200 protein-coding genes, 6 tRNA genes, 4 pseudogenes and 1 riboswitch (1 of these 211 cut by a window edge) are annotated in these 230,686 nt (G+C 52.3%); of the genes and pseudogenes, 87 read left to right on the forward strand and 123 right to left on the reverse strand.

The features are described from left to right. From OGY18_RS14990 to aspC, 3 genes and pseudogenes are all read left to right on the forward strand, one after another. Positions 1-363 (forward strand): annotated as a pseudogene (locus OGY18_RS14990) (IS1-like element IS1X2 family transposase); the annotation flags it as partial. A 16-nt stretch (positions 364-379) separates the two neighbouring features. Further along, positions 380-844: pseudogene (locus tag OGY18_RS14995) on the forward strand (porin); the annotation flags it as partial. Between the two features lie 183 nt (positions 845-1,027). Further along, positions 1,028-2,218 carry an aspartate transaminase gene (gene aspC / locus OGY18_RS15000; protein ID WP_003831950.1) on the forward strand — a complete coding sequence of 397 codons (1,191 nt, stop codon included), beginning with the start codon at positions 1,028-1,030 and terminating at the stop codon, positions 2,216-2,218. A gap of 54 nt (positions 2,219-2,272) precedes the next feature. Here aspC and OGY18_RS15005 read toward each other — a convergent pair whose 3' ends face one another. From OGY18_RS15005 to cmoM, 7 genes are all read right to left on the reverse strand, one after another. After that, positions 2,273-2,920: an MBL fold metallo-hydrolase gene (locus OGY18_RS15005; RefSeq protein WP_063940614.1), complete on the reverse strand. Its 648-nt coding sequence runs from the start codon at positions 2,918-2,920 to the stop codon at positions 2,273-2,275. Between the two features lie 28 nt (positions 2,921-2,948). Then, positions 2,949-3,497 (reverse strand): peptidoglycan L,D-endopeptidase MepK, encoded by a 549-nt coding sequence (gene mepK / locus OGY18_RS15010; RefSeq protein WP_003831948.1) that lies wholly within the window; start codon positions 3,495-3,497, stop codon positions 2,949-2,951. Positions 3,498-3,674: 177 nt separating this feature from the next. Beyond that, positions 3,675-5,426, reverse strand: a complete 1,752-nt coding sequence (ldtD, locus tag OGY18_RS15015) for a L,D-transpeptidase (RefSeq protein WP_063940615.1) — start codon at positions 5,424-5,426, stop codon at positions 3,675-3,677. 267 nt (positions 5,427-5,693) lie between these two features. After that, positions 5,694-10,154 carry a chromosome partition protein MukB gene (gene mukB, locus OGY18_RS15020; RefSeq protein ID WP_149384728.1) on the reverse strand — a complete coding sequence of 1,487 codons (4,461 nt, stop codon included), beginning with the start codon at positions 10,152-10,154 and terminating at the stop codon, positions 5,694-5,696. Beyond that, positions 10,154-10,858 (reverse strand): chromosome partition protein MukE, encoded by a 705-nt coding sequence (gene mukE, locus OGY18_RS15025; RefSeq protein WP_003035809.1) that lies wholly within the window; start codon positions 10,856-10,858, stop codon positions 10,154-10,156. The genes mukB and mukE overlap by 1 nt, the downstream gene beginning before the upstream one ends. Next, positions 10,839-12,161 (reverse strand): chromosome partition protein MukF, encoded by a 1,323-nt coding sequence (gene mukF, locus OGY18_RS15030; protein WP_003831939.1) that lies wholly within the window; start codon positions 12,159-12,161, stop codon positions 10,839-10,841. The genes mukE and mukF overlap by 20 nt, the downstream gene beginning before the upstream one ends. Further along, entirely contained in the window at positions 12,154-12,957 is an 804-nt protein-coding gene (cmoM, locus tag OGY18_RS15035; RefSeq protein WP_003035803.1) for a tRNA uridine 5-oxyacetic acid(34) methyltransferase CmoM, read from the reverse strand. Before cmoM ends, mukF begins: the two co-directional genes overlap by 8 nt. Before the next feature lie 135 nt (positions 12,958-13,092). Here cmoM and elyC point away from each other — a divergent pair, with 135 nt between their 5' ends. After that, on the forward strand, positions 13,093-13,857 hold the full coding sequence (gene elyC / locus OGY18_RS15040; protein ID WP_126318667.1) for an envelope biogenesis factor ElyC: 765 nt from the start codon (positions 13,093-13,095) through the stop codon (positions 13,855-13,857). Positions 13,858-13,950: 93 nt separating this feature from the next. Here the strand turns inward: elyC and OGY18_RS15045 are convergent, their stop codons facing one another. The 13 genes from OGY18_RS15045 to OGY18_RS15105 all read right to left on the reverse strand — a co-directional run bounded on the left by OGY18_RS15045 (position 13,951) and on the right by OGY18_RS15105 (position 28,923). After that, positions 13,951-14,844 (reverse strand): YcbJ family phosphotransferase, encoded by an 894-nt coding sequence (locus tag OGY18_RS15045; RefSeq protein WP_003831934.1) that lies wholly within the window; start codon positions 14,842-14,844, stop codon positions 13,951-13,953. A 165-nt stretch (positions 14,845-15,009) separates the two neighbouring features. Then, the gene (gene kdsB / locus OGY18_RS15050) at positions 15,010-15,756 is read right to left on the reverse strand and encodes a 3-deoxy-manno-octulosonate cytidylyltransferase (RefSeq protein WP_003831932.1); all 747 of its coding nucleotides are present in this window, start codon (positions 15,754-15,756) and stop codon (positions 15,010-15,012) included. After that, positions 15,753-15,935 carry a protein YcaR gene (gene ycaR, locus OGY18_RS15055; RefSeq protein ID WP_003035793.1) on the reverse strand — a complete coding sequence of 61 codons (183 nt, stop codon included), beginning with the start codon at positions 15,933-15,935 and terminating at the stop codon, positions 15,753-15,755. The genes kdsB and ycaR overlap by 4 nt, the downstream gene beginning before the upstream one ends. 51 nt (positions 15,936-15,986) lie before the next feature. After that, positions 15,987-17,219, reverse strand: a complete 1,233-nt coding sequence (locus OGY18_RS15060) for a winged helix-turn-helix domain-containing protein (protein WP_286553498.1) — start codon at positions 17,217-17,219, stop codon at positions 15,987-15,989. Positions 17,220-17,260: 41 nt separating this feature from the next. Next, positions 17,261-18,238, reverse strand: a complete 978-nt coding sequence (gene lpxK, locus OGY18_RS15065) for a tetraacyldisaccharide 4'-kinase (RefSeq protein WP_286553502.1) — start codon at positions 18,236-18,238, stop codon at positions 17,261-17,263. Next, positions 18,235-19,983 carry a lipid A ABC transporter ATP-binding protein/permease MsbA gene (gene msbA / locus OGY18_RS15070; protein ID WP_286553504.1) on the reverse strand — a complete coding sequence of 583 codons (1,749 nt, stop codon included), beginning with the start codon at positions 19,981-19,983 and terminating at the stop codon, positions 18,235-18,237. Before msbA ends, lpxK begins: the two co-directional genes overlap by 4 nt. Positions 19,984-20,019: 36 nt before the next feature. After that, entirely contained in the window at positions 20,020-22,284 is a 2,265-nt protein-coding gene (locus tag OGY18_RS15075) for a ComEC family protein (protein ID WP_286553506.1), read from the reverse strand. Positions 22,285-22,490: 206 nt separating this feature from the next. Then, positions 22,491-22,775, reverse strand: coding sequence for an integration host factor subunit beta (gene ihfB, locus OGY18_RS15080; protein ID WP_003035780.1), 285 nt, complete (start codon positions 22,773-22,775; stop codon positions 22,491-22,493). 159 nt (positions 22,776-22,934) lie between these two features. Then, on the reverse strand, positions 22,935-24,608 hold the full coding sequence (rpsA, locus tag OGY18_RS15085; protein ID WP_003035776.1) for a 30S ribosomal protein S1: 1,674 nt from the start codon (positions 24,606-24,608) through the stop codon (positions 22,935-22,937). 113 nt (positions 24,609-24,721) lie between these two features. Then, positions 24,722-25,405, reverse strand: coding sequence for a (d)CMP kinase (gene cmk, locus OGY18_RS15090; protein ID WP_003831921.1), 684 nt, complete (start codon positions 25,403-25,405; stop codon positions 24,722-24,724). A gap of 171 nt (positions 25,406-25,576) precedes the next feature. Beyond that, positions 25,577-26,860: a 3-phosphoshikimate 1-carboxyvinyltransferase gene (aroA, locus tag OGY18_RS15095; RefSeq protein WP_003831919.1), complete on the reverse strand. Its 1,284-nt coding sequence runs from the start codon at positions 26,858-26,860 to the stop codon at positions 25,577-25,579. A 69-nt stretch (positions 26,861-26,929) separates the two neighbouring features. Further along, entirely contained in the window at positions 26,930-28,018 is a 1,089-nt protein-coding gene (serC, locus tag OGY18_RS15100) for a 3-phosphoserine/phosphohydroxythreonine transaminase (protein WP_063940621.1), read from the reverse strand. Between the two features lie 212 nt (positions 28,019-28,230). Next, positions 28,231-28,923: a DUF421 domain-containing protein gene (locus tag OGY18_RS15105; protein ID WP_003831913.1), complete on the reverse strand. Its 693-nt coding sequence runs from the start codon at positions 28,921-28,923 to the stop codon at positions 28,231-28,233. A 136-nt stretch (positions 28,924-29,059) separates the two neighbouring features. Between OGY18_RS15105 and ycaO the strand changes: the two genes are divergently transcribed. From ycaO to pflA, 4 genes are all read left to right on the forward strand, one after another. Further along, positions 29,060-30,820, forward strand: coding sequence for a 30S ribosomal protein S12 methylthiotransferase accessory factor YcaO (gene ycaO, locus OGY18_RS15110; RefSeq protein ID WP_286553509.1), 1,761 nt, complete (start codon positions 29,060-29,062; stop codon positions 30,818-30,820). Positions 30,821-31,224: 404 nt separating this feature from the next. Continuing rightward, complete coding sequence (gene focA / locus OGY18_RS15115) at positions 31,225-32,082, forward strand: formate transporter FocA (RefSeq protein WP_003831909.1); 858 nt, start codon at positions 31,225-31,227, stop codon at positions 32,080-32,082. Positions 32,083-32,141: 59 nt separating this feature from the next. Beyond that, positions 32,142-34,424 (forward strand): formate C-acetyltransferase, encoded by a 2,283-nt coding sequence (pflB, locus tag OGY18_RS15120; RefSeq protein ID WP_003035753.1) that lies wholly within the window; start codon positions 32,142-32,144, stop codon positions 34,422-34,424. A gap of 310 nt (positions 34,425-34,734) precedes the next feature. After that, complete coding sequence (gene pflA, locus OGY18_RS15125; protein WP_003035751.1) at positions 34,735-35,475, forward strand: pyruvate formate lyase 1-activating protein; 741 nt, start codon at positions 34,735-34,737, stop codon at positions 35,473-35,475. Positions 35,476-35,593: 118 nt separating this feature from the next. Here pflA and OGY18_RS15130 read toward each other — a convergent pair whose 3' ends face one another. Together OGY18_RS15130 and OGY18_RS15135 are read right to left on the reverse strand one after the other, a co-directional pair. Next, the gene (locus OGY18_RS15130) at positions 35,594-37,015 is read right to left on the reverse strand and encodes an amino acid permease (RefSeq protein WP_003035749.1); all 1,422 of its coding nucleotides are present in this window, start codon (positions 37,013-37,015) and stop codon (positions 35,594-35,596) included. Positions 37,016-37,228: 213 nt separating this feature from the next. After that, entirely contained in the window at positions 37,229-38,377 is a 1,149-nt protein-coding gene (locus tag OGY18_RS15135; RefSeq protein WP_149384733.1) for an MFS transporter, read from the reverse strand. A gap of 385 nt (positions 38,378-38,762) precedes the next feature. Between OGY18_RS15135 and ycaC the strand changes: the two genes are divergently transcribed. Next, positions 38,763-39,389: an isochorismate family cysteine hydrolase YcaC gene (gene ycaC, locus OGY18_RS15140; protein WP_003035746.1), complete on the forward strand. Its 627-nt coding sequence runs from the start codon at positions 38,763-38,765 to the stop codon at positions 39,387-39,389. A gap of 110 nt (positions 39,390-39,499) precedes the next feature. On the opposite strand, the gene OGY18_RS15145 is transcribed toward ycaC, so the two are convergent. The 8 genes from OGY18_RS15145 to lrp all read right to left on the reverse strand — a co-directional run bounded on the left by OGY18_RS15145 (position 39,500) and on the right by lrp (position 51,787). Further along, positions 39,500-40,363, reverse strand: coding sequence for a dimethyl sulfoxide reductase anchor subunit family protein (locus OGY18_RS15145; protein WP_003831906.1), 864 nt, complete (start codon positions 40,361-40,363; stop codon positions 39,500-39,502). 1 nt (position 40,364) lies between these two features. After that, on the reverse strand, positions 40,365-40,982 hold the full coding sequence (gene dmsB / locus OGY18_RS15150) for a dimethylsulfoxide reductase iron-sulfur subunit DmsB (protein ID WP_003831905.1): 618 nt from the start codon (positions 40,980-40,982) through the stop codon (positions 40,365-40,367). A gap of 10 nt (positions 40,983-40,992) precedes the next feature. Then, positions 40,993-43,437 (reverse strand): dimethylsulfoxide reductase subunit A, encoded by a 2,445-nt coding sequence (dmsA, locus tag OGY18_RS15155; RefSeq protein ID WP_286553512.1) that lies wholly within the window; start codon positions 43,435-43,437, stop codon positions 40,993-40,995. Positions 43,438-43,673: 236 nt separating this feature from the next. Next, positions 43,674-44,966, reverse strand: coding sequence for a serine--tRNA ligase (serS, locus tag OGY18_RS15160; RefSeq protein ID WP_003831902.1), 1,293 nt, complete (start codon positions 44,964-44,966; stop codon positions 43,674-43,676). 92 nt (positions 44,967-45,058) lie between these two features. Continuing rightward, on the reverse strand, positions 45,059-46,402 hold the full coding sequence (rarA, locus tag OGY18_RS15165; RefSeq protein ID WP_148362177.1) for a replication-associated recombination protein RarA: 1,344 nt from the start codon (positions 46,400-46,402) through the stop codon (positions 45,059-45,061). A 10-nt stretch (positions 46,403-46,412) separates the two neighbouring features. After that, the gene (gene lolA, locus OGY18_RS15170; RefSeq protein WP_003831898.1) at positions 46,413-47,024 is read right to left on the reverse strand and encodes an outer membrane lipoprotein periplasmic chaperone LolA; all 612 of its coding nucleotides are present in this window, start codon (positions 47,022-47,024) and stop codon (positions 46,413-46,415) included. A 111-nt stretch (positions 47,025-47,135) separates the two neighbouring features. Further along, positions 47,136-51,158: a DNA translocase FtsK gene (gene ftsK / locus OGY18_RS15175; protein ID WP_286553515.1), complete on the reverse strand. Its 4,023-nt coding sequence runs from the start codon at positions 51,156-51,158 to the stop codon at positions 47,136-47,138. Between the two features lie 134 nt (positions 51,159-51,292). Next, positions 51,293-51,787, reverse strand: coding sequence for a leucine-responsive transcriptional regulator Lrp (gene lrp, locus OGY18_RS15180; protein ID WP_002439523.1), 495 nt, complete (start codon positions 51,785-51,787; stop codon positions 51,293-51,295). Between the two features lie 547 nt (positions 51,788-52,334). On the opposite strand from lrp, the gene trxB reads away from it, so the two are divergent. From trxB to infA, 5 genes are all read left to right on the forward strand, one after another. Continuing rightward, positions 52,335-53,303 (forward strand): thioredoxin-disulfide reductase, encoded by a 969-nt coding sequence (trxB, locus tag OGY18_RS15185; protein ID WP_003831889.1) that lies wholly within the window; start codon positions 52,335-52,337, stop codon positions 53,301-53,303. Positions 53,304-53,417: 114 nt separating this feature from the next. Then, positions 53,418-55,184: a heme ABC transporter permease/ATP-binding protein CydD gene (gene cydD / locus OGY18_RS15190; RefSeq protein WP_286553518.1), complete on the forward strand. Its 1,767-nt coding sequence runs from the start codon at positions 53,418-53,420 to the stop codon at positions 55,182-55,184. Next, positions 55,185-56,906 carry a heme ABC transporter ATP-binding protein/permease CydC gene (gene cydC / locus OGY18_RS15195; protein WP_126318686.1) on the forward strand — a complete coding sequence of 574 codons (1,722 nt, stop codon included), beginning with the start codon at positions 55,185-55,187 and terminating at the stop codon, positions 56,904-56,906. Positions 56,907-56,950: 44 nt separating this feature from the next. Continuing rightward, entirely contained in the window at positions 56,951-57,655 is a 705-nt protein-coding gene (aat, locus tag OGY18_RS15200) for a leucyl/phenylalanyl-tRNA--protein transferase (RefSeq protein ID WP_126318688.1), read from the forward strand. Between the two features lie 285 nt (positions 57,656-57,940). Continuing rightward, complete coding sequence (gene infA / locus OGY18_RS15210; RefSeq protein WP_002211347.1) at positions 57,941-58,159, forward strand: translation initiation factor IF-1; 219 nt, start codon at positions 57,941-57,943, stop codon at positions 58,157-58,159. 79 nt (positions 58,160-58,238) lie between these two features. On the opposite strand, the gene OGY18_RS15215 is transcribed toward infA, so the two are convergent. Beyond that, on the reverse strand, positions 58,239-59,150 hold the full coding sequence (locus OGY18_RS15215; protein ID WP_003831675.1) for a LysR family transcriptional regulator: 912 nt from the start codon (positions 59,148-59,150) through the stop codon (positions 58,239-58,241). A gap of 108 nt (positions 59,151-59,258) precedes the next feature. Between OGY18_RS15215 and OGY18_RS15220 the strand changes: the two genes are divergently transcribed. From OGY18_RS15220 to OGY18_RS15230, 3 genes are all read left to right on the forward strand, one after another. After that, positions 59,259-60,119: a pirin family protein gene (locus OGY18_RS15220; RefSeq protein WP_003831674.1), complete on the forward strand. Its 861-nt coding sequence runs from the start codon at positions 59,259-59,261 to the stop codon at positions 60,117-60,119. A gap of 16 nt (positions 60,120-60,135) precedes the next feature. Continuing rightward, positions 60,136-60,813, forward strand: coding sequence for an isochorismatase family protein (locus OGY18_RS15225; protein WP_032939929.1), 678 nt, complete (start codon positions 60,136-60,138; stop codon positions 60,811-60,813). Between the two features lie 149 nt (positions 60,814-60,962). Continuing rightward, a tRNA-Ser gene (locus tag OGY18_RS15230) sits at positions 60,963-61,050 on the forward strand. A gap of 150 nt (positions 61,051-61,200) precedes the next feature. Here OGY18_RS15230 and rlmC read toward each other — a convergent pair. The 10 genes from rlmC to OGY18_RS15280 form a co-directional block, all read right to left on the reverse strand. Then, positions 61,201-62,328: a 23S rRNA (uracil(747)-C(5))-methyltransferase RlmC gene (gene rlmC / locus OGY18_RS15235; protein WP_286553522.1), complete on the reverse strand. Its 1,128-nt coding sequence runs from the start codon at positions 62,326-62,328 to the stop codon at positions 61,201-61,203. 41 nt (positions 62,329-62,369) lie between these two features. Further along, positions 62,370-62,858, reverse strand: a complete 489-nt coding sequence (locus tag OGY18_RS15240; RefSeq protein WP_286553524.1) for a YbjO family protein — start codon at positions 62,856-62,858, stop codon at positions 62,370-62,372. A gap of 59 nt (positions 62,859-62,917) precedes the next feature. Continuing rightward, positions 62,918-63,763, reverse strand: coding sequence for a putrescine ABC transporter permease PotI (gene potI, locus OGY18_RS15245; protein WP_008784246.1), 846 nt, complete (start codon positions 63,761-63,763; stop codon positions 62,918-62,920). After that, complete coding sequence (gene potH, locus OGY18_RS15250; RefSeq protein WP_103848614.1) at positions 63,760-64,713, reverse strand: putrescine ABC transporter permease PotH; 954 nt, start codon at positions 64,711-64,713, stop codon at positions 63,760-63,762. The genes potI and potH overlap by 4 nt, the downstream gene beginning before the upstream one ends. A gap of 9 nt (positions 64,714-64,722) precedes the next feature. Next, positions 64,723-65,856, reverse strand: coding sequence for a putrescine ABC transporter ATP-binding subunit PotG (gene potG / locus OGY18_RS15255; protein WP_003831665.1), 1,134 nt, complete (start codon positions 65,854-65,856; stop codon positions 64,723-64,725). Between the two features lie 138 nt (positions 65,857-65,994). Then, positions 65,995-67,107, reverse strand: coding sequence for a spermidine/putrescine ABC transporter substrate-binding protein PotF (potF, locus tag OGY18_RS15260; protein WP_153686989.1), 1,113 nt, complete (start codon positions 67,105-67,107; stop codon positions 65,995-65,997). 433 nt (positions 67,108-67,540) lie between these two features. Next, complete coding sequence (locus OGY18_RS15265) at positions 67,541-68,017, reverse strand: type III secretion system chaperone family protein (RefSeq protein ID WP_003831662.1); 477 nt, start codon at positions 68,015-68,017, stop codon at positions 67,541-67,543. 90 nt (positions 68,018-68,107) lie between these two features. Further along, a complete protein-coding gene (gene rimK / locus OGY18_RS15270; protein WP_003831660.1) occupies positions 68,108-69,010 on the reverse strand; it encodes a 30S ribosomal protein S6--L-glutamate ligase in 903 nt (300 codons plus the stop codon). 59 nt (positions 69,011-69,069) lie between these two features. Next, positions 69,070-69,792: a nitroreductase NfsA gene (nfsA, locus tag OGY18_RS15275; RefSeq protein WP_048235739.1), complete on the reverse strand. Its 723-nt coding sequence runs from the start codon at positions 69,790-69,792 to the stop codon at positions 69,070-69,072. Beyond that, entirely contained in the window at positions 69,776-70,066 is a 291-nt protein-coding gene (locus OGY18_RS15280) for a DUF1418 family protein (protein WP_003831656.1), read from the reverse strand. The genes nfsA and OGY18_RS15280 overlap by 17 nt, the downstream gene beginning before the upstream one ends. 172 nt (positions 70,067-70,238) lie before the next feature. On the opposite strand from OGY18_RS15280, the gene OGY18_RS15285 reads away from it, so the two are divergent. After that, positions 70,239-70,502, forward strand: a complete 264-nt coding sequence (locus tag OGY18_RS15285) for a GrxA family glutaredoxin (RefSeq protein ID WP_003035358.1) — start codon at positions 70,239-70,241, stop codon at positions 70,500-70,502. Positions 70,503-70,536: 34 nt separating this feature from the next. Here OGY18_RS15285 and OGY18_RS15290 read toward each other — a convergent pair whose 3' ends face one another. Continuing rightward, positions 70,537-70,917 carry an inner membrane protein YbjM gene (locus OGY18_RS15290; RefSeq protein WP_003035356.1) on the reverse strand — a complete coding sequence of 127 codons (381 nt, stop codon included), beginning with the start codon at positions 70,915-70,917 and terminating at the stop codon, positions 70,537-70,539. 269 nt (positions 70,918-71,186) lie between these two features. Between OGY18_RS15290 and OGY18_RS15295 the strand changes: the two genes are divergently transcribed. Continuing rightward, complete coding sequence (locus OGY18_RS15295) at positions 71,187-72,872, forward strand: aspartate:alanine antiporter (RefSeq protein ID WP_003831652.1); 1,686 nt, start codon at positions 71,187-71,189, stop codon at positions 72,870-72,872. A gap of 271 nt (positions 72,873-73,143) precedes the next feature. Beyond that, positions 73,144-73,941, forward strand: a complete 798-nt coding sequence (locus OGY18_RS15300) for an SDR family NAD(P)-dependent oxidoreductase (RefSeq protein ID WP_286553530.1) — start codon at positions 73,144-73,146, stop codon at positions 73,939-73,941. Here OGY18_RS15300 and OGY18_RS15305 read toward each other — a convergent pair. After that, positions 73,928-74,488 (reverse strand): TetR/AcrR family transcriptional regulator, encoded by a 561-nt coding sequence (locus tag OGY18_RS15305; protein ID WP_126318696.1) that lies wholly within the window; start codon positions 74,486-74,488, stop codon positions 73,928-73,930. The two genes, OGY18_RS15300 and OGY18_RS15305, sit on opposite strands and share 14 nt — an antisense overlap. 85 nt (positions 74,489-74,573) lie before the next feature. Between OGY18_RS15305 and OGY18_RS15310 the strand changes: the two genes are divergently transcribed. The 3 genes from OGY18_RS15310 (at position 74,574) to OGY18_RS15320 (ending at position 76,986) form a co-directional block, all read left to right on the forward strand. Continuing rightward, complete coding sequence (locus tag OGY18_RS15310) at positions 74,574-75,782, forward strand: MFS transporter (protein WP_032934393.1); 1,209 nt, start codon at positions 74,574-74,576, stop codon at positions 75,780-75,782. After that, positions 75,782-76,597, forward strand: coding sequence for a Cof-type HAD-IIB family hydrolase (locus tag OGY18_RS15315; RefSeq protein ID WP_003831644.1), 816 nt, complete (start codon positions 75,782-75,784; stop codon positions 76,595-76,597). The genes OGY18_RS15310 and OGY18_RS15315 overlap by 1 nt, the downstream gene beginning before the upstream one ends. A gap of 107 nt (positions 76,598-76,704) precedes the next feature. Beyond that, on the forward strand, positions 76,705-76,986 hold the full coding sequence (locus tag OGY18_RS15320) for a hypothetical protein (RefSeq protein WP_003831642.1): 282 nt from the start codon (positions 76,705-76,707) through the stop codon (positions 76,984-76,986). A 217-nt stretch (positions 76,987-77,203) separates the two neighbouring features. Here the strand turns inward: OGY18_RS15320 and OGY18_RS15325 are convergent, their stop codons facing one another. Further along, positions 77,204-78,436, reverse strand: a complete 1,233-nt coding sequence (locus OGY18_RS15325; protein ID WP_008784235.1) for an MFS transporter — start codon at positions 78,434-78,436, stop codon at positions 77,204-77,206. Positions 78,437-78,733: 297 nt separating this feature from the next. Here OGY18_RS15325 and ybjG point away from each other — a divergent pair, with 297 nt between their 5' ends. Both ybjG and deoR read left to right on the forward strand, forming a co-directional pair. Beyond that, positions 78,734-79,342: an undecaprenyl-diphosphate phosphatase gene (gene ybjG / locus OGY18_RS15330; protein ID WP_149281397.1), complete on the forward strand. Its 609-nt coding sequence runs from the start codon at positions 78,734-78,736 to the stop codon at positions 79,340-79,342. 64 nt (positions 79,343-79,406) lie between these two features. Further along, the gene (gene deoR, locus OGY18_RS15335; protein WP_003831632.1) at positions 79,407-80,165 is read left to right on the forward strand and encodes a DNA-binding transcriptional repressor DeoR; all 759 of its coding nucleotides are present in this window, start codon (positions 79,407-79,409) and stop codon (positions 80,163-80,165) included. A gap of 45 nt (positions 80,166-80,210) precedes the next feature. Here deoR and dacC read toward each other — a convergent pair whose 3' ends face one another. Then, the gene (gene dacC / locus OGY18_RS15340) at positions 80,211-81,413 is read right to left on the reverse strand and encodes a serine-type D-Ala-D-Ala carboxypeptidase (RefSeq protein ID WP_286553738.1); all 1,203 of its coding nucleotides are present in this window, start codon (positions 81,411-81,413) and stop codon (positions 80,211-80,213) included. 328 nt (positions 81,414-81,741) lie between these two features. Here dacC and OGY18_RS15345 point away from each other — a divergent pair, with 328 nt between their 5' ends. Continuing rightward, on the forward strand, positions 81,742-82,368 hold the full coding sequence (locus OGY18_RS15345; protein WP_149281396.1) for a glutathione S-transferase family protein: 627 nt from the start codon (positions 81,742-81,744) through the stop codon (positions 82,366-82,368). A gap of 5 nt (positions 82,369-82,373) precedes the next feature. Here OGY18_RS15345 and OGY18_RS15350 read toward each other — a convergent pair whose 3' ends face one another. Both OGY18_RS15350 and bssR read right to left on the reverse strand, forming a co-directional pair. Then, positions 82,374-83,471 (reverse strand): PQQ-dependent sugar dehydrogenase, encoded by a 1,098-nt coding sequence (locus OGY18_RS15350; RefSeq protein WP_286546911.1) that lies wholly within the window; start codon positions 83,469-83,471, stop codon positions 82,374-82,376. 102 nt (positions 83,472-83,573) lie between these two features. Next, positions 83,574-83,957, reverse strand: coding sequence for a biofilm formation regulator BssR (bssR, locus tag OGY18_RS15355; RefSeq protein ID WP_008784229.1), 384 nt, complete (start codon positions 83,955-83,957; stop codon positions 83,574-83,576). A gap of 219 nt (positions 83,958-84,176) precedes the next feature. Here bssR and OGY18_RS15360 point away from each other — a divergent pair, with 219 nt between their 5' ends. Next, complete coding sequence (locus OGY18_RS15360) at positions 84,177-85,103, forward strand: LysR family transcriptional regulator (RefSeq protein WP_275398796.1); 927 nt, start codon at positions 84,177-84,179, stop codon at positions 85,101-85,103. Positions 85,104-85,135: 32 nt separating this feature from the next. Here the strand turns inward: OGY18_RS15360 and glgP are convergent, their stop codons facing one another. Beyond that, a complete protein-coding gene (glgP, locus tag OGY18_RS15365) occupies positions 85,136-87,586 on the reverse strand; it encodes a glycogen phosphorylase (RefSeq protein WP_286553534.1) in 2,451 nt (816 codons plus the stop codon). Positions 87,587-88,054: 468 nt separating this feature from the next. On the opposite strand from glgP, the gene rimO reads away from it, so the two are divergent. After that, positions 88,055-89,362: a 30S ribosomal protein S12 methylthiotransferase RimO gene (gene rimO / locus OGY18_RS15370; RefSeq protein ID WP_003831616.1), complete on the forward strand. Its 1,308-nt coding sequence runs from the start codon at positions 88,055-88,057 to the stop codon at positions 89,360-89,362. Between the two features lie 93 nt (positions 89,363-89,455). Here rimO and gsiD read toward each other — a convergent pair whose 3' ends face one another. From gsiD to OGY18_RS15400, 6 genes are all read right to left on the reverse strand, one after another. Further along, positions 89,456-90,367, reverse strand: coding sequence for a glutathione ABC transporter permease GsiD (gsiD, locus tag OGY18_RS15375; protein WP_003831612.1), 912 nt, complete (start codon positions 90,365-90,367; stop codon positions 89,456-89,458). Between the two features lie 2 nt (positions 90,368-90,369). After that, complete coding sequence (gsiC, locus tag OGY18_RS15380; protein WP_048235754.1) at positions 90,370-91,290, reverse strand: glutathione ABC transporter permease GsiC; 921 nt, start codon at positions 91,288-91,290, stop codon at positions 90,370-90,372. Between the two features lie 46 nt (positions 91,291-91,336). Continuing rightward, positions 91,337-92,875 carry a glutathione ABC transporter substrate-binding protein GsiB gene (gsiB, locus tag OGY18_RS15385; protein ID WP_286553536.1) on the reverse strand — a complete coding sequence of 513 codons (1,539 nt, stop codon included), beginning with the start codon at positions 92,873-92,875 and terminating at the stop codon, positions 91,337-91,339. Between the two features lie 28 nt (positions 92,876-92,903). Further along, a complete protein-coding gene (gene gsiA / locus OGY18_RS15390; protein ID WP_123268273.1) occupies positions 92,904-94,775 on the reverse strand; it encodes a glutathione ABC transporter ATP-binding protein GsiA in 1,872 nt (623 codons plus the stop codon). Further along, positions 94,762-95,727 carry a beta-aspartyl-peptidase gene (gene iaaA, locus OGY18_RS15395; protein ID WP_286553541.1) on the reverse strand — a complete coding sequence of 322 codons (966 nt, stop codon included), beginning with the start codon at positions 95,725-95,727 and terminating at the stop codon, positions 94,762-94,764. The genes gsiA and iaaA overlap by 14 nt, the downstream gene beginning before the upstream one ends. A 191-nt stretch (positions 95,728-95,918) precedes the next feature. Next, positions 95,919-96,707: an aminoglycoside nucleotidyltransferase ANT9 gene (locus OGY18_RS15400; RefSeq protein WP_003831605.1), complete on the reverse strand. Its 789-nt coding sequence runs from the start codon at positions 96,705-96,707 to the stop codon at positions 95,919-95,921. 174 nt (positions 96,708-96,881) lie between these two features. Between OGY18_RS15400 and moeA the strand changes: the two genes are divergently transcribed. Together moeA and moeB are read left to right on the forward strand one after the other, a co-directional pair. Next, positions 96,882-98,117, forward strand: coding sequence for a molybdopterin molybdotransferase MoeA (gene moeA, locus OGY18_RS15405; RefSeq protein WP_008784221.1), 1,236 nt, complete (start codon positions 96,882-96,884; stop codon positions 98,115-98,117). After that, a complete protein-coding gene (gene moeB / locus OGY18_RS15410) occupies positions 98,117-98,866 on the forward strand; it encodes a molybdopterin-synthase adenylyltransferase MoeB (RefSeq protein ID WP_126318713.1) in 750 nt (249 codons plus the stop codon). The genes moeA and moeB overlap by 1 nt, the downstream gene beginning before the upstream one ends. An 86-nt stretch (positions 98,867-98,952) precedes the next feature. Here the strand turns inward: moeB and fsa are convergent, their stop codons facing one another. Then, entirely contained in the window at positions 98,953-99,615 is a 663-nt protein-coding gene (fsa, locus tag OGY18_RS15415; RefSeq protein WP_063940650.1) for a fructose-6-phosphate aldolase, read from the reverse strand. A 132-nt stretch (positions 99,616-99,747) separates the two neighbouring features. On the opposite strand from fsa, the gene OGY18_RS15420 reads away from it, so the two are divergent. From OGY18_RS15420 to OGY18_RS15435, 4 genes are all read left to right on the forward strand, one after another. Beyond that, entirely contained in the window at positions 99,748-100,647 is a 900-nt protein-coding gene (locus OGY18_RS15420) for a glycyl-radical enzyme activating protein (RefSeq protein ID WP_200920626.1), read from the forward strand. Positions 100,648-100,652: 5 nt separating this feature from the next. Continuing rightward, positions 100,653-103,085 (forward strand): glycyl radical protein, encoded by a 2,433-nt coding sequence (locus OGY18_RS15425; RefSeq protein WP_003831600.1) that lies wholly within the window; start codon positions 100,653-100,655, stop codon positions 103,083-103,085. A gap of 224 nt (positions 103,086-103,309) precedes the next feature. Then, entirely contained in the window at positions 103,310-104,125 is an 816-nt protein-coding gene (locus tag OGY18_RS15430; protein WP_126318719.1) for a Cof-type HAD-IIB family hydrolase, read from the forward strand. 152 nt (positions 104,126-104,277) lie between these two features. Beyond that, on the forward strand, positions 104,278-105,540 hold the full coding sequence (locus tag OGY18_RS15435; protein WP_286553543.1) for a DUF1479 domain-containing protein: 1,263 nt from the start codon (positions 104,278-104,280) through the stop codon (positions 105,538-105,540). 78 nt (positions 105,541-105,618) lie between these two features. Here OGY18_RS15435 and OGY18_RS15440 read toward each other — a convergent pair whose 3' ends face one another. Continuing rightward, positions 105,619-107,211, reverse strand: coding sequence for an ABC-F family ATPase (locus OGY18_RS15440; RefSeq protein ID WP_032934551.1), 1,593 nt, complete (start codon positions 107,209-107,211; stop codon positions 105,619-105,621). A gap of 228 nt (positions 107,212-107,439) precedes the next feature. On the opposite strand from OGY18_RS15440, the gene ldtB reads away from it, so the two are divergent. Further along, a complete protein-coding gene (gene ldtB / locus OGY18_RS15445; RefSeq protein WP_063940654.1) occupies positions 107,440-108,360 on the forward strand; it encodes a L,D-transpeptidase in 921 nt (306 codons plus the stop codon). A gap of 94 nt (positions 108,361-108,454) precedes the next feature. On the opposite strand, the gene OGY18_RS15450 is transcribed toward ldtB, so the two are convergent. Further along, positions 108,455-109,564 (reverse strand): anion transporter, encoded by a 1,110-nt coding sequence (locus tag OGY18_RS15450; RefSeq protein ID WP_003831588.1) that lies wholly within the window; start codon positions 109,562-109,564, stop codon positions 108,455-108,457. Next, a complete protein-coding gene (mntR, locus tag OGY18_RS15455) occupies positions 109,561-110,034 on the reverse strand; it encodes a manganese-binding transcriptional regulator MntR (protein ID WP_286553546.1) in 474 nt (157 codons plus the stop codon). The genes OGY18_RS15450 and mntR overlap by 4 nt, the downstream gene beginning before the upstream one ends. A gap of 186 nt (positions 110,035-110,220) precedes the next feature. Between mntR and mntS the strand changes: the two genes are divergently transcribed. Then, positions 110,221-110,349: a manganase accumulation protein MntS gene (gene mntS, locus OGY18_RS15460; protein ID WP_003831584.1), complete on the forward strand. Its 129-nt coding sequence runs from the start codon at positions 110,221-110,223 to the stop codon at positions 110,347-110,349. Positions 110,350-110,625: 276 nt separating this feature from the next. Then, positions 110,626-112,206 carry a phosphoethanolamine transferase gene (locus tag OGY18_RS15465; protein WP_126318725.1) on the forward strand — a complete coding sequence of 527 codons (1,581 nt, stop codon included), beginning with the start codon at positions 110,626-110,628 and terminating at the stop codon, positions 112,204-112,206. 120 nt (positions 112,207-112,326) lie between these two features. Here the strand turns inward: OGY18_RS15465 and ompX are convergent, their stop codons facing one another. Then, positions 112,327-112,842, reverse strand: a complete 516-nt coding sequence (gene ompX, locus OGY18_RS15470; RefSeq protein ID WP_003831579.1) for an outer membrane protein OmpX — start codon at positions 112,840-112,842, stop codon at positions 112,327-112,329. A gap of 411 nt (positions 112,843-113,253) precedes the next feature. Between ompX and rhtA the strand changes: the two genes are divergently transcribed. The 6 genes from rhtA to ybiO all read left to right on the forward strand — a co-directional run bounded on the left by rhtA (position 113,254) and on the right by ybiO (position 119,932). Further along, complete coding sequence (gene rhtA / locus OGY18_RS15475; protein ID WP_126318727.1) at positions 113,254-114,141, forward strand: threonine/homoserine exporter RhtA; 888 nt, start codon at positions 113,254-113,256, stop codon at positions 114,139-114,141. 303 nt (positions 114,142-114,444) lie between these two features. Beyond that, entirely contained in the window at positions 114,445-114,948 is a 504-nt protein-coding gene (dps, locus tag OGY18_RS15480; RefSeq protein WP_003035253.1) for a DNA starvation/stationary phase protection protein Dps, read from the forward strand. Positions 114,949-115,313: 365 nt separating this feature from the next. Next, a complete protein-coding gene (gene glnH, locus OGY18_RS15485) occupies positions 115,314-116,060 on the forward strand; it encodes a glutamine ABC transporter substrate-binding protein GlnH (RefSeq protein WP_003035251.1) in 747 nt (248 codons plus the stop codon). 137 nt (positions 116,061-116,197) lie between these two features. Then, positions 116,198-116,857: a glutamine ABC transporter permease GlnP gene (glnP, locus tag OGY18_RS15490; RefSeq protein ID WP_003035248.1), complete on the forward strand. Its 660-nt coding sequence runs from the start codon at positions 116,198-116,200 to the stop codon at positions 116,855-116,857. Beyond that, positions 116,854-117,576 (forward strand): glutamine ABC transporter ATP-binding protein GlnQ, encoded by a 723-nt coding sequence (glnQ, locus tag OGY18_RS15495; protein ID WP_003035246.1) that lies wholly within the window; start codon positions 116,854-116,856, stop codon positions 117,574-117,576. The genes glnP and glnQ overlap by 4 nt, the downstream gene beginning before the upstream one ends. Before the next feature lie 118 nt (positions 117,577-117,694). Further along, positions 117,695-119,932, forward strand: coding sequence for a mechanosensitive channel protein (gene ybiO, locus OGY18_RS15500; RefSeq protein WP_149384170.1), 2,238 nt, complete (start codon positions 117,695-117,697; stop codon positions 119,930-119,932). Here ybiO and rlmF read toward each other — a convergent pair. After that, the gene (rlmF, locus tag OGY18_RS15505) at positions 119,929-120,855 is read right to left on the reverse strand and encodes a 23S rRNA (adenine(1618)-N(6))-methyltransferase RlmF (RefSeq protein WP_063940657.1); all 927 of its coding nucleotides are present in this window, start codon (positions 120,853-120,855) and stop codon (positions 119,929-119,931) included. The two genes, ybiO and rlmF, sit on opposite strands and share 4 nt — an antisense overlap. 210 nt (positions 120,856-121,065) lie before the next feature. Here rlmF and mcbA point away from each other — a divergent pair, with 210 nt between their 5' ends. From mcbA to ybiJ, 5 genes are all read left to right on the forward strand, one after another. Further along, entirely contained in the window at positions 121,066-121,326 is a 261-nt protein-coding gene (mcbA, locus tag OGY18_RS15510; RefSeq protein WP_003831565.1) for a DUF1471 family periplasmic protein McbA, read from the forward strand. Between the two features lie 292 nt (positions 121,327-121,618). Continuing rightward, positions 121,619-123,904 carry a catecholate siderophore receptor Fiu gene (locus tag OGY18_RS15515; protein ID WP_286553552.1) on the forward strand — a complete coding sequence of 762 codons (2,286 nt, stop codon included), beginning with the start codon at positions 121,619-121,621 and terminating at the stop codon, positions 123,902-123,904. Between the two features lie 43 nt (positions 123,905-123,947). Next, entirely contained in the window at positions 123,948-124,625 is a 678-nt protein-coding gene (ybiX, locus tag OGY18_RS15520; protein WP_164562979.1) for a PKHD-type hydroxylase YbiX, read from the forward strand. 75 nt (positions 124,626-124,700) lie between these two features. Then, a complete protein-coding gene (locus OGY18_RS15525) occupies positions 124,701-124,967 on the forward strand; it encodes a DksA/TraR family C4-type zinc finger protein (protein ID WP_150344823.1) in 267 nt (88 codons plus the stop codon). A gap of 300 nt (positions 124,968-125,267) precedes the next feature. After that, positions 125,268-125,528: a DUF1471 family protein YbiJ gene (ybiJ, locus tag OGY18_RS15530; RefSeq protein WP_003831561.1), complete on the forward strand. Its 261-nt coding sequence runs from the start codon at positions 125,268-125,270 to the stop codon at positions 125,526-125,528. 97 nt (positions 125,529-125,625) lie between these two features. Here the strand turns inward: ybiJ and OGY18_RS15535 are convergent, their stop codons facing one another. The 5 genes from OGY18_RS15535 to OGY18_RS15555 form a co-directional block, all read right to left on the reverse strand. Then, complete coding sequence (locus OGY18_RS15535; RefSeq protein ID WP_126318735.1) at positions 125,626-126,711, reverse strand: malate/lactate/ureidoglycolate dehydrogenase; 1,086 nt, start codon at positions 126,709-126,711, stop codon at positions 125,626-125,628. A gap of 161 nt (positions 126,712-126,872) precedes the next feature. Continuing rightward, on the reverse strand, positions 126,873-127,841 hold the full coding sequence (gene ybiB, locus OGY18_RS15540; RefSeq protein WP_198578990.1) for a DNA-binding protein YbiB: 969 nt from the start codon (positions 127,839-127,841) through the stop codon (positions 126,873-126,875). A gap of 29 nt (positions 127,842-127,870) precedes the next feature. Further along, complete coding sequence (gene dinG / locus OGY18_RS15545; protein WP_286553555.1) at positions 127,871-130,021, reverse strand: ATP-dependent DNA helicase DinG; 2,151 nt, start codon at positions 130,019-130,021, stop codon at positions 127,871-127,873. A gap of 177 nt (positions 130,022-130,198) precedes the next feature. Continuing rightward, positions 130,199-131,620 carry a DASS family sodium-coupled anion symporter gene (locus tag OGY18_RS15550; protein WP_003831557.1) on the reverse strand — a complete coding sequence of 474 codons (1,422 nt, stop codon included), beginning with the start codon at positions 131,618-131,620 and terminating at the stop codon, positions 130,199-130,201. 33 nt (positions 131,621-131,653) lie between these two features. Beyond that, a complete protein-coding gene (locus OGY18_RS15555) occupies positions 131,654-133,006 on the reverse strand; it encodes a class-II fumarase/aspartase family protein (protein WP_003831555.1) in 1,353 nt (450 codons plus the stop codon). A gap of 202 nt (positions 133,007-133,208) precedes the next feature. Between OGY18_RS15555 and OGY18_RS15560 the strand changes: the two genes are divergently transcribed. Beyond that, on the forward strand, positions 133,209-133,943 hold the full coding sequence (locus OGY18_RS15560; RefSeq protein WP_148362229.1) for a GntR family transcriptional regulator: 735 nt from the start codon (positions 133,209-133,211) through the stop codon (positions 133,941-133,943). A gap of 68 nt (positions 133,944-134,011) precedes the next feature. Here OGY18_RS15560 and rhlE read toward each other — a convergent pair whose 3' ends face one another. Next, positions 134,012-135,358: an ATP-dependent RNA helicase RhlE gene (gene rhlE, locus OGY18_RS15565; protein ID WP_003831551.1), complete on the reverse strand. Its 1,347-nt coding sequence runs from the start codon at positions 135,356-135,358 to the stop codon at positions 134,012-134,014. Between the two features lie 221 nt (positions 135,359-135,579). On the opposite strand from rhlE, the gene cecR reads away from it, so the two are divergent. The 5 genes from cecR (at position 135,580) to OGY18_RS15590 (ending at position 141,326) form a co-directional block, all read left to right on the forward strand. Beyond that, the gene (cecR, locus tag OGY18_RS15570; RefSeq protein ID WP_003831550.1) at positions 135,580-136,257 is read left to right on the forward strand and encodes a transcriptional regulator CecR; all 678 of its coding nucleotides are present in this window, start codon (positions 135,580-135,582) and stop codon (positions 136,255-136,257) included. Further along, complete coding sequence (hlyD, locus tag OGY18_RS15575; RefSeq protein ID WP_003831548.1) at positions 136,254-137,249, forward strand: secretion protein HlyD; 996 nt, start codon at positions 136,254-136,256, stop codon at positions 137,247-137,249. The genes cecR and hlyD overlap by 4 nt, the downstream gene beginning before the upstream one ends. Continuing rightward, complete coding sequence (locus tag OGY18_RS15580) at positions 137,242-138,978, forward strand: ATP-binding cassette domain-containing protein (RefSeq protein ID WP_003831546.1); 1,737 nt, start codon at positions 137,242-137,244, stop codon at positions 138,976-138,978. The genes hlyD and OGY18_RS15580 overlap by 8 nt, the downstream gene beginning before the upstream one ends. After that, positions 138,971-140,104: an ABC transporter permease gene (locus OGY18_RS15585; RefSeq protein WP_003831545.1), complete on the forward strand. Its 1,134-nt coding sequence runs from the start codon at positions 138,971-138,973 to the stop codon at positions 140,102-140,104. Before OGY18_RS15580 ends, OGY18_RS15585 begins: the two co-directional genes overlap by 8 nt. A 115-nt stretch (positions 140,105-140,219) precedes the next feature. Beyond that, entirely contained in the window at positions 140,220-141,326 is a 1,107-nt protein-coding gene (locus tag OGY18_RS15590) for an ABC transporter permease (protein ID WP_003831543.1), read from the forward strand. Here the strand turns inward: OGY18_RS15590 and OGY18_RS15595 are convergent. Continuing rightward, positions 141,288-141,698, reverse strand: a complete 411-nt coding sequence (locus OGY18_RS15595; RefSeq protein ID WP_003831542.1) for a YbhQ family protein — start codon at positions 141,696-141,698, stop codon at positions 141,288-141,290. The two genes, OGY18_RS15590 and OGY18_RS15595, sit on opposite strands and share 39 nt — an antisense overlap. A 131-nt stretch (positions 141,699-141,829) precedes the next feature. Between OGY18_RS15595 and OGY18_RS15600 the strand changes: the two genes are divergently transcribed. From OGY18_RS15600 to OGY18_RS15610, 3 genes are read left to right on the forward strand one after another with little or no spacing between them, the layout of a single operon-like run. After that, positions 141,830-142,591 (forward strand): endonuclease/exonuclease/phosphatase family protein, encoded by a 762-nt coding sequence (locus OGY18_RS15600; protein ID WP_126318751.1) that lies wholly within the window; start codon positions 141,830-141,832, stop codon positions 142,589-142,591. Continuing rightward, positions 142,588-143,829, forward strand: coding sequence for a cardiolipin synthase ClsB (gene clsB, locus OGY18_RS15605; protein WP_003831540.1), 1,242 nt, complete (start codon positions 142,588-142,590; stop codon positions 143,827-143,829). The genes OGY18_RS15600 and clsB overlap by 4 nt, the downstream gene beginning before the upstream one ends. After that, a complete protein-coding gene (locus OGY18_RS15610) occupies positions 143,829-144,791 on the forward strand; it encodes a lysylphosphatidylglycerol synthase domain-containing protein (RefSeq protein WP_126318755.1) in 963 nt (320 codons plus the stop codon). The genes clsB and OGY18_RS15610 overlap by 1 nt, the downstream gene beginning before the upstream one ends. A gap of 86 nt (positions 144,792-144,877) precedes the next feature. Here the strand turns inward: OGY18_RS15610 and OGY18_RS15615 are convergent, their stop codons facing one another. From OGY18_RS15615 to moaA, 6 genes are all read right to left on the reverse strand, one after another. Next, complete coding sequence (locus OGY18_RS15615; RefSeq protein WP_286553559.1) at positions 144,878-145,582, reverse strand: Bax inhibitor-1/YccA family protein; 705 nt, start codon at positions 145,580-145,582, stop codon at positions 144,878-144,880. A 41-nt stretch (positions 145,583-145,623) separates the two neighbouring features. Continuing rightward, a complete protein-coding gene (gene moaE / locus OGY18_RS15620) occupies positions 145,624-146,076 on the reverse strand; it encodes a molybdopterin synthase catalytic subunit MoaE (protein ID WP_126318757.1) in 453 nt (150 codons plus the stop codon). A 1-nt stretch (position 146,077) separates the two neighbouring features. Next, a complete protein-coding gene (moaD, locus tag OGY18_RS15625; RefSeq protein ID WP_003831530.1) occupies positions 146,078-146,323 on the reverse strand; it encodes a molybdopterin synthase sulfur carrier subunit in 246 nt (81 codons plus the stop codon). Beyond that, a complete protein-coding gene (gene moaC / locus OGY18_RS15630) occupies positions 146,316-146,801 on the reverse strand; it encodes a cyclic pyranopterin monophosphate synthase MoaC (RefSeq protein ID WP_003831529.1) in 486 nt (161 codons plus the stop codon). Before moaC ends, moaD begins: the two co-directional genes overlap by 8 nt. Before the next feature lie 2 nt (positions 146,802-146,803). After that, entirely contained in the window at positions 146,804-147,316 is a 513-nt protein-coding gene (moaB, locus tag OGY18_RS15635; RefSeq protein WP_286553563.1) for a molybdenum cofactor biosynthesis protein B, read from the reverse strand. 19 nt (positions 147,317-147,335) lie between these two features. Continuing rightward, a complete protein-coding gene (gene moaA, locus OGY18_RS15640) occupies positions 147,336-148,325 on the reverse strand; it encodes a GTP 3',8-cyclase MoaA (RefSeq protein WP_032934386.1) in 990 nt (329 codons plus the stop codon). Continuing rightward, a riboswitch (molybdenum cofactor riboswitch) is annotated at positions 148,313-148,458 on the reverse strand. It overlaps the preceding gene by 13 nt. 329 nt (positions 148,459-148,787) lie before the next feature. On the opposite strand from moaA, the gene yvcK reads away from it, so the two are divergent. After that, the gene (yvcK, locus tag OGY18_RS15645) at positions 148,788-149,696 is read left to right on the forward strand and encodes a uridine diphosphate-N-acetylglucosamine-binding protein YvcK (RefSeq protein ID WP_003831525.1); all 909 of its coding nucleotides are present in this window, start codon (positions 148,788-148,790) and stop codon (positions 149,694-149,696) included. 157 nt (positions 149,697-149,853) lie between these two features. Here the strand turns inward: yvcK and uvrB are convergent, their stop codons facing one another. After that, on the reverse strand, positions 149,854-151,875 hold the full coding sequence (gene uvrB, locus OGY18_RS15650) for an excinuclease ABC subunit UvrB (protein WP_008784186.1): 2,022 nt from the start codon (positions 151,873-151,875) through the stop codon (positions 149,854-149,856). Positions 151,876-152,643: 768 nt separating this feature from the next. Here uvrB and OGY18_RS15655 point away from each other — a divergent pair. Beyond that, positions 152,644-153,366, forward strand: a complete 723-nt coding sequence (locus OGY18_RS15655; RefSeq protein WP_003831522.1) for an ABC transporter ATP-binding protein — start codon at positions 152,644-152,646, stop codon at positions 153,364-153,366. On the opposite strand, the gene bioD is transcribed toward OGY18_RS15655, so the two are convergent. The 4 genes from bioD to bioB are packed head-to-tail and all read right to left on the reverse strand — an operon-like array spanning position 153,332 to position 156,956. Beyond that, a complete protein-coding gene (gene bioD, locus OGY18_RS15660) occupies positions 153,332-154,030 on the reverse strand; it encodes a dethiobiotin synthase (RefSeq protein WP_149281379.1) in 699 nt (232 codons plus the stop codon). The genes OGY18_RS15655 and bioD overlap by 35 nt on opposite strands. Further along, complete coding sequence (bioC, locus tag OGY18_RS15665; RefSeq protein ID WP_149384160.1) at positions 154,023-154,778, reverse strand: malonyl-ACP O-methyltransferase BioC; 756 nt, start codon at positions 154,776-154,778, stop codon at positions 154,023-154,025. The genes bioD and bioC overlap by 8 nt, the downstream gene beginning before the upstream one ends. Further along, on the reverse strand, positions 154,762-155,919 hold the full coding sequence (gene bioF, locus OGY18_RS15670) for an 8-amino-7-oxononanoate synthase (RefSeq protein WP_286553568.1): 1,158 nt from the start codon (positions 155,917-155,919) through the stop codon (positions 154,762-154,764). Before bioF ends, bioC begins: the two co-directional genes overlap by 17 nt. Further along, the gene (bioB, locus tag OGY18_RS15675; RefSeq protein ID WP_123268302.1) at positions 155,916-156,956 is read right to left on the reverse strand and encodes a biotin synthase BioB; all 1,041 of its coding nucleotides are present in this window, start codon (positions 156,954-156,956) and stop codon (positions 155,916-155,918) included. The genes bioF and bioB overlap by 4 nt, the downstream gene beginning before the upstream one ends. Positions 156,957-157,032: 76 nt before the next feature. On the opposite strand from bioB, the gene bioA reads away from it, so the two are divergent. Next, positions 157,033-158,322 (forward strand): adenosylmethionine--8-amino-7-oxononanoate transaminase, encoded by a 1,290-nt coding sequence (gene bioA / locus OGY18_RS15680; RefSeq protein ID WP_286553572.1) that lies wholly within the window; start codon positions 157,033-157,035, stop codon positions 158,320-158,322. 57 nt (positions 158,323-158,379) lie between these two features. Then, positions 158,380-158,856 (forward strand): kinase inhibitor, encoded by a 477-nt coding sequence (locus OGY18_RS15685; RefSeq protein ID WP_149281377.1) that lies wholly within the window; start codon positions 158,380-158,382, stop codon positions 158,854-158,856. 95 nt (positions 158,857-158,951) lie between these two features. On the opposite strand, the gene hutH is transcribed toward OGY18_RS15685, so the two are convergent. The 5 genes from hutH to hutI form a co-directional block, all read right to left on the reverse strand. Then, the gene (hutH, locus tag OGY18_RS15690; protein ID WP_003831508.1) at positions 158,952-160,472 is read right to left on the reverse strand and encodes a histidine ammonia-lyase; all 1,521 of its coding nucleotides are present in this window, start codon (positions 160,470-160,472) and stop codon (positions 158,952-158,954) included. 1 nt (position 160,473) lies between these two features. Then, positions 160,474-162,159, reverse strand: a complete 1,686-nt coding sequence (gene hutU / locus OGY18_RS15695; protein WP_286553574.1) for a urocanate hydratase — start codon at positions 162,157-162,159, stop codon at positions 160,474-160,476. Positions 162,160-162,295: 136 nt separating this feature from the next. Then, the gene (locus tag OGY18_RS15700) at positions 162,296-163,015 is read right to left on the reverse strand and encodes a histidine utilization repressor (protein WP_003831502.1); all 720 of its coding nucleotides are present in this window, start codon (positions 163,013-163,015) and stop codon (positions 162,296-162,298) included. Between the two features lie 87 nt (positions 163,016-163,102). Beyond that, positions 163,103-164,044, reverse strand: coding sequence for a formimidoylglutamase (hutG, locus tag OGY18_RS15705; RefSeq protein ID WP_003831501.1), 942 nt, complete (start codon positions 164,042-164,044; stop codon positions 163,103-163,105). Then, complete coding sequence (hutI, locus tag OGY18_RS15710) at positions 164,041-165,264, reverse strand: imidazolonepropionase (protein WP_286553575.1); 1,224 nt, start codon at positions 165,262-165,264, stop codon at positions 164,041-164,043. Before hutI ends, hutG begins: the two co-directional genes overlap by 4 nt. Positions 165,265-165,488: 224 nt before the next feature. Here hutI and OGY18_RS15715 point away from each other — a divergent pair, with 224 nt between their 5' ends. Further along, the gene (locus tag OGY18_RS15715; RefSeq protein ID WP_048216339.1) at positions 165,489-166,772 is read left to right on the forward strand and encodes a putative acyl-CoA thioester hydrolase; all 1,284 of its coding nucleotides are present in this window, start codon (positions 165,489-165,491) and stop codon (positions 166,770-166,772) included. A gap of 95 nt (positions 166,773-166,867) precedes the next feature. On the opposite strand, the gene OGY18_RS15720 is transcribed toward OGY18_RS15715, so the two are convergent. The 3 genes from OGY18_RS15720 to OGY18_RS15730 all read right to left on the reverse strand — a co-directional run bounded on the left by OGY18_RS15720 (position 166,868) and on the right by OGY18_RS15730 (position 171,768). Continuing rightward, entirely contained in the window at positions 166,868-169,132 is a 2,265-nt protein-coding gene (locus OGY18_RS15720; RefSeq protein ID WP_148362241.1) for a hydratase, read from the reverse strand. A gap of 69 nt (positions 169,133-169,201) precedes the next feature. Beyond that, positions 169,202-170,635 carry an anion permease gene (locus tag OGY18_RS15725; RefSeq protein ID WP_286553578.1) on the reverse strand — a complete coding sequence of 478 codons (1,434 nt, stop codon included), beginning with the start codon at positions 170,633-170,635 and terminating at the stop codon, positions 169,202-169,204. Positions 170,636-170,715: 80 nt separating this feature from the next. Then, positions 170,716-171,768: a 4-oxalomesaconate tautomerase gene (locus OGY18_RS15730; protein ID WP_063940674.1), complete on the reverse strand. Its 1,053-nt coding sequence runs from the start codon at positions 171,766-171,768 to the stop codon at positions 170,716-170,718. A gap of 181 nt (positions 171,769-171,949) precedes the next feature. Here OGY18_RS15730 and OGY18_RS15735 point away from each other — a divergent pair, with 181 nt between their 5' ends. Further along, complete coding sequence (locus OGY18_RS15735) at positions 171,950-172,900, forward strand: LysR family transcriptional regulator (RefSeq protein WP_149335605.1); 951 nt, start codon at positions 171,950-171,952, stop codon at positions 172,898-172,900. A gap of 56 nt (positions 172,901-172,956) precedes the next feature. Here the strand turns inward: OGY18_RS15735 and pgl are convergent, their stop codons facing one another. Beyond that, a complete protein-coding gene (gene pgl / locus OGY18_RS15740; RefSeq protein ID WP_149281370.1) occupies positions 172,957-173,952 on the reverse strand; it encodes a 6-phosphogluconolactonase in 996 nt (331 codons plus the stop codon). 165 nt (positions 173,953-174,117) lie between these two features. On the opposite strand from pgl, the gene OGY18_RS15745 reads away from it, so the two are divergent. After that, complete coding sequence (locus OGY18_RS15745) at positions 174,118-174,936, forward strand: pyridoxal phosphatase (RefSeq protein ID WP_286553582.1); 819 nt, start codon at positions 174,118-174,120, stop codon at positions 174,934-174,936. Here the strand turns inward: OGY18_RS15745 and modC are convergent, their stop codons facing one another. From modC to OGY18_RS15765, 4 genes are all read right to left on the reverse strand, one after another. Next, complete coding sequence (gene modC / locus OGY18_RS15750) at positions 174,937-175,995, reverse strand: molybdenum ABC transporter ATP-binding protein ModC (RefSeq protein WP_003831474.1); 1,059 nt, start codon at positions 175,993-175,995, stop codon at positions 174,937-174,939. Between the two features lie 2 nt (positions 175,996-175,997). After that, on the reverse strand, positions 175,998-176,687 hold the full coding sequence (gene modB, locus OGY18_RS15755; protein ID WP_286553586.1) for a molybdate ABC transporter permease subunit: 690 nt from the start codon (positions 176,685-176,687) through the stop codon (positions 175,998-176,000). Further along, positions 176,687-177,460: a molybdate ABC transporter substrate-binding protein gene (modA, locus tag OGY18_RS15760; RefSeq protein ID WP_003023029.1), complete on the reverse strand. Its 774-nt coding sequence runs from the start codon at positions 177,458-177,460 to the stop codon at positions 176,687-176,689. Before modA ends, modB begins: the two co-directional genes overlap by 1 nt. 184 nt (positions 177,461-177,644) lie before the next feature. Next, positions 177,645-177,794 carry an AcrZ family multidrug efflux pump-associated protein gene (locus tag OGY18_RS15765; protein ID WP_003023026.1) on the reverse strand — a complete coding sequence of 50 codons (150 nt, stop codon included), beginning with the start codon at positions 177,792-177,794 and terminating at the stop codon, positions 177,645-177,647. Positions 177,795-177,923: 129 nt separating this feature from the next. Between OGY18_RS15765 and modE the strand changes: the two genes are divergently transcribed. From modE to gpmA, 7 genes are all read left to right on the forward strand, one after another. Beyond that, positions 177,924-178,712 (forward strand): molybdenum-dependent transcriptional regulator, encoded by a 789-nt coding sequence (gene modE / locus OGY18_RS15770; protein WP_003831465.1) that lies wholly within the window; start codon positions 177,924-177,926, stop codon positions 178,710-178,712. A 67-nt stretch (positions 178,713-178,779) separates the two neighbouring features. Further along, complete coding sequence (modF, locus tag OGY18_RS15775) at positions 178,780-180,252, forward strand: molybdate ABC transporter ATP-binding protein ModF (protein WP_286553588.1); 1,473 nt, start codon at positions 178,780-178,782, stop codon at positions 180,250-180,252. A gap of 217 nt (positions 180,253-180,469) precedes the next feature. Further along, a complete protein-coding gene (gene galE / locus OGY18_RS15780) occupies positions 180,470-181,486 on the forward strand; it encodes a UDP-glucose 4-epimerase GalE (RefSeq protein ID WP_003831462.1) in 1,017 nt (338 codons plus the stop codon). Between the two features lie 9 nt (positions 181,487-181,495). Further along, complete coding sequence (gene galT, locus OGY18_RS15785; protein WP_126956687.1) at positions 181,496-182,542, forward strand: galactose-1-phosphate uridylyltransferase; 1,047 nt, start codon at positions 181,496-181,498, stop codon at positions 182,540-182,542. A gap of 3 nt (positions 182,543-182,545) precedes the next feature. Beyond that, entirely contained in the window at positions 182,546-183,694 is a 1,149-nt protein-coding gene (gene galK / locus OGY18_RS15790) for a galactokinase (protein WP_126318789.1), read from the forward strand. Beyond that, positions 183,688-184,728: a galactose-1-epimerase gene (gene galM / locus OGY18_RS15795; protein ID WP_126318791.1), complete on the forward strand. Its 1,041-nt coding sequence runs from the start codon at positions 183,688-183,690 to the stop codon at positions 184,726-184,728. The genes galK and galM overlap by 7 nt, the downstream gene beginning before the upstream one ends. Before the next feature lie 232 nt (positions 184,729-184,960). Beyond that, complete coding sequence (gene gpmA, locus OGY18_RS15800; protein ID WP_003022999.1) at positions 184,961-185,713, forward strand: 2,3-diphosphoglycerate-dependent phosphoglycerate mutase; 753 nt, start codon at positions 184,961-184,963, stop codon at positions 185,711-185,713. A gap of 108 nt (positions 185,714-185,821) precedes the next feature. Here the strand turns inward: gpmA and aroG are convergent, their stop codons facing one another. After that, positions 185,822-186,874: a 3-deoxy-7-phosphoheptulonate synthase AroG gene (gene aroG / locus OGY18_RS15805; protein ID WP_003831449.1), complete on the reverse strand. Its 1,053-nt coding sequence runs from the start codon at positions 186,872-186,874 to the stop codon at positions 185,822-185,824. Positions 186,875-187,191: 317 nt separating this feature from the next. Here aroG and OGY18_RS15810 point away from each other — a divergent pair, with 317 nt between their 5' ends. After that, positions 187,192-187,566, forward strand: a complete 375-nt coding sequence (locus OGY18_RS15810) for a YbgS-like family protein (protein ID WP_003022994.1) — start codon at positions 187,192-187,194, stop codon at positions 187,564-187,566. Between the two features lie 113 nt (positions 187,567-187,679). Next, on the forward strand, positions 187,680-188,621 hold the full coding sequence (zitB, locus tag OGY18_RS15815) for a CDF family zinc transporter ZitB (protein ID WP_198578979.1): 942 nt from the start codon (positions 187,680-187,682) through the stop codon (positions 188,619-188,621). On the opposite strand, the gene pnuC is transcribed toward zitB, so the two are convergent. The 18 genes from pnuC to cydA all read right to left on the reverse strand — a co-directional run bounded on the left by pnuC (position 188,618) and on the right by cydA (position 200,493). Beyond that, positions 188,618-189,337: a nicotinamide riboside transporter PnuC gene (gene pnuC, locus OGY18_RS15820; RefSeq protein WP_191233155.1), complete on the reverse strand. Its 720-nt coding sequence runs from the start codon at positions 189,335-189,337 to the stop codon at positions 188,618-188,620. The two genes, zitB and pnuC, sit on opposite strands and share 4 nt — an antisense overlap. Before the next feature lie 26 nt (positions 189,338-189,363). Next, positions 189,364-190,407 carry a quinolinate synthase NadA gene (nadA, locus tag OGY18_RS15825; RefSeq protein ID WP_149281364.1) on the reverse strand — a complete coding sequence of 348 codons (1,044 nt, stop codon included), beginning with the start codon at positions 190,405-190,407 and terminating at the stop codon, positions 189,364-189,366. Between the two features lie 282 nt (positions 190,408-190,689). Continuing rightward, positions 190,690-190,765, reverse strand: a tRNA-Lys gene (locus tag OGY18_RS15830). 32 nt (positions 190,766-190,797) lie between these two features. Then, a tRNA-Lys gene (locus OGY18_RS15835) sits at positions 190,798-190,873 on the reverse strand. Between the two features lie 146 nt (positions 190,874-191,019). Then, positions 191,020-191,095: transfer RNA gene (locus OGY18_RS15840), tRNA-Lys, on the reverse strand. 3 nt (positions 191,096-191,098) lie between these two features. Then, positions 191,099-191,174, reverse strand: a tRNA-Val gene (locus OGY18_RS15845). 36 nt (positions 191,175-191,210) lie between these two features. Next, positions 191,211-191,286, reverse strand: a tRNA-Lys gene (locus tag OGY18_RS15850). A 165-nt stretch (positions 191,287-191,451) separates the two neighbouring features. Then, a complete protein-coding gene (gene cpoB, locus OGY18_RS15855; protein WP_003831441.1) occupies positions 191,452-192,243 on the reverse strand; it encodes a cell division protein CpoB in 792 nt (263 codons plus the stop codon). Positions 192,244-192,252: 9 nt separating this feature from the next. Continuing rightward, a complete protein-coding gene (gene pal, locus OGY18_RS15860; RefSeq protein WP_003022983.1) occupies positions 192,253-192,771 on the reverse strand; it encodes a peptidoglycan-associated lipoprotein Pal in 519 nt (172 codons plus the stop codon). Positions 192,772-192,805: 34 nt separating this feature from the next. Continuing rightward, positions 192,806-194,098 carry a Tol-Pal system beta propeller repeat protein TolB gene (tolB, locus tag OGY18_RS15865; protein ID WP_003022981.1) on the reverse strand — a complete coding sequence of 431 codons (1,293 nt, stop codon included), beginning with the start codon at positions 194,096-194,098 and terminating at the stop codon, positions 192,806-192,808. 128 nt (positions 194,099-194,226) lie between these two features. Further along, positions 194,227-195,483 (reverse strand): cell envelope integrity protein TolA, encoded by a 1,257-nt coding sequence (gene tolA, locus OGY18_RS15870; protein WP_008784157.1) that lies wholly within the window; start codon positions 195,481-195,483, stop codon positions 194,227-194,229. A gap of 64 nt (positions 195,484-195,547) precedes the next feature. Beyond that, positions 195,548-195,976, reverse strand: a complete 429-nt coding sequence (gene tolR / locus OGY18_RS15875; RefSeq protein ID WP_003022978.1) for a colicin uptake protein TolR — start codon at positions 195,974-195,976, stop codon at positions 195,548-195,550. A gap of 3 nt (positions 195,977-195,979) precedes the next feature. Continuing rightward, positions 195,980-196,672 carry a Tol-Pal system protein TolQ gene (gene tolQ / locus OGY18_RS15880; RefSeq protein WP_003022976.1) on the reverse strand — a complete coding sequence of 231 codons (693 nt, stop codon included), beginning with the start codon at positions 196,670-196,672 and terminating at the stop codon, positions 195,980-195,982. Then, positions 196,669-197,073: a tol-pal system-associated acyl-CoA thioesterase gene (gene ybgC / locus OGY18_RS15885; protein WP_003831439.1), complete on the reverse strand. Its 405-nt coding sequence runs from the start codon at positions 197,071-197,073 to the stop codon at positions 196,669-196,671. Before ybgC ends, tolQ begins: the two co-directional genes overlap by 4 nt. Positions 197,074-197,348: 275 nt before the next feature. Continuing rightward, on the reverse strand, positions 197,349-197,642 hold the full coding sequence (gene ybgE, locus OGY18_RS15890; RefSeq protein WP_286553593.1) for a cyd operon protein YbgE: 294 nt from the start codon (positions 197,640-197,642) through the stop codon (positions 197,349-197,351). Continuing rightward, positions 197,642-197,755, reverse strand: a complete 114-nt coding sequence (gene cydX, locus OGY18_RS15895; RefSeq protein ID WP_003022970.1) for a cytochrome bd-I oxidase subunit CydX — start codon at positions 197,753-197,755, stop codon at positions 197,642-197,644. The genes ybgE and cydX overlap by 1 nt, the downstream gene beginning before the upstream one ends. 14 nt (positions 197,756-197,769) lie before the next feature. Next, positions 197,770-198,909 (reverse strand): cytochrome d ubiquinol oxidase subunit II, encoded by a 1,140-nt coding sequence (cydB, locus tag OGY18_RS15900; RefSeq protein WP_003831431.1) that lies wholly within the window; start codon positions 198,907-198,909, stop codon positions 197,770-197,772. 15 nt (positions 198,910-198,924) lie between these two features. Continuing rightward, positions 198,925-200,493: a cytochrome ubiquinol oxidase subunit I gene (cydA, locus tag OGY18_RS15905; RefSeq protein WP_003022965.1), complete on the reverse strand. Its 1,569-nt coding sequence runs from the start codon at positions 200,491-200,493 to the stop codon at positions 198,925-198,927. A gap of 1,217 nt (positions 200,494-201,710) precedes the next feature. On the opposite strand from cydA, the gene glmS reads away from it, so the two are divergent. The 10 genes and pseudogenes from glmS (at position 201,711) to cobO (ending at position 212,918) form a co-directional block, all read left to right on the forward strand. Continuing rightward, positions 201,711-202,160 (forward strand): methylaspartate mutase subunit S, encoded by a 450-nt coding sequence (glmS, locus tag OGY18_RS15910; RefSeq protein ID WP_003022963.1) that lies wholly within the window; start codon positions 201,711-201,713, stop codon positions 202,158-202,160. Continuing rightward, positions 202,160-203,548: a methylaspartate mutase accessory protein GlmL gene (gene glmL / locus OGY18_RS15915; RefSeq protein WP_003831429.1), complete on the forward strand. Its 1,389-nt coding sequence runs from the start codon at positions 202,160-202,162 to the stop codon at positions 203,546-203,548. Before glmS ends, glmL begins: the two co-directional genes overlap by 1 nt. An 18-nt stretch (positions 203,549-203,566) precedes the next feature. After that, positions 203,567-205,012 (forward strand): methylaspartate mutase subunit E, encoded by a 1,446-nt coding sequence (locus OGY18_RS15920; protein ID WP_003831428.1) that lies wholly within the window; start codon positions 203,567-203,569, stop codon positions 205,010-205,012. After that, on the forward strand, positions 205,012-206,253 hold the full coding sequence (locus OGY18_RS15925; RefSeq protein ID WP_003831427.1) for a methylaspartate ammonia-lyase: 1,242 nt from the start codon (positions 205,012-205,014) through the stop codon (positions 206,251-206,253). The genes OGY18_RS15920 and OGY18_RS15925 overlap by 1 nt, the downstream gene beginning before the upstream one ends. A gap of 3 nt (positions 206,254-206,256) precedes the next feature. Next, positions 206,257-207,627, forward strand: a complete 1,371-nt coding sequence (locus OGY18_RS15930) for an acyclic terpene utilization AtuA family protein (RefSeq protein ID WP_003831426.1) — start codon at positions 206,257-206,259, stop codon at positions 207,625-207,627. After that, a complete protein-coding gene (locus OGY18_RS15935) occupies positions 207,624-207,941 on the forward strand; it encodes a DUF4387 domain-containing protein (RefSeq protein ID WP_003831425.1) in 318 nt (105 codons plus the stop codon). The genes OGY18_RS15930 and OGY18_RS15935 overlap by 4 nt, the downstream gene beginning before the upstream one ends. Positions 207,942-208,109: 168 nt before the next feature. Beyond that, a pseudogene (locus tag OGY18_RS15940) lies at positions 208,110-209,391 on the forward strand (dicarboxylate/amino acid:cation symporter); the annotation flags it as partial. Positions 209,392-209,560: 169 nt separating this feature from the next. Continuing rightward, complete coding sequence (gene glsA, locus OGY18_RS15945) at positions 209,561-210,562, forward strand: glutaminase A (RefSeq protein WP_063940684.1); 1,002 nt, start codon at positions 209,561-209,563, stop codon at positions 210,560-210,562. 91 nt (positions 210,563-210,653) lie between these two features. Further along, complete coding sequence (locus OGY18_RS15950; RefSeq protein WP_003831421.1) at positions 210,654-212,306, forward strand: class I fumarate hydratase; 1,653 nt, start codon at positions 210,654-210,656, stop codon at positions 212,304-212,306. Positions 212,307-212,315: 9 nt separating this feature from the next. After that, positions 212,316-212,918, forward strand: a complete 603-nt coding sequence (gene cobO / locus OGY18_RS15955) for a cob(I)yrinic acid a,c-diamide adenosyltransferase (RefSeq protein WP_063940686.1) — start codon at positions 212,316-212,318, stop codon at positions 212,916-212,918. Between the two features lie 82 nt (positions 212,919-213,000). Here the strand turns inward: cobO and OGY18_RS15960 are convergent, their stop codons facing one another. After that, positions 213,001-213,903 (reverse strand): LysR substrate-binding domain-containing protein, encoded by a 903-nt coding sequence (locus tag OGY18_RS15960; RefSeq protein ID WP_003022936.1) that lies wholly within the window; start codon positions 213,901-213,903, stop codon positions 213,001-213,003. Between the two features lie 405 nt (positions 213,904-214,308). On the opposite strand from OGY18_RS15960, the gene cobA reads away from it, so the two are divergent. Next, positions 214,309-215,097 carry a uroporphyrinogen-III C-methyltransferase gene (gene cobA / locus OGY18_RS15965; protein WP_003831416.1) on the forward strand — a complete coding sequence of 263 codons (789 nt, stop codon included), beginning with the start codon at positions 214,309-214,311 and terminating at the stop codon, positions 215,095-215,097. Here cobA and OGY18_RS15970 read toward each other — a convergent pair. The 9 genes from OGY18_RS15970 to sdhC all read right to left on the reverse strand — a co-directional run bounded on the left by OGY18_RS15970 (position 215,076) and on the right by sdhC (position 225,955). Next, complete coding sequence (locus tag OGY18_RS15970) at positions 215,076-215,969, reverse strand: PocR ligand-binding domain-containing protein (RefSeq protein WP_126955836.1); 894 nt, start codon at positions 215,967-215,969, stop codon at positions 215,076-215,078. The two genes, cobA and OGY18_RS15970, sit on opposite strands and share 22 nt — an antisense overlap. Positions 215,970-216,280: 311 nt before the next feature. Next, entirely contained in the window at positions 216,281-217,150 is an 870-nt protein-coding gene (sucD, locus tag OGY18_RS15975) for a succinate--CoA ligase subunit alpha (RefSeq protein WP_003022929.1), read from the reverse strand. After that, positions 217,150-218,316, reverse strand: a complete 1,167-nt coding sequence (sucC, locus tag OGY18_RS15980; RefSeq protein ID WP_003022927.1) for an ADP-forming succinate--CoA ligase subunit beta — start codon at positions 218,314-218,316, stop codon at positions 217,150-217,152. Before sucC ends, sucD begins: the two co-directional genes overlap by 1 nt. Before the next feature lie 90 nt (positions 218,317-218,406). Beyond that, the gene (odhB, locus tag OGY18_RS15985; RefSeq protein ID WP_003022925.1) at positions 218,407-219,630 is read right to left on the reverse strand and encodes a 2-oxoglutarate dehydrogenase complex dihydrolipoyllysine-residue succinyltransferase; all 1,224 of its coding nucleotides are present in this window, start codon (positions 219,628-219,630) and stop codon (positions 218,407-218,409) included. 14 nt (positions 219,631-219,644) lie between these two features. Further along, complete coding sequence (gene sucA, locus OGY18_RS15990; RefSeq protein ID WP_003831411.1) at positions 219,645-222,446, reverse strand: 2-oxoglutarate dehydrogenase E1 component; 2,802 nt, start codon at positions 222,444-222,446, stop codon at positions 219,645-219,647. Between the two features lie 265 nt (positions 222,447-222,711). Next, the gene (gene sdhB, locus OGY18_RS15995) at positions 222,712-223,428 is read right to left on the reverse strand and encodes a succinate dehydrogenase iron-sulfur subunit SdhB (RefSeq protein ID WP_003022921.1); all 717 of its coding nucleotides are present in this window, start codon (positions 223,426-223,428) and stop codon (positions 222,712-222,714) included. 15 nt (positions 223,429-223,443) lie between these two features. Continuing rightward, positions 223,444-225,210, reverse strand: coding sequence for a succinate dehydrogenase flavoprotein subunit (sdhA, locus tag OGY18_RS16000; protein WP_003831409.1), 1,767 nt, complete (start codon positions 225,208-225,210; stop codon positions 223,444-223,446). After that, the gene (sdhD, locus tag OGY18_RS16005; protein ID WP_003831408.1) at positions 225,210-225,557 is read right to left on the reverse strand and encodes a succinate dehydrogenase membrane anchor subunit; all 348 of its coding nucleotides are present in this window, start codon (positions 225,555-225,557) and stop codon (positions 225,210-225,212) included. The genes sdhA and sdhD overlap by 1 nt, the downstream gene beginning before the upstream one ends. Beyond that, the gene (gene sdhC / locus OGY18_RS16010) at positions 225,551-225,955 is read right to left on the reverse strand and encodes a succinate dehydrogenase cytochrome b556 subunit (RefSeq protein ID WP_003831406.1); all 405 of its coding nucleotides are present in this window, start codon (positions 225,953-225,955) and stop codon (positions 225,551-225,553) included. The genes sdhD and sdhC overlap by 7 nt, the downstream gene beginning before the upstream one ends. Positions 225,956-226,338: 383 nt before the next feature. Here sdhC and OGY18_RS16015 point away from each other — a divergent pair. The 3 genes and pseudogenes from OGY18_RS16015 (at position 226,339) to OGY18_RS16025 (ending at position 229,158) form a co-directional block, all read left to right on the forward strand. Then, positions 226,339-226,449, forward strand: a pseudogene (locus OGY18_RS16015) (hypothetical protein). Positions 226,450-226,652: 203 nt separating this feature from the next. Further along, on the forward strand, positions 226,653-227,936 hold the full coding sequence (locus tag OGY18_RS16020) for a citrate synthase (protein WP_003022909.1): 1,284 nt from the start codon (positions 226,653-226,655) through the stop codon (positions 227,934-227,936). 175 nt (positions 227,937-228,111) lie between these two features. Further along, positions 228,112-229,158, forward strand: coding sequence for an AbrB family transcriptional regulator (locus OGY18_RS16025; RefSeq protein WP_149281361.1), 1,047 nt, complete (start codon positions 228,112-228,114; stop codon positions 229,156-229,158). Here the strand turns inward: OGY18_RS16025 and nei are convergent. The 3 genes in view from nei to OGY18_RS16040 are tightly spaced (at most 14 nt apart) and all read right to left on the reverse strand, a layout consistent with a single transcriptional unit that may run on beyond the window. Beyond that, complete coding sequence (gene nei, locus OGY18_RS16030; protein WP_148362252.1) at positions 229,155-229,946, reverse strand: endonuclease VIII; 792 nt, start codon at positions 229,944-229,946, stop codon at positions 229,155-229,157. The genes OGY18_RS16025 and nei overlap by 4 nt on opposite strands. Before the next feature lie 14 nt (positions 229,947-229,960). Continuing rightward, positions 229,961-230,605: a pyroglutamyl-peptidase I gene (gene pcp, locus OGY18_RS16035; RefSeq protein ID WP_003831398.1), complete on the reverse strand. Its 645-nt coding sequence runs from the start codon at positions 230,603-230,605 to the stop codon at positions 229,961-229,963. Positions 230,606-230,614: 9 nt separating this feature from the next. Further along, positions 230,615-230,686: the final stretch of a DUF979 domain-containing protein gene (locus tag OGY18_RS16040; RefSeq protein ID WP_286553597.1), read on the reverse strand. Its footprint extends 924 nt past the window's final position; the window shows 72 of its 996 coding nt (coding positions 925-996); its start codon lies beyond the right edge, outside the window; it ends in the stop codon at positions 230,615-230,617.

A 230,686-nucleotide genomic window follows, 5' to 3' on the forward strand; every position in this document is an offset into this window, starting at 1 on the left:
GGCTACGTCGGTGCTAAATCACGTCAGCGCTGGCTGTTTTACGCGTATGACAGGATACGGAGGACGGTTGTGGCGCACGTCTTCGGTGAACGCACTCTGGCCACACTGGAGCGTCTTCTGAGCCTGCTGTCGGCCTTTGAGGTCGTGGTATGGATGACGGATGGCTGGCCGCTGTATGAATCCCGCCTGAAGGGAAAGCTGCACGTAATCAGCAAGCGTTACACTCAGCGAATTGAGCGGCATAACCTGAATCTGAGACAACATCTGGCAAGGCTGGGACGGAAGTCACTGTCGTTCTCAAAATCGGTGGAGCTGCATGACAAGGTCATCGGGCATTATCTGAACATAAAACACTATCAGTAAGTTGGAGTCATTACCCGAAATGGATGGCTTCGGTATCGTGGGTGCTTACGGCGCAGCTGACCGTACCAACGCGCAAGAAACGCTGACCTACGGTCGCGGTGCAAAAGCTGAGCAGTGGGCTGCTGGTGTGAAATACGATGCGAACAACATCTACCTGGCGGCGAACTACAGCGAAACCCGTAACGCAACCCGTATCTCTAACGGTTACGCTAACAAAACTGAAGACGTACTGTTGGTTGCTCAGTACCAGTTCGACTTCGGCCTGCGTCCGTCCCTCGCCTATACCAAATCTAAAGGTAAGGACATCGAAGGAATCGGCGACGTAGATCTGGTGAACTACTTCGAAGTAGGTGCGACTTACTACTTCAACAAAAACATGTCCACCTATGTTGATTACATCATCAACCAGATCGATTCTGACAACAAACTGGGCGTAGGCTCTGACGACACCGTTGCAGTGGGTATCGTTTACCAGTTCTAATAGCAGACCTCTTTGTTAAATGCCTAAAAAACAGGACTTCGGTCCTGTTTTTTTATATCTGCTAGCGGATTCTTGCGTCTTAAAAAAACACCTCAGCTTTTCGTCAGTAACGGTTGGCATTTTGTAAATCTACCGTTAACCTGATAGCGGACTTCCCTTCTGTAATCACTATGGAACCTCGTCATGTTTGAGAACATTACTGCCGCTCCTGCCGACCCCATTTTGGGTCTGGCTGATTTGTTTCGTGCCGATGACCGCCCTGGAAAAATAAACCTGGGGATCGGTGTATATAAAGATGAGACAGGCAAAACGCCGGTACTGACCAGCGTTAAAAAAGCCGAGCAATATATACTGGAAAATGAAACCACCAAAAATTACCTTGGCATTGACGGTATTCCAGAGTTTGGTCGCTGCACTCAGGAATTACTGTTTGGTAAAGAAAGTTCGCTGATCAACGATAAGCGTGCACGTACCGCACAAACCCCTGGCGGCACTGGTGCACTGCGTGTGGCAGCTGATTTCCTGGCAAAAAATACGTCGGCTAAACGCGTATGGGTGAGCAATCCAAGCTGGCCGAACCATAAGAGCGTCTTTAACTCTGCAGGCCTGGAAGTTTGTGAATACAACTATTACGATGCAGCAAACCACTCGTTAGATTTTGATGCGCTGCTGGCAAGCCTCAGCGAAGCGCAGGCTGGCGACGTGGTGCTATTCCACGGCTGCTGCCATAACCCTACCGGTATCGATCCTACGCTGGAACAGTGGCAAACGCTGGCTCAGATGTCTGTCGAAAAAGGTTGGTTACCGCTGTTTGACTTCGCATACCAGGGCTTTGCCCGTGGCCTGGAAGAAGATGCAGAAGGTCTGCGCGCATTTGCGGCTCTGCACAAAGAGCTGATCGTTGCCAGCTCCTACTCCAAGAACTTTGGACTGTACAATGAGCGTGTAGGCGCCTGTACGCTGGTTGCTGCGGATGCTGAAACCGTTGACCGTGCGTTCAGCCAGATGAAATCAGCCATTCGCGCTAACTATTCCAACCCACCAGCACACGGTGCATCCGTAGTGGCCACGATTCTGAGCAACGACGCGCTGCGTGCCATCTGGGAACAGGAACTGACTGATATGCGCCAGCGCATTCAGCGCATGCGTTTACTGTTTGTGAATACGTTGCAAGAGAAAGGTGCAAACCGCGATTTCAGCTTTATCATCAAACAGAACGGCATGTTCTCGTTTAGCGGCCTGACCAAAGAGCAGGTTCTGCGTCTGCGTGAAGAGTTTGGTGTCTACGCTGTCGCTTCCGGACGCGTAAACGTGGCAGGAATGACGCCAGACAACATGGCGCCACTGTGCGAAGCGATTGTCGCAGTACTGTAATCTATCGCGCACAAAAAAAGGCCGCAATAGCGGCCTTTTTATTTATTAAACGAATTACCAGACAGGCATTTCATCTTGCAGGAACGGGTTATGTAAGCGTTCATTACCCAGCGTAGAGAGTGGGCCGTGACCCGGAATAAACGTTACGTCATCGCCTAACGGCAATAGTTTACGTTTAATCGAATCGATTAGTTGGCTGTGATCACCGCGCGGGAAATCGCTGCGCCCTACGCCACCTTTGAAAATCACGTCACCAGAAATCAGTAACTTTGATTGCTCATCAAAGAAGACCACATGTCCCGGTGTATGACCCGGACAATGCAGAACCTGTAACGTCACGTTGCCAACGCTTATCCGGTCACCTTCATTCAACCAGCGATCGGGCGTCAGCGGCTCACAATCTCCCAGGCCAAACATGCGGCTCTGAGCAGGGAGTCCCTGTAACCAGAACTCATCTTCTTTATCCGGACCAATAACCGGTACACCATAATGTTGTGCCAGTTCAGCCGCCGCTCCAACATGGTCAAGATGACCGTGAGTAAGCAGGATCTGCATTAGCGTCAGACCGCTGGCATCCACTTCCTGTTTGATTTTCTCGGCATCGCCGCCGGGATCGACCAGCGCGGCCAGACGAGTCTGCTCACACCAGATTAGCGAGCAGTTCTGGGCGAATGCAGTGACCGGAATAATACGATAGTTCATACAGCTCCTGTTTCATTAAGCTTATGGATCACCAGTGCCGTGCAGGGCCGGTGTCAATATGCACAAAGTTACTGCTGGGGTAGTATCCTACACCACCTGCGCGCATAGATAACGCAGCTTTGCGAATATTACTTAATGCGATGCCTTCAATATGGAAATCCATGGCCTGACCTTTAGTGTGGTAGCTTTTCTTGGCCACACCGCGGCTACGTGCACGGAGTTCATTATTGGTATCGATAGAGCGATAGCCTGAAATCAGCTGTACGGGTTTACGCGTGCCCAGCAGGCCCTGCAGACGGAAGAGTTGATCAAACAGTCCCGGGTCAATGGATTTCACTTTATTGGCCCGAAAATCACGGAAAAAGTGGTTAAGTTTTGCTAATTCGTCCTGAATATAGCCCCTGCCATCAAAAAACTCTGCTTTTATTGACTCACCGGTATGCAGGTTATTCAGAGTCAATATACGCGGACGTGGGGTAGAGAGTGTTGCAAACGCAGGCGTAGGCAAGATGGCAGCGCCGAGGGCAATACCACCAAGCGCCAGCAGTTTGCGGCGATTAGCGTCAAATTTGTCCATGGTATTAAGGTCTACAAGGTCAATGTTATCGTATGTATGCTCTAGCGCACGCGGGAAACCTTATCTGGCTAAGTAGTCCACGTCAAGGCTCCCAACCCCAGGAAATACGGGGCTCACAGCCATTTTGCCCCGTTTCCAGCATAACTTACGACAATCATTTTCCTCGAACTGCTTCATTTATCTGATTAATTGCTCGGCTTTTGACACAATTTGTGCGCTGGATCGCGCTGTCAGATCGTAATTGTAAATATCTGTACGATACTGCGTGCGCCCATCAGGGCCGACAAATGCGGTCAGATAGTAGAGGTTGACCGGAATATTCTGGCGAATATTCACATACCGCGTATCTCCTTGCTTCAGGGCATCCGAGATACGTGAATCATTCCAACCCGCATCCTGTAGCAGCATATTCGCCAGCTCAGATGCCTTGTTCACACGCACGCATCCGGAGCTTAACGCCCGCGTATCTTTCTGGAACAGATTGTGGTTCGGCGTATCGTGCAGATAAATAGCGTCCGAACTCGGCATATTGAATTTATAGCGTCCTAGCGAGTTACGTGCGCCCGGAGCCTGCTGAAAGCGGAACGGCAGATTGGACGCAGTGATGGTCGCCCAGTCAACCTGCCACGGATCTATCGTCTCTTTACTGTTCCAGCCGCGCATTACGGTATAGCCGTGACGTTCAAGATATCCCGGATCATTCCATAACTTAGGCAGAATATCTTTACGTGCCAGCGTCGGCGGAACGTTCCACGGTGGGTTAACGACCACGTTATTCAGCGCACTGCTCATCATCGGCGTTTTACGATCGGGACGCCCGACAATAACTCGCGAGGCCAGCACCTGATTGCCATTCTGATAATAAACCAGCGAATAGGCAGGAATGTTCACCATGATACCGGTAGACAGCTCACTCGGCAGCAGGCGCAAGCGCTGAATATTTAACGCTAGCACGCCCGCACGCTGAGCAGGCGTCACGTTCAGCCAGTCACGTGTGGCTGGGCCAATCGCGCCATCTGCGCCAAGTCCCTGCCACGTCTGAAAACGCTTTACCGCATCAACCAATTCACGATCGTAGGTACCACGCCCTTCTTTGCCAGACGTACTGACGGCAGGCTCCAGCATCCCGGTTCGACGCAAAATTTCACGCAGCGCGGGGATGTCATTACTCCACTCCCCCGGACGCAGCGTTGCTGTACTGGTGAGTTGCGGCCAGGGACGTGAATCGCCCACCAGCTTGAGCAGTGATTCATGCATGGCTGCATACTGCGGATGTTGAGGCGAAAGGCTGGCCACAAATGAAGTCAGTTGACCGTTATCCAGTGCGACCTGCCACTGGTTGATGACGGAAATCGGCGGCGTCGTTAGCGCATAGGGCTTATCGCTGTAAAGCCAGCGATTACCTTTGACAGGGATGTTAGCGATAAAGTGCAGATACCCCATCATCGCATCAGAGAGCACGATGTCTCTCGCCTGACCGGTTACTGCCGGGTCAGTCAGAAGTGCAACCCAGGTAGTGAACTGCGGCTGAAAGCCGGCAATTGCGATCTCGGCTAACTGTTGCTGAAATGCCTTTACCGCATCACGATTTTCCCACATCGGCTTCATTTCGCGTGCGGCATACAGCAGTTCCAACTGGCTCATGTAAACCGGCGTATAACCTGCTGGCAGTTGAGAGTGTATTTCGGCGCGGGCTTTATCGACAGACACGCCTTCTGGCAGCGGTTGAATACCCGCCATGATAGCCGTCGCAGAAGATTGAACCTGCGGCTGCGATAACGCTGTTGGCTGTTCACTGACGGTCGCAGAGCTATCGCCAGGGATCATTTCAGGCTCATCGGCCTGCGCATTGAACAGTGGAGCGAATGTTACGGCCAGGCACAAACTGATTGCCGACAGCCGACGACCACACATTTTATTAAGCAACATCCCTTGCCCCCTGTTTTCTTTATCATACTCTGAATAGCCAGGCCGTCTGTATTCCCCTTTATTTTGACGAGGGTCGGACCTGTATAACGCCAATACAAACTGAAGTATGACGAGCAAGCCTGTGACGCGTTAGGCTCACCTTTAGTATATAAACATCAAAAACTTTTTGCCTAACCTAATGTAAAGAAGTCTAAAGAAATTACACCAGGCATGAAGTCTTTTCGGAAAAAGATAAGGCGGCCATGTAGCCGCCTTTTTACTTATTACTTAGCTTGCCTGCGAGGAGGCATCTTCAGTCCCCGGCAGCGGTTCCGGTAACTGAGGCGCAAATCCGCGCAGCCCCACCACGTGAACGTGTTCAGTGTTCTGGAAGACTTTACGCACCAGTTTGTAGGTGGTGCCTTTCTCTGGGCTGATGTTTTCCGGCGCAGCGATAATCAGCTGCATCTGCAAACGCTCACACAGCTCAAACAAGGTTGCAATAGAACGCGCATCGAGTCGTGCAGCTTCATCAAGGAACAGCAGGCGGCACGGAGAGATATCTTTCCCGCGTAATCTGCGGCCTTCATCTTCCCAGCTTTGCACCACCATCACCAGAATAGACATCCCGGTCCCGATCGCTTCCCCCGTTGACAACGCACCAGACTCAGCACGCAGCCAGCCGTCAGAGCCACGGTTAACCTCAACTTCCATTTCCAGATAGTTACGATAATCCAGCAGCTCTTCACCAATGGTTTGCGGCGTGCGTTGCCCCATGTCTATCTGCGGATTCAGACGCTGATACAGCTTCGCCAGCGCTTCTGAGAAGGTCAGGCGATTGCTGTTAAACAGATCCTGATGCTGTTCATGCTGCTCTGAAAGTACGTCCAGCAAGGTAGCATGTGTTTCACGCACATTGACGTTCAGGCGAACGCTGTTGACCTGGCCAAACGACACGCTTTGCAGCCCCTGGTTCAGCATGCGAATACGGTTCTGTTCACGCTGAATAGTCTTACGAATAATGTTCGCCACGCTGCGTGAGCTGATCGCCAGCTTCTGTTCGCGTGAGGTTAACTCTTCCGTCAGACGGCTCAGCTCGATCTCCATCTGTTCAATGGCTTCAACCGGATCGTCGGTACGAATAATATCCTGGCGAATACGTTCGCGCAGATGCTGGTAAACCGCGACGAAGAACTGAATTTTACGCTCTGGACGTTTTGGATCTTCAGACAGACGCAACACATCGCGCAGGTGCTCGTTATCTGCAACCGCCAGACGTAGCGCACCGAGCGCCTTATCCGACATCGAACGCAGTTCGTCACCGGAAAGATAGGCCAACTCGCGACGGTGCAGACGACGTTCTACACCGTTATCTTTCACCATCCGCATGACTGCACACCAGCCGGCTTTGGCGGTGACTACTTGCTCGCGCATTTCATGATAATCACGTTCCAGCTTGCGCAGTCTGCGGGTCAGGTTTTCCATCTCCGCTTCGCAGAAGGTCAGCGCTTTCTCAAGTTGGTTGCGGCGTGCACGGTTGTTGCTGAGCTGCGCATGCAGTTCGTCACGGCGGATACGCGCGCGCTCTTCGGCACCGCTGTCCGCACGAACGCCGATATCCTGCAGTTCACGTTGTAAATCGTTAAGCAGCTCTTTTTTGGTGTCATAAGAGCTTTTTAGCGATGCCATCACCTGGTTGTACTGGCTTAACTGTGCTGCGTGGCTGCGCAGCGCTTCACGAGCGCGGGTACGTTCGGCTTCCGCCTGTTCCAGGCGTTCACGCAATTTTTCGTTCAGATCGCTATTGCCGCTCAGCATTTCGGCTGAGTCGGAATAACTAAAGTGCGCCCGACGCTGTACGACTTCGGTCAGCGCAAAAGCCTGCTGACGCGCATCGCGCTGCATCTGCTGGGAATACGCATAGTCTTCCTTCAGCTGTTCAAACTGCTCAGGGTCATTTTGCAGAACCGAAACGATAGGTTCCAGTTTCGCCAACTGATTACCATGTTGCTGTACAAAACGCGCGGCTTCCTGAGCTTCATCCAGACGCTCACGAATTTCGTCAACGCGATCGGCCAGCGTGTCATCTGCCAGCAGATTCAAGCGCGGCAGCAGGCGGTTCAGCGCGGAGACGCCCTCTTTCGCCTGTTCAAACTGCATACGGCTTTGCTGGTTATCATTTTCATGATTGGTCAGCGCACGTTCCAGTTCAACTCGACGGCCATTCAGTTGGCGAATTTCCGCTTCTGGATCGGCTTCAAACGCCACCGACAGATGGCTGCCGATAAAGCGGCTGAACGCCTGATGCAGGCGCTGGGTTTTCTGAACGTCAAAGGAGAGCGTGGCGAAACGTTCAGACAGCCCTTCACGCTCGGCATGCAGGGTTTCGATACGGCTTTCGCGCGCAGCACGACCAAAAATCGGCACCTTCGGGAAGCGGGAATAACGCCACTGACGCTCGGCAGTTTTCACCACCACCGCATTTTCCAGTTCATCAACGCTGAAGACGCTGTCATCAAACGACTGCGGATCCCCTTCGATGAAATAGAGATCTTCCGGGCAATCCGTCAGCCCTTCAAGCTGTTCGGTAATCAGCGACAGATCCGGTACCACGATGGCATGGCGCGAAGGACCGTACAACGCAGAGAAGTACGGTGCATCTTCAAGGCTAACGTCATCATAAATTTCTGACAGCAGCACGCCGCCAAAGCGTTCCGCTAGCGCGTTCAGACGCTGATCTTCCGCCCCGCCCGGCTGACTTAAACGTTCAATCTCTTCATCAACCGCATTTTTACGTGCACCGACTTCATCACGCTCAACAATGGCCTCACGCTCGCGCTCCAGCAATTGTTGCAGATACTCGGTCACATCCTGGCTGGAGGTAAACTCTTCCCCACACTGCTCGCTAAGCTGGTTCAGGCTATTTTGCGCAGCCAGCCAGACGGGTGCCCGTTTCATCAAATGCTGAATACGGGATTGTAGCTGTTCCTGCTCCTGACGCAGCGTCATACGCTGTTCGCTGGCAGACGAGACGCTGTCCGACAAGGCGGCGATGCGCGCTTCCAGCTCCTGGTGCAGTGCTTCCAGCTCCTCGATATCGAACTGTTTACCCTGTCGCTTGCAGAATTCGGCCAGCAGACGCTCGGCGTCCTGCTGTTCGCGCAGACGCTGCTCCAGTTCGCTCAGTCGCATACGCAACGGCTGAACCTGTTCTGCCAGGTGGCGCTGTTCCACGCCTTCGCGCAGCAGTTCACGCGCCACGCTCCAGGCTTCACCGCGCGCCAGCGGGCCGTTGATAGCCGCCACCAGCTGATAAGCCTGTTCGAACTGGCTATGCGCGGTTTGCGCCACGCTCATTTTTTGTTCTAGCGTCAGCAGCTTTTCAGTGGCTTCCTGCTCTTTGGCCTGGAAAGTCTCCAGCCATTCGGCGGCGCTGTCGGCTGTCAGATCCGGTAGGTGGCAGAGCTCTTTCGCCCGATTTAGGGCCTGGATCGCCTGAGTATACTGGATGGCTCGCGTTTGCTGGACGTCCAGCGCTTGCTGGTAATCGGCAAGCTGGCTTTTCAGCTCATCCACTTCCAGCTCAGCGGCTTCCGCACGGGCTTCGTTTTCATCCTGGCGGTCAACGGCTTCCGCGACCACCTCGTTTTGTTCTTCCAGACGGACCTGCAGTTCTTCGAGATCCGCCTCATAGCGTTCAATTTTTTCCTGTTGACGCAGCGCGGTTTGCACCAGATTCAGGTGATCGCTCGCGGCCTGGTAATCAGCTTCCAGATCGCCTTCCGCACCGTTGTGCTCACCCAGTTCACGTGCCATATCCACGTGTTTGTACTGCTCTGCCGCCAGCTGCTTGCGCGAGGTATACAGTTCACGACGATATTCCAGTGCTTTATCCAGATGGATACGGCGTTCGTTGGCGTGGCGCATATAATCCGCGGCCACATAGTTGGTCGCTTCGCTGATTAAATGCTTAAAGAGGTCGCGGTCAGACTGGGTTACGCGAATCGCTTCCAGCGTCATACGGTTTTCACGCAGCGCGGCTTCCATATCCTGGAACGCTTTACGTACGCCGCTGTTTTCCGGCAACAGGTAGTCACGAAGTGAACGGGTAATGGCGCTGGAGATCCCGCCGTACAGCGAGGCTTCAATCAGACGGTAGAATTTACTACGATCGGACGCGGAGCGCAGACGACGGGCAATGATGCCCAGATCGAACATCAACGAGTGATAATCGGTTATTGAGTTGAACTGCTTAAACTGCACGCCTTCCATCTCATCAAGCTTCTCTTTCAGCTCAGGTAGAGACAGTACGCGCGCCTGGCGTTCGTTCAGCGTTTCCGTCACCAGTTGGGTTGGCTGTACCGACATCGGCAGCCCCTGAATGGCAAACGGTTTGATATCCACTTTGCGATCGCGACCAGCAACCTGTTGCAGACGCACACCCACGACCACGCGCTGATGACGCGAGTTGAGGACGTCGAGCATTGAATAACAAACACCTGCTTTCAGCTTACCGTGCAGGCCTTTATCACGTGAACCGCTGGTTGCACCGGCTTCGGTGGTGTTACGGAAATGCAGCAGGGTTAAGTCCGGAATGAGCGCCGTAACAAATGCCGCCATGGTGGTGGATTTACCCGCACCGTTACCACCGGACAGCGTGGTGACCAGCTCATCGAGATCAAACGTACGGGCAAAAAAACCATTCCAGTTAATCAGCGTAAGTGAGCGAAATTTACCGCGTTCAATCATTATTCTTCTTCTCCACTGTCCGGCTGATTCTCTTCGGGCTCATCGTTAAGCTGCAGACGGTTCTCGACCGCCATCGCTTCACCATCACGAATTAAGCGACGCTGTGCTTCACGCGGATCGTCGCCGCTACGCACATCCGCGCCAAAGCGGAAGACAGATTCCGTAATACGGAATTTGCTGCTGTCGTGGCCCAGAAACCACACCATGCCTAAGCGGCGCAAGCGGTTGAGCGAAGAACGCACTTTTTCCTGTAGCTTCTGGCGGTCAACGTCAGAACCGGTTGAACGGTTGTTCACCAGCTTCAGGAGTTTCGCTTCATCAGCCAGCGTTAGCAGCTCGTCGTACAGCTCTTGCTGGGTAAAAATCCCTTCGTTCGCCAGGCGTTCCGGGCTGAGATAGAGATAGCAAAGAATTTTACCCACCATCATGTCCAGTTCAGACAGGACCGAACGCGGAATGAGCGTCGTTGAACGCGGACGAAGGTAGAAGAACCCTTCCGGCGCACGGATCAATTCCACGTTATAGCGGCTGTAAAACTCTTCAAAATATTCCTGAAAATCCATCAGGAAGGCATGATTATCCAGTTCATCCAGACCGATATGGCGGCCCGAACGTAAGGCGCTATCCAGCGCCGGAAATAACGGATTCGCCAGCGCCTGCGCCAGCTTTACCGGCATCACTTGTTCAATATTTGTCAATGACATGCGCCTGTACCTTGGCTCCGTAATCATTAATCGGCTGCCATTTGGCTGGCAGTCCGGTGAAGTCTGCTTGCGCTACGCCAAGGCGTACCGCCTGATCGATAACAATACGCGCGACGTCGAAATGACGCGCACGTGGGTATTGCGCCAGATACTCGCGCACTACCAAACCGAGATCCAGTGGTGTTTGTCTGGATTTGTAGATAGCCAGCTGTTCTTCGATGATCGCCGCCAGCTGTTCACGGATCTCGTTAAATTCTTCATATTCCAGATCTTCCGGAAGTTCACCGGTGACCTCTTCGTCACGCAGCACCATCTCCTCGTCACGCATATCCAGCAGACGATCGGCGTTGGCATAGGTCAGCGCCCATGGGTCGTCAAAGTAGGTCTGCACGGACTGACGCAGACGCTGGGCGAAGACGCGGTTTTTATCCATATCGATCGCGGTACGGATAAATTTATGAACGTGACGATCGTAGCCGATCCACAAGTCAATGGACTGCTGACCCCAGCTAATAATGCGGTCGAGCTTGCTTTGTAAATCAAACACCAGCCGATCGACAAAATGCAAATCGTCATGCGTCATCGTGGCGTCCTGGATGCGTAACAGGTTAGCCTGCAGCTTATCCCCTGCCGCTTCCAGCGTATCTTGCAGCTCACGCAGCGTACCAGATGTTTCTGACAGCAGCATTTCACAGCTGGAAATCGCCGCCCGCCAGTCTTTGTTTAGCAACTGTGCGATGTCGTCTTTTACCTGCTGCTGCTGTTCATCCATTATGCGCTGGGTCAGATCGATACTGTCGAAAATCTCCGCCACCGAGTATTTCAATGGCGCATAGACGTTGCGATGCCAGTGGAACTCATCACCACCTTCCGCTGCCGCATCCGCCGCGCGCTTCAGTTCGCCTGCCACAATTGACAGCTGCATAGAAAGACGCAGCGTAGAGAATTCGCGCTGACGAATATAGTAATCTGTGATGCCAATCCCGAGCGGCGTTAAACGGTAAATGGCGTTGCCTTCAGCCTGCTCGCTGGTAAAGCGGTTCAGCAGACGTTGACGCACCATATCGTTGATCGCGTTGTTGGCGCGGACGCCGATGGTTTCGCTGGTTTGCTCAAACGCATCACTAACATGGCGGAACGCATCCACCAGTTCACCTTCACTCATCTCACCGTCAAGTCGCTCACCGTTCAATGTGGCGACCGCCAGCAGGAACGAAAGTCTGTCTACCGGCAGAGAGATGGAGAAGTCATTTTTTCTGGCCCAGGCAACCAGTTCGGGGACTGTCTGGGAAAATTCACTCATAGGTTATCCTTGCATCTGCGGCTCGGGCCGGACGTTTAATCGCGGTGACATGAATATAGCGCCCAAGGCTGATATACGGTTCCTGGCGGCAATAACGTGTTTCTATTTCTGTTAAAGCATCAAAACAGTCATGCTGTTTTTGTTTATCACGCAGATAATCATGAAACACCCTCACGCCCGTTTTTCCGGTTATCTCCCAGCCAATCTCCTCCAGCCAGCCATAGACCTGCTGAGGGTCGCGCGGAAAATCGGGAGACAACGTGCGCCGTTTCTTTTTATACATTCCCTGCTGTACATAGCCGAAATTACCGACCAACACATTACGCATCAACAGACCGTTTGCATTGTAGAACATCAGCGATAAAGCACCGCCCGGGCGTAACATCGACCACAATGTTTTTAAGACGGCTTGCGGATCGGCCACCCATTCCAGCACAGCATGAAACAATATCAGATCAACCTGAGAATCCAAATGCTGTGGGATGTCCTGAGCGGCACAATGTATAAAATGCATGTTGTCGCTCACACCTTGCTCTTCTGCCGCCCGTTGCGCTCGCGCCACCATCTCAGCAGAAAGATCGCACAAGGTGACGTGATGGCCCCGCTGCGCCATCAGAATGGCTGTCTGCCCTTCTCCGCCACCCGCATCAAGCACACGCAAAGTTTGGCCCGCATAGTCGGCAAGAAGTTTGTCCAGATCCTGCCAGAGGATCGTCTGACGAAGCTGACCTTTGGTGGTGCCGTAAATGTTACGGGAAAACTTCTCTGCAATGTCATCAAAATTGCGATCCCGCATCGGGCTCTCCACATGCTGGCTTTAGGGTGACTAAGTAAAACCGCTATTTTGTCACACCCACGCCGAGAATGAACCTTCCTGGTGTAATATCCCTGCTGATCCCCTGCTGTATGGTTAAAAAAGGAACCAAAAAGGATGCTTTTTACGCTGAAGAAAGTGATTGGCGGTATGATGCTGCCACTTCCGCTAATGCTCATTATCATGGGTATAGGCCTGGCGCTGCTCTGGTTTAGCCGCTTTCAAAAAACAGGGAAAATGTGCATTAGCCTGAGTTGGCTGGCACTGTTACTTCTAAGCTTGCAGCCCGTCGCCGACAGTCTGCTGAAACCGATTGAGGATAGCTATCCAACCTGGCAGGATACACAAAAAGTGGAATACATTGTGGTGCTGGGCGGAGGGTATACCTGGAATCCTAAGTGGGCGCCAAGTTCAAACCTGATCAGCAACAGTCTTCCGCGTCTGAATGAAGGTATTCGCCTTTGGCGTGCTAACCCGGGATCGAAGCTTATCTTTACCGGCGCTGCGGCAAAGAGCAATAACGTCAGTACTGCAGAAGCGGGCGCCCGCGTAGCGCAGTCACTGGGTGTGCCGCCCGGTGATATCATCACGCTGGATAAACCCAAAGACACCGAAGAAGAAGCCGCAGCGGTGAAGCAGGCCATCGGCAGCGCGCCGTTCCTGCTGGTGACCTCCGCATCGCACTTACCACGAGCAATGATTTTCTTCCAACAGGCCGGACTACATCCGTTGCCCGCACCAGCCAACCAGTTAGCGATTGACTCACCGCTTAATCCGTGGGAGCGCGCGATCCCCTCTCCCGTCTGGTTGATGCATAGCGATCGTGTTGGTTACGAAACGTTGGGGCGAATCTGGCAGTGGCTAAAGGGATCGGAACATTGACAGTAATGTTGCCTGATGGCGACACTAACGCGTCTTATCAGGCCTACGTGTTCAGCGCAGAATTGTAGGCCGGATAAGGCGTTCACATGTTCATCAGGCGAGCCACGGCAGCAGTGATTTCGTGGCCAGGTCAAAGTTAGATCGATTAAAACGTCCGGTGTTGACCAGTTGCGCCACCTCATCCCATAACACATACAGCCAGCGCCGCCAGATGAAGGACTCAGCCACTGGCGCGCGTTGCAGGTATTGCCAAAGCAGGCTTTCCGCCAGCGCGTTATCCATTAAACGGAACAATTCATACTCTCTGGGTGCCCACAGCATCAAACCCGGTCCGACCATCGCCAGAAGCTGATCGCTACGGGCGTCTTTGAGCATGCTACGTAAACTAAAATTACCGTGGATTAGCACGCAGTTATCATTGAATCCTTCAAATAAAGCGGGCAAACACTCACGGGTGCGAAACAGGATCCGCTTATCCTGCATCGTCAGCCCGGTATTGTTGAACTGATTTAACGTGGTCCACAACACTTCAACACGTTGGCGATACCAGGATGGCCAGATATTCTCTTGCGTGTTATCCACCATTCCCACACAGCCACGGCTATCCTGTCGATGCCATGACAGCAGACCTTCTACGATCTGATCTTTTAAATGTTCCCAGCGTTCGGGCGTTCGGGCTGGCGCTTCCACCGGCACGCCACGTAAACGCTCAAGCAGTAACACATCAGGACCGGGATGCTCTTCGTGGGTTAAGACCCCGTAAATGACGGGCATACGCACCGTACCGCTGCGCGCCAACATGGAGGTTTTCCAAGCCAGCTGCTGCGCCATACCTGGCGTGGTGAAACTTCTCGCCATCAGCGGCATCGGATTTCCCTGGCTGTCGTACAGTGACCACAGGGCCGTATCCACTTTTTCATTCACGCATTCTATGCGACTGAGTTTTTCGCCCAGCAGGTGGCTGAGTTCGGCACGCAACTGTTCCATTTCAGATTGCCCTCATAAATGCTACTGCTTTCATAATGAGCGTCGTGCAGACAGATGTCACCCGGATGAGATCAATTGATGAAAAGAAAAGTGGAGGGAAAGCGCAACGATACGACACTCCTCCCAAAAATACGCCTCAATATGGGGGGAGTGCCGTGAGAAAAACTAATGCATTTCGGCGCGAACGCGCTCAAGATCTTCGGCAGTGTCTACGCCGGTACCCGGGACTTCTTTTGCGACGGCAACGTGAATTTTTTCGCCGTACCACAGCACTCGCAGCTGCTCCAGCATTTCGATATGCTCAAGCGGGCTTGGCTGCCAGTTAACATAGCGGCGAATAAAACCAGCGCGATAGCCGTAAATGCCCAGATGGCGCAGGAAGGTGTCCCCCACCGTTTCCAGACTTTTGGCGAAACGATCGCGATCCCATGGGATGGTCGCGCGTGAAAAATAGAGAGCATATCCTTCAGCGTCCAACACGACTTTTACCGCATTCGGATTAAATGCCTCTTCGGCACTGTGAATCGGAGCCGCAAGAGTCGCCATACCGACCTGACGTTGCGCCAGATTCTCAGCCACCTGGCGAATAATGACCGCCGGAATCATCGGCTCATCACCCTGTACGTTCACAATAACGGTATCATCGCTAAAACCACATTTCTCGACGACTTCCGCCAGGCGCTCCGTACCAGACTGGTGATCGGCGCGAGTCATGCACACTTCGCCACCCACCGCTTCTACCGCGCGAGCGACATCCTCGTGATCGGTGGCAACGATGATACGTTCAGCGCCAGATTCACGCGCACGCTCCAGTACATGCACGATCATCGGCTTGCCGTTGATATCCAACAGCGGCTTACCCGGCAGACGTGTGGACGCATAACGCGCAGGAATAATGACCACAAAACTCATGATTTACTCTCATCAGCAGTCAGAACGCGGGCTTCGGTTTCCAGTAACACGGGAATGCCATCACGCAGTGGGAAAGCAAGGTTATCCAGTTTACAAATCAGTTCCTGTTTTTCCTGGTTAAACCAGAGTTTGCCATTGCATACCGGGCAGGCAATGATTTCAAGCAGACGATGATCCATAGTTCCTCCAGATGGACCGGATTGTGAATCCGTAAATATTAACATAATCGCTTAAAGGGCTGGGTCTATTTCCCAACCATGGCGTGCATCAGCAAATAAACCTTCAGGATAACGTCCCAGCGTCACGCGTGTTGCCTGTTGCCAGCGGGCAAAATCGTCAATCGCCTGAAACAATCCTTTTTGCAACGTTACTCCAGGCTTAACCCCATCCTGTAACCACAGCGAAATAACGTCCAGCACACCCGTTTTACGGTGCATTTTGGCATCCATCCTCCCAACCAACTGTCCACGATGCAGCAACGGCAAGACAAAATAACCATACTGACGTTTCGGTGCTGGCGTATAACACTCCAGCCGGTAGCTAAAATCGAATAGCTGCTCTGCCCGTTTACGATCCCAGACCACCGGATCAAAAGGTGATAATACTGCACTGTGGGTCGCCGTTAATTTGCCTGCCAGCGCCTGTTCAAGCAGCGGCTGAAGGTGGCTATGCAGCCACAAGGCTCCTAGCCCCTCAACGTCGACAGGAATAATCTGCCGCTGTTCCGCCCGTTCGTTGCACCAGTTTTTTAGCGCTGGGCGCTTCAGGCGGTAGTAGTCTGCCAGCCATTGTTCGCGGAAAATCCCCAGACTGCGGGCACTGTTATCCAGCATGACACTTTCAGCATCTTCCTGCGAAAGTGGGTCGCGTTCATCGTCCCAGTGCGGCATGACGCGATGGGTTAGATCATACACTCGCTGGAAATTACGCCGTTCCACCACCATGACTTTCCCGGCAGTGAACAGCCCTTCAAGATGACGCTTCTGCGGCTTCCATTCCCACCAGCCGCTGACCCCCTTGCGCGGATGCTCAAAATCGGCAGAGCGTACTGGTCCGTTATGTTGGATGTGCTGGAGCAGTTGCTCAATTTCATGCGCATGTTCTTTCATCCATGCCGCTTTATATTTCCAGCCCATTTTCTCCGGGGCCAGCATGCGGTGGCGTATCAGCATAAAGTCGCTGCGCGGCAAAAAACAGGCCTCGTGCGCCCAGTATTCCATCAATTCGCCCTGCTGCAATGCGTCATCCAGCCACTGGGGGGAATAATCGCCCAAACGACTAAACAGCACCAGGTAAGGGCTGCGCGCCACAATATTGATGGTGTCGATTTGCAGTAACGACATGCGAGAAATGGTGGTAAGAATATCTGCTGGGGTTGCCCGACGGCGTGTTTTTTTCAGCAGCCCTTGAGCGGAAAGGTGAAGATGACGGGCATCCGTCAGAGAAAGGCGCGGCAACGACATTTATGGCCTCATAAATGATTCGCTGCCGCAGCGTGAATCAGTTAGCGAGTCAGCGAGATTAAGTTATCCAACAACACATCAGGCCGATCGCCTGACAAATGAGCGTCAACAGGTAAATACCACCAGTTTTCATCGGCAAATGCCCGGCACTTAACCGCATCTTTTTCCGTCATTACCAGCGTTTGTCCGGCGTCTACAAACGCACTGACGTCACTGTAGGTCAGAGACTGATGGTCTGCCAGCGCAATGCTTTTTTGTACGCTGGCACCACACGCTTGCAGCGTGGCAAAAAAACGCGGTGGATGACCAATGCCCGCCATGGCGACAATATTGGACAATTGCGCCACATCACGGCGTTCACCGGTACGTAAATTAACGGCCAGCCCCGGTTCAAGTCGCATAGGGATTTCCCCTGGCTGCACAACGCCACCGTTAACAATAGTCGCATCCACCGATTTAAGGCGACCTGCACGTTCCCGCATTGGACCAGCGGGAAGCCACCAACCGTTGCCAAACCGACGTTCGCCGTCAATGACCACGATTTCAACATCTCGCGCCAGACGATAGTGCTGTAGTCCATCGTCCGTCACAATAATCTGCACATCGTGTTGGGCCAAAATGGCTTTTACCGCATCCGATCTTACCGGGGATACCGCTACCGGCACGCCGGTACGTTGGGCGATCAGCACAGGTTCATCGCCCGCTTCTGCGGTAGTAGTATCAGCGGTTAGCAACAGCGGGTAAGCAGTCGCTTTCCCACCATAACCACGCGACACCACACCCACGCGGATCCCGCGTTGTCGCAGTTGTTCAACCAACCAAATCACCACCGGCGTTTTACCGTTTCCGCCCGCGGTAAGGTTTCCGACCACCACAACCGGGACTGGCGCGCGCCATGCGCGTTTAAGCCCCAACTTGTAGCATAAGCGGATCGCGCCACTCACCAGGCCATACAGCCAGGAGAGTGGAAGTAACAATCGCCACAGCGGCGATTCACCAGACCAGATACGTGCGATCATTGACCAAATTGCATTTTGTGTAATTGCGCATACACCCCGCGCTGCTCAATCAGCTCGCTATGGGTCCCGCGTTCGACAATCAGACCATCCTCCACCACGATGATTTCGTCGGCTTGTTCAATGGTTGAAAGACGGTGAGCAATGACCAGAGAAGTACGGTTTTTCTGTAGCTCATCCAGCGCAGACTGAATCGCGCGTTCAGATTCAGTATCAAGAGCCGATGTTGCTTCATCAAGGATCAGTATTGGGCTGTCACGCAACAAGGCACGGGCAATAGCGATACGCTGACGTTGTCCGCCGGAAAGCAGGACGCCGTTTTCACCAATCACCGTATCCAGGCCATTGTCCATCTTGCTGATGAAATCCATAGCGTAGGCCATCTGTGCCGCTTTTTCGATCTGCTCACGGCTGTACATATCGGTACGCGCGTAGGCGATATTGTTGGCAACCGTATCGTTAAACAAGTGCACATTCTGCGAAACCAACGCAACCTGATCGCGCAGTGATGCCAGGGTATATTCGCGCAGATCGTGTCCGTCCATCAGAATCTGCCCTTCATCAACATCGTAGAAGCGCGTAATCAGGCTGGCGAGAGTGGATTTCCCTGAGCCCGAACGGCCAACCAGAGCAACGGTTTTACCCGCTGGAATATTCAGGTTGATGTTACGCAGAGCCGGTACTTCACGTCCCGGATAAGTGAAAGTCACGTTGCGGAACTCGAGATCGCCGGTAGCACGATCGATCACACGTTTACCTTCATCTTTCTCCTGTTCGCTATCCAGAATCGTAAATAAGGTCTGGCATGCCGCCATACCGCGCTGGAACTGCGCGTTGACGTTGGTCAGAGATTTCAACGGACGCATTAATGCGATCATTGAGGAGAAGACAACCGTAATTGTACCTGCTGTCAGGTTTTCCATTACGCTTGGGAAGCTGGCCGCATACAACACGAAGGCCAGTGCCAAAGACGCAATCAGCTGGATGATAGGGTCGGAGATAGAAGAAGCAGAAACCATCTTCATGCCCTGCAAACGCATCTTGTTGCTGACATTATCAAAGCGCTTGGTTTCAACTTCCTGACCACCAAAAATCAGAACTTCTTTATGGCCTTTCAGCATCTGCTCCGCACTGGTCGTAACCTGCCCCATAGTGTTTTGCATGTTTTTACTGATGCTACGAAAGCGCTTGGAAACCACACGGATTGCCACTGACACAATTGGCGCCAGTACAATCAGGATCAGCGACAGCTGCCAGCTGTAATAGAACATCATGATAAACAGGCCAATGATTGAGGCCCCTTCACGTACCACGGTGATCAGCGCGCCGGAAGACGATGACGCAACCTGTTCTGAATCATAGGTAATACGTGATAACAATGTCCCTGTAGACTGTTTATCAAAAAAGGAGACGGGCATGCCCATCATATGACCAAACAGGCGGCGGCGCATGGTCATGACCACTTTGCCTGACACCCATGAGATACAGTAGCTGGAGACATAGCTGGTTAAGCCACGAACTATCATCAGCCCAATGACCACCAGCGGCATCCACAGCAGCACCGAGCGATCCGTTTTACCAAAACCATCATCCAGTAATGGTTTAAGGAGCGATAACATGAAGGTATCGCTGGCCGCGTTAAGGACTAACGCTATACCCGCCACGATCAGACCCGATTTAAAAGGCGCTATGGTTGGCCATAGTCGGCGAAACGTCTGCCACGTAGAGAGATCTTTATCGTTATGCATTCAAAAAACCAGCATTTGTTAGAATAGCCGCATATTCTACCCGTTATCCTCCGACACGCCAAACCACTGATGATACCAACGAGGTAAAATCTGATCCCGCATGCTGCGTATGCGCCAGTTTTTTTGATAAAAATCCAGCGTAATCTGTCCCTGATGGGGGGTATCCAGCCATTGATAATTTTGTTGCCGATAACGTTGCTTCACTTTCCAGGACGGCAGACGCCAGGCGTTGTAACGGGATGCAGAGGCGAGTGCGACCTGCCCGTCAACCCGCTGAATGAGTGCCAGTGATGATGAAGTATTGCTGCCATGATGTGGAACCTGCATCACCGTCGACTGAAGGTGCTGCCAATAGTGACTTAGCATTTTTTGTTCAGCAGGAGATTCGATATCGCCGGTCAGCAGAATACTCTGATATCCGTCATCGACCTTAACCACACAGGAGTGGTTATTCCCCTGGTCTGTATTTCCACGCACAGGCCAGTGCGCACTGAAGGTTAACCCTTGCCATTGCCAATGCTCTCCGCGAAAACACGGGAGATGACCTTTCCAGCTCAGCGGACTTCTTACCCATAGCGACGGCCAGGCTTGTTGTAAGGAGTGCAACCCGCCGCGGTGATCCATGTGCTCATGGCTTAAAATAATTCCTTCTGGCTCCAGATTATGCCAACGCAACCAGGGAATAATCAGATGTTGTGCGCTATCGCCTTCAGGCCATGCCAGACCGGTATCGTAAAGCAGCGCTTTCCCATTTCGCGCAATCACCATCGCCAGCCCCTGCCCGACATCCAGCATATGCACTTGCCACACATCAGTATGCGGTGCACGCCAAAGCGGCCCACTCAGCAAAAGGAGCACAGAGAAACAGACCACCGGTAGCGTACGCAAGATATTTAGTCGCCATGCGATAATCATCATTCCGGGTAAAAATGCGAGCCATTGCCAGCGTGCATCAATATTGATCCACCCTTCAGGCAGACTTCTGAGCCCCCAAAATAGCAGCGCCAGAGAACGATCCGCCAGATACCACAGGCTTGATTCAACCATCACCGTCCCGGCTAAATGCATGATCATGCCTGCTAATATCAAGGGTACGGAAACAAACGTGACCAAAGGGACGGCAAACAAATTAGCCAGAAACGAGGTCAGACTAAAACCGTGAAACATTGCGATTTGCACGGGAAGAAGCAGAAGCGTAATACCCAATTGCAGATGAGTCAGCGCCAGAAATTGACGTCCAGCACGCGACAGCGGCCAGTCCGGGAGCGGTACCCATTGGTACCAGAACAGCAGTGCCGCAACGGCGGATGCAGACAACCATAGGCTTTGCGAAAGAACGGCAACCGGATCCACCACCAGAATGGCTGCCAGACAGCAGATCCAGACCGACCATCCACTCCACTGCCTGCCGCTAAGTCTTAGCGCCCCCCAGACTAGCAGCGCAACAACCGTTCGTAATGCAGGGGGTTGCAGCCCCGTCAGCCAGGCATAAAATGTGGCGCAGACAATCCCACCCACTAATGGAACCTGCCAGTAAATCCATCTGGCAGGCATAAAAAATTGTCCCGCACGAATTATTCCGGCAGCCAGAAGTGCAGCAAACGCAATATGCAGCCCGGAGATAGCCATCAAATGAGCCGTGCCGGTATCACGCATAATCGTTTTCACCTCTTGTGACACGGACAAGCGCTCCCCCATTCCCAGACCCAGTATGACCTGCTGCCAGGGATAGTCACCGAGTGCCGTTTTAAGCGAGGCGAGATACCGCGAACGCAAACTGCATTGTGGTGTGATAACCGAAGCCTGCAAGAATCGTCCCGTCAGCGGTTGATGCTGCGCCAATGCGTAACGCTGGCTATCAAATCCGCCTTCGTTTAATTGACCGTGTACAGCGCGGACTTTCAACGTCATCGCCCATGTCTGACCCGCACAAACATCACCGGATAAATACTGCCCGTACAAGACGATTCCTTGCGCAGGAAAGATTCGTTTCCCCTGAAGGTGAGTGATCTGGCCGTAGTGCGTTGTCATATTGTCAGTTCCGGTTATCCGCACAATGGCTTGCTGGGTTTTCGCAGGCAGCGTATTACCTGCCCACATAGCCTCTTCCGCGGCCAGGATTCCCCAAAGAAAAAACAGCAGGGTTAGTCCGGCGGAACGCATATATTTGTAGGGGAGAAAACAGAGCAGACATGCCAGACAAAATACAATGCCGATACACAACATGCCTGGCAGCATGGGTAATAGCATGAGTGGGAGGATACCGAGTAATGCGCAGGTACTCACCGTTGTTATTTTCATCAATCACCTCCCTGTTACAGGGAGTGTGCAGTACTCTTCGACGGTTGTCTGGCATCAATTTATCGTTATACGGCCTGAGTTCCGCAGACATTTAGTGATGGTTGTAACGTACAAATTAACTGGGATGAGGATTCCAGGATAGGTGGACAGAAATGAAAAAAGCACCCATTTGGGTGCTTTTCTCGGCGTTAAGTCTCGCTAAAAACTTAACCGTAAATATTGGCGCGATCGCGCAATTCTTTACCTGGTTTAAAGTGCGGAACGTATTTCCCTTCCAGATCCACTTTATCGCCGGTCTTCGGATTACGTCCGGTACGTGGTGCGCGGTAATGCAAAGAGAAGCTGCCGAAACCGCGGATTTCAATACGCTCGCCCTGCGCAAGAGTCGAGGCCATATGTTCCAGCATCTCTTTAACTGCATCTTCAACCGCTTTCGCGGGAATATGAGGTTGCTGGGTTGCAAGTCTTTCAATCAATTCTGACTTGGTCATGATTCCTCCGGTTCCTTAAAGGCATAATTAGCTGCTGCATTGATTAAGGGCGGCCGTAGCCGCCCTTTGTCATTGATTACAGGACGAATCCTGTAATCTGTCAAGCTACTCGTCACCCTTTGTGCCGTTAACAGCACAAAGGATTTAGAGCACTCGATATTACTCGCCTTTAGCTGCTTTGAAAGCTTCAGCCATTGCGTTGTTAGAGAAGTTAGCATCTTCCTGTTTGTTAACAGTTGCGATTGCATCTTTCTCATCAGCTTCGTCTTTAGCACGAACAGACAGGCTGATTGCACGGTTCTTACGATCAACGCCGGTGAATTTAGCTTCAACGTCGTCGCCTACGCTCAGAACCAGAGTTGCATCTTCAACGCGGTCACGTGAAGCTTCAGAAGCGCGCAGGTAACCTTCAACGCCGTCAGCCAGTTCTACGGTTGCGCCTTTAGCGTCAACTGCAGTGACTTTACCGTTTACGATTGCGCCTTTCTTGTTCAGTGCAACCCAGTTGTTGAACGGATCTTCTGCGAGCTGTTTAACGCCCAGAGAGATACGCTCACGCTCTGCGTCAACCTGCAGAACAACTGCTGCGATTTCGTCGCCTTTTTTGTATTCACGAACTGCTTCTTCGCCTGCAACGTTCCAGGAGATGTCAGACAGGTGAACCAGGCCGTCGATGCCGCCGTCCAGGCCGATGAAGATACCGAAGTCAGTGATAGACTTGATTTTACCTTCAACACGGTCACCCTTGTTGTGGGTTTCCGCGAACTGCTGCCATGGGTTGTTTTTGCACTGCTTCAGACCCAGGGAGATACGACGACGTTCTTCGTCGATATCCAGAACCATAACTTCCACTACATCGCCAACGTTAACAACTTTGGACGGGTGGATGTTTTTGTTGGTCCAATCCATTTCGGAAACGTGAACCAGGCCTTCAACGCCTTCTTCGATTTCAACGAAGCAGCCGTAGTCGGTCAGGTTGGTCACGCGACCAGTCAGTTTGGTACCTTCCGGATAACGCTTAGCGATAGCTACCCATGGATCTTCGCCCAGCTGTTTCAGGCCCAGAGATACACGAGTACGCTCGCGGTCGAACTTCAGCACTTTAACAGTGATTTCGTCGCCAACGTTTACGATTTCGCTCGGATGCTTAACGCGTTTCCATGCCATGTCGGTGATGTGCAGCAGGCCGTCAACGCCACCCAGATCAACGAATGCACCGTAGTCAGTGAGGTTCTTAACGATACCTTTAACTTCCATGCCTTCCTGCAGGTTTTCCAGCAGCTGATCGCGTTCTGCGCTGTTTTCGGATTCGATAACGGCACGACGGGAAACAACAACGTTGTTACGCTTCTGATCCAGCTTGATTACTTTGAATTCAAGCTCTTTGCCTTCCAGGTGCAGCGTGTCGCGGACCGGACGAACGTCTACCAGGGAACCCGGCAGGAACGCGCGAATACCATTCAGCTCAACAGTGAAGCCACCCTTGACTTTGCCATTGATAACACCAGTAACGGTTGCAGCTTCTTCGTAAGCTTTTTCCAGCGTGATCCAAGCTTCGTGACGTTTAGCTTTTTCACGGGACAGCAGGGTTTCACCGAAGCCGTCTTCTACTGCATCCAGAGCAACGTCAACTTCGTCACCAACCTGGATTTCCAGCTCGCCCTGGGCGTTTTTGAACTGCTCTGCCGGAATGGCGGACTCAGATTTCAGACCAGCGTCAACCAGTACTACGTCTTTGTCGATAGCAACAACAACACCACGAACGATGGAACCCGGACGGGTTTCGATTTCTTTTAAGGATTCTTCAAACAGTTGAGCAAAAGATTCAGTCATGTTTAATCTTCAGGTTTCATATTTAACGTCCACCTGGCTCCATGCCGGATGGGGTTGTTTAACATACCCGCTGTCAATCCATTGCAACGGGGGTACTGCAAATTCGGTCGCACTTAAGCGAGAGCCAGTTTTTGGCGCGCGTATTGTAACGCTTTTTCAATCACTTGCTCAATGCTTAATCGGGTTGAATCCAAAACTAAAGCATCAGCAGCGGGAACCAGCGGCGCTACAGCACGATTACGATCGCGATAATCGCGTTCTTCGATCTCGGCCAAAAGGCGTTCAAAGTTAACACTAAAGCCCTTCTCCTGCAACTGTAGCATACGTCTATGCGCACGTTCTTGCGAGGAGGCGTCCAGAAAAATTTTCACCGGCGCATCCGGGAACACCACGGTGCCCATATCACGTCCATCAGCAATCAGACCAGGGGATTCGCGAAATGCGCGTTGACGACGTAATAACGCTTCACGCACGCGGGGAAACGCCGCAACCTGAGAGGCGGCATTCGCTACTTCCTGAGTACGTATTTCACCGCTGACATCTTCACCTTCAAGAATGACTTCCAGGTTGCCGTCTGTTGAGATAAAACGCACATCAAGGTGTGAGGCAAGCGGTACCAGAGCATCTTCAGATGTGACATCAACATGGTGATGTAACGCTGCGAGCGCCAGTACGCGGTAGATCGCGCCTGAATCTAACAGATGCCACTGCAATGCTTCCGCCATTGCCTTGCACAAGGTGCCTTTACCTGCACCACTTGGGCCATCAATGGTAATAACCGGGGCAATTGCCGTCATCTTTTTCTCCTTAAAAGGGCGTACATTAACGTGAACGCCGCGCATTATACGCGCCAACGCCAACGATCGTTATCTTTGTGTGAAAAATGCAGAATCATTGAAGCTGAGTGTAGAATAAATAGGCAATCGGAGATGTCAGAATGTGCCGCACCCGAAAGTGCGGCAATAAAATCAGGCAGATGTACTAATACGAGCAAGCTGTTCGAAATAATCCGGGAAGGTTTTGGCGGTACATTTTGGGTCAAGAATGGTCACCGGCGTGTCAGACAGCGCCACCAGCGAGAAACACATCGCCATGCGGTGATCGTTGTAGGTCGCGATGTCCGCAAATTGCAATGTTGCAGGCGGGGTGATGCGGATAAAGTCATGCCCCTCTTCCACTTCCGCGCCAACTTTGCGTAACTCCGTCGCCATCGCGAACAGACGATCGGTCTCTTTGACGCGCCAGTTGTAGATATTACGTAATGTCGTGGTGCCTTTAGCGAACAGCGCCGCCGTTGCAATGGTCATCGCCGCATCAGGAATATGGTTCATATCCATATCCACTGCGTTCAACTCGCCGTGAGTACAGGCAATAAAATCGTCTCCCCATGTAATGGTTGCACCCATTTTCTCCAGTACATCGGCAAAACGAATATCACCCTGCATGCTGTTGCGGCCAATCCCGGTAACTTTTACCGTACCGCCTTTAATAGCACCCGCCGCAAGGAAATAGGAAGCGGAAGAAGCATCACCTTCAACCAGGTATGCACCCGGTGACTGATACTGCTGCTGCCCCTTCACGACAAAGCGCTGGTAGTTTTGATTTTCAATTTCAACACCAAACGTTTTCATCAGGTTCAGTGTGATATCAATGTAAGGTTTGGATACCAGGTCACCTTTAATTGCGATCGTCGTATCCTGCGGCGCCAGCGGCGCAGTCATCAGCAACGCAGTGAGGAACTGGCTGGAAACGCTACCGTCTACCTCAACCTGGCCTCCGGTAAAGCCACCGCGCAGACGTAAAGGTGGATAGTTTTCCTGCTCCAGATAGTCAATTTTGGCTCCGCCCTGGCGCAACGCATCAACCAGATGGCCAATCGGGCGCTCTTTCATGCGCGGTTCGCCCGTCAGCACGATGTCATTGCTGCCCAGACATAACGCTGCGGCCAGCGGGCGCATTGCGGTTCCGGCGTTACCAAGGAACAGCTCAACTGCACCTTCTGCGTGCAACACACCGCCATTGCCAACTATCTCGCAGCGGGTACGATCGGCAGAAAGGGTATAGCTAATCCCTAACGCATTCAGAGCATTGAGCATATGGCGAACATCATCGCTGTCCAGCAGATTGGTCAGGACAGTGGTGCCATTGGCTAATGCAGCCAGCAGCAAAGCGCGGTTAGAAACACTTTTGGATCCAGGCAGATTGATGGTGCCATCCACCCGCGCAATGGGTTGTAACGTCAGGGATTCCATGAAACTCGACTCTCAAAAACAGACATAAAAACCCCACAGACGAGCTGTGGGGATGAAAAGTACAGCAGATTAGCCGCGGCGGCGTTCGAAATCGACCATGAAATCGGTCAGTGCTTTAACACCTTCAAGCGGCATGGCATTGTAGATGGACGCACGCATACCGCCGACTACACGATGCCCTTTCAGCGCGTGCAGGCCCGCAGCAAAAGACTCTTCCAGGAACAGTTTATCCAATGCGTTGTCAGCCAGCTGGAACGGTACGTTCATGCGTGAACGGTTGGATTTCGCCACATCGTTACGGTAGAAATCGCTGTTATCGATTACGCCGTAGAGCAATTCCGCTTTTTGCTGGTTAATTTTATCCATCGCATTAACACCGCCCTGCTTTTTCAGCCATTTAAAGACCAGGCCAGACAGATACCAGGCAAAGGTTGGCGGCGTATTGAACATGGAATCGTTGTCATTCAGCACGGTATAGTCGAGGATTGACGGGCATGAGACATGAGCTTTACCCAGCAAATCTTCACGGACGATGACAATCGTCAGGCCGGCCGGGCCGATATTTTTCTGTGCCCCAGCATAAATTACGCCATAACGGCTAACGTCAAGCGGTGCGGAAAGAATGGTAGAGGACAGATCCGCCGTGACCACAACGTTGCTGGCAAAATTCGGCGTTTCATCGATCGCAATGCCATCGATGGTTTCGTTCGGGCAATAGTGCAGGTATGCCGCGTTATCAGAAAGTTGCCATTCACTCATCGGCTTAACAGCACGCAGGCCGTCCACGGTGACTTTGGCATCAATAACGTTTGGCGTGCAGTATTTTTTCGCTTCTTTAATTGCGCTGGCGGCCCAATAACCGGCATCGACGTAATCCGCGGTGGTTTTATCGCCCAGAATATTTAACGGTATACCCGCGAATTGCCCACGACCACCACCATGGCAGAACAACACTTTATAGTTGGAGGGGATGCTGAGAAGATCGCGAAAATCCTGCTCCGCTTCCTCTGCGACCTGGATGAACTCTTTGCCACGGTGGCTAATTTCCATCACTGACGTGCCAAGACCGTTCCAGTCACAAAGATCCTGTTGAGCCAGTTTAAGTACTTCTGCCGGTAACATTGCCGGACCTGAACTAAAATTGAAGACCTGAGCCATTTCCCCTCACCACGTTGTGTTGTTGTCCAATCAACATCCTGTCATTGACGATAATCCGGTGACAGACATTGGTATAAGTTATTCCTGTGGATATCGGTTTTATCATTCAGTGACACGCGCCGCAATGGGTAAAACTGGCAAGGGTAAAAATGTGTCATCGGTCACACAACAGAATCTATCGGATTGACGGGTAAAAACCGAGATTTTTGCTGTCAGGTAACCCGTTTTGCCCGACTGGCCTTCGACCATTCTGGATTTGCACAGCGCGGACATAATTGATGATCTCCGGCGCTCATTTGCACCACTTCGCTACAACGTATGCAGGCATAGTCCCCTGCTTCAGGTATTACTTTAAATCGTTGCGTACAACGTTTAGGCAGAATACTGAGCCCCGGCTTTACGTCTTCATCAGCAAAGAAGTAGACGCTGATTTGCCCATTCGTCTCCAGAATAGCCAGTTTCACTTGTCCCAATTGCTCCACGCCGTTCAAACGCAGTTCCATAAAGAATTCAAATTCCGTCATATTGGCGCTATTGAGCTTTGACCATGCCAGCTCGCCGTCTTCAATGATCACGACGGGTTTGCCCTCCAGCAGGTCCTCCATTTTTTCACTATGTGCCATTAGCCACATTACCAGCCGATACAGCACAGCAAGAGTAATAAAGACCACCAGCACCGGCAGCATCGGAACATCGTCATAAAACGCCACGTCTCCCGCGGCGGAACCCAGCGTAAGGATGATAAGGACTTCAAAAAGCGACATCTGGCGTACGCCACGACGTCCGGTGATTTTTAAAAACAGAAAAACCAATATAAAGGTGTAAAGGCTGCGTAGCGCAACTTCCCCCAGAAAATCCATGGGCACCTTATCAAGCGCCATACGGTGTAAATCGAAAGCTTTCATTAATATGCTCTAAACGTGATTGGCTGTAAGAAAGCATAGCCAATGCTTTTATTTACGCATGGGCTCCGGCGACGATAGCGCCGTTCATTGAAAACCCGTATCATTGCGCGCTTTCCGTACGACAAAAGTGATTTTCATGACGCAAACATTTATCCCCGGCAAAGATGCCGCTCTGGAAGACTCCATCGCTCGCTTCCAGCAAAAATTGCTCGACCTCGGTTTTCAAATTGAAGAAGCTTCGTGGCTGAATCCCGTCCCTAACGTCTGGTCTGTACATATTCGCGACAAAGAATGCGCGCTGTGCTTCACCAATGGTAAAGGCGCGACAAAAAAAGCGGCGCTGGCTTCTGCGCTGGGTGAATACTTTGAGCGTCTGTCGACTAACTACTTCTTTGCAGATTTCTGGCTGGGCGAAACTATCGCCAATGGCCTGTTCGTGCATTATCCGAACGAAAAATGGTTCCCGCTGACTGAAGAAGACGATGTTCCAGAAGGTTTACTGGATGCGCGTCTGCGTGCGTTTTACGATCCAGATAACGAACTGACCGGCAGCATGCTTATCGATCTACAGTCTGGTAATGAAGAACGTGGCGTCTGCGGCCTGCCGTTTACCCGCCAATCTGATAACCAGACCGTCTACATTCCGATGAATATTATCGGCAACCTGTATGTTTCTAACGGCATGTCTGCGGGTAACACACCTAACGAAGCTCGCGTTCAGGGCCTGTCTGAAGTCTTTGAGCGCCATGTGAAGAACCGTATTATCGCCGAAAGCATCAGCCTGCCGGAAATCCCGGCCGAGGTGATGGCGCGCTATCCGGCAGTGGTGGAGTCCATCGCCACACTGGAAGCGGAAGGTTTCCCAATTTTTGCCTACGATGGCTCGCTGGGCGGCAAGTATCCGGTGATTTGCGTTGTCCTGTTCAACCCGGCCAACGGTACCTGCTTTGCCTCCTTCGGCGCACACCCGGATTTCGGCGTTGCGCTGGAGCGTACCGTGACTGAACTGCTGCAGGGCCGTAGTCTGAAGGATCTTGATGTCTTCACCCCACCGACCTTCGACGATGAGGAAGTGGCAGAACATACCAACCTTGAAACTCACTTCATCGATTCCAGCGGTCTGATCTCCTGGGATCTGTTCAAGCAGGATGCCGACTATCCGTTCGTTGACTGGAATTTCTCTGGCACCACGGAAGAAGAGTTCGCCACCCTGATGGCCATCTTCAATGCTGAAGATAAAGAAGTGTATATCGCTGACTATGAGCACCTGGGCGTTTACGCGTGCCGCATTATTGTTCCGGGAATGTCTGACATCTATCCGGCAGAAGATCTGTGGTTAGCCAACAACGCTATGGGCACCCATCTGCGTGACACCATTCTCTCGCTGCCAGGCAGTGAGTGGGATAAAGAAGACTACCTCAATCTGATTGAACAGTTGGATGAAGAAGGTTTTGACGACTTCACCCGCGTGCGCGAGCTGCTCGGTCTGGCGACCGGTGCGGATAACGGTTGGTACACCCTGCGTATTGGCGAGCTTAAAGTGATGCTGGCGCTGGCCGGTGGCGATCTGGAGCAAGCCCTGGTGTGGACCGAATGGACGATGGAATTTAACGCCTCCGTCTTTAGCGCGGAACGTGCAAACTACTATCGCTGCCTGCAAACATTGTTGCTGCTGTCTCAGGAAGAAGACCGTCAGCCGCTGCAGTATCTGAACGCATTCGTCCGCATGTACGGCGCTGAGGCGGTTGAAGCGGCAAGTGCGGCACTGAGTGGTGAAGCGCCGTTTTATGGACTTCAGCCAGTAGACAGCGATCTGCACGCATTCCCGGCACATCAGTCTCTGCTGAAAGCCTATGAGAAATTGCAACGCGCGAAAGCGGCACACTGGTCAAAATAGTGACAAACAACCTGCCTCGAGTAGGCTAAATGTATTGTCTGAGCTATATTACGGGGCGCTTAAAGCGCCCCGTTTTTTATTTTGGTCAAACCAAAAAATAAATGTAAAGGCAAGGTTAAATATTAGTAGTTGATATTAAAAAATTTAGCTTATTAATGTGGTTTTTTATCTCAATTACTCCATTTTAATTAACCGTCCCATAGGAGGCTGAAAGAAAAAATTCAACTCACTTTATAATTTTTAAAATTTATTTTTATATGGATAATCAACATGTTACACCGTAATCGCATAAAAACCATGCGTCTTACGGGCCTATAAGCCAGGCGAGATATGATCTATATCAAATTCTCATCTATAATGCTTTGTTAGTATCTCGTCGCCGACTTAATAAAGAGAGAGTTAGTGTGAAAGCTGACAACCCTTTTGATCTTATTCTACCTGCTGCAATGGCCAAAGTTGCCGAAGAAGCAGGCGTCTATAAAGCAACGAAACATCCGCTTAAGACGTTCTATCTGGCAATTACTGCCGGTGTATTCATTTCAATTGCCTTTGTTTTCTATATCACCGCCACAACCGGCACTGGTACTATGCCTTTCGGCATGGCGAAATTAGTAGGTGGTATCTGCTTTTCCCTGGGGCTGATCCTTTGTGTTGTCTGCGGTGCAGACCTCTTCACTTCAACCGTACTGATCGTCGTTGCTAAAGCCAGTGGTCGTATTACCTGGGGTCAGTTAGCGAAAAACTGGCTTAACGTTTATGTCGGCAACCTGATTGGCGCCCTGATCTTTGTGTTACTCATGTGGCTTTCTGGCGAGTATATGACCGCCAACGGCGCATGGGGGCTCAACGTTCTGCAAACAGCCGACCACAAAGTGCACCATACTTTTGTTGAGGCAGTGAGCCTTGGTATCCTGGCTAACCTGATGGTGTGTCTGGCCGTATGGATGAGCTACTCAGGCCGCAGCCTGATGGACAAAGCGTTTATCATGGTATTACCGGTCGCAATGTTTGTTGCCAGCGGTTTTGAGCACAGTATCGCAAACATGTTTATGATCCCTATGGGTATTGTAATACGCGATTTCGCCACCCCGGAATTCTGGACCGCAGTTGGGTCTTCTCCGGAGAATTTTTCTCACCTGACCGTGATGAATTTCATCACCGATAACCTGATTCCGGTTACGATCGGTAACATTATCGGCGGCGGTTTGTTGGTCGGGTTGACATACTGGGTCATTTATCTGCGTGGTAACGATCATCATTAATCTGTTGATGCCCATTACACGCAGTAAATAAAAAATCCACTTAAGAAGGTAGGTGTTACATGTCCGAGCTTAATGAAAAGTTAGCCACAGCCTGGGAAGGTTTTACCAAAGGTGATTGGCAGAATGAAGTAAACGTACGTGACTTCATTCAGAAAAACTACACTCCGTATGAGGGTGACGAGTCCTTCCTGGCTGGCGCAACTGATGCGACCACTGCACTGTGGGACAGCGTGATGGAAGGCGTTAAACAGGAAAACCGCACTCACGCGCCTGTTGACTTTGACACCTCCGTTGCTTCTACCATCACTTCTCACGACGCTGGCTACATCAACAAAGCGCTCGAGAAGATTGTTGGTCTGCAGACTGAAGCTCCGCTGAAACGTGCGATCATTCCGTTTGGCGGCATCAAAATGGTTGAAGGTTCCTGCAAAGCGTACAATCGCGAACTGGACCCGATGCTGAAAAAAATCTTCACCGAATACCGCAAAACCCACAACCAGGGCGTATTCGATGTTTACACAAAAGACATTCTGAACTGCCGTAAATCCGGTGTTCTGACTGGTCTGCCAGATGCGTATGGCCGTGGCCGTATCATCGGTGACTACCGTCGCGTTGCGCTGTACGGTATCGACTACCTGATGAAAGACAAATACGCTCAGTTCGTCTCTCTGCAGTCCGATCTGGAAAACGGCGTAAACCTGGAAGCAACTATCCGTCTGCGTGAAGAAATCGCTGAACAGCACCGCGCTCTGGGTCAGATCAAAGAAATGGCTGCTAAATATGGCTGCGATATCTCTGGTCCGGCTACCAACGCTCAGGAAGCTATCCAGTGGACTTACTTCGGCTACCTGGCCGCAGTTAAATCTCAGAACGGTGCAGCAATGTCCTTCGGTCGCGTATCCACCTTCCTGGATGCTTACATCGAACGTGACCTGAAAGCAGGCAAAATCACCGAGCAAGACGCACAGGAAATGATCGACCACCTGGTCATGAAACTGCGTATGGTTCGCTTCCTGCGTACTCCTGAATATGATGAACTGTTCTCCGGTGACCCGATTTGGGCAACTGAATCAATCGGTGGTATGGGCGTTGATGGCCGTACTCTGGTTACCAAAAACAGCTTCCGCTTCCTGAACACCCTGTACACCATGGGTCCTTCTCCGGAGCCGAACATCACTGTTCTGTGGTCTGAAAAACTGCCTCTGAACTTCAAGAAATTCGCCGCTAAAGTGTCCATCGACACCTCTTCTCTGCAGTACGAGAACGATGACCTGATGCGTCCGGACTTCAACAACGACGACTACGCTATCGCTTGCTGCGTAAGCCCGATGGTTGTTGGTAAACAAATGCAGTTCTTCGGTGCGCGTGCAAACCTGGCGAAAACCATGCTGTACGCAATCAACGGTGGCGTTGATGAAAAACTGAAAATGCAGGTTGGTCCTAAATCTGAACCGATCAAAGGCGACGTTCTGAACTTCGACGAAGTTATGGACCGCATGGATCACTTCATGGATTGGCTGGCTAAACAGTACGTCACCGCGCTGAACGTTATCCACTACATGCACGACAAGTACAGCTACGAAGCCTCTCTGATGGCGCTGCACGACCGTGACGTTATCCGCACCATGGCGTGTGGTATCGCTGGTCTGTCCGTTGCTGCTGACTCCCTGTCTGCAATCAAATATGCGAAAGTTAAACCGATTCGTGACGAAGACGGTCTGGCTATCGACTTCGAAATCGAAGGCGAATACCCGCAGTTTGGTAACAACGACTCTCGCGTTGATGACATGGCGGTTGACCTGGTAGAACGTTTCATGAAGAAAATTCAGAAACTGACTACTTATCGTAACGCTATCCCGACTCAGTCTGTTCTGACCATCACCTCTAACGTGGTTTATGGTAAGAAAACTGGTAATACCCCAGATGGTCGTCGTGCTGGCGCGCCGTTCGGACCGGGTGCTAACCCAATGCACGGTCGTGACCAGAAAGGTGCTGTTGCCTCTCTGACCTCCGTTGCTAAACTGCCGTTTGCTTACGCTAAAGATGGTATTTCTTACACCTTCTCTATCGTTCCGAACGCTCTGGGTAAAGACGACGAAGTTCGTAAGACCAACCTGGCTGGTCTGATGGATGGTTACTTCCATCACGAAGCGTCCATCGAAGGTGGTCAGCACCTGAACGTGAACGTCATGAACCGCGAAATGCTGCTGGATGCGATGGAACATCCGGAAAAATATCCGCAGCTGACCATCCGTGTTTCTGGCTACGCAGTACGTTTTAACTCCCTGACTAAAGAACAGCAGCAGGACGTTATTACTCGTACCTTCACTCAGACCATGTAATTGGTTTTGACTGAAATCGTACTTTAAAAAGCGTACAATAAAGGCTCCACGTAAGTGGGGCCTTTTTAATAGCCTGCTTTGTCAGCTATCTATACTTATATACTCGATGGATTTCGAGGTGCATTGAGGCGGCAACGGAGTGAATCCCCTGGAGCGTACAGAAGTAGGTGACTGGGGTGAGCGAAGGAAGCTAACAAAGATGCAGCTTGAAAGACGAAAAGTATGGATAGCAGCCAAAACAGACTCGACACAGTTAATAACTGTGCACTAACACTGGCCCCGGATGGGCCACACCTGGAGAAACACCGCAATGTCAGTTATTGGTCGCATTCACTCCTTTGAATCCTGTGGCACTGTTGATGGCCCGGGCATCCGCTTTATTACCTTCTTTCAGGGCTGCCTGATGCGCTGCCTGTATTGCCATAACCGTGACACGTGGGATACACACGGCGGTAAAGAAGTCACCGTCGACGAATTAATGAAAGAGGTGGTGACCTATCGCCACTTTATGAACGCATCCGGCGGCGGCGTGACGGCGTCTGGCGGCGAAGCTATCCTGCAAGCTGAATTCGTACGTGACTGGTTCCGCGCTTGTAAAAAAGAAGGTATTCATACCTGTCTGGATACCAACGGTTTTGTTCGCCGCTACGATCCGGTGATCGATGAGTTGCTGGAAGTCACCGACCTGGTCATGCTCGATCTCAAACAGATGAACGATGAAATCCATCAGAATCTGGTCGGCGTATCTAACCATCGCACGCTGGAGTTCGCGCGTTACCTGTCAAACAAAGACATCAAAGTGTGGATCCGCTATGTTGTCGTACCTGGCTGGTCTGATGACGATGACTCCGCACACCGCCTCGGCGAATTTACCCGCGATATGGGTAACGTTGAAAAAATCGAGCTGCTGCCTTACCACGAGCTGGGCAAACACAAATGGGTGGCAATGGGCGAAGAGTACAAACTGGATGGCGTCAAACCACCGAAGAAAGAGACCATGGAGCGCGTGAAGGGCATTCTCGAGCAATATGGACATAAAGTGATGTATTGAGTTTTAGCCACCACGAAACGGCTGCCCTGAACGGCAGCCGTTTTGCTATATAAGCGACAATATTTGAGTCGAAGGCGCGGTTAACAGGAGAAAGCGACGCTATCTCCTGCCCTCGTCTTTAGCGCCCTCTTCTCGCCAGTAGCGGGAAAATCAATCCCAGTCCAACCAGCACAAATGGCGTCACGATATTCAGCGTGAGCTGGAATGTCCACTCAGGGGTAAAGGCTTCCATTTTCGGGAAGATCCCGGTCAGACAGGCAAATGCGGTAAAGGCAAAGCACCAGATCCCCACGGTCATCGCAAGCGAGCGGTTGCGAATAAAGACATATTCCGATTTATATTTTTGCGCCAGGCGAATAACGGCAATGAACGCCACAAATACCCATAAATAACGCAATGGCATCACGACAGAGTTAAGATTCAATAGCCATTTATACAGGTTGTTCATGTCGCCAATTCCCAGTGTTGGCAACATAATCAGAATCGCTACCAGCACCAGCGTCAGAATATAACCATTGACTGGCGTACCGGAAGCGTTGGTTTTACACAGGCTCTCGGGAATATATTTACGATCAGCATCACCCAGAAGAACTTTAAGCGGTGCATCAATAGAAAATACCAATGCCGCAATCTGTCCCAGCGTATTGGCAATCGCGTAAATAACCATCAGCGAATTACCCATACCATAATACTCACCCAATTTCTGGAAGGCGTAATATTGACCATTCGTCATCAGGTCATCTGGAATATGCCGGGAGTCAAACATCATTCCCATAGCCAGCGACCCGAGAATCGCGCATACCGCTACCATAACAGCCAGAACGAGCATCCCTTTTGGAAATTCTTTGCCCGGATTACGTGTCTGATTAACGTATGGCGAAATTTTCTCCGCACCGCCCACGGCAAAGACCAGCATGGAGATCGTAGTAATGTAGGTAAAATCGATGTGCGGGATAAACGATTCCCAGGTGATATTGGTTGTCGCTATTTGCACATCCGTAATTGCAGGCGCGGTTACCGCCATCACGACATACAAAATGGACATCACAAACATCGCGATGCCAGCAACTGACCCAACAATTTTCAGTGACTTCATGCCACGGGACGCAACCCACATGAAAAAGACAAACAGCGCCAGCGTCAGTCCCTGCAACGCCACGACGGTGTACTCTTTAATCAACGAACCATCGCCCTTCAGCGCCCATCCCAGCGCAATCAGAATAGCCTGCGGTTTTTGCGCCAGATAAGGTATATGCACAACCCAATAGGTCCAGGCAGCAAGATAGGCCAACCCTGGCCCCATGGTATGTTTAATCCAGGTACTGACGCCGCCTTTACCCTCTTTAAAGGTTGAGCCAAGCTGCCCGACGATCAACGCATAAGGAATAAAATAGAGCGCGAAAATAAATATCCAGGAGGAGACAACAACCAATCCCTGATTAGCATAGTTGTTGACGACGTTACCAAAACCCCAGACGGTAATAAATGACATCAATGCAATGTTGTACCATCGCAATTGTTTTTCCTGCACACCAGCCATACGCAATCCTTTGTGGAAGCTTTTTGATTATCAATATATGAGGCGTGGGATTATGCGCGGTAAAATGAGCGAGCGGAAACGGCAGGATGTAAAACTATAACCTTCTGCACACTTTATTTTCAGGACAGACGTGTGCAATTAAATAATGCAGGTTCCCATAAAGCATACATAAACAGTATGTATGGGAACCTGTTCATATTCTGTTAAATCAGGTCAAATGTGCGCAATAGAATTAGGCGTATGGCCCGTCTTACGCAACAGCATCAGTAAATAAATAAACGATACGCTGGCGATCATGATAAACAGCAAGCTATCTGAATAATTCTGCATCAGCATCGCAGTAAATGAAGGTCCCAGCAGGCTGCCCACGGTATAGCTCAATAACAATGCCTGATTCATGGCGACCAGCTGATGATGTTCCACCTTTTCACAGGCCCAGGCCATCGCGACCGGGTAGAGGGTAAAGCCTGCCGCACCCAACATAAACAACGCGGGCGCCATCGCCGCCTGGTTCAGCATGGCGATACTCCCGACGATCACCACGAAGACCTGGACGCGTAAAACCAGCAGACGTCCCAGCTTGTCCGCCAGACGGCCAATCGGCCATTGACCCAGAATACCGGCACTTACCAGGACCGCCATCCAGAAACCAATGCTGGCGTTGCTCACCCCCTGATGGTTGAGATACAGCGGCATCAGGCCATACAAAGACCCCAGCACGATCCCGGAAATAATGCAGCCATTAACGCCCAAGCGCGCCTGACGCAACCTCAGCATGGAGACAATAGGCGTAGACTGCTGTTCATCGCCCTGCTGATTAGCAATGCGCGTAAAGAGCAGTGGCAAAACACCCGCCAGGATAGTACCCGTCACCCACGGCAGGACGTTCATCAATTCTGTTGATACTTTACTAACCAGCAGTTGGCCTAAAAACGTTCCCACATAATAGATCATCATATAGGCGGCAAGTAACCGTCCGCGATTACGGGACGTCCCGCTGCACATCAGCGCGCTTTCCACGACCACCCAGATCATGGCGCAGCCAACACCGGCGACAAAACGCCATATCATCCAGCTCCAGAATCCCACCATAATCCCCAGCCCGACACAGCCCGCGGCGAAAATAAGCGAGGCGATGTAATAGCTGCGATTAAAACCAAGGTGTTTTATTAAATAACCTGTCAGCAACGTCCCTACCAGATTACCGGTAAAGTAAGACGAGCTCACCACGCCTACCTGCCAGGTGGGCAGATTTTCATGGGCGAGCCAAAGCGGGACGAGCGTGTTTAACACGGCGATCGCCAGGGTCAACAGAAGTAGCCCGCACAGCAATAGCATGACGGGACGGGTATAGGTGGACATGAATAAAAACCGTGAGGAAGTTCAAATTTCATGCGCATCATGCCACTGCTAAAAACATTGTCAATCGGCGGAATCAGAGGGCTGAGGCGCTTTCTGGTCGTTCGATTTGCATTACTGATTCTTAATGTGAATAGATAAAAAATACAAAAACACATCTGCTTGTTTTTATTGATCTAAAACAAAAATCTCGCGTTACGTTCAGTCGAAAAATTTCATGGACTCCCCTTACTTTTATTTCTTACTAAACTCTATGCGGGATGCTGAGCTGCATTGTCTTCAAAATAGAACAGTGAGTTCCTATTTATCTATCTAATCCAAATATCGTTCTTTTCGTAGACTTAAACTCATCAAATTTCCCCCACTGATACTGAACAGGAGAAATACCATGACTAAACCTTACGTAAGACTTGATAAAGACAATGCGGCAGTACTGCTGGTCGACCATCAGGCTGGCCTGCTCTCTCTGGTTCGGGATATCGATCCCGATAAATTTAAAAACAACGTGCTTGCGCTCGGTGACTTAGCAAAATACTTCAACCTCCCAACCATTCTGACAACCAGTTTTGAGACAGGACCAAACGGACCGCTGGTACCGGAACTGAAAGCTCAATTTCCCGATGCGCCCTACATTGCTCGCCCAGGAAACATTAACGCATGGGATAACGAAGATTTCGTGAAAGCAGTAAAAGCGACCGGCAAAAAGCAGCTGATTATCGCTGGTGTCGTGACGGAAGTTTGCGTCGCTTTCCCAGCGCTCTCGGCTATTGAAGAAGGTTTTGACGTCTTTGTTGTCACCGATGCTTCAGGCACGTTTAATGAAATTACCCGCCATTCAGCATGGGATCGGATGTCTCAAGCAGGCGCTCAATTGATGACATGGTTCGGAGTAGCATGCGAACTGCACCGCGACTGGCGCAACGATATCGAAGGTCTGGCGACGTTGTTCTCTAATCACATTCCGGATTATCGCAATCTGATGACCAGCTATGACACGTTAACTAAGCAGAAGTAAAGACTGGGGCAAAACCCTAGCCTGACATGTAGCCGGATAGCGCGCAGCTTTGAGGCCTACGGATATTGTAGGCTTGATAAAGCACGAGCCGCCATCCGGCATATTATGGATTAACTCGCCACCGCCATACCGACGGTCATATGCAGCCCGTAGAACACGCCACGACCAATCAGCTCGCCGACTAACAGCAGAATAAACGCGACAGAAAGCAACGGAACGGCAGGCTGGTAACCCTTCACTTGCGGTACTATCCAGCAGCATAGCGCTAAGGCCAGTGCCACAATCCGCCACGCCATCAGCGAACCGTAATCCGGAACCAGCGCAGAGGCCTGTTGAATCGAACTGTGGATTGTCGCCAGTTCAGTCCCCTGCATTACCGACATGATGGCGCTCACGACCAGAGCAAGCACTGATATAGCCGGCAGCAGACGCATCGCCCAACCATCCACGCCAGCAATTCTCAGTAACAGATATCCCAGCAGCGGACCGCCCATAAACATCGTCAGGAAGAAGCCCAGCGGTGTCCAGACGCTGTACCAGGTCGGTACGGTATCGATGGTGTTATACACGCGCACCATCATCCAGACAAAAACCACACCCAGCACCATGGTGACAACTAACCACAGATTGCGTAATGCGGGCGACATTTTCTTCAACATAGCCAGCAGCCAGCCGATACCGCCAACGGCAAAGAAGAGTGAGCCGCTGGCAATTTCGTTACTCAACGCAGATGACCCAACGCGATTGAGTGAGTTAAAGGCGCGCATCGGTGAGCCCAAATGGAGCATGGAAGCAATAAATCCAATGCCCATTAATACCCACAGCCCAAACATGCAGGTAATTACGCGTTGCTGCGATTCTGGGCGTAAGCCCCCTTTCATCAACGCCAGCGCCAGAACGATAAAACCGCCAACCACACACTGCCCGAAGACCGTGAAGATCATCAGCGGCCATTCATGCCATCCACTTCCCATCTTACACCTCCTTCGGATTAGCCAGATAACCTGTGGTATCGCCGGTCGGGCGGCTATTGGCGTTAGGTTTGATAACAATGCTCGGTTTGGTAAAGTGCGCGCCCGGCAATGGCGCAACCGCAGCCAAAGTACCGTGTTTTTTGCGCAGTTCATCAATTGGGCCAAAATCCAGCGCACGCAGTGGACAGGACTCGACGCAAATAGGTTTCTTACCTTCAGCGACGCGCTCATGGCAACCATCGCATTTGGTCATATGTCCTTTGTCAGCATTATACTGTGGTGCGCCGTAAGGACAGGCCATGTGGCAATAGCGACAGCCGATGCACACATCTTCATCGACAACGACAAAGCCATCTTCACGTTTGTGCATCGCACCGCTCGGACACACTTTGGTACAGGCCGGGTCTTCACAGTGGTTACACGCAATGGAGAGGTAATAGGCAAAGACGTTCTGATGCCAGACGCCGTTGTCTTCCTGCCAGTCACCGCCCGCGTACTCATAAATGCGGCGAAAGCTGACTTCAGGGGTTAAATTTTTGAAATCTTTGCACGCCAGTTCGCAGGTTTTGCAACCGGTGCAACGGCTGGAATCAATAAAAAATCCATACTGGGTTGTCATCGGTTACTCCTTACACCTTTTCAACCTGAACAAGGTTCGTGTGTGATGGGTTCCCCTTCGCGAGAGGAGACGGACGCTGGGTCGTCAGGACGTTAATACAACCGCCCTGGTCCACGCGTTTTGCGTCCGGGTCATACCACGCCCCTTCGCCCAATGCCACCACGCCAGGCATCATACGCGGCGTTACTTTCGCCTCGATGTGCACTTCACCACGATCGTTAAAGATGCGCACCTTGTCGCCGTTGTTAATGCCGCGTCGCTGTGCATCCATCGGGTTGATCCACATTTCCTGACGGCAGGATGCTTTCAGAACATCCACGTTGCCATAGGTCGAGTGGACGCGAGACTTATAGTGGAAGCCGGTCAACTGCAGAGGGAATTTCTCCACCAGCGGATCGTCTAAGCTCTCAAAGCCTGGGGTATAAATCGGCAGTGGATCAATCACATCACCTTCCGGCAGTTCCCAGGTTGACGCGATCTCGGCAAGCTGCTGCGAATAAATTTCGATCTTACCTGACGGCGTGGTCAGCGGATTGGCGTTAGGATCCTCACGGAACGCCTTGTAGGCCACGTGATGTCCCTGTGGGTCGCGCTGTTTAAAGATCCCCTGCTTGCGGAATTCTTCAAACGTTGGCAGTTCAGGAATGGCTTTTCGCGACTGCTCGTACAGATGACGCATCCACTCTTCCTGAGTACGACCTTCTGTAAACTGCTGCTCAACACCAAGGCGTTTCGCCAGCTCACTGGTCATCTGGTAGATAGTCTTGCATTCGAAGCGTGGTTTGATCGCCTGATCGGTGAAAATCACATACGACATATTTCCGCAGGAGGCATCCAGTGCGAAGTCCATCTGCTCCGAAGCGGTGCAGTCCGGCAGCAAAATATCCGCGTATTTCGCCGAGGAGGTCATATGACAGTCGATGACAACGATCATCTCGCACTTCTTATCATCCTGTAGGATTTCATGTGTGCGGTTGATATCAGAGTGCTGGTTAATCAGACAGTTACCGGCATAGTTCCAGATCATCTTAATCGGAACATCGAGTTTATCTTTACCACGAACACCGTCACGCAGCGCCGTCATCTCCGGACCTCGCTCAATGGCGTCCGTCCACATAAACATAGAGATGCTGGTTTCGACTGGGTTTTCCAGCGTAGGCATACGTTCAAACGGCAAACTGTATGAGCCCTCACGCGCCCCACTGTTGCCGCCGTTAATCCCAACGTTACCGGTAAGGATTGCCAGCATAGAAATGGCACGGGTCGCTATTTCACCGTTAGCATGGCGCTGCGGTCCCCACCCCTGACTGATATATGCCGGTTTAGCGCTACCGATTTCACGGGCCAGTTTGACGATTCGATCAGCAGGAATACCGGTAATTTGCGCTGCCCATTCCGGGGTCTTGGCGATACCGTCTTTGCCCTGCCCAAGAATATACGCCTTATAGTGACCGTTTTTCGGTGCGTCGGCCGGTAAGGTTTTCTCGTCGTAACCCACGCAGTATTTATCAAGGAACGGTTGATCAACCATGTTTTCGGTGATCAGCACATACGCCAGACCATTCACCAATGCCGCATCGGTACCTGGGCGGATCGGGATCCACTCATCTTCACGACCCGCGCCGGTATCCGTGTAGCGAGGATCGATAATGATCATGCGGGCATTGGATTTCTGTCGCGCCTGTTCAAGGTAATAGGTTACCCCACCCCCGCTCATACGGGTTTCACCTGGGTTATTCCCGAACAGAACCACCAGCTTGCTGTTTTCAATGTCGGACGGGCTGTTACCGTCTGCCCAGCCGCCGTAGGTGTAGTTCAACCCGGCAGCGATTTGCGCTGAAGAGTAGTCACCGTAGTGGTTCAGGTAGCCGCCACAGCAGTTCATCAGACGTGCTACCAGCGTTTTGCCTGGCGGCCAAGAGCGTGTCAGGGTGCCGCCCAGCGTACCTGTGCCGTAGTTCAGGTAGATAGACTCGTTGCCGTAGTCTTTGATAAGACGCTGCATATTGCTGGCAATGATGTCGTAGGCTTCATCCCAGCTGATGCGCTCAAATTTCCCTTCACCACGTTTACCGACGCGTTTCATCGGGTATTTCAGACGGTCGGGATTATAAACGCGACGACGCATGGAGCGACCACGCAGACAGGCGCGTACCTGGTGCAAGCCGTCATAGTTGTCATCACCGGTGTTGTCGGTTTCAACATACTTTATTTCACCGTCTACCACGTGCATACGCAGAGGACAGCGGCTACCACAGTTCACCGTACACGCGCTCCATATGACTTTCTCATTGGCCTGTGTCGGATTAAGGGCTTCTGCAGCATTTGCAATACGGGTAAATGGCAGGGTAAACGCGCTACTGGCCGCCGCCAGTCCGCCTATCGCCGTCGTTTTCACCAAACCTCGGCGACTAACCTCAGCTGCCAGCATGGCATCGGGGATCTTAGTTTTCATAGTGGCTCACTCTGCTGCTCACAATAAACAAAAGAGAAATACTCGTTATGTAGATTTTTATATAGCGTATATGTCGATATACAGACTGGTAGATACCGAATTTGCGAAAAGACAGAGATAAATACTGACTTTCATTCGAAGGCAGTATTACTCCTATGGAGGTAGGCGTTATTGTCCGACGTCAAACGGGCATAAAAAAAGCGCCCTAAGGCGCTTTTTTAGCAAAGAAAGGTAGCTTAGCCGATAAATTCCAGGCCATTCATGTACGGGCGTAACACTTCTGGAACCTGAATACGGCCATCAGCCTGCTGATAGTTTTCCATCACCGCAACCAGCGTACGTCCAACCGCCAGACCGGAACCGTTCAGCGTATGTACTAAACGGGTCTTTTTGTCGGATTTGCTGCGGCAACGCGCCTGCATACGGCGAGCCTGGAAATCCCACACGTTGGAGCAAGAGGAGATTTCGCGATAGGTGTTCTGCGCCGGGATCCACACTTCCAGATCGTACGTTTTGCATGCGCCGAAGCCCATGTCGCCTGTGCACAGGATGATCTTACGGTACGGCAGGCCCAGCAGCTGAAGAACCTTCTCGGCATGGCCGGTCATCTCTTCCAGCGCGTCCATAGAGTCTTCCGGGCGAACGATCTGCACCATTTCAACTTTATCGAACTGGTGCATACGGATCAGACCACGGGTATCACGACCGTAAGAACCTGCTTCAGAACGGAAGCACGGCGTATGCGCGGTCATTTTGATCGGCAGCGCATCTTCGTCAATGATTTCGTCGCGAACCAGGTTGGTCAGCGGAACTTCTGCCGTTGGGATCAGCGCATAGTTGCTGCTGTCAGCTTCTTCATCCAGCGGACGGGTGTGGAACAGATCGCCAGCAAATTTCGGCAGTTGCCCTGTTCCGTACAACGTGTCATGGTTAACCAGATACGGAACGTAGTTTTCGCTGTAACCATGCTGCTCGGTATGCAGATCCAGCATGAACTGAGACAGCGCACGGTGCATGCGCGCGATCTGCCCTTTCATCACGACGAAACGAGAGCCGGTCAGCTTAACCGCAGCGGCAAAATCAAGACCCGTGTGCATTTCACCCAAGGTAACGTGATCGCGCACTTCGAAATCAAACTCACGCGGAGTACCCCAACGGCTGACTTCAACGTTGTCATTTTCATCTTTACCCACCGGAACGTCGTCCGCTGGCAGGTTAGGAATGGTCAGCGCAATGTCGCGGATCTCGGCCTGTAAGGTATCAAGTTCAGCTTTCGCGGCATCCAGCTCTTCGCCCAGTTTGTTCACTTCCAGACGTAAAGACTCGATATCTTCCCCGCGCGCTTTTGCCTGGCCGATGGATTTCGATCGAGAGTTACGCTCTGCCTGCAGGTTTTCAGTTTGTACCTGCAGAACTTTACGACGCTCTTCAAGAGCACGCAGCTTATCTACATCCAGCTTAAAGCCCCGGCTTGCCAGTTTTTCTGCGACTGCGTCTGGCTCATTACGCAGCAGATTGGGATCGAGCATGCTTATCCTGTGCTTATCGAATTAAAATAGGAGAAAGTGACCACAGCCTGCGGTCACAGGGATACAGAGACAACATTACCGCAACGATAACACTAACGGTAGCGTTTTATAGGGCTATTTTGATCCTGTCCGGCGAGCCAGGCGAGCTTTTCGCCAATCTTGCCTTCAAGACCTCTGTTTGTGGGGTGATAATAGCGCGTTTGTGCCATTTCCTGCGGGAAGTACTCTTCTCCGGCGGCATAGGCATTTGGTTCATCATGGGCGTAACGATACTCCTGACCATAGCCCATTTCTTTCATCAGCTTAGTTGGCGCATTGCGCAGATGGACCGGCACGTCGTAATCCGGACGTTCGCGGGCATCAGCCAGCGCGGCTTTGAAGGCGGTGTAAACCGCATTACTTTTCGGCGCGCAGGCCAGATAAACAATCGCCTGAGCAATCGCTCGTTCACCTTCCGCGGGTCCCACTCGGGTAAAGCAGTCCCATGCGGAAATTGCCACCTGCATGGCGCGAGGATCGGCATTGCCCACATCTTCAGAGGCAATTGCCAGACAGCGACGAGCAACATACAGCGGATCACCACCTGCACTAATGATGCGCGCATACCAATAAAGTGCCGCATCCGGGGCGCTGCCGCGAACCGATTTGTGTAATGCGGAGATGAGATCGTAAAAGCGATCGCCTTTATTATCGAAACGCGCGCTGCGTTCACCGGCAATTTCAGTGAGCAACTTGGCCTTCAATACGCGCTTGCCAGAATCATCAACTTCGGCCATATCGGCCATCATTTCCAGCGTATTCAGCGCTCGCCGCGCGTCGCCATTCACCAGTTCAGCAATCGCCCGACGCGTCTCTGGCGGCAGTACGATATCCTGGCCGCCGTAACCCCGCGCTTTGTCTGACATCGCCTGGTCCAGCACCTGTTCAATATCGTCGGTGGTTAACGATTTCAGTAAGTAAACGCGCGCACGCGACAGCAGCGCCGAGTTCAGCTCAAACGAGGGGTTTTCAGTGGTTGCGCCAATAAACGTGATGGTACCGTCTTCAATATGCGGTAAAAACGCATCCTGTTGGCTTTTATTAAAACGGTGAACTTCATCCACAAACAGGATCGTACGCCGGCCCGCGTTACGATTCTGACGCGCACGCTCAATCGCTTCACGAATTTCTTTTACACCAGAGGTAACTGCCGAAATTCGTTCAACATCGGCGTTAGCGTAACGGGCAATAACTTCGGCAAGCGTGGTTTTCCCCGTCCCCGGAGGACCCCATAAAATCATAGAGTGCAGGTGCCCGGCCTCGATGGCGCGCGGCAAGGGTTTACCCGCAGCCAGCAGATGCTGCTGGCCGATGTACTGCGCTAAATTTTCTGGCCGCATACGCGCGGCCAGTGGCTGAAAGGTATTATCAGAAAAGTCGAGCGACAGATTGCTCACTCACACGCCTCTACTTACGTTGATCGTCAACCGTTACACCTTGCGGCGGGGTAAAGGTGAATTTCGAAGGTTCAATCGCACCATTCTGCTGAGATTTCAGCTGATAGCTGCTGCGCTGATCGTCTTGCTCAACGGCGCTAAACTGGTGGATCGTCCCGTCCCGCCCAACATTGATAGTAAACTGCTTCAGGTTACCGCTGCTGGTTTTTGGCGTCAGCACGAAATCGTCGCCGTTTTGCTTAATGTTGTACTGCTGCCAGTCGCTGGCCTGGTTACGCGCAATCAGCATAAACGGCGTGTTACCCGTGGCGTCTTTCAACCAGGTCGCAGTCGCCTGCTCAACAAACGGGTTAAAGAACCACAGCGTTTTACCATCGGAAACCAGGATGCTCTCGTCAGGCTGCGTCATATGCCAGTTAAACAGATTAGGGCGTTTAACCCATAAGTCACCCTGACCTTCCTGCACCGCCGCGCCGCTACCGTCCGTGACCTTCTGAGTAAAGCTGGCATGGAAGCTACTGACTTTATCCAGACGGCTTTTCAGGTCGCTGGCAGCGTCAGCCCAGACGCTGCTCACCACAAAGCTAGACAGTAATGCACAGGTGATTGCGATTCTTTTCATCGTTATTCCTCAAAATACGTCACTCCCAACGGGGAGATCCCTCTGCTATCCATTTCAGGCCAAAAATCAGCATGAGGAAAGTAGAAAATACTGAATTACTTAACTTTGCAATCATTCGAAGGGCGGCGGAGCCAGCACTTCACGATTACCATTATGCCCTTGTTCGCTGACTATTCCCTGCGCTTCCATCTGTTCGATGATGCGCGCCGCTCGGTTGTAACCGATACGGAACTGACGCTGGACGCCGGAGATTGAGGCTTTGCGTTTCTGAGTAACAAAGTTCACCGCCTGATCGAACAGCGGATCCAGTTCTTCGCCACCATCAAAGCCGCCACCGCCGCCTTCGCTTTCGCTGTCAGAGGTAATGCCATCAACGTATTGTGGACGGCCGCGCGCTTTCCAGTCCTGCACCACCGCGTGAACTTCTTCATCGCGTACAAAGGCGCCGTGTACACGTACAGGGATCGTCGAGTTTGGTGCAGAATAAAGCATGTCACCCATACCCAACAGCGATTCCGCGCCGCCCTGGTCAAGGATGGTACGCGAGTCAATTTTACTGGACACTGTAAAGGCGATACGCGTCGGGATGTTCGCTTTAATCAGACCGGTGATAACGTCAACTGATGGTCGCTGGGTTGCCAGCACCAGATGGATCCCCGCCGCACGCGCTTTTTGCGCCAGACGAGCGATCAGTTCTTCCACCTTTTTGCCAACGGTCATCATCAGGTCAGCGAATTCATCCACCAACACCACGATATACGGCAGTTTTTCCAGCACCGGATGCTGAACATCCATGCTGTCGCCCGGCTTCCAGTATGGGTCCGGAATCGGACGCCCCATACGGGCGGCTTCAGCAATCTTATCGTTATAACCGGCAAGGTTACGCACGCCAAGCGCCGACATCAGTTTGTAGCGACGTTCCATTTCATTTACGCTCCAACGCAAGGCATTGGCGGCATCTTTCATGTCGGTCACAACTTCAGTCAGCAGATGTGGAATACCTTCATAAACAGAAAGTTCCAGCATTTTCGGATCAATCATGATAAAGCGAACGTCTTCCGGCTGCGCTTTGTACAGCATGCTGAGGATCATAGCGTTCACCCCAACAGACTTACCGGAACCGGTTGTCCCTGCCACCAGCAGGTGCGGCATTTTAGCCAGATCGGCCACCACCGGTTCGCCTGCAATATCTTTGCCCAGCACCACAGTCAGCGGAGATGAGTTATCACGGAATTTAGCGTTATCCAGTACTTCACGCAGATAAACGGTTTGACGTTTTTTGTTCGGTAACTCCAGTCCGACATACGGCTTGCCTGGAATAACCTCGACCACACGTACCGCCGCGGTCGACAATGAACGCGCCAGATCTCGTGACAGGTTAGAAATACGCGCCGCTTTAACCCCTGGAGCCAGATTAAGCTCAAAGCGGGTAATCACCGGGCCAGGAGAGTAGTTCACCACATCGGCTTTAATGCGGAAATCCGCCAGACGCGCTTCCACCAGACGTGCCATTTGTTCTAGTGCGAACGTATCTATCGGCTCAACTTCGCTCGGCGGCGGCGTGAGCAGATCTAACGATGGCAGCGGCGTGCTTGGACGGTGCGCCGGACGACTATCCCCATTACGCATCAGCAGCGGATGGATCAGACTATCCTGCGGCGGTGTAACAGGCTGCGCTGGTTGCTGATAATGCTGCTGTGGTGCAACTGGCTGTGCCGGTTGCTGATAATGCTGCTGTGGTGCAACTGGCTGTGCCGGTTGCTGATAGTGCTGCTGTGGTGCAACTGGCTGTGCCGGTTGCTGATAGTGCTGCTGCGGTGCAACTGGCTGCGCTGGCTGCTGATAATGCTGCTGCGGCGCAACTGGTTCCTGGTACTGCGGCGCGGGCTCCGGCATTACGCCAGGCGTAAACAGCGGCTCATGCGGACCCTCATCCACTAGCGTTTTCATTGGCGAAAATTCAAAGTCATCGAGGGAGAACGGATTCGCTCCGGCAGGCTGTTCACCGGAATAACGCTGCTGCTGAGAAGAAGCAAACTGGCGAGCAAGCTCCGCTTCTGCGGCTGAATCTTCGTCATCAGTCTGGTGGGTATCGTCCTGATACTCTTCGCCATAACGATGCTGCTGAGACTGAGCGAACTGACGTGCCAACTCGTCCTGCTGCATTGCATCCATTTCATCGTCATTGTACGCATCTGTATCAAGCTGCTCTTCGCGCGCTTTCTCTTCAGCCATACGCTGTGACGGCAGTTTTATGCCATATGAAGCCAGCTCACGACGAGTAGGCACGCGCACACGATTCGGACGCGGCAACTGCGGGCCAATGCCCTCTTTCACCTGCGGACGCGGCGTACCGCTGCCTGCAAGGCTAAAGACAGGAGCTGCGGCAGCGGCACCTGCCCCTAACGCGGCGCTTTTTACGCCAGCGGCCAGCGGTGCAACGGCAGCAACAGACTCAACGGGTGGTATGGATGTAGTCGTCGGCATTGATGGCGTAGACGGCTTAACACGCTCAGGCTCCTGAGCAGGTTCTGGAATCGGCTGATACCATGCGGCCAGTTGCTCACGCTCACGCGCACGTTTCTCTTCGACTTCTTCAAAGTAATAAAGCGGCGGACGAGTCGGTTTAACTTCTTCAACCACGGGCTCAGGTTCCACCACCGGCGGTTGTTCAACCACAGGCTGCTGGAACGGGTTGCTCTGTTGAAAAGTTTGATCCTGCTGATAAACAGGTTGCTGCACAGGCTCCGGCTGATAAGCAGGCTGCTGGAATGCGGCGTTCTGTTGAGAGGTCGGATCCTGTTGATAGACAGGTTGCAGCACGGGCTCCGGCTGATAAACAGGTTCCGGCTGCGGCGCGACAGGCTGCGTATAAACAGGTTCAACGGGCTGCTGTGCGTAATATTGCGGCTGCGGACTCTGCTCCACAACCGGCTGTTGCCATGGCTCATACGGCTGCTGCACCGGAGGTTGCGCGTACTGGGCTGGCTGCGGATAACCTTCAGGCGCTGGTGCAATCGCGGCATCACCGGTTTGCGGGCCAGGCACGGGTTGCCAGGTCACAGTTGGGACCGGTTGCTCCATAACAGTGTTGGTCACGGGCGACGTTTGCAGCAACGGATCAACCGGTGCGCTCCAGGCCTGAGCGGCCGTTGTAGCTGCAGCTGCTGCAGCCACAGGCTCGGTCACCGAGTGGCCGTTAAGGAGCGGATCAAGTTCGTCATATTCAGTCAGCGTCGCGCGATTACCGGAAAACAGCACATCATTAGGATCGGCAACCACGCCACGGGCGCTGTATTCAATTTCGTCTTCATCATCCATGCGTTTGCCGGAGAACAGCGCCGCATCGGTATGACGACCAAGCGGGTTGGTAAATTTCTCAGCCAGACGTTTACGGCGCGCTAACGCACCGCGCAGGATACGAGCTCGGCGCGATTCATGGGGTTTGCCATCAGCGGCGCCGACAGACTCTTCTTCGTCTTCATATTCTTCGTCATCGACCCAGGTATCGTCGCGGCGGGTACGGTTGCTGGCAAACGTCAGGATATTGAGTAACCAGCCGCCCAGTTTTTCCGCAATGCTCACCCATGACCAACCGGTGAACAGCGTTAATCCCGCAGCCCAAATGCACAACAACGTCAGCGTGCCGCCGCTGCTGTGCAGCAATGGTTGTAGCGTGGTGCTGAGCAGACTGCCGATCACGCCGCCAGAGGCGAAATACCAGATGTCATCGGCGTTAATTGCGGCCAGCCCGCAGGAAGTGAGAATCAGCGCCAGAACGCCAATAATGCGCAGCGAGACGGCAAAATAATCGACGTATTCGTCGCTGGCCTGATGTCGCCAGGCAAACCAGCAGCCACCGACAATGATGACGGGGATAGTGTAGGCCATGACGCCAAAAATAAAGAACAGCGTGTCCGCCAGCCATGCTCCAGGTATTCCGCCCAGATTATGGATAGGCTCATGCCACGCGGTTTGCGACCAACTGGGATCCGAAGGGTTAAAGCTGAGTAAGGCAGCCATCAACCAGACGGCAAAAAGGGCAATAAGGATCAGTAGCGCTTCCAGAAGTCGGCGCCCGCTGCTTAACTTCGTCAATGTGACGTCTTTGTCTTCAGTGTATTCCTGGCTCAAAAACGGCTCTCCAGGTTTCGGGCTTTTCCTGCCCGATGCTAAAACGGACAACAGCACCGGGTTGCCCCGGCACTGTTGCTGTATGGATTAACAGGAGTGTAATCAAACTGCGTCGATTTTGCACCTGTTCCGTGTTAGCGCGTCTTAATTACCAGACGATTGCTCTGTTTGACTTCTTCCATTACTACATAAGTACGTGTGTCATTCACGCCAGGCAGACGCAGCAGGGTTTCCCCCAACAGCTTACGGTATGCTGACATATCCGGTACGCGTGTTTTCAGCAAATAGTCGAAATCACCGGAAACCAAATGACACTCTTGAATTTCTTCAAGTTTTTGTACTGCAGAGTTAAATTGTTCAAACACATCCGGGGCGCCACGATTCAGAGTAATCTCAACAAAAACCAGAAGTGATGCATCCAGATAATGCGGGTTTAACAGCGCTGTATAGCCCTGAATAAAACCCTGTCTTTCCAACCGACGCACACGCTCAAGGCAGGGCGTTGGTGAAAGTCCCACACGTTTAGAAAGCTCGACGTTAGAAATACGCCCATCCTTTTGCAGCTCATTAAGAATGTTACGATCGATACGGTCGAGATCTTTGCCAGGGCGCTTCTTACTATCTACCATTATTATTGTCTCTCTGTATTCCTTCCCTACTCCTGCCTGACTCTACCAACATCACTGTTCAGAGTCGCTACCCATCAAGATAAACCGCAACCCAGAGGGATTTTCGGTTCGCAATGTCTGGGTTTATGGTGAGAAGACCGTTGCCTGTCGGCGGCTATCGACATCACGAATGGCATCTGTCCACACCATGCGTAGATTTCGCTAACACGGTAAACATGGTATCTACATGCATGATTATGCAGCACATACATGACACAGTTTTTTTCTTCCTTGAATGTTTTCGCAAAACAGCAGGGGATTGTCAAAGCAAAACATCGATTTTTAGTACAACATGCCAGTTATTCATTCGCAGTGATGGAAAATCGTCATTTTATCACCTTATAACTGACCGATTTTAAGTAGAAATCGTTATAGTATTACGACTAATTCTGCCGTTCATCGGTTCCCGCTATTACACATATTGTTAACAAAATCGCCATACTCTTTTTTTACGCCTGTAAATTCCCTACAATCCTGCTCATTGCCTGCTAACAACTATGGGGATCTCATGGGCGCAACCAAACACAGTAAACTTCTTATTCTGGGCTCTGGCCCTGCGGGGTATACCGCTGCGGTCTACGCTGCACGCGCGAACCTGCAACCGGTACTGATTACCGGTATGGAAAAAGGTGGTCAGTTGACCACAACAACAGAAGTGGAGAACTGGCCTGGCGATCCGCACGATCTCACAGGCCCATTGCTGATGGAACGCATGCACGAACATGCGACCAAATTTGAAACTGAAATTATTTTTGATCATATCAGCAAAGTTGATCTGCAAAACCGCCCTTTCCGTCTGACCGGCGACAGCGGTGAATACACCTGTGACGCACTGATCATCGCCACCGGTGCGTCAGCACGCTACCTGGGTCTGCCTTCAGAAGAAGCCTTCAAAGGCCGTGGCGTTTCCGCCTGCGCGACCTGCGACGGTTTCTTCTACCGTAATCAAAAAGTTGCGGTGATCGGCGGCGGCAACACTGCTGTTGAAGAAGCGCTGTACCTGGCGAATATCGCATCTGAAGTGCATTTGATTCACCGTCGCGACAGCTTCCGCGCCGAGAAAATCCTGATCAAGCGTTTGATGGATAAAGTCGAAAACGGCAACATCGTGCTGCATACCCACCGCACACTGGAAGAAGTGACCGGCGATCAAATGGGGGTAACCGGACTGCGCCTGCGCGATACGCAAAACACTGACAACGTAGAGTCACTTGACGTTGCAGGGCTGTTTGTCGCTATCGGTCACAGCCCGAATACCGCCATTTTCGACGGTCAGCTTGAACTGGAAAATGGCTACATCAAAGTTCAGTCCGGTATTCATGGTAACGCCACCCAAACCAGCATTCCGGGTGTATTCGCCGCCGGTGACGTGATGGACCATATTTATCGCCAGGCGATCACTTCAGCAGGCACCGGTTGCATGGCTGCGCTTGACGCAGAGCGTTATCTCGACGGTCTGGCAGACGCTTGCAAATAAGTTTTACAAATCAGTAACAAAAGTAAAAAAGGCGACTATAAGTCGCCTTTATTTTTGCCTTGTTGTAACATTGTCCTGCCCAAAAATTCCAATAACTCACCTGCTAAGCGTGCAATGAATAAAACCCGTCAAAAAGAGCTGACCTGCTGGTTAAAACAGCAAAGTGTAATTTCCCAACGATGGCTGAACATTTCACGCCTGTTGGGGTTCGTGAGCGGCCTGTTAATTGTCGCTCAGGCCTGGCTCATGGCCCGAATTCTCGACCATATGATCATGGACAATATCCCCAGAGAGGCGCTTCTGCTCCCTTTCATTGTGCTGGTATTGATTTTCATCCTGCGAGCATGGGTCGTCTGGTTACGCGAACGCGTCGGGTTTCATGCTGGCCAACATATCCGCTTTGAGATTCGCCGCCAGGTGCTTGACCGTCTGCAACAAGCAGGTCCCGCCTGGATACAAGGCAAACCAGCCGGGAGCTGGGCTACGCTAATCCTGGAACAGATTGATGACATGCATGATTACTATGCACGTTATCTGCCGCAAATGGCGCTGGCCGTATGCGTCCCCTTATTGATCGTGGCAGCGGTATTCCCGTCAAACTGGGTAGCCGCCCTTATTCTGCTTGGAACTGCCCCGCTGATCCCGTTGTTTATGGCGATGGTTGGTATGGGTGCAGCCGACGCTAACCGCCGCAATTTTCAGGCTCTTGCTCGCCTCAGTGGCCATTTTCTCGATCGCCTGCGGGGTATGGAGACGCTAAGAATCTTTGGTCGCGGTGAAGCTGAAACAGAAAGCATCCGCGCAGCGTCACAAGATTTCCGCCAGCGCACCATGGAAGTCCTGCGCCTGGCGTTTCTGTCATCCGGTGTCCTTGAGTTCTTTACCTCCCTGTCCATCGCACTGGTCGCGGTTTACTTCGGTTTTTCCTACCTCGGTGAACTCGATTTTGGTCACTACGGGACAGGCGTCACATTGGCTGCTGGCTTCCTCGCGCTCATTCTGGCGCCGGAATTTTTCCAGCCCCTGCGCGATCTGGGCACGTTTTATCACGCCAAAGCGCAAGCCGTTGGTGCCGCGGATAGTCTGAAAACCTTCATGGAAACCCCGCTTGCACATCCTGAGCGTGGCGATATTGAGCTGACAACAAAAGACGCAGTTTCAATTGAAGCAGAAGATCTGGTCATCACCTCGCCGGAAGGTAAAGTGCTTGCAGGTCCGCTCAACTTTACCCTGCCAGCGGGCCAACGCGCGGTGCTGGTTGGCCGCAGCGGTTCCGGCAAAAGTTCGTTGCTCAATGTCCTGTCCGGTTTTCTCTCTTATCAGGGTTCGCTGCGGATTAACGGCTTTGAGCTGCGCGACCTGTCGCCTGATTGCTGGCGCAAACAGCTGTCCTGGGTTGGACAAAATCCGCAGCTCCCTGCCGCCACGTTACGCGATAACGTGCTGCTCGCTCGCCCCGATGCCAGCGAAGAACAGCTGCAGGCCGCACTCGACAGCGCCTGGGTCAGTGAGTTTTTACCACTTCTGCCACAGGGTGTGGATACACCAGTAGGCGATCAGGCTGCTCGACTTTCTGTCGGACAAGCGCAGCGCGTTGCCGTGGCTCGCGCCTTACTCAATCCATGTCAGTTGTTGCTGCTTGACGAGCCCGCCGCCAGCCTTGATGCACACAGCGAACAACGCGTGATGCAGGCGTTGAAAGCAGCGTCACGCCGCCAGACCACGCTGATGGTGACACACCAACTTGAAGATCTTGCCGACTGGGACGTTATCTGGGTGATGCAGGACGGACAGATCGTTGAACAAGGCTCTTATGCCGAACTTAGCGCAGCCAACGGGGCGTTTGCGACATTACTGGCTCATCGTCAGGAGGACATCTAAATGCGCGCTTTGCTACCTTATCTGACGCTGTATAAACGTCACAAATGGATGTTAACCCTGGGGATCGTTCTGGCGATCGTCACACTGCTGGCAAGTATTGGTTTGCTGACGCTTTCCGGCTGGTTCCTGTCGGCTTCTGCTGTGGTGGGTGTCACCGGAATTTACAGTTTTAACTATATGCTCCCTGCTGCCGGGGTACGCGGTGCGGCAATCACCCGAACCGCGGGCCGCTATTTCGAGCGGCTGGTCAGCCACGATGCGACGTTCCGCGTGCTGCAACATTTGCGTATTTATACCTTCAGCAAACTGCTACCGCTCTCCCCTGCTGGCCTGTCCCGTTATGGACAAGGTGAATTGCTTAACCGAGTAGTGGCAGATGTCGACACGCTCGATCATCTCTATTTGCGCGTGCTCTCCCCGCTTGTGGGCGCTTTTGTCGTCATCATGGTGGTCACGCTGGGGCTAAGCGTTCTCGATTTCACGCTGGCTATCACTCTCGGCGGTATTATGCTGCTGACCTTATTTATCCTGCCCCCACTCTTTTATCAGGCAGGTAAAAGCACCGGGCAAAGCTTGACGCATTTACGTGGGCAGTATCGTCAGCAGTTAACATCCTGGCTGCAGGGCCAGGCTGAACTGACCATCTTTGGCGCCAGTGAACGTTACCGCGCCCAAATGGAAGCCACCGAGTTGCAGTGGCATGAAGCCCAACGACGTCAGTCTGAATTAACGGCGCTATCACAGGCGGTCATGCTGTTAGTCGGCGCACTGGCAGTGGTTGTGATGTTATGGATGGCCTCCGGCGGCGTGGGTGGCAATACCCAGCCTGGCGCGCTGATCGCGCTGTTTGTCTTCTGTGCGCTGGCCGCGTTTGAAGCATTAGCACCCGTCACCGGCGCGTTTCAGCATCTCGGACAGGTTATTGCCTCTGCGCTACGCATCACCGAACTGACCGAACAGCAGCCAGAAGTCACCTTCCCGGATGCCAGTTCTCCAGTTTCTGAGCAGGTCACTCTCACGCTACGCGATGTTTCATTCAGCTATCCGGGGCAAGCACAAAAAGCGCTCGACACCCTTTCGCTGCAGGCTCAGCCCGGTGAACACATTGCGATTCTCGGTCGCACCGGCTGCGGTAAGTCAACGTTACTACAATTGCTGACCCGCGCATGGGATCCGCAGCACGGCGAAATTCTGATTAATGAGCAGCCGATTTCAGCCCTCAGTGAAGCCATGCTGCGCCAGAGCATCAGCGTCGTGCCACAGCGCGTGCACCTGTTCAGCGCGACGCTGCGTGATAACCTGCTGCTGGCAGCACCGCACGCCAGTGATGACACATTATCCGCAATGCTGTGCCGCGTCGGTCTGGACAAACTGCTAGAGGGTGATGGACTCAATGCCTGGTTAGGCGAAGGCGGTCGTCAGCTTTCTGGCGGCGAACTCCGTCGTCTGGCTATCGCCCGCGCCTTATTGCACGATGCCCCACTGATGCTGCTGGATGAACCGACCGAAGGGCTTGATGCCACAACAGAAAGCCAAATGCTTGAATTAATTGGCGATGTCATGCGCGATAAAACCGTACTGATGGTGACACATCGTCTGCGCGGCTTGTCACGTTTTGATCAAATAATAGTGATGGACAACGGACACATTATTGAGCAAGGTAATCACGCAGATTTGTTAGCCCGGCAGGGGCGTTATTACCAGTTTAAGCAACGTCTGTAAGCTATTATTGAACGATCAAACTCGCGTAGTGGAGTTTCGCTGTCATGCGCCTGGTGCAATTGTCCCGCCATTCTATAGCCTTCCCTTCACCGGAAGGCGCTTTACGCGAGCCTAACGGTTTGTTGGCGCTTGGCGGCGATCTCAGTCCAGCCCGACTGTTAATGGCCTACCAGCGCGGAATTTTCCCGTGGTTTTCACCTGGCGACCCCATTCTTTGGTGGTCGCCCGATCCACGCGCCATTCTTTGGCCCGAGAAATTTCATCTCAGCCGCAGCATGAAACGTTTTCATAAAAACTCGCCTTATCGCGTGACGCTCAATTACGCGTTCGGTCAGGTGATTGAAGGCTGCGCGAACAACCGGGAAGAAGGCACCTGGATAACGCATGATGTAGTCGACGCCTACCATCGCCTGCACGAGCTGGGCCATGCGCACTCCATTGAAGTATGGCGACAAAATGAGTTAGTGGGCGGTATGTATGGTGTGGCGCAAGGCACGTTGTTTTGTGGCGAATCGATGTTCAGCCGTCAGGAAAATGCGTCCAAAACCGCACTGCTTGTTTTTTGCGCTGAATTTATCCGTCAGGGCGGAAAATTAATCGACTGCCAGGTATTAAATAGCCACACAGCTTCGCTGGGGGCGGTCGAAACACCGCGTCGGGAGTACCTTGAACACCTGAGCAGACTGCGCCAGCAGCGGCTACCGAGCCATTTCTGGGTTCCCAGGACGTTATTTTCGCCTCAGGGGTGAATGTTTTCGGCACATTTTTTGTCGGGGTGTTATAATTGTCGCGCAGAGTTGGTTTAGCCCATTACCCCGCCGCCGTTAAGGAACAGTTCGCGTCAGGCAACGCCTATCGTTTATCTCCTCGTTCCCTTACACGTTGCGCTTTAAGTGCGGCTTTGCCGTGTGTGGTTAGAGTAATGCGCCAAACCCGATTTGCTGTGTTTTAAACGCACAAATCTTTACTTATTAAAAGAACTTCGGCATTATCTTGCCGGTTCAAATTACGGTAGTGATACCCCAGAGGATTAGATGGCCAAAGAAGACAATATTGAAATGCAGGGTACCGTTCTCGATACGTTACCTAATACCATGTTCCGCGTAGAGTTAGAAAACGGTCACGTGGTTACTGCACACATCTCCGGTAAAATGCGTAAAAACTATATCCGCATCCTGACGGGCGACAAAGTGACTGTTGAGCTGACCCCGTACGACCTGAGCAAAGGCCGCATTGTCTTCCGTAGTCGCTGATTGTTTTTAACGCCCGAATGGCGTCCAGATAATAAAAGGTCGGTTTAACCGGCCTTTTTTGTGGGCCAAGGTCAGGTATTTAATCCTCAATCATCCGCGCATATTCTTCCGTTAAGAAATCCACTAATGTGCGTACTGACGGCAATAATCCCCTGCGTGATGGAAAGACTGCGTGAATTATTTCTCGCTTCGGTTCCCAGCCGTCGAGCAATGCCACCAGTTCACCCGCAGCTACTTGATCTTTTACCATCAGCTGTGGAAGTTGAACTACCCCCACACCGGCAACTGCGGCTTCACGTAACGCCAGCATATCGGTGGTGATCATACGCGGCGTGAAATGCACCTCCGCACGTGCGCCCTGCGGCCCGAATAACTCCCAACGATGCACATGTTTACCCGTCGCCAGACTCAGGCCCGGCCAACGCGTCAGCTCCGCCGGAGAATGTAGCGTTCCCATTTGCTCGATTAACTGCGGGCTGGCATACAAACGATGCCCCCTGTCCGCCAGCACACGCATCACCAGGTCGCTATCCTCAAATGGTCGGGGCCTTACGCGAATCGCCACGTCCAAGCCCTCTCCAACAACGTCCACGCGGCGGTTAGTAGCCTCCAGTTGCACTGATACGTCAGGATAACGCGCCATAAAACGGGCAAGCATCGGCCCGATATGCACATGCAGCAGCGTGACCGGACACGTCAACTTCACCACGCCACGCGGTTCAACCTGTAACGCGGCAATCGCATCCTGCGCTGCCTGCGCTTCCACCAGCATCGCCTTACAGTGTTCGTAAAAGGTTTGCCCAACTTCCGTCACGTTAAACTGGCGGGTGGTTCGCTGAATCAGTCGAACTCCCAGCGTCTCTTCCAGTTGCGCTATCCGTCGGCTTAGTTTTGATTTCGGTTCATCAAGCGCCCGACCCGCCGCCGCGAATCCCCCTTCCTCTACAACATGCACAAACCATGCAAAATCATTGAGATCTGGCTTCGTCATCCAATTGTCCTATTTATGAGACAGTGAGGACTATTTTAGCTACTACTCAGCTCGCTGTCATGAATATAAGCTTATTCACATCAAGATAACGCCATAGAGGAGACACATATGAAACAAGTAACAGGCGTCTACACCGCACCCCGCCCGCACTGGGTTGGCGATGGATTTCCGGTTCGCTCGATGTTTTCTTACCAGTCTCATGCTGAACAGCTAAGTCCGTTCCTGCTGCTGGATTACGCCGGTCCACATACGTTTACGCCGGGTAACGAAAAACGCGGCGTAGGCGAACACCCTCACCGTGGTTTTGAGACGGTGACCATCGTGTACAGCGGCGAAGTTGAACACCGTGATTCAACCGGTCGCGGCGGCATTATCGGCCCCGGCGACGTGCAGTGGATGACCGCAGGAGCAGGAATATTACACGAAGAGTTCCATTCACCTGAATTTACCCGTCAGGGTGGCGAATTGGAAATGGTACAGCTGTGGGTCAATCTGCCAGCAAAAGACAAAATGGCCGTTCCGGGTTACCAGGGCATCAGCAGCGATGTGATCCCCACTGTCGCCCTGCCTGATGAAGCAGGGAGCGTTCGTGTGATTGCGGGCAGCTATCAGGATACAAAAGGCCCGGCACATACCTTCTCGCCGCTGAACGTCTGGGATATGCGTTTGCAACGTAATCATCAGCTCACGTTGTCCCAGCCGGAAGGATGGAGCACTGCCCTGGTGGTATTGAAAGGGAATATCACCGTAAACGGCACTACGTCTGCCAGCGAAGCACAACTGGTGGTGCTGAGCCAGCAGGGGAAAACGCTGCATATTGAAGCCTCCAGCGACGCCAGCGTGCTGCTGCTTTCTGGAGAACCGTTGAACGAGCCGATTGTAGGTTACGGTCCGTTTGTAATGAACACGAAACAAGAAATCGCTGAAGCCGTACGCGATTTTAACTCCGGCCGCTTTGGCCAAATCTGAATCGAAGGAGAAGAATATGTCCAGTCCTGCAAACTTTAATGGTTCACGTCCAGTCATCGATGTGAATGATTCCGTCATGCTGCTTATCGATCATCAGAGCGGGCTGTTCCAGACCGTCGGCGACATGCCAATGCCAGAACTGCGTGCGCGTGCCGCCGCGCTGGCTAAAATGGCGACTCTGGCGAAGATGCCGGTGATTACCACGGCATCCGTACCGCAGGGACCTAACGGCCCGCTGATCCCTGAGATCCACGCCAATGCGCCGCATGCCCAATACGTGGCGCGTAAAGGCGAAATCAACGCCTGGGATAACGAAGATTTCGTGAAAGCGGTCAAAGCAACTGGTCGTAAAACGCTGATTATCGCCGGTACGATTACCAGCGTGTGCATGGCTTTCCCGGCTATCAGCGCGGTTGCGGAAGGCTATAAGGTTTTCGCTGTGATCGACGCTTCCGGTACTTACAGCAAAATGGCGCAGGAAATCACCCTGGCTCGAGTTGTTCAGGCTGGCGTTGTGCCGATGGATACCGCCGCCGTCGCTTCTGAAATTCAGGGCACATGGAACCGTGAAGACGCCGCCGAATGGGCTGAAGTGTATACCAAAGTCTTCCCGGCTTATCAGTTGCTGATCGAAAGCTACAGCAAAGCTCAGGAAGTCGTGACCAACGGCGAAAAACTGGACTCTCAGCGCTAATCCAATCCTCTGCGCCTGCCTGGGCGGAGAAATATGTATAATGCGTAACCAAACGAGAGTTAACACGTAAATTCTGCTTGACCGTTTTAGCGCAACTCCCTATAGTAGCGCCCCGTTGCCCCCCAAGCGGTCAGGCAGCAATACAATATGGTGAGGTGTCCGAGTGGCTGAAGGAGCACGCCTGGAAAGTGTGTATACGGCAACGTATCCGGGGTTCGAATCCCCGCCTCACCGCCATATTTTAAGAAGAGCTCGTACGAAAGTACGGGCTTTTTTTTCGCATGTTGCATTTGCCGGATGCGGCGCAAGCACCTTATCCGGCCTACATTGCTACAGCCCTGAATATCTCCGTAGGCCTGATAAGCGAAGCGCCATCAGGCATGGCAGTTATTGTCGGCTGAGCAGCGTTAACACTTCATAGTGCGAGGTGTGTGGGAACATATCGAAAAGTTGGACGCTTTCAATGCGATACCCGGGCAACTCACGAATATCCTTCGCCATGGTTTGCGCATTACAGCTGGAATAAATGATAAAACGCGGTGCCATGCGGGAGAGAAAATCGCACAGCGGCTTTCCAATCCCGCGACGCGGCGGGTTCACCAGCACCAGGTCAGGTGCTTCGCCCTGAGCGGTAGCAAACTGGGTTGAATCCAGCGCCTGAAAATGCAGATTCTGCAATCCAAGCTCCTGCGCTGACTGCTTCGCGCAGGTAATCGCCTCTGGCGCGATTTCAATCCCCGTCAGTTTCATCTGCGGTGTGGCGCAGTGCAGACCAAAGCCCCCGACGCCGCAAAACAGATCCCACATGTGATTAACCGGAAGCTGACGCACCCAGTCACGCGCCGTGGCATATAACTGCCCCGCTACCACCGGATTGGTCTGGAAGAAGCTCTGCGGGCGGATCCACAACGGCACATCGTTAAAGCGTTCCGCCAGTGCCTGTTGTTCAGTCAGGAAGATTTCGGTCTCCCCTTCCATAATCGCCATATGCACCGGCTGAATATTGGCAGTAATTACTTTTAACTGTGGGAGTTGTGCCTGCAACCAGGGTAGCGCCGCGCGCAGTTGTGCCAGTTTTGCGTCAGAACGCAGGACAAAACGCAGCATCATACCGCCGTCGTACCGGCTTTCCGTTAACAGCAGATATTTCAGTTCCCCGCGTTTGCGCGCCACGTTATAGGGCGTCAGCCCCGCCCGAGCGATAAACGGCTTAAGCGCGGAAAATACGGGCGCAAAAGACTCAGGATAGAGCGGACAGTCGCACAAATCCTCAGGCGTACCGTCACGATGCAGCATCCCCAGCAGCGGTTTTTCCACGCTGCCGCTGACCACCATTTTGGCTTTATTACGAAACGCGCTTTCCGGACCACTGATCGGCGCGCACCATTCTCCGACCGGATGCTCGGCCAGCAGATTCTGTAGATCGGCTGTTTTAGCGAAGAGTTGATCGGCGACAGGCTGTGTTATCCACTGACAGGAGCGGCAGCGCTCGGCGTCATATAGTGCGCACTGCATACAAAAACCTATAAATTAACAGGGGGCCAATATTATACACGTTATTGCAAACGGAAGAACCGCCTGCTGGACGCAGGAACAAACAGTAACAGCAATACCAGCATATCCGGCAGTTTTTGCATTACCAGCGTATGCAGGATTTCGCGTCTGGACTCCCCCGCAATACTGAACAGTTCCGGGTATCCGTAGCCCAGCGAAGCAGCCCACAGATAGACGCTGGCGATAATCTGGGTCAGCAGATAGACCCAGCGTGCCCAGTTCCGTCCTTTTACCAGCGAAAATGCGCAGTAAATTTCGATAAATAGCAGCACCAGACTGCCCAGAAACACCAGCGTCAAATTCCAGGTCTGCACACTGCGATGAATAAACTCACTGGTTCCACGAAACCCAAGCGTATTAAAAATCATCAACAGATCGAGACAGCGGATCATGATAATAGCCAGCGCCGCCACCTGCACCAAAGCAGGGACGTTTAAGCGAGCATGTGATGTGGATGATTTCTTAAAAAATCCCAACGCGTCGTCTTCCATGAAAACGGCGCAACCACCACAGCTGCGCCGTATAGACAGGTTGGCAGATTTTAGTTTTTTCAGCCGCGTCTTGCACGTTGGATATCGCGGATCCGTTGTTTTTCTGTTCGCGCCATCAGATACCACGCGATAAATCCGATAATTCCTACCACACCAAGGATCAGCGTCGCCAGCGCGTTGATCTCCGGGTTCACCCCCATACGTACGCTGGAGAACACCAGCATCGGTAACGTTGTGGCGCCAGGACCAGAGACAAAGCTGGCAATAACCAAATCATCGAGTGACAGCGTGAAGGCTAATAGCCAACCGGAGATCACCGCAGGCATAATCATCGGCAGCGTGATGACGAAAAAGACCTTCAGCGGCGTGGCGCCAAGATCCATCGCCGCTTCCTCAATGGAATGATCCAGTTCGCGCAAACGTGAAGAAATCACCACCGCCACATATGCCGTACAGAAGGTGACGTGCGCCAGCCAGATGGTCAGCATACCGCGATCCGCCGGCCAGCCGATGGCGTGAGCCAACGCTACAAACAGCAGCAGCAGCGACAAACCGGTAATGACATCCGGCATAACCAGCGGCGCGGTGATCATAAAAGCGAAACCATTCGAACCACGAAAACGACCAAAACGCACCATAACCACGGCCGCTATAGTGCCGAGGATTGCCGCCATCGTCGCAGCACCCGCGGCAATCGTTAAGCTCATGCCGACAGCGCTAATCATCGCGCTATCGTGAAAAAGCTCGCCATACCAACGTGTTGACCACCCCGCCCAGACCGTCACCAGCTTGGAACTGTTAAACGAATAGATAACCAACATCAGCATCGGTGCGTACAGGAAGGTAAAGCCCACTACCAGGATAAAAATACGCCACGGCGAGCGAACGACCGGTAAGTTATTCATCCGTGTTCCCCCACGCTTTTTTGCTGATATTTGTGGAACCACATGATCGGCACAATCAGTAACAGCAGCATAATAATGGCGACAGCAGAAGCCACCGGCCAGTCGCGGTTATTGAAAAACTCCTGCCAAAGCACACGGCCAATCATGATGCTGTCCGGGCCGCCCAGCAACTCAGGGATCACAAACTCGCCAACAGCCGGAATAAACACCAGCATTGACCCGGCGATAATCCCGCCCTTGGTCAACGGTACAATCACACTAAAGAAGGTCTTCAGCGGTCGGGCACCTAAATCCAGTGCCGCTTCCACCAGCGAGTAATCGATACGGGTCAGCGCGGTATAAATCGGCAGCACCATAAAGGGCAAATAGGCGTAAACAATACCGATGTAGACCGCCAGATTGGTGTGCAAAATCGTCAACGGTTGGTCGATGACGCCCAGCCACATCAGGAAGTTGTTCAGCACGCCGTTGTTTTTCAGGATCCCCATCCAGGCATATACGCGAATTAAAAACGAGGTCCAGGACGGCAGGATCACCAGCAACAGCAGAATATTGCGCGTCGAGGGCTTGCTGTGCGCGACGGCCCATGCCAGCGGGTATCCCAACAGCAGGCAACAGATTGTCGAAATTCCCGCCACCTGTAACGATTGCAGATAGGCATCGAAATAGAGCGGATCGTCCGTTAACTGCAGGAAGTTGCCTAAGTTGAGCGTGATGGATAACTGATCGTCAGCCCATGAAACGAGGTCGGTATAGGGTGGAATAGCGCGCGCCATTTCAGCCAAACTGATTTTGAAGACGATCAGAAAAGGCAGCAGAAACAGAAGCAGCAGCCACACATACGGCAGCGCGATCACCAGCTTGCGCCCGTGCTTCATTTGCAGCCGCGACATAAACAGCGTGAATCGCCCTGCTTTATCCACGCGTGCCGGAGGTTCAAGTGTACTCATCTTCGCTCCTTAAACCGTCAACACCACACAGCTGTCCGCATCCCAACATAAACGGACTTCGTCACCCCAGGTTGGTAATCCCTTGCGATAACGATGCTCATTTTGTAGCTGGGCGCTCAACATCTGGCCGCTTTTCAAACGTACGTGGTACACCGACAAATCACCCAGATAGGCAATGTGCACCACTTCGCCTACCGCGAAGTTATAACCCTCTGGCGGAGGGGCTTCGCAGAGCATGATTTTTTCCGGACGCAGCGCAACATACACAGGGACGTTATCGACAACAGAAGCATCGGCGTCCACTTTCAGCGGATGTACCAGACCAGGAGACTCAATCACCAGACCATCTTCCTGGCGTTCTTTTAGCAGTCCCTCAAAAACGTTTACCGAACCGATAAACTCTGCGCTGTAACGCGTAGTCGGATGCTCATAGATCTCTTCCGGCTCGCCAATCTGGACAAATTTGCCACGGTTCATGATCGCAATACGGCCCGCCATCGTCATGGCTTCTTCCTGATCGTGTGTCACCATCACGCAGGTCACGCCGACGCGTTCAAGGATATCCACCACTTCCAGTTGCATGCGGTCTCGGAGTTTTTTATCCAGCGCCCCCATTGGCTCATCCAGCAGCAGCAGTTTTGGACGTTTTGCCAGGCTGCGCGCCAATGCCACGCGCTGACGCTGGCCGCCAGAAAGCTGATGTGGCTTGCGTTTGGCGAACTCCTGCATATGCACGAGTCCCAGCATCTCATTCACCCGACTGGCGATTTCAGCCTTCGGCAGTTTGTCCTGCTTGAGGCCAAAGGCAATGTTCTGCTCCACCGTCATGTGCGGAAACAGGGCATAGGACTGAAACATCATATTAATCGGACGCAGATAAGGCGGGACATGCGCTAAATCGACGCCATCAAGCATGATTTGCCCGGTAGTCGGCAGTTCAAATCCCGCTAACATGCGCAGCAGAGTCGATTTGCCACAGCCGGACGCGCCGAGCAGAGCAAATATTTCACCTTTGTAGATAGTAAGATTGACGTCATCAACGGCGTGCTGACCGTCAAATGACTTGGTCAGATTGCGAATTTCAAGCAGCGGGGTCAGCGCCTTGCGGATTTTCGCTTGTGGGCGTGGGGTTGCATCATTCACTCAGGTGCTCTCCGGCATAAAACAAAGAAACGGTGCAAATAACGCACCATAACGGTGCGTATTGCCGGGTTATATGTGTCCGGGCTCAACACTGCCCGGCAGGCAAAAATCCTGCCGGGTCATGTCCCAAACATCGGTTTATTTCCCGCTTTTTACCTTCGTCCATGCGCGGGTACGTACACGATCGATCTTCGGATCCTGTACTTTCAGTGTGAACAGCTTGGCGCGAACATCCGCAGGCGGGTAGATACCCGGGTTGTCACGAACCTCAGGGCTGACCAGAGCCGTCGCTTCTTTGTTGGCATTGGCATAAAACACGTGGTCGGAGATATGCGCAATCACATCAGGGCGCAGCAGGTAATTGAGGAACTGATAGGCTTCATCTTTGTTTTTCGCATCGGCAGGCATCGCGAATACGTCAAAGAACGCCATTGCACCTTCTTTAGGAATTGAGAAGGAGATATTGACGCCATTTTTCGCTTCTTTCGCACGGTTTGCCGCCTGCCATACGTCCCCTGCCCAGCCAATCGCGACGCAGGTATCACCGTTTGCCAGGTCGTTAATATATTGCGAGGAGTGGAAGTAGCGAATATTTGGACGCAGCTTCAACAGCAGATCGGTTGCTGGCCCGGTGTAATCATCCGCTTTGGTACTGTTTGGGTCTTTACCCAAATAGTTCAGCACCGTGGCAAATACCTCTTCTGGCGCATCGAGGAAAGAGACGCCGCAGCTTTTGAGTTTTTCCAGATTTTCCGGTTTGAGGATCAAATCCCAGCTGTTAACCGGCGCATCCGGCCCAAGCACCGCTTTGACTTTATCCACGTTATAGCCAATACCGGTCGTAGCCCACATGTACGGCATCGCGAACTTGTTGTCCGGATCGTGTTTACCCACCAGCTTCAGCAGTTCAGGATCAAGATTTTTCCAGCCCGGCAATTTGCTCTTATCCAGCGGCTGGAATACGCCCGCAGTCAGTTGACGCTCAAGGAAGCTGGCGGATGGAACGACAAGGTCAAAGCCGGTACTGCCAGCCATGAGCTTACCTTCCAGCACTTCATTGGAATCAAATACATCATAGATAACTTTAATTCCGGTCTCTTTTTCAAAATTAGCCACCGTGTCCGGGGCAATATAATCAGACCAGTTATATATATGCAGCGTTTTTTGTTCAGCAGCGAGCGTGCCGGCAGAGACGGCCATCAGAGCACCCGCAACCAGGCCTGATAACCATTTTTTATTTAAGGCGGTCATAATCTCTTTCCTTCTGAAAGTTCGTTAACAAACGAACAAAAATGTCACACTCTAATGATATGCAAGAAACGTGCATATTCTTTCATGCGGCACCAATGAAAAGAGAGGCCTCTCCTCACGCCGCTATTGCTCGCTGGCATCCGCCCAGGCATTCAACATACACTGTGGCCGCAGAACAGGTCACAAGGGGCTGTTTAAATGATGACGTTGGTAAGCTTCGCAAGAATAACTTTAGCCAGGAATTGTGGATATAGCCCAGATTAAAAAACGTCTTTTATCAATTTTTTATGCAGGAATTGTCTATGACATAAAGCGGAAGGCGCTGAATCGAGGTGAATAATTCTTTAATGAAAGGTTAAACACAGAATAAAAACGGGCAATACGCAACCGCTCTGGCAGCGGCTGCGCAATATATGTCCAGATTCAGGAAGAATTAATGGAGGAAATGAATTTCAGCGGTGCTGTTTTGCGCATCTTCTTCAGCATTAAATAACAGCTGATGCGCACCGGCTTCAAGGATCACCATCGATATCTGCTCTTCGCTCTGGCGAACAAAACATTCAAACTGCTCAAACGTCACGCCCGGCGTAACGGATAAAGACTGGCAAACCACCAGCTTTGGCAGATTATCATCCTGCATATCCAGAAAAGCTTTCACCGTCAGTGAACTGGCATTGATCGCAGACAGATCGGCTGCCAGTGGCAGCAGTGCAGAAGGTCTGACTTCCGCCATCGCAGAAAACAGAATGACGTTATCGACCAAATCAACTTTTGCATCAAAGATGCCGTCAAAATTCTGCATGTGTGGCAAGTGCAGCGCCTGACAGGTATCGCATTCAAAAAAACTCATGCCCAGGTCGTCGAGCCATTGACGCAACGTATCCAGAGTGGGAACGACCAGTGATGTCATAATAATGTGCGACCTCTATTGATGAAAAAAATACCGGCACAGCTTACGCAAAAAGAGCGTGTCATACCACGATCGCAATCGATATTGCGCTTAGCCGCCGATTTTAAGACAAAATTCAGGAGTAGCATGGCGCTCGATCCACTGGATCATTTTCGCGGCAATGTCTATCCCGGTAGTTTTCTCTACGCCTTCCAGCCCCGGAGACGCGTTGACCTCCATGACCAGTGGCCCTCGATCAGCGCGCAGAATATCAACGCCTGCAACGTCCAGGCCCATAGTCCGGGCGGCTTTGAGCGCAATTTCTCTTTCGCGCGGCGTGATACTCGCAATAGTCGCCACACCACCGCGATGGAGATTAGAACGAAAATCGCCCTCTTTAGCCCGTCGTTCAATGGCGGCCACTACTTCATCGCCCACCACGAAACAGCGAATATCGCGCCCCTTCGCTTCTTTGATATATTCCTGAACCAGAATATGGGCATTCACCCCACGAAACGCATCTACCACACTTTCTGCAGCCTGCCGCGTTTCCGCCAGCACCACGCCAATACCCTGGGTGCCTTCAACCAGTTTCACCACCAACGGCGCACCGCCAACCATGTCAATCATGTCGCTGGTATCGTCCGGAGAGTGAGCAATTCCGGTGATGGGTAAATCAATTCCCTGACGCGCCAGCAGCTGTAGAGAACGCAGCTTATCGCGCGCTCGCGTAATCGCTACCGATTCATTCAACGGATAGCTACCCAGCATCTCAAACTGGCGCAGCGCCGCCGTCCCATAAAAGGTAATCGCGGAACCAATCCGCGGGATCACCGCATCGAAATGAGGAAGCTGACGGCCCTTGTAATGAATAGAGGATGCCGCTGGGCTGATGTTCATATAGCAAGAAAGGGGATCGATAACTTCAACCAGGTGACCGCGCTGCATCGCCGCTTCACGCAGGCGTTTACAAGAATAGAGCGTTCCGTCCCGGGACAAAATGGCAATTTTCACCCTGCACCTCTCTGAATGACCTGGTAAAAGCTGGCGTATCATACACTGGGTTAAAATCTTTAGCGCGTGGCCCATCCCTGTTTATGCAAATATTCCAGGATAAAGGGGCGACTTTCTTTAATGATGGTACGGCGAATATGATCGCTCCAGGTGTCGCGGCGGGTATTGCTGCCTCGGGTCAGATAGTACTGCGCGAGCTGCTCATCATATTGCGCCAACACATCGCTGTTGAGTGGCTGATATTGATTTTCGTGCACCACAAGCGACGCGGGCAGCCGCGGCTTGATATCCGGGTTATCCGCAGGCCAGCCGAGGCACAAACCAAAGAGCGGAAGAACATGTTGCGGAAGCTTCAGCAGTTCGGTGACCGGCTCAATATTGTTACGCAGGCCACCAATAAACACGCCGCCAAGTCCCAGCGACTCTGCCGCCGTCAACGCATTTTGCGCCATCATTGCAGTATCAACCACGCCCAGCAGCAACTGTTCCGCCAGCCCAAGTTGCGCGTCAGGGCAAATCTGCAAATGACGATTAAAATCAGCGCAAAACACCCAGAACTCAGCGGCCTGCGCCACATGCTTTTGGCCGCCAGATAAGGTAGCCAGCGATTCGCGCAGAGATTTATCCGTTATGCGAATGATCGTCGTGCACTGTAGAAAACTGGAGCTTGACGTTCCCTGAGCGGCGGCAATAATCGCCTCACGCTGTGCATCCGAAATGGCATCATCAGTAAAATGGCGAATGGAACGGTGGCTGCGGAGTAAATCAATGGTTGGAGTCATCTCTTTTGTCTCTGTCTGAATCAGTTGAATCACCGGGTGTGCGAGACATCAGTTGCGGTGCCAGCAGTTGAGCAACACGCCACATCAACGCCACCGCAGCAGGGAGCATCAGCAGTACGCCCAGAAATATCATCACCACGCAGGCTAACGGGCTGTTAAGCGGTGCGGGCAAGGTGAGGTAATCGTTAAGCGATAGCAGTGCCAGCGATAACAAAACCATCCCAATTATTTCCAGCATCAATACGCTTTTGGGTAATACACCAATTGTGCGCATACGCGGCCTCCCGGCGAAATGGCTTCCATTATAAAACGTTCCGGCTTGCCGTGTTTAACAGATATAGCTTGAGGATATCAAAGCAACAGGCTGAACCTGCTTTCCATCCGTCACAAATCGCGGCATCATAACCAGTATTGCCATCCGGCCTGATAAGTTCGAGGAGAAAGAGATGTTTGCCGTTATTTTTGGTCGCCCAGGGTGCCCGTATTGCGTGCGCGCAAAAGAATTAGCAGAAAAATTAAGCAGTGAGCATGACGATTTTAACTTCCGCTACATTGATATCCATGCTGAAGGAATTACCAAAGCAGATCTGGAAAAGACGGTAGGTAAGCCAGTTGAAACCGTTCCGCAGATTTTTGTCGATCAAAAACACATCGGCGGCTGCACGGATTTTGAAGCTTGGGCAAAAGAGAACATGAATCTGTTCGCCTGATAGCGGTTTCTACGCCCTCACCTTGAGGGCGTCATCAGTTCTTTTTCCGCCGTTGATGCTGATTGAATAAGCTACTGATAAATAAAAAACATAATGCGCCAAGCGCGCACCAAAACACCGCACTAAACAACCACGCCAGCTCTTGCCACAATGAACGCGTCGGCATAAAAACGAACCGCATCAGTAACAGGCAGCACGGCGCCGCCAACATTGCACCAAGCAGGGGTTTGAGCACTTCCCGACGATGGGAAAAAAAGCTTGCTGCAGCACCAGGTAAGATAAAAAACAACAATCCGACCTCAGGATGCCCTGCCGCTCTGAATGCCCCTTTCACGTTCAGCGTTAATGAAAGACACACCACAATAAAGAGCACAAAGCAGCAGACCGCACTCGCCCAACTTTGCTTATGTTTCAATCGTTCCTCCTGACACATTCTCTATCGAACACTCTTTTCGCCCGCAGGCGTCCAGTCAGATAAAGTAACTCGGCATTCCATGCCAAAAACACACCCACACGATTCTTATAGCCGTTGATACGTAATGAGATTAAACTAACCGCATATATTGTTATGCTGCATTATTCGGGGCTGTGTACGATGCTATCGCCCCTTAATTTCTGGCAAAAACATTAGCGTAAATTGCCATTTCTTTCAATAGCTTACTAGTAAACAAGAAGTTAGTCTCCGTGAATATAAACGTCGCAGATTTGTTAAATGGGAATTACATCCTGTTATTATTTGTGGTCCTGGCTCTGGGCCTGTGTCTGGGCAAATTACGTCTGGGTTCAGTCCAACTCGGTAATTCCATTGGCGTTTTAGTGGTCTCCCTATTATTAGGTCAGCAGCACTTTAGTATTAACACCGATGCATTAAATCTCGGCTTTATGCTGTTTATTTTTTGCGTCGGCGTCGAAGCCGGTCCCAACTTTTTTTCGATTTTTTTTCGCGATGGGAAAAATTATCTAATGCTTGCCCTGGTGATGGTCGGTAGCGCAATGCTGATCGCGCTGGGGCTGGGTAAGCTATTTGGCTGGGATATCGGCCTGACGGCGGGCATGCTGGCTGGCTCGATGACCTCAACGCCGGTGCTGGTCGGCGCGGGTGATACCTTGCGCCATTCAGGAATGACAGGGACACAACTTTCAAGCGCTCTCGATAACCTGAGCCTGGGTTACGCCCTCACCTATTTGATCGGTCTGGTCAGCCTGATTGTTGGTGCGCGCTATTTGCCGAAACTGCAGCATCAGGACCTGCAAACCAGCGCCCAACAAATCGCGCGTGAACGAGGTCTGGATACCGACGCTAATCGTAAAGTGTACCTCCCGGTGATCCGCGCCTATCGCGTTGGCCCTGAGCTGGTGGCATGGGCCGATGGTAAAAATCTGCGCGAACTGGGTATTTATCGCCAGACCGGTTGTTACATTGAACGCATCCGTCGCAACGGCATTCTGGCCAACCCGGATGGCGACGCGGTATTGCAAATGGGCGATGAGATAGCCCTGGTGGGTTATCCGGACGCCCATGCTCGCCTCGATCCCAGCTTCCGTAACGGTAAAGAGGTGTTCGATCGCGATCTGCTCGATATGCGCATCGTCACTGAAGAAATTGTGGTAAAAAACCACAATGCCGTTGGTCGTCGCCTGGCCCAGTTGAAACTGACCGACCACGGTTGTTTCCTGAACCGCGTGATCCGCAGCCAGATTGAAATGCCTATCGATGACAACGTCGTGCTCAATAAAGGCGACGTGTTGCAGGTCAGCGGTGATGCTCGTCGCGTGAAAACCATTGCCGATCGTATCGGCTTCATTTCAATTCACAGTCAGGTGACCGATCTGCTTGCCTTCTGCGCCTTCTTTATCATCGGTCTGATGATCGGGATGATCACATTCCAGTTCAGTAATTTCAGCTTCGGCATCGGGAATGCGGCTGGACTGCTGTTCGCTGGGATCATGCTGGGCTTCCTGCGAGCCAACCACCCCACATTTGGCTATATCCCACAGGGTGCGCTGAATATGGTGAAAGAGTTTGGCCTGATGGTATTCATGGCAGGCGTCGGTTTAAGCGCAGGCAGTGGCATTGGTAATGGCCTGGGTGCCGTCGGTGGTCAAATGTTGATTGCCGGCCTGGTGGTCAGCCTGGTTCCAGTTGTCATCTGTTTCTTGTTTGGTGCTTACGTATTACGCATGAACCGCGCCCTGCTGTTTGGTGCCATGATGGGCGCACGTACCTGTGCTCCGGCAATGGAAATCATCAGCGACACCGCACGCAGCAACATCCCTGCGTTAGGTTATGCAGGGACCTACGCGATTGCCAACGTTCTGCTGACATTAGCGGGGACACTCATCGTCATCGTATGGCCTGGTCTTGGTTAGCACTGAAATTTTCCCTTAATTGAAAAATTTTTTGCAGGTAAGCAGAACTTTTCTTCAAGGCGTCAGTCATAACTATTGCCACTGCTTTTCTTTGATGTCCCCAATTTGTGGAGCCCATCAACCCCGCCGTTTTGGTTCAAGGTTGATGGGTTTTTTGTTACCTGAAATTTGCGTTCATCGCCTTCCACCTCTGAAACTCCTCCCAAATTTGCAGCATGCCGGTTATGGCACATACTTTAAAACGGTGCTTTATCGGGGATGGGGGTTAGTCATGTTGCTTACTGGCAAAGTCGCAGTAATTTTTGGTGGTAGCGGGGCTATTGGTAGTGCGGTTGCGCAGGCCATGGCACGCGAAGGAGCCCATGTGTGTCTGGGTGCTCGCAGCCAGGAAAAACTTGATCGGACGGCCAGTGTTATCCGAACGACAGGTGGTACAGTCGAAACCTTTATCACCGATGTACTCGACGAGCACAACGCATCGAAGGAAGTTACCCGCCTTGCGCAGCAAACTGGTGGAATAGATGTGGTGGTTAACGCAACGGGATTTATGCACGAACAGGGCAAACACCTTGACGCATTATCCCTCTCTGAGTTTATGAGCGGCATCACCCCTTTCCTCTCGGCGCAGTTCAATATCGCTAAAGCCGTAACGCCGCACATGGGCGGCAATCGTGCGGGCGTCATTCTCAGCGTTGTTGCCCCCGCGGCTCCGATGGCGATGCCTGGTCATCTGGGTCATATTGTTGGTTGTGCAGGAACAGAGACTTTTATTAAAGCGCTCGCCAGCGAGGTAGGACCGGCAAATATCCGGGTCGTCGGCGTGCGCTCGCATGCGATTGTGGATGCTGTTGCAGCTGGCTCCTATACCGGAGAAATTTTCTCCGCTAAAGCACAGTCAATGGGTTTAACCGTCGATCAATGGTTAGGGGGTGCGGCGCAAAGTACCATGCTCGCGCGCCTGCCTACGCTTGCACAAATCGCTGAGGTCATGACCTTTCTCTCTTCAGATCATGCCAGCGCCATGACCGCGACGGTGGTGAATATTACCGGAGGCGCTACGCACAGCTGACTGTCGCGGGTATCCCTGCGATACGCTCCACCATCAGCAAGATATCTTCTCGCTGCAGCGGTTTTTTGTCCGTTACAAAATGCAGCGTCATTCCTTCAATAAACGCATCCAGCGCTCGCGCCGTAACCGGGTCAAACCACTGCTCCAGCGTTTGTTGGCTGCGTAGCATCCAGTTCTGCATCACCGTTTTCAACGCTGGTTTACGGCTGGCAAAAGCATACAGCTGATACATGAGCTCCATATTATCAGGCGTTGTAACCTGAGAGCCGTAAATCATATCGGTAATGGCATGGCAAGCCTGCGACGAATCCTTAACATCGGCAAAAAAGTCCTGATATTGCAGCATCATCCTGTCAGTAAAACGGCCAAATGCCTCCATCAAAAGCTCATCAATTCCCGAAAAGTAATAGGTCATAGAACCCAGTGGCACCTCGGCAATCATAGCGATTTTACGGTGTGTAACCCCATGAATACCATGGGCTATTACTGCATCCAGAGTCGCCTGAACTATTTTTTCCCGCCGCTGCGGATCGTTTGCACGTCGCACTACATTTCCTCTTATTGCATTTGTGTACAAATGTACACAGTCTTGCTAATGTTGTCTCCTTCCCTCTTTTCTTTGGCCCGAATTCATGACTGGCATCTCATCACGCAAAGCCTTAAGACGTCGCACCTGGGCGCTGTTCACGTTCTTCTTTTTACCAGGATTATTAATGGCCTCCTGGGCAACGCGTACCCCTGCCATCAGAGATATTCTCTCCATCTCCACTGCCGAAATGGGCGCGGTGTTGTTTGGGCTCTCTATTGGTTCGATGAGTGGCATACTTTGTTCGGCCTGGCTGGTGAAACGATTTGGCACGCGTAAGGTGATCCGCACCACCATGTCTTGTGCCGTTCTCGGAATGGCGATCCTCAGCGTAGCGCTCTGGCTGCATTCCGCATGGCTTTTCGCGTTTGGCCTGGGCGTATTTGGCGCCAGCTTTGGCGCGGCAGAAGTTGCCATCAACGTCGAAGGTGCGGCAGTTGAGCGCGAAATGAACAAAACCGTGCTGCCGATGATGCACGGTTTTTACAGCCTGGGAACGTTGGCAGGGGCTGGAGTTGGAATGATGCTTACCGCCTTCAGCGTCCCGGCTACCGCGCATATTCTTTTGGCTGCAATGGTTGCTATCACACCTATTTTCATCGCCATCAAAGCTATTCCTGACGGCACGGGCAAAAATGCCGCTGACGGTTCTCACTCCGGTGAAAAAGGACTGCCTTTTTATCGTGATATCCAGCTATTGCTGATCGGCGTTGTAGTGCTGGCGATGGCATTTGCTGAAGGTTCCGCCAACGACTGGCTTCCACTGTTAATGGTGGACGGACATGGATTTAGCCCGACATCAGGCTCGCTGATTTATGCCGGTTTTACGCTGGGTATGACCGTTGGGCGATTTACCGGTGGCTGGTTCATCGACCGTTACAGCCGCGTTGCGGTGGTGCGCGCCAGTGCACTGATGGGCGCTCTCGGGATTAGCCTGATTATTTTTGTCGACAGCTCTTGGGTGGCCGGTGTGTCCGTTATTCTGTGGGGACTCGGCGCATCGCTCGGCTTCCCGCTGACCATTTCAGCTGCCAGCGACACCGGTCCCGATGCCCCAACCCGCGTCAGCGTTGTGGCGACCACCGGTTACCTGGCGTTCCTTGTTGGACCGCCGCTGCTGGGCTATCTGGGTGAACACTATGGCCTGCGCAGCGCTATGTTAGTGGTGCTGGCGCTGGTGCTTGTCGCCGCCGTCGTCGCGAAAGCGGTAGCGAAACCGGATCTCAAAAATACTACGGTGATGGAGAACAGCTAATGAGTATCAAATTAATTGCAGTCGACATGGACGGCACATTTTTAAGCGACCAAAAAACCTATAACCGTGAGCGCTTTATGGCGCAATACCGCCAGATGAAAGAACAAGGGATCCGCTTTGTGGTCGCCAGCGGCAACCAATATTATCAGTTGATTTCCTTTTTCCCCGAACTGGCCAATGAGATCTCATTTGTCGCCGAAAACGGTGGTTGGGTGGTCAGTGAAGGAGAAGATGTCTTTAACGGCGAACTGGCTAAAGACGATTTCCATGCCATCGTAGAGCATCTGCTGACCCGCGCCGATATCGACATTATTGCCTGTGGTAAAAACAGCGCCTATACATTGAAACAGTACAGCGATGAGCATAAGAACGTTTCCGCCATGTATTATCATCGTCTTGAATTTGTAGATAATTTTGACAACCTCAGCGACGTTTTCTTCAAGTTCGGGCTGAATATTTCCGACGACCGAATTCCACAGGTACAGGCCGATCTCCACGAGGCGATTGGCGATATTATGGTACCGGTTCATACCGGCTACGGCAGCATCGACTTAATAATTCCCGGCGTGCATAAGGCTAACGGTCTGCGCCTGCTGCAACAACGCTGGAATATTAACGACAATGAAGTTGTTGTGTTTGGCGATGGCGGAAATGATATTGAGATGCTGCGTCAGGCAGGATTTAGTTTTGCAATGGCCAACGCCCATGAGCCGGTGATCGAGGCGGCAAAATATCGCGCAGGCTCGAACAACGAAGAGGGCGTTCTGGATATTATCGACCGCGTGTTAAAGAATGAAGCACCGTTTACGCATTAACGGCTCAGCACAGACGGCAACAAAATGATGGCATGATCTATTCATAATCCGCCTCAAATTAACCCGCTGGATTATTACTTCCAGTGAATATTTCAGGCGAGCGGATCATGAAGAAAAGTGTACTGATGGCGACATTGTTGCTGGGCTTTGCGGGGACAACATTTGCACAAAGCGTTACCGTTGATGTCCCCAGCGGTTATAAAGTGGTGGTAGTACCCTCTTCCGTCAGCGTGCCCCAGGCGGTCAGCGTAACGACCGCACCACAAACGGTATATGTTGCTCCAGCGCCTGCTCCGGCCCCTGTCTATCGCGCACATCCTTATGCGCGACATGTGGCAAGCGTCGGTGAAGGGATGGTTATCGAACATCAGATTGACGACCACCACTAAGTTGTCGCCAGGCCCGGACAACCGTAATACTGGTCAGTTAAGATCTTTGGTGAGCGGTAGGCCGGATAAGGCGTTTACGCCGCCATCCGGCAATTTGCTACAGGCCGCCGGATGGCGCTTCGCTTATCCGGCCTACAGCGTGATTCTCTTATCAACATAATGATGAATTTATCGGCGTCATTATGCTCATATGCGCTGGATTGCGGAAATCCGGTCCTTAACCTTCCCGGGAATTCCCTACCCGTTTATCTTTCAGGAAGATAACCATCAGAATCAGCCACAGTACGCCGCTTGCCAGATTGAACAAGCTGAACAAGCCGTTCCCTCCCAGCAGATACGCGTGTTTACTCAGCTCAATACCAACGGTAAAAATCAGCATCTGCAGCATACCCATTGCGGCAGAAACGGTACCCTTACTCATTTCGCTGGCAAACAGCGTCAGGCGCACCAGCCCCGCATTCGCCACGCCAATGCCAAACGCATAGATACTCAAACCCGCCGTCATCCATAGATATGCATGGGATGACACCACCGTGGCCGCAGCGGCAATAATCAGGCCAACGGCGATTGGCCAGCCGCCCATGATAATTAGCGAACGCACGGTTTTTCGCGAAGTCAGACGCGCCAGCACCAGGTTACCGGCAATCAACGCGCCAAAAATCGGCACCTGCAACAGACCATATTCGTAGCTGCTGAGATGTTCACCGCTGATGATAATAATCGGGGACTGCGCAATCCACGCCAGTAACGGCAGGCTGACAAAACCCAACGCCAGTGCGCCTGCAACGAAGCGCACGTTCCTCAGCACCAGCTTATAATCCTTGCCCAACTCTTTAATGGACAGCTTTTCACCAAGCCGGGTTGCCGTTTCCGGCATCGCGCGTTGCAGACCAAAAAAGGAGATGGCCGCCAGAGCAGCAAACAGGATAAACATCCCTTCCCACGGCAGAACATGTACCCAGGCTGCGCCTACCAACGGACCCAGCAGTGGCGCAATCAGCGCCACGTTTGCCATCAGCGCGGTAATTTTTATGCAGACCGCTTCTTCAAAGGATTCCTGAATGGCGGCGTAACCCACCGCACCAATAAAGCACAGGCTTATCCCCTGCAAAAAACGCAGGAAGGTAAATTGCTCAATATTCTGTGCAAGCAGGGTTGCAAGGCAGGTAACGATGAACCAGATCACGCCGGTTAACATTACCGGGCGACGACCAATACGGTCCGACAGCGGTCCTAACAACCACTGCAAAAACATGCCGCCTGCCAGATAGGCGGTCATAGACGTAGGTACCCAATCTAATCCGGCGTTATATTGCGCCACCACCGCCAACATTCCGGGCTGGATCATATCGTTGCCGATATAAGTGGAGAATTCGTAAAGCACCAGACAGAGCGGGAAAAGTAATGCCTGACGCCCCAAACGGACGCCTGAAGATAAACGGTTCTGCATGCAATCTCTTAACTATAGAAAAATCGCGCAAAGTGTAATAAATGCGCCGTACTGGTGATAGTGAATTATGTGATTTGAAAGCAAAATGCGCACATTTTTACACTCATTTGCTCAAGAACATTTTGCTTTAAGGTTAATTTAAGTTGAGACCGCTATCATGCTCAATAAGCCTCATAAATTGTCTTAAAAATCGTCATTTAACAGGCAAATAAGACAAGACCGCTTTTTATCCCGTGAAAGCAATTTTATGCTCTTCCCAAATGGGTCTTTTTAACGATTACACTGAGTCTGGACGTTATGCTGGAAAATCTGAACAATTCTCTTTTTTACTTGATCAATGCAACACCCGACTCTGCGCAATGGGCAATTTCGCTCGCCATTTTCATTGCCAAAGATCTGATCAGCATTGTGCCGCTGTTAGCCGTTGTGCTCTGGCTTTGGGGACCTCGTGGTCAGGTTACGCTCCAGCGCCAGTTGGTCATCAAAATGGCCATTGCGTTAGTAGTCGGTCTGACGATTTCCTGGCTGATGGGGCATCTTTTCCCCCACGATCGTCCGTTCGTTAACCACATCGGCTATAACTTCCTGCACCATGCGGCAGATGACTCTTTCCCGAGCGACCACGGTACGGTTATCTTTACCTTTGCTCTGGCCTTTCTGTTCTGGCATCGCTTGTGGACGGGGGCTCTGCTGATGGCCGTTGCCGTGGCGATTGCGTGGTCACGGGTCTACCTTGGGGTACACTGGCCGCTGGATATGCTGGGCGGATTACTGGCCGGGTTGATCGGCTGTCTGAGCGCCCAGATGATCTGGCAGCGCTTTGGCGCAACCCTGTACCTCGGCTTGCAGACGTGCTATCGCACCTGCTTCGCCCTCCCCATCCGTAAAGGTTGGGTACGTGACTAACCCACGGTAAAAAGAGTAGTATTAAGCGCGAAACTGAGCACTTACTCTATTCTCCAGGGGAACTATGGAAACTCGACGCGACGAGCGTATTGGTCAATTACTGCAGGCGCTGAAACGCAGCGATAAATTACACCTCAAAGAAGCCGCGACGTTGCTGGGCGTATCTGAGATGACCATTCGTCGCGACCTGAATAATCATGATGCTCCCGTCGTGCTGCTCGGGGGCTATATTGTTCTGGAACCCCGCAGCGCTAACCACTATTTAATCAGCGATCAAAAATCCCGTCTGGTTGATGAAAAGCGTCGCGCTGCCCAGCAGGCGGCGAGTCTCGTGCAGGCGCATCAGACCATCTTTTTCGATTGCGGTACGACCACGCCGTGGATCATTGAAGCGATCGACAATGAACTGCCCTTCACCGCAATCTGCTACTCGTTGAATACGTTTCTGGTACTGCAGGAAAAACCGCAGTGCCGCGTCATTCTGTGTGGTGGTGAATTCCATGCCAGTAACGCGATTTTTAAACCGCTCGATTTCCAGGAAACGCTGAACAACCTCTGTCCGGATATCGCCTTTTATTCCGCAGCAGGTGTTCACATCGAAAAAGGCGCGACCTGCTTTAATCTGGAAGAACTGCCGGTGAAGCACTGGGCAATGTCGATGGCGCAGCATCACGTTTTGGTGGTCGATCACAGCAAGTTTGGTAAGGTGCGACCTGCAAGGATGGGGGAATTAAAACGCTTTGATACCATCATCAGTGATAACCGCCCTGACGATGCGTTTGTTGAGTACGCTAAAGCGCAACGTATCACGCTGAAGTACTAACAGATACTGCCGGACGGCGATTGCGCCATCCGGCAATAGATAAGATTAAGAGAACCAACCACCAAACCACTGGTGGAATTTCATCATCACAAAGTCCCACATGCGGCTAAAGAAACCACCCTCTTCCACATCTTCCATCACCATCAACGGACGCTGCTCAATGGATTTTCCGTTCAACTGGAAGTCGATAGTGCCCACAACCTGACCTTTCTTCAGCGGTGCTGTTAGCTGTGGTTCAGTCAGGATAAAGCTGGCCTTCAGGTTTTTGAGCTGGCCACGCGGAATGGTCACAGAACCCCCTTCTCCGGCGCCCAAATTCACTTCACTCTTATCGCCAAACCAGACGCGCTGGGTCACGAAAGTCGCATCCGGCTTGATCGGCGTAACGGTTTCAAAAAAGCGGAAGCCCCAGGTCAGCAGCTTTTCTGACTCATTAAAACGAATGCGGTCGGTTTTTGCTCCCAGCACCACGGAGATCAGGCGCATATCGCCCTGGGTCGCGGAGGCCACCAGGTTGTATCCCGCCCCGGCAGTGGTCCCGGTTTTCATACCATCCACGTTCAGGTTGGTGCTCCACAACAGACGGTTGCGGTTCGGTTGACGTATTTTATTGAAGGTAAATTCTTTCTCTTTGTGAATAGCGTACTCTTCCGGCACATCGTGGATTAACGCCTTCCCGAGCAGCGCCATATCACGTGCGGTACTGAACTGTCCTGCCGCATCCAGGCCGTGCACCGTCTGGAAAGTCGTGTTAGTCAGCCCCAGTTTTTTCGCATAGCCGTTCATCAGACCAATAAAGGATTCCTGGCTGCCGGCAACGTAATCAGCGAGTGCAATACAGGCATCGTTACCTGACTGAATGATAACGCCTTTATTCAAATCGGACACCGCAACCTGATCGCCGGGCTTGAGGAACATGACCGACGAACCGCGCAGGGCCGGATTACCGGTCGCCCAGGCGTCTTTGCCCACGGTGACCATGTCGTTGAGGTTAATTTTTCCGGCCTTCAGCGCCTGCCCAACCACATAGCTGGTCATGATTTTGGTCAGACTGGCAGGATCCAGTTTCTCATCAGCATTACCTTCCGCCAGCACCTTGCCGCTGGCGTAATCCATCAGAATCCACGCGCGCGCGTCCACGCTCGGCGGGGCCGTCGGTTGCTCCGCCGCCTGTACGGTCGGCACCAAAAGGATTAAGAGTGCAGAACCTGCAGCAAAGCTGCGAAGTGAAGAGAAGTATTGCGTCATAAATGCCACCCGAGTATCCATTCCAAAAAACCACGTCATACCACACCGTGTTTACACAAAACCGGCCAAGCGACCTCGACCAACCCATGCAGAAAAAGTCTGATGGATGACGTGTAAAATAAGTGCGGTGAGTAATAACGCACTAACGAGCTTAAAGAAACCGTAAGTTGGTAAAGTTTTTAAAGTTTATGCAATAACGCCGCGCTGCGCTGCTCCTGGCACGATTTTTTTAGACTTTGTTGCGTAAATATTAGGTTTACCCCACCATGTGAGCTAGTCAGATGGCATCTGCAGCCATAAAGCTGCTCAATTAATTTGCGGGGTTACTATGATTACACTGTGGGGTCGCAATAACTCGACCAACGTAAAAAAAGTATTGTGGACGCTCGAGGAACTGGAACTGCCATATAACCAAATTCTGGCAGGCGGGCAGCATGGCGGTAACCGCGATGCCGACTATCTGGCACTGAACCCGAACGGACTGGTCCCGCTACTACGCGATGATGAAACGGACGTTGTTCTGTGGGAATCCAATACCATTGTCCGCTATCTGGCCGCTCAGTACGGACAAAAACGTTTGTGGATTGACGCCCCGGCCGCGCGCGCTGTCGGTGAAAAATGGATGGACTGGGCAAATCAGACGCTAAGCCCTGCGCATCGGGTTATCTTATTTGGTTTGGTCAGAACACCTGCCGATCAGCGCGATATGGCGGCCATTGAGGCAAGTAAGCAAGTTTGCGATAACCTGTTTGCCATTCTGGATAACGCGCTGACAGACCAGCCATGGTTCTCCGGGGCTGAATTTGGCACCGCGGATATCGCTGTGGCACCGTTCATCTATAACCTGTTCAACGTTGGCCTGAGCTGGACCCCGCGCCCGCATCTGGAACGCTGGTATCAACAACTGACCGAGCGCCCGGCGTTTCAAAAAATCGTGATGATCCCGGTCAGCTAACCAAATCAGGGACTCACTTTAAGTAATTCCCCGTCGGACTCGTCGGTTAACACGTACAAATAACCGTCTGGTCCGACGCGCACATCACGGATCCGCTGCCCCCTGTCCTGCAACAGACGACCATCCTCAGTAACCGTATTCCCTTTAACGCTCAGCACGATCACTTCTTTATCTTTCAACGCGCCGATGAACAACTTCTGCCGCCACTGTGGGAAGGTATCGCTATTGTAAAAAGCCATTCCACTAACCGCCGGCGACTTTTCCCAGTAAAAGATGGGTTGTTCCGTGCCAGCAACAATTTGACCTTTTGCTTCGGGAATTTTCAAACCACTGTAGTTAACCCCCCAGGTCGCGATAGGCCAGCCGTAGTTTTTCCCTTTCTCGGGGATATTAATCTCATCGCCTCCGCGTGGACCATGCTCATTGAGCCACAGCACATCACTCCACGGATTCATCGCCATCCCCTGCGGGTTGCGGATGCCATACGACCAAATCTCTGCCCGCGCTCCCGCCTTGTTCACAAACGGATTATCCGGCGGAATTTTGCCCTCGTCGGTCAGTCTGACTAATTTACCCTGCAATTTATCCAGGTCCTGGGCGGTAGCGCGTTGATTATTCTCTCCCAGGCCAATAAACAGATAACCGTTACCATCAAATACCAGACGTCCACCAAAATGGTTCCCGGTGGAAAGCTTTGGCTGTTGGCGAAAAACGGTCTGAAATCCTTGCAGATGTTTGAGATCGTCACTCAATCGCCCGTAGCCTACCGCGGTGCCCGCTTTGCCTTCGCGGTCAGCTTCAGCGAAGCTTAGCCATACCCGGCGAGATTGTGCAAAATCCGGTGCTAACACCACATCAAGCAGTCCGCCCTGACCATTCGCCCAGACTTTTGGTACGCCGGTCAGCGGGTCGGAAAGCCCTTTATCAGGCTGCCAGAGTCGAAGTTGTCCACCTTTGAGCGTAATGAGCATACCGCGGTTATCGGGTAAAAAAGCCAGTGACCATGGGTGATCGAGTTTAGTTTGCAGGACTTCTACCTTTACCGCAGCGGCATAAGATGAAAGTAACGCGAATGAGGCAGCACAGAGAAAGAGTCGACGCATAACACCTCCTTAATGGCTCTGCTTAAAGCGTAGCCAGCAAGGGGAATTATCCCGCTACATTTACATAATCTTGACGAAAAGGGGGAGCGCCCTCCCCCTGATTCAGACGTGTTCCAGCGTTGGGTAAGATTGCAAACTCTGGATACTCAGCGTCAGCGTTGTCAGGCAGTTTTCCAGTTTCTCTGCGTTAACGGCGATAAACGTTGGACAATCGTGATGTCCACTCATAAGACAAACAGCGGCGGCGGCTAACGCCCCTTCAGCACGATGAAGGGCATTCCACTCTTCCTGATCAAGATGCATACCGTGAAGCTGTGATTGCTCGTGCAATTCGCGATTCAGTGCAAAAAAAACATCACGCAGGCGATCGCTCTCGCTAACTGACATGTAGCCTTTCGCTTTTCTCAACTGCAGATAAGCGGCAAGTTCGATACGGGCGTTTATCAATTTGTTGAGAAGATCGGTTCTCAGTCTGTCAACAACCATACTTTGTTCCTCCTCTTTCCAACTATGGTGCAACTTAATAGTATGGTTGTTTTTTGAACAAATAGATGTCCTACATCAATAAAGCCCAATTGCTTAACATAATTTACAATGTTACAACTTCATTCTGTAGTTTATCGAAGGCGCTCAGTGTCTGACTCGTCTGATATTTTTTGCTATACCTGATGTGGTTACTGCCATGGCGTTGATGATGAGGGGTCTATGTCGAAAGCAAATGATGCAGAAAAAATACGCACACTATCAAAAATAGATCTCAATCTGCTGACCATTTTCTGTTTGATCTATAGCGTGGGTAGCATCTCCAGAGTCGCTGACATGCTGAACATCTCGCCTTCCGCCGTTAGCCAGTCATTAAGAAAACTGCGCGAAATGATGGGTGATAATCTGTTTGTCCGTAGCGGGAATGCGCTGTTACCGACGGTCTATTCTGATGAGCTGTATGATAATACAATCCCAATTATCGATAAGCTGTCAACGCTGATGCCGCTTTCCACGCCTGCCGCCAAAAAAAGGTTAACGCTTTATACGGAATCTTTTATTTCCCCTATCGTTATTCCAGATGTCACCGCCAGAATAATCGAGACTGACGCCGATATCAGCCTCCTGCACCTCACCGCCGACCTGAATGAACAGAGTATTATTGAACTGTTGAATATGCGTCAGGCAGATGCCGTTTTTTCTACCTTTGCTGTAGAGTCAGCAAGTCTTTCATGCCATAAAATATGCGATATGCGCCTGGTGCTGGCAGCCTCGCAGAATAATTCTTTATATGGTAACACCATCAGTGAAGCGCAATTCAGAAACGCTAACCTGGTCGGTTACAATACTAAGAATGAGAAAATCATTTATCATCGCAGTATTGTGGATAAAAAATTCAGAACCGGAGAACGCTGCCTGCTTACCTCATCGTTTACAGCGATACTGACGATTGTGTCCAATACCCATTGTTTAGGGGTGATCCCGGAAAAGGTATTTGAAACACACGCTCACCTGTATGGACTAAAAAAAATAAACACTCCGTTTCCCTTGCCACAATTTAGCGTGTTTGCCTCATCGCGCAAAGAAAGCAATACCTACAAGATCCTCGCCCCTATTCTGGCTGATTTGCAAACAGCCTCCCTGTTATGAAAACCAGGGAGGCTGAGCGTTAGAAATACTGGCTACACGCGAATTTTTGCGATGCGCCAGATATGGTCGGCATATTCCTGAACCGTTCTGTCCGACGAGAAATACCCCATGTTAGCAATATTGTGCATGGTTTTTGTCGTCCACTCCCGGGGAGTACGATACAACTCGTCCACCGAATCCTGGCAATCTACATAGCTGCGATAATCGGCCAACACCTGATAGTAGTCGCCGAAGTTAATCAATGAATCCAACACCTCTCTATAACGCCCTGGCTCCTGCGGACTGAACACCCCCGTACCGATTTGCGTCAGCACCTGATGAAGTTCCTCATCTTTTTCAAAGATGTGCCTCGGGTCATAGCCATCACGTCGCAGAGTTTCAACCTGATTCGCCGTATTGCCAAAGATAAAGATGTTATCTTCCCCAACGTATTCGCGCATTTCGATATTCGCACCGTCAAGCGTACCGATAGTCAGCGCACCATTCATACCGAATTTCATATTACTGGTCCCGGAGGCTTCCGTCCCGGCCAGGGAAATTTGCTCTGACAGATCGGCTGCCGGAATAATTAGCTGAGCAAGACTGACGCTGTAATCCGGAATAAATACTACTTTCAGTTTGCCGCCAATCTGCGGATCGTTATTGACTAACTGCGCCACATCGTTAATCAAGCGAATAATTTGTTTTGCCATGTGATAAGAGGAGGCTGCTTTTCCGGCAAAGATATTCACTCGCGGTACCCAGTTGGCATCCGGCGCGGCTTTGATCCGGTTATAACGTGTAATAACGTGGAGCACATTCATGAGTTGCCGCTTGTACTCGTGGATGCGTTTCACCTGCACATCAAACAGCGCATCAGGATTCACCACCACGCCGTAGTGAGTGGCAATATGGTGCGCCAGCCGCTGCTTATTTTCACGTTTCGCACGATGCACAGCCTCATTCACCGACGGATAATCTATAAACTGCTTCAGCTCGCCCAACTGCATTAATTTAGTCCGCCAGCTGTCACCGATATTTTCGTCCAGCACTTTGGCAAGCGGTGGATTCGCCAGCGCCAGCCAACGACGCGCAGTCACACCATTGGTTACGTTGGTGAAACGCAGGGGAAATATATTCGCAAAATCTGCAAACAGTGATTCGGTCATCAGTTTTGAATGCAATGCCGACACGCCGTTAACCTTATGACTGACAACTACTGCCAGCCAGGCCATACGAACGACGCGACCATTGGATTCATCAATTAACGACACACGTTTCAGTAGATCGCTGTCATTACGATAACGTTCCTGTAAGGTCTTCAGAAAACGATCGTTAATCTCAAAAATAATCTGCAAATGGCGCGGCAAAATTCGACTTAGCATTTCTACTGGCCAGGTCTCCAGCGCCTCACTCATCAACGTATGGTTGGTATAAGAAAAAATCTGACAGGTCACGTCAAACGCGTTATCCCAACTAAACTGATGATGATCAATCAATAAACGCATCAACTCAGGGATCGCCAGTACCGGATGCGTATCATTAAGGTGAATCGCAATTTTATCGGCCAGATTATCGTATGTTTTGTGCAACTGATAATGACGATTCAGAATATCCTGAATCGTCGCCGAGGCCAGGAAATAGGCCTGGCGTAAACGCAATTCACGCCCCGCATCGGTGGAATCATCCGGGTACAAAACCCGCGAGATACGATCGAAGTGGTATTTGTTTTCCACTTCAGTAGCAAAGTCGGCCTGCTGATTCAGTTTGCCCGCATTAACTTCGCTATTCACCTGCACGTTCCACAAGCGTAACGTATTAGTCGTGTCCGTCGCATAACCTGGAATAATTTGATCATGCGCCACGGCCAGAATATCCTCAGTTTCAAGCCAGCGGGTTTTATTCCCCTCCTGTTGAACACGCCCGCCAAAACGTACTTTATAATGCGTATTATGACGTTTGAACTCCCAGGGATTACCGTATTCCAGCCAATAATCCAGCGACTCTTTTTGTACACCGTTAACGATATTTTGTTTGAACATACCGTAGTTATAACGAATACCGTATCCACATCCCGGCAACCCAAGCGTCGCCAGTGAATCAAGGAAGCAGGCCGCCAGACGACCGAGACCACCATTACCTAACCCGGGATCGTTTTCTTCATCAATCAGTTCTTCCAGATCAAGCCCCATTGCCTCCAGCGCGCTTCTGACTTCGTCATAAATACCTAAAGAGAGCAATGCATTGGATAGCGTACGACCAATTAAAAATTCCATCGACAGATAATATACCTGGCGCGCATCCTGAGAGAATTGCGCCCGATTAGAACGGTGCCAGCACTCGACCATCCGATCGCGTACCGCATATAACGTCGCATTAAGCCACTCCCGTTTCGTGGCGATTGCGGGATCTTTGCCAATAGTGAATAAAAGTTTATTAGCAATATCATCTCTAAGTTTATCAACATCAGAGTCCGTGGCGACCGGAAGTGGCGAAATATACATATTAACGTTACCTTTCAAATTTTGTAGGATGGTAATAGACAGGTGAATTATTTAAAGTTTGGGTACGTGAGCGTTAGATTTTTGTCGAATATTTTCATGACTGGCGATGAACGTTAATTCTGTCATTAATACACGCCAACTTAAGCCTGTGGCAAGTGAGATATAATATAAACTCACACCATTAGCATAAAGAGTTTTAGCCATTTCAAGTTTCGACTTCAAAACAATATCTTTCAAATTAAACCTCATTAGTAACGCTCGACGAGATAAAATTTACGATAATGAGTGTCTATAGCCAAGAAGCGGCACTTAAAGCCGGAATTAGACTCACTAAACACCTTTCACTGACCGATCTACTCTTTATAGGTATCGCTCTTTATTCTCTCCGTCTTATGCTGATCAGATATAGATGTACCGTGAAGGCATCTGTATAATCCCCCGATTACGAGCAATGTACAGTATAAGAAAATGGCAAAAATTGGTTTTATATCACTAGGTTGTCCGAAAAACCTCGTCGATTCTGAGCGCATCCTGACCGAACTTCGTACCGAAGGCTATGATGTTGTGCCAAGCTACGACGACGCGGATATGGTTATCGTTAATACCTGCGGCTTTATCGACAGTGCGGTTCAGGAGTCCCTGGAAGCAATTGGCGAAGCGCTGAATGAGAACGGTAAGGTGATTGTCACCGGCTGTCTGGGCGCGAAAGTCGATCAGATCCGTGAAGTCCACCCGAAGGTACTGGAAATCACCGGGCCGCATAGCTATGAACAGGTTCTGGAGCACGTTCACCACTATGTGCCAAAACCAAAACACAACCCGTTCCAGAGCCTGGTTCCTGAGCAGGGCGTTAAGCTGACTCCTCGCCATTACGCCTATCTGAAGATTTCCGAGGGCTGTAACCACCGCTGCACGTTCTGCATTATTCCATCCATGCGCGGCGATCTGGTGAGCCGTCCGATTGGCGACGTCCTCAGCGAAGCCAAGCGTCTGGTCGATGCGGGCGTGAAAGAGATTCTGGTAATCTCTCAGGATACCTCTGCTTACGGTGTAGATGTGAAGCATCGTACCGGTTTCCATAACGGCGAGCCGGTCAAAACCAGCATGGTTGATCTGTGCGAACAGTTATCAAAACTGGGGATCTGGACGCGCCTCCATTACGTCTACCCTTACCCGCACGTTGATGATGTGATCCCGCTGATGGCGGAAGGCAAAATCCTGCCGTATCTGGACATCCCGTTACAGCATGCCAGCCCGCGTATTCTTAAACTGATGAAACGCCCGGGCTCCGTGGACAGACAGCTGGCGCGCATCAAGCAGTGGCGTGAAATCTGCCCTGAACTGACGCTGCGCTCCACCTTCATTGTTGGTTTCCCGGGTGAAACGGAAGAAGACTTCCAGATGTTGCTCGACTTCCTGAAGGAAGCGCGTCTGGATCGCGTGGGCTGCTTTAAATACAGCCCGGTAGAAGGCGCTGGCGCTAATGACCTGCCGGATCAAATCCCGGAAGAGGTGAAAGAAGAACGCTGGAACCGCTTTATGCAATTGCAGCAGCAGATCTCTGCTGAACGTTTGCAGGAGAAAGTGGGCCGCGAGATTCTGGTTATCGTTGATGAAGTTGACGAAGAAGGCGCAATTGGTCGTAGCATGGCTGATGCTCCAGAAATCGACGGCGCGGTATACCTGAATGGTGAAACCAAGGTGAAACCTGGTGATATCATCCGCGTGAAGGTCGAAAACGCAGATGAATACGATCTGTGGGGCACCCGCGTTTAATTAAACGCAACCCAACGTAGGCCGGATAAGGCATTTATGCCGCATCCGGCAATGCCTGATGGCGACGCTGAAGCGTCTTATCAGGCCTACGGTTTACCCTTTAATTTTCGGGTCCAGCGCGTCGCGCAGACCATCTCCCAGTAAGTTAAACGCCAGCACCGTCAGGAATATCGCTACCGCCGGGAAAATCGCCACGTGCGGCGCGATCACCATATCAGCGCGCGCTTCATTAAGCATTGCCCCCCACTCCGGCGTCGGCGGCTGTGCGCCTAATCCCAGGAATGACAAGCTCGCGGCAGAGATAATCGACGTACCAATTCGCATGGTAAAGAAGACCACGATCGATGAGACCGTTCCAGGCAGAATATGGTTGAAGATGATGGTCGCATCGCTGGCACCAATACTGCGCGCAGACTCAATAAACGTCTGTTGCTTCAGCACCAGCGTATTCCCGCGCACCAGGCGCGCGAAGGCTGGAATGGAGAAAATGGCCACGGCAATGATCACATTAGCAATTCCGCTGCCCAGCACGGCGACCACGGCTATCGCCAGCAATATCCCCGGAAAGGCGAACAGCACATCGCAGATTCGCATGATCAGTCGATCCCACCAGCCTTCGTAGTATCCCGCCAGCAGCCCCAGTACCGTACCAATCGCCGCGCCAATAAACACGGCAAAGACTCCTGCCGCCAGCGAGATTTGCGCGCCAACCAGCACGCGGCTAAAAATATCCCGTCCCAGTGAGTCAACGCCAAACCAATGCAGCATCGACGGCCCATCATTCAAACGGTCATAATCGAAGTAATTCTCGGCATCAAATGGCGTCAGCCAGCGGGCAAAAATCGCCACCATGATCAGGAGCAATACAAACAGCCCAGCGACCATCGCCATGTGCTGTCGACGGAACCGACGCCAGAACTCATGCCACGGTGTGCGTATCTGCTCTGGCTTAACAAGGGGCATCGCATTTAAAATCGCCTGTCGGCGCCAGTTAAAAAATCGCATCCTTACTTGTACCTGATAGCCGGATTAATGGCAGCGTAGAGCACATCCACCACTAAGTTAATAAGAATAAATTCCAGAGAAAACAACAGTACCTCGGCCTGAATCACCGGGTAGTCGCGCATTTCGACGGAGTCCACCAACAGTCGCCCAAGCCCAGGCCAGTTGAACACCTTCTCAACCACAATAGAGCCGCCGAGCAAAAAGCCAAACTGTAGCCCCATCATGGTGACCACCGGGATCATCGCATTACGCAGACCATGTTTTAACACCACCCAGGTTTCACTCACCCCTTTAGCCCGCGCGGTGCGCATATAGTCTTCGCTGAGCACATCCACGAACGAGGCGCGAGTAAATCGTGCTAACACCGCAGCCACCGCCGCGCCCAGCGTAATAGACGGGAGGATATAGTGCATCCAGGTGTCAGCGCCAACGGTGGGTAACCAACCGAGCTCAACGGAGAATATCTGCATCAGCAGCATGCCGAGCGCAAACGCCGGGAACGAGATCCCGGTGACCGCCAGCGTCATGCTTAATCTGTCCGGCCAACGATTTCGCCATACGGCAGCAATGATCCCCGCCGTCATACCAAACAATACCGCCCACGCCATACTGGCAATAGTCAGCCATAGTGATGGCATAAAACGACTGGCTATCTCTTCAGAAACCGGGCGACGAGAAACCATCGACGTGCCAAAATCGCCTTGCAATACGTTGGTCATGTAATGCCAGAACTGAACATGCAACGGCTGGTCCAGACCCAGCTGCTTGCGCACCAGTTCAATCACCTCGGCGTCAGCTTCCGGTCCGGCAATCAGCCGGGCCGGATCGCCGGGTAGCAGGTGAACAAATAAAAATACCAGCACCGCAACAATCAACAGGGTTGGAATCAACCCCAGCAGGCGCTTGAAAACATAGTTAAGCATCACGCTCCCTTCGCCGGCCCCTGGGCTGCGGGGCCGAATGAATAGCTTATTTTAAATCCGCATCATCAAAGCTAAATCCGGTATCCGGCATGATCCAGAATCCGGTCAACCTGGTGCTGTGCGCCGAAATCAGTTTTTCCACTACCAGCGGGATCCACGGCGACTCTTTCCAGATAATATCCTGCGCGTCTTTGTACAGCTTCGCTTTCTGCGCCGGATCGTTAGTTTGCAACGCTGCCGATAAATCACTGTCCACCTGCTTATTGCTGTAGAACGCCGTGTTAAACAGAGTTGGCGGCCAGTTTTGTGATGCAAATAGCGGTGACAGCGCCCAGTCAGCTTCACCCGTAGACGCCGACCAGCCGGTGTAGAACATCCGTACCCCGCTCTCTTTCTGCGCTTTCCCTTCCACTTCCGCGGCGCGCTGACCAGCATCCATCGCTGTAACCTGAGCCTTAATGCCCACCTGCGCCAGCTGCTGCTGGGTAAATTGCAGCACTTTCTGCGCGGTACTGTGGTTATGCGAAGACCATAGCGTAGTGGTAAAACCGTTCGGATAACCTGCTTCTTTCAGCAGTTCGCGTGCTTTCGCCGGGTCGTAGGGCCACGGCGTATAGCTTTGCGCATAGGCTATCGACGGGGGGAGAACGCCGGTTGCCGGCGTCGCGTAACCAGCAAAAGCCACTTTCACCAGCGCCTGGCGGTTGATGGCATAGTTCAGCGCTTCACGCACTTTTGGGTTGTCGAACGGTTTTTGCGTGACGTTCATGCTGATATAACGCTGCATAATAGACGGACTGGCCACCAGTTCCAGGTTTTTGTTCTTCGCCAGTAACGCCGCCTGCTCGTAAGGGATTGGGAAGGCAAACTGCGCTTCCCCAGTTTGTAGCATGGCTGCACGCGTGTTGTTGTCGGTCACCGGACGCCAGGTAATCGTATCCAGCTTTGGCAGCCCTTGCTGCCAGTAGCCCGCGAACTTCTTAACCTTCACAAAATCCGTCTGATTCCAGGTATCAAGCTGGTACGGCCCGGTTCCAACAGGATGAAAACCAATCTCCTTACCGTATTTCTCCAGCGCGGCGGGAGAAATCATCACCGTTGCCGGGTGCGCCAGAATATTGATAAAGGCAGAGAACGGCTGTTTCAGCGTAATCTTCACCGTCGACGGATCGACGACTTCGGTTTTATCGATATTCTTATACAGGTTGTAACGTTTCAGATGGTTTTCCGGGTTACTGGCCCGATCGAGGTTAGCTTTAACCGCATCGGCGTTGAAGTCGGTGCCATCCTGAAACTTCACCCCCTGACGCAGCTTAAGGGTATAGGTCAGCCCATCATCAGAAACCGTATAACTCTCCGCGAGCACATTTTTCAGTTTCATCTTTTTATCAAGGCCAAACAACCCCTGATAAAACGACTTCGCTACCGCCTGAGACAACGTGTCATTCGCGTCATAGGGGTCGAGCGTCGTGAAATTGGATCCCACCGCCACCACCACATCTTTGGCGGCCCAGCCAGGCGATGCGGCCAGTGCAGAGACCACTCCCACAGCAACCAGCCATTTTCGAGCAACAATTTTTGTCATGTTTTTCTCCTTAAACCCTGCCTGCCTGTTATAAACGCGAAAGCGCATTTTCTGGTTGCCCACGCGCAACATAATGCCCCGGACCAACTAACTGGAGCGAAACGGGGGAAATCTCTTCGCCACGTTTGCGAATATTGCTGGGGATATCGTCCGACAACAGCACGCGCTGGGGACGGTGATGGGATGGATCGGCGACCGGAACTGCCGCCATCAGCTTGCGAGTGTACGGATGTTGCGGATTTTCAAACACCGCCCGCCGGGTGCCTATCTCAACGATCTGCCCCAGATACATCACCGCCACACGGTGACTGATCCGTTCCACTACCGCCATATCGTGGGAAATAAACAGATATGCGATACCCAATTCTCGCTGCAGGTCGAGCATCAGGTTGATGATTTGCCCACGAATTGAAACATCCAGCGCCGAGACAGATTCATCGGCAATAATCACTTTGGGATTGAGCGCCAATGCCCGTGCAATACAGATACGCTGACGCTGACCGCCGGAAAACTCATGCGGATAGCGCCAGGCATGCTCAGGTAGCAAGCCTACACGTTCCAACAACCATGCAACCCGTTTTGACCCCGCATCGCCCTGCAATAACCCATGTACTCGTAGCGGCTCCAGAATGGAATATCCCACAGTCTGGCGCGGATCGAGCGAGGCATACGGATCCTGGAAGATAAACTGAATATCCCGACGCAGCGGCTGTAACTTGCTGGCAGCAAGGGTATCAATACGTTGTCCGTTGAAAATGATTTCCCCACGCTGAGACTCTACCAGGCGAAGCAGCGCCCGCCCGGTGGTGGATTTCCCGCAGCCCGACTCCCCCACCAGCGAGAGCGTTTCTCCCGGCCACAGGTCAAAGCTGACGTTTTCCACTGCATGCACCTCGCGAGTCACGCGATTTAGAATGCCGCTGCGCAGAGGAAAACGCGTCACTAAATTTCGTACCCGCAGAATAGGCTCGCCTTCAACCACAGTGTCCTGCTCGGTCTGCGGTTCTACATGACTGGGATCCTGCAATGAAATAAGCGGGAAACGGCGCGGAAGCTCATGCCCGTTCATCGCCCCAAGCTGCGGCACGGCTGCCAATAGCGCTTTGGTATAAGGATGCTGGGGTGCGTGAAAAATCTGTTCAACACTGCCGGTTTCTACCGCCTCGCCCTGATACATCACCAGCACGCGGTCGGCAATATCCGCCACAACACCCATATCGTGGGTAATGAAGATCACTCCCATCGACATATCCTGCTGCAACACTTTTATCAGTTGCAGGATCTGCGCCTGAATAGTGACATCCAGCGCGGTCGTCGGCTCATCGGCGATTAAAACCGCAGGGCGACACGACAGTGCCATGGCGATCATCACCCGCTGGCGCATACCGCCGGAAAGCTGGTGTGGATATCGCGATAAAATCGCCTTCGCCTCGGGGATACGCACCTGATCGAGCATTCGCTTCGCTTCTACCATCGCCTCTTCATGGCTGGCGCCCTGGTGCAAGCGTATAGACTCTGCAATCTGCTCGCCCACGGTAAACACCGGATTGAGCGATGTCATAGGCTCCTGGAAGATCATCGCGATATCCGCACCGCGCACGTGACGCATTTGTGATGCGCTCTGTTCACCCAGCTCAATAACCTGCCGGTTGCGGCGTCGCAGCAGCATTTCATCGCAGCTTACCTCGCCGCCTGCCTGTTCAATCAGACGCATCAGCGACAAGGCCGTTACCGACTTTCCTGAACCGGACTCACCAACAATCGCCAGCGTTTCGCCACGCTTCAGGCGAAATGACAGATTGCGCACTGCGCTGACACGCTGCTGTTCCTGTTCAAAGGCAATATTCAGATTGCTGACTGCCAGCACGTCGCTGGCATCAAGCTCATCACTGTGTGGCAACGCTCTCTCCTTTTTCCCGATAAATACCGGTGGTTGGCGTATCGCCTGCGTATCCCCAGGCGCGGTACATGCCTTCGCTGTTAAACGGCAAGGCGACGTTGCCCTCATGATCGATAGCAATTAAACCGCCACTGCCGCCAAGCGCCGGTAATTTTTCCATCACTACGCGTTCACACGCTTCGGATAAACTCAGACCGCCATAGTCCATCAACGCCGCAATGTCATAGGCCGCCAGCGCACGAATAAAGACTTCCCCGGTTCCGGTGCAGGAGACTGCCACACTTGCATTATTGGCATAACAGCCTGCGCCGACCAACGGACTGTCGCCCACCCGCCCCGGTAATTTGTTGGTCATTCCACCGGTCGATGTTGCGGCCGCCAGATTGCCAAACATATCTAACGCGACCGCCCCCACGGTACCCATTTTGTTGTTTTCATCCAGCGGGCTCGCGCTATGGTCCAGCACCGTTTCACCCGCTGTTCGCGCCGCCAGCAGTTGAGCATAGCGTTCTGGCGTAGAGAAAATATCCGCTGATACGCGTTCCATACCCTGCGCAATGGCAAAGTTCTCAGCCCCTTCACCTATCATCATGACGTGTGGGCTATGTTCCATTACCAGGCGCGCCGCGAGAATCGGATTGCGTAAATGGCTGACTCCGGCGACGGCTCCCGCATTAAGCGTGTTACCGTCCATCACGCAGGCATCCAGTTCATGGGTTTCATCACGGGTATATACCGCGCCAATTCCGGCATTAAACAACGGACACTCTTCCAGTAAGCGCACGGCTTCGGTCACCACATCCAGTGCGCTACGACCGTCCTCTAGCATCCGCTGGCCGGTTTCAACGATATCCGACAGCGCCTGAATATAACGCAACTCTTGCTCCTGACTCAGCTGCGAACGGGTGATAGCCCCTGCGCCGCCGTGAATTGCAATGACTGCTTTACCCATTTTTTTCGTCCATTAGGTGGCAGGTACCGGGGTTATAAATATCAGAATTTCTGTGACTTATTGATTCGATTTTTGAATATAGAAAGATGCAGACGTCATGTAAAGGTAAAGGCCCGTACCTCACGCCCCATCCCATCAGGTTATTTAAATGAGTTAAACAGAAAGTGTATCTTCCAACATCGTTGAATATATTATTCAAGCCGATCGGCAATCTGTTTTTTTGCATAAAACACAAAGCGTTCAACAGACGGCATAGACGCAGTCCAGTTCTTTTTGGTTAACCCCAGGTATTCCGCACGTGCGGCTTGCAGCGTATCCGCATACTCATCGGGTAATTGCGGTATAAGCCAGGAGGCGGCTTCATCTTTAGCGACAATATTGCCCGTAACTACGCTGTACCAAATACGCGCCAGAGTAAGGATGATATTTCGCTCGTCACCCTCTAAATCGCCCGGTTTCTGCCACATATCAAGGATATGCCGAAATGTTTGCACGACATCGCTAAAAGGGATGACGTTGAATAACGTCTCAGCGGGTTCACCGAACAACGCTACGCTGGCGCGCCGGGCCTGGGTCAGCAGGATGGAAAGATCAGGATCCACCTGCGCCGGTTCATACACGCCAGCGCAGATATCATCACGCAACCATTCGCCAAACTGCATCTCTCTCGCCGGAGGGAATCGCCACGGCACAAGTTGTGAATAGACCACGATGGTCACTTCCAGCGCCCGATAGTTATCAACGCTGCCAGGCGGTGCTGATATTTCCAGAAAACCCTGCATCAGATCTTTTCTTTGCCGGGTATTCAGTGGCTGCCTAATGGTAACCAGTAAATCGATATCGCTTTGGGGCTTTAAGCCACCTTCAACAGCAGAGCCATACAAATGAACAGCAACCAGGTCGCCCTCGATAATCCGCGCAATCAGTGCACTGGCGGCATTCACCTGTTGTCGAATTGAATTTGGGATAATCGCAGCCATTTAGCCTCCTGGAAAAAAGCAGAAATAATGAGTCTATACTGCATTTTTCCTGTAGCGCTATTCTCTGGCAGAAAACCTGTCTCAGATCGGATCCTAAGCCTGAGGTAGCATACTGTCCGCGTCCATTTTCTGACATAATGAGCAGATTCGATTTTGCCCCGCAGGAGTCTTCTCATGGAATTTACCGCCGGACTGATGCCGCTTGAAACGGCTCTCTCTCAGATGCTTTCGCGTATTACCCCACTCACCGCCGTCGAAACGCTGCCGCTGGTTCAATGCTTTGGCCGCATTCTGGCCACCGACGTCATCTCCCCGATTGATGTGCCGGGATTCGATAACTCGGCAATGGATGGCTATGCGGTGCGATTAGCCGATTTACAATCAGACCAGCCTCTTGCGGTGGCTGGCAAAGCCTTTGCTGGTCAACCATTCCACGGCGAGTGGCCTGCGGGAACCTGCATCCGCATTATGACCGGTGCCCCGGTGCCTGCCGGTTGTGAAGCGGTGGTGATGCAGGAGCAAACGGAACAAACTGACGACGGTGTGCGTTTTACCGCCGAGGTCCGCAGCGGACAAAATATTCGTCTGCGCGGTGAAGATATCGCAAACGGCGCGGTGGTATTCCCCACCGGAACTCGTCTGACAACCGCCGAGCTTCCGGTTCTGGCCTCACTCGGCATTGCCGAAGTACCGGTCGTTCGCAAAGTTCGCGTGGCGTTGTTCTCCACCGGTGATGAGCTGCAACTGCCGGGTCAACCGCTGGGCGACGGGCAGATTTATGACACAAACCGTCTGACCGTTCACCTGATGCTGCAGCAGTTGGGCTGCGAAGTGATCAACTTAGGAATTATTCGCGACGATCCCAACGCTCTGCGAGCCGCATTTATCGAAGCCGACAGCCAGGCCGACGTCGTCATCAGCTCTGGCGGCGTTTCGGTAGGCGAAGCGGATTACACCAAAACCATTCTGGAAGAGCTGGGAGAAATTGCCTTCTGGAAGCTTGCCATCAAACCGGGTAAACCGTTCGCGTTTGGTAAACTGAGCAACAGCTGGTTTTGCGGCCTGCCGGGTAACCCGGTGTCTGCAGCCCTCACCTTTTATCAGCTGGTGCAACCGCTGCTGGCGAAACTCAGCGGAAACACCGCCTGTGGGTTACCTCCGCGCCAGCGCGTGCGCACCGCCTCACGCCTGAAGAAAACGCCAGGGCGTCTGGATTTTCAACGTGGTGTATTGCAGCGTACTGCGGAAGGCGAACTGGAAGTCACCACCACCGGACACCAGGGCTCGCATATTTTTAGCTCCTTTAGCCAGGGCAACTGCTTTATCGTGCTGGAGCGCGATCGCGGTAACGTTGAGGCCGGAGAATGGGTTGAGGTCGAGCCGTTTAACGCACTGTTTGGAGGCCTGTAATGGCAGAACTCAGCGACCAGGAGATGATGCGCTATAACCGGCAAATCATTCTGCGCGGCTTCGATTTCGAAGGTCAGGAAGCGCTCAAAGATGCGCGGGTACTGGTCGTTGGTCTGGGGGGACTGGGATGCGCAGCAACCCAGTACCTTGCGGGCGCTGGCGTCGGGCATTTAACCCTGCTCGACTTTGACACAGTCTCCGTGTCGAACCTCCAACGCCAGACGCTGCATAGCGATGCGACCGTTGGACAGCCCAAAGTGCTCTCCGCCCGCGACGCACTGGCGCGGATTAACCCTTACATCGCCATTACGCCAGTGAATGCGCTGCTGGAAGAAAACCAGATTCACGCGCTGATCGCCGAGCACGATTTGGTGCTGGACTGTACGGATAACATCAGCATCCGCAATCAACTGAATGCCGGATGCTTCGCCGCCAGGGTTCCGTTGGTTTCTGGGGCGGCAATTCGCATGGAAGGACAAATTACCGTCTTTACGTATCAGGAAGGAGAGCCATGCTACCGTTGCCTGAGTCGTCTGTTCGGTGAAAACGCCCTGACCTGCGTCGAGGCAGGAGTGATGGCCCCGCTGATCGGCGTGATTGGCTCGTTACAGGCGATGGAGGCCATTAAGTTGCTGGCAAACTATGGTAAACCGGCGTCTGGAAAAATCGTCATGTACGACGCCATGACCTGCCAGTTTCGCGAAATGAAGCTAATGCGCAACCCGGGGTGTGAGGTTTGCGGGCAGTAAAAAAGTCGGGTGGCGGCTTCGCCTTACCCGACCTACAACGGCTCCAACGTAGGCCGGGTAAGCGTTAGCGCCATCCGGCAACAGCATCAGATCGACGTGCGTCCAAATGCACTCTGCCAGTCGTGCTCAAACTTCGCGACGGCAGCATCAACTGCCGGAGAGCTAATCATCTGCTGAGCAACATCCAGCGGTAGCGTGATGGACTCGCAGCCCGCCAGCAGACAATCCAGCGCCTGACGCGGTGTTTTAAAACTGGCTGCCAGTACTTTGGCGTGCGGGGCATGCATTTTCAGTAACGTCTGCAGGTCGGTCACCGTCTGGATGCCATCCCCTCCTTGCGCATCCACGCGGTTAACGTATGGCGCAACGTATTCCGCACCCGCCAGAGCAGCCAATAACCCTTGAGCTGCACCGTATACCGCAGTACCCAACGTCGGGATCCCTTCTTCTTTCAGCAATTTTATAGCCGCCAGACCTTCTGCTGTCACCGGCACTTTGACCACAATATTAGAAATGATTGCCCGCAGCTTACGCGCATCGCTGACCATCCCTTCGGCGGTGGTCGCCATCACCTGAGCAAACAGACGCCCTTGCCCTCCCGTCGCCTCCTGCAGTTGCGGCAGTAGTACTTCCAGCGTCTGGTTCCCTGCCGCCACAATGCTCGGGTTAGTGGTCACCCCTGCCAGCGGGAAAATGCGCGCCAGAGCTTTTACCGCATCAACATCAGACGTATCTAAATAGAGTTCCATAAGCTTTCCTCAAACGAATAATTAGCATGAATAAAAGGTAGCACAGCGAAACCTCACGGTTAGTTGACGCATGTCAATATAACTTTCATTCGAAAGTAATTTAATCTTTATACGAAAGAAAAGAGGTCGCTTATGATTTTCAATATCCAGCGCTACTCCACGCATGATGGCCCCGGGATCCGTACTGTGGTGTTCCTTAAGGGATGCTCCCTGGGCTGTCGGTGGTGCCAGAATCCGGAAAGCCGCGCCCGCACGCAGGACCTGCTTTATGACGCGCGTTTGTGCCTTGACGGTTGCGATCTCTGTGCTCAGGCTGCACCCGCGGTGATTGAACGGGCGCTGGGCGGATTGCTTATTCATCGCGAAAAACTGACCGATGACGTCCTCGCAGCGCTGACCGACTGCTGTCCGACTCAGGCGTTAACCGTCTGTGGAGAGGTAAAAAGCGTGGACGACATCATGGCGACCGTATTGCGTGATAAACCGTTTTACGATCGCAGCGGAGGGGGCCTCACCCTGTCCGGCGGCGAACCGTTTATGCAGCCAGAGCTGGCGGCAGCGTTACTCAAGGCCAGCCACGACGCCGGCATTCATACCGCAGTGGAAACCTGTCTGCATGTCCCGTGGAAGTATATTGAACCATCATTACCTGACGTCGATCTATTTCTGGCCGATCTAAAACACGTGGCGGATGCGCCGTTTAAACAATGGACCGATGGGCGTGCCTCTCGCGTACTGGAAAATCTAAAAAAATTGGCTGCCGCCGGTAAAAAAATGATTATCCGCGTACCGCTGATTCAGGGATTCAACGCAGACGAAGCTGCTATTCAGGCCATTACCGATTTTGCCGCCGATGAGCTTCACGTCGGTGAGATCCATTTCTTGCCCTACCACACCCTGGGCATCAACAAATACCACTTACTCAGTCAACCCTACAACGCACCGGATAAACCGCTTGATGCGCCAGCACTGCTCGAATTTGCCCAGCAGTACGCCAGCCTTAAAGGTTTAACCGCGACCCTACGAGGATAATCGCCATGACCACTCTGAAACTGGACACACTCAGCGACCGTATCAAAGCGCATAAAACGGCCCTGATCCACATCGTGAAACCACCGGTTTGTACCGAGCGCGCCCAGCACTATACCGAGATGTATCAGCAACACCTGGATAAGCCTATCCCGGTACGTCGCGCACTGGCACTAGCCCATCATCTGGCGGAACGCACCATCTGGATCAAACATGACGAACTGATCATTGGTAACCAGGCAAGCGAAGTGCGTGCCGCGCCTATTTTCCCGGAATACACCGTCTCCTGGATTGAAAAAGAGATCGACGACCTCGCCGACAGACCGGGCGCAGGCTTTGCGGTAAGCGAAGAGAACAAACGTGTATTGCATGAGGTGTGCCCATGGTGGCGTGGTCAAACCGTGCAGGATCGCTGCTACGGGATGTTCACTGATGAGCAGAAAGGGCTGCTGGAAACCGGCATTATCAAAGCCGAAGGTAACATGACCTCCGGCGACGCGCACCTGGCGGTAAACTTCCCGCTGCTGCTGGAAAAAGGTCTCGACGGCCTGCGTCACAAAGTCGATGAACGTCGCTCCCGCATCAATCTGACATGTCTGGAAGACCTCCATGGCGATCAGTTCCTGAAAGCGATAGATATCGTGCTGGAGGCCGTCAGCCTGCACATTGAGCGCTTTGCCGCGCTGGCACGTAAAATGGCATCCACAGAAACTCGCGCCAGTCGTCGAGATGAACTGCTGACCATGGCGGAAAACTGTGATGTTATCGCCCATGAGCCGCCGAAAACATTCTGGCAGGCGCTGCAGCTGTGCTATTTCATCCAGTTGATCCTGCAAATTGAATCTAACGGTCACTCGGTGTCGTTTGGTCGTATGGATCAATACCTCTACCCATTCTATCGTCGCGACGTCGAACTGAACCAGAGCCTTGATCGTGAGCACGCTATTGAACTGTTGCACAGCTGCTGGTTGAAACTGCTGGAAGTGAACAAAATCCGTTCCGGCTCCCATTCGAAAGCCTCAGCGGGCAGTCCGCTGTATCAGAACGTGACCATTGGTGGTCAAAACCTGGTCAACGGTCAGCCGATGGATGCCGTCAACCCGCTCTCCTACGCCATTCTGGAGTCCTGCGGCCGCCTGCGTTCTACGCAGCCAAACCTGAGCGTGCGTTATCACGCGGGGATGAGTAATGACTTCCTCGATGCCTGCGTGCAGGTGATCCGCTGCGGCTTCGGGATGCCCGCCTTTAACAACGATGAAATCGTCATACCGGAATTCATTAAGCTGGGCATTGAACCGCAGGACGCCTATGACTATGCGGCTATTGGATGTATCGAAACTGCTGTTGGCGGGAAATGGGGCTATCGTTGCACCGGCATGAGCTTTATTAACTTTGCCCGCGTGATGCTGGCGGCACTGGAAGGTGGGCGCGATGCCACCAGTGGCAAAGTCTTTCTGCCACAGGAAAAAGCGCTCTCAGCCGGTAACTTCAACAATTTCGACGAAGTGATGGACGCCTGGGATACACAGATCCGCTACTACACGCGTAAATCCATCGAAATTGAGTATGTCGTCGATACCATGCTGGAAGAGAACGTGCACGATATTCTGTGCTCCGCGCTGGTAGACGACTGCATTGAGCGGGCGAAAAGCATTAAGCAAGGCGGCGCGAAGTATGACTGGGTATCGGGTTTGCAGGTGGGTATTGCCAACCTCGGTAACAGCCTGGCTGCAGTGAAGAAACTGGTCTTTGAACAGGGCGCTATCGGTCAACAACAGCTGGCCGCCGCGCTGGCCGATGATTTTGACGGTCTGACCCATGAGCAGTTACGCCAACGACTGATCAACGGCGCGCCGAAATACGGTAACGATGACGATAGCGTTGATACGCTGCTGGCCCGCGCTTATCAGACCTATATCGATGAACTGAAACAGTATCATAATCCGCGTTACGGACGTGGCCCGGTTGGCGGCAATTACTACGCCGGGACCTCGTCTATTTCTGCAAACGTGCCTTTTGGCGCAGCAACGATGGCAACGCCGGATGGCCGTAAAGCACACACTCCACTGGCAGAAGGCGCCAGTCCGGCTTCCGGTACGGACCATCTCGGCCCAACGGCGGTAATTGGTTCGGTGGGTAAACTGCCGACCGGTTCGATTCTCGGCGGCGTGCTGTTAAATCAGAAGCTCAACCCGGCCACGCTGGAAAATGAATCCGATAAGCAAAAGCTGATGATCCTGCTGCGCACCTTCTTCGAAGAGCACAAAGGCTGGCATATTCAGTACAACATTGTCTCCCGTGAAACGCTGCTGGAAGCCAAAAAACACCCGGATCAATATCGTGACCTGGTGGTCCGTGTAGCAGGTTATTCCGCCTTCTTCACTGCGCTTTCTCCGGATGCGCAAGACGACATCATCGCGCGTACTGAACATATGCTGTAAACAATATTGTCGGCCGGATGAGATTCCGCACCACCATCCGGCACGCTACCCTCCCCATTGCCGGATGCGCTGACGCTTATCCGGCCTACAACGATTCTCCCCGTAGCCGGGTAAGGCGAAGCTACCACCCGGCTTTTTACTTTCATTCGAAATTAAATTTGTGCTACAGGTCACATTGTTATTAGAATGTTTCTGGTTGCAGTAATCGCCAGGAGCCTATCTTTATGACCATCAAAGTTATCGTCACCGATATGGACGGAACTTTTCTTGACGACGCCAAGAAATACGATCGTGCACGTTTTATGGCGCAGTATCAGGAACTAAAAAAACGAAATATTGAATTTGTCGTGGCCAGCGGCAACCAGTATTACCAGCTGATCTCCTTTTTCCCGGAGCTCAAAGAGGAAATTTCCTTTGTTGCCGAGAACGGGGCGTTAGTTTTTGAACATGGCAAACAGCTATTTCACGGCGAGCTAACCCGCCACGAGTCCCGTATTGTCATTGGTGAACTGCTAAAAGATAAGCAGCTCAACTTTGTGGCTTGTGGGCTGCAAAGCGCTTACGTTAGCGAAAATGCGCCGGAGTCCTTTGTCGCATTGATGTCAAAACACTACCATCGCCTGAAACCTGTAAAAGATTATCAGGATATCGACGATGTGCTGTTCAAGTTCTCACTAAATTTACCGGACCAACAAATCCCATTGGTTATCGATCACCTGCATGCTGCGCTGGACGGCATCATGAAGCCCGTCACCAGCGGCTTCGGGTTTATCGATCTGATCATTCCGGGCTTACATAAAGCCAACGGGATCAGCCGCCTGCTTAAACGCTGGAACCTGTCACCGCAAAACGTAGTCGCCATTGGCGATAGCGGCAACGACGCGGAAATGCTGAAAATGGCGCACTACTCTTTCGCCATGGCCAACGCGGCAGAGAGTATTAAAGCGATTGCTCGCTATCAGACCGACGACAACAACCATCAGGGCGCGCTGAACGTAATTCAGGCAGTGCTGGATAACACCTCCCCTTTTAACGTCTAATCCTGCCAACCGGGGTATCCCTCATCCCGGTTTTCACTCTTTTTCCATTTTGCTCACTCCATCAAATTTTAAACTTGCGTTAACTAAATTTTAACTTATATTATCATCTGTAAGTTATTTTTGTTTCGAATGAAAGTTAATGCGAGGTGGATATGGCTTTTACTTTTACCAGCGACACGCTGCCCGCCGATCACAAAGCGGCAATCCGGCAGATGAAACGGCAACTGCGGGCACAGCTTGGGGATGTTCAGTTGATCTTCAATCAGTTGAGCGACGCTATCGCCGCCCGCGTGGCAGAAATCAACGCCCTCAAAGCACAGGGAGCCCCGGTGTGGCCAGTGATATCTTATGCAGATATCAAAGCTGGCCACGTAAATGCAGAGCAGCGTGAAGAAATTAAGCGTCGCGGATGCGCGGTTATTAAAGGTCATTTCCCTCGCGAACAGGCTCTCGGCTGGGACAGCTCAATGCTGGACTATCTGGACCGCAACCACTTTGACGACGTCTATAAAGGACCAGGCGATAATTTCTTCGGTACCCTGAGCGCATCACGACCTGAAATCTACCCCATCTACTGGTCCCAGGCGCAGATGCAGGCCCGCCAGAGTGAAGAAATGGCCAATGCACAGTCGTTTCTCAATCGTTTGTGGACCTTTACAAGCGAAGGTAAACAATGGTTTAACCCGGATGTCAGCGTTATTTACCCTGACCGCATTCGCCGTCGACCGCCGGGAACCACGTCCAAAGGGCTGGGCGCGCATACGGATTCCGGCGCGCTGGAACGCTGGCTTCTTCCGGCATATCAGCAGGTCTTTGCTCATGTATTCAATGGCAATCTGGAAGATTACGATCCGTGGCAGGCGGCGCATCGCACCGAGGTAGAAGAGTACACGGTGGATAACACCACCAAATGTTCGGTATTCCGTACCTTCCAGGGCTGGACTGCACTGTCCGATATGCTGCCAGGTCAGGGATTGTTGCATGTGGTCCCGATCCCTGAAGCGATGGCGTATGTACTGTTACGCCCATTGCTTGACGATGTGCCAGAAGATGAACTTTGCGGCGTCGCGCCCGGCCGGGTGCTGCCGATTTCCACGCAATGGCATCCGCTGCTGATTGAAGCGTTAACCAGCATTCCACAACTGGACGCCGGAGACTCCGTCTGGTGGCATTGTGATGTGATTCACTCCGTCGCACCGGTGGAAAATCAGCAGGGTTGGGGTAACGTGATGTACATTCCTGCCGCACCGATGTGCGAAAAGAATCTGGCCTACGCCCACAAAGTGAAGGTCGCGCTGGAAAAGGGTGCGTCGCCGGGTGATTTTCCACGGGAGGATTATGAAACTAACTGGGAAGGACGCTTCACGCTGGAGGATTTGAATATCCACGGTAAACGCGCGCTGGGGATTGTTTAATTTTATATACCCTTATCCCTAAGTATCCCGTGTTACAGGTGCAACCATCACACCTGTAACACGAGAACGACGGGATAATTATTCGACGCCTTTGCTACGCAGGTAATCTTCGTAGTTACCGGTGAAGTCAATTACACGTTCTGGCGTAATTTCAATCACGCGGGTTGCCAGCGAACTGACGAACTCACGGTCGTGAGAAACGAAGATCAGCGTGCCCTGGTACATTTCCAGCGCCATGTTCAGCGACTCGATAGATTCCATATCCAGGTGGTTGGTCGGTTCATCCATAACCAGGATATTCGGTTTCTGCATCATCAGTTTACCGAACAGCATGCGTCCTTTTTCACCACCGGAGAGCACTTTCGCAGGTTTCTTGATATCGTCCTGGCTGAACAGCAGACGGCCAAGGAAGCTACGTACTACCTGCTCATCATCGCCTTCTTGTTTCCACTGGCTCATCCATTCGAAAACAGTCAGATCGTTTTCGAACTCGTATTCATGATCCTGTGCGTAGTAACCGACCTGGGCGTTCTCAGACCACTTAACGGTACCGTTGTCCGGCTGCAAGTCGCCAACCAACGTTTTCAGCATAGTGGATTTACCCACGCCGTTGGCACCAATGATGGCAACCTTCTCCCCTACTTCCAGCAGCAGGTTGAAGTTTTTAAACAGCGGGCCTTCATCAAAACCTTTCGCCAGCGCTTCCACTTCCAGCGCGTTACGGAACAGTTTCTTATCCTGTTCGAAGCGGATAAACGGGTTCTGACGGCTGGACGCTTTCACTTCGTCGAGCTTAATCTTATCAATCTGACGCGCACGAGAAGTCGCCTGTCGAGATTTAGACGCGTTGGCGCTAAAGCGGCTGACGAAGGATTGCAGATCGGCAATCTGTGCTTTCTTCTTGGCGTTATCGGCCAGCAGACGTTCACGCGCCTGGGTTGCCGCCGTCATGTATTCGTCGTAGTTACCCGGATAAACACGCAGTTCGCCGTAGTCCAGATCCGCCATGTGCGTACAGACCATGTTCAGGAAGTGACGGTCGTGCGAAATGATAATCATGGTGCTGTCACGCTCGTTCAGCGTCTGCTCCAGCCAGCGGATAGTGTCGATATCCAGGTTGTTCGTTGGTTCGTCGAGCAGCAGAATGTCCGGGTTAGAGAACAGCGCCTGCGCCAGAAGCACACGCAGCTTCCAGCCGGGCGCGACTTCGCTCATCGGGCCGTAATGCTGTTCTACCGGAATGCCTACACCCAGCAGCAGTTCACCCGCACGCGCTTCCGCAGAGTAGCCGTCCATTTCGCCATACTGAACTTCGAGGTCAGCCACTTTATAGCCGTCTTCTTCGCTCATCTCGGCCAGGCCGTAGATACGGTCGCGTTCCTGCTTCACTTCCCACAGTTCAGCATGACCCATAATAACGGTGTCAAGCACGGTGAACTCTTCAAAGGCGAACTGATCCTGACGCAGCTTACCGATGCGCTCGTTCGGATCGAGTGAAACGTTACCCAGCGTCGGTTCGAGGTCGCCGCCGAGAATTTTCATAAAGGTGGATTTACCGCTACCGTTCGCGCCAATCAGGCCGTAACGATTGCCGCCGCCAAACTTGACGGAAATATTTTCAAACAGCGGCTTACTGCCGAACTGCATAGTGACGTTGCTGGAAACTAACACAGGCGTATCCTGAAAGAGAAAGAAATATGTGACAAACCGCTTATTATGCCATAAGTCTGCAATAAGATCGCGCCGTTCATGCTGCACAGATAAAGTGAAAGCAAAAGGAAAAAAATGTGATTTAGTACACATCCGAATTCCTTGTTGCTCAGAATGCACATATAATGCGTGCCCAACACTACATAAATCTCAACCCACTAGCCTGCTTGGCTTCAGAATCTCGCAAAAATGAATATGAAATTGACAACGCTTTTCGCGGCGGCGCTCGCGGTAGTTGGTTTTTGTAACACTGCTTCAGCCGTCACGTACCCGCTGCCTACCGATGGCAGTCGTTTAATTGGCCAAAACCAGGTTATCACCATTCCTGAAGGCAACACCCAGCCGCTGGAATACTATGCGGCAGAGTACCAGATGGGTCTGTCTAACATGCTGGAAGCCAACCCGGGCGTGGATACCTTCCTGCCGAAAGGCGGCACCGTGCTGAACATTCCTCAGCAGTTGATCCTGCCGGATACTGTGCATGAAGGTATTGTTATCAACAGCGCTGAAATGCGTCTGTATTACTACCCGAAAGGCACCAACACCGTAATTGTTCTGCCGATCGGTATCGGCCAGTTGGGCAAAGACACGCCAATCAACTGGACCACCAAAGTTGAACGTAAGAAAGCGGGCCCAACCTGGACGCCAACGGCGAAAATGCATGCGGAATACCGCGCTGCAGGCGAGCCGCTGCCAGCCGTTGTTCCGGCGGGTCCGGATAACCCGATGGGTCTGTACGCGCTGTATATCGGTCGCCTGTATGCCATCCACGGCACCAATGCTAACTTCGGCGTCGGCTTACGCGTCAGCCACGGTTGCGTGCGTCTGCGTAACGACGACATCAAATTCCTGTTTGAAAATGTGCCAGTCGGCACCCGCGTACAGTTTATCGATGAGCCGGTAAAAGCCACTACCGAACCAGACGGCAGCCGTTACATCGAAGTACATAACCCACTGTCTACGACTGAAGCACAGTTCGAAGGCGGAGAAATCGTACCGATTACCCTGACCAAGAGCATTACCAGCATCACCGGCCAGTCTGACGTCGATCAGGCCGTCGTTGAGCAGGCGGTACAGAACCGTTCAGGTATGCCGGTTCGTCTGAACTAATCTGCTATATATGCCCGATGGCGCTACGCTTATCGGGCCTACCAACGCAGTAGGCCCGATTAGGCGCCAGCCGCCATCCGGCACACCACATCAATTACATCAACAGCAGCAAACCATACCCCACCAGCGCCGCCCATATCAGCATCGGTACCGAATACCAATGAAAACGCCACCAGATCCGTCGGTCGTTTGCCATCCGTAACGCAATGAGATTCGCCAGCGATCCCGGCAACAGCCCAAAGCCACCCACATTAACCGCCCAGGCCAGCAGCAGCGTCGGCGGGACATAGTTCAGCAGCAAAATCGTACTGGGCACATTACTGATAAACTGCGACAAGCCAATAGCCGTTAACCAAAGTCCCGGTGCTGAGAGCGTGCCAATCTGGTGGGTAATCCCCTGCAAGGCCGGGAGCTGCGTCAGCAAATGCACATCAATGAACATCGCCATAAACACTAACAGCAACGTCCAGTCCACGCTGAGGATCACGCGACGCGCCAGCACCATGAACCCTGCCGCCACAATCGCCAGACCCCACAGCTCTTGCTTTAACTCCAGCGCCGCAAGGAAGACGATATACAGCGCCAGACAGCTCCATACCAGGCGTGGTTGCCAGTCAGGTGCGCGCGTACCGGTATGATAGTGCAACGCTTTAGGCGGGAAACTGAACCAGCACAGCACCACCAGCGTCAGCATCATGGCCCCCGCAAGCGGCGCCATTTGCCAGGTAAACGCGGTAAACGATAAGCCTGAGCGTCCCCACATCAGAATGTTTTGTGGATTGCCTATTGGCGTGAGCAACGATCCGGCATTTACCGCCAGCGCCTCAAAGATAATCAGGCGATTCACCGGAATGGCACATAATTTTTTCAGCGTGATGGTTAGCGGAACAACAATAAACAATGCAACGTCGTTGGTCAGAAACGTCGACAACAACGCCGCCGCCAGCACCATAAATATCGCCAGCTGGCGCTCTGTTTTGAAACGGCGGGTCATCTTGCGCCCTAGCACATCGAAATAACCGCTTAGCTCTACGCCTTTGGTCAGTAACATCAGGCCGCTAAGCGTGATAATCGTGTGCCAGTCAATCGCCCCTGGCCAGGACCGGGGCGTAAATGGCGTGAACAGACTCAGTACAACCCCAACGATGATTAACAGCTGGAAAAAACGATCGCGCTGTAAGGCACGTAATAAAGGAAAACTCATTCAGAGCCAGTTCCTTGCTGTTGCGTAAACCGGCTAAAAGCCTCCAGCGTTTCCTTACTGACGTGATGCTCCATCCCCTCCGCGTCGCGACGGGCAATTTCCGGGCTGATGCCTAACATCAACAGGAAATTTTCCACAATCTGATGACGTTCCCGGCTCTCCTGGGCTAGTCGTTCACCTTCTGCGGTTAAAAACACCCCACGCCACGGAATCATTTCAATCAATCCGACTGAAGCAAGGCGCTTAAGCATTTTAGCAACCGTCGGCTGAGAAACCCCAAGTCGCGCTGCCATATCCACCTGGCGCGCTTCACCCACCTCAATAATGAGATCGGAAATCAGCTCTACGTAGTCATCAATCAGTTCGCGGCGATGCGCCTCCCGGACCTGACGAAATCCTTCAACGTGTTCTTCGACATTCACCAATTGCGTCACTTTTTTTGTTGTTGGCATACCTGCGCCACGACTCATTCTGCTTCCTCGTTACTGTGACGCGTTAACGGCATCTGATTAGAGAGCACTCATTGTAAACCAGAGTTGCGTGGGCACAAAAAATTAACGTTTTAGCAATAGCTATATAATATAGCCTGTGCTATATCTGTATATAATAAAGACATCCCTCAAGGACTGATGGGATCGTGAAGTCAGGAGGTTTACATGAATGAATTTAAGAGGTGTATACGCGTGTTTAGCCACTCTCCCTTTAAAGTACGGTTGATGCTGATCTCTATGCTGTGTGACATGATTAACAGCAAACCAGAGCAGGATAAACCTTCAGAAAAATAATGCGGCGTCGCGGTACGCCGCTTCATTTTCCTACCGTCATCCGGGTACGGTGGTGGTTTTCGTCTCAATAACCCTTCTTTTTGTCAGTTTTGCCACGTCCCTCGCAAAACAATTTCTTTGTAGTAGTTGACCTTCTCTTGCGCACACTCTATCTTTTCGCAGCCCTGCGTATATTGCGGCTCGCGGATGCGGACCCTATCCCTCTTCTCGCTCTCTCAGGCAGGCAATGACCCTTAGCGCCAGGGTAAGCACATGGCGTTTTTGTAACAGTGGCATATGAATTTAACCCTCAAAGATTCAATCATTGCTCGTAGCCGGGCAATTAGTCCGTGGACTGGCCTCTATTTCTTACAGTCTCTGCTGATCAACCTTGCACTGGGCTATCCACTTAGCCTGCTCTATAGCGTTGCTTTCACCTGTATATTGATGCTGCTGTGGCGTAGCGCGCCGCGCGCGCAGAAAGCACTGATTGGCATTTGCTCACTCGTTGCGGCAATGTATTTTCCGTTCGGCCAGGCTTACGGCTCACCGAACTTCAATACCTTACTGGCGCTGCACTCAACCAATATGGAAGAGTCAACCGAGATCCTGACCATCTTCCCCTGGTACAGTTATCTGGTTGGAGTGTTTATTTTTGCCCTTGGCGTTATCGCCGTACGCCGTAAAAAAGATGTGCAGCAGCGCAGCTGGAATAAGTTCGACAGCATTTGTTTGCTGTTTAGCGTTGTCGCATTCTTTGTTACCCCGGTACAAAACCTGGCCTGGGGCGGCGTGTTCAAGCTGAAAGATACTGGCTATCCGGTTTTCCGTTTCGCCAAGGACGTTATCGTCAATAACAACGAAGTGCTCGACGAACAAGAGCGTATGGCGAAACTGTCGAGCGTAAAAGACAGCTGGACGGTAACCGCCGTTAAACCGAAGTATCACACCTACGTCGTGGTGATCGGTGAAAGCGCCCGCCGCGATGCGTTAGGCGCGTTTGGCGGTCACTGGGATAACACCCCGTTTGCCAGCTCCGTTAACGGCTATATCTTCGCGGATTACATTGCTGCCAGCGGTTCAACGCAAAAATCGCTCGGCTTAACGCTTAATCGGGTAGTGGATAATAAACCCCAGTTCCAGGATAACTTTGTCACCCTGGCTAACCGTGCGGGCTTCCAGACATGGTGGTTTTCCAATCAGGGACAGATTGGTGAATACGATACGGCCATCGCCAGCATTGCGAAGCGAGCTGATGAAGTTCAGTTCCTCAAAAGCGGTGACTTTGAAGCGGATAAAAACACCCGTGACGAAGCGCTGTTGAAGATGACTGCCCAGGTGCTGGCAACCGAGCGCACTCAACCACAGCTCATCGTGCTGCATTTAATGGGCTCGCATCCGCAGGCCTGTGACCGAACACAGGGTAAATACGAGACTTTCGTCCAGTCAAAAGAGACATCTTGTTATCTGTACACCATGACGCAGACGGATGACCTGCTTCGCCAGCTTTACGAGCAGTTACGTAACAGCGGTAATAGCTTCTCGATGGTCTATTTCTCCGATCATGGCCTCGCGTTTAAAGAGCGGGGAAAAGAGGTGCAGTACCTGGCGCATGACGATCAGTTCCAGCAGAATTTCCAGGTGCCTTTCATGGTGCTTTCGAGCGATGATAAAGCGCATCGGGTGATTAAAGCCCGTCGCTCCGCCAATGATTTCCTCAGTTTTTTCTCGCAGTGGACAGGGATCAGCGCAAAGGAAATCACCAACAGCTACCGCTTTATCTCAGAGAAAAAAGCCGGGCCGGTGTACATCACCAACTTCAAACTGCAGAAGGTGGACTACAACCATCTGGGTACCGATATTTTCTCAACCAAATAATACGCTTGTAGGCCGGATAAGACGCACTGTGTCTTATCCGGCCTACAACGAACTTCCTTCTAGGATTACAGACAAAAAAAATCCGCCCCAAGAGGCGGATTTTTCATATCACCGAAGTGATTAGAAGCGGTAACCCACGCCAGCAATCCAGGTGCCAACGTCAACGCTACGAATACGGCTCTGCTCGTAGGAGAAGTCCAGAGCAACGTTTTCGATCGGGTTGAACTGCAGGCCCGCACCATAAGAGAAACCGTAGTCGCTGGTGCTGTGGTTGTAAGTCGAAGATTCTACGTTCTGGAATTTACCGTAACCAACACCCACAACGCCGTAGATGCTTGCCCAGTCGTTCAGACGGTAAGCCGGACCAGCAGTGATGCCGTAGTATTGGGTTTTGTTGTAGTCGCCAGAAGCATCGGTACGATCTTTTTCAGTGTAAGTGAAGGAACCGATAACACCCAGCGGGTTGTTGTCCTGCTCGTAGCGATACTTCAGGTTGAAACCGTTCATTTTGTTCGCTGCGCCCTGAGCATCGCTCTGAGCGTAACCACCGGTAACGGTAGAAGTAGCAGCTACAGCAGTACCTGCGGAGAAAGCCAGAACAGCGGCCAGTGCTGAAAGACATGCAATTTTTTTCATAACCACCTCAAATGTGCTTCAAGTAAATCTTAAGTTTTAAATATACCAAAAATTGATGGGAAACTCTTTGCGATTCGCGATGTCTAACGGGGTCTTTCATGTAACAGAACATTTCAAAAACCCACTATCTCTTTCAATTAACATCACTTTTTCAATTGAAAATACCATTATTGCGCGCACAATATGGCACATTCATCCAGAACATTCCTAATCACACAGATTATTAATCCATCGTTTTCATGCCATTGTACGGAACTGAGCAATTTTTTTTTCAACGAATACTCAACCAGTTGAGCGTAATTCCATTACACTCGCTGTTTTACTTTTCTATACATAAAATCATCTGCGTCGTAACAATGCTGAAGCGTGGCACAGATGGAGATGTGTAATCATCATTTGACAGGAGAAAGGATGCCGGGGTTGTCACGTAAAGCGCCAGTCTGGTTGCCTATTTTGGTTTTGCTTATTGCTATGTCCTCCATTCAAAGCGGAGCATCACTGGCAAAATCGTTGTTCCCACTCGTCGGTGCGCCAGGCGTTACCGCGCTGCGCCTTGCGCTGGGTACGCTCATTCTTATCACTTTCTTTAAGCCCTGGCGTTTACGATTCGCCAAAGAACAACGCCTGCCGCTACTGTTTTATGGCCTGTCTCTGGGCGGGATGAACTACCTTTTCTACCTGTCAATCCAAACCGTCCCACTGGGAATCGCCGTGGCGCTGGAATTTACCGGCCCGCTCGCGGTAGCGCTGTTTTCATCCCGACGCCCGGTGGATTTCATTTGGGTTGCGTTGGCAGTGCTCGGGCTTTGGTTCCTGCTGCCTCTGGGTCAGGACGTTTCTCACGTAGATTTAACGGGTGCTGCACTGGCGCTGGGGGCTGGTGCCTGCTGGGCCATCTATATTCTTACCGGGCAGCGAGCCGGCGCGGAACACGGTCCTGCGACCGTCGCGGTAGGGTCATTTATTGCAGCACTGGTATTTGTACCAATCGGCGCACTCCAGGCCGGAGATGCCCTGTGGCACTGGTCCATTCTGCCGTTAGGTCTGGCCATTGCAGTCCTCTCTACTGCGCTTCCCTATTCACTGGAGATGATTGCGTTGACGCGCCTGCCTACGCGTACTTTCGGTACATTGATGAGCATGGAACCCGCGCTGGCAGCGGTTTCCGGAATGATCTTCCTCGGTGAAACGCTGACGCTTATCCAGACGCTCGCTCTGGGCGCTATTATTGTCGCATCAATGGGCTCTACGCTCACTATTCGTAAAGAGCCACAAATAAAACAAGTCGACGTGAATTAACCACGTAATATTCTGCATGGTTTGCATAATCATGCAGAATATCCAATTGTAAATCTGCGTGATAATAATTCTAATAAATATAATTTTCTCATCCGCATATTTCATTTAATCTTAAAATTAACATAAAAATAACACCACGCAAGTAACAAAACATTCATTGCATTGATTTTATTTGATATTTTATATTTACGCTCGTCTTCGCTATTAAAGTGATAGGCAACACCGGAAACAAAAATCCAAATTTAGCGCTATACTTAATTCCGTTGAAGAGTTGGGACATAAATATCAAGAGGATATGAAAATATGAGTACCGCGAAACTGGTAAAAACAAAAGCATCCGCCCTCCTTTATACCCGCAACGATGTGTCTGATAGCGAAAAGAAAGCGACCGTAGAACTGCTGAATCAGCAAGTAATCCAATTCATTGACCTGTCATTGATCACCAAACAGGCTCACTGGAACATGCGCGGTGCAAACTTCATTGCAGTACATGAAATGCTGGATGGCTTCCGTACAGCTTTGACCGATCACCTCGACACCATGGCTGAACGCGCCGTACAGTTGGGCGGTGTGGCACTGGGCACAACTCAGGTTATTAATAGCAAAACGCCTCTGAAAAGTTACCCGCTAGATATCCATAGCGTACAGGACCACTTAAAAGAGCTGGCCGAACGTTATGCCGTAGTTGCAAACAGCGTACGTAAAGCTATCAGCGAAGCAAAAGACGAAGATACCGCGGATATCTTTACCGCAGCTTCTCGCGACCTCGATAAATTCCTGTGGTTTATCGAAGCCAACATTGAGTAACAGCAGACATAAGAATTACCTATATAACCCTCGCTCCGGCGGGGGTTTTGCACATCTATGGTGCATAACATTGATCATTCGTCACTCCAAAGTAAATTATTTGTAATAATCACCTCACACAATCGTTAACGAAAGATTGTTTTATCAACAATTTTTACGCTAAATAGTCATACCGTTTGTACCGTGACTGGTTCGCACCAAATGAGTGCCCCAAAACAGTGCAGATTACTCACTTTGCCCTACTTATTGTGCAACAAAACGAGACACCCTCTTGTTAAAACAATGAGTTGCAAAATTGGCACGATTTTTTCATTAAGCCATATGTTCTCGCAGGGGATCGCCCCGTGGATATAAAAGGAAATCCTATGAAGTCTGTATTAAAAGTTTCACTGGCTGCACTTACCCTGGCTTTTGCGGTGTCCTCCCATGCCGCAGACAAGAAACTGGTTGTCGCAACCGACACCGCGTTTGTACCGTTTGAATTCAAACAGGGTGACAAATACGTTGGTTTTGATGTGGATCTGTGGGCTGCCGTGGCCAAAGAACTGAAACTGGATTATGAACTGAAACCAATGGATTTCAGCGGCATCATCCCGGCTCTGCAAACCAAAAATATCGACCTGGCACTGGCAGGTATCACCATCACCGATGAGCGTAAAAAAGCGATCGACTTCTCCGACGGCTACTACAAAAGCGGTCTGTTAGTGATGGTGAAAGCGAATAACAACGACGTCAAAAGCGTAAAAGATCTGGATGGTAAAGTCGTTGCGGTTAAGAGTGGCACCGGTTCCGTTGATTACGCGAAAGCGAATATCAAAACCAAAGACCTGCGTCAGTTCCCGAACATCGATAACGCATATATGGAACTGGGCACCAACCGCGCAGACGCTGTACTGCACGACACACCAAACATTCTTTACTTCATCAAAACAGCTGGCAATGGTCAGTTCAAAGCTGTAGGCGAATCGCTGGAAGCCCAGCAGTACGGTATCGCCTTCCCGAAAGGCAGCGACGACCTGCGTGAGAAAGTGAACGGCGCACTGAAAACGCTGAAAGAGAACGGTACTTACAACGAAATCTACAAAAAATGGTTCGGTACTGAACCTAAATAATAACCGGCAGCGTTGCCCGGTAGCGTGATGCTTACCGGGCCTACGCCTGGATTTTTGAGACCTGTAGGCCGGATAAGCACAGCACATCCGGCAAAACGGGCATTTGAATATTTACACCACGGTAACAGGAACGACATATGCAGTTTGACTGGAGTGCCATCTGGCCCGCCATCCCGCTTTTGATTGAAGGCGCCAAAATGACCCTGTGGATCTCGGTCCTCGGTCTGGCTGGCGGTCTGATAATCGGACTTGCAGCAGGGTTTGCGCGCACTTTCGGCGGTTGGATCGCCAACCACGTAGCGCTGGTGTTTATCGAAGTCATTCGCGGTACGCCAATCGTTGTGCAGGTAATGTTTATTTACTTCGCTCTGCCAATGGCATTTAACGATTTACGCATTGACCCCTTTAGCGCCGCCGTTGTCACCATCATGATCAACTCCGGGGCCTATATTGCGGAAATCACCCGCGGTGCGGTGCTCTCAATCCATAAAGGGTTCAGCGAAGCCGGTTTGGCGCTTGGACTTTCACGCACAGAGACTATCCGCCACGTTATTTTACCTCTCGCACTGCGTCGTATGCTGCCGCCGCTGGGCAACCAGTGGATCATCAGCATTAAAGATACCTCGCTGTTTATTGTCATTGGCGTCGCTGAACTGACCCGTCAGGGCCAGGAAATCATTGCCGGTAACTTCCGCGCACTGGAAATCTGGAGCGCCGTTGCGGTGTTCTATCTGATCATTACGCTGGTGCTGAGCTTCATTCTGCGTCGTCTGGAAAGAAGGATGAAAATCCTGTGATTGAATTTAAAAACGTTTCTAAGCACTTTGGTCCAACCCAGGTGCTGCACAATATTGACCTAAACATTCAGCAGGGTGAAGTCGTGGTGATTATCGGGCCGTCAGGATCCGGTAAATCTACCCTGCTGCGCTGCATTAACAAGCTGGAAGAGATAACCTCCGGCGATCTGATCGTCGACGGTCTGAAAGTAAACGATCCGAAGGTAGACGAGCGCTTAATCCGTCAGGAAGCCGGAATGGTATTTCAGCAGTTTTACCTGTTCCCACATCTGACGGCGCTGGAAAACGTCATGTTTGGACCGCAGCGCGTACGCGGGGCGAATAAAGAACAGGCCGAGAAACTGGCGAAAGAGCTGCTGGCAAAAGTGGGTCTGGCCGAACGTGCACATCACTACCCTTCTGAACTGTCCGGCGGTCAACAACAGCGTGTGGCTATCGCCCGTGCGCTGGCGGTAAAACCGAAAATGATGCTGTTTGATGAGCCAACCTCAGCACTCGACCCGGAACTGCGCCATGAAGTTCTGAAAGTTATGCAGGACCTGGCGGAAGAAGGGATGACCATGGTGATTGTGACCCACGAAATTGGCTTTGCCGAAAAAGTGGCTTCACGCCTGATTTTCATTGATAAGGGACGAATTGCCGAAGACGGTAATCCGCAGGCCCTGATTGAAAATCCACCCAGCCAACGCTTACAGGAATTCTTGCAGCACGTTTCCTGATAGCTCAACCTCCCTTCGCCCGAAGGGAGGTTTTTCACCAGAATCCTCTCATTTCAATTCCCTCCCGCCCTGACATCTATACTTATCCTTTTGAATTTATTTTCTCATGGGAGGAGTCATGCGCTGGATCCTGTTCATCTTTGTTTGTCTGTTGAGTCTTCCGGCACAAGCAGTGACGATACCTGGCGTCACCACGCCAACGTCAACCAACGCACAAACCGCCCCGGCAAAGGAGCCAGATGTTGAACAGAAGAAAGCGGCTTACGGCGCACTGGCTGATGTGCTGGAAAATGACACCTCGCGGAAGGAACTGATCGATCAATTACGCAAAGTGGCAACTGCGCCCCCTGCTGAGCCGGTGCCAACCATTGTCCCACCCACGTTAACGGAAGAAAAAACGGTACTGGAAAACGTCACGGATGTCACCCGGCACTACGGTGAGGCGCTCTCCAGCCGCTTTGCCCAGCTTTATCGCAATATTACCGATGCACCGCACAAGACCTTTAACTCGCAAACGTTCACCAATGCCCTGACTCATTTTTTAATGCTGGCGGCGTCAGTGTTCGGGTTTTACTGGCTGATCCGCCTGTGCGCGCTGCCTCTGTATCGCAAAATGGGGCAATGGGCACGGCGGAAAAACCGCGAACGCAGCAACTGGCTGCAGCTTCCGGCGATGATCGTTGGCGCATTCATTATTGATTTGCTTCTGCTGGCGCTGACATTGTTTGTCGGGCAGATACTGAGCGACAGAATGAATGCCGGCAGTCGCACCATCGCCTTTCAGCAAAGCCTGTTTCTCAATGCCTTTGCCCTGATTGAGTTCTTCAAAGCCATTTTGCGTCTGATATTTTGCCCAACGGTGGCTGAACTACGCCCGTTTAACATTCAGGATGCCGGTGCGCGCTACTGGAATCGGCGTTTGAGTTCATTAAGCAGTTTGATTGGTTACGGGCTTATAGTTGCCGTTCCCATTATCTCCAATCAGGTCAATGTGCAGGTCGGCGCGATGGCCAACGTCATCATCATGCTGTGTATCACGCTATGGGCGCTGTACCTGATTTTCAGAAACAAGAAAGAGATAACGCTGCATTTACAGAATCTGGCAGAAAGATCGTTAGCTTTTTTCAGCCTGTTTATCCGCGCCTTTGCGTTGGTATGGCACTGGCTGGCCAGCGCCTACTTCATTGTGCTGTTTTTCTTTTCGCTGTTTGATCCGGGCAACAGCCTGAAATTCATGATGGGCGCTACGCTGCGCAGCCTGGTAATCATTGGAATTGCCGCCTTTGTTTCCGGCATGTTTTCCCGCTGGATAGCCAAAACTATTACCCTTTCGCCACACACCCAGCGCAGCTATCCGGAACTACAAAAGCGGCTGAATGGCTGGCTGTCGACGGCGTTAAGCGTGGCCAGGATCCTGACGGTGTGCGTTGCGGTGATGCTGCTATTGAATGCCTGGGGATTGTTCGACTTCTGGAACTGGCTGCATTACGGCGCAGGAGAAAAAACGGTGGATATTCTGATCCGTATCGCGCTGATTTTATTCTTCTCCGCCATCGGCTGGACGATCCTTGCCAGCCTGATTGAAAATCGTCTGGCTTCCGATATTCACGGACGCCCGCTACCCAGCGCTCGTACCCGAACCCTGTTGACGCTGTTTCGCAACGCGCTGGCGGTGATCATCAGCACGATCACCATCATGATTGTGCTGTCGGAAATTGGCGTTAATATCGCCCCATTGCTGGCCGGGGCCGGGGCGCTGGGGTTGGCTATCTCTTTCGGCTCGCAAACGCTGGTAAAAGATATTATTACCGGGATTTTTATTCAGTTTGAAAATGGCATGAACACCGGCGACCTGGTGACCATCGGTCCACTCACCGGTACGGTTGAACGAATGTCCATTCGTTCTGTGGGCGTGCGTCAGGACACCGGAGCGTACCATATCATTCCCTGGTCATCGATTACGACCTTCGCCAACTTTGTGCGTGGAATTGGATCGGTCGTCGCCAATTACGACGTAGACCGCCATGAGGATGCGGATAAAGCGAATCAGGCGTTGAAAGACGCAGTTGCTGCGGTGATGGAAAAAGATGATATTCGCGGGCTGATTATCGGCGAGCCGTCGTTTGCCGGGATTGTAGGATTAACCAATACGGCATTCACGCTACGGGTCTCGTTTACCACCTTACCGCTGAAGCAGTGGACGGTACGTTTTGCGCTCGACAGCCAGGTGAAGAAATACTTCGATCTGGCCAACATACGCGCCCCGGTACAGACGTATCAAGTGTTACCTGCACCAGGGAATGGTCCTGCGTCGGCTGCAAGCGAACCGCTACCGCCAACCGAGCCAACGCTTTAGCGTTTACGCGCCATAAAACGACGACGCTGATCGTTATCCATAAAGGTCCAGGCAATAAAGCGGCTCTGCTTTTGCCCCTGGGCCATCTCTTTCTTAACCACTTTCACCGCGCCCGCATCCGTTAATGCGTGGTACAGCGGAGGCAAGTTCTCGCCGCGAGAAACCAGTGTAGTAAACCACATCACCTGGCGACCAAAGGCCTGGCTTTCGGCGATCATTTTTTTGATGAACGCCACTTCACCGCCTTCACACCACAACTCCTGCTGCTGTCCGCCAAAGTTCAGCGCATCGTCTTTGTCCTGTCCCAGATTACGGCGTTTGCGCTCGCTTCCGGCACGGGCTGAGGCCGCAGAATCATGGAATGGCGGGTTACATAATGTGGCTTCATACTGCTCATTTTTGTGAATGATGCCGTTGAAGATTGCCGTTGCATCTTTCTGGCGACGCAGACGAATAGCACGGGTTAATCCCGGATTGGCGTTGACGATCGCCTGAGCGCTGTTAAACGCTTCGCTACTGGTTTCACTACCCGTGAATCGCCAGCCATATTCATGCACGCCGATCAGTGGATAAATACAGTTTGCCCCAACTCCCACGTCCAGCACGCTCGCATTTGCCGGAATGGTTCCGCTGGTTTCACTCAACAGATCGGCCAAATGGTGTATGTAGTCAGCACGACCAGGCACCGGCGGACACAAAAAACCATCTGGAATATCCCAGTTTTTCACCGCATAAAAATGCGCCAGTAGTGCTTTATTGAGCGCCTTTACTGCCTGCGGATTCGCGAAATCAACACTCTGCTCGCCGCCGGGCGTGAGGGTGAGAAATTGCGTCAGCTCGGGCGTAACCTGGCATAAAGTCGCAAGATCATAACGGCCATTGTGGCGGTTGCGTGGGTGTAATCCCGGTTTCAGGGCGGACATAGCATTCTCCTTTTAACAGCGGCGTAAGATACCCGCATAACGCCACGCGGTAAACACACACAACAAGGAAATTTGATTTTTTACACCTGTTTGACGCTTTGCGAATTGTTCAAAAAACAGGCAGCTCATCACCAATTTTTTGCGGTAAATGTCATCCGCTGACGACCTAAACTTATCAGGCACACCTGTTGTTTTTCAGAGGATATCACCATGAAGAAATGCCTCACATTACTTGCTGCTACCGTACTTTCCGGCATGACATTTGCCTCCTTTGCTGCACAGCCATACACCAGCCCAGCTACCGGTCAGCTACAAGCTTCCGGCACAGTATCCGCTACCGGCGCCTCTAACCTGAGCGACCTCGAAGACAAGCTGGCAGAGAAAGCGAAAGAGCAAGGGGCAAAAGGCTTTGTCGTTGATTCTGCGGGCGGCAAAAATCAGATGTACGGTACCGCAACCATCTATAAGTAACCCCCCATCTCAGCCCAACTGCATTCACCCCGAATGCAGTTTTCTGCGTGCGGTTCACTTCATTGCAGCTCAATTTGTAATCAATATGTTGGCATTTTGAATCCAATGTAAATAAATGTATTTATTTTTGAATTAATGAATGCTAAAACGTCGCACTGATTAGTAATGCTTATCAAAATCATTATCAATTACATATTCATTTCCGCGAGGCCTGCAGGGTATAACATCCATAGAGATGTCCCTTCGCGCGAGTGAAACCGTCCACTCAAACAATAATAAGTCACTCATTAACATGGATAAAAATCGCAACTTGCCGTCCAGTAGCTTTCACTCACTGACTTTTTTTGCCGGTCTGTGCATTGGCCTGTCCCCTATAGCTCAGGCTGTCGCTGCGGACGACCAGGATAAAAAACAAGAAGACACTCTGGTCGTTGAAGCGGCCAAACCTTCGCTGTACGCCCCGACACAGTCTGCCGACCCTAAATTCTCCCGTCCGGTGGCGGATACAACCCGCACCATGACGGTGATTTCTGAGCAGGTGATTAAGGATCAAGGCGCAACAAATCTGACCGACGCGTTGAAAAACGTCCCGGGCGTTGGCGCATTTTTCGCCGGTGAGAATGGTAACTCCAGCACCGGAGACGCGGTTTACATGCGTGGTGCGGATACCTCGAACAGTATTTATATCGACGGTATCCGTGATATTGGCAGCGTCACGCGCGACACCTTCAATACCGAACAGGTGGAAGTAATTAAAGGTCCTTCCGGTACCGACTATGGACGTAGCGCACCGACTGGCTCTATCAATATGATCAGCAAACAGCCACGCACCGACTCAGGAATCGATGCATCGGCCAGCGTCGGTAGCGCCTGGTTCCGCCGTGGTACGCTTGACATTAACCAGGTCATCGGCGAGACCACCGCCGCACGTTTAAACCTGATGGGCGAAAAAACGCATGATGCCGGTCGAGATAATTTTAAGAATGAACGTTACGGTGTGGCCCCCTCTCTCGCTTTTGGCTTAGGGACTGAGAACCGACTGTACCTGAACTATCTACATGTCACCCAGCACAACACGCCGGATGGCGGCATCCCTACCATTGGCCTGCCGGGATATTCCGCACCTTCTGCGGGGACTTCTGCACTGAATCATTCAGGCAAAGTGGATACGCATAATTTCTACGGTACCAACTCGGATTATGACGATTCGACAACCGATACCGCGACGATGCGTTTTGAACATGACCTGAACGACAGCACCACTATTCGCAACACCACCCGCTGGTCGCGCATTAAACAGGATTATCTGATGACGGCGGTGATGGGCGGCGCGTCTAACATCACCCAACCCACCAGCAGCGTCGACAGCTGGACCTGGTCACGCCTGGCAAATACCAAGGATGTCAGCAATAAGATCTTGACCAACCAGACCAACCTGACCTCAACGTTCTACACGGGATCCATCGGTCACGACATCAGCACCGGTGTGGAGCTGACGCGCGAAACACAAACCAACTATGGCGTGGCGCCGATCACCCCACCACCGGTGAATATCTATCACCCCGACAGCAATGTGAATATCGGCGGATTGTCTCGTAACGGCGCCAACGCTAACGGGCAAACAGACACCTTCGGTGTATACGCTTTTGATACGCTACAAATTACCCGTGAATTCGAGCTGAACGGTGGTATTCGCCTCGACAATTACCGCACAGAATATGACAGCGCCACCGCTTGCGGCGCTTCCGGTCGCGGCGCAGTCGCGTGCCCGACAGGCGTGGCTAAAGGTTCCCCGATCACCACTGTGGATACTGCCAAATCAGGCAATCTGGTGAACTGGAAAGCTGGCGCGCTGTATCACCTGACCGATAACGGTAACGTGTACATCAACTATGCCGTTTCTCAGCAACCGCCGGGCGGCAGCAACTTTGCTCTTGCTCAGGGCGGCAGCGGTAACAGTGCGAATCGTACCGATTTCAAACCGCAGAAAGCGAAAACCAGCGAGATCGGCACCAAATGGGAGGTGCTGGATAAGCGCCTGCTGTTAACCGCTGCGATTTTCCGCACGGATATTGAGAATGAAGTTGAGCAGAACGACGACGGTACCTATTCCCAGTACGGAGAGAAACGCGTTGAAGGCTACGAGCTCTCGGTAGCAGGCAACATCACCCCCGCATGGCAGATTATTGGGGGTTACACCCAGCAACGCGCGACCATCCACAGCGGTAAAAACGTTGCTCAGGATGGCTCCTCTTCCCTGCCATATACACCGGAACATGCGTTCACGCTGTGGAACCAGTATCAGGCTACCGATGATATCTCCGTTGGCGCAGGCGCTCGCTACGTGGGTAGTATGCATCGCGGTTCCGACGGTGCAGTGGGTACGCCATCCTACACTGAAGGTTACTGGGTCGCTGACGCCAAACTGGGCTATCGCGTGAATCACAATCTCGATTTCCAGCTAAACGTCTATAACCTGTTCGACACCGATTATGTATCCTCCATAAACAAGAGTGGATACCGTTATCATCCGGGCGAGCCAAGAACTTTCCTGCTCACCGCCAATATGCATTTCTAATCCATCGCGTGGGGCGTAAGCCCCACTTTCAGGAGAAATACTGATGATGTACCACATTCCCGGCGTTCTGTCGGCGCAGGATGTAGCCTGGTTTCGTGAACAACTGGACGCTGCCGACTGGGTTGATGGCCGCGCAACCACCGGCGCTCAGGGGGCGCAGGTAAAAAACAACCAGCAGGTGAATACGCAAAGTGAACGCTACGGCGTTTTACAACAGGCGGTACAGACTGCGGTAAGTAACAGCGCGCTTTTCTTCGCCGCAGCACTACCGAAAACGCTCTCCACACCGCTGTTTAATCGCTACCAGGACAACGAGACCTACGGTTTTCACGTTGACGGTGCGGTGCGTAGCCATCCGCAAAACGGCTGGATGCGCACGGACCTTTCCGCAACTTTATTCCTGAGTAACCCGAATGATTATGAAGGGGGAGAACTGCTGGTCAATGATACTTACGGCCAGCATGCGGTGAAGCTTCCGGCAGGCGATCTGGTGCTTTACCCTTCCAGCAGCCTACATTGCGTCACGCCAGTGACCCATGGCGTTCGTGTAGCGTCTTTTATGTGGATACAGTCGATGGTCCGTGACGACAAAAATCGCGCCATGCTTTTTGAACTGGATAAAAACATTCAATCCCTGAAAGCTCGCCATGGGGAGAGCAGCGAGATCCTGTCATTACTCAATCTCTACCATAACCTGCTGCGTGAATGGTCTGAAATCTGATACTGCTGGCGCGTGGTCGTTTTTCAGCCATCACCTTCGCTATACTTAGTCTGTAGACATCAGCAGGAGGTACACATGGCATCCGGATGGGCAAATGACGACGCGGTTAACGAACAGATCAACAATACTATTGAAGATGCTGTTGCCCGCGCTCGCGGTGAGTTACCGACGGGGGAAAGTCTGTATGAATGCGAAGAATGCGGCAATCCTATCCCTCAGGCCAGACGTGAGGCCGTGCCAGGGGTACGCTTGTGCATCGCCTGCCAACAGGATAAAGATTCACATAGCTCAGCATTTTCAGGATATAATCGCAGAGGTTCGAAAGACAGCCAGCTACGTTGACTTATCTTTACCAAAAGTTTCAGCGCATACGATTTCCTTTACGAGCACGATTTTTTGCACCCTGTGTAGCAAAATGTGCCGTTGTCGCCTTCTCTGTAAAGCGCAATGACAAGAACTGTAAATCCCTTACTCGAATTTATTAATATTCAATAAGTTATTTGTCATTCAATTTATTTGATTGATGTGGTCAATTCTATTCGATTTTCTCTCACCAAAAAAAACGTGATACTTATCACATCGACGGAACAACGTCTTCTTAAAGAACACTGACTAACAGAACAACCCTGCGAGAGATTAATCATGAAAAATATCAAATTTGCTGTTGCTGCCATCGCCCTGTCTACCCTGTCATTTGGCGTTTTCGCTGCCGAGCCGGTTTCCTCTACTCAGGCGCAAAACATGAACAAAATTGGTGTGGTATCTGCTGACGGCGCTACTACGCTGGACGGCCTGGAAGCCAAACTGGCTGAGAAAGCGAATGCAGCTGGCGCAACTGGCTACAGCATCACTTCCGCTATCGGCAAAGACAAAATGAGCGGCACCGCGGTTATCTATAAATAACCGAAAGATTACCTGTACGACCCAATGCTCCAACCCTCATTGACCCTGTTTGTTACCCTTTGTTTGCCCGTCCGCCACTGGACGGGCTTTTTTTTGCCTATTTTTCCAGCCGTTGACAGAATTCCTGCAACACGGTGTCTGGCATCCCAATTTGCAGTGCCGCCTCACAAATCGCTTGCCAGCTTCCGGCATCCAGCGGAATACCGTATTCCAGCCGTTCCTCGCGAGTATTCACCTCCCACTCCCCAGGCAACAGGATCGGGGCATCTTCAGCATGCGGGGACGCTTTCACCCACTCAGCAAATGCCGCGACCTGGTTGTCGCAGTCCGGCGCGCCGAACAGTTGTGGATTCATAATGATGGTGGTCATACAGTTAATGATGGCGTCCGCGCTGGTCTGCAGGCTCTCTTCATGTGTGGTTTTACCGCCAGAAAGCGCACCGCCCATAATTTCGCACATCGCCGCCAGCGCATACCCCTTGTGCTCGGCAAAGGTCAGCAACGACCCCAGCGGAGAAACCTGCATTACCGCAGGATCGGTAGTGGGCACACCCGCCACATCAATCAGGCATCCTGGAGCCACCGGCTCGCCCTTATGCCATGCCACACGGGTTTTGCCAAACGCGATGGCGCTGGTTGCATAGTCCAGCAACAGTGGGAAGGTATTTTTACGCGGGAATACGACGCAGAAGGGATTGGTGCCAAAACGGCTATCGCGGCCATGAAACGGTGCGACCATCGGGATCCCCACCACATTCACAAAATGCACCGAGACAAAACCTGCTGCCGCACATTGCTCCGCCCAGTAGCCAATACGGCCGATATGGTGCGAATTATGTAATGCCACAGCGGCGATTCCGTACTGACGCGCCTTTTCGATTCCAAGCGTGATTGCCTCGTGCGCCGCCACCTGACCAAACGCACAGTCGCCGTCAAGCGTAATCACCGCCCCCGCATCTTTTACCACTTTGGCATGACGGTTGATCTGCAGATGCCCCTGCGAGAATGAGCGAATATAGCTTGGGATCATACCGATGCCATGGGAGTCGTGACCGGCGAGGTTAGAGGCTATCAGATGGTCGGCCACCAGCCGCGCCTCCTGATCATTGCTTCCCATCTGATGAAAAACGGCCTGGATAAAGGCGTGCAGCGTTGGCACATGGAAGCGATGTCCACTGTTCATTGTTATCTCCTTTGTGTCGCGTGTTTGTTGTGTTTCTTATTTTTCAACAAACTATGCTGCGCCACGGTGCGCTGGAGGTCAATAAACGTGCAGAAATTTCACATTGCCGAAAAGAGAGAACCGACAGGCCAGGCAACAGGCCCGTCGGGATAACAAATGGTTTAGAAACTTTGCTCGACGCGGGCAAGTCCTTCAGCCAGTGAGACGGACTCACCGGTTGCCACCAGGCAGCAGGCCATCTGGATTTTCAACGATGCCGGAACAGGCTCGCTGCCAGCCAGACAACGCTCAATCCAGCGCGCGGTGGTTTCCGGGTCTTTTGCTACCGGTAGCGGTACCGGCTCGTCAGGCATCTCGCTCTGTCGGTCTTGTAGCACTCGCACACCGGATGAATCGATCAGGCTTATCTGCGGGCAGCGCTGCGGGTTGGCATACACTTCGCCCTCGGTACCATGCATCAACAGGCCGCGCCCACCGATATCGCCGAAGAACTTCGCCACGCGCGAAACGTATTCCGGGTGGGACACGCTGGAAAGACGCAGCGCGGCATCTTCAGCAAACGGCGTGGCTAATTTAGCCAGCGTGTGCGCACTGTTACGCACACCCATGCGCCAGCGCATCGCCAGCTGTTTCTCCAGCGGAGGGCACAGCGCGCTCACCGGAATAAACACCGGCTCATGACCATCCAGCTTTGCCTGCGCCTGCCCGGCATGCAGCGTTGGCGTAATTCCCATCAGTTCGAAAATGGTTTCAGTCAGCACGCGGGTCGGATCCTCGCTGACGCCGTGCACCACCACCGGGAAGCCAAGTTTATGCAATAAAATCGCCAGCAGCGGAGTCAAATTCGCCTGCTTGCGCGCACCATTGTAGCTGGGAATGACAATCGGCATGGGTTTGGCTACCGGCGGAGTCAGGCGAATGGTGTGGTTTTGCATCGCTTCGTAAAAGCCCAGCATCTCCGCTTCACCTTCGCCCTTGATACGTAGCGCAATCAGTACCCCGCCCATTTCGAGGTCAGGTACGTCGCCGTTCATCATATGGGTATACAGTCCGCGAGCGGTATCCTTGTCCAGGTCACGCGCGTGATTTTTTCCTCGCCCAATCTCTTTAATGATTTTGCGGTAATCCATCGATAACTCCTTGCCTGTTGCTCGCATCGTTAACGCCGACGGCGGCGCGTGGGTTTCGCTTTTTCTTTTGGTTTTACTATAACGTCTGGCACAGCAGGTTGCTCTATCGGAAATATGGGTAACGCGTTCAGTAAACGCTTGCCATAGCTTTTGGTCAATAAACGCTTGTCATAAATAACCACTTCTCCCCAGCAGCCATGGCTACGGATGAGTCGCCCAACCTGCTGGATCAAATTGAACGACGCCGCAGGCAGGCTCTGCACCTCGAAGGGGTAGCGGTTCAGGCTTTTCAACCACTCGCCCTCGGTGATCACCACCGGACTGTCGATAGGCGGAAAAGCAATTTTGTGAATATGCACCTGAGTCAGCAGATCGCCTTTCAAGTCCAGACCTTCAGCAAAAGATTGCAGCCCAACCAGCACGCTGCGCTCGCCGTTGGTCACCCGTTTGCGGTGCAACTCCACCAGACGGTAGCGCGGCTGATCGCCCTGCACCAACAACAGCAGGCGCAGATCGGTAACGTGCTCAAGAAAACGCTGCATCGCCCGACCGCTGGCAAAGAGTACCAGCATGCCCTGATGCTTTTTACTCTCCAGCTGTTCACGAAAATAGGCGGCCATTTCCGCGATATGCTGCTCTTCGTTATCAATTAACGGTTCGTAGCGCATTTGCGGAATGACGATTTTGCCCTGTTCAACGTGATTAAACGGTGAATCCAGCGCGACAAACCGGTCCCCTGCTTTTTCCTTCAGACCGCTCATCTCCTGCAAACGCGAGAAGCTGTTGAGCGAGCGCAGCGTTGCGGAAGTGACAATAATATGCGGGACGCTACGCCACAGCAGTCGTTCGAGCTGATCGCTCACACGAATCCCCACGCAGTGGAACCAGACGTGGATCTGCCCGTCACGCACCTCGCGCGTCGCCCATTTACTTACCGGTGCACCTGACGACTGCGCGAGCGATGCCAGCCGCCACAGTTTGCTTTGCGCCTCAAACATGCCAAGCGCCCGGTTCATCTGCAAAATAACCCGATGCAGACGCACGATATCGTGAGTGCCGGTTTTTTCGCTGAGATCGTTGAGGAACAGTTCCGCCAGACCGCGCAGCATTTCTGTTAGCTTTGCCAGACGCTGACAAATCTCCATCACTTCCGTAGGCAATTCGCCCATCGCGAAGCGGTGTTCTGCCTCCTGGGTAGCGGGCATATACAGATTAAGAATGTTATTGAGCGATGAAATCAGCTCATACAGCTCCTCACAGTGACCGTTCAGACGCTCGGCATTTGCCAGTGGCGGCGTGGTCTTCGGGCGAAACTGCTCCAGGCAGGTAGCCACTAATTTGCAAAATAGATCCAACTGCAGTCGATACCAGGGGGCGCTGATTTCTGCGCTCATCTCCAGCGCATCGCGCGCGACATCCGGCAAATGGTGGCCTTCATCAAGTACCAGCAGTAGATTTTTCGGCTCCGGCAAAACGGCTTCGCTTTCCATGGCCGCCATTACCAGCGCATGATTAGCCACGACCACTTCAGCTTCCTGAATCTCCCGGCGGGCGACAAAAAAAGGGCATTCACGATAGTAGTGACAGTTGCGATTCAGACAGCTGGCTTTATCGGTGCTCAGACGCTGCCAGAGTCCGTCGTCGATAGCGATATCGGTGTGATCGCGCAGCCCGTCCCACTTGTAGCTGTCGAGATCGCCTTTTAGCCTGGCACAGTGCTTTTGTTCTTCCTGGTTGTTGGGCGTCAGGTCATCGTCGAGAAAAGCCAGCAGATCCTGCTGATTGGGTTCAGTGCTGGCCAGCGCCGCTAAGTTACGCGGGCAGACATAGCGTCCGCGACCAAACGCAGCGGTAAAACGCAGGTCGGGGATAATTTTGCGCAGCAGCGGTAAATCTTTGCTGTAGATCTGGTCCTGCAAAGCGACGTTGGCGGTACTGACCACCAGCGTTTTTTGTTCTTCACGCGCGATGGCAATACCGGGAATCAGATACGACAGGGTTTTCCCCACCCCGGTCGGTGCTTCAATCGCCAGATGTCGCCCTTCTTCCCCGGAGAGCGTTTTCGCGACGTCAGCAATCATCTGCCGCTGCGGCGCACGGGGGATAAAGTCGGGGATCTGTTCCTGAAGCGCCTTGTACCAGGCGGCGATTTGCGCTTTTAGCGCAGCCGTAAGTGCCATGAGAAAACCTGAAATACTGTATAAACAGCCACTATTGTGGCACATTTCAGGCGTTGGATGTACCTTTTTCCCCCATTCTGGAAAGCGCTTCGCAGCTCTGGCTTAAATTACCGGATGGCGGCTTACACCTTATCCGGCCTACAGTCAGGTACATTGCAGGCCGAATAAACGTGTCGGTTAATAGTATCCCAGCAGCTTCCACCACAGCATGCCCACTGCAAAAATGATAATCACATTTGCCGTTACCACACAGAGGTTAATTTTGTAAAAACGCGGTCGTTCAAAATAGCCCTGGGCAAAATAAATAGGACCAGGTCCGCCACCATACTCGGTATTCCCCCACATCAGATTACTAAAGATACCGAAGCAAATAGCAACCATCATCGGCGGTGCACCCGCAGCGATCGCCGTGGCCGCGAAAGGAGCATACAGCGCAGCTACGTGCCCGGTAGCCGTAGCAAAGAGATAGTGGACGTAAATGTAAAGGATCCCCAGCACAATAAAGGACTCAATCGCACCAAACCCTTGAATACCGCTGCCTAACTTTATTGTCATCCATTTAATAAAACCCAGATCGGCAAGTCCGGTCGCAAGGCTAATAATGACGCTAAACCAGATAACCGTATCCCAGGCTGCATGGTCATTAAGCAAACTTTTCCAGCTAACAGCACCCGAAGCAAACAGATAAGCAGCCAGCCCCAGCCCGACAGATGTGGCAGACAATCCAGTAATCAAACTGGTGCCCCAGCCAACCAGCGCCAGCACAAAACCAAACGCGACCTTTTTCTCGTTGCTGCTCATCGAACCGAGCTCACCGAGCGCCTGCTTACCCATCGCTTTTGCCTCTGGCGTACGCTTAAGCTCAGGATCCAATAATTTATAGACCAGTAGCGGCATCAGACAGAAACAAACCATCGCAGGGACTACTGCGGAAATAAACCATCCGCCCCAGGTTATCTCCATACCCAATGACGATTTCGCCAGGCTCGCTACCAGCGGATTCGCCGCCATCCCGGTGAGAAATATCGCCCCGGTAATCGGCGTAAACTGGAAGCACACCATGGTTAAGAAATCGCCAATACGTTTGCCCGTTACCCCTGGAGCGGAGCCCAACACATCATTGATGGAACGCGTGATGGGAAAAATTATGCCCCCGGACCGCGCAGTTACTGACGGCATTGCCGGGGCCATAATCAGATCGGAAACCCCCAGTGAATAAGCAATACCCAGGCTGCTGCCGCCAAAGAGCGATAACATTTTATACGCAATACGTTTCCCCAGTCCTGACGTCACAAACCCCAGAGACAAGACGTAGGCGCAGAAAATGAGCCATACCGTACCGGACGCAAACCCTGACAGCGCCTTTGCCTCTGGTAACGTTTTGGTGAAAATAACCACGCAAAGTGCAATCAACATCACCGCCCCCGAAGGGAGCGGCTGAGTGAGAATGGCGGCAATGGTCGCGGCAAATATCGCGAACATATGCCAGGCCTGAGGCGTTAGACCATCAGGAACAGGATAAAACCAAATGATCGCGCCTATCGCCAGCGGTATCAGGAACGACAGAATGGATTTTCCCGTGACAGAATTCGTTGACATAAAAATATCCTTATTCCGTTAGCCCGAGAGCATTCATTTCCGCGACATGTATCTTGCTAATACCTGATCCACCATCGCCGGTGCCATTCCAAGGTAATTTGCCGGGTCGGTCAGTTTTTCAATCAACTGTGGGTCCAGTCGTTCAGAGACAGATGGCATCGCATTCAGCACATCAGCCAATCGTCCACCTTGTTCGTTGACGATACGACAGGCGTCATACACCACGTCATGTGCATCCTGACGACCAATATACGGAGCCAACCCCATCATGACCGCTTCAGCCACAATCAATCCGTTAGTCATGCCGAGGTTACGTTTCATCGCCTCTTCATCGACCACCAGCCCCGCCAGCATAAAGTTGGCCTGATGCAATGCCCCCGCGCTGAGAACGAAACTTTCCGGGATAGCAATCCATTCGGCATGCCACGGCCCGGTTGCACGCTCCAGATCTTGCACCATCGCATCAAGCATCAACCCGGCCTGTTGGCGAACGCCTTTGGCACAGGCCAGCATCAGCTCGCTGGAAATAGGGTTGCGTTTCTGCGGCATGGTACTGCTGGCGCCACGCCCTTTAACAAACGGCTCATACAGTTCGCCAAACTCGTTTGCTGCCAGCAGCATTACGTCGTAGGCAATCTTGCCCAGCGACCCGGTAATCACCGCTAACAGGTTCACCGCTTCGGCAAAACCATCACGCGCGACGTGCCAGGTGGATGTTGGGACATTTAGCCCAAGCTCTTCCATCATCGCTTTTTGTACCGCGAGGCCTTTATCCCCCAGTGATGCCAGCGTACCGGCTGCCCCCGCAAATTCGCCGACCAATACACGAGGACGCGCCTGGGTAAGACGTTCCGCGTGGCGTTCAAACATATCCAGCCAGATGGCCGTTTTATAACCGAAGGTCACGGGCAAAGCCTGTTGTAAATGGGTTCGCCCGGCCATCGGCGTATCACGGTAGCGGCGTGAAAGATCGGCCAGCGTGGCGCGGAGTTTGTCCATATCGGACTCAATGAGCGCAAAAGCATCACGAATTTGCAGAACCACTGCGGTGTCCATAATGTCCTGAGTGGTGGCCCCCCAGTGCACATAACCTCCGGACTCGCCTGCCTGTTTAGAAATCTGGTGCACCAGCGGTAGGATCGGATAACCCACAATTTCGGTTTCATGGCGCAATAAATCAAAATCGAGCGTGTCAGCATTACATTTTTCTGCGATTTCCTGCGCCGCAGCCTCGGGTATCACACCGCAGCGTGCCTGAGCTTTAGCTAATGCCACTTCCACTTCCACGTATTTGCGTACCAGCTCGCGATCGTCAAACACCGCGCGCATCGCCGGTGTGCCGAAAGAGTCCCTGAACAGAACAGAATCAAGTACATTCGAAGCCATAAATCCCCCTGGAAAATCTGATAATGATAAGATGCGTGTTTACGGTAGTTTGTTGGATATTCAAATGCCGCCACAATGTCCAGACATAAACAAATGTCCGTACATTTGAATGTACGGACATTTATAGTATTCATAAGAAATGTAGGGAATAGTCCGTACAAATTTTCGTGATAAAGATCACTAATATTTTGATGAAACTGCGATGAAAGAATCTCTGTACAAGCGAATAGCACGTGAACTGGCGCAGCAAATTGCGGTGGGAACTTTTGCCCCCGGTTCGCTGTTTCCTACGGAAATGGAACTGTGCGAAACATGGCAGGTCAGCCGCCACACCATGCGTGAGGCGTTAAGGGAATTAACAGAGCAAGGTCTGATATCACGGCGTAAAGGCGCGGGAACCCGCGTTTGCGAACCTAAGGCTAACGGCGTCAATCACCCGCTGTCGCATCTTGAGGATCTGTTGCTGCTGGCCAAAAACAATCTGCGCGTCATCAAGAAAATCGATGAGATTGTGGCGGACATAGAGTTGTCCCAGATGATTGGCTGCCCGCCTGGTTCCCGTTGGCTACACATTGCCAGCACTCGCGAAGATGCGCAAAACCCCGACGCGCCAATCTGCTGGACGGACAGCTATGCCAGCACGGAATACGCTAAGCTGCGCACGTACATCCGCGACGATCCACACTCGTTAATCAGCGATTTGATCGAAACGCATTACGGTATCAAAAGTCATGAGGTGCACCAGACTATTACGGCTGTCGGCGTGCCAAAAAAGGTGGCAAAAATTCTCAATGTTGCACCTGATTCGCCAGCGATGAGAATCGTGCGTCGTTATCTGGACAGGGACGGGAAAGTATTTGAGACGACGATTTCGATTCACCCGGCAGGACGCTATACCTGCTCAATCGTGCTGAAATCGCAAAGTTCGGGGGAGTGATTGACCTATCCGGTCTACACAGTGTGTAGGCCGGATAGCGTGTTTATACTGCCATACAGCAAGGTGAATTACTGTGCTGCAGACGGTTTGCGCGGACGGCGCGGTGGACGAGGCTTATCGCCTGCCGGTTTGCCTTCTCCGCTACGCGGTTTCGCTTTTGGCGCACCGCCATCCTGACGACGCGGCTGCTGGCCACGCCCTGCTCCGCCCTGCCCACGACCACCGCCGCCGCCACGCTGCTGGCGACCGTTCTGGATCGGCTCAGCTTTAATGGACGGATCTGGCTCGTAGCCTGGCGTTGCAATACGCGGGATCTCTTTTTTCAGCAGCTTCTCGATGTCACGCAACAGCTTGTGTTCATCGACGCACACCAGAGACAACGCTTCGCCGGTAGCGGCCGCACGACCGGTACGCCCAATGCGGTGCACGTAGTCTTCCGGGACGTTTGGCAGCTCGTAGTTCACCACGTGCGGTAACTCTTCAATGTCCAGACCACGTGCGGCAATATCGGTCGCTACCAGCACGCGAATATCACCGGATTTAAAATCAGCCAGCGCACGCGTACGCGCACCCTGAGATTTATTACCGTGGATAGCCGCACTACGGATGCCATCTTTATTCAGCTGCTCTGCCAGATGGTTCGCGCCATGTTTGGTACGGGTAAACACCAGCACCTGCTGCCAGTTGCCCTGACCAATCATCTGCGACAGCAGTTCACGTTTACGTTTTTTATCAACGAAATGAACGTGCTGAGTAACCTGCTCTGACGCGGTATTACGACGCGCCACTTCAATTTCCAGCGGGTTGTGCAACAGTTTTTCGGCCAGCGATTTAATGTCATCAGAGAACGTTGCCGAGAACAGCAGGTTCTGACGTTTTGCCGGCAGTTTTGCCAGAACGCGACGAATATCGTGAATAAAGCCCATATCCAGCATGCGGTCAGCTTCATCCAGTACCAGGATCTCAACCTGATCCAGTTTCACCGCATTCTGGTGTTCCAGATCGAGCAAACGACCCGGAGTGGCGATCAGCACATCTACGCCGCCACGCAGCTTCATCATCTGCGGGTTAATACTGACGCCACCGAAGACCACCAGCGAGCGAATATTCAGATACTTACTGTAATCACGGACGTTTTCGCCAATCTGGGCCGCCAGTTCGCGGGTTGGCGTGAGGATCAGCGCACGAACCGGACGACGGCTTTTACCATGCGGCTGATTGGTGATCAGGTGCTGCAACAGCGGCAAGGTAAATCCTGCCGTTTTCCCCGTACCGGTCTGGGCGCTGGCCATCAGATCGCGGCCTTCCAGCACGGCAGGAATAGCCTGCTGCTGAATAGGGGTAGGTTCACGGTAACCCTGCTCGGCAACGGCACGTAAAATTTCAGGGTTTAAACCAAGGGAATCAAAAGACATAACAACTCCGAACCGCCCTGACCGTTACCGGTGTCGTTTTCAGGGAGATACATACAATAGAGATGACAAAAACCACAATGTCATGAAGGGGCGGAGTGTAGCAGTTTTTGTGATGTGCCGCATAAATTATCCCTTCACTGGAAAATAACGCTCCGGACTGGACAAGGCTACACATCAGTCATAATCTTAATCAATCGATTGATTAAGATCAGAGTCGTGCCATGAATACACCCACCATGACAACCAAAGGTGAACAGGCGAAGAACCAGCTCATTGCCGCCGCATTGGCGCAATTCGGCGAGTATGGTCTGCACGCCACGACGCGCGATATCGCTGCACAGGCCGGGCAAAACATTGCGGCTATCACCTACTATTTTGGCTCAAAAGAGGATTTATATCTCGCCTGCGCCCAGTGGATTGCGGATTTTATCGGTGCACAGTTTCGCCCGCACGCTGAAGAGGCCGAGCGTTTATTCGCCCAACCAGAGCCGGACCGTGGCGCGATGCGCGAACTGATCCTGCGCGCCTGCAAAAATATGATTATGCTGTTAACTCAGGACGACACCGTTAACCTGAGCAAATTTATCTCGCGTGAACAGCTTTCCCCCACCGCGGCTTATCAACTGGTGCACGACCAGGTTATCAATCCGCTGCATACACATCTGACGCGCCTGATTGCCGCCTATACGGGCGGCGATGCCAATGATACCCAAATGATTCTGCACACCCACGCCATTCTCGGCGAGGTGCTGGCTTTTCGTCTGGGGAAAGAAACCATTCTGTTGCGTACGGGCTGGTCACAATTTGATGAGGATAAAACCGCGCTGATTGACCAAACGATCACCTGTCACATCGATCTTATTCTGCAAGGTTTAACGCAAAGGAGTCTGGAGTCATGAAAAAACCTGTCGTTCTCGGGCTGGTTATCGCGGCCCTCGTTGCCGTGATTGCCGGTGGAACGTGGTGGTATCAAAGTCGGCAAGATAATGGTTTAACACTGTACGGCAATGTCGATATCCGTAGCGTCAACCTGAGTTTTCGCGTCGGCGGCAGGCTGGCCTCGCTGGCGGTTGACGAAGGCGATGCCATTACCGCCGGTCAGGTGCTGGGTGAACTGGACCGCGCACCGTATGAAAACGCATTGATGCAGGCAAAAGCCAACGTTGCCGCCGCACAGGCACAATACGATCTGATGCTGGCAGGGTATCGCGAAGAAGAGATCGCGCAAACCGCGGCAGCAGTCAAACAGGCGCAGGCCGCCTATGATTACGCGCAGAACTTTTACAATCGGCAGGTCGGATTGTGGAAAAGCCGCACCATTTCTGCCAACGATCTGGAAAACGCCCGTTCATCTCGCGATCAGGCGTTAGCTTCGCTTAAATCCGCACAGGATAAACTCACGCAATATCGCAGCGGTAATCGTGTGCAGGACATCGAGCAGGCGAAAGCCACGCTCGAACAAGCTCAGGCCGAGCTGGCACAGGCAGAGCTTAATTTGCATGACACCACGCTTACCTCGCCGTCTGACGGCACGCTTCTCACCCGTGCGGTTGAACCCGGCAGCATGCTGAACGAAGGTGGCACGGTACTGACGCTGTCGCTCACGCGTCCGGTTTGGGTTCGTGCTTACGTTGACGAACGAAATCTGAGCCAGGCGCAGCCAGGACGTGAGATCCTGCTCTATACCGATGGCCGACCGGACAAACCGTATCACGGCAAAATCGGCTTCGTTTCTCCTACCGCCGAATTTACCCCGAAAACGGTCGAGACTCCTGACCTGCGTACCGACCTGGTTTATCGCCTGCGAATTGTCGTCACCGACGCGGACGATTCGCTGCGCCAGGGAATGCCGGTAACGATTAAGTTTGGCGATGAGGCACGGCATGAATGACGCCGTCATTACGCTTAAAGGGCTGACGAAAAACTTTGCCGGAATGGAAAAGCCGGCCGTCGCCCCGCTCGACTGTACCGTTCATGCGGGCTACGTGACCGGGCTTGTCGGGCCTGACGGCGCGGGCAAAACCACGCTGATGCGAATGCTGGCGGGATTATTAAAACCTGATGCCGGAAGTGCTGCTGTGATTGGTTTTGACCCCATCAAAGACGACAGCGCGCTGCATGCGGTGCTCGGCTATATGCCGCAGAAATTTGGTCTGTACGAAGATTTAACCGTCATGGAGAACCTCAATCTCTATGCCGACTTACGCAGCGTCACCGGTGAAGCGCGAGAAAAAACCTTTGCCCGACTACTGGAGTTTACCTCGTTAGGGCCGTTTACCGGGCGACTGGCGGGCAAGCTTTCTGGCGGCATGAAGCAGAAGCTCGGGCTTGCCTGTACGCTGGTTGGCGAACCTAAAGTGTTGCTGCTGGATGAGCCAGGCGTGGGTGTCGACCCTATTTCCCGTCGCGAACTGTGGCAAATGGTCCACGAACTGGCCGGGGACGGCATGCTGATCCTCTGGAGTACGTCGTATCTGGATGAAGCAGAGCAATGCCGTGATGTGCTGCTGATGAACGAAGGTGAACTGTTATACCAGGGCGATCCTACTCAGCTTACGCAAACCATGGCGGGTCGTAGCTTCCTGATGAGCAGTCCACAGGAAAACAACCGCCGACTGCTGCAACGCGCGTTAAAGCTGCCGCTGGTCAGCGACGGAATGATTCAGGGCAAATCCGTCCGTTTAATCCTGAAAAAAGAGGCTACTGCTCAGCAGATCCAAAACGCTGACGGCATGCCGGAGATAACCATCAACGAAACAGCCCCCCGCTTCGAAGATGCCTTTATCGATTTACTCGGCGGAGCCGGAACATCGGAGTCCCCGCTGGGCGCTATCCTGCATACCGTGGAAGGCACGCCTGGTGAAACGGTGATCGAAGCCAAAGCGTTGACCAAGAAATTTGGCGATTTTGCCGCTACCGACCACGTAGACTTTGCCGTGCAGCGCGGCGAGATTTTTGGTCTGTTAGGCCCTAATGGCGCTGGCAAATCCACCACCTTTAAAATGATGTGCGGCCTGCTGGTCCCCACTTCCGGCAAAGCGCTGGTGCTGGATATGGACCTGAAAGTCAGCTCCGGCAAAGCGCGTCAGCATCTGGGCTATATGGCGCAGAAATTCTCCCTGTACGGTAACCTGACGGTTGAACAGAATCTGCGCTTTTTCTCCGGCGTCTACGGCCTGCGTGGTCGGGCGCAGAAAGAGAAAATCGATCGTATGAGCGAGGCATTTGGCCTGAAGAGTATCGCTTCCCACGCCACCGACGAACTGCCGCTGGGATTTAAGCAGCGTCTGGCGCTGGCCTGCTCGCTGATGCATGAACCCGACATTCTGTTCCTTGATGAACCCACTTCCGGGGTCGATCCCCTCACCCGTCGTGAGTTCTGGTTGCATATCAACAGCATGGTGGAAAAAGGCGTCACGGTGATGGTGACCACCCACTTTATGGATGAGGCGGAATACTGCGATCGCATCGGGCTGGTGTATCGCGGCAAACTGATTGCCAGCGGTACACCGGACGACCTGAAGGCTCAGGCTGCCGACAGCGACACGCCGGACCCGACCATGGAACAGGCGTTCATCACGCTAATCAATGACTGGGATAAGGAGCATACGCATGAGTAACTCCGCTCTCTCCTGGCGTCGCGTCCGCGCGCTGTGCGTGAAAGAGACGCGCCAGATCGTCCGCGATCCCAGCAGTTGGCTGATTGCGGTGGTGATCCCGCTGCTGCTGCTGTTTATCTTCGGCTACGGGATCAACCTCGACTCCAGCAAGCTGCGGGTAGGGATTTTGCTCGAACAGCAGAGCGAAGAGGCGCTGGATTTTACCCATACCATGACCGGTTCGCCGTATATTGACGCCACCATCAGCGATAATCGCCAGGAACTGATTGAGAAAATGCAGGCCGGGCGCATTCGCGGGCTGGTGGTGATCCCGGTGGATTTTGCCCAGCAGATGGCACGACCCAATGACGTGGCACCGATCCAGGTGATCACCGACGGCAGCGAACCCAATACCGCCAACTTTGTGCAGGGTTATGTCGAAGGCATCTGGCAAATCTGGCAGCAACAGCGGGCAGAAGATCGTGGGGAATCGTTCAAACCATTGATCGACGTGCAGACCCGTTACTGGTTTAACCCGGCGGCCATCAGCCAGCACTTTATTATTCCCGGGGCGGTCACCATCATCATGACGGTCATTGGCGCCATCCTCACCTCATTAGTGGTGGCGCGCGAATGGGAGCGCGGCACCATGGAAGCGCTGCTGTCTACCGAAGTCACCCGCGTCGAGCTACTGCTGTGCAAACTGATCCCGTATTACTTTCTGGGCATGCTGGCGATGCTGCTGTGTATGCTGGTGTCGGTGTTTATTCTTGGCGTGCCCTACCGTGGCTCGTTGCTGATCCTGTTTTTCATTACCAGCCTGTTTCTGCTCAGTACGCTCGGCATGGGGTTGCTTATTTCCACCATCACCCGCAACCAGTTTAACGCCGCGCAGGTCGCGCTGAACGCCGCCTTCCTGCCCTCGATTATGTTATCGGGTTTTATCTTCCAGATAGACAGCATGCCCGCGATTATCCGGGCGGTAACCTACATTATTCCGGCGCGTTATTTCGTCAGCACCCTGCAAAGCCTGTTCCTGGCGGGCAATATCCCGGTGGTGCTGATTATCAACGTGCTGTTTTTAATCGCTTCGGCGGTGATGTTTATTGGCCTGACGTGGCTTAAAACCAAACGTCGGCTGGATTAAATCCGTGTATGGATAATTGTAGCCGTAGGCCGGATAAGGCGTTCACGTCGCCATCCGGCATTATGCCTGATGCGCTTTGCTTATCAGGCCTACAAACTGGACTGAGAGGACGGGCATGTTTCATCGCTTATGGACATTAATTCGCAAAGAGCTGCAATCGCTATTACGCGAACCGCAGACGCGAGCCATTCTGATTTTACCGGTGCTGATTCAGGTTATCCTGTTCCCGTTCGCGGCAACGCTGGAAGTCACCAACGCCACAATTGCTATCTATAACGAAGACAACGGTAAACATTCGGTTGAGCTTACCCAGCGCTTCGCTCGCGCCAGCGCTTTTACGCATGTTCTGCTGCTGAAAAGCCCGCAGGAGATCCAGCCCACCATCGACACGCAAAAAGCCCTGCTGCTGGTGCGTTTCCCGGCTAACTTTTCGCGTAATCTGGATACCTTCCAGCAGGCACCCATGCAGATTATCCTCGACGGGCGCAACTCAAACAGCGCGCAAATTGCCGCGAATTACCTGCAGCAAATCGTTAAGGAGTATCAGCAGGAGCTGATGGACGGCAAGCCGAAACCGAACAACAGCGAGCTGGTAGTGCGTAACTGGTATAACCCGAATCTGGATTACAAATGGTTTGTGGTTCCGTCGCTGATCGCCATGATCACCACCATCGGCGTAATGATCGTCACCTCGCTGTCGGTTGCCCGCGAGCGCGAGCAAGGCACGCTGGATCAACTGCTGGTCTCCCCGCTGACCACCTGGCAGATTTTTATCGGTAAAGCGGTGCCCGCGCTCATTGTGGCTACTTTTCAGGCCACCATTGTACTGGCGATCGGTATCTGGGCTTATCACATTCCGTTTGCCGGTTCATTGGGGCTGTTCTATTTCACAATGGTGATTTACGGGCTGTCGCTGGTTGGCTTTGGTCTGCTGATTTCGTCACTGTGCGCCACCCAGCAGCAGGCGTTCATCGGTGTGTTTGTGTTTATGATGCCGGCGATTTTACTCTCGGGCTACGTCTCACCGGTCGAAAACATGCCGGTCTGGTTGCAGAATCTGACGTGGATAAACCCGATCCGCCATTTTACGGACATTACGAAACAAATTTACCTGAAAGATGCGAGTCTGAAGATTGTCTGGGGAAGCTTGTGGCCGCTGTTGGTGATAGCGGCCACGACCGGCTCAGCGGCGTATGCGATGTTTAGACGCAAGGTGATGTAGCTTTTTGTCTTTCGCCAGCAGCGAGACCACGGCGGGTCCGGCAAGGATTACCAGCCCCGCCAGTGCCAGCAAGACGTTGTTTTGCAGCACACGCGACAGCAGCCACAGCACGATCATTGCGGCACCGAAATACCACGTCGTGGTCAACTCTTCCAGCACATCAGCCACGTCGCGCCAGCGCTGTTCGTGGTGACGTTGCAATGCCAGCATCAATAAAACCGTAACGCCGTACACGACGCACAATCCCAGGCCGACATGCACCAGTCTGCCGCTCATCCAGCCCATTACCAGCAACGCCACTACCAGTAAATGCAACACTATCTGCCAGCAACTTAGACCCGTTGCGACACGAACACGTTGTTGCCACCTCATGGCTATTCTCCTGAAGGATTTTCGACTAATTGTTCAGAGTACCGGACTTTACGGAAAATTCCGCAACACCGCATCTTTTTGTGACGACGACTACACTATTTTATTTAGGAAGTGACGCCATCGGGAGGCTCATGAGCGGATCGGGAGTTCAATTTTCATTCAATGTGCTCACCATTAATACTCACAAAGGGTTCACCGCCTTCAACCGGCGTTTTATTTTGCCTGAGCTACGGGAGGCCGTCAGAACGGTTGGTGCAGACATTGTATGTCTGCAGGAAGTCATGGGCGCGCACGAAGCGCATTCGCTGCACATTGATAACTGGCCGGATACCAGCCATTACGAATTTCTGGCGGACACCATGTGGAGCGACTTCGCCTACGGGCGTAACGCCGTGTACCCGCAGGGACATCATGGTAATGCGGTGCTGTCGCGGTATCCCATTGAGCATTATGAAAATCGTGATGTGTCAGTCGGCGCGAGTGAAAAGCGCGGAGTCCTTTACTGCCGAATCGTACCGCCAATGCTCTCCCACCCCATCCATGTGATGTGTGTACATCTCGGCCTGCGTGAAGCTCACCGCCAGACCCAGCTCTCTATGCTGGCAGACTGGGTTAACGCCCTACCCAACGCGGAGCCCGTAGTGATTGCCGGAGATTTTAATGACTGGCGGCAAACGGCCAATCGTCCGTTGAAAGCCAAAGCTGGCCTTGACGAGATTTTTACCCGCGCCCACGGCCGCCCGGCGCGAACCTTTCCGGTGCAGTTTCCCCTGCTGCGCCTGGACAGGATCTATGTGAAAAACGCGAATGCCAGTACCCCAACGACGCTGGCGCTGCGTCACTGGCGACATTTGTCCGATCATGCCCCCCTGAGTGCGGAGATTCATTTATGAAATATGGCTGGCGTGAAGGCAATCAAATTCAACTGCTGGAAAATGGCGATCAATTCTACCCCGCCGTCTTTGACGCCATTGAGCAGGCAGAGCAAAAAATTATCCTTGAGACCTTTATCTGGTTTGAAGATGCGGTCGGAAAACGGCTGCATGCCGCGTTGCTCGAAGCCGCCCGGCGAGGTATCAAAGCAGAGGTGCTGCTGGATGGCTACGGCTCGCCGGATCTGAGCGACAGTTTTGTTGAAGAGCTGACCGTAGCCGGCATTGTTTTCCGCTACTACGATCCGCGCCCGCGCCTGTTCGGTATGCGCACCAATCTCTTTCGCCGTATGCATCGAAAAATAGTGGTCATTGATGACCGTGTTGCCTTTGTCGGCGGCATCAATTACTCCGCTGAACATATGTCTGATTACGGCCCGGAGGCCAAACAGGATTACGCCGTGCGCGTTGAAGGTCCAGTCGTAGCCGACATCCTAAGATTCGTGCTGGAAAACTTGCCCGGACAGAGCGCCGTACGACGCTGGTGGCGACGTCATCACCGGGCAATCGACAATCATCGCCCTGGCGAAGCGCAGGCGCTGTTTGTCTGGCGCGATAACGAAGAGCATCGCGATGATATTGAACGCCACTATCTGAAAATGCTGACCCAGGCCCGGCGGGAAGTGATTATCGCCAATGCCTATTTCTTTCCAGGATATCGCCTGCTGCATGCCCTGCGTAAAGCGGCACGACGCGGCGTTCGGGTAAAACTCATCGTGCAGGGTGAACCGGATATGCCGATTGTGAAAGTGGGCGCCCGCCTGCTGTACAACTATCTGGTTAAAGGTGGCGTCCATGTCTATGAATACCGCCGTAAACCTCTGCATGGCAAAGTGGCGCTGATGGACGATCACTGGGCGACGGTGGGATCCAGCAATCTTGATCCGCTGAGCCTGTCGCTGAATCTGGAAGCAAATCTGATTATTCATGACCGCACGTTTAACCAGACCCTGCGCGACAACCTGAACCCTATTATTGCGCAGGACTGCAAGCGGGTTGATGAATCCATGCTGCCAAAACGCACCTGGTGGAACCTGACTAAAAGCGTGTTGGCCTTCCACTTTTTACGCCACTTCCCGGCGCTGGTCGGCTGGCTTCCTGCGCATACCCCGCATCTGGCCGAGATAGAGCCGCCCGCGCAGCCCGCTCTGGAAACTCAGGACCGTATACAAACTGAGGATGCAGGAGGGAAAACCTGATGGCAAAAAATCACCGACGCTGGCGGTTAGCGAAAAAGATCCTCACATGGTTATTTTTTATTGCGGTGATCGTGCTGCTGGTTGTTTATGCCAGCAAAGTCAACTGGCAGGAAGTGTGGACGGTAATTCGCGATTACAACCGGATCGCCCTGCTCAGCGCCGTGGGGTTGGTGATCGTCAGTTATTTACTTTACGGCTGTTATGATCTGCTCGGGCGCTACTACTGCGGTCACAAACTGGCAAAACGCCAGGTCATGCTGGTGTCGTTTATCTGTTACGCGTTCAACCTGACGTTAAGCACCTGGGTGGGTGGTATTGGGATGCGTTATCGGCTCTACTCGCGTCTCGGGTTGCCGGGGGGCACAATAACGCGGATTTTTTCGCTGAGCATAACCACAAACTGGCTGGGCTATATTCTGCTGGGCGGTTTTATATTTACCTTCGGCGTCGTCGAACTGCCCGCACACTGGTATATCGATGAAGGCACATTGCGCATTTTAGGCATAGCGCTGCTGATGATTATTGTTGTTTATCTGTGGTTTTGCGCTTTCGCTAAACATCGTCACATCACCATCAAGGGCCAAAAGCTGGTGCTACCCTCGTGGAAATTTGCCCTCGCGCAAATGGCGATATCCGGGGCTAACTGGATGGTAATGGGGGCGATTATCTGGTTGTTGCTGGGCCAGAACATCAACTATTTCTTCGTGCTGGGCGTGCTGCTGGTAAGCAGTATTGCCGGGGTGATTGTGCATATTCCGGCGGGGATCGGCGTGCTGGAGGCAGTGTTTATGGCGCTGCTGGCAGGAGAGAATACGTCTCAGGGCACGATCATTGCTGCCCTGCTCGCGTATCGCGTGCTCTACTATTTTATTCCGCTACTGCTGGCGCTGATGTGTTATTTGCTGTTGGAGAGTCGGGCGAAAAAGCTACGGGCAAAGAACGAGAAGGCGATGGCGAAATGATGGTGCATATAGTGCCGGATGCGGCCTACCGCCTGGTATCAAAAGTAGGCCGGATAAGGCGTTAAGCCGCATCCGGCAACAGACAATTAACGACGATTGCCGAAAATACGCAGCAGCATCAGGAACAGGTTGATGAAGTCCAGATACAGCGTTAAAGCCCCAAGAATTGCATATTTACGCAGATTGGAGCTGTCGCGCAGGTCAATCTGCTCACCGATATTTTTCAGCTTCTGCGTGTCATAGGCGGTCAGACCGACAAACACAATCACCCCGATATAGGTCACCGCCCACATCAGCGCTTCGCTCTTCAGCCAGAAGTTAACCAGTGAGGCCAGCACAATACCGATCAGCGCCATAAACAGCATATTGCCGAAGCCGCTCAGATCGCGCTTGGTGGTGTAGCCATACAAGCTCATGATCCCGAACATCCCACCGGTGACCACGAAGGTGCTGGCGATAGACGAGTAGGTATAGACGATAAAAATGCTTGATAGCGTCAACCCGGTTAATGCCGAATAGAGCATAAACAGCGTGGTCGCCATACCCGCGCTGAGCCTTTGCACCATGCCAGACAGGACGAACACCAGCGCCAGTTGAGCGATGATCAGGCCAAAGAAGGTGATTTTGCTGGAGAAGACAAACATCATCACCGCGGGCGTATTTGCCGCATACCAGGCGATAAACGCCGTCAGCAATAGTCCGCAGGTCATCCAGCCGCACACCTGCGCCATATACGTTTGCAGACCGGAACGGGCCTGTACAATAGAATCGGATCGTGGGAATCGGTCCATGACAATCTCCTGAATCAGTATGAGCCTACAACAATTGTACTCTACCAGCGTTTTGCTGCTAGCTTATCGCTGTCGCGGGCATCAACCCAGCGCTCACCTTCCGGCGTAGCCTCGCGTTTCCAGAACGGCGCGCGGGTTTTCAGGTAATCCATAATGAACTGCCCGGCATCAAATGCGCTGCTGCGATGCGCACTGGTCACGCCAACAAACACGATTTCGTCACCCGGCCACAGTTCGCCAATGCGATGAATCACCGTCACCCGACCCAGTGGCCAGCGCGAACGCGCTTCGTCGACAATCTCCGCCAGCGCTTTTTCGGTCATTCCCGGATAGTGTTCCAGCGTTAACGCCTGCACGCTGTCACCGAGATTGTGATTGCGCACTTTACCGGTGAAAGTGACGACCGCGCCGTCTTCATCGCGCTCTGCCAGCCAGGGATACTCATCCCCGACGCTGAACGGCGCGTGGCCAACAACAATTCGCGTTTCAGCCATCTTAGCCTCCGGTTACCGGCGGGAAGAAAGCGACTTCATCACCCGCGTTAAGAGGATGGTCAAAACTGACCAGCGTCTGATTCACCGCCGCCAGCAGCTTGCCGTCTTCCAGCGCCAGCGCCCAGCGATCGCTTTGCGCCGCCAGATGCTTGCGCAGTGCTTCTACCGTAGCAAACTCGGCGGCAACTTCTAACGCATCGGTGTTCACCAGTTCCCGTACCTGAGCAAAGAAAAGAACCTTAATCATGCGCATCCACCTTAAAATCACCCGATTTGCCGCCGCTTTTTGCCAGCAGACGCACCGGACCAATCACCATATCCTTTTGTACCGCTTTGCACATATCGTAGATGGTCAATGCCGCCACGGAGGCTGCCGTTAACGCTTCCATTTCAACGCCGGTTTTACCGGTCAGGCGACACAGCGTTTCAATACGTACGCGATTGTGCTCCGGCTCGGCGTGCAAATTGACTTCGACCTTGCTCAGCATCAGTGGGTGACACAGCGGGATAAGATCCCAGGTGCGTTTGGCTGCCTGAATACCGGCAATACGCGCCGTGGCGAAAACGTCACCTTTATGGTGGCTGCCGTCGATGATCATCGCCAGCGTTTCGCTATGCATGGTTACGAATGCTTCTGCACGCGCCTCGCGTACGGTTTCCGCTTTGGCGGAGACATCCACCATATGTGCTTCGCCAGCGGCGTTAATATGAGTCAGTTGCGACATACTTATTTCTTCAAATGTGGGTGGAAGTTACACGGACGCGTACGGGCATCAAGCTGCGGCGCAATGATATTTTCCCAGGCGGTACGACACGCTTTCGTCGAACCCGGCATGGCAAAAATCAGCGTTTTATTGGCCACCCCGGCAATCGCCCGGGATTGCAGCGTCGCGGTGCCAATCTCTTCAAACGACAGCATACGGAAGACTTCGCCAAACCCTTCAACTTCTCTGTCGAACAGCGGTTGCAGCGCTTCCGGCGCCTGGTCCCCTTCGGTTAAGCCAGTGCCACCGGTAATGAGCACCACCTGTACATCGTCACTGGCAATCCAGGCAGAAACCTGGGCGCGGATGGCGTAGCGGTTCTCTTTGACAATCGCCTTATCGACAATCTGATGACCCGCTTCTTGCACCGAGTCACGCAGATAATGGCCGGAGGTGTCATCTTCTTCGCCGCGACGGTTGGAAACAGTAAGAATAGCAATGCGTGTCGGGATAAATTCAGCGCTTACCTGACTCATGAAAAACTCCTTTTAGCGATCAGCCGCCAATGTAAGATAAGTTTTGCGTAATACCGGTATTGTTCTGATGCAGGAAATGGGTCTGCTTTTTCTCCAGCAGCGCGGCTGAAATACGTTCTTCCAGCGCCGGTTGCTGAGCATCGTCTTCCAGCAAATCACGCAGGCTTACGCCACCTTCACCAAATAAACACAGATGAAGCTTGCCGACAGAGGAAACGCGCAGACGATTACAGGTGGCGCAGAAGTCTTTCTCATAAGGCATGATCAGACCAATTTCGCCAACATAATCAGGATGACAGAATACCTGAGCCGGGCCGTCGCTACGCTGTCGGATCTGGTGGATCCAGCCGCGACGCAGCAGCTCATCGCGCAGTACCTGTCCGGAAATATGGTGTTTACGGAAGAGAGAGCTGCCCTCGCCCGTTTCCATCAGTTCAATAAAACGCAGTTGGATTGGTCGAGGTTGGATCCACGCCAGGAAGGTGTCCAGTTGATGATGGTTTACGTCGCGCATCAGCACGGTGTTGACTTTCACTTTTTCAAAACCGGCATCAAAGGCGGCATCAATGCCTGCCATCACCTGCTGAAACTTGTCCTGTCCGGTAATGGCGTGAAACTGACGGGCATCGAGGCTGTCGACGCTGACGTTGAGCGCGGTCAGTCCGGCATCGCGCCAGGCGGCGGCATCGCGCGCCAGACGATAACCATTGGTGGTTACCGCAATCTGGCGGATGGCGTCGTTTTCGCGCACGGCGGCGATGATGTCAGTGAAGTCGCGACGCAGTGAAGGTTCGCCCCCCGTCAGACGCACTTTTTCCGTTCCCAGACTGGCGAACGCACGCGTGACGCGGCGAATTTCATCAACGGTCAAAAAGCCGTTATTGGTGACCCCGCCGGGCTTATAGCCATCCGGCAGGCAGTAGGTGCAACGAAAGTTACACACATCGGTAATCGACAAACGTAAGTAGTAAAACTTACGTGCGAAAGCATCGGTAAGTTGAGAGCCCATGTACACCTTTCCAAATACGGGAGACGTAGTCATTTCTTCCTGCGCCCTGGTGACAAACTTTTTCAAGTCTTGTCACGGCCAAAGCACCGTATCATTTGACCCAGGTGCAGAGGCTAGAGTGTTTATACTCATCATACTTCGAGTTGCAGATGCGTTGGCTTTCGGCAACTCAAATTATTAAAAGTACTTTGTGGTTATGCCGATACTAGCGTGTAAATGACGCTTTTGCCATGTACACTTTCGCTGTATAAATACATACATAACGACATGATCGTGCAATTTCGCTACAGAATAAGCAAAAACTACAGTTTTGCATTGATATACATCATCTTGCTATCAGGTGGGTGTCGTCAGAAAGGAGTAGATCGCAGAAAAAAATTACGGCAGATGCCGACTGGATAATTGCCGAAAACACGCTATTTACGTTACTGTAGCGCCGATCAATTGATATCAGGAAAATATATGCGCACTCGCACGCTGGCAGATCTGGACCGCGTTGTCGCTCTCGGCGGAGGGCATGGATTAGGACGCGTTCTCTCCTCTCTTTCCCCATTAGGTTCCCGCCTGACGGGTATCGTCACCACCACCGATAACGGCGGGTCGACAGGTCGTATTCGTCGCTCTGAAGGAGGGATAGCCTGGGGAGACATGCGTAACTGTCTGAACCAGTTAATTACCCAACCCAGCGTTGCATCCGCCATGTTTGAGTATCGTTTTGGCGGTAATGGCGAACTTTCCGGGCATAACCTCGGAAATCTGATGTTAAAGGCGCTCGACCACCTCAGCGTGCGGCCTCTGGAAGCTATCAATTTAATTCGTAGCCTGCTGAAAGTTGACGCACATTTAATTCCGATGTCGGAGCTGCCGGTGGATCTGATGGCCATTGATGACCAGGGACATGAAGTTTATGGCGAAGTGAATATCGATCAGCTCACCGTCCCGCCTCAGGAACTGATGCTGTCGCCAAAAGTCCCGACTACGCGTGAGGCCGTTGAGGCTATCGCTGAAGCGGATTTGATTTTGATAGGCCCTGGCAGTTTTTACACCAGCCTGATGCCGATTCTGTTACTCGATGAAATGTCACAGGCATTACGTCGCACACCGGCTCCGATGGTCTATATAGGCAATCTTGGGCGCGAATTAAGCCTGCCAGCAGCCAGCCTGACGCTTAGCGATAAGCTGGCCATTATTGAACAGTACGTCGGGAAGAAAGTGATTGATGCGGTGGTTGTGGGGCCGAAAGTAGATGCTTCCGCCGTTACCGACCGCGTTGTGATCCAGGAAGTGCTGGAAGCCAGCGATATTCCCTACCGCCATGACCGCCAGCTATTGCATAGTGCGCTGGAGAAAGCAGTGCAGGCGCTGGGCTGAACGGATTTGCCTGATGCGCTTTGCTTATCAGGCCTACAAAACGATTTGCTCCGGCATCCGGCATCAAACAATGCCTGATGCGCTGCGCTTATCAGGCCTACAAAGGCGATCTACCCCGTAGGTCGGATAAGGGGTTTACCCCGCATCCGACACCGCCTTACGATGCCGCAATAAACAACTCGCGCAGCTGATGCAACTGGTCACGGATTGTCGCGGCCTCTTCAAACTCGAGATTCTGTGCGTGCTGCATCATCTGCCCTTCCAGCTCGTGAATCTTCTGCTGCAGCGCTTTTGGCGTCATATCCAGTTCGACAACCTCAGACTTCGCGCCTGCGCGTGACTTCCCTTTGCCTTTCGCTTTGGTCTTCGCAATATTCTGACCCAACGCCAGAATATCGACCACTTTCTTGTTCAGGCCCTGCGGCGTAATACCGTGCTCTTCGTTGTAGAGCTGCTGTTTCTCACGACGACGTTCGGTTTCACCAATCGCTTTGGCCATTGAGGCGGTAATTTTATCACCGTAAAGAATCGCCTTACCGTTGATATTACGCGCCGCACGACCGATGGTCTGGATAAGCGAACGTTCAGAACGCAGGAACCCTTCTTTGTCTGCGTCCAGAATCGCCACCAGGGAGACCTCAGGCATGTCCAGGCCTTCACGTAACAGGTTGATACCCACCAGCACGTCAAACTCGCCCAGACGCAGGTCACGAATGATTTCCATACGTTCCACGGTATCGATGTCAGAGTGCAGATAACGCACCCGCTCGCCGTGTTCTTCGAGGTATTCTGTGAGGTCTTCCGCCATCCGTTTGGTGAGCGTGGTGACCAGCACACGTTCGTTAATCGCCGCACGGGTGCGGATTTCAGACAGCAGGTCGTCAACCTGCGTCGCCACCGGACGCACCTCAATAACCGGATCCAGCAGCCCGGTCGGTCGTACCACCTGATCGACCACATCATCACCGGATTTCTCCAGCTCATAGTTGCCCGGCGTCGCCGAAACGTAGATGGTTTGCGGGGCCAGCGCTTCAAACTCTTCAAATTTAAGCGGACGGTTATCCAGCGCCGACGGCAGACGGAATCCGTATTCGACCAGGGTTTCTTTACGCGCCCGGTCACCGCGATACATGCCGCCAATTTGCGGGATAGTCACGTGGGATTCATCCACAACCAGCAGGCCATCGGCAGGCAGGTAATCAAACAGCGTCGGCGGCGGCTCGCCCGGACCACGCCCGGACAGATAGCGGGAATAGTTTTCAATCCCCGAGCAGTAACCCAGCTCGTTCATCATTTCCAGATCGAACTGGGTACGCTGACTTAAGCGCTGTTCTTCCAGAAGTTTGTTATTTGCCAACAGGACTTTTCGCCGCTCTGCAAGCTCAACCTTAATTTCTTCCATCGCCTGTACAATACGTTCGCGCGGCGTCACGTAGTGCGTTTTAGGGTAGATGGTAAAGCGCGAAATAGTGGATTCGACCTGCCCGGTAAGCGGGTCAAACAGCGACAAACGTTCGACCTCTTCATCAAACAGTTCCACGCGCAACGCGATGTCGTCAGATTCCGCCGGGAATATGTCGATCACTTCACCGCGCACGCGGAAGGTCCCGCGCTGGAATGCCTGATCGTTGCGGGTATATTGCAGCTCCGCCAGACGACGCAGGATCGCGCGCTGGTCGATAATCATCCCCACCGTCAGGTGCAGCATCATTTTCAGGTACAGATCCGGGTCACCCAGACCATAAATCGCGGAAACCGACGCCACGACAACGACATCCCGTCGCTCAAGCAACGCTTTGGTCGCTGACAGTCGCATCTGCTCAATGTGTTCGTTAACCGAGGCATCCTTCTCGATGAAGGTGTCAGAACTTGGCACGTAGGCTTCCGGCTGATAATAGTCGTAGTAGGAGACGAAATATTCCACCGCGTTATCCGGGAAAAACTCTTTCATCTCACCGTACAACTGTGCGGCAAGCGTCTTATTGGGGGCCAGCACCATGGTAGGTCGCTGTAAGTCCGCAATCACGTTCGCGATGGTGAATGTTTTCCCCGACCCCGTCACCCCCAGCAGCGTCTGATGCGCCAGTCCATCCTCCAGACCTTCTTCCAGGCGACGAATCGCCTCAGGCTGATCGCCAGAGGGTTTAAAAGCGGAATTTAGTTTGAACGGTTTACTCATGAGCAGCTACCTGAAGCAATGGGCGGGCAGGTGTGTAATTTTACTCGCAGCCGTATATTTTGCCAGTAAAATATACTGGATGGAAAAACAGTAACGCGCCAGAATATTTCTGTTACCCCAGCAAAATGGCCGTGACTACAGGCTAAAATTTGTCCGCAGGCAAGATAAAACACCAGCAAAAATGTGTTATCCCCAAACCAATGACTTTTTTAACATTTGTCAAGCTACCCGATGAAAGTTTTGTGGCAACACATGACACTTCTGCGACAGCCATTGCATTTATCTAACACACTGTAATTTAATGACTATTATCTCAAGCCGTCTTTCGCATCAATTTAGTCGCAGGCCGCGTCTTCTCTCGCTTACCTTGTGTTTTCTAACTCTAATACACAAGGTTATCCACAGGAATAGTGGATAACTGCCTCCAGCCCGTATGGACTGTAGCCTGGCAAAAACGTCCTGATGGTCTTTTCTGGTGGGATAAAAAAAAATTATCGCTATTTTTTGATATTTATCAGCTAACGAAGCGACCTGGAATGGCCGAGATCTTGCTCGCATTTTCATCATTTTCCTGCCTGCACCATCACAACGCCACCAGGCACTGACAATGTGCACACTGCGCCGCTCATCCACAACAAGCCAGATACCGCAACCCGCTCAATACGCTATTCTGCTGTATTTTCCCCTCATTCCGCTTCTGGCAAGAGATTTGCAGTTTTCTCCCGACCATCAGCCCGCGAGGCGGATATCATCATGAGGGAGAAATCTATGTTGAGTCTTCGTGCAGTGAATCACTATTACGGTAATCAACACTCGCTTTGGGATGTCGATCTCGACCTGTTGCCCGGTAAATGTACCGCCGTGCTGGGTCTTCCAGGGATGGGAAAAACCACGCTGGCCAATTGCATCACAGGCAATTTACCGATTGAGAGCGGAACCATGTTCTGGCATCAGGCTGGCGCACCACCTTGCGATCTGCTTCAGATTCCGGCGGCAAAGCGCATTGCGCTGGGTATTAACTGTGTATCACAGGAACGGCGAATTTTTTCGCAGCTGACGGTAGAGGAAAATCTGCACATTGCGCGCCAGGCGGTTGAGAAAAGCGAAACGATGAACAGCAGCGATATTTACCGCCTGTTTCCACAGCTGTTTGTACTGCGTCAGGCCAAAGGGGTGGCATTGTCGGAGGAAAATCAGCACCAGCTTGCACTCGCCAGTGCGTTAGTCACTCGCCCGCGCCTGCTGATTCTCGATGAGCCGACGCGAGGAAGTGGCCAGGCGTATATCCACAAACTGGGGAATCTGATAGTGAGGCTAAGCCAGGAGCTTGGCATCGCCATTATGCTCGCGGAGCAGAGCCTGCCGTTTATTCGTCGGGTCGCTGACTGCTATTGCTTGTTACATCGTGGACGCAACGTGGCTCAAGGGCAAATAACACAATTCAGCGACCCGCTAATCAACGACTGGTGGATGCCAGAGACAAAACGCTAAGATCGATATAACGACCTGTCGCTGCTCGTTCCGGCTCTTCTGCCAGCCAGGGAATTTCCCCCAGTAGCGGAGCCGCAAGCGCACGCTTTAGTGTCGCCATATATTCAGCATGACGCTTACCGGGTGGCTGCACATCATTGGCAACCCATCCGGCGAGCGTCAGCCCGGCCTGCTGCACCGCCTGGGCGGTCAAAATGGCATGATTGATACAGCCGAGCTTAACGCCAACCACCAGAATCACCGGCAGTTGTTCCGCTTTTACCCAGTCAGAAAAACTCAGCGTTGGCGAAAGTGGCGTAAACCATCCGCCTGCGCCTTCCACCAATACCCAGTCAGCCTGTTCTTCAAGCATGCGTAAACCCGCAGACATCACTGAGGCCTGAATGGGGCGCCCTTCGTCAGCACTGATGATATGCGGTGAGGTAGGTTCGGCGAAGGTATACGGATTGATGGCCGCATAATCCACTGCCACAACGCTGTTGCGCTGTAGAGCCAGCGCATCGCTGTTTCGCAGACCTTCAGCCGTCATTTCACTGCCTGACGCCACCGGCTTATAGCCGACCGTTCGCAACCCCAGCTGTCCCGCCGCCTGAAGCAACGCACAGCTGGCGATAGTTTTACCTACTTCGGTGTCCGTCCCGGTGACAAAATACGTGTTAGTCACGTTGAATTACTCCCAAAAAAAGATGATAGGTCAGCGGATATTTCCCCTGCTGACAGGGCCAGGCGAGCTGTAACTGGCGCAACTGCGAGCGGGTCAGCACACGCTGCTCGCGCCCATCATGCAAATGCGTAGCGCCAATGCCTTTCAGCGAGCGCATGGCGCTCAGCGCATCGTCAAACCACAGCGTGACGGCATGAGACTGATATTCAACGTCCCAGCCGCACAGCGCGTTTTCCAGTTGCTCCACCGGCAAAAAACGGTTGGCGTGCTCCCGATCATCAACTGCTCGCCACGCCTGACGAAGTTCAGGCATCGACCCTTGCGCCAGGGTACTAAACGCCACCGTCCCGCCAGGACGCACCACCCGGTATAGCTCGCGTAACGCGCCGCGCAGGTCGTTGCACCACTGCACGGCCAGATTGCTCCAGGCCAGGTCGAAAGTGGCAGCGGCCTGCGGAATGGCTTCGATATCCGCCAGCAGATAGTGATGGGCAACATCGTGACGCTGCGCTTCGGTCAGCATTTGTGCCGACAGATCCAGCGCACAGACCTCGCTCCCCTGCTCCCGCCAGTAACGACTCATACGCCCAGGCCCACAGCCCGCGTCCAAAACCCGTGAGAACGCCCGGCCATCGAGTTGTGCCAGTAACGCATCGGCGCTCTGACGCTGAAGCTCCGCATGTTGCTCATAGTGCGTGGCCGCGCGACCAAACGCAGCGGCAATAGCCTGCTTATTGACCTGCGCCATGCAGCACCTCCAGTAGGCTGTCGATATCCTGGACTTCATGCGCCTGGGTCAGCGTAATCCGCAGCCTGGCCGTCCCAACCGGCACCGTCGGTGGACGAATCGCCGTCACCCAGCACCCCTGTTGCCGTAACGTCTGTGCCAGTTGCAAGGCTTTATGATTGTCGCCAACGATCAGCGGTTGAATAGCGCTGTCTGAATGCGCCAGCGTCAAATCCGTAGTATTCACCCCTGCGCGAAAACGCTGGATAAGCTTCGCCAGCTTTTCTCTGCGCTCATCGCCTTCGCGGCTGCGGATCACCGCCAGCGCGGAGCGCAAAGCCTGAGCCTGGGCTGGCGGCATGCTGGTGCTGTAGATCAGATGACGGGCGAATTGCAGCAGATAATCGGCCACGCTATCAGAACACAAGATTGCCGCACCGCTGACGCCAAACCCTTTGCCAAACGTCACCACCAACAGCTCAGGTTTCACCTGCTGTCGAGAGCACGAACCGCGCCCTTCCTCACCGCTTACGCCAATCCCATGCGCATCATCCACCAGCAGCCACGCGCCCTGCCGTTTCGCCACAGCGTGAATTTCTGCCAGCGGCGCACTGTCGCCATCCATGCTGAACACGCCTTCGGTAACCACCAACTGCTGCCCCAGACAGGGGGCCGTCAGCAAACGATCCAGGTGTTGCGAGTCGTTATGGGTAAAGCGACGTAACGCGGCAGGGCTAAGACTGGCAGCCTCCAGCAGCGAGGCATGGCTGAGCCTGTCGGCAACAATCTTGTCATCTTTTCCCATCAGTGCGGCAATGACCGCCTGATTGGCGGCAAAACCAGAGATGAACAACAGCGCCCGGGAATAGCCGAGCCACTGCGCCAGCTCTTCTTCCAGCGCCTGATGAGCAACGGAATAACCGCTGACATGGCCCGAGCCGCCGCTGCCGACGCCAAAACGCTCAGCGCCCTGCTGCCACGCGCAGATAATTTGTGGATGGTGGCTTAAGCCGAGATAGTCGTTGCTGGAGAAATTCAGATACTGACGACCGTCGGCCTGCAGCCAGCGACCCGCGCCCTGCGTCACTGCATAGCGCTGACGCAGAGTATCAGCACGACGACGCGCTGTTAGCGCATCGTCTATTTTTTGCTGCCAGGTCATACAGTTGCCGCGTTGTAGTAATCGTCGGTATCCGGGGTACGCAGCGCCTGCTCCAGACGTTGTTGCTGTTCGTTATCGCCCGCCAGTACCGCCGTTTGCTGCGGGTTAAGACCCAGCTTGCGAAATAACAGCAAATCTTTATCTTCGTTCGGGTTCGGGGTGGTCAGCAGTTTGCAGCCGTAGAAAATCGAGTTGGCCCCGGCCATAAAGCACATCGCCTGGGTTTGTTCGTTCATCTGCTCGCGCCCGGCAGAAAGACGCACGTATGAGGTCGGCATCATGATACGCGCCACGGCGATAGTACGAATAAAATCAAAAGCATCTACGTCGTCGTTATCGGCAAGCGGCGTGCCCTTCACTTTCACCAGCATGTTGATCGGCACGCTTTCCGGCGGCGTCGGCAGATTCGCTAATTGCAGCAGCAGACCCGCGCGGTCGGTCACCGTTTCGCCCAGCCCAACAATCCCGCCGGAGCAAACTTTAATGCCCGCCTCGCGCACTTTATCCAGCGTGTCCAGGCGCTCCTGGTACGAACGAGTGGTGATGATATTGCCGTAAAATTCCGGCGAGGTGTCGAGGTTGTGGTTGTAGTAGTCCAGACCCGCATTGGCGAGGCGCTTGGCCTGAGATTCGTCCAGCGTGCCCAGCGTCATACAGGCTTCCAGCCCCAGTTCTTTTACGCCCTGCACCATTTGTTCCAGGTACGGCATATCGCGCTCATGCGGGTTTTTCCACGCCGCGCCCATGCAAAACCGCGTTGAGCCGGCCTGCTTCGCCTTACGTGCCGAGTCCAGTACCTGTTCAACCTCCATCAACCGTTCTGTTTCCAGACCGGTTTTATAGCGGGAGCTCTGCGGGCAGTATTTGCAATCTTCCGGGCAAGCACCGGTCTTAATCGACAGCAGCGTACTAACCTGTACCTGCTGCGGATCGAAATGCTGACGATGAACCTGCTGCGCTTCAAACAGCAGATCCAACAGCGGTTTTTCAAATAATTCGGTGACTTGCGACATTGTCCAGCGAGAAGAATGAGCCATATTGGTATACGTTTCGTTGTTAGTTTGGTGTAGACTCGTAAACCTAAATCTTTTTAATTTGGTTTACAAGTCGATTATGACAACGGACGATCTTGCGTTTGACCAACGCCATATCTGGCACCCATACACCTCCATGACCTCCCCGTTGCCGGTTTATCCGGTGGCGCGTGCCGAAGGTTGCGAACTGATCTTAGCCAGCGGTGAGAAGCTGATTGACGGCATGTCATCCTGGTGGGCGGCGATCCACGGTTACAATCACCCGCAGCTGAACGCCGCGATGAAAACGCAGATTGATACCATGTCGCATGTGATGTTTGGCGGCATTACCCATGCCCCGGCCATTGCGTTGTGCCGCCAGTTGGTGGCGATGACCCCAGAGGCGCTGGAGTGCGTTTTTCTCGCGGATTCAGGGTCGGTCGCCGTAGAAGTCGCAATGAAAATGGCGCTGCAATACTGGCAGGCTAAAGGTGAATCCCGCCAGCGTTTCCTGACATTTCGTAACGGTTATCACGGTGATACCTTCGGCGCGATGTCGGTCTGCGATCCCGACAACTCAATGCACAGTCTGTGGAAGGGGTACCTGCCGGAGAACCTGTTTGCCCCTGCCCCACAAAGCCGCATGGGCGGCGAGTGGGACGAACTGGATATGGTGCCTTTTGCCCGTCTGATGGCCGCACATCGCCACGAAATTGCGGCGGTGATCCTTGAGCCAATCGTACAGGGCGCTGGCGGTATGCGCATGTATCATCCCGAATGGTTAAAACGCATCCGTAAGATGTGCAACCGTGAAGGGATCCTGCTGATTGCCGATGAAATCGCCACCGGATTTGGTCGTACAGGCAAGCTGTTTGCCTGCGAACACGCCGACATAACCCCGGACATTTTGTGCCTGGGCAAAGCGTTAACCGGCGGGACAATGACCCTTTCAGCAACCCTGACCACACGTCAGGTCGCAGAAACCATCAGCAACGGTGAAGCCGGATGCTTCATGCACGGCCCAACCTTTATGGGCAATCCGTTGGCCTGCGCCGTCGCCTCCGCCAGCCTGTCGTTAATCGAAACCGGCGAGTGGCGCGCGCAGGTAGCGGCCATTGAAGCGCAACTGCGGGCAGAACTCGCCCCGGCGGCGGACTCCAGTTGGGTCGCGGACGTACGCGTGCTCGGCGCCATTGGCGTAATCGAAACCACGCATCCGGTGAATATGGCAGCGTTACAGAAGTTCTTTGTCGAACAGGGCGTGTGGATAAGACCGTTTGGCAAGCTCATCTACCTGATGCCGCCGTACATCATTCAGCCCGATCAGTTGCGTCGCCTGACGCAGGCCGTGAACGAGGCTGTGCGCAATGCAACATTTTTTAGCGATTAATCAGCGGTAAGCTCTACGGTTTCTGGCTACACTTTTTGGCTAACAAGAGGAGTCAGCATGAAACTAATCAGTAACGATCTGCGCGATGGCGATAAGCTTGGGCATCGCCACGTCTTTAACGGCATGGGGTATGACGGGGATAATATTTCCCCACATCTGGCGTGGGATGACGTACCCACAGGAACCAAAAGCTTTGTGGTGACCTGCTTTGATCCTGATGCGCCAACCGGCTCCGGCTGGTGGCATTGGGTGGTGGTAAATCTGCCGGCTGATACCCGCGTACTCCCACAAGGATTCGGCTCCGGGCTGGTTGCACAACCGGATGGGGTGATTCAGACCCGTACAGATTTTGGTAAAGCGGGTTATGGTGGCGCTGCGCCGCCGAAGGGGGAAACCCACCGCTATATCTTTACGGTTCACGCGCTGGATGTGGAGCGTATTGATGTCGATGAAAGTGCCAGCGGCGCGATGGTTGGATTTAACGTCCATTTCCACTCGCTCGCCAGCGCCTCGATTACCGCGATGTTTAGTTAAGCTGTGTTGTGCCGGATGTCGGCTTAGCCTCATCCGGCCTACAAAGCAGACCGTAGGCCTGATAAGACGCGTCAGCGTCGCCATCAGGCAATTTTCTACAGAAATTCAGGCAGCAATTTCAGCAACGTTCCTTGTGCTAACAGCTCGGTCGCGCACTCAATATCCGGGGCAAAAAAGCGATCCTGCGTGTAGTGAGCAACCTGCTCGCGCAGCGCCTGTCGCGCCTGCTCCAGCAGCGGACTGGAGGTTAACCCTTCACGCAGGTCAATCCCCTGACACGCCGCCAGCCACTCCACGGCAATCACGCCGCGCGTATTCGCCGCCATCTCCCACAGTCTGCGCCCAGCCGCTGGTGCCATAGACACGTGATCTTCCTGGTTGGCGGAGGTCGGCAAGCTGTCCACGCTGTGCGGATGCGCCAGCGCTTTGTTCTCGCTCGCCAGCGCGGCGGCGGTCACCTGGGCAATCATAAAGCCGGAGTTAACCCCGCCGTTTTTCACCAGGAACGGCGGCAACTGCGACATATGTTTGTCCATCATCAGCGCAATGCGCCGCTCTGATAACGAGCCAATTTCCGCAATTGCCAGCGCCAGATTATCTGCCGCCATCGCCACCGGTTCAGCATGGAAATTCCCACCGGAGATCACATCGCCCTCTTCGGCAAACACCAGCGGGTTGTCGGAAACCGCGTTGGCTTCAACCAGCAGAACATCCATCACCTGGCGCATTTGCGTCAGACACGCCCCCATCACCTGTGGCTGACAGCGCAGAGAATACGGGTCCTGCACCTTTTCACAGTTATGATGCGACTGCGAAAGCGCGCTGGAATCGGTCAACACATGACGGTACAGCATTGCGGCATCAATCTGCCCACGCTGCCCTCGCGCGGCATGAATACGGGCGTCAAACGGACGACGGGAGCCCAGCACCGCTTCTGTGGTCAGCGCCCCGCACACCGTCGCAGACGCAAACAGTTCCTGAGCTTCAATTAACCCGCGCAATGCAAAGGCGGTGGAAGCCTGAGTGCCGTTGAGCAGCGCCAGTCCCTCTTTCGCCTCCAGCGTGATCGGCTCCAGTCCGGCCTTTTTCAGCGCGTCGGTCGCCGGGAGCCATTCCCCCTGCCAGCGCGCTTTACCTTCGCCCAGTAGCGTCAACGACATATGTGCCAGCGGCGCCAGGTCGCCCGATGCGCCCACCGACCCTTTCGCCGGGATCAGTGGATACACCTCGGCATTCACCAGCGCAATCAGCGCTTCAATCACGCTCAAACGAATGCCGGAAAAACCGCGCGCCAGGCTGTTGATTTTCAGCACCATAATCAGGCGAACCATTGCGTCATCCAGCGCTTCGCCAACGCCTGCCGCATGGGAAAGCACCAGCGAACGCTGTAAATTCTGCAAATCTTCCGTGGCGATACGGGTCTGAGCCAACAGACCAAAGCCGGTATTAATGCCATACGCCGTACGGCCTTCAGCGACAATATTATTGACGCAGGCGACGCTGGCGTTGATTGCATCAATCGCCCCGGCATCCAGGCTCAGTTTGACCGGCTGCTGCCAGATTTCACGTAGCTGGGTAAAACTCAGATGGCCCGGCGTGAGAGTCATGGTGTTCATATCAGCGTTTCTCCTGCGTCGCGGCAACCATCGGCAAATTCAGCCCTTCTTCAACTGCGCACTCCACCGCAATGTCATACCCGGCATCAGCGTGACGCATCACCCCGGTCGCCGGATCGTTATGTAATACCCGGGCGATGCGCGCCGCGGCTTCATCGGTGCCATCGCAAACAATCACCATCCCGGCATGCTGGGAGAAGCCCATGCCAACCCCGCCGCCGTGATGAAGCGACACCCAGGTCGCGCCGCTGGCGGTGTTAAGCAGCGCGTTCAGCAGCGGCCAGTCGGATACGGCGTCTGAACCGTCGCGCATAGCTTCGGTTTCGCGGTTTGGGCTGGCAACAGAACCGGAGTCCAGATGGTCACGGCCAATAACAATCGGCGCGGATACTTCACCACTGCGCACCATTTCATTAAACGCCAGCCCCAGCTTTTGTCGCCACTCCAGGCCGACCCAGCAGATACGCGCTGGTAAGCCCTGGAAGTTAATCCGCTCACGCGCCATATCCAGCCAGTGATGAAGGTGCTTATTATCAGCCACGATCTCTTTCACTTTGGCATCTGTCTTATAAATATCCTGCGGATCGCCGGAAAGCGCCACCCAACGGAATGGCCCTATGCCGCGACAGAACAGGGGGCGAATATATGCAGGTACGAAGCCGGGGAAATCAAAGGCGTTTTCCACGCCCATCTCTTTTGCCATCTGGCGAATGTTGTTGCCGTAATCAAACGTCGGCACGCCCATTTTGCTAAACGCCAGCATCGCCTCAACGTGCGTTGCCATTGAACGTTTCGCCGCCTGCACCGTGCCCTGGGGATCGGACACCGCTTTTGCCTGATACTCTTCCCAACTCCAGCCGCACGGCAGATAACCATGCAGCGGATCGTGGGCGCTGGTCTGGTCGGTGACCATATCCGGGCGCACACCGCGCTTCACCAGTTCCGGTACCACATCAGCGGCGTTAGCACACAGTGCAATGGAGACCGCTTTACCCTCGCGGGTGTATTTGTCGATACGCGCCAGCGCATCGTCAAGCGATGTCGCCTGCTCGTCCACGTAACGGGTACGCAGACGGAAATCAATTCGGCTTTGTTGGCATTCAATGTTCAGCGAACACGCACCCGCAAGCGTAGCGGCTAACGGTTGCGCTCCGCCCATGCCGCCCAGCCCGGCGGTCAGCACCCAACGTCCGCTCAGCTTACCCTGATAATGCTGACGCCCGGCCTCAACGAAGGTTTCATAAGTCCCCTGCACGATGCCCTGGCTGCCGATGTAGATCCAGCTCCCGGCGGTCATCTGGCCGTACATCGCCAGCCCTTTGGCGTCCAGTTCGTTGAAGTGTTCCCAGGTCGCCCAATGCGGGACCAGGTTGGAGTTGGCAATCAACACGCGCGGTGCGTTGTCGTGAGTTTTGAATACGCCTACCGGTTTTCCGGACTGGACCAGCAGAGTTTCATCGGTCTCCAGTTTGGTCAGCGCATTGACGATGGCGTCATAACATTCCCAGTCCCGCGCGGCGCGGCCAATCCCACCGTATACCACCAGCTCATGCGGATTTTCCGCCACATCGGGATCCAGATTATTCATTAGCATGCGCAGCGGCGCTTCGGTCAGCCAGCTTTTGGCCGTTAAGGTGGTGCCGCGCGGGGCACGAATATCCTGCTGACGATATTTGCTATGGGACATGACAGAAGACTCCTCGCGAACGTCGGATAGATAAGAAACATATACTTGTCTATACAAGTCATCGCAAGGGTGATTTTAACAATTAAGATACATTTTTATTATATTGCGTCAGCAATCACGGTTTTCATGTCCTGTATCAGGACATAAACCGCCCTTGCAGCCGATAGCGAGAACCTGGAAACAGCAAGCGGGCATGAGAGACTATGGACGACGCAGACCAGGTCTTACGACGAATCAGCAGGCAGGGATCGTGTTCTTTAATATTCAGCAGCGCGCACTCTTCAGCGCTGGCACGTACCGCTTCAACAATATGCTCACCTTCCGTTAAAGGGGCTATCAGCGACAGGTATGCGTGCGGCGTGGTCTGGCTGTAATCCTGCGCCAGATACTCCGGCACAATTTCGGCATTCACGCAGCGATCTTCAATCTGTACCGGCAGATCGTTCTCGTAGTGCACCATGACAGAGTGAAAAATGGAGGTGCCTTCTTTGACGTTTAACACCAAAGCCTGCTGCGCGTTGGCCTGGGTTTTTTCCAGCGTCAGCACTTCACACCGGTGCTGATGCTGACGGGCGTTGATTTCATCCGCGATGCTGCGGATTTCAAACAGCGCGGACTGGCCTTTTGGCTCGGCGACAAACGTCCCCACGCCCTGTAAACGCACCAGTAAACCTTCATCCGTTAACTCACGCAGCGCCCGGTTGATAGTCATGCGGCTGAAACCATATTGCGCCACCAGCTCTGCCTCAGAAGGAATGCGATCGTGAGGCTGCCAGATACCGCTGGCAATTTTTTCGCTGATCTCCTGTTTGACCTTTTCGTAAAAAGGAGCCGGAGCAGAACGGGATGGGAGCATGCGTGAGCCTTCCTTAAGCTGAAAATGTGAGTGGGTAGAGTTTACAGGCATTACCCGAACCTGATAAGCGCAACGCCATCAGGTATGTCAGTGCCACCAGTGGGCGATTTGCCAGCCTAATCGCGCCGCCACGCGTGCTGCTCTGCCATCATCGTCATAACGTGGATTAAATTCAACCATATCCACCGCCAGGAGTTTACCGCTACGACACAGAGGCTCAATCAGTCTCAGCAGCGTCGCCAACGGTACGCCAAGCGCGGCGGGGGCCGACACGCCGGGCATTTCCCACACAGGCAGCACGTCGAGGTCGATTGTCATATAGATGACATCCAGATTGGCAATGAACTGCGCTAACTGCGCCTGCGCCGTATCACAATGCAGATCCTCCACCACCGTAACACCGAGCCGCTGGGCCTCATCCCAAAGCGCCTGGGTGTTTGCCGCCCGACTGACGCCGATACAGGCATAGTGAAATTCACGCTGCTGTTCATCGCAAAGCTGCGCCAGCTGGCGAAACGGCGTACCGGATGTGGCCTGCCCGGCATGGCGCAAATCGAGATGCGCATCGAAGTTGACTATCCCCACTTTCGCCTGCGGGAACGCATCCAGTACGCCCGCGCCGTGCGCAAAGGCGGTTTCGTGTCCCCCGCCTAAAACAAAGGTACGCATGTTCTCGTGCTGACAGCGCTGTACTGCATTGCGTAACGCCTGCTGCGCGCCCTCAAGATCGGGAGCCTGCGCCACAATATTTCCCAGATCCACCAGTCGATTGTGCCCATCATGACTGGCTAAATTCGCCAACGCCTTGCGTAGCACATCGGGTGCTCCGGCGGCGCCCGTGCGCCCCTGATTACGTTTAACGCCTTCGTCACAGGCAAACCCGAGCAACGCTATCTGCTCGCGGTACATTTCTGGGCTAAACGTCGGGCTCAGGGTGATAGTCTGAAACAGGCGCAGCGCATTCGGCGATTCGGCGCGGTCATCACGTCCCTGCCACAGCGCAGGTGAGGCTGGTTGCCAGTTGGTCATGCTATTTGTCCTTTGAATACGCGTTGGTAGAGCGGATTGCGCCCGGGTTCATACAGGATCTCGACCGGGAGGGTTGCATCCCACACCACAAAATCGGCCACAAACCCGGCCTTCAATTGACCGTGGGTGGCATGACGCCCCAGTGCCCGGGCCGCATGACGGGTTACGCCCGCCCATGCTTCTTCCGGCGTTAGGCCAAACTGAACGCAGGCCATATTCATCGCCCAGTGCAGGCTGATAAACGGACTGGTACCGGGGTTAAAATCTGTCGCTACCGCCATCGGTACCTGATATTGACGCAGCAACGCTACCGGTGGGCGCTGCTCCTCTTTGAGGAAATAGAATGCGCCGGGCAGCAGCACGCCGACCGTACCGCTTTGGCTCATCGCCGCCACGCCCGCTTCATCGAGGTATTCAATATGATCGGCGGATAGCCCGTGGTAGCGGCTTACCAACTGTGCGCCACCAAGCAATGACAGTTGTTCGACATGGCCTTTAATCGGGATGCCCAGCGCCTGCGCAGCCTGAAACACCCGCTCACTCTGTGCCAACGAAAAACCAACGCTTTCACAGAACAGATCGACGGTCTCAAACAGCCCTTGTTCCCACAATTGCGGCAAAATGGTCTCACACACCAGCGTAATATAGCCGTCAGGATCATCCCGGTATTCCGCTGGAGTTGCATGCGCAGCCAACAGCGTCGGGCTGATTTCAACGATATTCTCTGCCGCCAGCGCTGCCACCACGCGCAATATTTTCTCTTCTGTCGGCAAATCCAGGCCGTAGCCGGATTTTATTTCCAGCAGCGTAACACCTTCTTTGATCAGCTGTTCCATCCGCTGATGGGCTACGTGTAGGAGTTGTTCATCCGTGGCGCTGCGGGTCGCCGATACGGTGGCATTGATCCCCCCACCCTGAGCGCTTATCTGCTGGTAGGAGACTCCATTTAGCCGCTGCTCCCACTCACCTGCGCGGTTTCCGCCAAAGACCAGATGCGTATGGCAATCAATCAGGCCAGGCGTAATCAGCCTGCCCTGCATATCAAAAGTATTGTCATGCGTGAGATATAAAGATGATTCCGGGACGATATCGCAAATCTTGCCCTGGCGGACGATCAGCGCGTGACCGTCCAACAGCCCATATGGGGTACCACGTTCAGGGTCCATAGTCGCCAGACGAACATTGCGCCAGATAACATCATCAGGGAAGAATTGCTGCATTCGACTCACCACTTGTCATAGGTTGTATAGACATTTATTTTTGATTATAGGGATGTTGTCAACCTGAAGAACTATAATTGTTATCTATTTGTGATATAAAGACTCTCCGCGCCAGACATTGCTGCGATAAAAAACAACTTTTTACCTTTTCGCCTTCCCGTTTCGCTCAACTTAGTATAAAAAAGCAGGCTTTAATGGATAACTTTCAAAGCCCGGAGCAACCTGTGAACATATCATCAGTTTCCCGTCTGGCGCTGGCAATGGCTTTTGGCGTGACGCTGACCGCCTGTAGCTCTACGCCGCCCGATCAAATTCCTTCCGATCAAACCGCGCCAGGAACCTCTTCGCGCCCGATTTTGTCGGCTAATGAAGCGAAAAACTTCGTTACTGCGCACTATTTTTCTGCGCTGACGCCAAACACTGCGCCGTGGAGCCCTTCTTCTATTTCTCTGCCTGCACAGCCTGACTTCGTCGTTGGCCCGGCAGGGACTCAGGGCGTCACCCATACCAGCATTCAGGCCGCTGTTGATGCAGCAATCATCAAACGTACTAACAAACGTCAGTACATCGCGATTATGCCAGGCGAGTACCAGGGCACGGTATATATCCCGGCAGCAACAGGTAGCCTGACGCTGTACGGCATGGGCGAAAAACCGCTTGATGTGAAAATTGGCCAGGCCATTGACGGTGAAATGAGCACCGCTGACTGGCGTCGTACGGTGAACCCAGCCGGTAAATATATGCCGGGTAAACCTGCGTGGTATATGTTTGATAATTGTCAGAACAAACGCGGCACGAATATTGGCGTGATGTGTTCTGCTGTCGTCTGGTCGCAAAACAACGGGTTGCAATTGCAGAACCTGACCATCGAAAACAACCTGGGTGACAGCGTTGATGCGGGTAACCACCCGGCCGTTGCACTGCGTACTGATGGCGATAAAGTGCAGATCAACAAGGTCAATATCCTGGGCCGCCAGAATACCTTCTTCGTGACCAATAGCGGTGTACAAAACCGTCTGGAAAACGATCGTCAACCGCGTACGCTGGTTACCAACAGCTACATTGAGGGCGATGTGGATATCGTTTCCGGTCGCGGTGCCGTAGTGTTCGATAACACCGATTTCCGCGTAGTGAACTCCCGTACCCAGCAGGAAGCCTATGTGTTCGCACCGGCTACCCTGTCTAACATCTACTACGGTTTCCTGGCGATTAATAGCCGCTTCACGGCAAGTGGCGATGGCGTGGCGCAGTTAGGCCGCTCGCTGGATGTCGATTCCAACACTAACGGTCAGGTCGTGATTCGTGACAGCGTGATTAACGAAGGCTTTAACATGGCAAAACCATGGGCTGACAGCGTTATCGCAAAACGCCCGTTTGCCGGTAATACCGGTGCGGAAGATGACAAAGGTGAAATCCAGCGTAACCTGAACGACACCAACTTCAACCGTATGTGGGAATACAACAACCGCGGTATCGGTAGCAAAGTGGTTGCTGAACCTAAGCAGTAAACGTCATTCTCTGATGTAAGCCCGGCAGATTCATGCTCTGCCGGGCAATGTGCCGGATGGCGACGAAAATCGCCCGCTCCGGCATACAATTAGTGTTACACCAAACGCGACTTATTAAAGTTAATCAAACTCCCTGCCTTAATAATTTCACGCTCTTCTGCGGTCAGGCTTTCCATATACACTCTGATTTCACTCACCTCACCATCATCGTGAAGCACATACGCTTCGATTTCTTTACTGCACTCATCTAAGGCGCGGCGAATACCGGGAATATAGATATAGTCACCCACTTCAAATGAAGGTTGCTCTGCCATCTGGAGCGGTAGCATACCCCAGTTGATAACGTTGGAACGGTAACGCTTGGTGGCATATTCCTGGGCAATATTTGCCAGGCCACCAATCACTCGCTGACAGCTCGCCGCCTGCTCGCGCGCCGAGCCATCGCCAGGTTTGACGGCGTAAATCATGCTACCAATCTCAGTATCCAACGGTTGCACATTTTCCTGACCGGCAATCTGTTGGATGCGTTCGAAAACTGACGCCAGTTCGCTGACGTCGCCCCCCTCCACGCGCCTTTTTTCCAGCTCCGACGTCGCTTTACTTCTTCCCACATACCCGGGATCTCGTCGAGACAGCGTAAATTCCGCCAGTCCTAGTGGATTAGAGCGATACGACGAGGTTTCACCGGACGGGATAAGCTCATCCGTTGTTGTCACATCATCAAGGATCTTCGAGGCCACTTTTAGCAGAATATTTTCCGTTAATGCGCCCAGTTCCGGCCAGTCTTTAATGTTCGGGCCGTAAATGAGCGGCTGCTGCGTAGCCCCTTTCACGAACCCCTGGTATACGCGACTCTTATAAGGTGCAGGATTAAACGCATAGTCTGGCACCGTATCCCAGCAGTCCAGATCCGTCGCAGCAGTGAGGAATCCTCCGTTGGCTGCCGTAGCCGCAATTGATCGCGCATCCATCAGCGCAACGGCTGACATTTGACCATTGCCCGGTTTCGAGCCTTCACGGTTAGGGAAGTTGCGCGTGGTATGGCGGATGCTAAGACCATTGTTGATTGGCGTATCGCCCGCGCCAAAGCATGGACCGCAGAATGCGGTTCTGATGACAGCCCCCGCGCCCAGTAAATCTGTAACAACACCTTTCTGCGCTAAATCCATAAACACCGGTTGTGACGAGGGGTAGACGGCAAGCGAGAAAGCATCATTACCGCAGGATTGACCGCGTAATGCCTGCGCCGCAGCAATCACGTTTTCATAGTTGCCGCCCGAGCATCCAGCAATGATCCCCTGCTGTACTTTTAAGCGACCATTTTCTACTTTATCCAACAACGAGAGGCTGGCTTTACCCTGAGCGATACGTGCAGATTCAACTTCAATCTCCCGGAGAATGTCCGTCAGATTCTCATTGAGAGTATCAATCTCATAGACATTACTTGGATGGAATGGCAGCGCAATCATCGGCTTAATCGCACTCAAATCAACATAAATACAACCGTCGTACCAGGCCATCGGCTGCGGACTGAGCTGGCGATAGTCTTGTTCACGTCCATGTAATGCCAGCCAACTACGAGTTTCATCATCCGTTTGCCAGACGGAGCTCAAACAGGTGGTTTCGGTGGTCATCACATCAACGCTGTTGCGAAAATCCGTTGAGAGATGACGAATACCAGGGCCGACAAACTCCATGACCTTATTTTTGACGTAGCCATTTTTAAATACCGCGCCAATGATCGCTAACGCCACATCCTGTGGACCAACACCTGCTGCGGGTTTCCCGGTCAGATAAACGGCAACGACGTCAGGATAATCAATGTCCCAGGTGTCGTTTAGCAGCTGCTTGACCAGCTCACCGCCCCCTTCTCCTACCGCCATCGTACCCAATGCGCCGTAACGTGTATGGCTGTCTGAGCCAAGGATCATTTTGCCGCCGCCCGCCATCATTTCACGCATGTATTGATGGATAACAGCAATATGTGGCGGCACAAAGATTCCGCCGTAACGCTGTGCCGCAGACAGACCAAACATATGATCGTCACCGTTAATAGTTCCCCCTACCGCACATAATGAGTTATGGCAGTTAGTCAGAACATACGGCAGCGGAAAACGTTCCATGCCAGAGGCTTTTGCAGTCTGAATAATACCGACAAAGGTAATATCGTGTGAGGCTAATGAATCAAACTTAATTTTAAGCTTATTCATATCACCGGACGTATTATGCGCGGAGAGAATCGACCACGCTATAGTTCCTTTTTTCGAATCCTCTTTGCAGATATGCCGAGGCAAAGAATCCTCAGCTACAATTTCATTATTATCGGAGAGGTAAATTCCTTTTTCATACAGCTTAATCATTTGATACTCCGTAGTCCTGTGCTTACATAAGCGCACAGCCAATAAAAAGTTTTAAACCTGGTTTATGATTTACAGCATGTTCCAGTCAATCAACATGCTCCACCACCACACGCCGAGAGTGATATGGACAATAAAGGTCAGTAAGGTCAACATGCCCCCCACCAGCCACCACGATTTAATATCGTTATAGCCAACGCCAAAAATAACCGGACCCGCGGCACCGCCATAATGGGTGACCATTCCGCCATAGGAGTTAGAGAAGAGTAATGCCAGCGCGGTTAACATCAGTGGTGCGCCGGAGACATTCGCCAGCATGGCAAATACTGGCATCATTGCCACAATATATGCGCTGCCTGAGGCAAAGAAATATCGAACAATAATGCTCAGGAACAAAATAACGAAGAACGCCACGTTGCCGTGATTACCAAAGTCGAGATTGTTTTTGAACAGTTCGGCTAACCAGTCGAAGAATTTCACTTTCGATAATAACGAACTTAAACCGATAATACCGCCGTACCAGATTAATGTATTCCAGCCGCCCTTATTTTTAACCACATCATCCCAGGTGACTACGCCAAATAAAAGCATCGTACCCATGACGACAATCGCTACCGTTGATTCATCAACGCTGAGGCTTTTACTAAAAATCCATCCCAATAACGCAAGGACGAAGATACCCAGCAGCATTTTTTCGCGCCCTTTCATTGGCCCTAAATCCTGAAGGCCAGCTTTAGCGATGATTTTGTTATCAACCTTTTTAATTTCAGGTGGATACATAAAATAGATAACGAGCGGCGTCGCCAACAGCATGACCAGTCCTGGCAGACCTGCAGCAAGCGCCCATCCGCCCCAACTCAACTGCAAGTGACAGATATCGTTGATCATCTTCAACGCCAGAATGTTTCCCGCCATCGCGGTAAAAAACATATAGCTGGTTGTTTTAGTGACCATATAGACCGACATCATCAGGTAGTGACCGACACGGCGCGGGCTCTTATCCGGTTCAGAACCCAGCGCCACCGCCACACTATTGATGATGGGTAATACGATTCCTCCCGCTCGCGCGGTATTTGACGGTGTTGCCGGAGCTAATACCAGATCAAGGAATACGGTCACATAGCCAAGGCCAAGCGTGGTGTTACCAATTTTGCCGATCAGAATATAAGCAATGCGCTTACCCAGCCCCGTCGTCACAAAAGCAGCACTTAACGTAAACGCGGAGAAAACCAGCCATGTCGTACCGGAAGCATAACCGCTCAGTACGCTGCTGGTCTTCAGTACGCCATGGCCTAAATTTCCGACAACCACCATAGAGGCGGCAACGGCAATCAATAACACCACCGGTTCAGGAAACGGTTTAATCACCAGTCCGACAATGGCCGCAAGATAAATACCAAACAGCACCCACGCTAGTTCACTTAATCCCGCAGGGGCAGGAATCAAACCAATAATACAGGGGATCGCTAATATTAAAATTAGCTTCCATAATGATTTAACGTTCATTTATTAATCCTGAATAATCTGTACAGGCAATACAGTATTTTTCGTTTTTCTGCGATCGCAGAGAAATGAGGCCAATGCTGTCAGGGAAGGAAAACATCACCAGCGAATATTTTTCTGGCGGTACGAATAACCGAAGCTCTGATAGTTTCAGGTTCATCCCCTTTATTGGTTAAATGAATATCAAGAGTGCCTCCAGGATGTTCGATAGTGATATTCCCGTAATGCGCACCCGCCGTTACCTGACGCGAAACAGTACCGTTAATGACACAGCTGCTGGCGATAGCTATCGCCCCAGTAATCGCCAGCGCTTTATGGCAAGAGTGCGGCATAAAATAACGAACATTAATTTCGCCGTCGTGTTGAGGTGCAGAGATGAGAATCGGTTTTGGGAGAACCTTATTGCTGACATCACCCAGCCCCATAGCTTCACCGGCCTGTAAACGAATAGACTCAATGCGCGACAATAATTCGTTGTCTGCATCCAGTTCTTCCGCTGATTCATAGCCCGTTTTCCCAAGGTATTCGGCAGGAATAATTACGACAGGTGTCGCCATATCCATACAGGTCACCGGAACTGAGTTGATATAATCGATGTGTTGGCCCGTCGGAAAAATATGCCCGGTTTTAGAACCTGCGGCATTAAGAAACGTCAACGCAATAGGGGCCGATGTTCCCGGGACGCCGTCAATTCTTGCCGTTCCTTCATACTCAACAACACCATGCGGCGTCTGTATATCAGCTTCGATAAACGTGTTGGTGTTCACATTGCGAATGCGTACGCGGGTGGTCGGCGTGGAAGCGGCAATCAACCCCTTTTCAATAGCAAACGCACCAACGGCGGAAAGCATATTGCCACAGTTGGGTGTGGTATCGACCCGTTGCTCATGTACCAGTACCTGAGCAAATAAATAATCGATATCAGCGTTGGGGTCGTTTGAAAGACTAATAATCGCGACTTTACTGGTTAACGGATTGCCACCGCCAATGCCATCTATTTCCAACGCATTGCCAGAACCCATAATCCCAATCAATATTTCATCACGCAATTTTTCTTCTTCTGGCAGGTCTTGAGCTAATAAAAACGCGCCTCTGGACGTTCCTCCGCGCATCATAACGCAAGGTATTTTTTTCATGACAATGCTCTCTTCAATATTATTTCCACTATGTACATGGTTGCATGTCATGATTAGGGTGACTAATGACTTCATTTTCGTGATTAGTGATTTATTTTTATTAATTAAAAGTAATGAATTGCAGATACACTGAACACTTTCATCTTAGACAGGGTCTTCCCCGATTGAGTCCGGAGTCAAAATGAAACACGAGTTATCGAGCATGAAGGCGTTTGTCACACTGGCAGAGTCCGATTCTTTTAACAATGCCGCCAAGTTACTTAATATTACGCAACCTGCATTAACTCGCAGGATTAAAAAGATGGAAGAGTATTTACACACTCAACTCTTTGAAAGAACAACTCGCAAAGTGACATTAACAAAAGCGGGAAAAATGCTTTTACCTGAAGCCAGAGAATTAATTAGGGCATTAGATGAAACTATTTTTAATATTAGCGATGTGAATGTTCATCATCATGGCATAGTGACACTGTCCTGTATTCCTACCGCGGTTTTCTATTTCTTGCCGTTGGCAATAGGAAAATTTAATGAGCGGTATCCCAATATCAAAGTGCGAATTATTGAACAAGGGACGAATAATTGTATGGAATCCGTACTTTGCAATGAGGCTGATTTTGGAATAAACATGAACAACATCACAAATTCCTCTATCGAGTTCACTCCACTGGTTAATGAACCGTTTGTTCTGGCTTGTCGACGCGATCATCCGCTCGCTAATAAGCAGTTGGTTGAGTGGCAAGAATTGCTGAATTACAAACTGATAGGCGTTCGTTCCTCAAGCGGTAACCGATTATTGATTGAACAACATTTGGCCGATAAACCGTGGAAATTGAACTGGTTTTACGAGGTTCGTCATCTGTCCACTTCGCTGGGTCTGGTTGAAGCTGGACTGGGTGTTTCCGCATTACCAGGGTTAGCAATGCCGCAAACGCCGCATCCAACGCTGATAGGGATCCCACTGGTTGAGCCTGTGATTAGACGCACGCTGGGAGTTATTCGGCGTAAAGACGCTATCCTCTCACCTCCCGCTGAACGCTTTTTCTCTCTTCTGCTTAATTTATGGGCAGATGATACAGATAGCCTTTGGACATCTGTGGCTAAGTGTCAGGAAAACATGTCGTTTGCTAAATAAGCAAAAAAAATCCGCAATCTTCACAAGATTGCGGATCGCTTGTAACGCCTGGCGTTTTAGTACGCGTTAACCACCACCCACATCGGGCCTTGTCCTACCGCGTAACGACCTTTCTCCATCAGCAACCCTTGTTCGCCAGCAATCTCGTACACCGCGATATGGTGCGATTTTTGTCCGGCTGCAATCAGGTATTTACCTCTGTTATCGATATTAAAACCGCGCGGCTGAGTTTCGGTAGGCTGGAAACCTTCTTTGGTCAGCACGCTGCCATCTTCAGACACGCTAAAGACCGTAATCAGGCTGGCGGTGCGATCACAGGCATACAGATGACGCCCGTCCGGTGTAATGTGAATATCTGCTGCCCAACGGGTATCAGCGAAATCAGCAGGCATCATATCCAGCGTCTGCACACACTCAATCTTACCGTACGGATCTTTCAGCTCCCAGACATCAACAGAGCTGTTCAGCTCATTCACGCAGTAGGCATATTGCTTATTCGGATGGAACGCCATATGACGTGGGCCCGCGCCTTCAACGGTAGTTACTTCAGCCGGTTCCTGCGCGACCAGATGGCCATCATCGCTTACGTCAAACAGGCAGATACGATCCTGTTTCAACGCCGGAACCCACAGGGTCCGGTTATCCGGAGAGATGTTGGCTGAGTGGCAGCCATCCAGACCTTCAACCACGTCAACCAGTTCCACCGGCAGGCCATCTTCCAGACGCGTGACGCTCACGCTACCCGCGTTATAAGAGCCAACGAACACGAAACGTCCCTGATGGTCGGTAGAAATATGCGTCGGGCTCCCCGGCAGCGCAGACTCTGCTGCAAAGGTCAGCGCACCGTCATCAGGCGCAATACGATAAGCCAACACGCGAAACTCCGGGCGCACGCCAACATAGAGGTAACGCTTATCCGGGCTGACGACCATCGGCTGTACCTGACCCGGTACATCAACCACCTGCGTCAGCGTCAGAGAACCATCGTGATTCAGGCTCCAGACGTGGATTTGCTGACTTTCAGGGCTGGCGGTATAAACGGTTTGCTTCATGAATACTCCTTTGCTTTTTGGCAGGTGGCTGCAATTGCCTGACACACGCCTAAGGTAGACGCTTTTAACGGTGAATGCTTAATTAAGGCTCAGAATTTTGTCCGGCTCCCGTCTCGGTGTACCATTCCAGCAGACAAAATTCTCAACCTTAATCTGGAAAAAACTATGACCGCACGCGTGATTGCCCTGGATTTAGACGGTACCCTGCTGACCCCGAAAAAAACCTTGCTGCCATCCTCTCTCGAAGCGCTCTCGCGCGCCAGAGAAGCAGGCTACCAACTTATCATTGTCACAGGTCGTCATCACGTTGCTATTCATCCTTTTTATCAGGCACTGACGCTGGATACACCTGCAATTTGCTGTAACGGTACCTACTTGTATGATTATCAGGCAAAAAAGGTACTGGAATCCGATCCCCTTCCAGTAGATCAGGCATTACAGCTGATCGAAATGCTGGATGAACATCAGATCCACGGGCTGATGTATGTGGATGAGGCCATGCTGTATGAGCGCCCGACCGGGCATGTGGTGCGTACCGCTAACTGGGCACAAACTCTGCCGCCGGAACAGCGCCCGACCTTCACTCAGGTACCTTCGCTGGCGCAGGCCGCACATGACGTCAACGCCGTCTGGAAATTTGCCCTGACCGACGAAGATATTCCGAAACTGCAGCAGTTTGGCCAGTACGTTGAGCAACAGCTGGGGCTGGAGTGTGAATGGTCCTGGCACGATCAGGTCGACATTGCCCGTAAAGGCAACAGCAAAGGACGACGCCTTACCCAGTGGATTGAAGCACAGGGAGGGTCAATGGAAAACGTGATTGCCTTTGGCGATAACTTTAACGATATCAGCATGCTGGAAGCCGCAGGTACCGGCGTGGCGATGGGCAACGCGGATGACGCGGTCAAAGCCCGCGCCAACATCGTGATTGGTGACAACACCACAGACAGCATCGCTAAATTTATCTACTCCCACCTGCTGTAATCAGGCGGTAATCGATACGCTCTTAATTTGCGCGTACAGCCACAGGCCAGGTTTGATACCCAGTTCATCCCTGGCCCATGGGCTGATCCTTGCCCACAGCGTCTTACCGCCCACCTCAAGCTGAACTTCCACCTGACCGTTATCGTCATAGCATTGCGCGACTTTTGCCCGCAGCACATTACGAATACTGGTCTGCTGGGGTGGTTGGAGCACCAGTGAAACATCAGATGCCTGAATACGAATACGCAGCGCGGTTTGCAGCGGTTGCTCCAGCTTATTGACCCACAGATGCTGATCGCCAAGCGCCAGCGCGGTCATCGCATAGTGTGGATGATGTTCCAGCACGCTGACTTTCAGAATACTGCTTTGCTGTTCCTTAGGCAGCCAGGGGTGCATCACGCTGCTACCCCAGACATCTTCCAGCGAACCAAACGCTTTGACCTGCCCGTTCTCCAGCACCATCACTTTGTCTGCCAGGTGCAAAATCTCATCAAGCGAGTGGCTGACATACAGCATCGGAATATTGATTTCACGTGCAAGGCGTTGCAGGTAAGGCAGCAGTTCGCGTTTACGCGGTATATCCAGCGAGGCTAACGGCTCATCAAGCAACAATAACTCAGGCGCGGTCAGCAGCGCCCGACCGATGGCGACACGCTGCTTTTCACCGCCAGAAAGCCCACCTGGCAAACGGTCAAGCAGCGGCTCAATGCCCAACAGCGCCACCAGCTTATCAAACTGTCCGGCCATGCTTTTCGCCATTCCGTAACGCAGGTTGCCGCGCACTTTATAGTGCGGGAACAGACGCGCGTCCTGGAAAACATAGCCCACCCGGCGTTTTTCCGGCGTTAAGCAGATACCGTTCTCAACGTCGTTTAAGACGCGACCGTTGAGCACGATGCGTCCGGACTGCGGCTGCGTCAGACCGCTGATGGCGTTAATCAGTGAGGTTTTGCCCGCACCGGAAACGCCGAAAATAGCGGTAATACCACTGGCTGGCAGCGTTTCGTTGAGCGTCAGGCAATGCGTCCCCAGCGTCTGGGAGAAATTGAGTTCCAGCATAATTATCGCCCCGTCCGCTCACGGCTAATACGCGCCAGCCATTCAGAAATCAGCAGTGAAATCAGCGCTAACACAATAGAAATAATACATAACCTCGCCGCCGCGCTTTCGCCGCCGGGAGTTTGGATCAGGGTATACATCGCCGAAGGAATGGTGCGGGTTTCGCCAGGAATATTGGAGACAAAAGTAATAGTTGCGCCGAATTCCCCGAGGGAACGCGCGAACGCCAGCACCGTACCGACAATAATGCCGGGCAGCATCAACGGTAGCGTAATGGTCATGAATACGCGCCAGCGTCCGGCTCCCAGCGTGCGGGCCGCCTGCTCCAGCTTGACGTCAACACCTTCCAGCGCCAGACGAATTGCCCGTACCATCAGAGGAAAAGACATCACCGCCGCGGCCAGTACCGCACCGCGCCAGCTAAAGGCAAAAGTAATGCCAAACAAGTCGTACAGCCATTCACCAATGAATCCGCGCCGCCCCATGGCGACCAACAGCAGATAGCCCACCACGACCGGCGGCAGTACCAGCGGCAAATGCAGAACGCTGTCGAGCAGCGCTTTGCCCGGGAACTTGCATCGCACAAGCAGCCAGGCAAAGAAGATCCCAAACGGCAGGCTAAACAAGACGGCCAGGGAAGAAACTTTCAGGCTCAGTATGACGGCCTGCCATTCAGGATCGGTCAGTATCATTACTTGGTCGTAAATCCATAACGTTTAAAGATTTCAGCAGCCTGCGGTCCTTTCAGGTAATCATAGAACGCGCTAACCGTTGCGTTTTTGTGCCCATCAACAATCGCGATAGGGTATTCCACTTTTTTGTGCGAATCTTCCGGGAAAGTCGCAACAACTTTTACACCCTTGCTGGCGACAGCATCGGAACCATAGACGATCCCCAGCGGCGCTTCGTTACGCTCTACCAGCGCCAGCGCACCGCGCACGTCTTCAGCAGGAGCCAGTTTCGGGGCCAGGGTATCCCATGCACCCAGTTTTTGCAGCGCTTCTTTGGCATAAATGCCCGCCGGAACATGTTCCGGATCGCCAACAGCCAGGCGTCCGCCGTTCAACAGACTGGTCCAGTTGGTTTTGCTGTCGATAGTGAAATCTTTCTGCGCGCTGGCTTTCGGCGCCACCACCACCAGGCTGTTACCCAACAGCGTTTCACGCGTTGCGGTATCAATCGACTTCTTGTCTACCGCGTAGTCCATCCATTTCTGATCGGCAGAAATAAACAGATCGGCCGGAGCGCCTGCTTCAATCTGACGCGCCAGCGTGGAAGAAGAAGCAAAAGAGGAGACAACATCAACGTTCTTCTCTTTTTTATATTGCGTTGCAATGTCCTGCATCGCGTTGGTCAGCGAAGCAGCTGCAAAAACGGTAATCTTTCCTTCATCCGCCAGCGCATGTCCGGCAACGGTAAGAGAAAGTGTTGCCCCTGCAAACAAGCGTAACCATGTACGTGCCATCTGTAACTCCTTTGCGTTTCGTTATGTAGGCGCAAATATAGCGAGTAAATCAGGATTTTCCCAGTGGTTATTGATACCAATTAGAGGTTACACAAAGAAAATATCGGCAGGGAAAGCAAGATCTTGAGAAAACGAGTTGGCAGGCAAAAAATATAAACGCCCGACTAAGCGGGCGTTTGGGGAATCAATGATTCTGTCTGGACTGGTCTTTCTGACCGATACCGGAGAAAATGTTAAACACTTCACCCAGTCCGTAAATCAGACCCAGAATGATGGCCATTACCACAGGTACCATGATTACGGCGAATACCAGACTTTTCAATAACTCTAACATGGTCAACTCCAGATATAGTCCTTAGTTGTATTCTAACCACATAACGCAGAAAAGCACTCCCCTTTTGTGCGGTTGGCTTTGCGCGCGCGCGGTTTTCCGTCACAATACCCCTTTTGCCAGGAGCTTGTGATGCAGGCCGAAATCCTTCTTACGCTGAAACTTCAGCAAAAACTGTTTGCCGATCCCCGTCGCATTTCTCTGCTTAAACACATTGCGCTTTCCGGCTCCATCAGTCAGGGCGCAAAGGATGCAGGTATCAGTTATAAAAGCGCCTGGGATGCGATTAACGAAATGAACCAGCTCAGTGAGCAAACGCTGGTTGAGCGCGCCACTGGCGGCAAAGGCGGCGGCGGCGCGGTGTTAACGCGCTATGGCCAACGCTTAATCCAGCTGTATGATTTATTAGCGCAAATCCAACAGAAAGCCTTCGATGTTTTGAGCGATGACGATGCCCTGCCACTCAATAGCCTGCTGGCGGCGATCTCTCGCTTTTCGCTGCAAACCAGCGCCCGTAACCAGTGGTTTGGCACCATTACCGCCCGCGACCACGATCAGGTCCAACAGCATGTCGACGTCCTGCTGGCGGATGGCGAAACGCGCCTGAAAGTGGCAATCACTGCGCAAAGCGGCGAGCGTCTCGGGCTTGAAGAAGGCAAAGAAGTCCTGATTCTGTTGAAAGCGCCGTGGGTGGGAATCACTCAGGACGACGCCATTGCCCAGGCCGCCGATAACCAGTTGCAGGGTACAATTAGCCATATCGAACGCGGAGCTGAGCAGTGTGAAGTGTTGATGACCTTGCCAGACGGCCAGACGCTGTGCGCGACGTTGCCGATAGAGCAGACCCACACATTAACGGAAGGCGCTAACGTCACAGCATATTTTAATGCGGACAGAGTGATTATCGCCACACTGTGCTGAGTTAATTGACATCAGCCTGAAGAACACGTATCCCTGTTATTCATCGCTGCATATAATGGGATACAAAATGTTATCGTTGCAAATTTCGCAAGGCACGTTTCGTCTTAGCGACACAAAAACGCTCCAGTTAGATGCGTTGACGTTAAACGCGGGTGATAGCTGGGCGTTTGTTGGCTCTAACGGCAGTGGGAAATCTGCGCTGGCCCGCGCGCTGGCGGGCGAGTTGCCGCTCCTGAAAGGCGAACGCCGCTGCCAGTTCACACGTATTACCCGACTCTCCTTTGAGCAGCTCCAAAAGCTGGTCAGCGACGAGTGGCAGCGAAACAACACCGATCTTCTTAGTCCCGGTGAAGACGACACCGGGCGCACCACCGCAGAAATCATTCAGGATGAGGTTCACAACCCCGCCCGCTGCGCTACGCTGGCGCAGCAGTTTGGCATTTCTGCCCTGCTCAACAGGCGTTTCAAATACCTTTCCACCGGTGAAACCCGCAAAACTCTGCTCTGCCAGGCATTAATGTCCACGCCAGATTTGCTGATCCTTGATGAACCCTTTGACGGGCTGGACGTCGCGTCCCGCCGCCAGTTAGCAGATTTGCTCGCTGAGTTGCACCAGGCCGGTTTAACGCTGGTGCTGGTGCTAAACCGCTTTGATGAAATTCCCGAGTTCGTGCAGTTTGCCGGCGTGCTTGCCGATTGCACGCTGACGGAAACCGGCGCAAAAACAGACCTTCTGCAACAGGCATTAATCGCTCAGCTTGCCCATAGCGAACGGCTGGAAGGCATCCAGTTACCCGAACCGGATGAGCCTTCGGTGCGCCACACGTTGTCAGATAACGAGCCGCGCATTGTGCTTAACGACGGCACCGTCTCGTATAACGATCGCCCTATCCTGCATCATCTGAGTTGGCGGGTAAATCCGGGGGAACACTGGCAAATCATCGGCCCCAACGGTGCGGGGAAATCAACCCTGCTCAGTTTAATCACCGGCGATCATCCCCAGGGATATAGCAACGACCTGACCCTGTTTGGCCGCCGCCGGGGCAGCGGTGAAACTATCTGGGATATCAAAAAACACATTGGCTATGTCAGCAGCAGCCTGCATCTGGATTACCGGGTAAGTACAACAGTTCGCAACGTTATTCTCTCCGGTTATTTCGATTCAATCGGCATTTATCAGGCCGTCTCCGACAGGCAGCACAAGCTGGTACAACAGTGGCTGGATATTCTGGGCATCGATAAACGTACCACGGATGCGCCATTTCATAGTCTTTCCTGGGGGCAGCAGCGGCTGGCATTGATTGTTCGTGCACTGGTGAAACATCCTACGTTGCTGATCCTTGATGAACCGTTGCAAGGATTAGATCCGCTCAACCGTCAACTGATCCGTCGGTTTGTGGATGTCCTGATCGGTGAAGGTGAAACTCAGCTTTTGTTTGTCTCTCATCACGCCGAAGATGCCCCGGGCTGCATTACCCATCGGCTAGAGTTTGTACCCGAGGGTGATATCTACGCCTATCGACAAACCTCTCTGCGTTAATTTTCATGTCAGGGCGTTTATCACGCCCTTTTTTCTGCTTTTTTTTCAGACAAGTGCTGAAATAACAACCTAACATAATGATTTATAATAAAGTAACTGGCAGCATCGAGTGAAAACACCGGAGTGTAAACGATTCCACTAATTTATTCCGTGTCACACTTTTCGCATCTTTGTTATGCTATGGTTATTGCATACCATAGGCTTAACGGAGCGAATTATGAGAGTATTGGTTACAGGTGGTAGCGGTTACATTGGAAGCCACACTTGCGTGCAGTTGCTGAAAAACGGTCACGAAGTGGTGATCCTGGACAATCTCTGCAACAGCAAGCGCAGCGTACTGCCCGTCATTGAGCGTTTAGGCGGCAAGCATCCGACCTTCGTGGAAGGAGACATCCGTAACGAAGCGCTGATAACCGAAATTCTGCACGATCATGCCATTGATACGGTCATCCATTTTGCCGGTTTAAAAGCCGTTGGAGAATCCGTTGCCAAGCCGCTGGAGTACTATGACAACAACGTCAACGGCACTCTGCGTCTGGTGAATGCAATGCGCGCTGCTAACGTGAAAAACTTCATTTTCAGCTCCTCCGCGACCGTCTATGGCGATCAGCCGCAAATTCCTTACGTTGAAAGCTTCCCCACCGGCACGCCGCAGAGTCCGTACGGCAAAAGCAAGCTGATGGTGGAACAAATCCTGACCGATCTGCAAAAAGCCCAGCCCGACTGGAGCATTGCCCTGCTGCGCTACTTTAACCCGGTTGGTGCTCATCCATCGGGAGATATGGGGGAAGATCCGCAAGGTATTCCAAACAACCTGATGCCTTACATCGCGCAGGTAGCCGTTGGCCGCCGCGAGTCTCTTGCCATATTTGGCAATGACTACCCTACTGAAGATGGCACCGGCGTACGCGACTATATCCACGTGATGGATCTCGCCGACGGCCACGTTGCCGCCATGGAAAAACTGGCAGGCAAACAGGGTGTGCATATTTATAACCTCGGTGCAGGCATCGGCAGCAGCGTGCTGGACGTGGTCAACGCCTTCAGCAAAGCCTGTGGTAAACCGGTTAATTATCATTTCGCCCCGCGCCGTGATGGCGATCTTCCTGCCTACTGGGCTGATGCCAGCAAAGCCGATCGCGAGCTCAACTGGCGCGTGACCCGCACACTGGATGAAATGGCACAAGATACCTGGCACTGGCAGTCACGCCACCCGCAGGGATATTCGGATTAAGGACCAATCATGACGCAATTCAATCCTGTCGATCATCCACATCGCCGTTTTAACCCGCTCACCGGGCAGTGGATCCTCGTCTCACCGCATCGCGCCAAACGCCCGTGGCAAGGGGCGCAGGAAACTCCGTCTAAGCAGGTACTGCCTGCACATGACCCGGACTGCTTCCTGTGCGCTGGCAATACGCGAGTTACCGGCGACAAAAACCCGGATTACACCGGGACCTATGTCTTTACCAATGACTTTGCGGCGCTGATGTCCGATACCCCGGACGCACCGGACAGTCACGATCCGTTGATGCGCTGCCAGAGCGCACGCGGTACCAGCCGTGTGATTTGCTTCTCACCCGATCACAGCAAAACGTTGCCGGAACTCAGCGTCCCTGCACTGACAGAAATCGTAAAAACGTGGCAGGAACAGACCGAAGACTTAGGGAAAACCTACCCTTGGGTGCAGGTATTTGAGAATAAAGGCGCAGCGATGGGGTGCTCGAACCCGCACCCACACGGACAAATTTGGGCCAACAGCTTTTTGCCTAACGAAGCCGAACGTGAAGATCGCCTGCAGAAAGCGTACTTCGCCGAACAAGGCGCGCCGATGCTCGTTGATTACGTCCAGCGAGAACTGGCGGATGGCAGCCGTACGGTCGTTGAAACCGAGCACTGGCTGGCGGTTGTACCTTACTGGGCCGCGTGGCCGTTCGAAACGCTGCTGCTGCCGAAAGCGCATGTGCTGCGTATTACCGATTTGACCGACGAACAGCGTGCTGACCTGGCGCTGGCGTTGAAAAAACTGACCAGTCGTTATGACAACCTGTTCCAGTGCTCATTCCCCTATTCCATGGGCTGGCACGGCGCACCGTTCAACGGTGAAGAAAACCATCACTGGCAGTTGCATGCACACTTTTATCCGCCGCTGCTGCGTTCCGCGACCGTGCGTAAATTTATGGTCGGATACGAAATGCTGGCAGAAACCCAGCGCGACCTGACGGCCGAACAAGCAGCTGAACGACTGCGTGCGGTCAGCGACATCCATTTTCGCGAATCCGGAGTTTAAATAATGAGTCTGAAAGAAAAAACACAATCTCTGTTTGCTGAAACATTTGGCTACCCTGCCACCCATACTATTCAGGCACCGGGTCGTGTGAACCTGATCGGTGAACATACCGATTATAACGACGGCTTCGTTCTGCCCTGCGCTATCGACTATCAAACCGTTATCAGCTGTGCGGCACGCGACGATCGAAAAGTCCGTGTGATCGCCGCTGATTACGAGAATCAGGTTGATGAGTTCTCGCTTGATGCGCCGATTATCGCTCATGACAGCCAACAGTGGTCAAACTACGTGCGTGGCGTAGTGAAACATCTGCAAAAGCGCAATAACGCCTTTGGCGGTGCTGATCTGGTGATCAGCGGTAATGTCCCGCAGGGTGCGGGCTTAAGTTCTTCTGCCTCGCTGGAAGTCGCTGTTGGTACGGTATTCCAGCAGCTCTATCATCTGCCGCTCGACGGCGCGCAAATTGCCCTGAATGGTCAGGAAGCTGAAAACCAGTTTGTCGGCTGTAACTGCGGCATTATGGATCAGTTGATCTCGGCACTTGGTAAGAAAGATCATGCGCTACTGATCGACTGCCGAACGCTGGGCACCAAAGCCGTTTCCATGCCTGAGGGCGTCGCGGTGGTGATCATCAACAGTAACTTTAAACGCACGCTGGTCGGTAGCGAATACAACACCCGTCGCGAACAGTGTGAAACCGGCGCGCGCTTCTTCCAACAGCCAGCGCTGCGTGATGTCAGCCTTGAAGCGTTTAACGCCGTCGCCCACGAGCTGGATCCGATTGTCGCCAAACGCGTTCGCCACGTGATCACGGAAAATGCGCGTACCGTTGAAGCCGCGCAGGCGCTGGAAAAAGGCGACCTGCTGCGTATGGGCCAATTGATGGAGGAATCTCACGCCTCCATGCGCGATGACTTTGAAATTACCGTGCCGCAAATTGATACGCTGGTAGAGATTGTCAAAGCGACCATTGGCGATAAAGGCGGTGTCCGTATGACCGGTGGCGGCTTCGGCGGCTGCATCGTGGCGCTGATCCCGCAAGATTTGGTTCCTGCCGTACAGCAGGCCGTCGCGGAACAATACGAAGCGAAAACCGGTATCAAAGAAACATTCTACGTCTGCAAACCTTCACAAGGAGCAGGACAATGTTAAACGAAATCCCGGTGCAGGCTCCGGACGGTCAGCCGTTTCGCCTGCTCACCCTGCGCAATGACGCAGGGATGGTCGTCACACTCATGGACTGGGGCGCGACACTGCTCTCTGCACGTATTCCGCTTAGCGATGGCAGCGTGCGCGAAGCATTGCTCGGGTGCGCCAGTCCGGAACAATACCCGGAGCAGGCTGCATTTCTGGGGGCTTCGATTGGTCGCTACGCCAACCGTATCGCCAACAGCCGCTATACCTTTGCCGGCGAAACCGTTGAATTAATACCAAGTCAGGGTGAAAACCAGCTGCATGGCGGGCCAGACGGTTTCGACAAACGTCGCTGGCAGATAGTCAATCAGAACGACCGTCAGGTGCTGTTCGCCTTAACATCTGACGATGGCGACCAGGGTTTCCCTGGCCATCTATGCGCCACCGCGCAGTATCGCCTGACTGACGATAATCGTATTTCGATAACCTACCGCGCCACGGTCGATAAGCCCTGTCCGGTGAATCTGACGAATCACGTTTATTTTAACCTCGATGGTGACAAAACAGATGTGCGCCAGCATAAGCTGCAAATTATGGCAGACGAGTACTTGCCGGTTGATGAAATGGGCATCCCGCATGACGGGCTGAAATCCGTCGCTGGTAGCAGTTTCGATTTCCGCACGCCTAAAATCATCAGCAGTGAATTTCTTGCCGATGACGATCAGCGCAAGGTAAAAGGTTACGATCACGCCTTCCTGCTTCAGGCACAGGGCAATGCGCGTACGCCGGTCGCTCGACTGTGGTCCCAGGATGAAAAACTGCAGATGGTGGTATACACCTCCGCCCCGGCATTGCAGTTTTACTCCGGCAACTTCCTCGGCGGTACACCATCTCGCGGACCAGACGCCTACGAAGACTGGCAAGGTCTGGCGCTGGAAAGTGAGTTTCTCCCGGACAGCCCAAATCATCCTGAGTGGCAGCAGCCGGACTGCTTCCTGCGTCCGGGCGAAGAATATGCCAGCGTGACGGAATATCAGTTTATTCCAGTCTGATCCTTTCCCCTCACAGGCCCGATGACGTAACGTAGCGGGCCTGTTATTTGTTTATCACAGTAGAACCGCTCAAATCCCCACCACTCAAAGACAAAATCGCAACCTTGAATTCACAAGAACCTTACACTGTGGCGCTATTTTCGCTATGGTTATGCGTAAGCATTGCCGCTGACGCTTTACGGCAATATAATGAGAATTATTATCATTCAATATGATTTATAGGAGTGAGTGTATGGCTGTAACTAAGCTGGTTCTGGTACGTCACGGTGAAAGTCAGTGGAACAACGAAAACCGTTTTACCGGTTGGTATGACGTTGATCTGTCAGAGAAAGGCGTGGGCGAAGCAAAAGCGGCAGGTAAACTGCTGAAAGAAGAAGGCTACAGCTTCGATTTTGCTTATACCTCTGTGCTGAAACGTGCCATCCACACCCTGTGGAACGTACTGGACGAACTGGATCAGGCCTGGCTGCCGGTTGAAAAATCCTGGAAACTGAACGAACGTCATTACGGCGCGCTGCAGGGTCTGAACAAAGCTGAAACCGCTGAAAAATACGGTGACGAGCAGGTTAAGCAATGGCGTCGCGGCTTTGCGGTAACACCACCGGAGCTGACCAAAGATGACGAGCGTTATCCAGGTCACGATCCGCGTTATGCGAAGTTGACCGACAAAGAGTTACCGGTTACCGAAAGCCTGGCGCTGACCATCGATCGCGTTATCCCCTACTGGAACGAAACCATTCTGCCGCGTATGAAAAGTGGTGAGCGCGTAATTATCGCCGCTCACGGTAACTCTCTGCGTGCGCTGGTTAAATACCTGGATAACATGGGCGAAGATGAGATCCTTGAACTGAACATCCCGACCGGCGTACCGCTGGTATATGAGTTCGACGAAAACTTCAAACCAATCAAACACTACTATCTGGGTAACGCTGACGAGATCGCAGCAAAAGCGGCAGCCGTTGCGAACCAGGGTAAAGCGAAGTAATTTTCATCCTGGGTCAAACGAAAAAAGCGTGGAATGCTCCACGCTTTTTTATTGCCGGATGACGGCGTTGCCTTATCCGGCCTACCGAGCGTAGCCCGGATGAATTTTTTAACCGCGTCGCGCTTTTACTGCATCCGCCAGCTGGCGCAACACCGCATCGGTATCTTCCCAGCCAATGCAGGCGTCAGTGATACTTTTACCGTAGGTCAGCGGCTCGCCGCTATCCGGGTTCTGATTACCTTCTACCAGATGGCTTTCGATCATCACGCCAATAATTGCTTTTTCGCCCCCAGCAACTTGTCCGCAAACATCTTTCGCGACATCCATCTGCTTTTTGAACTGCTTGCTGGAGTTGGCATGGCTAAAGTCGATCATCACCTGCGCTGAAAGCCCTGCTTTGATCAGACCTTCTTTCACGTCGGCAACGTGCTGAGCGCTGTAGTTCGGCTCTTTGCCGCCGCGCAGAATAATATGGCAATCGCCATTACCACTGGTATTCACGATCGCCGAATGGCCCCATTTGGTCACAGACAGGAAGCAGTGCGGCGCTCCCGCGGCGTTAATCGCATCAATCGCTACTTTTATCGTGCCATCAGTACCGTTTTTAAAGCCAACCGGGCAGGACAGACCAGACGCCAATTCGCGGTGCACTTGAGATTCTGTGGTACGTGCCCCAATCGCGCCCCAGCTCATCAGGTCGGCGAGGTATTGCGGCGTAATCATATCGAGGAATTCACCCGCAGCAGGCAATCCGCTGTCATTGATATCAAGCAGCAGTTTACGCGCAATGCGCAGCCCATCGTTGATCTGGAAGCTGTTGTCCATGTGCGGATCGTTGATAAGCCCTTTCCAGCCGACGGTAGTTCGCGGTTTTTCAAAATAGACGCGCATAACGATTTCAAGCTCGCCTTTTAACTCTTCACGCAGCGCCAGCAGGCGAGCGGCATACTCTTTGGCTGCTGCCGGATCATGAATTGAGCACGGCCCAATCACTACCAGCAGGCGATCGTCACTCCCTTTCAGGATTTTATGGATCGCTTTACGGGCATGAGCCACCGTGTTTGCGGCATTTTCAGTAGCGGGGAATTTTTCCAACAATGCGACTGGCGGTAATAACTCGTTGATCTCTTTAATGCGTAAATCGTCGTTCTGATAATTCATGATTATTCCAGCGTTGCCATACTTATATAAATGAATGCAATCCCTCCAATCTATATCTTCAGTCATAAAGTGTAAACGGGGTTTTACACTTTGGACGGATTAATCCTGGAATTGGCCAAAAAAACGCAATAAAGTAGCGAAAAACGAGATCCAACCTACAATTTATAACTGTAACAGCTTTAATTTTCATAAACTTCAAGATTCTATGCTGGGTTTAATTTCTCTGGCAAAACTATTAACCACATATTGATGATGTAACTGGCACATGCACTGTTGGAAGACGTTATCCGACATATCGACCATAACAGGAGCATATTATGCATATGACAAAGCTGGCTTCACTCTTTCTTACCGCTACACTCAGCCTCGCCAGCGGCGCGGCGCTGGCAGCTGAAACCAACACGCAGTCCAATAACGGCCAGGCAAATTCCTCGGCGGATGCCGGTCAGGTCGCCCCAGACGCACGCGAAAACGTGGCACCAAATAATGTCGACAACAGTAACGTGAATTCGGGTGGCACAATGCTGCACCCGAACGGTTCATCAATGAACCATGAAGGGATGACCAAAGACGAGATGCACAAAAACACCATGTGTAAGGACGGTCGCTGCCCTGATGTGAATAAGAAGGTTGAGACCGGAAACGGCATTAACAATGATGCTGAGACAAAAACTGATGGCACTACGCAGTAACGCTGAAAATAAAGCTAATAATGGGAGAGCAATAGCTCTCCTTTTTAATTTTATCATCCCAAAAACGGTATGATGGCATACAGTAAAGATGAGAATAACAAAGGGATGGCATAATGGCGCACTCGCATACTCATACTTCTTCTGAGCAACCCAAGGACAATAATGCCCGCCGCTTGATGTTTGCATTCTGCATTACAGCCGGATTTATGTTGGTTGAAGTGGTGGGTGGAATACTTTCAGGTTCACTGGCCTTGTTGGCCGATGCCGGGCATATGCTCACTGATGCCGCAGCGCTCCTTTTTGCGCTGCTGGCCGTCCGGTTTTCCCAGCGCCCGCCCACAATACGACACACCTTCGGCTGGCTGAGGCTCACGACACTGGCCGCGTTTGTTAATGCCATCGCATTGGTCGTGATCACCATTTTAATCGTCTGGGAAGCCATTGAGCGTTTCCATACGCCCCGCCCCGTGGCTGGCGGCATGATGATGGTTATAGCTGTCGCGGGTTTACTGGCCAACGTGCTGGCTTTTTGGGTTCTACACCGCGGCAGTGAGGAGAAAAACCTGAACGTCCGCGCCGCGGCACTGCATGTGATGGGCGATTTACTCGGCTCGGTCGGGGCGATCATCGCTGCGCTGATTATTATCTGGACGGGCTGGACGCCTGCGGACCCGATTCTCTCGATTCTGGTTTCCGTGCTGGTACTGCGTAGCGCCTGGCGACTGTTAAAGGATAGCGTTAATGAATTACTGGAAGGCGCCCCGCTGACGCTGGATATCGCCGCACTGCAGCGCCATCTCAGCCGGGATATCCCTGAAGTCCGCAATGTACACCATGTCCATGTCTGGATGGTGGGTGAAAAACCGGTAATGACGCTGCATGTGCAGGTGGTTCCGCCGCACGATCACGACGCGCTGCTGGAGCGTATTCAGCACTTCCTTATCCATCACTACCAGATTGAACACGCCACGATCCAGATGGAGTATCAGCCGTGTAATGGGCCGGACTGCCACCTGTATCAGGGGGTATCCGGCCATTCACACCATCACCATTAATGGGACAGCGCGTGGGACCCCCGCTCACGCGCGCTGTTAATCCACATCCTGCTACCGTTCAGGGCGATAACAGTCAGGATCACATACTCCAGCGACATGGCATATACGCCTTGCAGGGCGAAAATCACTACGCTTATTACGTTAATGATCACCCACAGCAGCCAGTTTTCAACGTACTTACGCGTCATCAGGATCATCGCCGCAATCGACAACACCATCATGCAGGAGTCCCAGAATGGGAATGCATCGGGTTGCAACTCAGGCACAACAACCTGTAATCCCAATGCCTGCATAATGTTCACCGCAATGCGGGTCAGGAACGCAAAGACCGGATCGATATAGACCGACATCAGGCCGATCGCCACCACGCAAGCCGCCAGCCAGCCGATCGCTTTTGGTAACGGCAGCCAGCGAATTTTCAGTTCCGCTTCATGCTGGCTGGTTTGCCTGGACCAGGCATACCAGCCGTAGATGTTGGCGGCAAAAAAGAAAACTTGCAGCAACAGGCTTGCATAGAGCTGGATCTGAAAGAAGATAATCGCAAACAGCGTGACGTTTATCAGGCCGAAGAAGTAATTGCTGATTTTCTCAAGGCTCGCCAGGCCAATACACAGCAACCCGGCGATCGTCCCCACAGCTTCGATCCAAGACAGATCGTAACCGCCAGCGCCAATCGGAATATGTACCAGAATGTTCTGCGTGCTAAAAAAGTCCATCTTTTCCCCCAGAGCAAAAATATTAATTAAGCTCGAAGTGTAGCCGCAAATTCCAACATGCGGTTTAACGGCAACAACGCCCCTTCTCGCAGCCCAGCATCAACATGTATCTCATGAGCCGCTCCTCCTTGTTCCAGGCCCTCAGCAATCGCCTTGAGGCCGTTCATCGCCATCCACGGACAATGCGCACAGCTGCGACAGGTTGCCCCCTCACCAGCCGTCGGCGCTTCGAGTAACTCTTTATCCGGAACAGCCTGCTGCATTTTGTAAAAAATGCCCCGGTCAGTAGCCACAATCAGCTGTTGATGCGGTAACGATTTAGCTGCGTTGATTAACTGGCTGGTTGAGCCAACCGCATCGGCCATATCAACGATAGACTGGGGGGACTCCGGGTGCACCAACACCGCAGCATCAGGGTAAAGCCCCTTCATGCGTGTTAAAGCCTGAGTTTTAAATTCGTCGTGGACGATACAGGCCCCCTGCCAACAAAGAACGTCTGCACCGGTCTGTTTTTGTACGTAGTTGCCCAGATGTCTGTCCGGAGCCCAGATGATTTTTTCACCTAAACTATCAAGATGCTCAATAAGTTCTACCGCGATACTGGATGTGACGACCCAGTCCGCACGTGCTTTAACGGCGGCTGAGGTATTGGCGTAAACCACCACGGTACGATCCGGATGCGCATCGCAAAACGCGCTGAACGCATCAATCGGACAGCCCAGATCTAATGAGCATTCCGCCTGTAGGGTCGGCATCAGGATGGTCTTTTCCGGGCTGAGGATTTTGGCGGTTTCCCCCATAAACCTCACGCCTGCAACCAACAGCGTAGAGGCAGAATGCTTTGAGCCGAAACGCGCCATCTCCAGAGAATCAGAAATACAACCACCGGTCTCTTCGGCCAACTGCTGAATTTCGGGATCGGTGTAATAGTGCGCGACCATAACGGCATCACGCTCTTTCAGCAGGCGCTTGATTTTTTCACGATAAAATTGCTTTTCATCCACACTCAGCGGGGCTGGCTTCGGCGGAAACGGATAAATTGCTGCTTCTGGATCAAACATCACGCTCATCTTGCTTTCTCGTTTTACTGGCTTAACGAAATAACCGATTAAAAGCGTGACGCACGCCGTATTCGGTTAGATTTGTTTTATATGCTAAACAAGATAGCGGATTGGCGTAAGAAAGTCACAATAATTGCGTGTGATGAATACCGGAAGGCGACTGACGTCTTATCCGGCCTACGTGAATAGTGTCGTCTGTAGGACAGATAAGCGAAGCGCATCAGGCAAGCAGGTTTGAATCGATGAATTCTGCTCATAGCAAAAAGGCGCCTTTAGGGCGCCTTTTTACACTGGTGGGGCGTGCAGGATTCGAACCTGCGACCAATTGATTAAAAGTCAACTGCTCTACCAACTGAGCTAACGCCCCCTTATGGGGTTTACTTCTTTATACTTTCAGGATGGTGGGTCGTGCAGGATTCGAACCTGCGACCAATTGATTAAAAGTCAACTGCTCTACCAACTGAGCTAACGACCCGCTCGGGTATAACCTGAAAATTTTTACTCGGTACCACCAATAAATTGGTGGGGCGTGCAGGATGACTCGACGTCGTCTCGCCCTAACGGGCCGTTGCTAAAGCAACGTTATCCTTCACGTTTAACACCTGAGTACGATGTTAAAGTTGGTGGGGCGTGCAGGATTCGAACCTGCGACCAATTGATTAAAAGTCAACTGCTCTACCAACTGAGCTAACGCCCCGAGTGGTGGGTGATGACGGGATCGAACCGCCGACCCCCTCCTTGTAAGGGAGGTGCTCTCCCAGCTGAGCTAATCACCCGATACTGCGCTGGATACTACTTACTAACTAAGTTAGTGGTGGGTCGTGCAGGATTCGAACCTGCGACCAATTGATTAAAAGTCAACTGCTCTACCAACTGAGCTAACGACCCACTTTTTTTGCCGCTTTCGGGCTGTTTGATATCCCTTGGCAACGGCGGCATATATTACTGATTTCAGATTTTAGCGCAACAAAAATTTCGATGTAAATAACTCAACTGCTTAGGAATCACACGACGCGACCAGAATTAACACGATTTCTGGTCGCATGGTGTTCATTACATCGCGCCAAGGCGTTTTTGCGCTTGTTTCGCGCCATCAGTGCCAGGGTATTTAGTGATAACCTGCTGATAAACGGCTTTCGCTTTCTCTTTATCACCTTTGTCCTGCATGATGACACCGACTTTATACATCGCGTCTGCAGCCTTTGGTGATTTAGGGAAGTTTTTGACTACAGAAGCAAAATAGAACGCTGCATCATCTTTTTTCCCCTTGTTGTAATTCAACTGACCCAGCCAGTAATTCGCATTTGGCAGGTAAGTTGAGTCTGGGTACTTTTTAATGAAGTTCTGAAATGCTTCAATCGCGTCATCCTGGCGGGATTTATCCTGCACCAGAGCAATGGCCGCATTGTAATCGGTATTCGCATCGCCAGTTTGTACCGGAGCACCTGACGCTGCCGCTGCACCCGCATCAGGTGCAGGGGTTGCTGCTGCCCCACTCTGATCGCCGCCCGCTGATTGCGCCGCAGGTGCACTACCGCTGCCAAGATTATTCATCTGCAGCAATATCTGCTTCTGGCGTTCAACAACCTGATTCAGTTGATACTGATTTTCCTGAATTTGACCGCGCAGGGAATCAATATCGGACTGATTATCGGAGAGTTGTTGCTGGAGTTGGGTTAAAAGCTGACTGTGAGCGTTAGAAATACGCTCGAGTTGAGTGACACGGTCTTCGACCGAGCCAGAGCCGACACTACTGATTGGCGCCTGTGCAAAAGCGGCCCAGGGGGCCGCTATGCCAACCAGTAACGACAGACTCAACAGATGATGTCTGAAGTTACTGCTCATGCAATTCTCTTAGTAAACCAGTACGGCGCGACGGTTTTTGGCGTAAGCCGCTTCGTCATGACCCAGTACTGCAGGTTTTTCTTTACCGTAAGAAACGATGGAGATCTGGTCAGCAGAAACGCCTTTACCCTGCAGGTACATCTTAACGGCGTTCGCACGACGCTCACCCAGGGAGATGTTGTACTCAGGAGTACCACGTTCGTCCGCATGACCTTCTACGGTGACTTTGTAAGACGGGTTGCTACGCAGGAAGTTAGCGTGAGCATCCAGCATTGCAGCGAAGTCAGAACGGATATCGTACTTGTCCAGATCGAAGTAAACGATGTTGTTCTGCTGCAGCTGTTGCATCTGAAGACGCGCTTGCTCTTCAGAAGACATGTTGCCGCTGCCGTTTGCATCCATACCAGTGCCGGCACCCAGCATGCCTTCGCTGCCGTCATTGCTGGCGTTCTTGTTAGAAGAACACGCTGCAATAGCCATAACAGGCAGAGCAATCATCAGCCCTTTCAGCACTTTGTTCAGTTGCATTTCAATGATTCCTTTATTAATCAATTATTTATTATCACAGATACGGCGACCAGGCAGGGAATTTAACCTGTCCATCAGTTGCCGGAAGACGCGCTTTGAAACGCCCATCTGTAGAAACCAAATTCAGCACGGATCCCATCCCCTGAGAAGAGCTGTAGATTACCATAGTGCCGTTAGGTGCCAGACTTGGCGTTTCGTCCAGGAACGTTGACGACAGAACTTGTACGCCACCCGCTACCAGATCTTGTTTGGCAATGTGCTGCTGACCGTTGGCCGAGCTTACCATTACCATAAATTTACCGTCGCTGCTCACATCCGCATCCTGGTTTTGCGAACCTTCCCAGGTAATGCGCTGCGGAGCACCGCCGTTGACGTTAACTTTATAAACCTGCGGACGACCGGCCTGGTCAGACGTAAAGGCCAGGTTTTGGCTGTCCGGGAACCAGGTAGGTTCCGTGTTGTTGCTACGACCATCCGTCACCTGACGGATCTGACCGGAACCAATGTCCATGACATACAGGTTCAGGCTACCGGTTTTAGACAGGGCAAACGCCAGTTTGCTGCCATCCGGAGAAAACGCAGGCGCACCGTTGTGACGTGGGAACGAGGCTACCTGACGAACCGCGCCGTTAGACAGTGTCTGAATAACCAGCGCAGAACGACCGCTTTCGAAGGTAACGTACGCCAGTTTTGAACCGTCCGGTGACCACGCCGGAGACATCAGCGGCTGCGGAGAACGGTGTACCACGAACTGGTTGTAACCATCGTAGTCGGACACACGTAATTCGTACGGGAACTGACCACCGTTGGTCTGAACAACATAAGCGATACGGGTACGGAATGCACCTTTAATGCCGGTCAGTTTTTCAAACACTTCGTCACTTGCAGTATGGCCCGCGTAACGCAGCCACTGCTTGTTCACTTTATAGGTGTTCTGTGCCAGTACGGTACCCGGTGCGCCACCGGTGTCAACCAGCTGATAGGCAACGCTGTAAGAACCATCCGGGTTCGGCGTAACCTGGCCGACGACTACGGCATCAATGCCCAGCGCAGACCAAGCGGCAGGTTGAACTTCCTGCGCGGTACCGGGCTGCTGAGGCAGACGAGAACGGTCTAACGGGTTAAATTTACCGCTGTTACGCAGGTCAGCACCTACGATACCACCGATATCTTCAGGTGCAGCACCCGGTCCTGCCCACTGGAAGGGGACAACACCAATCGGGCGCGCCGAGTCCACCCCCTGGGTGATCTCGATACGTACTTCTGCGTGCAGCACCGCTGCCCACAGCATCAGAAAACCAAATGCTACTCGTAATGCCTGCTTCATCATATCTCCCTTATCTGGACGGAAAGCCCACGATAATTTAGCAGAATGTTAACAAACTCAAATACACAAAACTACCAGAACTCTGTCTCAACCTTAGACCGTTTCCCCTGATTTCTCAGGGGTCGTTATTACAGTTTGAAGTCCAGTTTGGCATCTTTTACTTTTTCATAAACTGCCTGGCTAGGCGGTTTAGGAATTCTGGCGGTTTTCGCAGCCGTCAGCGCAGCCTGACACAATGCCGGATCCCCGCCCTCTTCGGTCACATCCAGTAACAGACCATCGGGTGCTAACTTGATATGTAATACGCAAGATTTACCTGCATACAAATCTGCACCATACAGACGGCTCTGGATCGCATTACGAATTTGAGATGCGTAAGCACTGATATCAGCGCCAGATGCACCGCCATTGGCACCACTTGTACCACTATCTTTCGCCGGTTGGCCGTTTCCTTTCGCTCCACCGCCCGATTTCGGTGCATTCTTACCGGAGCTCAGGTCGCCCAACAAGTCGTCAACGCCAGAGGCTGCAGCGGCTTTTTCGGCCGCAGCCTTTTTAGCCGCAGCTGCTTTATCTGCCGCAGCTTTCTTATCGGCAGCGGCTTTCTCAGCTGCAGCTTTTTTGTCTGCTGCTGCTTTTTCTGCAGCGGCTTTCTTATCAGCCGCCGCTTTTTCAGCAGCGGCAGCTTTCGCGGCAGCGGCTTTTTCTGCTTTCTCAGCAGCAGCTTTCTCGGCTGCAGCTTGCTTAGCGGCTTCAGCCTGTGCTTTCTTCGCAGCGTCCGCAGCTGCCTTAGCAGCTTGTGCTTCTGCAGCTTTCTTCGCATCAGCGGCGGCTTTAGCGGCTTCAGCCTCAGCTTTTTTCTGTGCGTCCGCAGCGGCTTTCTTCGCGGCATCTGCCGCTTGCTTAGCCTGAGCATCAGCTTTAGCCTTCGCGTCTGCAGCAGCCTTCGCCGCAGCCTCTTCAGCCTGTTTCTGTTGCTCTTGCGCTTTCGCTGCGGCGGCTTCAGCTTGCTTCTGCTGTTCCGCCTGTTCGCGCACTTTTTCCTGCGCGGCTAAACGTTCTTTTTCCAGCTGCTTCAGTCGCTCTTGCTCAGCTGCCTGCTTCTCGCGAAGTTCTTCAGCTTGCTGCTGCGCCTGCTTTTCACGCTGCTCTTCAGCACGTTTCGCACTTGCCTGCTGTTGCTGCTGCCTGTCGTACTGTTGCACAACGGCGCCAGGATCGACCATAACGGCGTCGATGGACGAACCGCCACCGCCGCCGGCTGAAGCATCAATGTGCTCATCGAACGAACTCCAGATCAGCGCTGCAAATAAAATGACATGCAGCACCGCTGAAATAATTATCGCCCTTTTGAGCTTGTCGTTTTGTTCGGTTGCCTTTGACACTCTCGGTTCCCAAAAAACTGTTCGCCTGTTACGTGCTATCTTTCAAGCCAGCAAAACGCAGTCATCAGATTGGCTGCGTCATCAAGCCAACCGATTTTACGCCTGCACTGTGTAACAAGTTCAGCGCTTTAATTATTTCATCATAAGGCACGTCTTTCGCACCACCGATTAAAAAGACCGTTTTCGGATTGGTCTGCAGGCGGCTTTTCGCTTCCGCGATAACCTGCTCCGGCGGCAGTTGATCCATACGATCTTTCTCAACCACCACGCTGTATTGCCCAATACCGGAAACTTCAATAATGACCGGGGGTTCGTCGTTACTGCTGACGGCTTGCGACTCGGTCGCATCCGGCAGGTCGACTTCCACACTCTGCGTAATGATCGGTGCGGTTGCCATAAAGATCAGCAACAGCACCAGCAGTACGTCGAGCAGCGGTACAATATTGATTTCGGACTTGAGTTCGCGACGACCTCGTCCACGCGTTCTGGCCATGGCTTACCCCTTGTTGCTCTCGCTAACGGTAAACGCCTGGCGGTGCAGAATCGCGGTGAACTCTTCCATAAAGTTGTCGTAATTCAGTTCCAGTTTGTTCACGCGCTGGTTCAGACGGTTGTAGGCCATAACCGCCGGGATTGCCGCAAACAGACCGATAGCCGTTGCAATCAACGCTTCTGCGATACCCGGTGCGACCATTTGCAGCGTCGCCTGTTTTACCGCGCCCAGCGCGATAAATGCGTGCATGATCCCCCAAACGGTACCGAACAGACCGATATACGGGCTGATGGAGCCAACTGTGCCGAGGAATGGAATATGCGTTTCCAGCGTTTCCAGCTCACGGTTCATCGAGATACGCATCGCACGGGAAGCCCCCTCAACGACCGCTTCCGGCGCGTGGCTATTTGCCCGATGCAAACGCGCAAATTCTTTGAATCCGCTGTAGAAAATTTGCTCCGAGCCCGCCAAATTATCACGACGCCCCTGGCTTTCCTGGTACAGGCGCGACAATTCAATGCCGGACCAGAACTTGTCTTCAAATGCTTCGGCTTCACGTGAAGCAGCATTAAGAATACGGGTCCGTTGGATGATGATGGCCCAGGATGCGATTGAGAAACCAATCAAAATCAACATGATAAGTTTAACCAGAAGGCTTGCCTTCAGGAACAAATCAAGGATATTCATGTCAGTCACTGCTTAAACTCCGCGACAATAGACTTGGGAAGCGCACGAGGCTTCATTTTGAGTGGATCAACGCAAACAATCAGAACTTCGGCTTCATTCAGCACGGTGTTCTCTGCGTTGACAATGCGTTGCGTGAAAACCAATGAGGTGCCACGCATTGACGTAATTTCGGTTTGAACTTCGAGCATATCGTCGAGCCGGGCAGGCGCAAAATACTCGAGGGTCATCTTGCGCACCACAAAGGCTACACGTTCGGCCAACAGGACCTGCTGACTGAAGTGATGATGACGAAGCATTTCTGTGCGTGCTCTTTCATAAAAAGCGACGTAACTGGCGTGGTAAACCACCCCACCGGCATCGGTATCTTCATAATAGACACGAACCGGCCATCGAAACATATACTTATTCATTCCTACTGCCTCTTTGTTGGCTTCGCCCACTCGCACCAGTTACTTACCTTTGTAAGCGTCTGGTGATTCGCGTTCTTGCCGCCGCGATGCATCAAGAATGTCGTTGTATATCGCGCTGTCTTCACTGTACATCCCGGTAATGCAACAAAAGGTTAGTGCTTTCAAACTTCGCTACTATACGCGCGGGAATGGTGCTTTGGAATGGGGGAAAGTAAACGGAGAGTAAAAAATTATGGGCTTATGCAAGCCCATAAATATTTAAGGATGTTTCTTATTCAAAAGAAGAAGAAAATCAGACCAACAAAGAGGACAATATCCGCGATCAGCGGGCAGAAGATGCCCTGCCAATGTACGGCGCGAGGACGGAAGCCAACGCCGTGAATAATGCCTGCGCAGACCGCCCACATCAGCAGGAAACCATGCCAGATTTCAAGCTCACTGGTTTTGGCCGCAAAACGTGACGGATCCCAGAATATGCAGCCAGCCAACACGATTGCCAGCACAAATGAAAGCGCCCGCAAGGGGCGCTTGTCCATCGCGTTGTATACCATCGCGATAATGTTGGTCATTAGCTATCTTCTTGCCCGGCTTTGCCTGATTCAACGTGCTCAAGCGCCAGCGCAGTGATTATCCCAAATGCACAGGCAAGAAGCGTTCCCAAAATCCATGCGAAATACCACATTTTAAGCTCCTTACTTAGTACAGAGAGTGGGTGTTGCTTTCAATATCTTCTTTAGTGATGCGACCGAACATCTTCCAGTAACACCAGCTGGTGTATAGCAGAATGATCGGTACAAACACCGCCGCGACCCAGGTCATCAGATTCAATGTACGCTGGCTGGAGGTGGCATCCCACATGGTCAAACTTGCGTTCATCATGGTGCTGGATGGCATCACAAACGGGAACATTGCGATACCGGCAGTCAGGATGATGCAGGCTAACGTCAGTGAGGAGAAGACGAACGCCCATGCCCCTTTCTCCATACGAGAAGTCAGGATGGTCAACAGCGGCAGAACCACGCCCAGTGCAGGAACCAGCCACAGGATAGGTGCATTGTTAAAGTTCACCATCCATGCGCCAGCCACACGAGCAACTTCTTTGGTCAGCGGGTTAGAGGCGGCATGATGATCCAGTGCAGAGGTCACAACATAACCGTCAATACCGTAAATCACCCACACACCGGCCAGCGCGAAGCAGACCAGAGTCACCAGCGCCGCAACCTGTGAAGTTGCACGAGCACGCAGATGCAGTTCACCTACCGTACGCATCTGCAGATAGGTCGCACCCTGGGTGATGATCATCCCAACGCTCACGACACCCGCCAGCAGACCAAACGGATTCAGCAACTGGAAGAAGTTACCGGTGTAGTACAAACGCATGTAGTCATCTACGTGGAACGGAACCCCTTGCAGCAGGTTACCGAACGCCACGCCAATCACCAGCGGTGGCACGAAGCTACCTATGAAGATGCCCCAGTCCCACATGTTGCGCCAGCGCATATCTTCAATCTTAGAGCGGTAGTCAAAACCGACCGGACGGAAGAACAAGGACGCCAGAACCAGAATCATCGCCACATAGAAACCGGAGAACGCAGCGGCATAGACCATCGGCCAGGCAGCGAACAGTGCGCCACCCGCGGTGATGAGCCAAACCTGGTTACCGTCCCAGTGCGGGGCGATGGAGTTAATCATAATTCGACGCTCGGTATCATTACGACCGAGGAAACGGGTGAGCATGCCCACCCCCATGTCGAAGCCATCAGTGACCGCAAAACCAATCAGCAGAATGCCAACCAGCAGCCACCAGATAAAACGCAATACTTCATAATCGATCATTTGACGACTCCTGTCTTAGCGTGCCGGCTGAGAAGTCACAGTGGACTGCTCGTAGTGATAACGACCGGTTTTCAGGCTACTCGGCCCAAGGCGTGCGAACTTGAACATCAGATACAGTTCAGCCACCAGGAACAGGGTATACAGGCCGCAAATCAATAGCATCGAGAAGATGAGGTCGCCAGCAGTCAGCGAAGAGTTCGCTACGGCTGTTGGTAACACTTCACCAATCGCCCACGGTTGACGACCGTACTCTGCAACAAACCAACCGGATTCAATAGCAATCCACGGCAGAGGAATCGCATACAGCGCGGTGCGCAGCAGCCATTTTTTCTCACCGATACGGTTACGAAGCACAGTCCAGAAGGACACCGCGATAATTGCCAGCATCAGAATGCCGCATGCCACCATGATACGGAAAGCGAAGTACAGCGGCGCAACACGAGGAATAGAATCTTTCGTTGCCTGCTGAATTTGCGCTTCGGTCGCGTCGGTGACGTTATCCGTATAGCGTTTCAACAGCAGACCATAACCCAGGTCTTTCTTCATGCTGTTGAACTGGTCGCGAACGGCCTGGTCGGTAGTACCAGCACGCAGTTCTTCCAGCAACTGATACGCTTTCATCCCGTTACGGATACGCTCTTCGTGCTGCACCATCAGGTCTTTTAGACCAATGACCGGTGTATCAACAGAGCGGGTGGCAATGATGCCCAGCGCATAAGGAATCTGAATCGCAAAATGGTTTTCCTGCGCATCCTGGTCCGGAATACCGAACAGCGTAAAGGAAGCTGGAGCAGGCTGAGTTTCCCATTCTGCTTCAATCGCAGCGAGTTTGGTTTTCTGCACGTCACCCATTTCGTAACCAGATTCATCACCCAGAACGATAACAGACAGAATAGCAGCCATACCAAAGCTGGCAGCGATAGCAAAAGAACGTTTAGCAAACGCGAAGTCACGACCGCGCAGCATATAGTAGGAGCTGATACCCAGAACGAACATCGCGCCACATACATAACCAGATGCCACAGTGTGAACAAATTTCACCTGTGCTACCGGGTTGAGCACCAGTTCAGAGAAGCTCAGCATCTCCATACGCATGGTTTCGAAGTTGAAATCCGCTGCGATTGGGTTCTGCATCCAGCCGTTCGCAACCAGAATCCACAACGCAGACAGGTTAGAACCCAGAGCCACCAGCCAGGTGACACACATATGCTGGACTTTACCCAAACGGTCCCAGCCGAAGAAGAACAGACCTACAAAGGTGGATTCGAGGAAGAAGGCCATCAAACCTTCGATCGCCAGCGGCGCACCGAAAATATCCCCTACATAGTGGGAGTAGTAAGACCAGTTAGTCCCGAACTGGAACTCCATGGTCAGACCGGTAGCCACACCCAGAGCGAAGTTGATACCAAACAACTTGCCCCAGAACTTGGTCATATCTTTATAAATCTGTTTGCCGGAAAGGACGTAGACCGTTTCCATAATGGCCAGCAAGAACGCCATACCGAGCGTCAGTGGCACAAACAGGAAGTGGTACATCGCGGTCAAGGCAAACTGTAAGCGCGACAGTTCGACTATATCTAACATCATGACTCCTTGCTCATCGCATGAAGACTCCGAGAGTGAACCCCGTTAGAAAGGGTCACACGCATGCCCCAATACAAATTTATCTGCTTCCTTCCGCCGCTACCCTTCCCTCTCATTTGAAGAAAGGATAATGATGAAAAGTTACAAACATGTTAATAAAACACTCAAATTGATCCCGCAATTATATTACGCCGTAAAATCCTTACAATAAACAGGTTTTTATCGAGACAAATTTGCATTTTTCGATAGTGATCAATTTATAGCTAATTTACCACTTTCAGACCAATTTGATCTGAAGCAATTTAACCTCTTTTGATGCTGTTTTCCAAGTTTTAAACATTGATTTAAATCAATTTTCAAATTTAATGTTAATAGTGTTTAGCACTCACGCTACTAGTAAACGCGATGTTAACAACATGTTTTTCAATGAGTAATTGCCGTTACTACAAATGATAGGATATTTATTTAAATGTACACGATCTTTTAACCAGCCCGGCTGACTAAATTGATAGCAGATAAAGAATCACTAATGCTGGGTAGCTCACAGTTTTTTGTTTAGCAAGTCATGGATTTGTTATTTCATACAAATTATTCATTTAAATTTTACTTATAATTAACACCGAGATGTAACTATCTCAACTGGAAGCGAAAACGTTCCACAATGACCGATGCATTGCGTTTGTCGTTCTGCGAGAGAATGCTGACGTTTCGCTTAAATCATCACTGAAAGTTATCATTAACACCCCCTCTTCTCTTATGTGGCAAAGATTAAATATGCCACAAACATTTCCTTATCATTTTTATCCTAAATTTAACAAAAATGAATTATGACATATAAGATTAAAAAATAAAAAACCGTTATGTCGTTCACAAGTTAATTAGTAATTGGGATTTTTGAAATTATTTAAAACACGTCATAAATGGCTCGCATAACAAAATAAGATTTCGATCACAAACATGGCAAGTCATTTATTACCCAATTCTCTAATAAATTAAAAGCAGTTAAAAAAATACATCGCATCACATTGATTACAAAAGAATTTTACACCAACTAAATATAACAATCATTTTTCTCAGGATATTTTGAAAATAGATCAATTGCTTCCTTTTTCGCTTCCACAGAAACTCCAACCCTATTAAGAGGTTGTCACAATCCATGTTCTAAATATTAGAAAATAATTTCACTTATTGACCATCAGCCCTACAGAGGATTACCCATGAAGAAATCTACACTTGTTATTGGCGTCATCGGTGCTGACTGCCATGCAGTAGGTAATAAAGTTCTGGATCGCGTTTTTACTGCTCATGATTTTCACGTAATCAACCTCGGGGTGATGGTGAGCCAGGATGAATATATTGATGCTGCGATTGAAACAGGCGCCGATGCCATCGTGGTGTCCTCTATCTACGGTCATGGCGACATTGACTGCCTCGGGTTACGTGAGCGCTGCATCGAACGCGGCCTTGGCGACATTCTGCTGTACGTCGGCGGCAACCTGGTCGTCGGTAAACATGACTTCGCCGACGTGGAAGTGAAGTTTAAAGAGATGGGCTTTAACCGGGTCTTCGCCCCCAGCCACGATCTGGAAGATGTTTGCGCGCTTATCACTAATGATATTCACCAACACAATGGCCTCGAACAGCGTTGCCTGGAAGAGGCCATCTGATGCAAACAGTTTCTGTCGATATCGGCTCGACATGGACCAAGGCAGCCCTCTTCGCACATGAAGGCGAGGAATTAACCCTGGTAAACCATGTCCTGACCCCAACCACCACACATCATCTGGCAGACGGTTTTTTTGCCAGCCTGAATCAGGTGCTGAATGTTGCCGATGCTCGCCCGTTACTGAAAAGTGGTGAAGTGCAGTTGAAATACTCCTCCTCAGCGAAAGGTGGGCTCGCCGTTGCAGCAATGGGGCTGGTGCCTTCCATTACGCTGGAGTCGGCAAAAGTTACCGCCCATTCGGCAGGAGCGAAAATCGCGCAATATTATTCGTACAAGCTGAACCGTCATGACATCCAGGAGCTGGAATCATCACCACCAGACATTCTGTTGTTTACCGGCGGGACAGACGGTGGCGAAGAAAGTTACGGCCTGGCGAATGCACACGCGCTGGCAGGCTCAAAGCTTGATTGCGCCATTATCTACGCCGGAAACCGGGACATTCAGGACGAAATACAAACGATTCTGGGACATAAGGATCTGACCACGGTAGACAACATTCTGCCGGACCTCGATCACCCGAATCCGTTTGCCGCGCGCCAGGCGATTTGCGATGTGTTCTTGTCACGCATCGTCAAAGGCAAAGGTCTGGACGTTATCGTCGGCGAAACAGGCGAAGAGCCTATGCCGACGCCATGGACGGTATATGAGTTAGTCAAAGCCATTAGCGATTACGACAGCGCATGGAAGGAATTCATGCTGATTGATATGGGCGGAGCCACCACGGATGTCTATTCGGCCAGCGCGAATACCCTCTCCCCCGATACCGTCCTGCATGGTGTTCCTGAACCGTTCGTCAAACGTACCGTTGAAGGCGACCTTGGCATGCGCGTTTCCGCCGTTGTGGTGGGAGAAAGCACGCAGGATATGGTGAAAGTCATCTTCGCCCAGCAGCCACAGCGCGAGGAAGCGTTTTACCGCTATCTACGCCACTTGGTTGGGCAACCGGATTACCTGCCACTCAGCGAGGAAGAGAAATATTTCGACACCCTGCTGGCAGGTTTATGCGTGGGCTATGCCGCTGAGCGCCACGCGGGCACTAAAAAGCAGGTTTGCACCTGCGTGGGTAATGTGGATTTACAGATGGGTCGCGATCTCACCACCGTACGCAAAGTCGTCGGTTCAGGGGGATGGCTCTCTCGCGCCAGCCAGTTCGATATCCATAACTGGCTCAAATACAGGGAGCTGGACGACCAGGGCAAAAGAATTCTGTTACCGAATCAGTTTGAGTATTACCGCGATTCAAATGGCCTGCTCCCGCTACTGGCAAACGTCGCCAGGCTGTACCCGCAAGCCGCTGCTCGCACCAGCATTCAGTGTTTAACCCTATAAAACTTAAGGCAGCTACGAATGGAACTTCGAAATAAAAAATTGACCCATGACGAATTCATGACCGAAAGGCATCAGGTGTTACAAACCTGGGAAACCGGTAAAGACGTTGAGAACTTCGAAGATGGCGTGAAGTACCAGCAATCAATTCCAGAGAAAAAGCGTTTCTCCCTCGCCCTGCTGAAGGCCGATCAGGAGGGTAAAACTCTGAGCCAGCCGCGCGCAGGTGTGGCATTAATGGATGAGCATATTGCGCTGCTCAAAACATTGCAGGAAGAGTGCGACCTCCTGCCAAGTACTATCGATGCCTATACCCGTCTGAACCGCTATGAAGAAGCCGCTGTCGGGATCCAAAAATCCATCGAAGCAGGTACTTCCAAGCTGAATGGTTTACCGGTCGTCAATCACGGGGTTGCTGCCTGCCGTCGTATGACTGAATCGCTGGATAAACCGATCCAGGTTCGCCACGGTACACCGGATGCGCGTCTGCTGGCAGAAATCGCCATGGCCAGTGGCTTTACCAGCTACGAAGGCGGCGGTATCTCCTACAACATCCCTTACGCCAAACGCGTCACCCTGGAAAAATCTATCCGCGACTGGCAGTACTGCGACCGTCTGATGGGTCTGTACGAAGAGAACGGCATTCGCATCAACCGTGAGCCGTTTGGTCCGCTGACCGGCACGCTGATCCCGCCGTTCATGTCCCACTCAGTCGCGATTATCGAAGGTCTGCTGGCGCTGGAGCAGGGCGTGAAGTCTATTACCGTCGGTTACGGCCAGGTCGGTAGCCTGACACAGGATATCGCTGCTATTCAGGCACTGCGTGAACTGTCCCACGAATACTTCCATAACCATGGCTTCGACGATTACGAGCTGAGCACCGTTTTCCACCAGTGGATGGGCGGATTCCCGGAAGATGAAGCAAAAGCCTTCTCCGTTATCGCCTGGGGTGCAGCGGTTGCCGGTATGTCTGGTGCCACAAAAGTCATTACCAAAAGTCCGCACGAAGCATTCGGTATCCCAACCGCGGCAGCTAACGCCCAGGGTCTGAAAGCGTCACGCCAGATGCTCAACATGGTCAGCGATCAGAAATTCCCGCAGTGCGCTGCCGTGGAGCAGGAAGTTGACCTGATTAAGAGCGAAGTCCGCGCGGTATTGAAGAAAGTCTTCGAACTGGGCAATGGCGACATTGCGCGCGGTACGGTGCTGGCCTTTGAAGCTGGCGTGCTGGATGTGCCTTTCGCTCCTGCCGCCTGTAACGCCGGTAAGATCCTGCCTGTTCGCGATAACACAGGCGCAATCCGTATTCTTGAAGCCGGTGCAGTGCCGCTGCCGAAAGATATTCTCGCCCTGCACCACGACTACGTTGCAGAGCGCGCACATTTCGAAGGTCGCAAGCCTTCTTTCCAGATGGTCATTGATGACATCAACGCCGTATCCCACAGTAAATTAATAGGAAGACCATAATGAAAATTAAACAGGCCCTTTTCACAGCTGGCTACTCCTCATTTTATTTTGACGATCAGCAGGCCATCAAAAACGGCGCCGGTCATGACGGGTTTATCTATACCGGCGATCCGGTAACGCCTGGATTTACGTCTGTTCGTCAGGCGGGTGAATGTGTTTCCGTACAGCTGATTCTGGAAAACGGCGCGGTAGCTGTGGGCGATTGCGCAGCGGTGCAATATTCAGGTGCAGGCGGTCGTGACCCACTGTTCCTGGCTGAAAACTTCATTCCGTTCCTCAACGACCACATCAAGCCGTTACTGGAAGGTCGTGACGTTGATTCGTTCCTGCCGAACGCGCGTTTCTTTGACCAACTGCGTATTGACGGTCATCTGCTGCATACCGCCGTCCGCTATGGTTTGTCTCAGGCGCTGCTCGACGCTGCGGCGCTGGCTACCGGTCGTCTGAAAACTGAAGTGGTTTGCGATGAATGGCAACTGCCGTGCGTCCCGGAAGCCATTCCATTATTTGGTCAGAGCGGTGACGACCGTTATATCGCCGTTGATAAGATGATCCTCAAAGGTGTGGACGTCCTGCCGCATGCGCTGATCAACAACGTGGAAGAGAAGCTGGGCTTTAAAGGCGAAAAACTGCGTGAGTATGTACGTTGGTTATCCGACCGCATCTTAAGCCTGCGCACCAGCGAACGTTATCACCCGACGCTGCACATTGATGTGTACGGCACGATCGGTCTTATCTTCGATATGGATCCAGTGCGTTGCGCCGAATACATCGCCAGCCTGGAAGCCGAAGCCCAGGGTCTGCCGCTGTATATCGAAGGTCCGGTTGATGCCGGTAACAAGCCGGATCAGATCCGCATGTTGACCGCCATCACCAAAGAGCTGACTCGTCTGGGTTCCGGCGTGAAAATCGTTGCGGATGAATGGTGTAACACCTATCAGGATATCGTGGACTTTACCGATGCAGGCAGCTGCCACATGGTACAGATCAAGACTCCGGATCTGGGCGGTATTCACAACATCGTTGATGCGGTGCTGTATTGCAACAAACACGCGATGGAAGCCTATCAGGGCGGTACCTGTAACGAAACCGAGATCAGTGCCCGCACCTGCGTACACGTGGCACTTGCCGCGCGTCCAATGCGCATGCTGGTTAAACCGGGTATGGGTTTCGATGAAGGTCTCAACATCGTGTTTAACGAAATGAACCGCACCATCGCGTTGTTGCAAACTAAGGATTAAGAGATGGCACGCACATTTAAGATCTTATCGCCTACGGCTATCCTGGGTTATGGCTTCCCGGAAGAAAGTTTTCGTAAAGCCATGGAAGAGTCACCGGATCTTATTGCTGTTGACGCAGGTTCCTCCGATCCTGGCCCCCACTACCTGGGGGCAGGTAAACCCTTTACTGACAGGGCCGGTGTGAAACGCGATCTGCGCTATATGATTGTGGCAGGCGTTAAGAACAACATCCCGGTAGTAATCGGCACAGCTGGTGGTTCTGGCGCAGCTCCGCATCTGGAGTGGTGTCGCCAGATAATCCATGAGATCGCGCAGGAAGAAAAACTGTCTTTCTCAATGGCGCTAATTCCGTCTGATGTCGACAAAGAAATCGTTCATCAGGCGCTGGATAACGGCAAAATCACCGCGCTCGATTTTGTGCCGGAACTGACTCACGAGGCCATTGAAGAGAGTACCTACATTGTCGCACAAATGGGCATCGAGCCTTTCCAGCGTGCGCTGAAAGCCGGTGCGCAGGTGGTCCTGGGCGGACGTGCCTACGATCCGGCCTGCTTCGCCGCGCTGCCGATTATGCAGGGCTTTGATGAAGGTCTGGCGCTTCATTGCGGTAAGATCCTTGAGTGTGCAGCCATTGCCGCCACCCCTGGTTCCGGCTCAGATTGTGCGATGGGAATCATTGACGATAACGGCTTTACGCTGAAGGCGTTCAATCCCAAGCGTAAGTTCACCGAGACTTCCGCAGCAGCACACACCCTGTACGAAAAGTCAGATCCGTACTTCCTGCCAGGGCCAGGCGGTGTGCTGAACCTGAAGGCATGCACTTTCACCCAGGTTAACGAGGGCGAAGTGTATGTCAGCGGTTCACGCCATGAAGAAACACCGTATGCGTTGAAACTGGAAGGTGCACGCCAGGTTGGCTTCCGTTGCCTGACCATCGCCGGAACACGTGACCCGATTATGATTGCCGGGATTGACACGATTCTTGAAGAGGTACAGGCAAGCGTGGCACGTAACCTCTCGCTGAATGACGACAGTATCCGCATGACGTTCCACCTGTACGGTAAGAACGGTGTGATGGGCAACCATGAGCCGATGAAAACTGCGGGCCATGAACTGGGAATTTTACTGGATGTCGTCGCGCCAACGCAGGATATCGCCAACAGCGTTTGCTCTCTGGTGCGCTCTACCCTGCTGCACTACGGCTATGAAAATCGCATTGCGACTGCGGGCAACCTCGCCTTCCCGTTCTCGCCATCTGATATTCAGAGTGGACCGGTGTATGAGTTCTCGATCTATCACCTGATTGAAGCGAGCGATGCGCTGCGTTTTGATTTCCACATTGAACAGGTGACGCCAGAAGGAGTTCAGGCATGAAACACTCAATTTGTTCACTGGCGCAAGTAATTCGTTCCAAAAACGCCGGACCGTACGAACTAGTTTTAGATATTTTATTTAAAACAAGGGAAGACTATCAGCGGGTAAAAGCCTGCGAGCAATTAACGCCGCAGCTTATTGCCGGTTTATATAATGTTGAGCCTGAGTTTATTCACAATATCGTCTGGTTCGATCCAGCGAATGCCGTAAAAATCGTCATGCCACGGGATATTATTTCCGGCAATGTCGGTGACAATGATGTTTATGGTGCGCAGCAACACGCTCCATTATTAAGTATTGAGTTTGACTTGTAACAAAAAACACAATAACAACCATTGGAGCACAGAATTCAGCTGTATCACAGTGCTTCGAATTATTCATGCGGTTGGTCACAACAGGCGTGCGTCTGAGCTGCTGTCCAGGTTCAGGCGCACGCCACCCTACACAATTCCAATTACCAGCCTTTATCCGATGGAGTACACATGAAGAAAATTAGTTTAACGAAGATGATCATATTAGGCCTGATACTCGGCATGATTGCCGGGGTGGCCATAAATAATATGGCCGCGGCTGAAACAGCAAAATCTTATGCAGCAGATATTTCCATTTTTACCACTATATTCTTACGTATGGTGAAAATGATTATCGCTCCATTGGTTATTTCAACTCTGGTTGTGGGTATTGCCAAAATGGGCGATGCCAAAACGCTGGGACGTATATTTTCAAAAACCTTCTTCCTGTTTATTTGCGCCTCTCTGGTGTCAATTGCACTGGGTCTGGTTATCGTTAATATCTTCCAGCCAGGCGCAGGTATCAACTTTGTGCCACATGACGTCGGAGCCGTTGCCGCCGTTAAGTCAGAGCCATTCACGCTGAAAGTATTCATCTCACACGCGGTACCGACCAGTATTGTCGATGCGATGGCGCGTAACGAAATTCTGCAGATCGTCGTGTTCTCAATCTTCCTCGGTTGCAGCCTCGCTGCGATTGGTGAAAAAGCCGATCCTATCGTGAAAGTGCTGGATTCACTGGTGCACGTCATGCTGAAGCTGACGGGTTACGTCATGCTGTTTGCACCACTGACCGTTTTTGCCGCTATTTCAGGTCTGATTGCCGAACGTGGTTTGGGTGTGATGGTTAGCGCCGGGATCTTCATGGGTGAGTTCTACCTGACATTGGGTATGCTGTGGGCAATCCTGATTGGCCTGTCTACTATGATCGTCGGGCCTTGCATCGCACGGTTAACTAAATCAATCCTCGAACCCGCTCTGCTGGCCTTTACCACTTCAAGCTCTGAAGCCGCCTTCCCGGGTACGCTGGACAAGCTGGAAAAATTCGGTGTTTCTTCAAAAATCGCCAGCTTCGTTCTGCCTATCGGTTATTCCTTTAACCTGGTCGGTTCCATGGCTTATTGCTCATTTGCCACCGTCTTTATTGCCCAGGCGTGCAACATCGAACTGAGCATGGGCGAGCAAATCACCATGCTGTTGATCCTGATGCTGACCTCAAAAGGAATGGCAGGCGTACCGCGCGCATCAATGGTGGTTATCGCTGCAACCCTGAACCAGTTCAACATTCCAGAAGCTGGCCTGATTCTGCTGATGGGCGTCGATCCGTTCCTCGATATGGGTCGTTCCGCCACCAACGTTATGAGTAACGCAATGGGTGCTGCCATCGTGGGCCGTTGGGAAGGCGAACACTACGGCCAGGGTTGCCGTGGAACTGCGCCGGTGAAGACCCCGGAACAAGAACGTCCGGTTACCGAAACGGAAGTCGCTTTGTCCTGACAGTAGAAGAACGACTAATCGTAGGCCGGATAAAACGCGTCAGCGTTGCCATCCGGCAATTATACCGTGTTAACGCCGGATGGCGGCGTGAACGCCTTATCCGGCCTACAGGATAGTTTTCCCAACAACACCAACAGGAATGCATAATGAATAAAACAATTCTCGGCGTGAGTCTCTTTTCTTTCAGCGTCTTGTTTAGCGCAACCACATTCGCGCAAACCACGCCCGACTACGCCAAGCTGATAGAACAGGCTCATCAGAAGTACAAAAGTAACAACGATGGAAAAGTCGCCGACTACATCCCTGCTCTGGCGACCTATAGCCCGAAAAATTTTGCCATCACCATTGCGACGGTGGACGGCAAGATCTACCAGGTTGGCGATGTTAACAAACCTTTCCCAATGGAATCCCTGAGTAAAGTGTTCACCATGGCGCTCGCCATGGAGCAGCACGGTCCTCAGGTAGTGCTGGATAAACTTGGCGCCAATGCCACCGGTATGCCATTCAACTCAGGTTTAGCCGTTGAACTGACCAAAGGTGCGCCTGAAAACCCGCTGGTAAACGCCGGGGCCATGAGCACCGTTAGCCTGATCGAAGCCAAAGACAAAACCGATCGTTGGAACAAAATTCTCGACAACCTGAACGTCTGGGCCGATGCCACTCTCACCGTGAACGAACCGGTTTTCAAATCTGAAATGGAAACCAACCAGCACAATCAGGCGCTGGCCAAGCTGATGGAATCCTATAACAGCTTCTATGGCAACACTGACGAAGCCGTCGAAATTTATACCCGCCAGTGCTCGGTGGATATCACCGTTGAGCAACTGGCCAAAATGGGTGCCGTACTCGCGAACAAAGGCAAATCTCCGTTCAACGGTAAACAGTTGCTGAACGAGAAATATGTTCCGCAGGTGCTGGCAGAAATGGCAATCGCCGGGCTTTACGACGGTAGCGGTAAATGGCTGTACACCGTTGGCATCCCGGCAAAAAGCGGCGTCGGCGGCGGCATGGTTGCCGTTGTCCCAGGCGAATATGCAATTGCGGTCTATTCTCCGCCGCTAGATGCAGCCGGTAACAGCGTTCGAGCCCAGCAAACTATCGAATATGTCGCCGAAGCGACAAAAGCCAATGTCTTTTTAGCCAAATAACTTTACGCCGGATGGCGCTTCGCTTATCCGGCCTACGATTAGCGCATTTATTTACGCCGTCATCCGGCAAAATGAAAAGGTGAGAAGTACTATGTCTAAACCATTTGTCTGGCAGGAACTCTTTGTTCAGAGTAAAGATAGTACCGAGTATGAATTACTGAGTAACCAGCACGTTACGGTAACGGAGTTAGACGGAGAGGAAGTGATCAAGGTTGCACCGGAAGCGTTAACCTTGTTAGCACAGCAGGCGTTTTATGAGGCTTCATTTTTCCTGCGCGCCGGACATTTAAAACAGATTGCCAGCATTTTGCACGACCCACAGGCCAGCAGTAACGATAAGTACGTCGCATTGCAGCTGCTGCGCAATGCAGAGGTTTCAGCTAAAGGCGTACTGCCCAACTGCCAGGATACCGGGACGGCAACCATTGTGGCCAGCAAAGGACAACATGTCTGGACCGGCGGCGATGACGCAGAAGCATTAAGCAAAGGCGTGTATTCCACCTTTACCGAAAACAACCTGCGTTACTCGCAAAATGCCCCGCTGGATATGTATACCGAGGTCAATACCCAGACCAACCTGCCCGCACAAATCGATATTAGCGCCACCCCAGGTAACGAATACCGTTTCCTGTTCGTCAATAAAGGTGGCGGCTCAGCTAACAAAGCGGCACTGTACCAGGAAACCAAATCCATTCTACAGCCGGAAAAACTCACTGCGTTCCTGATCGAAAAAATGAAATCACTGGGTACAGCCGCTTGTCCGCCGTATCACATCGCTTTTGTGGTTGGGGGCTTATCCGCCGACCAGGCGCTGAAAGTCGCCAAACTGGCTTCAACCAAATATTACGATAATCTGCCCACCAGCGGGAACGAGCTGGGCCAGGCGTTCCGTGATACGGCGCTGGAAGCCGAGTTGCTCAATGCCAGCCGCGAGTTTGGCATCGGGGCGCAGTTTGGCGGCAAATACTTTGCCCACGATATCCGCGTAATTCGCTTACCGCGCCACGGCGGCTCCTGCCCAATCGCGATGGCCCTCTCCTGCTCTGCCGACCGCAACATTAAGGCCAAAATTAATAAACACGGTATCTGGCTGGAAAAACTCGAGCATAATCCGGGCAAATTTATCCCCGATTCTCACCGGGTAGAAAACGGCGCTCAGACCGTACAACTGGATCTGAACCGTCCGCTGCGTGACATCCTGCATGACCTTTCCGCTCTGCCCATTGGTACACGCCTGTCGTTAAGCGGCCCGATTGTTGTTGCTCGCGATATCGCCCACGCGAACATCAAAGCGCGACTGGATAACGGCGAACCTATGCCGGAATACATGAAAAAGCATATCGTTTACTACGCTGGTCCCGCCAAAACCCCGGAAAATCAGGCCTGTGGCTCGATGGGGCCCACCACCGGCGGGCGCATGGATGGGTATGTCGATGCTTTCCAGGCACAAGGCGGCAGCCTCATTATGCTCACCAAGGGTAACCGCAGCCAGCAGGTCACTGATGCCTGTCACAAACACGGTGGATTTAGCCTCGGCAGCATTGGCGGTGCCGCAGCCCTGCTGGCGCAGCAGTACGTGAAAAGCCTGCAGTGCCTTGAATATCCCGAACTGGGAATGGAAGCCGTATGGATGATGGAAGTTAAAAATATGCCGGCCTTCGTATTAGTGGATGACAAAGGCAATAACTTCTTTAGCCAGTTCGAGCAGCAGCATCGCTGCGCAACTTGTCCGGCAGGGCATTAAGGAGTTTCCATGGAAGCGCGCGCCAATAACGACAGACACCGTCAGCGTCAGCAGAAGCTGAAAGAGCAGGTTGATACCCGCGTAGCGGCTGCAACGGAGAAGAAAGGGATCCTGATTGTCTTCACCGGCAACGGAAAAGGAAAATCCACCGCAGCCTTTGGCACGGCAACGCGCGCAGTGGGTCACGGAAAAACCGTTGGCATCGCGCAGTTTATTAAAGGTCAGTGGGATAATGGCGAGTACAACACACTGCAACCGCTCGGCGTCGAGTTCCATATTATGGGCACCGGATTTACCTGGGAAACCCAAAATCGGCAAGCAGATATCGAGGCGGCAACGGTTGTGTGGCAGGAGAGTAAGCGCATGCTGGCTGATGCGCATTACGATCTAGTGGTGCTGGATGAACTCACCTACATGCTGGCTTACCACTATCTGGATACGCAAGAGGTTATCAGCGCCATCGAAAATCGCCCTGCCGGTCAGAGCGTTATCGTCACAGGGCGCGGATGCCATACGCTGTTACTGGAACTGGCCGATACGGTCAGTGAAATCCGCCCGGTCAAACACGCGTTTGACCGCGGTATTCAGGCACAGGTTGGGATCGATTGGTAGCCGTTCTTTTGCCGGATAACGATGCTAACGCGTCTTATCCGGCCTACCCATCGTTGTAGGCCTGATAAGGCGCAAGCCACCCTCAGGCAGCCGATACCACGGACTTACTGAGCAACCAGTTACGGAAAATCTGTAAATGCTCGGATTCCGATTTCTCTTCACGCCACGTCATAATAAATCGATTCCCGGTACGCATTGGAACATCGCAAGGAATGACCATATCACCACTGTCCAGATCGTGCTGAATGGCAAAACGCGGGAGCAGCGCAACGCCCAGATTAGAACGGACCGCCGCGATCAGCATCGATAACAAATCAAATCTCGGACCTTTATTCACCAGCGGACTGCTGACATCTGACAGCGCAAACCACTCCTGCCACCCTTTGATGCGCGTACTTTGGTGCAAGAGCGGAAATTCGTTTAGTAATTCGTTCACCGCCAGTTTTCGTTCCGGTTCGGCCAGCAAACAGCGGCTGCATACCGGCAGAATTTCCTCTTCAAACAGGTACTCAACCCCTGACCATGGCGAATAAAAGTCTTCACGCATAATTGCCGCGTCATACTCTCGATTGAGAAAATCACCAATATTCGCCAGGGAATGAATGTTCACGATAATATCAGGATTAAGTTTGTTAAATTCACGCAGGTTTGGGATCAGCCAGTGCGTGCTGAACGTCGGATTCACCGCCAGCTCAATAACCTGTACCGTTGGCTGCCAGGTCATTATCGTCGTCGTATCTCGTTCAAGTTTATTTAACGTTTCTTTAACGATACTTAAATAGTGTTTGCCAGCCGCATTTAAAAAAATGCGTTTTTTGGCATGATTAAATAGCGCGGTATTGAGAAAATCCTCCAGTGCATTTACCTGGCGGAAAACAGCACTTTGTGTTAAAGCCAGCTCTTCAGCTGCCCGGGTATAACTTTCGTGACGCGCAACAACTTCAAAAGTTACCAGCAACTCCGTCTTAGGTATTTTTCCTCTCATAACCTCTTCCATATGCAGCGTGCAAAAATAGTTTAATTTATAAAAAATAATTCAAGATACCCAGATAAGCACCGAGAGTTATATTTTATTTCATCCATTAATGTCATTGATCCAATCCATGATTTGCTCACACTGATGGCGGATAAATATTAACCGATAATACTCAAGGGCAACAATAAACACAATTTAAATAAGGTTAAACCCAAGCAAATAGTGCCAATAAGTTCTTAATAATTTTTCAAGTTATCTTGTTTATTGCAGAAAAAACTTTGCGAGATTAATCAATATTATCAGTGCGATAATTTTGGATAATTTCACGTTATAACTTACGGGCAAACGACTGCTTTTTATCATTCCTTGATGTAGTTTCTGCCTTTTTTTGAATGATGTGATAAAGGACACAATGTGAAAACTTTCGGAAAGGTCTGGCTCGTTGGGGCAGGTCCCGGTGATATTTCATTACTTACCCTCAAAGCAATGATGTGCATTAAACAGGCTGATGTCATTATTTACGATCGGCTGGTCAATCCTAAAATTTTGGAATGGGCATTACCTGATTGTCTGCTTATCAATGTCGGCAAAAACCCAGGCTTCCATTGTGTACCGCAGGATGAAATCAATGCACTGCTTGTCCAGTATGCCCAAACGCACAATAATATTGTGCGTCTGAAAGGCGGCGATCCGTATGTTTTTGGACGTGGGGCTGAAGAAGTTGAGGATCTCGTCGAGACGGGAATCCCGTTTGAAGTGGTGCCGGGTATCAGCTCAACTATTGGTGGCCTGACCTATGCCGGGATTCCGGTAACACACCGCGATTTCGCCTCGGGATTTCACGTGGTAACCGGTCATACGCGGGAGGGCAACCAACAGCAGGACTGGCGTCAGCTGGCCAAACTGAATGGTACGCTGGTTATCGTCATGGGTATCGCCAATCTGGCGTTTATCTGTGAGGAATTATTGATGGGTGGAAAATCGGCAGATACACCTGCAGCGCTAATTATGTCCGCCACCCGGGATAACCAACGCCGACTGACCTGTACGCTCGGTTCACTACTGAGCAAGGCGCAGGAAGCTAACATCCTCCCCCCTGCGCTGATAGTGATTGGTGATGTGGTAACCCTGAGCGATCGGCTCTCTTTTATCCCTGAAGCCATCACGCTGCCAGAAAACCTTTACTGCGACAGTCTGGCATGACGAAAAGACTGGGGCGACGTTTGATGCGCCGCCCGGAAAACGCGGCAAAAGTAACTGGTTTGTGCGTATTGGAGTTTCCGGGCAATGCTGTCTATTGAATGAATGGGATCGTGCAATAACTCCCCCGCTTTTTGCATTTTTTTCTGATTCACCCAGGTTTTAAAGTTAACGCCCTGCCGTTTCTTAAAAAAACGGCTGAAATAGTTTGCGCTTAAGCAGACATGAGCCGCTACGGATTCCAGAGATAATTCACTATATAAATTCTCATCAATATAACGCAACGCTGCCAGAAGCTTTTTTTCGTGTCGGGAAGGTTCTGTAAAATAATGACGCGTGTAACTGGTCGGCGGAATAACAAACTCATCCGATTGCTGCTGTTCTGTCTCGAAATTATCAACAATAAAACTTAATAAATTAGCTGATGCCACCAGCGCATTATTATCTACTACCGCTACCTGACTCCATTCAGCTTTTATTTTTGGTTCATCCATCCATGAGCATTCATTATCAATAACGATAGTTTTATATTCCTGATATTTTGCCCGCACCTGCCCACAGAGCATAAAACCGTACAGATGCCCCTCGCGAATTAATGGCATAGAAAACAGACTTAGCCCTGCGTGACAGCTGAGTATTCTGGGTTTAAGGTGTTTTAATCCTTCAAAAGCACAATACTTGTCGCACTTTTGGCAACTCACACAATAGCGTTCATCCGCCCGCATTAATGTGCAGAACGAATTAAAGTTATGGCAATCCGAGAGAGTTTTTCCGCTAACATCAACCACAACAGTGGCTAATCCAGTCGCACTGGAGAATACTTTTGCTATCGAGAAAAAACGTTGTAGGTAATCATCCTGGATTTTCAACGACACGGTATCCTCCGGCATTAATGAAATTAAAGCCGGTAATATGCAGAATTTCATCAGGAGAAAGAATGATGCTCACCGCAAAAAATAATCTCATTTATGCAGATGATTATGATCAAATTGCAAGATAAATATTGAATGCCATGATGGTTATTACCTACAGAAGAAAAATCGTATAGCTTTAAGCAGGTTATAAAAATAACGCACAGACAAAAGATGAATTGCAGACATAAAAAAGGCCATCATCAGATGGCCAACCATGTCGAAACGGGACCAGCCCTTGACTATGCAGAGAGTCAGGGCTGTTTTTTTATTTCTTACTTAATAACGGTTTTCAGCGCTTCGCCGATATCGGCCAGGCTACGAACAGTTTTCACGCCTGCAGCTTCCAGCGCAGCGAATTTCTCATCCGCTGTACCTTTACCACCCGCGATGATCGCACCCGCGTGACCCATACGCTTACCTTTCGGCGCAGTCACACCCGCGATGTAACCTACAACCGGCTTGGTTACATGATCTTTGATGTAAGCAGCCGCTTCTTCTTCCGCGCTACCGCCGATCTCACCGATCATGACGATCGCTTCAGTCTGCGGATCTTCCTGGAACAGCTTCAGGATGTCGATGAAGTTAGAGCCTGGGATCGGGTCACCACCGATGCCTACACAGGTAGACTGGCCGAAACCATAGTCGGTGGTCTGCTTAACCGCTTCATAGGTCAGGGTACCTGAACGGGAAACGATACCCACTTTACCCGGCTTGTGAATGTGGCCCGGCATGATACCGATTTTACATTCACCCGGAGTGATAACGCCTGGGCAGTTCGGGCCGATCATGCGTACGCCAGCTTCATCCAGCTTCACTTTCACGGTCAGCATATCCAGCGTTGGGATACCTTCGGTGATGGTGATGATAAGCTTGATGCCTGCATCAATTGCTTCCAGGATGGAGTCTTTGCAGAATGGCGCCGGAACGTAGATAACGGTGGCGGTTGCGCCGGTCGCTTCTACTGCTTCACGTACGGTGTTGAACACTGGCAGACCCAGATGCGTGGTGCCGCCTTTGCCCGGCGTAACGCCACCGACCATTTGCGTACCGTAAGCGATCGCTTGTTCAGAGTGGAATGTCCCCTGGCTACCGGTGAAGCCCTGGCAGATAACCTTGGTATCTTTATTAATTAAAACTGACATTATTTCCCCTCCACTGCGGCAACAACCTGCTGAGCTGCATCCGTCAGACTTTTCGCTGCAATAATATTCAGGCCGCTATCAGCCAGTTTTTTCGCGCCGAGTTCAGCGTTGTTACCTTCCAGACGTACCACGACCGGAACGTTTACGCCTACTTCTGCTACCGCGCCGATGATACCGTCAGCGATCAGGTCGCAACGTACGATACCGCCGAAGATGTTAACCAGTACGGCTTTAACATTGTCATCAGAGAGGATAATTTTGAACGCTTCGGTTACACGCTCTTTGGTCGCACCGCCGCCAACGTCGAGGAAGTTAGCCGGTTCGCCGCCGTGCAGCTTAACGATGTCCATGGTGCCCATTGCCAGGCCCGCACCGTTAACCATACAACCGATGTTGCCGTCCAGCGCAACGTAGTTCAGTTCCCACTGTGCAGCCTGCGCTTCACGCGGATCTTCCTGAGACTGGTCGCGCATTTCGCGCAGGTCAGCCTGGCGGAACAGTGCGTTGCCGTCAGCGCCCAGTTTGCCGTCGAGGCAGATCAGGTCACCCTGCTTGGTCACCACCAGCGGGTTGATTTCGATCAGCGCCAGATCGCGCTCCAGGAAGATAGTCGCCAGACCCATGAAGATCTTGGTGAACTGCTGAACCTGTTTACCTTCCAGACCCAGTTTGAACGCCAGCTCACGCCCCTGGTAGGGCATCGGGCCTGCAAGCGGATCGAGCGCCACTTTGTGGATCAGATGCGGGGTTTCTTCCGCCACTTTTTCGATTTCCACGCCGCCTTCGGTAGAGGCCATGAAGACCACGCGACGGGAGCTACGGTCAACAACTGCGCCGAGGTAAAGTTCTTTACCAATGTCGGTCGCGGCTTCAACCAGAATCTGATTTACCGGTTGGCCATGAGCGTCTGTCTGGTAAGTGACCAGACGTTTACCCAGCCAGTGTTCAGCAAAAGCGCGAATGTCTTCTTTGCTGTTTACCACCTTCACACCGCCCGCTTTACCACGGCCACCAGCGTGAACCTGACATTTCACTACCCACGGGCCAGCACCGATTTTAGATGCAGCTTCTTCGGCTTCACGCGGAGTAGTACAGGCATAACCCACCGGTGCCGGTAAGCCATAGCGGGCAAAAAGTTGTTTTGCCTGATATTCATGTAAGTTCATGTGTTCTGTCCATCCTTCAGGTAATCGTTATCTTTTACCCGTAGGTCTGATAAGCGTCCAGACCTACGGGGCAGGTGATACTCTTATTAACTACACGTCCAGCAGCAGACGCGTTGGATCTTCCAGCAACTCTTTAATGGTTACCAGGAAGCCTACTGACTCACGACCATCGATCAGACGGTGGTCATAAGACAGCGCCAGATACATCATCGGCAGGATTTCAACCTTGCCGTCTACCGCCATCGGACGATCTTTGATGGCATGCATACCCAGGATGGCGCTCTGCGGTGGGTTGATGATCGGCGTAGACATCAGGGAACCGAACACACCACCGTTAGTGATGGTGAAGTTACCACCCGTCAGATCTTCGACCGTCAACTTGCCGTCGCGACCTTTAACTGCCAGTTCTTTAATATTCTTCTCAATGTCAGCCATACCCAGCAGATCCACATCACGCAGGACCGGCGTGACCAGGCCACGCGGCGTGGAGACCGCCATGCTGACATCAAAGTAGTTGTGGTAAACCACGTCATCGCCGTCGATGGACGCGTTCACTTCCGGATAGCGTTTCAGCGCTTCAACAACCGCTTTCACGTAGAAAGACATAAAGCCCAGACGGATACCGTGGCGTTTCTCGAACGCATCACCGTATTGCTTACGCAGGTCCATGATTGGCTTCATGTTGACTTCGTTGAACGTGGTCAGCATGGCGGTAGAATTTTTCGCTTCCAGCAGACGCTCGGCTACGCGTTTGCGCAGACGAGTCATCGGAACACGTTTTTCGCCACGCGCGCCCAGTTGAGCCTGCGGTGCAGGTGCTGCAGCCGGGGCTTTTGCTTCGGCTTTCGCAGCCGGAGCTTTCGCCAGATGTTTTTCAACATCTTCACGGGTGATACGACCGCCGACACCGGTGCCGTTGATAGCGCTGGCTTCGAGGTTATGCTCACCCAGCAGGCGACGGATCGCCGGGCTCAGGGCATCGTTGTTCTGCTCAGCAAGAGACGCCTGCTGGCGCTGTGCCGGAGTAGAATCTTTCTCTTCAGACTTAGCACTGGTTTCTTTACCGGTGCTATTGCCTTCACGCAGGCGACCGAGGATCTGGCGAGAAGTGACGGTTGTCCCTTCATCTTCCAGAACCGCATCAAGAATACCGTCCGCTGATGCCGGTACTTCCAGTACCACTTTGTCAGTTTCGATTTCTACCAGTACTTCATCACGACGTACTGCATCGCCCGGTTTTTTGTGCCAGGTTGCAACCGTTGCATCCGCTACGGATTCAGGCAGGTCGGGAACAAGAATATCTACGCTACTCATTATTTATCCTTTATTTAATCGACGTTCAGCGCGTCATTTACCAGATCTTGTTGCTGCTTCTGGTGAACGGACATATACCCTACTGCCGGAGAGGCAGAGGCCGGGCGACCTGCATAACGCAGAGCTGACCCAAATGGAATTACTTCACGGAAATGATGCTGGCTGCAGTACCATGCGCCCTGGTTGAGCGGCTCTTCCTGGCACCAGACAAAATCATGTACGTGAGCAAATGGTTTCAGCGCTTCCTGCACCGCTTTATGCGGGAACGGATAGAGCTGTTCGATGCGCACAATGGCGACATCTTTTTGGTCGTTCTTGCGGCGTTGCTCCAGCAGGTCGTAATAAACCTTACCAGAACACATCACGACACGCTTCACGCCTTTAGGATCAAGTTCATCTACTTCGCCAATGGCTGGCAGGAAAGTACCATTTGCCAGTTCGTCCAGCGTAGACACCGCCAGCGGATGACGCAGCAGCGACTTCGGTGACATCACCACCAGCGGACGACGCATACCTCGCAGCGCCTGACGACGCAGCATGTGGTAAACCTGCGCCGGGGTAGACGGGACGCAAACCTGCATGTTTTGCTCAGCGCAAAGTTGCAGATAACGTTCCAGACGCGCGGAGGAGTGCTCCGGACCCTGACCTTCATAGCCGTGCGGCAGCAGCATAACCAGACCGCACATACGGCCCCATTTCTGCTCACCGGAAGAGATGAACTGGTCGATAACGACCTGCGCACCGTTGGCGAAGTCGCCGAACTGTGCTTCCCAGATGGTTAGCGTGCGCGGTTCTGCTGTGGCATAACCGTACTCGAACGCCAGCACGGCTTCTTCAGACAGTACGGAGTCCCATACGCGGAAGGTGCCTTGTCCGTTATGCACATGCTGCAGCGGAGTGTAGGTTGAACCGTTGGCCTGGTTATGAATTACCGCGTGACGGTGGAAGAAGGTTCCGCGACCGGAGTCTTCACCAGACAGACGAACCGGAATGCCTTCGTCAACCAGCGTGGCGTAAGCCAGATTCTCTGCACCACCCCAGTCAAACAGCTTCTCGCCTGCGGCCATGGCCTGACGGTCGCCGTAAATCTTGGCAACACGCGACTGCATTTCAACCGCTTCAGGTACAGTGCTGATGCGTTTTGCCAGCTCCTGCAGACGCTTCATCTCAACTTTGTTCGGGTAGTTTTCATCCCACTCGTGGTTGAGGTACGGCGACCAGGTGAAGGAGTGCATGTTCATTGGACGCCACTCTTTCACTACGCATTCGCCAGCATCCAGCGCGTCACGGTACAGATTGACCATTTCAGTCGCATCTTCCAGCGTGGCGACCTTGTCCGCTTCCAGCTTATCAGCGTAGATTTTGCGCGGGGTCGGATGCTTTTTGATTTTCTGATACATCAGCGGCTGGGTTGCGCTCGGCTCGTCGGCTTCGTTGTGGCCGTGACGGCGGTAGCACACCAGATCGATGAAGACATCGCGTTTAAAGGTATTACGGAAATCCAGCGCCAGGCGGGTCACGAAAGCGACCGCTTCCGGGTCATCCGCGTTCACGTGGAAAATCGGCGCCTGAACCATCTTACCGATGTCGGTACAGTACGGTGTAGAACGCGCATCCAGCGGGTTAGACGTAGTGAAGCCCACCTGGTTGTTGATAACGATGCGAACAGTACCGCCCACTTCGTAACCACGCGCTTTCGACATGTTCAGGGTTTCCTGAACCACGCCCTGCCCGGTAACTGCCGCATCACCGTGAATGGTGATTGGCAGGACTTTATTGCTGCTCGGCTCGTCCAGACGATCCAGACGTGCACGTACGGAACCGATAACTACCGGGCTAACGATTTCCAGGTGCGACGGGTTAAACGCCAGCGCCAGGTGTACCAGGCCGCCTTCGGTTTCGATATCAGACGAGAAGCCCATATGGTACTTCACGTCACCGGTGCCGAGGTGTTCTTTATGTTTGCCCGCAAATTCGTCGAACAGTTCCTGCGGGCGTTTGCCCAGTACGTTAACCAGAACGTTCAGACGACCACGGTGCGCCATGCCCAGTACCACTTCACGGGTACCGCTGTTACCGGCGTGGCGGATCATCTCTTTGAGCATTGGGATTAACGCATCACCGCCTTCCAGCGAGAAGCGTTTTGCGCCCGGGAACTTAGCGCCCAGGTAGCGTTCCAGACCTTCTGCTGCAGTCAGTTCGCTAAGGAAGCGTTTCTTCTCTTCGCTACTGAATGCGGCACGGCCAGACTCGATACGCTGCTGAAGCCAGCGTTTTTCTTCGGTGCTGGTGATGTGCATATACTCGGCGCCAATTGGGCCGCAGTAGGTTTGTTTCAGCGCGACAACCAGGTCGCTCAGCTTCATGGTGTCTTTGCCGCCGGCAAAAGAACCTACGTTAAAGCTTTCCTGGAAATCCGCATCGGTCAGATCGTGGAAAGACGGGTCCAGATCGGCCACATTTTCTTGTTGCCACAGTCCCAGCGGATCGAGATTCGCATGCTGATGACCGCGGAAACGATAGGCGTTAATGAGCTGCAGGACTTTAACCTGCTTCACATTGGCATCAGGGTCGGAAATAGAAGAAGAGTAACGTGGGGTAATCAACGCCTGTCGACGGAAATAATCACGTGTTTTTGAGTGGAGTTGATCCGGTTTGACTCCGGTACCAGGTAACTGCTGGAACGTCGAACGCCAGTTAGCATCTACCGAGTCAGGGTCGGTTAAGAAGTCTTCATAGAGCTGTTCTATCCAGCTCTGGTTTGAACCAGAGAGGTAAGAAGAGTCCAACCAGGCTTTCAAAGCGCTGTTCTGCATCGTGATCCCTTAAGCATTTGTATGCTTACTTCGCCGTGGATACTACCACGCACACCGATGTGCGTGCCGGGGTTCACTTGTTGCGGACTGTCGTGTTTTCTGCGTCCGCTAAGGAACCTTTAAAAACTGTCTAATAATGTGGCAGTTTTTAGAGGTTTCCTGCACTTATATTGCCTGATGGCGCTTCACTTATCAGGCCTACAAGGTACATAACCCGTAGGCCGGATAAGACGCTACGTCGCCATCCGGCAACCACTACAACAACTTACGCACTACGTTTGAGCAGCATCGACTTAATATGGCCGATGGCACGCGTCGGGTTCAGTCCTTTCGGACATACGCTGACGCAGTTCATGATGCTATGGCAGCGGAATACGCTGAAAGCGTCACTTAAACCTTCCAGGCGGCTGTCGGTCTCGGTATCGCGGCTATCAATTAAGAAGCGATACGCTGCCAGCAGGCCTGCCGGGCCAATAAACTTGTCCGGGTTCCACCAGAATGATGGGCAGGACGTTGAGCAGCATGCACACAAAATACATTCATACAGCCCATCGAGCTTCTCACGCTGCTCTGGCATTTGTAAATGCTCACGAGCTGGCGGATTTTTCCCATTATTCAACAAGTAAGGCTTAATCTTCTCATACTGTGCGTAGAATTGCCCCATGTCTACCACCAAATCGCGCACAACCGGTAAACCCGGCAGCGGGCGAATGACAATTTTTTTGCCCGGCTGATTCAGCGCAGAAATAGGAGTGATACAGGCCAGTCCATTTTTGCCGTTCATATTCAGACCGTCGGAGCCACAAACCCCTTCACGGCAGGAGCGACGAAACGACAGCGACGGATCTTTTTCTTTCAGCTGCATCAAGGCATCCAGCAGCATCATGTCACGCCCTTCTTCCGCCTCCAGGGTGTAATCCTGCATGCGCGGAGCGTCGTCAACATCCGGGTTATAGCGATAAACTGAAAACTCGAGTTTCATTGTCCTGTCTCCGCATTAATAAGTACGAATCTTCGGCGGGAATGCCGGGCGCAGCTTCGGTTCCATATTGACTTGACGTCGCGTCATGGATTCCGATTCTGGCAGGTACAGGGAATGGCACAGCCAGTTTTCATCATCACGTTCCGGGAAGTCGAAGCGGCTATGCGCGCCACGGCTTTCGGTACGGAAGTTTGCAGATACTGCAGTGGCGTACGCGGTCTCCATCAGGTTATCCAACTCCAGACACTCAACGCGCTGGGTGTTGAACTCGCTGGAGGTATCGTCCAGACGGGCATTTTTCAGGCGTTCTCGGATCGCTTTCAGCTCTTCCAGACCTTTCGCCATCGCATCGCCTTCGCGGAATACCGAGAAGTTATGCTGCATACATTCTTGCAGCGCTTTGCGAATCGCCACCGGGTCTTCACCGTTACGGTTACCGTTCCAGCGGTTCAGACGCGCCAGAGAAGCGTCGATTTCATCTTCGGTCGCATCCAGCAGGTCACCCTGCTCAGCGATAGATTCCTGCAGGTGCAGACCAACCGCACGACCAAATACGACCAGGTCCAGCAGCGAGTTGCCGCCAAGACGGTTGGCGCCGTGAACCGATACGCAGGCGATTTCGCCGACGGCAAACAGCCCAGGGATCACCACATCTTCACCCTGCTCATTCACGGTCAGCGCCTGACCAGTAACTTTGGTCGGAATACCGCCCATCATATAGTGGCAGGTTGGGATAACCGGGATTGGCTCTTTAACCGGGTCAACGTGAGCAAAGGTACGGGACAGTTCGAGAATGCCCGGCAGGCGGGATTCCAGCACTTCTTTACCCAGGTGGTCGAGTTTCAACTTAGCGTGCGGGCCCCACGGGCCGTCGCAGCCGCGACCTTCGCGAATTTCGATCATGATGGAACGCGCCACCACGTCACGACCCGCCAGGTCTTTCGCATTCGGGGCATAACGCTCCATGAAGCGCTCACCGTGTTTGTTCAGCAGGTAGCCACCTTCACCACGGCAGCCTTCTGTTACCAGAACGCCAGCACCGGCGATACCGGTTGGGTGAAACTGCCACATCTCCATATCCTGCACCGGCACGCCAGCGCGGATAGCCATACCAACACCGTCACCGGTATTGATGTGGGCATTAGTAGTGGACTGATAAATACGGCCAGCACCGCCGGTCGCCAGCACGGTCGCACGGGCTTTGAAGTAAACCACTTCACCGGTTTCGATACACAGCGCGGTACAACCGACAACTGCGCCATCGGCGTTTTTTACCAGGTCCAGCGCATACCACTCGGAGAAGATGGTGGTATGGTTTTTCAGGTTCTGCTGATACAGCGTGTGCAATAGTGCATGACCGGTACGGTCGGCCGCTGCCGCTGTACGAGCCGCCTGCTCGCCGCCGAAGTTCTTCGACTGGCCGCCAAACGGACGTTGATAAATTGTGCCATTGTCGAGGCGAGAGAACGGCAGCCCCATGTGGTCCAGCTCCAGAATCGCTTCCGGACCGGTTTTACACATATATTCAATAGCGTCCTGGTCACCAATGTAGTCCGACCCTTTAACGGTGTCGTACATGTGCCATTCCCAGTTATCTTCATGGGTATTACCGAGCGCAACGGTGATGCCACCCTGCGCGGATACGGTATGGGAACGGGTTGGGAACACTTTGGAGAGCAGCGCACAGGTCTGACCGCTCTGGGAAATTTGCAGCGCCGCGCGCATACCTGCGCCGCCGGCACCAATCACAACAGCATCAAATTCTCTGACTGGCAGTTTCATTACACACCCCACACCACAACAAATCCATAAATGACGTAAACCACCAGCGCAACGACGATAGCCAGTTGCAGAATCAGGCGCACAGCCAGAGGTTTAACGTAGTCGGTCAACACCTGCCACATGCCGATCCAGGCATGAATCAAGATGGAGAAAAGTGCCAGCAGGGTGAAGACTTTGGTGAATGCCGATGAGAAGAAACCGGTCCAGACTTCATACGTCAGCTCGCCGCTGGTGGCGAAGAAACCGACCATATAGATGATGTATAACGTCAGAACGATAGCGGTAGCACGGACCAGAATGAAGTCATGTACGCCGTTGCGTCCTAATGCGGAGGCGTTGCTTACCATACGAGGACTCCTGCGAGAAGTGAAAGCACGACAATGATAACGAAACAAATTTTGGCGGAGCGTGTCCCTGCTTCGAGGGTTTCTTCGATATAGCCAAAATCCATCAACAGATGGCGAATGCCCATTACGGCGTGATATGCCAGCGCAATCAGGATCCCCCACAGAATTAACTCTACAAAGAAGTTATTCATAATGGATGACGCGGTGAGGAAACCTTCAGGGGAGGAAAGGCTGGTACCCAATAACCACAACAGAATCCCGACCGCCACGAAGGTGATCACTCCGGATACGCGATGGAGAATGGACGCTATCGCCGTGATTGGGAACCGGATCGTTTGCAGATCCAGATTGACAGGTCTTTGTTTTTTCACATTTCTTATCATGAATAACGCCCACATGCTGTTCTTATTATTCCCTTTAGACTTCGGGTACAGAAGATGAAGACACCTGTAGCCTGAAAGACGACGGGATTTCCTTCCTCCGGTCTGCGTGCGGGTCAGACAGCGTCCTTACTATAACTACGCGTCATATAAAACACTGCTTCCAGATGCTAAAACGACACGTTACAACGCTGGTTGGCTCGGGATTGCAGGGTATTCCGGAGACCTGGCGGCAGTATAGGACGTTCACAAAATCATTACAATTAACCTACATATAGTTTGTCGGGTTTTATCCCGAACAGTGACATAGGTCACGATAACAACATTATTTTAATTTTTAATCATCTGATTTGACAATCATTAAACAAAGTTGTTACAAACAACACCAGAAAAAGCATATAATGCGTAAAAGTTATGGGGTCACTCTTTCACCGGAGATTTAGTTATGTAACAGTGTGGAAGTATTGACCAATACCTTCAGGACAGTTATTAGTGATAGACAGGTTAAATAATTCGGATTGCTAAGTTCTTGATTTGCAGTTTATTCGCCATGAAAAGACCGTTTTACCTGCAAGCGCCCATAGCTCTGTACCCAGGTCATCCCCTCTTTCGCAGAGCGGCGAGCCAAATAACAAACTGGTAACGGTTTATTGATGCACGAAGGCAAATTTAAGTTCCGGCAGTCTTAAGCAATAAGGCGCTAAGGAGACCGTAAATGGCTGATACTAAAGCAAAAATCACTCTAAATGGTGACGCTGCTATTGAACTGGATGTGCTGAAAGGTACGCTCGGTCAAGATGTTATTGATATTCGTAGCCTTGGCTCAAAAGGGATGTTTACTTTTGACCCAGGTTTCACCTCTACCGCATCCTGCGAATCCAAAATTACTTTCATCGACGGTGACGAAGGTGTTTTGCTGCATCGCGGCTTCCCGATTGACCAGTTGGCGACCGAGTCCAACTATCTGGAAGTGTGTTATATCCTGCTGTACGGCGAAAAACCGACGCAGGAAGAGTACGACGAGTTCAAAACCACAGTCACTCGCCATACCATGATCCACGAGCAGATCACCCGTCTGTTCCACGGTTTCCGCCGCGACTCTCACCCGATGGCCGTTATGTGCGGTGTAACCGGAGCGCTGGCAGCGTTCTATCATGACTCGCTGGATGTAAACAACGCGCGTCACCGTGAAATCGCCGCCTTCCGCCTGCTGTCCAAAATGCCAACCATGGCAGCGATGTGCTACAAATATTCCATCGGGCAGCCGTTCGTGTACCCACGTAACGATCTCTCCTACGCCGGTAACTTCCTGAACATGATGTTCTCTACGCCGTGCGAAAAATACGAAGTGAATCCTATCCTGGAACGCGCAATGGACCGTATCTTAATCCTGCACGCTGACCACGAACAGAACGCCTCAACCTCTACCGTACGTACCGCGGGCTCTTCTGGCGCTAACCCGTTTGCCTGCATCGCAGCCGGTATTGCTTCCCTGTGGGGACCGGCTCACGGTGGCGCAAACGAAGCTGCGCTGAAAATGCTGGAAGAAATCAGCTCTGTTAAACACATTCCGGAATTTGTTCGCCGCGCGAAAGACAAGAATGATTCCTTCCGCCTGATGGGCTTTGGTCACCGTGTTTATAAAAACTATGACCCGCGCGCTACCGTCATGCGTGAAACCTGCCACGAAGTGCTGAAAGAACTGGGTACCAAAGATGATCTGCTGGAAGTGGCGATGGAACTTGAGCACATTGCGCTCAACGACCCGTACTTCATCGAGAAGAAACTCTACCCGAACGTAGACTTCTACTCCGGCATCATCCTGAAAGCGATGGGCATTCCGTCCTCCATGTTCACCGTGATCTTCGCCATGGCACGTACCGTTGGCTGGATTGCACACTGGAACGAAATGCACACCGACGGCATGAAAATCGCGCGTCCGCGTCAGCTGTACACCGGCTACGACAAGCGCGATTTTAAGTCTGATATTAAGCGTTAATTGTCTGCCGGATGGCGCTAGCGCTTGTCCGGCTTAAAGTTATAAACGCTCCCAGGCCGGATAAAGCAGTGATGCCTATGTCCGGCCTGTTTTTATTTGATCCACATTATTTTATTCTTATCGTGCTTTCTCTATGATTTACTGAGATTTCTCACATTTTACTCAGGAGCATGGGATGCCTGTTTTGCAGTGGAGCCTGTTGTTTGTGCTATCGCTCCTTCTTTCCCTGCTCTTTCTGTTTATCCATCTTCCAGGCCCCTTGCTGCTCGGTTCGATGATCGTCGGCATCATTTTCAGTATGCGCGGCATCTCGCTGCATCCTCCTCGCTGCACATTTCTTGGCGCACAGGCGATTCTCGGCTGCATGATTGCCCAAAATCTGACCGGTTCAATCTTTACAACCCTTGCAGCCCACTGGCCGATGGTGATTGTTATCCTGCTGGCAACCCTTATCAGCAGCGCGATAATCGGCTGGCTGCTGGTTCGCTACAGTAATCTACCGGGGAATACCGGTGCGTGGGGCTCGTCGCCAGGCGGTGCAGCGGCAATGGTCGCAATGGCCCAGGATTATGGAGCCGACATCCGGCTGGTGGCATTTATGCAGTATCTGCGCGTACTGCTGGTGGTCGGCGCGGCTGCGCTGGTCACCCGGCTGGTGATGGGTGACCAGGCCCAAACGATCAGTGAACAAATCATCTGGTTTCCGCCGCTAAGCGGCAATCTTTTCAACACTCTGATGCTGGCCGCCGTTGCCGGCACGGCTGGACGCCTACTGCGTATTCCCTCTGGCGTTATGCTATTGCCAATGCTGGTGGGTGCCATGCTGAATGCAAGCGGAGTGATGGTGATTGAACTGCCGGAATGGCTACTGGCAATAGCCTACATGTCAATTGGCTGGCAAATCGGTCTTGGCTTTGACAAGCAGATCTTTTTGATGGCATTACGACCACTGCCACAGATCCTGTTGTCCATTTTTTCACTGATGGCGATCTGCGCCGCCATGGCCTGGGGACTGGCGCATTACATGCAGATCGACTTTCTCACTGCCTATCTGGCAACCAGTCCTGGAGGAGTGGATTCTGTTGCGGTGATCGCCGCAGGAAGCCACGCAGATATGGCGCTCATCATGGCGATGCAAACCCTGCGACTGTTCAGCATTTTGTTAACTGGCCCCGCAGTCGCACGTTTTATTTCGGTGCACGCACCAAAACAACCCGCTTAGTGCTGACAACCCGGACACCAGTAAAAGGGGCGCGAAGAGAGCATCGTTTTCTCGATTATTCCACCACAACGCTCACAGGTTTCGCCGTCCCGATGAAAGACCTTAAAGCGAAACAACGCACCGTGATGTTTATTCTCATCGACCAGGCCACGGGTAGTATAAGACAGCCGCGGAATATCAAGCAGCGCATGTGCCAGTTTATCCAGTTGCTCATCACTAAGCTGCGACGCTTTATGCTGCCCGGTCAACCCGACCTGCCAAAGGATCTCTACCCGCAGGTAGTTACCTAATCCCGCCAGAAACGCCTGGTCCAGTAGCAGACCAGAAAACTGGCGGTTGCGAAAACGCGGAGATAACAGACGCGCTTTAACCTCATCGGGCGTTAAACGCAAATCCAGTACATCCGGCCCTACCCGTTGCAGAAACGGGTGGGCGGAAAGCTGTTCTGGCGTCAGCATTTCGATATCAGACGCGCTATAGAGCAGAATAGTTTTGTCGTGTGTCTGCAGCCTGACACGCAGTACCCGCGAAGTTTGCGGAATTTTGCCTGTATCCACCACTCGCCACACGCCATAGAGCTGATTGTGACTGTACAGCGTCAGGCCATTAGAAAAATGAGTCAGTAATGCTTTCCCCCGCGTTTCAAGCTGGGTTACACGTTGCCCAATCAGTTGAGATTGATACGGTTTTAACTGCTCAAAGGCAAACCAGACATCCGTCAGGGGTTTGCCTTTGACTGCCGCCTCCAGGTTATCCGCCGCGCGGCGGATCTCCGGGCCTTCAGGCATAATACTTTCCTTTGTTAATGTGTTGCGCCGCCCGTCACTGCGATATCGCTTTCCACTTGCAAGGCGGTGGCAATCGCAATCTCCAGCGCACGGCGCACCGTTTCTGTCGCCATACTTGGCGCCCCGGGATGCTGTGCAGCCTGTTGCGGCAAATAAGGGATATGAATAAAGCCGCCCTTCACCGCCGGTACGTCGCGTAGTTTATGCAGCAGGCCATACATCACGTGGTTACACACGAAAGTACCCGCAGTCTGGGAAACCGAGGCCGGTATTCCCGCGTTGCGCATGGCGACAACCATCGCTTTAATCGGCAACGTACTAAACCATGCCGCCGGGCCATCGACTACAATCGGCACATCGACCGGCTGTTGCCCCTGGTTATCCGCAATACGCGCATCGTCAACGTTAATCGCCACGCGTTCCACGGTGATATCCGTGCGACCACCCGCCTGCCCCACCGCCAGCACAAGTGATGGCGACAACGCGTCAATCGCGGCATTGAGTACAGCGAGAGACTCGCCAAAGACACACGGTAGTTGGCGGGCAATAACGCGGCATCCGCCGATAATAGCATTGTCGAGGCTCGAGACCACTTCCCAGGAAGGGTTAACTGACTCGCCGCCAAAGGGTTCAAATCCCGTGATGAGTACTGTTTTCATCCTTCCTCCTTACAGGAACATCAGGAAATACATCAGGAACACGTTGACCAGTAGCAGCAGTACGCCTGTTGGCACCTGCGC

Source organism: Citrobacter sp. Cpo142, from assembly GCF_030332425.1.
In the GTDB taxonomy this organism is placed as follows: Bacteria; Pseudomonadota; Gammaproteobacteria; order Enterobacterales; family Enterobacteriaceae; genus Citrobacter; species Citrobacter portucalensis.

Excerpts from the sequence above, each read along its gene's own strand:
- aspC (WP_003831950.1), top strand. The coding sequence starts at position 1,028 with ATGTTTGAGAACATTACTGCCGCTCCTGCCGACCCCATTTTGGGTCTG.
- OGY18_RS15005 (WP_063940614.1), bottom strand. The coding sequence starts at position 2,920 with ATGAACTATCGTATTATTCCGGTCACTGCATTCGCCCAGAACTGCTCG.
- mepK (WP_003831948.1), bottom strand. The coding sequence starts at position 3,497 with ATGGACAAATTTGACGCTAATCGCCGCAAACTGCTGGCGCTTGGTGGT.
- ldtD (WP_063940615.1), bottom strand. The coding sequence starts at position 5,426 with ATGTTGCTTAATAAAATGTGTGGTCGTCGGCTGTCGGCAATCAGTTTG.
- mukB (WP_149384728.1), bottom strand. The coding sequence starts at position 10,154 with ATGATTGAACGCGGTAAATTTCGCTCACTTACGCTGATTAACTGGAAT.
- mukE (WP_003035809.1), bottom strand. The coding sequence starts at position 10,858 with ATGTCATTGACAAATATTGAACAAGTGATGCCGGTAAAGCTGGCGCAG.
- mukF (WP_003831939.1), bottom strand. The coding sequence starts at position 12,161 with ATGAGTGAATTTTCCCAGACAGTCCCCGAACTGGTTGCCTGGGCCAGA.
- cmoM (WP_003035803.1), bottom strand. The coding sequence starts at position 12,957 with ATGCGGGATCGCAATTTTGATGACATTGCAGAGAAGTTTTCCCGTAAC.
- elyC (WP_126318667.1), top strand. The coding sequence starts at position 13,093 with ATGCTTTTTACGCTGAAGAAAGTGATTGGCGGTATGATGCTGCCACTT.
- OGY18_RS15045 (WP_003831934.1), bottom strand. The coding sequence starts at position 14,844 with ATGGAACAGTTGCGTGCCGAACTCAGCCACCTGCTGGGCGAAAAACTC.
- kdsB (WP_003831932.1), bottom strand. The coding sequence starts at position 15,756 with ATGAGTTTTGTGGTCATTATTCCTGCGCGTTATGCGTCCACACGTCTG.
- ycaR (WP_003035793.1), bottom strand. The coding sequence starts at position 15,935 with ATGGATCATCGTCTGCTTGAAATCATTGCCTGCCCGGTATGCAATGGC.
- OGY18_RS15060 (WP_286553498.1), bottom strand. The coding sequence starts at position 17,219 with ATGTCGTTGCCGCGCCTTTCTCTGACGGATGCCCGTCATCTTCACCTT.
- lpxK (WP_286553502.1), bottom strand. The coding sequence starts at position 18,238 with ATGATCGCACGTATCTGGTCTGGTGAATCGCCGCTGTGGCGATTGTTA.
- msbA (WP_286553504.1), bottom strand. The coding sequence starts at position 19,983 with ATGCATAACGATAAAGATCTCTCTACGTGGCAGACGTTTCGCCGACTA.
- OGY18_RS15075 (WP_286553506.1), bottom strand. The coding sequence starts at position 22,284 with ATGAAAATAACAACGGTGAGTACCTGCGCATTACTCGGTATCCTCCCA.
- ihfB (WP_003035780.1), bottom strand. The coding sequence starts at position 22,775 with ATGACCAAGTCAGAATTGATTGAAAGACTTGCAACCCAGCAACCTCAT.
- rpsA (WP_003035776.1), bottom strand. The coding sequence starts at position 24,608 with ATGACTGAATCTTTTGCTCAACTGTTTGAAGAATCCTTAAAAGAAATC.
- cmk (WP_003831921.1), bottom strand. The coding sequence starts at position 25,405 with ATGACGGCAATTGCCCCGGTTATTACCATTGATGGCCCAAGTGGTGCA.
- aroA (WP_003831919.1), bottom strand. The coding sequence starts at position 26,860 with ATGGAATCCCTGACGTTACAACCCATTGCGCGGGTGGATGGCACCATC.
- serC (WP_063940621.1), bottom strand. The coding sequence starts at position 28,018 with ATGGCTCAGGTCTTCAATTTTAGTTCAGGTCCGGCAATGTTACCGGCA.
- OGY18_RS15105 (WP_003831913.1), bottom strand. The coding sequence starts at position 28,923 with ATGAAAGCTTTCGATTTACACCGTATGGCGCTTGATAAGGTGCCCATG.
- ycaO (WP_286553509.1), top strand. The coding sequence starts at position 29,060 with ATGACGCAAACATTTATCCCCGGCAAAGATGCCGCTCTGGAAGACTCC.
- pflB (WP_003035753.1), top strand. The coding sequence starts at position 32,142 with ATGTCCGAGCTTAATGAAAAGTTAGCCACAGCCTGGGAAGGTTTTACC.
- pflA (WP_003035751.1), top strand. The coding sequence starts at position 34,735 with ATGTCAGTTATTGGTCGCATTCACTCCTTTGAATCCTGTGGCACTGTT.
- OGY18_RS15130 (WP_003035749.1), bottom strand. The coding sequence starts at position 37,015 with ATGGCTGGTGTGCAGGAAAAACAATTGCGATGGTACAACATTGCATTG.
- OGY18_RS15135 (WP_149384733.1), bottom strand. The coding sequence starts at position 38,377 with ATGTCCACCTATACCCGTCCCGTCATGCTATTGCTGTGCGGGCTACTT.
- ycaC (WP_003035746.1), top strand. The coding sequence starts at position 38,763 with ATGACTAAACCTTACGTAAGACTTGATAAAGACAATGCGGCAGTACTG.
- OGY18_RS15145 (WP_003831906.1), bottom strand. The coding sequence starts at position 40,363 with ATGGGAAGTGGATGGCATGAATGGCCGCTGATGATCTTCACGGTCTTC.
- dmsB (WP_003831905.1), bottom strand. The coding sequence starts at position 40,982 with ATGACAACCCAGTATGGATTTTTTATTGATTCCAGCCGTTGCACCGGT.
- dmsA (WP_286553512.1), bottom strand. The coding sequence starts at position 43,437 with ATGAAAACTAAGATCCCCGATGCCATGCTGGCAGCTGAGGTTAGTCGC.
- serS (WP_003831902.1), bottom strand. The coding sequence starts at position 44,966 with ATGCTCGATCCCAATCTGCTGCGTAATGAGCCAGACGCAGTCGCAGAA.
- lolA (WP_003831898.1), bottom strand. The coding sequence starts at position 47,024 with ATGAAAAGAATCGCAATCACCTGTGCATTACTGTCTAGCTTTGTGGTG.
- lrp (WP_002439523.1), bottom strand. The coding sequence starts at position 51,787 with ATGGTAGATAGTAAGAAGCGCCCTGGCAAAGATCTCGACCGTATCGAT.
- trxB (WP_003831889.1), top strand. The coding sequence starts at position 52,335 with ATGGGCGCAACCAAACACAGTAAACTTCTTATTCTGGGCTCTGGCCCT.
- cydD (WP_286553518.1), top strand. The coding sequence starts at position 53,418 with ATGAATAAAACCCGTCAAAAAGAGCTGACCTGCTGGTTAAAACAGCAA.
- cydC (WP_126318686.1), top strand. The coding sequence starts at position 55,185 with ATGCGCGCTTTGCTACCTTATCTGACGCTGTATAAACGTCACAAATGG.
- aat (WP_126318688.1), top strand. The coding sequence starts at position 56,951 with ATGCGCCTGGTGCAATTGTCCCGCCATTCTATAGCCTTCCCTTCACCG.
- infA (WP_002211347.1), top strand. The coding sequence starts at position 57,941 with ATGGCCAAAGAAGACAATATTGAAATGCAGGGTACCGTTCTCGATACG.
- OGY18_RS15215 (WP_003831675.1), bottom strand. The coding sequence starts at position 59,150 with ATGACGAAGCCAGATCTCAATGATTTTGCATGGTTTGTGCATGTTGTA.
- OGY18_RS15220 (WP_003831674.1), top strand. The coding sequence starts at position 59,259 with ATGAAACAAGTAACAGGCGTCTACACCGCACCCCGCCCGCACTGGGTT.
- OGY18_RS15225 (WP_032939929.1), top strand. The coding sequence starts at position 60,136 with ATGTCCAGTCCTGCAAACTTTAATGGTTCACGTCCAGTCATCGATGTG.
- rlmC (WP_286553522.1), bottom strand. The coding sequence starts at position 62,328 with ATGCAGTGCGCACTATATGACGCCGAGCGCTGCCGCTCCTGTCAGTGG.
- OGY18_RS15240 (WP_286553524.1), bottom strand. The coding sequence starts at position 62,858 with ATGGAAGACGACGCGTTGGGATTTTTTAAGAAATCATCCACATCACAT.
- potI (WP_008784246.1), bottom strand. The coding sequence starts at position 63,763 with ATGAATAACTTACCGGTCGTTCGCTCGCCGTGGCGTATTTTTATCCTG.
- potH (WP_103848614.1), bottom strand. The coding sequence starts at position 64,713 with ATGAGTACACTTGAACCTCCGGCACGCGTGGATAAAGCAGGGCGATTC.
- potF (WP_153686989.1), bottom strand. The coding sequence starts at position 67,107 with ATGACCGCCTTAAATAAAAAATGGTTATCAGGCCTGGTTGCGGGTGCT.
- OGY18_RS15265 (WP_003831662.1), bottom strand. The coding sequence starts at position 68,017 with ATGACATCACTGGTCGTTCCCACTCTGGATACGTTGCGTCAATGGCTC.
- nfsA (WP_048235739.1), bottom strand. The coding sequence starts at position 69,792 with ATGACTCCAACCATTGATTTACTCCGCAGCCACCGTTCCATTCGCCAT.
- OGY18_RS15280 (WP_003831656.1), bottom strand. The coding sequence starts at position 70,066 with ATGCGCACAATTGGTGTATTACCCAAAAGCGTATTGATGCTGGAAATA.
- OGY18_RS15285 (WP_003035358.1), top strand. The coding sequence starts at position 70,239 with ATGTTTGCCGTTATTTTTGGTCGCCCAGGGTGCCCGTATTGCGTGCGC.
- OGY18_RS15300 (WP_286553530.1), top strand. The coding sequence starts at position 73,144 with ATGTTGCTTACTGGCAAAGTCGCAGTAATTTTTGGTGGTAGCGGGGCT.
- OGY18_RS15310 (WP_032934393.1), top strand. The coding sequence starts at position 74,574 with ATGACTGGCATCTCATCACGCAAAGCCTTAAGACGTCGCACCTGGGCG.
- OGY18_RS15315 (WP_003831644.1), top strand. The coding sequence starts at position 75,782 with ATGAGTATCAAATTAATTGCAGTCGACATGGACGGCACATTTTTAAGC.
- OGY18_RS15320 (WP_003831642.1), top strand. The coding sequence starts at position 76,705 with ATGAAGAAAAGTGTACTGATGGCGACATTGTTGCTGGGCTTTGCGGGG.
- OGY18_RS15325 (WP_008784235.1), bottom strand. The coding sequence starts at position 78,436 with ATGCAGAACCGTTTATCTTCAGGCGTCCGTTTGGGGCGTCAGGCATTA.
- ybjG (WP_149281397.1), top strand. The coding sequence starts at position 78,734 with ATGCTGGAAAATCTGAACAATTCTCTTTTTTACTTGATCAATGCAACA.
- deoR (WP_003831632.1), top strand. The coding sequence starts at position 79,407 with ATGGAAACTCGACGCGACGAGCGTATTGGTCAATTACTGCAGGCGCTG.
- dacC (WP_286553738.1), bottom strand. The coding sequence starts at position 81,413 with ATGACGCAATACTTCTCTTCACTTCGCAGCTTTGCTGCAGGTTCTGCA.
- OGY18_RS15345 (WP_149281396.1), top strand. The coding sequence starts at position 81,742 with ATGATTACACTGTGGGGTCGCAATAACTCGACCAACGTAAAAAAAGTA.
- OGY18_RS15350 (WP_286546911.1), bottom strand. The coding sequence starts at position 83,471 with ATGCGTCGACTCTTTCTCTGTGCTGCCTCATTCGCGTTACTTTCATCT.
- bssR (WP_008784229.1), bottom strand. The coding sequence starts at position 83,957 with ATGGTTGTTGACAGACTGAGAACCGATCTTCTCAACAAATTGATAAAC.
- OGY18_RS15360 (WP_275398796.1), top strand. The coding sequence starts at position 84,177 with ATGTCGAAAGCAAATGATGCAGAAAAAATACGCACACTATCAAAAATA.
- glgP (WP_286553534.1), bottom strand. The coding sequence starts at position 87,586 with ATGTATATTTCGCCACTTCCGGTCGCCACGGACTCTGATGTTGATAAA.
- rimO (WP_003831616.1), top strand. The coding sequence starts at position 88,055 with ATGGCAAAAATTGGTTTTATATCACTAGGTTGTCCGAAAAACCTCGTC.
- gsiD (WP_003831612.1), bottom strand. The coding sequence starts at position 90,367 with ATGCGATTTTTTAACTGGCGCCGACAGGCGATTTTAAATGCGATGCCC.
- gsiC (WP_048235754.1), bottom strand. The coding sequence starts at position 91,290 with ATGCTTAACTATGTTTTCAAGCGCCTGCTGGGGTTGATTCCAACCCTG.
- gsiB (WP_286553536.1), bottom strand. The coding sequence starts at position 92,875 with ATGACAAAAATTGTTGCTCGAAAATGGCTGGTTGCTGTGGGAGTGGTC.
- iaaA (WP_286553541.1), bottom strand. The coding sequence starts at position 95,727 with ATGGGTAAAGCAGTCATTGCAATTCACGGCGGCGCAGGGGCTATCACC.
- OGY18_RS15400 (WP_003831605.1), bottom strand. The coding sequence starts at position 96,707 with ATGGCTGCGATTATCCCAAATTCAATTCGACAACAGGTGAATGCCGCC.
- moeA (WP_008784221.1), top strand. The coding sequence starts at position 96,882 with ATGGAATTTACCGCCGGACTGATGCCGCTTGAAACGGCTCTCTCTCAG.
- moeB (WP_126318713.1), top strand. The coding sequence starts at position 98,117 with ATGGCAGAACTCAGCGACCAGGAGATGATGCGCTATAACCGGCAAATC.
- fsa (WP_063940650.1), bottom strand. The coding sequence starts at position 99,615 with ATGGAACTCTATTTAGATACGTCTGATGTTGATGCGGTAAAAGCTCTG.
- OGY18_RS15420 (WP_200920626.1), top strand. The coding sequence starts at position 99,748 with ATGATTTTCAATATCCAGCGCTACTCCACGCATGATGGCCCCGGGATC.
- OGY18_RS15425 (WP_003831600.1), top strand. The coding sequence starts at position 100,653 with ATGACCACTCTGAAACTGGACACACTCAGCGACCGTATCAAAGCGCAT.
- OGY18_RS15430 (WP_126318719.1), top strand. The coding sequence starts at position 103,310 with ATGACCATCAAAGTTATCGTCACCGATATGGACGGAACTTTTCTTGAC.
- OGY18_RS15435 (WP_286553543.1), top strand. The coding sequence starts at position 104,278 with ATGGCTTTTACTTTTACCAGCGACACGCTGCCCGCCGATCACAAAGCG.
- ldtB (WP_063940654.1), top strand. The coding sequence starts at position 107,440 with ATGAATATGAAATTGACAACGCTTTTCGCGGCGGCGCTCGCGGTAGTT.
- OGY18_RS15450 (WP_003831588.1), bottom strand. The coding sequence starts at position 109,564 with ATGAGTTTTCCTTTATTACGTGCCTTACAGCGCGATCGTTTTTTCCAG.
- mntR (WP_286553546.1), bottom strand. The coding sequence starts at position 110,034 with ATGAGTCGTGGCGCAGGTATGCCAACAACAAAAAAAGTGACGCAATTG.
- mntS (WP_003831584.1), top strand. The coding sequence starts at position 110,221 with ATGAATGAATTTAAGAGGTGTATACGCGTGTTTAGCCACTCTCCCTTT.
- OGY18_RS15465 (WP_126318725.1), top strand. The coding sequence starts at position 110,626 with ATGAATTTAACCCTCAAAGATTCAATCATTGCTCGTAGCCGGGCAATT.
- ompX (WP_003831579.1), bottom strand. The coding sequence starts at position 112,842 with ATGAAAAAAATTGCATGTCTTTCAGCACTGGCCGCTGTTCTGGCTTTC.
- rhtA (WP_126318727.1), top strand. The coding sequence starts at position 113,254 with ATGCCGGGGTTGTCACGTAAAGCGCCAGTCTGGTTGCCTATTTTGGTT.
- dps (WP_003035253.1), top strand. The coding sequence starts at position 114,445 with ATGAGTACCGCGAAACTGGTAAAAACAAAAGCATCCGCCCTCCTTTAT.
- glnH (WP_003035251.1), top strand. The coding sequence starts at position 115,314 with ATGAAGTCTGTATTAAAAGTTTCACTGGCTGCACTTACCCTGGCTTTT.
- glnP (WP_003035248.1), top strand. The coding sequence starts at position 116,198 with ATGCAGTTTGACTGGAGTGCCATCTGGCCCGCCATCCCGCTTTTGATT.
- ybiO (WP_149384170.1), top strand. The coding sequence starts at position 117,695 with ATGCGCTGGATCCTGTTCATCTTTGTTTGTCTGTTGAGTCTTCCGGCA.
- rlmF (WP_063940657.1), bottom strand. The coding sequence starts at position 120,855 with ATGTCCGCCCTGAAACCGGGATTACACCCACGCAACCGCCACAATGGC.
- mcbA (WP_003831565.1), top strand. The coding sequence starts at position 121,066 with ATGAAGAAATGCCTCACATTACTTGCTGCTACCGTACTTTCCGGCATG.
- OGY18_RS15515 (WP_286553552.1), top strand. The coding sequence starts at position 121,619 with ATGGATAAAAATCGCAACTTGCCGTCCAGTAGCTTTCACTCACTGACT.
- ybiX (WP_164562979.1), top strand. The coding sequence starts at position 123,948 with ATGATGTACCACATTCCCGGCGTTCTGTCGGCGCAGGATGTAGCCTGG.
- OGY18_RS15525 (WP_150344823.1), top strand. The coding sequence starts at position 124,701 with ATGGCATCCGGATGGGCAAATGACGACGCGGTTAACGAACAGATCAAC.
- ybiJ (WP_003831561.1), top strand. The coding sequence starts at position 125,268 with ATGAAAAATATCAAATTTGCTGTTGCTGCCATCGCCCTGTCTACCCTG.
- OGY18_RS15535 (WP_126318735.1), bottom strand. The coding sequence starts at position 126,711 with ATGAACAGTGGACATCGCTTCCATGTGCCAACGCTGCACGCCTTTATC.
- ybiB (WP_198578990.1), bottom strand. The coding sequence starts at position 127,841 with ATGGATTACCGCAAAATCATTAAAGAGATTGGGCGAGGAAAAAATCAC.
- dinG (WP_286553555.1), bottom strand. The coding sequence starts at position 130,021 with ATGGCACTTACGGCTGCGCTAAAAGCGCAAATCGCCGCCTGGTACAAG.
- OGY18_RS15550 (WP_003831557.1), bottom strand. The coding sequence starts at position 131,620 with ATGTCAACGAATTCTGTCACGGGAAAATCCATTCTGTCGTTCCTGATA.
- OGY18_RS15555 (WP_003831555.1), bottom strand. The coding sequence starts at position 133,006 with ATGGCTTCGAATGTACTTGATTCTGTTCTGTTCAGGGACTCTTTCGGC.
- OGY18_RS15560 (WP_148362229.1), top strand. The coding sequence starts at position 133,209 with ATGAAAGAATCTCTGTACAAGCGAATAGCACGTGAACTGGCGCAGCAA.
- rhlE (WP_003831551.1), bottom strand. The coding sequence starts at position 135,358 with ATGTCTTTTGATTCCCTTGGTTTAAACCCTGAAATTTTACGTGCCGTT.
- cecR (WP_003831550.1), top strand. The coding sequence starts at position 135,580 with ATGAATACACCCACCATGACAACCAAAGGTGAACAGGCGAAGAACCAG.
- hlyD (WP_003831548.1), top strand. The coding sequence starts at position 136,254 with ATGAAAAAACCTGTCGTTCTCGGGCTGGTTATCGCGGCCCTCGTTGCC.
- OGY18_RS15580 (WP_003831546.1), top strand. The coding sequence starts at position 137,242 with ATGAATGACGCCGTCATTACGCTTAAAGGGCTGACGAAAAACTTTGCC.
- OGY18_RS15585 (WP_003831545.1), top strand. The coding sequence starts at position 138,971 with ATGAGTAACTCCGCTCTCTCCTGGCGTCGCGTCCGCGCGCTGTGCGTG.
- OGY18_RS15590 (WP_003831543.1), top strand. The coding sequence starts at position 140,220 with ATGTTTCATCGCTTATGGACATTAATTCGCAAAGAGCTGCAATCGCTA.
- OGY18_RS15595 (WP_003831542.1), bottom strand. The coding sequence starts at position 141,698 with ATGAGGTGGCAACAACGTGTTCGTGTCGCAACGGGTCTAAGTTGCTGG.
- OGY18_RS15600 (WP_126318751.1), top strand. The coding sequence starts at position 141,830 with ATGAGCGGATCGGGAGTTCAATTTTCATTCAATGTGCTCACCATTAAT.
- clsB (WP_003831540.1), top strand. The coding sequence starts at position 142,588 with ATGAAATATGGCTGGCGTGAAGGCAATCAAATTCAACTGCTGGAAAAT.
- OGY18_RS15610 (WP_126318755.1), top strand. The coding sequence starts at position 143,829 with ATGGCAAAAAATCACCGACGCTGGCGGTTAGCGAAAAAGATCCTCACA.
- OGY18_RS15615 (WP_286553559.1), bottom strand. The coding sequence starts at position 145,582 with ATGGACCGATTCCCACGATCCGATTCTATTGTACAGGCCCGTTCCGGT.
- moaE (WP_126318757.1), bottom strand. The coding sequence starts at position 146,076 with ATGGCTGAAACGCGAATTGTTGTTGGCCACGCGCCGTTCAGCGTCGGG.
- moaD (WP_003831530.1), bottom strand. The coding sequence starts at position 146,323 with ATGATTAAGGTTCTTTTCTTTGCTCAGGTACGGGAACTGGTGAACACC.
- moaC (WP_003831529.1), bottom strand. The coding sequence starts at position 146,801 with ATGTCGCAACTGACTCATATTAACGCCGCTGGCGAAGCACATATGGTG.
- moaB (WP_286553563.1), bottom strand. The coding sequence starts at position 147,316 with ATGAGTCAGGTAAGCGCTGAATTTATCCCGACACGCATTGCTATTCTT.
- moaA (WP_032934386.1), bottom strand. The coding sequence starts at position 148,325 with ATGGGCTCTCAACTTACCGATGCTTTCGCACGTAAGTTTTACTACTTA.
- yvcK (WP_003831525.1), top strand. The coding sequence starts at position 148,788 with ATGCGCACTCGCACGCTGGCAGATCTGGACCGCGTTGTCGCTCTCGGC.
- uvrB (WP_008784186.1), bottom strand. The coding sequence starts at position 151,875 with ATGAGTAAACCGTTCAAACTAAATTCCGCTTTTAAACCCTCTGGCGAT.
- OGY18_RS15655 (WP_003831522.1), top strand. The coding sequence starts at position 152,644 with ATGTTGAGTCTTCGTGCAGTGAATCACTATTACGGTAATCAACACTCG.
- bioC (WP_149384160.1), bottom strand. The coding sequence starts at position 154,778 with ATGGCGCAGGTCAATAAGCAGGCTATTGCCGCTGCGTTTGGTCGCGCG.
- bioF (WP_286553568.1), bottom strand. The coding sequence starts at position 155,919 with ATGACCTGGCAGCAAAAAATAGACGATGCGCTAACAGCGCGTCGTCGT.
- bioB (WP_123268302.1), bottom strand. The coding sequence starts at position 156,956 with ATGGCTCATTCTTCTCGCTGGACAATGTCGCAAGTCACCGAATTATTT.
- bioA (WP_286553572.1), top strand. The coding sequence starts at position 157,033 with ATGACAACGGACGATCTTGCGTTTGACCAACGCCATATCTGGCACCCA.
- OGY18_RS15685 (WP_149281377.1), top strand. The coding sequence starts at position 158,380 with ATGAAACTAATCAGTAACGATCTGCGCGATGGCGATAAGCTTGGGCAT.
- hutH (WP_003831508.1), bottom strand. The coding sequence starts at position 160,472 with ATGAACACCATGACTCTCACGCCGGGCCATCTGAGTTTTACCCAGCTA.
- hutU (WP_286553574.1), bottom strand. The coding sequence starts at position 162,159 with ATGTCCCATAGCAAATATCGTCAGCAGGATATTCGTGCCCCGCGCGGC.
- OGY18_RS15700 (WP_003831502.1), bottom strand. The coding sequence starts at position 163,015 with ATGCTCCCATCCCGTTCTGCTCCGGCTCCTTTTTACGAAAAGGTCAAA.
- hutG (WP_003831501.1), bottom strand. The coding sequence starts at position 164,044 with ATGACCAACTGGCAACCAGCCTCACCTGCGCTGTGGCAGGGACGTGAT.
- hutI (WP_286553575.1), bottom strand. The coding sequence starts at position 165,264 with ATGCAGCAATTCTTCCCTGATGATGTTATCTGGCGCAATGTTCGTCTG.
- OGY18_RS15720 (WP_148362241.1), bottom strand. The coding sequence starts at position 169,132 with ATGATTAAGCTGTATGAAAAAGGAATTTACCTCTCCGATAATAATGAA.
- OGY18_RS15725 (WP_286553578.1), bottom strand. The coding sequence starts at position 170,635 with ATGAACGTTAAATCATTATGGAAGCTAATTTTAATATTAGCGATCCCC.
- OGY18_RS15730 (WP_063940674.1), bottom strand. The coding sequence starts at position 171,768 with ATGAAAAAAATACCTTGCGTTATGATGCGCGGAGGAACGTCCAGAGGC.
- OGY18_RS15735 (WP_149335605.1), top strand. The coding sequence starts at position 171,950 with ATGAAACACGAGTTATCGAGCATGAAGGCGTTTGTCACACTGGCAGAG.
- pgl (WP_149281370.1), bottom strand. The coding sequence starts at position 173,952 with ATGAAGCAAACCGTTTATACCGCCAGCCCTGAAAGTCAGCAAATCCAC.
- OGY18_RS15745 (WP_286553582.1), top strand. The coding sequence starts at position 174,118 with ATGACCGCACGCGTGATTGCCCTGGATTTAGACGGTACCCTGCTGACC.
- modC (WP_003831474.1), bottom strand. The coding sequence starts at position 175,995 with ATGCTGGAACTCAATTTCTCCCAGACGCTGGGGACGCATTGCCTGACG.
- modB (WP_286553586.1), bottom strand. The coding sequence starts at position 176,687 with ATGATACTGACCGATCCTGAATGGCAGGCCGTCATACTGAGCCTGAAA.
- modA (WP_003023029.1), bottom strand. The coding sequence starts at position 177,460 with ATGGCACGTACATGGTTACGCTTGTTTGCAGGGGCAACACTTTCTCTT.
- OGY18_RS15765 (WP_003023026.1), bottom strand. The coding sequence starts at position 177,794 with ATGTTAGAGTTATTGAAAAGTCTGGTATTCGCCGTAATCATGGTACCT.
- modE (WP_003831465.1), top strand. The coding sequence starts at position 177,924 with ATGCAGGCCGAAATCCTTCTTACGCTGAAACTTCAGCAAAAACTGTTT.
- modF (WP_286553588.1), top strand. The coding sequence starts at position 178,780 with ATGTTATCGTTGCAAATTTCGCAAGGCACGTTTCGTCTTAGCGACACA.
- galE (WP_003831462.1), top strand. The coding sequence starts at position 180,470 with ATGAGAGTATTGGTTACAGGTGGTAGCGGTTACATTGGAAGCCACACT.
- galT (WP_126956687.1), top strand. The coding sequence starts at position 181,496 with ATGACGCAATTCAATCCTGTCGATCATCCACATCGCCGTTTTAACCCG.
- galK (WP_126318789.1), top strand. The coding sequence starts at position 182,546 with ATGAGTCTGAAAGAAAAAACACAATCTCTGTTTGCTGAAACATTTGGC.
- galM (WP_126318791.1), top strand. The coding sequence starts at position 183,688 with ATGTTAAACGAAATCCCGGTGCAGGCTCCGGACGGTCAGCCGTTTCGC.
- gpmA (WP_003022999.1), top strand. The coding sequence starts at position 184,961 with ATGGCTGTAACTAAGCTGGTTCTGGTACGTCACGGTGAAAGTCAGTGG.
- aroG (WP_003831449.1), bottom strand. The coding sequence starts at position 186,874 with ATGAATTATCAGAACGACGATTTACGCATTAAAGAGATCAACGAGTTA.
- OGY18_RS15810 (WP_003022994.1), top strand. The coding sequence starts at position 187,192 with ATGCATATGACAAAGCTGGCTTCACTCTTTCTTACCGCTACACTCAGC.
- zitB (WP_198578979.1), top strand. The coding sequence starts at position 187,680 with ATGGCGCACTCGCATACTCATACTTCTTCTGAGCAACCCAAGGACAAT.
- pnuC (WP_191233155.1), bottom strand. The coding sequence starts at position 189,337 with ATGGACTTTTTTAGCACGCAGAACATTCTGGTACATATTCCGATTGGC.
- nadA (WP_149281364.1), bottom strand. The coding sequence starts at position 190,407 with ATGAGCGTGATGTTTGATCCAGAAGCAGCAATTTATCCGTTTCCGCCG.
- cpoB (WP_003831441.1), bottom strand. The coding sequence starts at position 192,243 with ATGAGCAGTAACTTCAGACATCATCTGTTGAGTCTGTCGTTACTGGTT.
- pal (WP_003022983.1), bottom strand. The coding sequence starts at position 192,771 with ATGCAACTGAACAAAGTGCTGAAAGGGCTGATGATTGCTCTGCCTGTT.
- tolB (WP_003022981.1), bottom strand. The coding sequence starts at position 194,098 with ATGAAGCAGGCATTACGAGTAGCATTTGGTTTTCTGATGCTGTGGGCA.
- tolR (WP_003022978.1), bottom strand. The coding sequence starts at position 195,976 with ATGGCCAGAACGCGTGGACGAGGTCGTCGCGAACTCAAGTCCGAAATC.
- ybgC (WP_003831439.1), bottom strand. The coding sequence starts at position 197,073 with ATGAATAAGTATATGTTTCGATGGCCGGTTCGTGTCTATTATGAAGAT.
- ybgE (WP_286553593.1), bottom strand. The coding sequence starts at position 197,642 with ATGACCAACATTATCGCGATGGTATACAACGCGATGGACAAGCGCCCC.
- cydX (WP_003022970.1), bottom strand. The coding sequence starts at position 197,755 with ATGTGGTATTTCGCATGGATTTTGGGAACGCTTCTTGCCTGTGCATTT.
- cydB (WP_003831431.1), bottom strand. The coding sequence starts at position 198,909 with ATGATCGATTATGAAGTATTGCGTTTTATCTGGTGGCTGCTGGTTGGC.
- cydA (WP_003022965.1), bottom strand. The coding sequence starts at position 200,493 with ATGTTAGATATAGTCGAACTGTCGCGCTTACAGTTTGCCTTGACCGCG.
- glmS (WP_003022963.1), top strand. The coding sequence starts at position 201,711 with ATGAAGAAATCTACACTTGTTATTGGCGTCATCGGTGCTGACTGCCAT.
- glmL (WP_003831429.1), top strand. The coding sequence starts at position 202,160 with ATGCAAACAGTTTCTGTCGATATCGGCTCGACATGGACCAAGGCAGCC.
- OGY18_RS15920 (WP_003831428.1), top strand. The coding sequence starts at position 203,567 with ATGGAACTTCGAAATAAAAAATTGACCCATGACGAATTCATGACCGAA.
- OGY18_RS15925 (WP_003831427.1), top strand. The coding sequence starts at position 205,012 with ATGAAAATTAAACAGGCCCTTTTCACAGCTGGCTACTCCTCATTTTAT.
- OGY18_RS15930 (WP_003831426.1), top strand. The coding sequence starts at position 206,257 with ATGGCACGCACATTTAAGATCTTATCGCCTACGGCTATCCTGGGTTAT.
- OGY18_RS15935 (WP_003831425.1), top strand. The coding sequence starts at position 207,624 with ATGAAACACTCAATTTGTTCACTGGCGCAAGTAATTCGTTCCAAAAAC.
- glsA (WP_063940684.1), top strand. The coding sequence starts at position 209,561 with ATGAATAAAACAATTCTCGGCGTGAGTCTCTTTTCTTTCAGCGTCTTG.
- OGY18_RS15950 (WP_003831421.1), top strand. The coding sequence starts at position 210,654 with ATGTCTAAACCATTTGTCTGGCAGGAACTCTTTGTTCAGAGTAAAGAT.
- cobO (WP_063940686.1), top strand. The coding sequence starts at position 212,316 with ATGGAAGCGCGCGCCAATAACGACAGACACCGTCAGCGTCAGCAGAAG.
- OGY18_RS15960 (WP_003022936.1), bottom strand. The coding sequence starts at position 213,903 with ATGAGAGGAAAAATACCTAAGACGGAGTTGCTGGTAACTTTTGAAGTT.
- sucD (WP_003022929.1), bottom strand. The coding sequence starts at position 217,150 with ATGTCAGTTTTAATTAATAAAGATACCAAGGTTATCTGCCAGGGCTTC.
- sucC (WP_003022927.1), bottom strand. The coding sequence starts at position 218,316 with ATGAACTTACATGAATATCAGGCAAAACAACTTTTTGCCCGCTATGGC.
- odhB (WP_003022925.1), bottom strand. The coding sequence starts at position 219,630 with ATGAGTAGCGTAGATATTCTTGTTCCCGACCTGCCTGAATCCGTAGCG.
- sucA (WP_003831411.1), bottom strand. The coding sequence starts at position 222,446 with ATGCAGAACAGCGCTTTGAAAGCCTGGTTGGACTCTTCTTACCTCTCT.
- sdhB (WP_003022921.1), bottom strand. The coding sequence starts at position 223,428 with ATGAAACTCGAGTTTTCAGTTTATCGCTATAACCCGGATGTTGACGAC.
- sdhA (WP_003831409.1), bottom strand. The coding sequence starts at position 225,210 with ATGAAACTGCCAGTCAGAGAATTTGATGCTGTTGTGATTGGTGCCGGC.
- sdhD (WP_003831408.1), bottom strand. The coding sequence starts at position 225,557 with ATGGTAAGCAACGCCTCCGCATTAGGACGCAACGGCGTACATGACTTC.
- sdhC (WP_003831406.1), bottom strand. The coding sequence starts at position 225,955 with ATGTGGGCGTTATTCATGATAAGAAATGTGAAAAAACAAAGACCTGTC.
- OGY18_RS16020 (WP_003022909.1), top strand. The coding sequence starts at position 226,653 with ATGGCTGATACTAAAGCAAAAATCACTCTAAATGGTGACGCTGCTATT.
- OGY18_RS16025 (WP_149281361.1), top strand. The coding sequence starts at position 228,112 with ATGCCTGTTTTGCAGTGGAGCCTGTTGTTTGTGCTATCGCTCCTTCTT.
- nei (WP_148362252.1), bottom strand. The coding sequence starts at position 229,946 with ATGCCTGAAGGCCCGGAGATCCGCCGCGCGGCGGATAACCTGGAGGCG.
- pcp (WP_003831398.1), bottom strand. The coding sequence starts at position 230,605 with ATGAAAACAGTACTCATCACGGGATTTGAACCCTTTGGCGGCGAGTCA.